Below are 171,519 nucleotides of genomic sequence, written 5' to 3' on the forward strand. Positions count from 1 at the left end.
CCGGGGCATGACACCGAGGATTAGGAACGAGCTCCCACTCCTCGCGCACGCCGTCATCACGCTCGCGCGCTATGGCGGTTGCTCTCATCGTTTCGAACTCATCCCGCGGCACCAACTGCCCCAGCGCCCATACCGCAGCCCCGCGTACCAGCGCGCTCTCATCCTCCAGCAATCGCCGCGCCTCGTCCGCCAGTGCCGCATCACCGGAGTTGCCGATCGCGATCAGCACGTTGCGCAAAAAGCGGTCGCGGCCGATGCGTTTCACCGGCGATTTGGTGAACAGCGCGCGAAACGCAGCGTCGTCGAGCCGTGCGAGCTCGGCAAGACCTGGCGCGCGCAAAGCGTCACGTGCGGCGAGCTTGGCCTCACGGCCCTCCTGCGCGAACTTGTTCCAGGGACAGGCGGCGAGGCAATCGTCGCAACCATAGATGCGGTTGCCGATGCTTTTACGAAATTCGCGCGGGATCGGGCCCTTGTTCTCGATGGTGAGATACGAGATGCAGCGCCGCGCATCGAGCCTGTAGGGCGCGGGAAAGGCCGCGGTCGGGCAGATGTCGAGGCACGCCCGGCACGAGCCGCAATGATCGATCTCGGCGTCGTCGCGCGGCAGTTCCAGCGTGGTGTAGATCGCGCCGAGAAACAGCCATGAGCCGAATTCGCGCGAGACCAGATTGGTATGCTTGCCCTGCCAGCCCAGATGCGCGGCTTGCGCCAGCGGTTTCTCCATCACGGCCGCAGTGTCGACGAATACTTTCACTTCACAAGGCTTCACCTCACAAGTTGCGGTCGCGACCAGCCATCGCGCCAGTGCCTTCAGGCGCTTCTTGATGAGGTCGTGATAGTCGTCGCCCTGCGCATAGACCGAGATCGCCGCGCGCGTGCGCTGTTGCAGGATCGCGAGCGGATCCTGGTCGGGGCCGTAATTGACGCCGAGCATGATGACGCTGCGCACGTCCTGCCACAGCCCGCGGGGATCGACCCGGCGCTCCGGCTGCGCGGCGAGCCAGTCCATGTCGCCATGGCCGCCGGATGCGATGAATTCGAGAAAGTGTTTTCCGGCGCTTTCGATCGTGCCGGGCTCCGTAATGCCGATGCAGTCGAAGCCGAGCGCACGTGCTTCGTTTGCCAGCGCCGTCTTCAGTTCGGTCGGATCGGAGTTCAGAAGTCCAGGTCCACGTAGGTCCGCGACGCCGGCACGCCCGCCAGCCATTCGCTCAACAGCGGACGGAACGACGGGCGGGATTTCACCCGTGCGTACCAGGCCTTTGCCGCGTCGTCCTCGCTCCATGGCACGTCGCCCAGATAGTCGATCGCCGAGAGGTGCGCCGCGGCGGCGAGATCCGCGTAGGTGAGCCGGTCGCCGGCGAGGAAATTACGCGTCTGCGCCAGCCAGCCGATATAGGCCAGATGATAGCGCACGTTTGCCTTGGCGGCGCGCATCACGTCGGCCGAGGGCGGGCCCCCGCCGTTGTCCTCGCTCATGAAGCGCTTGTAGATGCGCTCGGTGACGAGCGGGTGGGAGACTTCCTCGAAAAACTTTTCGTTGAACCAGGCCATCAGCCGGCGGACCTCGACGCGCTCGCCGATCGTGTCCGGCATCAGGCGCTTAAGTCCCATCTCAGAGCCATAGGCCTCGTCGACATATTCGGCGACGATCGCCGCGCCCGGGATCGGCGGCTGCTCGTCGTCCACCAGGACGGGCGTCGTGCCCGCCGCATTGAGCAGCAGAAATGCTTCGCGCCGCTCCCAGCTGCGCTCTTCGATCAGCTTCAGCTCAAGCCCGTATTCTCCCGCGATCAGGCGGATGAACCGCGAATGCGGACAGAACGGATGATGAAACAGCGTAAACATGAAGCCTTTGACTATGTGATGGTGCTTAAGAATCCATCAATGTTTTGTGCGGCGCCACACTAGTCATTCAAAACCGCGAAGCAAGGGCGCGACGCCGCATTTTGCGATTGCAGCAAGGGAGCGGATGGGCGAGAAGAGCCCCGCTTTTCCAGCCGAAATGGACCGTAAATATGTCAGATGCAATACGGGCAGTGATCCTCGGCATCATCGAGGGTGTGACCGAGTTCCTTCCCGTGTCCTCGACCGGCCATTTGCTGCTTGCTGAGCGCTTTTTCCATCTCGGCGAAGGCGCGTTCTGGGATTCGTTTACGGTCCTGATCCAGCTCGGCGCGATCCTCGCGATCGTCGTGTTGTACTTCAAGAAATTGTGGGACGTCGCGATCGGGATGTTCACGGGTGACGTCTATGCACGCCGCTTCGTGATCGGCGTGCTGGTGGCGTTCCTTCCCGCCGTCATCGTCGGTCTCGTCGGCGGCAAATACATCAAGAGTCTGCTGTTCAATCCCTGGGTGGTGTGCTTCTCGCTGATCGTCGGCGGCGCCATCCTGCTCTGGGTCGACAAGCTCGATCTCAAGGCGCGCGAGCATGACGCCACCCGGTTTCCGCTGCTGATGTATCTTTACATCGGTATCGCGCAGTGTCTGGCGATGATCCCGGGCGTGTCGCGCTCCGGTGCAACCATTGTCTCCGCCATGCTGCTCGGGGCCGATAAGCGCGCGGCGGCGGAGTTCTCGTTCTTCCTCGCCATTCCCACCATGATCGGCGCGTTCGCCTACGATTTCTACAAGAACCGCTCCGAGATGACGATGGACCACATGGGCATCGTCGCGATCGGCTTCGTGGTGTCGTTCGTCACCGCCATCATCGTGGTGAAGACGTTCCTGGAATACGTCACCCGCCACGGCTTCGTGGTGTTCGCCTGGTGGCGCGTGATCGTCGGCACCCTCGGCCTGATCGCGCTGGCACTGGGGCGGTAACCCCGAACTTCAAACAATTGACTGCGGGGATGGTTACGCGCTCTTGCGCTGGAATTGCCCGGCGGCGCGGAAACGCCAGAGATATTGCGGGGCGATCGCTTCAAGCGAGTCGGGCGCGATGCCGAGGCCTTCCAGCGTTAGCCCAGCGGCCTTCGCCGCGTCCGACACGACATTGTCGCGCGCGAGCAGCGTGACCTGGTCCGGCGTCAGCTTCAGCGCGCCCGGCGCGAATTGCAGGAAGTTGGCCTTGAAGCGGGCGAGGCCAAACGGCAGCGGCATCAGCATCGGCTTGCGATCGGCAATCGCGAGAATGGCCTCGATGATCTCGCGCATGGTCAGGACTTCCGGGCCGCCGAGCTCGTAGGTCGCGCCCGCCTTGGCCTTGCCGTCGACGGCATCCGCGACCGCGGTGGCGACGTCGCCGACATAGACCGGCTGCATCTTCGTGTCGCCGCCGATCAGCGGCAGCACCGGCGACATCCGCGCCAGCGCCGCGAAGCGGTTGGTGAATTGGTCCTCGGGGCCGAACATCACGGAGGGGCGGAAGATCGTCGCCGACGGCACCGCGGCCAGGACCGCGGCTTCTCCGGCCGCCTTGGCCCTGGCATAGCGCGAGGGCGATTCCGCGTCGGCGCCGATCGCCGAGACATGGATCAGCTGTGCCCCCGCGGCCGCGGCCGCCTTGGCGATGGTCTCGGCGCCCTTGGCCTGGACGGCGTCAAAACTCTGCGCGCCACCCTCGGCGAGGATGCCGACCAGATTGATCACGATCTGCGAATCACGCAGTGCCGCCTCAATCGAGGCCGGATAACGGACATTCGCCTGCACGGTGTGGACCTGCCCGACCTTGCCGGAGGGCTGGAGGTACCCGGCCAGCTCCGGCCGCCGCACCGCGACCCGGACCCGGTAGTCGCGCCGGCACAGCGCGCGGACGACATTCCGGCCCAAAAACCCCGATCCGCCGAAAACCGTGACGAGCGTGTCCAGATTCGATGCCATGGGATCCATTCCTGGGGTCCATATCCTGCGGGAAGAGTGCGTCTCGTCAGGCTTGTATCGGGCCGGTTTGCGATGCGCAATCCGCATCCCGAAGCGGGGTTCAAGCATGAATTGACAACCGCGTCACCGAACCGTAGTAACCGCCTCCGTGCCTAACCGGCATGCCCAGGTGGTGGAATTGGTAGACGCGCTGGCTTCAGGTGCCAGTGGCTTAACGGCCGTGAAGGTTCGAGTCCTTTCCTGGGCACCATCTCCTACTCAAGCGATTGAAATCGCTTTTGCAGGGAATTTGAGTTGCTGACCGGTACTCAAAACCGAGGCACGGCGATCGCAGGCGATCTGGAGGCTGGCTTCAGTCGTTCAGGCAAGCGCTACGCGCCGACGTCCACCGCGCTCGCGGCCGAAGCCGTCATCGCTATGTGGGAAAAGGTCGGCAAAGCTGATGACCCCAAGCGCCTAAGAGGTCTCAATGCTCGTTGACCGCGGCGCCGAGCTTGATCAGGCTCAGCGAGCGGTTCGCGGTCTCGCGCAGGCGGCAGTAGCTCGCGCTGCCCCGGTACATGCCGGGATCGACCTTGTCGAAGACCGCGCAGAAGCCATCACGCGACGCGGCGAAAGTTTTCTGCGAGTCATTGACCGCCTTGATCGCGTCGGCGAACCCGCCGGCCTGAACCTTCTTTAGCGCCTCATTGGTTTTCTGCGTCCAAATGGCGAGTTCGCGCGCCGCGCAGGCTTTCCATTTGGCGACATCGTCATTCGCGCCCTCTGCCGCTTTGATGCAGGGGTCGGCGACGAGCCCAACGCACGCGCCGCCGAAACCGCCGGTTTTCTCCGCGGTCTTCAGGCAGCCATCGATCACCGCAAGTTCGGCTGGCGCGATGCCTTGGGCGAAAGCCATCGATGCGATCGGGAGGCTTGCGGCGAGCATCGCGACGGCAAGTTTGAGCTTCATTGGAGATCTCCGTTCGACGCATCGAAAATATGGAACAGAACACCACTGCGAGCGCATGAAGCTCAGCGAGACGGTAGACCGGCGGATGTGGCGGAAGGGCCGGACGGCGAGTGCGAAGGGAAAACGAGGGGGTATGCGGCTTCGGCTACGCCCTCTCCAATCAATGCCTTTGATGTGCCTTGACCTGACTTACGGGATTTTCGACCAATAGGTGATACATGCAACTTTGGTCATCGAAGGCCCAGCGTTGGTTCACCTGAATGTGGAACAGGAGCTACGCTGACGAATAATGACGGCGGGACCGCTTAAGGCACGCACTGGCGATCTCCACGCTGCGCGGTCGCGGTCTCGCGGGCCTCCATTTGGACAACTGAAGGTGACGATCGAGTCTTTTCCTGGGCACCACACCCAACCCAGGTCGTTGAATCGCTCCCGCCGGTGAGACCACCTCCGCCCCCGAAGCCGGTGACTGCGCCGCCGCCGCTGCCGAAACCGGTAGCTGAAGCGATTTCGGGCATTTTCCAGCAATGCCATTAATAACAGCTCGGGGATGAGACGATGCAGGTCCGCTTCGAAGATTTCCAAGTGTAAACAGCTGCTTGGGAGACCTCGGAAGCCCGCCGTTGAGCGGAATTTCATTCCGCCAATCCCCCCTCGGTTGCATCGTCCGAATTTACCCCGCTTTAGACAAACTAGCTCTTAGTCAGCGGGCAGGCTCGCATCCGGCCGTCGGCGAGCGCGGAGCCATCGGGCTCGCTTTATCGTGGGGGAAGCGGTGGATCAGCATCAGGTCTGGCACGAGCCGGCATTCGACAAGGCTGCGAACGCGATCAGCCCGTTTCTCCTGAGATCGGGAATTTATCTGTTCCTGATCTCGTTCATCTGCCTGTTCTACGTCTTGAACGCGCCGCTTCTGCTCGGCCATTACGATCTGGGCTGGCATCTGGCGGCCGGAGATATCATCCGGGAGCGCAACGCCATCCCGCTCCACGACCCCTGGTCGTTCACCCACGGCGACAAGCCATGGCTCAATCTGTCCTGGCTCTGGGACGCGCTTGCCAGTGCGACGTTTCAATACGCAGGCTTTGGCAGCCTCGTCCTGCTGACGGTGGCCTGCGGCGCAGCGATCGTCGGCATCCTGACCGCGATCTCTCTCGGCTACGGCGCGTCGGCGATCGCGGTCTGCGTCTCGGTCTTCTTGGCCTGCCTGCTCTATCCCGCTTACGAAGCTTCGCCGAACATGTATCTCGCGGTCTCGCCGAATACATGCACGATGTTGTTCTGCGTCGTCTTCTATCGCGAATGCCTGCGACGAACGCGATGGTTCGTGCTTCCCGTGTTGATGGTGCTCTGGGCCAATCTGCATGGCGGTTTTCTGCTCGGCTTTTTCGTGATCGGCGTCTTCTGCGGCGGCGCCGTGCTCAGAGGGGCCTGGGCCGAGCTCCGGATCCTTGCTCTCGCGGGGATCGGGTGCCTTGCCGCGACCTCCATCAATCCGCTCGGCTGGAATATCTATGCCGGTGCCGCCGCGACGATGGGGCACTTCGTCCAGGGCAATATCGGCGAATGGCTGTCCTACTATCACAACATGGAAATGCCGGGCAGCATTCCCGGCATCCTGTACATGCTGGCCTTCGTCGCGCTCGAGCTTCGCTACAGAAACTCCAGACCGATCCCGCTCGAGCCGAGATTGATGTCCTGGCTGTTTCTGATTCTGGGACTGTATCAGTTCAGGTACATCGCTTTCTTCTTCATTTTCTCGACCGCGCCGATGGCGCTTCACCTCAGCCGCTTGCTGCCTGAGCGTCTCACCGGTCGGGACGTGAGGGGAGCGTTGCTGGCCGCCGGCATCGTCGGTCTCGGCACCCTGCCGATGGCCTATTTGAACGTTGCACCGGCGCTCGCACTTCCGCCGATGCTGTCGAGTGAAGATGCCGGCTATCTGCGAAAGCATCTCGCAGGTCGGCGGGTCCTGAACAATTGGAACGTCGGCGGCTACCTGATCTTCGCGACGCACGGCACCGTCCCCCCATTCGTCGACGGTCGCGCCGCGACCGCCTATCCGGACGATTTGCTGCGCGACTATTTCAAGCTGGTGAGCTGGGAGATCGACGAAGCCGCGTGGGACATGGTGCTCGACAAATACCGGATCGACGCCGTGCTGTGGGTCAAGGCGCACGAACAGCTGCGGCGATTTCTGGTGGAGCGGCGAGGCTGGCGCGAGCAATACACCGGCGCTTACGAGACCGTTTACGTCAGGCCGCAATCCGGTTTCGCCGGCGAAGCCAAAAGACAATGACGACCAGCGCCGCGGCTCTGTATGACCAGCCGCGCCTGATGCTTGCGCCGGCGGCTGCCAGCGGATACATCGCGGCCGGCCCTCGCCAGCGTCTGTGCCGGGGATTAGCCTGCAAAGCGCACCGATTCGATTGAGGTTTGAAACGCCATGACCGTACGCCTGCACCGCGGCGACCTGCCCGATCTGTCCCGCTATACCGGAGCGGTGGCGATCGACACCGAGACCATGGGCCTGAACCCGCATCGCGACCGGCTCTGCGTGGTGCAGCTCTCACCCGGCGACGGCAGCGCGGACGTGGTGCAGATCCCCAAAGGTCATACCGACGCGCCGAACTTGAAGGCGCTTTTGGCCAATCCCGCGAACACGAAAATCTTCCACTTTGCGCGGTTCGACGTCGCGGTGCTGTACCAGACGTTTGGTGTCATGACCGGGCCGATCTACTGCACCAAGATCGCCTCCCGCCTGATCCGCACCTATACCGACCGCCATGGCCTCAAGGACCTCGTGCGCGAGGTGCTCAATGTCGACCTCTCCAAGCAGCAGCAATCGAGCGATTGGGGTTCCGACAGCCTGACCGAGCCGCAGCTCGCCTACGCCGCCTCCGACGTGCTGCATCTGCACGGCTTGCGCGAGCGGCTCGATGCCATGCTGGCGCGGGAAGGCCGCACGGCGCTGGCCAAAGCCTGTTTCGACTTCCTGCCGACCCGCGCTTTGCTCGATCTCCAGGGCTGGGCCGAAGAGGACATTTTCGCGCATTCCTAGAGTTTAGCGCGGCGGCCAAGCTGGGCGGTCGCCCCGTTTCAGACACTTTCGTAACGGCCTGTCGCGGGCTGCATATTTTGGCGTTGCCGGCTACAATGGGGCGCCCGCCAGCCGGACAAGGCGAGCGACACCTCAGGAGCCCAGGTGAATTCGGCCCACAATGTCACCTACGACGCCGCGCTCGCGGCGAAGTTCGCCAGCGCGGCGCGCCACAGCCGCCTGGTGCGGATTCTGCGCATCGCGGTGCCGACGACAGTGGCCGCGGCCATGGGTCTGCTCGTCCTCATCTCGACCATTTTCAACCCGTTCCAGATCCCCGTGAAGCTCGACTCCGGAAATCTCGTGGTCACTGGCACGAAGATCACGATGGAATCGCCGCACATGTCCGGCTTCACGCCGGACCAGCGGCCCTACGAGCTCTGGGCCAAGACCGCGACCCAGGACATCACCGATCCCGATCATGTCGATCTCCATGATTTGCGCGCGAAGGTGCTGATGGAAGACCAATCGACCCTGTTCCTCGATGCCCGCACTGGACGGTTCGACAACAAGCAGCAGCAGCTCGACCTGCACAAGGACATCTTCCTGCGCACCTCGACCGGCTACGAGGCGCGGCTGAACTCGGCCTTCGTCGACATGGGCAAGGGCACGGTCTCCTCGGACGAGCATGTCGACGTCAAGCTGACCAACGGAACGCTGACGGCCGATCGGCTGCGGATCACGGAAGGCGGCGACGTCATCCGCTTCGAAGGGAATGTGGTGATGCACCTCGACAAGCTGGACGATCCTGCCGCCACTCAGCCCGCGCCGACTGAACCCGCGCCGGCTGCGAAGACACGTACGCCCCAGAACAAGTCCGCCAATTCAAAGTGATTTTCATGATCAGGTTTTTTCCGCGCAACGACGGCAAGCGGCGCGTCATCCCGGGTGCGGCCGCGCTCGCCGTCGGCATCGCACTGGTCGCAACGGGTGCGGCGATCGCGCAGAGCACGATGCAAGGCGTGCCCAACGCGATGCAGGGCTTCTCGCAGAACCGCGATCAGCCGATCCAGATCGAGGCCGCCTCGCTCGAGATGCGCGACAAGAAGAAGGAAGCGACGTTTTCCGGCAATGTGAAGGTCATTCAGGGCGACACCACCATGACCTCGAAGACGCTGGTGGTGTTTTACGATTCGGGCGGCGACAAGCCGGCCGCGCCACAGCCTGCGGCAAAGGCGACCAAGGGGGCGCCGATGCAGTCGGCGACGCCGGGACCGGGCGGCAACTCCTCGATCAAGCGACTGGAGGCGCGCGGCAATGTCGTCGTCACCCAGAAGGACCAGGTGGTCACGGGCGAGACCGCCGTGTTCGACACCCGCACCAACCTCATCACCATGCTCGGGGGCGTCGTCTTGACGCAGTGCAAGAACGTGCTGCGCGGCGACCGGCTGGCGGTCGACATGACCACGGGCGTGTCGCGTGTGGAATCCGATAGCGGCCGGGTGCAGGCGCTGCTGCCGCAGGGCGGCGGCAATGATTGCGGATCCGGAGGCGCGGGCAAGCCCGGCGCGGGACCTCTGCAATTGCCTGGCGCAACTAAACCCAAATAAGTCAGCGTAGACCCAAGCCCGTCAAAGTAAATTTGAAGAATGATTTCAGACGCTTGGGTCGATCATCGCCGATCCGAGGTTGAAGCTTGCGCGCCGAGACTGTATCTAGCGCGAAGGGCTTTCGAAGCGGGGTTCGCCGCTTTTCGGGCGTGTTTCACTGGGCATGAGACATCCCTTCATTCATGCTGCGTCGGCGAATCCTGAAGCCGGCGTGGCAGATCGCGCGAAGACCGCGCAGGATCGTCGCGAAAGGCTAGAAGGCGGGGATGGTCGATCTCTTCAGCATGTTCCGTCGGCGCCCCGCCAAACGCGGCCGGCCAGGATTTGCGCGCCAGGACATCACCGCGCTCGCTGACAGCGTCGGCGGCCTCGTGGCCAGCCCTGTCAGGGACGCGCCGCCGATCGCCCGTAACCAGCCGATGCACGCACCCGATCAGTTCCAAGGGGACTATCAAGCCGAGCAGCCCCGGGCCCAGGCGGTTCATCCCGTGAGGGCTGCCGGCAGGCCCAACGGTTCCGGCGGGCCTCAGCTCTTGAAGCGGCCGGGCTTCCTGGCTGTGCATAGCGTGGAAAAGAGTTTTGGCAGCCGCCAGGTCGTGCGCGGCGTCAGCATCTATGTGCGCCGTGGCGAAGCGGTCGGCCTGCTCGGCCCCAACGGCGCCGGCAAGACCACCGTGTTCTACATGATCACCGGCCTGATCAAGGCCGATCGCGGCGCGATCGAGCTCGACGGCCACGACGTCACCAAGCTGCCGATGTATCAGCGCGCGCGGCTCGGGATCGGCTATCTGCCGCAGGAGGCCTCGATCTTCCGCGGTCTCACCGTCGAGCAGAACATCCGCGCCGTGCTCGAAGTGGTCGAGCCGTCGCGCAAGAAGCGCGAGCAGCAGCTCGACTCGCTGCTCGACGAATTCAACATCACGCGCCTAAGGAAATCGCCGTCGATTGCGTTGTCCGGCGGTGAGCGGCGCCGCGTCGAGATCGCGCGCGCACTGGCGACGCGTCCGAACTACATGCTGCTCGACGAGCCCTTTGCCGGCATCGATCCGATCGCGGTCGGCGACATCCAGGACCTCGTCCGCCATCTCACCAACCGCGGCATCGGCGTGCTGATCACCGACCACAATGTGCGCGAGACGCTCGGCCTCACCGATCGCGCCTACATCGTCTATGCCGGTGAGATCCTGACCGAGGGGAGCCCGGATGAGATCGTCGCCGATCCGGACGTGCGCCGCCTTTACCTTGGCGAGGAATTCCGCCTCTAGCCCGTTTTTCCAATTCGTCAAGACGTGTACATCGGGCTTGGACTAGGATAAGCAAAAATCGGACCAACTTTTGGGATCGGTTCTTGCTTCATGGCGCTTTCGCAGAGATTAGAGTTCCGGCAATCGCAGTCGCTGGTCATGACGCCGCAGTTGATGCAGGCGATCAAGCTGCTGCAATTGTCCAATCTCGATCTCACGACGTTCGTCGAAGAGGAACTCGAGCGTAATCCCCTGCTGGAACGGGCCAATGACGAGCCGCCCGCGGGCGAGGGCCCGGCCGAGACCGGCCAGTTCAATGACAGCGACGGCGGCCACAACGACGAGCCGGGCGGCGGCCCGGGCGAAGCCTTCGAGCCCGGCCAGGAAGAGTGGATGAGCAAGGATCTCGGCACCCGCGCCGAGATCGAGCAGACCATGGACACCGGGCTGGACAACGTCTTCTCCGAGGAACCGGCCGAGGCGGCCGCGCGCAACGCCCAGGATGCGGCGCCGACCACCTACACCGAATGGGGCGGCGGCGCCTCCGGTGACGAGGACTACAATCTCGAAGCCTTTGTCGCCGCGGAGACCACGCTCGGCGACCATCTCGCCGAGCAGCTCTCGGTTGCCTTCACCGGGGCCGCGCAGCGCATGATCGGCCAGTATCTGATCGACCTCGTCGACGAAGCCGGCTACCTGCCGCCGGATCTCGGGCAGGCCGCCGAACGGCTGGGCGCATCGCAACAGGACGTCGAGAACGTTCTTGCCGTACTGCAGAAATTCGATCCGCCCGGCGTCTGCGCGCGCAATTTGAGCGAATGCCTGGCGATCCAGCTCCGCGAGCTCGACCGTTACGATCCCGCGATGCAGGCCCTGGTCGAGCATCTCGACCTCCTCGCCAAGCGCGACATCGGAGCCTTGCGCAAGGTTTGCGGCGTCGACGATGAGGACATCGCCGACATGATCGGCGAGATCCGCCGGCTCAATCCCAAGCCCGGCATGAAGTTCGGCACGGCCCGGCTCCAGACCATGGTGCCCGATGTCTATGTCCGCCCGGGACCCGATGGCGGCTGGCATGTCGAGCTCAACAGCGACACCTTGCCGCGCGTGCTGGTCAACCAGACCTACTATTCGCAGCTCTCGAAGAAGATCGGCAAGGACGGCGACAAATCGTATTTCACCGATGCGCTTCAGAACGCGACCTGGCTGGTGCGTGCGCTCGACCAGCGCGCCCGCACCATCCTGAAAGTCGCAACCGAAATCGTGCGCCAGCAGGACGGCTTCTTCATCCATGGTGTGGCGCATCTGCGACCGCTGAATCTGAAGGCCGTCGCCGACGCCATTCAGATGCATGAATCCACGGTGTCGCGCGTCACCGCCAACAAATACATGGCGACCAATCGCGGCACGTTTGAGCTGAAATATTTCTTCACGGCCTCGATTGCATCGGCCGATGGCGGCGAGGCTCATTCGGCCGAAGCCGTGCGCCACCACATCAAGCAGCTGATCGATGCGGAGGCGCCCTCCTCGATCCTGTCCGACGACACCATCGTGGAACGCTTGCGCGGCTCGGGCATTGATATCGCCCGCCGCACGGTCGCGAAGTACCGCGAAGCCATGCGCATTCCTTCCTCGGTGCAACGCCGTCGCGACAAGCAGAGCGCTCTTGGTAACGTCGTCTCCACCGCCATGGCCGATCGCTCCCGCAATCCCGAACCGGCCTGATTGCGCCGGCGCGAAATCGCGCTACTCTCGATCTGCTATCGGGCCCAAATCCAGGCCAGGCACGAACCAAGTGAGGTTCACATGACTCTCCGCATCTCGGGAAAGAGCGTCAACGTCGGCGAGGCCCTGCGCGGCCGCGTCAACGACCGGACTGAAGAGGTCCTGCGCAAATATTTCGACGGCAATTACTCTGGTCACATCACGCTGAGCAAGGACGGCTTCGGCTTCCGCACCGACTGTGCGCTGCATCTTGATTCGGGAATCACGCTCGAGGCCGATTCCAACGCACCGGACGCCTATGCCAGTGCCGACCAGGCGCTGGTGATGATCGAGAAGCGGCTCAAGCGCTACAAGAGCCGGCTCAAGGATCGCTCCGCCCGCAAGGCCCATGTCGCCTCCGCGGCGCTGGCCGCGATGGATGCCACCAGCTACGTGCTGGAGGCACCGGGCGAGGGTGAGGATGAGGACGAGATCACCGGCTACAGCCCCGTCATCATCGCCGAGGCCACCACCTCGCTGAAGCCGCTGTCCGTGAGCGAAGCGGTCATGGAACTCGACCTCAGCGGGGCGCCCTGCCTGGTGTTTCAGCACGGCTCCTCCGGCCGGGTGAACATCATTTACCGCCGGGCCGACGGCAATGTCGGCTGGATAGACCCCCCGGGGGTCAAGACGGACGGCAAGGTGGGTGGCAAGGCGTGAGGCCGTCGGGCGACGCTCTGGGGGCCCCGCGCCGGGGCCCCTTTCCGCCTTAACAATGACCGGGGCAAAGCTGCACGCGGGAGTTGGCACCGGGATTGCGTTGGAGTAGAAGCCCCCCACATCAGGGGCGAGCTAAGTCCGCCTCCTGCTTCATCTTCTTGACGTCGGCCCGCCCAGGTTCTTTGTCCAGGCTGGCCAATTCGGAACCTGACGTTTTCATTCACCTCGGAAAACTTCCATGCCGATTACCGATCTGGTCGCGCCCGAGGCGATTCTCCCGGCATTGAAGGTCAACAGCAAGAAGCAGGCGCTTCAGGAACTCGCGGCCAAGGCCGCCGAGTTGACCGGGCAGAACGAGCGTTCCGTGTTCGAGGTACTCCTGCAACGCGAGAAGCTCGGCACCACTGCGGTCGGCTACGGCGTCGCCATTCCCCACGGCAAGCTGCCCAAGCTGGAAAAGATCTTCGGCATGTTCGCCCGCCTCGATCGCCCGATCGATTTCGAATCGATGGACGGCCAGCCGGTCGATCTCGTCTTCCTGCTGCTCGCCCCCGAAGGCGCCGGTGCCGATCACCTCAAGGCGCTGGCCCGCATCGCCCGCCTGCTCCGCGACCAGGACATCGCCAAGAAGCTCCGCGCCTCGCGCGATGCCCAGGCGATCTATTCGGTGCTCGCGCTGCCGCCGGCGACCGCGGCGTAACTCCCCTCCTTCTTGCAGGATAAGGCCCGATCGATTCTGGCACCTGGATTGCGCGGCGCGCAGCAATCTCGTCATGCTCATCTTGATCTCGAAGGTAGAAGACGCGAATATCTTCCCGTTTGAGACGTAGGGCATAGGGGCGGCCCTCACATCGTTAAGGGCCGTTCGCCGTTATGGACTGAGTGCACGTGACTGGGAATGGAAGGGCGCCGCTGCACATCGGTGCCGGGGCGGAAGAGCGGCCCGCGGCCGTGCTTCAGGGTGGTCAGCTTGGCGCCGGACTGCATACCGCAGCGGACTCCGATGCATATGAAAGCGCGATCTGGAAAGCGCCAAGCGCCGGCGTGGAACGGCTGGCCAGAAACGTGATCCGCAGCTCGATCACCCTCAACGTGGTCGCATCAATGGGTGTTCTTCACCCCGCATTACTACCTTCAGAGTGGAGCTATGTGCAGCAGGCGGTCGCGCTGCTGATGTGGATCGTCTCGATCTATGCCAGTGTCTTCGTACGGCCGCGGGTCCGGATCCAGCCCAATCCAGATCTCATCGCGTTGGTCACATTTTATGCCCTCGCGGCCGTTTCCGTTCTCTGGACCACGCTTTCCATCGCAGCGATCATGAAGAGCGTTGCACTTGTGGTGACGACTTTCGGTGCGTATTGCCTCATCACGCGTATCGACATCGACGAGATCGTCGGATCCACGGCGCTTGGGCTGTTCGTTCTGGTCGCCGCCTCGGCGTTGTGCGCCGTCTTCGTGCCCGAGATCGGCGTCGACCAGAGCTGGATGCACAACGGCCAGTGGCAAGGAATCTACGAATCGAAGCAGACGCTCGGCTTTATCAGCGCATATCTGATGTTCTTTGCCTGTTATCAGAAGATCACGGGGCAGGGATGGATTGCATTCCTCGTGTCGCTTGTTCTGGCATCGACCTGCGTCATCGCCTCGGAGTCGCGTGGTGCCGGCGCTGTCGCATTCGCGGCGGGCGGGCTGCTCGTGACTTCCATGTGGTCGATCCGCTGCATGAAAATCTATGCGGTGTTGCCATTCATCATGTGCATCCTGGCCGCTCTGCTGATGCTGTATTTTTACGTGACGGGGTACGATTCCATCCATCTCGGCGAGGCGACCGTCGATTTGACCGAGCGGACCTTCATTTGGCAGTACGCCATCGGCCATTTCAACGATGCGCCGCTGCTGGGCTTCGGCATCAACGGATTCTGGACGCGCCCCGCGATCTACGACTATTTCAACCAGAATCATGGCTGGGTGCTCGACAATTATCATGGCGGTTACATCGCGGTCGCGATTGAAACTGGATTTCTGGGATATTTGCTGTTCGTCACGAGCGTTTATCTGTTCTCGGAAAAGGTCCTCTATTTGATCGCCACCCGGTCGATCGATCGGTATCACTGCGCGCTGATCATCGGCTTCGTCGTCCTGAGCTTTCAATCGAACTTCACGGAGACGATGTTTCTTCGCTCGACAATGTTCACGTCGGTGCTGCTCGTCGCATTCTTCTTCGCAGTGTGCAGGCCGGTGCCCCAGCAGGGGCCTGCAGCAATGACGGGGCAAACAGGATGAATGCCATCCGCGTCCGCTGGACGATAGCCTTTCGTCTTGTCTTGGCACTATCCGTGCTTCCGATCTGCTTCCGGACCGAGGCAGCCGGACAGGCCAACACGCCCCCTGCTCCAAAATTGGGGCGCGGCATCAACATCCTCGGCTACGACGGCGTCTGGGAGGGAGGCCGAAACGCGCCATTTCGTCTGGACAACCTCACTGCGATCAGACGCGCCGGGTTCTCGCACGTTCGGATAAATTTCTTCGGCTTTAGATTCATGAATCCGGAGAAGGTAATGGATGAAGTCGTCTTGAGGCGGCTCGATGGCGTCATCGAGGAAGTGCTCGCCCGAAATCTCATCCCCATCCTGGACGAGCACGATACCCATGTTTGTCAGCGCGACATCTCCGAGTGCACAGACAAGCTGAAATCGTTCTGGACCCAAATCGCCGCGCGCTACGCCGGGAAATATCCAGCACTTGTCTTCGAGGTCCTCAACGAGCCGGGCGGGCAGATGTCGTCCACCGGCTGGAACGGCCTTCTGAACGAGTGCCTCAGCATCATCCGCGCCACCAATCCCCGGCGGACGGTCATCGCTTCGGTTCTCAACGTCGACGAGATGCCGGTCGAGGACCTGGTCCTGCCGTCGGATGACCGGAATCTGATCGTCACGTTTCACTATTACGCGCCGATCCGTTTCACCCATCAGGGCGCACCGTGGTCGCCCACATTCTCGCGAATCGGCCCGCTCGACTGGGGTACCCCGGAGGATAAACAGAAGGCCCGCGCCGATTTCGAGAAGATTCGGTCCTGGTCCCAAAGAGAAAAGCGCCCGATCTATCTCGGCGAGTTCGGCGTGTACGAGGCCGCTCCAGCCGAAGCACGGACCAGATATCTGTCATTCGTGGCGCGGAGCGCAGAGCGGCTTGGCTGGGCTTGGGCCTATTGGCAGTTCGATCATGATTTCGCGGCCTTCGACAGCGCGCGTCAAGCCTGGAAGCCGGACATCCTGCGGGCACTGCTTCCGGCCGGGCGTTGAGGTGCATCCGGGACGCGAGCCATCGCCGCACACTGCCTCATTGCGAGCGAGCGAAGCAATCCAAAATCTTGCCACGGAAAGATTCTGGATCCCCCAAAGCAAACGGGCACGCCTTCCTGCGAAGGCATGCCCGCTTGAAACCCTATTCGTGCGACGCGCGCGTGCTCAGTGCACGCTCACCGCTTGCAGCTCGTTGCTCCAGGCGTTGGCGATTGCGGCTTCGCGGCTGTCGGTCAGCATGATCGGCGTGCCGTCGGCGGCGTGGAGCGCGAAGAGCTTGAGGCCCGGCGCGATCTTCGGCGCTTCGGGAAACAGGCCCGGCACATCCTCAGAGCGGATCTGCTTCACATAGGCGATATGGCCTTCGCCGAGGGTTGCCAGCGTTTCCGGCGAGACGTTCTTGGCTTCGTATTCGAACGCAACGTGACCTTCACTCATGGTCTCGACTCCTCTCTCGAAACTAAGCGGTCGAGTCCGCTACTCGTTCCATTATTCGTGCTCATTGATAGCGATTGTCTTAACGATCCTCTCCGGTTCCGGCCGGGCAAGATCGATCGCCAGCAATCCGTTCTTCAGATCCGCACCCAGCACCAGCATCCCCTCCGCCAGCACGAAAGTGCGCTGGAAGTGGCGCGCGGCGATGCCGCGATGGATGTATTGCCGGGTCTTGTCGTCCTGCTGCCGCCCGCGAATGACGAGCTGGTTTTCCTCAATGGTTACATCGAGTTGGTCGCGGGTGAATCCGGCGACCGCCAGCGTGATCCGCAGACGCTCGGGCTGGCCCTCCGACCGGTCGCACCTCTCGATATTGTAGGGAGGGTAACCGTCGGCGCCTTTGACAACCCGATCGAGCACGCGCTCGATCTCGTCGAAGCCCAGAAGGAAGGGACTGGAAAGCATGGGAACACGAGACATAGTTTACAAAGTCCTCTCGAAGCGACTTTGGTGCATCAGGGCCCGTACAGGCACCCCTTGATCAGCAATATGGGCATATCCGCGTGTGGGTTCAAGGACGTAGCCGGGGCTGTGGACTGGCAGCTCACCCGCAAAAGCTGACTTGTCGCCATGGCGCGAAACGCCTGCCACAAGCCGGCCCGACGAAATTGCGGTGTGATTTTTCTCAACAAAAACAAACCCCCTTCTACTGTGCATGGGGTTGTTTTCGCGTTTTTTAATCGACGGCCCAGCGGAACCCGATCAGGCCTCGATCCGCGTCCGCCCATCGCCGCTGAACAGATGCAGCTTTTGGCGCATTGCTGCGACGCGGATCTTCTCGCCGATCGGAGGCGCCTCTGAGCCGGGAATGCGGACGATGACCTCGCCGGGCGGCAGTTCGCCGGGGTTGGCGGCGATGCGCTGCTCGTCCTGAGCCCGCGTGCCGTAAACGAAGGTTTCAGCGCCGACGCGCTCGATCGCTTCCACGGTGAGCGGAAGGGCGACGCCGCCGGCCGGGCTCTGGTCGGTGATGACGAAATCCTCCGGGCGAATGCCGAGGATGCCGGCGTCGGTGCTGCCGAGCTGCGACTTGATCTCGTCGGCGCGAATCGACATCAGATTCATCGGTGGCGCGCCGATGAAGGAGGCGACGAAAGTCGTCGCCGGCTTCTCGTAGATCGCCAAGGGATTGCCGACCTGCTCGACCTGGCCGCCATTCATCACCACGAGAATGTCGGCGAGCGTCATCGCCTCGAGCTGGTCGTGGGTGACGTAGATCGACGTGGTGTTGAGCCGGCGCTGCAATTTGCGGATCTCGACCCGCATCGCGATGCGGAGTTTGGCGTCAAGATTGGAGAGCGGCTCGTCGAACAGAAACACCTTCGGCTGGCGCACGATGGCGCGGCCCATGGCGACGCGCTGGCGCTGGCCGCCGGAGAGCTGGCGCGGCTTGCGCTCCAGCATCGAGGTGAGCTCGAGCACGCGGGCGGCTTCGTCGACGCGGGTCTTGACCTCGGCCTCCTTCATGCCGCGGTTGCGCAGGCCGTAAGCCATGTTGTTGAAGACGCTCATATGCGGATAGAGCGCGTAGTTCTGGAACACCATCGCGATGTCGCGGTCGGCGGGCTCGATCTGGTTGACGATGCGGCCGCCGATGTCGATCTCGCCGCCGGTGACGGTTTCGAGGCCTGCGACCATGCGCAGCAATGTCGACTTGCCGCAGCCGGAGGGCCCGACCAGCACGCAGAACTGGCCGTCGCCGACATCGACGTTGACGCCCTTGATGGCCTCGAAGCCGCCGGGATAGGTTTTGCGGACGTTGCGCAGGGTGACGTTAGCCATGGGATTTACTTTTCCGTCTCCACGAGTCCGCGCACGAACAGTTTCTGCATCACGACGACGACGAACACCGGCGGCAGCATCGCGAGCACGGCCGTCGCCATCACGATCGGCCATTCGGTCAGCGCGTCGGTGGTGGTGATCATCTTGCGGATGCCGACCTGGATGGTCTGCATGTCGTCGCGGGTGGTGATCAGCAGCGGCCAGAGATATTGATTCCAGCCGAGGATGAAGAGGATCACGAACAGCGCCGCCATGTTGGTGCGCGACAGCGGCAGCAGCGTATCCCAGAAGAAGCGCAGGGGACCGGCGCCGTCGATGCGCGAGGCCTCCAGCAGCTCGTCCGGCACCGTCATGAAGAACTGGCGAAACAGCAGCGTCGCGGTGGCGGAGGCGATCAGCGGCAGTGACAGGCCCGCATAGCTGTCGAGCATGTGCAGATCGGCGACGATCTTGTAGGTCGGATAGATGCGCACCTCGACCGGCAGCATCAGCGTGATGAAGATGATCCAGAAGATCGGCATCCGGAAGGGAAAGCGGAAATAGACGATCGCGTAGGCCGAGATGATCGAGATCGCGATCTTGCCGACCGCGATCAGCAGCGCCATCACCAGCGAGTTCAGCATCATGTTGCCGACGGGCTCGCGGGTCGATCCGCTCGTGCCGACGAAAATGGTCTGGTAGTAGACCTCGAAGAAATGGCCGCCCGGCAGCAGCGACATTTGCCCGTTGGCGATCAGCGCGTTGTCCTGGGTCGAGGCGACGAACGCGATGTAGACGGGGAAGGCGACGACCGCGATCCCGATCCAGAGGATGATGTGGGCGATGTTGCGCCGGAAGCCCTCTTCCTCGACCATCAGTAGGTCACCTTGCGTTCGACGAACCGGAACTGGATTCCGGTGAGCACGATGACCATGACCATCAGGATCACCGACTGCGCCGCCGAGCTGCCGAGATTGCCGCCGAGCAGGCCGTCGGAATAGACCTTGTAGACCAGCGTGACCGTCGACGTTCCGGGGCCGCCGCGGGTCATCGTGTCGATGATGCCGAACGTGTCGAAGAAGGCGTAGACGATGTTGACCACCAGCAGGAAGAAGATGGTCGGCGACAGCAACGGGAAGGTCACGGTCCAGAACCGCCGCATCGGACGGGCGCCGTCGATCGCGGCGGCCTCGAACACGCTCTTTGGGATCGCTTGCAGGCCGGCGAGGAAGAACAGGAAATTATAGGAGATCTGCTTCCACGCGGCGGCGAGGATGATCAGCGCCGCGGCCTGGTCGCCGTCGAGCAGCGGATTCCAGTCGACGCCCATATTGCGCAGATAGCGCGAGAGCACGCCGAGCGAGGGATGCAGCATGAAGATCCAGAGCACGCCGACCACGGGCGGTGCCACCGCATAGGGCCAGATCAGGAGCGTGCGGTAGAGCATCGAGCCACGCAGCGGCTTGTCCGCCATCACGGCGAGCAGCAGCGCAAAGGACAGCGACGAGACGGCGATGGCGAACGAGAACAAGAAGGTCCGGACGATCGCCTCGAAATAGGCTGCGTCCTTGAACAGCTCGACGTAATTCTCGAACCAGACAAAGGTGGTCGACAGACCGAACGCATCCTGGAGCAGGAAGGACTGGATCACCGCCTGCAGGGCCGGCCAATAGAAGAAAATCAGGACGATCGCGAGCTGCGGCGCAACCAGCGCGTACGGTAACAGTCTTGACTGGAAGATGGCTTGCTTTTGCATGATGCCAGCAGAGCGGCAGGCCGGGTCGCGGCCTGCCGCTCATTGCCTCACTTGACGGCGGTCTTTTCGAACTGCCGCAGCATCGTGTTGCCGCGCTCGACGGCGGCATCGAGCGCCTGCTTGGCGCTCTTCTTGCCGGCCAGCGCTTGCTCAATCTCTTCCGACCAGACGTCACGCAGCTGCACCATGTTGCCGAGGCGCAGACCGCGCGAATTCTCGGTCGGCTCCTTGTTGGTCAGCTCGAGCAGCGGGGTCTCGAGATAGGGCTGATCCTTGTAGAAGCCTTCTTCCTTCGCCTTGGCGTAGGCCGCCTTGGTGATCGGCAGGTAGCCGGAGGCCTTGTGGATGTAGACCTGGCGATCGGTGTCGGAGAGGAAGGTCAGGAATTTCGCGACGCCCTTGTATTCCTCGGCCGACTTGCCGCCCATCACCCACAGCGAAGCGCCGCCGATGATCGAGTTCTGCGGTGCGCCCTTGACGTCGGGATAATACGGCATCGGCACGGCGGTGAAGTTGAACTTGGCCTGCGCCTTGACGTTGCCGAAGAAGGCCGACGAGGTCAGGTAGATCGGGCACTCGCCCGAAGTGAAGCGGCCTTCGCCGGTGTTGGTGCGGCCGGCGTAGTCATAGGTCTTGGTCTTCTGCAGCTCGACCAGGGTTTCGAGATGCTTGACCTGAAGCGGTCCGTTGAACTCGAGCACGGTGTCGAAGCCGTCGAGGCCGTTGGCCTTGCTGGCGAGCGGCACGTTGTGCCACGCCGAGAGCTGCTCGAGATTGACCCAGGTGATCCAGGAGCCCGAGAAGCCGCAGGTGTCATGACCGGCAGCCTTCAGCTTCTTGGCGGCCTCGAACGTTTCGGGCCAGGTCTTCGGGATCTCTACGTTCGCCTTCTTCAGCTCGTCGAGGTTCACCCACATCACGGTCGAGGACGAGTTGAAAGGGAAGGACAGCATCTCGCCCTTCGACGTCGAATAATAACCGGTGATGGCGGGCAGGTAGATCTTGGGGTCGAACTTCTCGCCGGCGTCGGCCATCAGCTTGTAGACGGGCTTCACGGCGCCGGTCGCGGCCATCATGGTCGCGGTGCCGACTTCGAACACCTGCATGATGTGCGGGGCGTTGCCGGCGCGGAACGCCGCGATGCCGGCGTTCATCGTATCGGGATAGTTGCCCTTGTAGGTCGGGATCACCTTGTAGTCGCTCTGCGACGCGTTGAAGTCGGTGGCGAGCTTGACGATGACGTCGTTGTTGGCGCCGGTCATCGCGTGCCACCACTGGATTTCGGTCACGGCCAAGGCCGGCGAGGCCGATAGTCCAACCGTGAGTGCAATAGCGGCAGCCGCTCCAAAATGTCGAAGAGCCATCAAGTAAACCTCCCTTGGGCCGTCAAAAATGATCGCTTGCGCTAGCAGCGCCATATGACGTTCACATGACTGTGTAAGCGGCCGAAACGAAAGCGGCAAGCGCTGGAAAAGGGAAGCCGTCAAATAGGCGAATGCCGCGCGCGCAGCGTCCTCCGTTCGCGGTGCACAGAGCGCCCGCACCGCACTGCGGCATTGCCGTGGGATGTGGAAGGCGAGGGCGCTAGCGCTTGCGCTCGGGGCCGCAGACAGTGCCCTGCTCGACCATCGCGTCGATCTCGGACCTGGAGTAGCCGAATTCGCCCAGGACCTCGGCGGCGTGCTCGCTGAATTTCGGCGGCAGGCGCCGCAGGCTCGGCTTGCTGCGGTCGAGCCGGATCGGCGACGCCACGCCCTTGTACCAATCCTTCTCGATAATATCGCCGCGCGCGATCGTGTGCGGGTTGGTCAATGCCTGGTCGATCTTCTGCACGGGGCCGGCGGGCAGGCCCGCGGCGAGCAGGCGATTGCACAGCGGCTCGGCCTCGTGCTGGCTGAACACGGCGGCAAGCTCGGCCCGCAGCGCCTCGCGATTGCCGATGCGATCCTTGTTGCGCGCAAAGCGCGGATCGGTGCCGAGCTCGGGCTTGCCGATCTCCTTGGCGAGCTTGCGGAAGGTGCCGTCATTGCCGACGCCGATGAAGATGTCGTCGGTCTTGGTCGGGAAGATCGCATAGGGCACGAGGTTGGGATGCTCGTTGCCGGTGAGCGACGGCGGCTTGCCATGCATGAAATAATTCGCGGTGTGCGGATGCATGATGGCGAGACCGGTCTCGTACAGCGTGGTCTCCAGGAACTGGCCCTGGCCCGAGCGCTGCCGCTCCGACAGCGCCATCAAGATGCCGATCGCCGCATAGAGGCCGGTGCCGATGTCGACCAGCGGCACGCCGATCCGCATCGGTCCGCTCTCGGGCGAGCCGGTCGCCGCGATCATGCCGGTCATGGCCTGGATGATGGCGTCATAGCCGGGATTGCCGCCGCGCGGGCCGTCGGCGCCGAAGCCGCAGATCCGGCAATGCACGAGGCGCGGAAATTTCTCGCGTAACACCTCGTTGCCGATGCCCCATTTCTCCAGCGTGCCCGGCTTGAAGTTCTCGATCAGGACGTCGGCGCTCTCCAGCATCTTGAGCAGCACGGTCCGGCCGCCCTCGGAGGCGAGGTCGAGGCCGATCGAGCGCTTGTTGCGGTTGATGCCGATGAAATAGGCCGCGTCTTCCTCGTGGAAGGGAGGGCCCCAGTCGCGTACCTCGTCGCCTGCGGGCGGCTCGACCTTGATCACGTCGGCGCCATGGTCGGCGAGGATCTGGGTGCAATAGGGGCCGCCGAGCACGCGCGTCAGATCGATGACGCGCAGGCCGCTCATTGCACCCATGGCAGCTCCAGAACTGGCGGCTTCAGTCATGCCTTCGCGTCCCCTGTGTCGGTATTGATCACAGGCCTAACGAGGTTCGTCCGAGCCGGCAATGGCTTCGCGCGTAGGGCGTCATGCAGGCCGCTCGCCGCAATCCCGCGGGATGGCAAATCAAGGGAGGCGGCCGGCCCGAGGGGTATCTCGGGCCAGCCGCTTCAGCTAACCGATCAGACGACCGTCAGACGGACGTCGACATTGCCGCGCGTCGCGTTGGAATACGGGCACACCTGGTGCGCCTTCTCGACCAGCGCCTCGGCTTCCGCGCGGGCGAGGCCCGGCAGCGAGACGGCAAGGTCGATGTCGAGACCGAAGCCGCCGGCCGCGCGCGGGCCGATGCCGACGGTCGAGGTCACGGAGGCGTCGGCCGGAACCTTGGGGCCGCCCTGCGAGGACACGAACTTCATCGCGCCGATGAAGCAGGCGGCATAGCCCGCAGCAAACAGCTGCTCGGGATTGTTGCCGGCGCCGCCTCCGCCGCCGAGCTCCTTCGGCGTGGTGAGCTTGACGTCGAGCGCGCCGTCGAGGGTCGCGGCATGGCCGTCGCGGCCGCCGGTGGCCTTTGCGCTGGTCTTGTAGAGGACGTTCACTGACATTTTTGTCTCCCTGTGTTTTCGGGGTGGGGGCGCCATCTTTATCGCAGGCAATTAGATTGCGCGCAATTGAAATTATAGCGTCTCACATTTAATTGTTCGCAATTGAATGTAGCGACGGCCGGCCCCAGAATGGAGCAAGTCCTGTGAGATTCTCGATGCCCCGGAAACATTCGGCAGCGGACGCGCCGCTGCGCCTCGACAACCAGATCTGCTTCGCGGTCTATTCCGCCGCGCATGCGTTCAACCGCGTCTACAAGCCGCTGCTGGACCGGCTCGGCCTGACCTATCCGCAATATCTGGTGATGCTGGTGCTGTGGGAGCGCGACGACGTGCCGGTCAAGAGCATCGGCGAAAAGCTGCACCTGGATTCGGGCACGCTGACACCGCTGCTCAAGCGGCTCGAGGCGGCCCACCTCGTCAAGCGCACGCGCTCGAGCGAGGACGAGCGTCAGGTGCTGATCGCGTTGACGCCGCAGGGCCAGGCCTTGAAGGACAAGGCGCGGGCCGTGCCGCAATCGATTCTGGCGGCATCGGACTGCTCGGTCTCGGAGCTTGTCGCGATGAAGGACGAGATTGTGGCGTTGCGCGATCGGTTGAATGCGGTGATCGGGGAGTAGGGTTAGAGGTGCGCTCTTAGGACAGCCGCTTCTTTGTGAAGGCTCGGCCGGAGTGAGACTTCAGGTAGGCTTCAAAAGCGAGCGCTTTGTGCTTGTCAGGGAAGGCGCAGTACCAGATCAGCTTCCAAGGCTTGAACTTGGCAGTGTGGGTGGATTTGCCAGCATTGTGCTCTGGAAACCGGCGCTTCAGATCTTCCGTAGCCCCAACGTATTCCTGCTCGGGAAATTCGATGCTGCGGAGGATGTAGACGTACCACATTGACGATTATCGCCCGGGCAGCCGCTGCGTGGGAGTCTCACCAGTCCGTCTTCGCCCTTCGGGCTTCGCCGGACACCACGCTTCGCCCTTCGAGCTCCGCGCGGCTGCGCCACGCGTAGCCCGAAGGGCGAAGCGTGGTGGAGCCAGGCGGGATCGAACCGCCGACCTCTTGCATGCCATGCAAGCGCTCTCCCAGCTGAGCTATGGCCCCTTAACCGTCCGACGCGCCTTGGGCGACGCGTCGGGAAAGACCCAGAACCACAGTTCTGGAATTATCTCAAGTCTCTTCGTCACCGCCGACATCACCAATGATGTCGGTGACGTCCTCATCGCCTTCTTCGTCGTCGGCGATAAAGGTCGAATCATCGTCGTCATCGTCCTCGATAGTTTCATCGACTTCGATGTCGTCCTCGGATTCGGGCACGACGGCCTTGACCTTGCCGGTGTTCTCCTCGGCATCGGCCTCCTCGAGCGAGACCTCCTCGACCTCCGCCGGCTCTGGCGTGGCGTCGGCGGCAGCGGCTGCGTGACGGGCTTCGGCACCGCGGGGTGCGCGAGCCGGCGCGATGGGCGCGATCGGCACGACTTCACCGGTATAGGGCGAGATCACCGGATTCTTGTTGAGGTCATAGAACTTTTTGCCCGTGGTCGGGCAAATACGTTTAGTTCCGAGTTCGGACTTGGCCACGGCAGAGGAATCCTGGAAATGTCTGAAAAGCGGTGCTTCACTTGGCTAGTTGGCGGCCCGCTGTCAATAGCGCATTGCGGGAGAACGACATGCCCGTGACGGCGGGGAGACCATGTGGTACCTGCCCCGCGAGTCCCACAGGGACGTTTCGGGCCTACCCAAGGACACAAACTTGACCGATTCCGACAAGCCGACGCCGCTCCAGTCGCGCGCCAGCGGTCCCCTGACCGGGAAAGTAAGGGTGCCCGGAGACAAGTCGATCTCCCACCGTGCCCTCATCCTCGGCGCGCTCGCGGTCGGAGAGACGCGGATTTCGGGCCTCCTGGAGGGCGAGGACGTCCTTAACACCGCCAAATCCATGCAGGCGCTCGGCGCCGGGGTCGAGCGTACCGGAGATTTCGCCTGGAAGGTGAACGGCGTGGGTGTCGCAGGCTTCGCGGAGCCCAAAGCGCCGCTGGATTTCGGCAACTCCGGCACCGGCTGCCGGCTCGTCATGGGCGCCGTCGCCGGCTGTCCGATCTCCGCGGTTTTCGACGGCGATGCCTCACTGCGCAGCCGGCCCATGCGCCGGATCCTGGATCCCCTGGAAAAGATGGGCGCGAAGGTCGTCTCCGGCGGCGCGGGCGGCCGTCTGCCGCTGACCGTCCAGGGTGCGCGCGATCCGCTGCCGATCACCTACAAGACGCCTGTGGCCTCGGCCCAGATCAAATCCGCCGTGCTGCTCGCGGGCCTGGCCGCGCCGGGCGCCACGACCGTCATCGAGACCGAGGCCAGTCGCGACCACACCGAACTGATGCTCAAGCATTTCGGCGCCGAGATCACCTCAGTGCAAGAAGGTCAGCACGGCCGCCGTATCACGCTCGTGGGGCAGCCGGAGCTGCATGGCGCCAATGTCGTCGTGCCCGCCGATCCCTCGTCGGCGGCGTTCCCTATCGTTGCTGCGCTGATCGTCGAAGGCTCCGAAATCGTCCTGTCCGACGTCATGACCAATCCGCTGCGCACCGGTCTTTTCACCACGCTGCGCGAAATGGGTGCCTCGATCGAGGAAAGCGAAGTTCGTGGCGACGCTGGCGAGCCGATGGCAAAGCTGCGGGTACGCGCCTCGAAATTGCGCGGTGTCGAGGTGCCGCCGGAGCGTGCACCGTCGATGATCGACGAATATCTGGTGCTGGCGGTGGCGGCCGCCTTTGCCGAGGGCACGACCATCATGCGCGGCCTCCAGGAGCTGCGCGTGAAGGAATCCGACCGTTTGGAGGCCACCGCCGCCATGCTCCGCGTCAACGGTGTCAAGGTCGAGGTCTGCGGCGACGATTTGATCGTCGAAGGCCGCGGCCACGTTCCCGGCGGCGGCGTGGTGGCCACCCACATGGATCATCGCATCGCGATGTCCGCGCTGGTGATGGGCTGCGCCTCCGATCAGCCGGTAACCGTCGATGACACCGCCTTCATCGCCACCAGTTTTCCGGATTTCATCCCGATGATGCGTTCGCTTGGGGCCGATTTTTCATGATCATTGCCATCGACGGGCCCGCGGCGTCGGGCAAGGGCACCCTCGGCAAGCGCCTTGCCCACCATTACGGCTACCGTCACCTTGATACCGGCGTAATCTATCGCGCGGTGGCCTATTCCCTGATGCAGTCCGGTCATGATCTCCGGGACGAGGCGGCGGCGGTCGCTGCGGCGCTGGAACTCGATCCCGAAAAGTTCGGCAATCCCGCCCTGAAGACCCAGAAGGCCGGCGAGGGCGCCTCGATCGTCTCGGCGATCCCCAAGGTGCGCGAGGCCCTCATCAACTTTCAGCGGCAATTCGCCGCCGATCCGCCCGGCGCCGTGCTCGATGGGCGCGATATTGGAACCGTGATCTGCCCCCATGCCGACGTGAAGATCTTCGTCGTCGCCGACCCCAAGGTCCGTGCCCGCCGCCGGACCATGGAGGCCAAGGCGCGGGGCGAGGAGGCGGACGAGGCGGCCGTGCTCGCCGATATCATCCAGCGCGACGAGCGCGACAAGAACCGGGCGATCGCCCCCCTGAAGCCGGCTCCGGATGCTTACTTGCTAGATAACTCCCAACTGGATATAGAAGGCGGCGTCCGGGCCGCCATCGACATTATCGAGGCCGTCCGAGCGGGCCGGTCGCGGGGTTAAGCCGCTGCCGTCATTGGAGGAAGCGCCCGCTCCCGCTCTTTGAGGTCGATACTCTCGGTCCCTGCTCGGGGCCGACGCGATCCAGGTTCCGGACAAAAGATTTCCACGTATCGAACGCGCGGGCCTCAGCCGGCCCGCTTCCGCTGTTCCGCCCTCCAGGTCGGAGCAGCGAGCGGTCGCTCGAAGGTTCTGCGGACCTTCCGACACTGCGCGTACGGTGCGCCCAAGAACCCAACGGCCGGCATGACATCCGCAACTGGAGAACAAATGGCTTCGACTTCTGCTGATACCTATAGCCCGTCGCGCGACGATTTCGCCGCGATGCTCGACGAGTCCTTCGCAGGCGGCAACCTGCAGGAAAGCTCAGTCATCAAGGGCAAGGTTGTTGCAATCGAAAAGGACATGGCCGTCATCGACGTCGGCCTGAAGACGGAGGGCCGCGTTGCCCTGCGCGAATTTTCCGGCCCCGGCCGTGACAGCGAGCTCAAGGTCGGCGACGAGGTGGAAGTGTTCCTCGATCGGATCGAGAACGCCCTCGGCGAAGCCGTGCTGTCGCGTGACAAGGCGCGCCGCGAAGAGAGCTGGGGCAAGCTCGAGAAGGCCTTCCAGAACAACGAGAAGGTCAACGGCGTCATCTTCAACCAGGTCAAGGGCGGCTTCACCGTCGACCTCGACGGTGCCGTGGCCTTCCTGCCGCGTTCGCAGGTCGACATCCGTCCGATCCGCGACGTTGCGCCGCTGATGAACAACTCGCAGCCGTTCCAGATCCTCAAGATGGACCGCCGCCGCGGCAACATCGTCGTGTCCCGCCGCACGGTTCTCGAAGAGACCCGCGCCGAGCAGCGTCAGGAGCTGGTGCAGAACCTCGAAGAGGGTCAGGTCATCGACGGCGTGGTCAAGAACATCACCGATTACGGTGCGTTCGTTGATCTCGGCGGCATCGACGGTCTGCTGCACGTCACCGACATCGCGTGGCGCCGCGTCAACCACCCGACCGAGGTGCTCTCGATCGGCCAGACCGTGAAGGTCAAGATCATCAAGATCAACCACGAGACGCACCGCATCTCGCTGGGCATGAAGCAGCTGTTGGACGATCCGTGGCAGGGCATCGAAGCCAAGTACCCGCTGGGTGCCCGCTTCACCGGTCGCGTCACCAACATCACCGACTACGGCGCGTTCGTCGAGCTCGAGCCGGGCATCGAAGGCCTGATCCACGTCTCCGAGATGTCGTGGACCAAGAAGAACATGCACCCCGGCAAGATCGTTTCGACCTCGCAGGAAGTCGAAGTGCAGGTGCTGGAAGTCGATTCCGTCAAGCGCCGCATCTCGCTCGGCCTCAAGCAGACCATGCGCAACCCGTGGGAGGTCTTCGTCGAAGGTCACCCGACCGGTTCGACGGTCGAGGGCGAGGTCAAGAACAAGACCGAATTCGGTTTGTTCCTGGGCCTCGAGGGCGACGTCGACGGCATGGTCCATCTCTCCGACCTCGACTGGAAGCAGCCGGGCGAGCAGGTGATCGACAACTACAAGAAGGGCGACATGGTGAAGGCCGTGGTGCTCGATGTGGACGTCGAGAAGGAGCGCATTTCTCTTGGAATCAAACAGCTTGAAGGCGACCCCTTCGCCGAGCCGGGCGATGTCAAGAAGGGCGCGGTCGTGACCTGCGAAGTGATCGAAGTGAAGGAGAGCGGCATCGAGGTGAAGATCACCGGTACCGACTTCACCACGTTCGTGAAGCGCTCGGAGCTCGCTCGTGACCGCAACGATCAGCGCGCCGAACGCTTCGCCGTCGGCGAGAAGGTCGATGCCCGCGTGATCCAGTTCGACAAGAAGGCCCGCAAGGTCCAGGTGTCGATCAAGGCGCTCGAAGTCGCCGAAGAGAAGGAAGCCATCGCGCAGTACGGCTCTTCCGATTCGGGAGCAACGCTCGGCGACATCCTCGGCACCGCGCTCAAGAACCGCGACACCAAGTAAGCGAAACGCAGGTTTCACTGCATCAAAGCCCCGGCGCGAGCCGGGGCTTTTTTGTAGTGAGGTCGTCGCCCGGATGGGGCGAAGTGAAATCCGGGAAAGCCTCTCCGTGAGGCGAGAACCCCGGATTACGCTTGCGCTCCATCCGGGCTACGCGGCAGCCGGCCTTGTTTTCTTCTAATTGCGCCGCAATTGATGTATCCAGATAAGCCAATGGCGACGCTGCGACGGCACAACGCGCCTGGCCTTTCATTTGGAGATATTGAGATGTCACTCGATTCGGACATCATCGTCGATCGCCGCAGGATCCGCCGCAAGCTGACGTTCTGGCGCGTATTGGCCGCGCTGATCGCGATCGCGGCGATCGCAGGCTTCGCGCTGGTCGCGACGCCTGGTGCGCGCGGCACGTTCGCGTCCGCCGGCTCGATCGCGCGGGTCCAGATCGAGGGCCTGATCCGCAGCGATTCCGATCGCACCCAGGCGCTCGAGCGGCTGGAGAATTCGCAGGCCGCCGCCGTCATCGTTCACATCAATTCGCCGGGCGGCACCACCGCCGGCTCCGAGCAGCTCTATGATTCGCTTGTACGGTTGAAGGCAAAGAAGCCGCTCGTTGTCGTCGTCGAAGGCCTCGCCGCCTCCGGCGGCTACATCACCGCGATCGCCAGCGATCACATCATCGCCCAGCAGAGCTCGCTGGTCGGCTCGATCGGCGTGCTGTTCCAGTTTCCGAACGTCTCGGAGCTGTTGAAGACCGTCGGCGTCAAGGTCGAGGAGGTAAAGTCCACGCCGCTGAAGGCCGCGCCCAACGGTTTCGAGCCAACCAGCCCTGAGGCACGGGCGGCGCTCGATGCGTTGGTGAAGGATTCCTATGCCTGGTTCAAGGGATTGGTGAAGGAACGGCGTGGCATGGATGACACGCAGCTCGAGAAAGTGGTTGATGGCCGTGTCTTCACCGGACGCCAGGCCATCGATCTCAAGCTGATCGATCAGATCGGCGACGAGAAGACCGCCGTGACCTGGCTGGTCGAGCAGAAGGGCGTCAAGAAGGGGCTCTCCGTGCGCGATTACAAGCTGCAGCCGCGCTTCAGCGATCTGCCGTTCCTCAAGACGGCGGCCGCAGTAACGCTGGAAGCACTGGGTTTAGGCTCGATTGCGCATCAAATCGGACAAACCGGCGTCGCACAGGCGGTCGATCGGCTCGGAATGGATGGAATGCTCGCCTTGTGGCAGCCGGCGGCGTCGAACTGACCGGAACCGGGCGAGCCACAGAGGTTTTTCCCGTTCGGCGCGTGTAGGTCCAGCCCGCTTTTTCGGCATTTGTCACGTGTTTTCACGACGCTCAACCCTCATTTAGCGTCTTGACAGATCACGGTATTTTCACGGAAATGGTCGTCCGCACGCTCCCGGGTCCTATCTCTCGATGATCAAATCCGAACTTGTTCAGCGTATCGCCGAGCACAACCCGCATCTGTACCAGCGGGATGTCGAGAACATTGTGAATGCGATTCTCGAAGAGATCGTAGCGGCTCTCGCGCGCGGTGATCGCGTCGAGTTGCGCGGCTTCGGTGCCTTCTCGGTCAAGCATCGCCCTGCGCGCGCAGGGCGCAATCCGCGCACCGGCGCCCATGTGCCTGTCGATCAGAAGAGCGTTCCGTTCTTCAAGACCGGCAAGGAAATGCGCGAACGGCTGAATCGCGACCATCCGGATCCAGGCGCGCCAGACTGAGGTCCACCTCAGGGTTTCCCGCGGTCGCCAGTGATGCGGCCGCAACCTTGATTCAAGGCGAGCGAGCCGAGATGCGAAAATTCCTGAGCGCGCTGGTCGTGATTCCGCTGGGCCTGGTCCTGATGGTCTTTGCCGTCGCCAACCGGCATTTCGTCACGGTCTCGTTCGATCCCTTCGTTTCCAACGACCCGTCATTCTCGGCAACGCTGCCGCTGTTCCTGCTCCTGATCGTGGTGGCTGCGCTCGGGGTCCTCGTGGGCGGGTGTGCCGTCTGGTTCGGCCAGCGGCACTGGCGGCGTGCGGCGCGCCGGCATGACGCGGATGCCCGGGCCGCGCGAGGCGAGCTGGCTGATCTGCGGGCCCAGTCTGCCGCAGCAAGGCCTGAGTCCCAGCGCCTCCCCGTTCCCTCCGGTGTGGGGCTTTACGGGCCCGTCGGGCGAGACAAGCAGCGCGCGACGTTGTAGAAGCGGCCGCAACCGAAAAGCCCGTTTTCCGGCCGCGGACCCGCGGCCCTCCATTTGCTTTGAGCCCATATCCGTCGAGAACATGTCCTTGCTCGTCAAAATCTGCGGCCTGTCCACGCCCGAGACGCTCGAAACGGCGCTCGAGGCGGGTGCCGACATGGTGGGCTTTGTGTTCTTCCCGCCGTCGCCGCGGCATTTGTCGCTGGAAGCCGGCCGGGAGCTCGGCCGGCAGGTGAAGCGGCGCGCGCTCAAGGTCGCGCTCACCGTCGATGCCGACGATGCCACGCTCGACAACATCATGGACGCGCTGTCGCCGGACATTTTCCAGCTTCATGGCACGGAGAGCGTGGCCCGGCTGCGCGACATCAGGCAACGGGTCGGTCGTCCGGTGATGAAGGTCGTGCCGGTCGCAACGTCAGCGGATCTCGCCGTGCTGCCCGGTTACGCCGAGATAGCCGAACGCATCCTGTTCGATGCGCGCGCACCGAAGGACGCAACGCGGCCAGGCGGCCTCGGCGCACCATTCGATTGGCATCTGCTCGGAAACCTGGAGCTCGCGTTGCCGTATATGGTCTCGGGCGGCCTCAGCGCCGACAACGTCGCCGAAGCCGTTCGCGTCACCCGGGCCGGTGGCGTCGACGTCTCCTCCGGTGTCGAGAGCGCCCCGGGCGTGAAGGACCCCGAGATGATCAAGGCCTTCATTCGCGCCGCGCGCGCAAGCCAAGATGCAAGTCAAGAGTTGAGCGTCCGATGAATGTTGCAAAACCCAATTCCTATCGCAGCGGCCCCGACGAGCGCGGCCATTTCGGCATTTTCGGCGGACGCTTCGTTGCCGAAACCCTGATGCCGCTGATCCTCGATCTGGAGAAAGCCTACACCGAGGCCAAGGTCGACCCGGCCTTCCAGATCGAGATGAACGGCTATCTCAAGAATTATGTCGGCCGGCCCTCGCCGCTCTATTTCGCCGAGCGTCTGACCGAGCATCTGGGCGGCGCCAAGATCTACCTCAAGCGCGAAGAGCTCAACCACACCGGCTCGCACAAGGTGAACAACGTGCTCGGCCAGATCATGCTGGCGCGACGCATGGGCAAGAAGCGCATCATCGCCGAGACCGGCGCCGGCCAGCACGGTGTCGCCACCGCGACGCTGTGTGCGCGCTTCGGCCTGGAATGCATCGTCTATATGGGCGCCGTCGACGTCGAGCGGCAGCAGCCCAACGTCATCCGCATGGAGATGTTGGGCGCAACGGTCATTCCAGTGCAGTCGGGCACGCGCACGCTGAAGGATGCCATGAACGAGGCGCTGCGCGACTGGGTCACCAACGTGCACAACACCTTCTACTGCATCGGCACGGTCGCGGGTCCGCATCCCTATCCGACGCTGGTCCGCGACTTCCAGTCGATCATCGGCAACGAGACCAAGGTGCAGATGCAGGAGATCGAAGGCCGCCTGCCGGATTCGCTGGTCGCCTGTATCGGCGGCGGCTCCAACGCGATGGGCCTGTTTCATCCGTTCCTCGACGATTCCACCGTCGAGATCTTCGGCGTCGAAGCTGCGGGCCACGGGCTGACGCAACTGCATGCGGCGTCGATCGCGGGCGGTCGTCCCGGCGTGCTGCACGGCAACCGCACCTATCTCCTGATGGACGCCGACGGCCAGATCCAGGACGCGCATTCGATCTCCGCCGGGCTCGACTATCCCGGCATCGGCCCCGAGCACTCCTGGCTGCACGAGATCGGCCGCGTGAACTATCTCTCCGCGACCGACGACGAGGCCCTCGCAGCGTTCCAGTTGCTGTCAAAGCTGGAAGGCATCATCCCCGCGCTCGAGCCGGCACATGCCATCGCCAAAGTGATGGAGCTCGCGCCGAAGCGGACCAAAGATCACCTGATGGTCGTCAACCTCTCCGGCCGCGGCGACAAGGACGTCCCGCAGGTCGGCGACATCCTGAGGGGCAAGAGCAAGTGACCACGCGTATCGACACCCGTTTCGCCGAGCTGAAGAAAGCCGGCCGCTCGGCCTTCGTGACTTATGTGATGGCCGGCGATCCCGATCTCACGACGTCGCTCAATATCGTCAAGGCGTTGCCCAAGGCAGGCGCCGACGTGATCGAACTCGGTATTCCCTTCACCGATCCGATGGCGGATGGTCCCTCGATTCAGGCTGCCGGTCTGCGCGCGCTCAAGAACGGCATGACGTTGAAGAAGACGCTGGAACTGGTGCGTGATTTCCGCAAGGACGACAACGTCACGCCGCTGGTGCTGATGGGCTATTACAATCCGATCTACATCTACGGCGTCGACAAGTTTTTGGTTGATGCCAAGACGGCCGGGGTCGACGGCCTGATCATCGTCGATCTGCCACCCGAGGAAGACGAGGAGCTCTGCATTCCCGCGCTGAAGGCGGGCCTGAACTTCATTCGCCTGGCGACCCCGACCACCGACGACAAGCGCCTGCCCGCGGTGCTCGCGAACACGTCAGGCTTTGTCTACTATGTCTCTATCGCCGGCATCACCGGCGCAGCGGCGGCGGACGCCAATGCCGTTGGCGACGCGGTCGCGCGCATCAAGCGGCATACCAAGCTCCCGATATGCGTCGGTTTCGGCATCCGCACGCCGGAGGCGGCGCGCGCCATTGCCGAAAAGGCCAATGGCTCGGTAGTCGGCACCGCGCTGGTCGATGCGCTCAAGAACAGCCTCGATGCGGAAGGGCGCGCGACGGCCAAAACCGTCAACGCCGTCGCCGAGCTGACGGCGGCACTGGCCCAGGGCGTCAAGGGCGCGCAACAGGCGGCGGAATAGGCCTTAATTCCGCTGCCAAGTCCGACGAGCAAGGCGGACGATACGGCGGCTTGCCGGGCCGGGTCCCGGCCGCCATATATCCCTTCAGGTGGTCCCCAGGCGGGATCGCACATCGGAGCAAACCATGAACTGGCTTACCAATGTGGTCCGGCCGAAGATCCGCAACATGCTGCGGCGGGAGACGCCGGAGAATCTGTGGATCAAGTGCCCGGATTCCGGACAGCTCGTGTTCTACAAGGACGTCGAGGCCAACCAGTTCGTCATCCCCGGCTCGAACTATCATATGCGCATGAATGCGGTGGCGCGTCTGAAGTCGATTTTCGACAATGAGACCTGGTACGACGTCGCGCTGCCTGACGTCACGCCCGATCCGCTCAAGTTCCGTGACGAGAAGAAGTACGTCGATCGCATCAAGGATGCCCGCGCGCGGACCAATCTGAACGACGCGATCAAGGTCGGCTACGGCAAGCTCGAAGGTGCCGCCGTCGTCGTCGCGGTGCAGGATTTCGACTTCATGGGCGGCTCGCTCGGCATGGCCGCGGGCGAAGCCATCGTGCGCGGGCTCGAGCTCGCGGTCGAGAAGAAGTCACCCTTCATCGTGTTCGCCGCCAGTGGTGGCGCGCGCATGCAGGAAGGCATCTTGTCGCTGATGCAGATGCCGCGCACCACGGTCGCGGTGCAGATGCTGCGTGAAGCAAAACAGCCCTACATCGTCGTGCTGACCAACCCGACCACCGGCGGCGTCACTGCGTCCTATGCGATGCTCGGCGACGTGCAGATTGCCGAGCCCGGTGCGCTGATCGGTTTTGCCGGCGCGCGCGTGATCGAGCAGACCATCCGCGAAAAACTCCCCGAGGGGTTTCAGCGCGCCGAATACCTCAAGGAGCACGGCATGATCGACATGGTCGTGCATCGCCACGAATTGCGCCCGACCCTGGCGCGGCTCTGCCGACTGTTGACCAGGGCGCCGGCGCTTGAGACCGCGTCAAAGCCGGTGCAGCCGGTCGTCAGTCCGGCGCAGATTGTATCGGCTCCCGAAACGGCGCCGGCCGCGCCGCACGCGTGAACGCTTCCTCCGACCGCGCAAAGCCGCCGCTCGACGAATTGATCGGGCGGCTGTCGGCCCTGCACCAGAAACGCATCGATCTCGGGCTGGAGCGGATGCACCGCCTGTTCGAGCGGCTCGGTCATCCCGAGCGCAAGCTGCCGCCGGTGATCCACATCGCCGGTACCAACGGCAAGGGCTCGACGCTCGCTTATCTGCGCGCGACGCTGGAGGCAGCTAACCTGCGCGTCCACGCTTACACTTCACCCTATCTCGTTCGCATCAACGAATGCTTCCGGCTCGGCCGCGTCGGGGGCGGCGTGCTGGTCGGCGACGACGAGTTGCGCGCGGCACTGGAAGAGGTCGAGCGTGTCAATGCCGGCGAGCCGGCCACCGTGTTCGAGCTCAAGACGGCGGCTGCATTTCATCTGTTCGCGCGGAACCCGGCCGATGTGGTTCTGCTGGAGGTCGGCCTTGGCGGTCGGCTTGATTCAACCAATGTGGTTGACGCGCCGGCGGCCTGCGTGATCACGCCTGTCAGCATGGACCACATGGATTTCCTCGGTGACACCTTGACGTCGATCGCGGGCGAAAAGGCTGGGATCATCAAGCGTGGCGTGCCCGTGGTTTGCGCCGAGCAGCCGGCTGAGGCGATGGCCGTGATCGAGGCGCAGGCCAGGCGCATGCGCGCGCCGTTGTTTGCCGCGGGCGAGAGCTGGCATGTCAATGTCGAGAACGGGCGGCTGGTTTATTCCGATGAGCGCGGCTTGATGGATCTCACAGCGCCGCGCCTGTTCGGCCGGCACCAGTTCGACAATGCCGGTCTCGCCATCGCGACGTTGCGGGCCACCAACGCCTTCAAGATCAACCAGGCGGCGTTCGAGGCGGGGATCGTCGGTGCGGAATGGCCGGCGCGGATGCAGCGCATCGCTTCGGGCGAGCTGCTCGCTCTCGGCCCGCAGGGCTCGGAGATCTGGCTCGACGGCGGCCACAATGCGGAAGGCGGCCGCGTCGCGGCGGCCGCGCTCGGCGATCTCGAAGAGCGGGTGTCGCGGCCGCTGGTCGTGATCGTGGGCATGATGGCCAACAAGGACGCGAAAGGCTTTCTCGCCAATTTCGCCGGTCTGACCCGTCACATCATCGCAGTGCCGATTCCCGACACCGACAACGCGATGCCGGTCGACCGCCTTACGGATGCCGCCCGCAGCCTCGGCATGCGCGTCGAGCCCGCGCCCGGCGTGGAGGCCGCACTGCGCGCCTTGGCGAAGCTCGCCTACGAAGTGCCGCCGCGCATTCTGATCACCGGCTCGCTCTATCTCGCCGGCCACGTGCTCGCCATCAACGGCACGCCTCCTGTATAGTCTTCGCTCCATCCGAGCTACGGGAAGACCCATGCGTTTTGCCGCGATTGCCGACGTCCACGGAAATTACCTGGCGCTGGAAGCTGTGCTCGCCGACATCCGCGCGCAAGGCGTCTCCGAGATCGTCAATCTCGGCGACATGCTGAGCGGCCCGCTCGATGCGCGCCGGACCATCGAAATCCTGATGCAGCTCGATGCCGTGCACGTGCTCGGCAATCATGACCGCTATCTGCTCGACCGTCCGCCCGAGAAGATGGGCTCGTGGGATCGCCCGGCCCATGCCGCGCTCAATGCCGCGCAACTCGACTGGCTGCGCGCGCAGCCGATGACGCGCGTCTTTCGCGATCAGGTGTTCCTCTGCCACGCGACGCCCGACAATGACGAAGTCTATTGGCTCGATACCGTGCATCCCGACGGCGCGGTGGCGCTGTCGCCGCTCGATCGCATCGAGAAATTTGCGCAAGGCATCACGCAATCGCTGATCCTGTGCGCCCACACCCATCTCGCCCGTGCCGTGCGACTTCGCGACGGAAGGCTGATCGTCAATCCCGGCAGCGTGGGCGGCCCGGGCTTCCGTGACAAGCATCCGTTCCCGCATGTCGTCGAGGCCGGCACGCCGCACGCGCGCTATGCGATCCTTGAGCTAACCGATGGTGCCTGGCAGGTCACGTTCCGCCATGTGGTCTATGATCACGAGGCGATGGCCACGCTCGCTCGCCGCAACGGCCAGCCGGAGTTGGCGAACGCGCTGGCGACGGGATGGCTTGCCTAGCGGCTACGGCTACGGCTGTTTTAGCAGCTTCATCGGATCCACCGCCTTCTGCTTCAGCTGCTCGAAGCTGCATTGCCGCGGGGCCTTGTCGAGGCGCCAGCGCAGGATCGAGGTGCCGTGGCGAAAGCGGTCGCCGCTGAAATGGTCATAGCAGACCTCGATCACCAGCTTCGGCTTGAGCGGACACCACTTCGCCGAGCGCTCGGTGGACCAGCGGCTGGGGCCGCCCGGCGCGTTGCCGGTGAAGCCGGGCTCGCCGATCAATGCCTCAAGCCGATCGGTCAGGTCAGGCTTTTCCGCCGCTTTGATCGCCGAGGTGAAGCCGACATGGTGCAGGAGACCATCGTCATCGTAAAGCCCGAGCAGCAGCGAACCGACCACGCTCCGGCCGGCGATCTTGTTGGTCGCATAGCGGAAACCGCCGACCACGCAATCGGCGCTGCGGAATTTCTTGATCTTCTGCATGCCGTCGCGATTTCCCGCCTGGTAGGGCAGGTCGACGCGCTTGGCGATGACGCCGTCCGAGCCGCCGCCGGATTGCGCCAGCCACTTTTTCGCAAGGGCGTAGCTCGTCGTCGCCGGTGAGAGGCGGAAGATGCTGCTTTTCAGATTCGCCTTGGCAAACGCTTCCAGCGCCGGTCGCCGCTCCCTCAGCGGTTGCCCGGCAAGCTGCTTCTCCCTGGCCGTCGCAAGCAGATCGAAGGCGAGATAGAGCGCCGGCGTCTCCTCCGAGAGTTTCTTCACGCGGCTCGCCGCAGGGTGAATGCGTTGCAGCAGCGCGTCGAAGGAAAACCCCTTGCCGTGCGGCACGACGATCTCGCCGTCGAGGGTGAAGCGATCCGCCTTCAGCTTCAGCGCCGCGGCGACGATCTCGGGGAAATAACGCGCAAGGTCTTCACCGGATTTCGAGCGCAGATCAATGCTGCCGCCGTTGCGCGAGAGCAGGCAACGAAAGCCATCCCATTTCGGCTCGTATTGCCACTCCTTGCCGCGCGGGATCGCGTCGACCGAGCGCGCCTCCATCGCCACGAGGGGGTCCGACTTTCGCGCGCGTTTTGCGGGAGGAGGAGGCAACAGGCGGGACTCATCATACGCTGGACATGTCCCATCAACGCGAAACGGCCGACTTTCGCCGGCCGTTTCCAAAAATAATCTTGCGCGCGGCGGATCAGACCGCGGAAGTGATCCACTGCTGCAGCTTCGCCTTCGGCGCCGCGCCGACCTGGCGGGAGGCCATCTCGCCGCCCTTGAAGATCATCAGGGTCGGGATCGACATCACGCCATATTTCGACGCGGTCTTCGGGCTCTCGTCGACGTTGAGCTTCACGATCTTGACCTTGTCGCCCATCGCGCCGGCGATCTCGTCGAGCGCGGGTGCGATCATGCGGCAGGGGCCGCACCATTCGGCCCAGAAATCGACGACCACGGGGCCGTTTGCCTTGAGCACTTCGGCTTCGAAATCGGTGTCAGAAACCTTACCAACGGCCATGGGAGTACCTCGTACCTGAGAGAACGGCGCGACGGGAATCGCGCCAAGATCATGGCGTCAACCTATGAATGGCTCCTTGCCGGGTCAAGGACGCTCACACCGAGATGAAGAGATGCCAGCGCCGCGTCCAGCGCGGGAGCCGAAATCTCCATATATTCAAGGGCCTCGGTCCAAAGCAGGACGGCGCGGACAGGCTTTTGGGGATAAAGCCGCGATAGCACCGCCCGATAGAGCGCAAGCTGCCGGACATAGGCGGCGGGCGCCGCATCGGCGCTCCTGGGAGCCGCCTGATTGGTCTTGAAATCGACGATCAGGACCTCATCCGGCCGAACGACCAACCGGTCGATCTGCCCCGACACCAGCGCCCGGGCGTGGCCCGGCCGTTCCAGCCGGCCGACGATCGCGACCTCCGCCCGGCTGCCGGCCGCAAACACGGGCGCAAACCGTGGCTCGGCGATCAAGCCGAGCACCTTGTCGGCCAGCGCGGTCCGGTCGGCCTCCGCCCAATCCGCCGCGTTGCGCGCCATGAAGCCGAGCGCGGCCTCGCGTCGGCGCTCAGTGGCGATGTCGGGGAGCGATTGCAATAGCCGGTGCACCAGCGTGCCGCGTTGCAGCGCGAGCGCGCGGGACTGCACTGATTCGCCCGACTGCACGGCGCGGCCGTCCCCGGACGGCTGGCCGGAGGGGCGCACCGGATCGTCGTCGATGGTGTCGCGCGGTGCCGGCGTCCGCAGCCAGTCCGGGAGCGCGGTCGCCTGGTCCAACGAGGCCGCGGGCGTGCCCAGCGCCACGACATCCTCCGGTCGGGAGAAGCGCGTCGCCTTTCCCAGCGGCGTCTCGATCGTCTCTTTCGTCAGGCCCGAGCCGGCGAGCCCGGTGTCGACCAGATCGTACCAGCTCAGCTTGCGAACCGTCTTCATGTTGCCGGGCATGCAGCCGCCGACGATGAGCCGGTCGGCGGCGCGCGTCATCGCGACGTAGAGCAGGCGGCGATATTCGTCCTCGGTCTCCTCGAGCATCGCCTTGCGCGCCTCGACGACGGGTTTGGGATCATCCGCCTTGCGTCCGGCCCAGACCACCACCTCGCCGCCATTGCCGCGCGGGACATGGATCAGCCGCAGCCGCTGCGAATCCGCTGGCGACGATGTAGTGTCGACCATGAACACGACCGAGGCCTCCAGGCCCTTGGCGCCGTGCACGGTCATCACCCGCACCTCATCGCGGGAGATCTCCATGTCGCGCTTCACCTCGGTATCGGCCGAGCGCAGCCAGGCCATGAAACCCTGCAGCGAGGCGGGCGCCTTGCGCTCGTAGTTCAGCGCCAGCTCCAGGAACTCATCGAGCGCGTCATTGGCCTCATGACCGAGCCGGCGCAGCATGCGCGCGCGTCCGCCGTCTCCCCCGAGCAACCAGGCGTAAAAGGCGAACGGCGTCTCCTCGCGCGCCCGCGTTTCGCAGGCTTCGAGGCCTCGCAACGCCGCAGCGAATGTCTCGCTTGTCGTGGCATGCTCGCCAAGCGCGCGGCGCAGCGATCCCTTGCGGTCATGGGCCAGCTGGAACAGATCGTCGTCATCGAGCCCGAACAGCGGGCTCTTCAGCGCGACCGCGAGCGCGAGATCGTCCTGCGGCAGCAGCAGCGCATCGGCAAGGTTCATCAGGTCGATGATTCCGATGTGCTCGGTGAGCTTGAGCCGATCGGCGCCCGCGACCGGAACGTTGGCATGCTTCAGCGCCTGGATCACGGCATCGAACGCATTGCCGCGCCGGCGCACCAGGATCAGCATGTCGCCATAGCGCAAGGGACGCCGCTCGCCTTCGTGCCCGGTCAGCGTGCCGCTCTCGACCAGCCGCTTGATCTCGGTTTGGATCCGGCGCGCGAGCTTCACCTCGGGGCTGGTGGCGGCGACGCCGTCGAACGGCGCGCGCCAGCCCTCGATTTCCTGCCTGTCGTCGGCTTCCGCAAGGTCCCACAGCTCGATCACGCTGGGGCCGGCATCGCCGAGTGCATTGTGCAGGGGATGACCGGTCTCGAGCGAATGGATGCTCTTGTAGATCGCGGGCTCGCGGAAGACGTGGTCGACCGAATGCAGGATCGCGGCGCCGGAGCGGAACGAATAGGTGAAGGCGACCGGATCGAATTTCAGTCCGGCCGCCGTGAACTTGCGGTGCAGTTCGCGCCGGCGTGCATCGAATTCCCGGGGCTGGGCGCCCTGGAACGAGAAGATCGACTGCTTCTCGTCGCCGACAGCGAAGACGGTGCGGTTCAGGCCCTCGCGCGCACCTTCGCCGGCGGTGAACTCCGAGATGATGTGCGCGACGATGTCCCACTGCCGCGGACTTGTGTCCTGGGCTTCGTCGATCAGCACGTGATCGACGCCGCGGTCGAGCTTGTAATGCACCCAGCCCGAGGAAACGCGATCGAGCATCGCCAGCGTCTTGTCGATGAGGTCGTCATAGTCAAGCAGCCCGCGCTCCTGCTTCTCGCGGCGGTAGTTTGCGGCAGCCGCGGTCGCGATATGCAGCAGGGCCGCGGTGCGGTCGCGCATGGTCACCGCACGGCGCGTCTCGACCAATCCGGCGACGCGCTGCGCCTCGTTCTCGAACAGGCGGGCGACGGACGGGTTGTGATCGCAAAACTTCTTGGTCAGCACCGCCTTGCGCGGCAGCTTTTCGTCGGTGAGGAAAACGCTGAGATAGGCATCGACCTGCGCGGCGCCGGAAAAGACCTTTGCCTCGCGAAGCCGGCAGGCCTGGTCGTTGTCGGACTTGCTGCCGTCCTCCAGCGCAAAGGCGATCTCGTTCCAGCGCGATCGCGGCAGGAACGGACCGTCGACAATCTCCGTCTCGACGTCCTCGATGCGATCGTTCGCGTCCACCCCCAGCGCCGCTGCCATCTGCACGGCAGCCAGCTCCGCGCTGCCGGCTTCATCGGTCCAGGCCATGAAGTGATCGCGGCTCAGGCAAGCCTCGCGCACCACCTCCTTGAAGGTGACATCGGCGGCGCTCGCCATCGCGGTCAGCAGCGCGCGGCCGGTCACGCTGTCTGGGTCGCGCGCGGCCTCCAGCAGCACCTTCAGATTGGCGCGTTCCATCATGTCGGTCTGGTCGCGCTCGTCGATCACGGCGAAGCGCGCGGGGACATTGGCCTCGAACGGAAACTGCTGGAGCAAACGCGTGCACAGCGCGTGGATGGTCTGCACCTTGAGCCCGCCCGGCGTCTCCAGCGCACAGGCGAACAGCTTTCGTGCGTCGCGCCGCAATTTTGCAGTGGGATGCGGGATGCCGACCGCGCGGATCGCCGCATCGAGTGCCGTGTCGTCGAGCGTCACCCAATGCCCGAGCGTGGTGAACACGCGCTCGGCCATGTTGGCGGCAGCCGCCTTGGTGAAGGTAATGCAGAGGATCTTTTCCGGCGGCACGCCCGCGAGCAGCAGGCGGATCACGCGCTGCACCAGCACATGCGTCTTGCCCGAGCCGGCATTGGCCGACACGAAGGCCGACGCGGACGGGTCCGATGCGCGCGCTTGCCTGGCGCGCACCTCATCCGGGATGGGGCGCGGTGCCTTCACCATTCCTCGATCCCCAATCCACCGGCCGCGGACCATTCCTTGATCCGGGCGAGATCGTCATAGGCGCCGTAGCGATTGGTCCACATCGGCAGGTTCAACGAGGTATAGGGCTGGTTCTCGTCCTCGAAGGCGCGGATCAGCGCCTCGAGCTTGGCCCTGGCCTCGGCAGCCGCGGTGTCCGGCGGCTGCGGCTCGTCGCCCTGCTTGAACTTGAGTTCGAGAATGCGTTCTTCGCCCGGCGGATTGTTGCCGCTCAGGCGAACATAGACGAGCTGGCTCACGGACGCGCCGGCATCGATGTCGGGAAAACCACCCTCGCGCAGGATCGCGGCTTCCAGCGTGAGCTGCGGCGACAGGCCCATGCGGACCTGCTTGCCGGTCGGTGGCTGGCCGGTCTTGTAGTCGAGGATGGCGTAGCCGCCGCCCCGGCGCCGTTCGATGCGGTCGGCGCGCGCGGAGAGACGGAAGCTGCGCCCATGGTCGAGCGGGATCGAGATCTCGCCGCGAGTTTCCGCGGCGATCGCCTCGATCGCGTCGCGCCGCGCCGTCTCCCATTCGCCGAACCAGCGTGCGATGCGCTGGAAGCGCGGCCACCACAGCGCCCGCGCCTCGGGTCGCTCCATCAGCGGCTCAAAGTATTTTTCGCCGATCGCGCGCAGCACGCGCGCCGGATCGTCGGGCAGATCGGTGGCGTAGCGTTCCGTGAACTCTCCGAGCGCATCGTGGATCGCCGAGCCGCGGTCGGCGGCCGACAGCGGCATGTCGACGGGATCGAGCGCGTCGAGCCGCAAAATGTGTTTTGCGTAGATCGTATAGGGATCGCGCAGCCAGTCCTCGATCCCAGTCACAGACATCCTGAGCGGCCGGGTCGCGCGTGGCGGTCGCGGCTCGGGCTGCTTGATCGGCCTCACCTCGTCGGGCTGGTCCAGCGCGGCTGCGAACTGCACGTATTTCTCGCCCGCGCGAATCGCGGCCTTCCAGTGCGCATCGCCCGCGACCGCCTCCAACCGGTGCAGGAAGCGCGAGGCAACCGCCGGGGCACCGCCAGCCTTGGCGGAGTGGGTGAGGATGACCTCGTCGCCGCCCAGCAGTTGCGCAAAATCATGCGCGGAGAGGCCGATACGGCGTTCCGGCAGATCGAGGCCCAGCTGGTGCCGCATCGGCCGGCTCAGCCACGGATCGATGCGCGGCGCCGGTGGCCAGACCCCCTCGATCAGCCCGCCGACGATGATGCGGTCGGCCTGCATCAGGCGTGATTCCAGCGGTCCGTAGATCTGGAGCCGCGCGCCTGGCCTGTCCCGCCGCCGCACCGCGCGATCGCTGAACGCGGTCTGGAACACGTCTGCGTAGTCGGGCAGCGTGACCATCAGTCCGCTGGTCGTGCCGCCGCGCAGGAGATCGTCGAAGGCGCTCGCGAGCGCGAGGCCCTCGCGGTCCTCGAAGGCCACGGAAATGCCCTGCTCGTCGCGCGACAGCTCGATCATGATCTCGCGATGCCGATGCGCGAGTTCGGCGAAGTCATACGGTTTTGATGACGCAAGACTCTCGATCGGCGCCAAGGCTTGTCGTAAGGCATCGATCAGCGCCTGGATGCGATCGAGGTCTTCCGCCTTGAGACGTGCGCGCGGCTCGGCCTTATGCAGCGCGGAGACTTCGCTGCGCCACAGCTTGGCCAGCTCCTCGCGAAAGCGATTGAATTCGCGCAAGAGGCCGGCGGTGCCTGCAGGCGGGCGCGTGCCGCGCAACAAGGCGAGCTCCAGGCCTTCGATCGCAGCCTTCCATGCGCCAGGGGCCCGGCCGAGCCGGCATAGCGGATGCTTCAACATTGCGAGCAGCGTCGGCGGCTCCAGTCCCTTGGTCGCAGCCTCAGCTGTCAGTCGGGCAAAGACGCCGGCGGAGGTTTCCATCAGGACGTCGCCGCCGGAATCGTCGAATGCGAGATCCCACCGGGTCAGCGCGGCCATCACCCGCCGCGCCAGGGCGCGATCGGGCGTGACAAGTGCGGCGGATTTGTCGAGGTGCCGCGCCTCGCGCATCGCAATGGCGATGGCGAGCGCTTCCATTTCAGGGTTGGGAGCTTCGACAACCGCGAGGTTCTTCATACCGCCGGTGATCTTTAAGGCCACATCCGGCTGCTTCAACCGATCGTGCCAGATCTCGGTCTTGGCCGATGGCCGCATCGATTCGGAGGCGAGCAGATCGCGACCGCCTTCCGCCGGAGGCTTGAGGATATCGACGTCGCTGCGCTTGATGCCAAAGCGATCCAGCAGCGCGTGCATGGCATATTGCGGATGGTTCGAGACCGGATGCTCCGCGAACTTGCCGAGCGCATCGCGGACGCCGCCGATGCTGCGCCAGGCATCGTCATCGAGATCAGTGTCGAGGCCGGGCAGCACCACGGCGCCATGCGGCAGCGAAGCGACTGCGTGGAGAAATCTTGCCGTGGCCGGCATCGAGCCGGTCGAACCGGCCGCGATCACGGGGCCATGGCGATGCACGGTCAGCCGCCTGGCTTCGGCATTGATCAGGAGGTCGCGGCGGGCAGCGGGTTCGATGCGTTTGATTTCGGCGAGATGACCGGGCCAGGCGATGCGCGCGATGCGCAGGAATTCGAGCGAATGCTGCCAGTAGCGGTCGAGCATATCGGGCACGAGGCCATCGAGCGCGCTCCAGTCGACGCCGCGCGTGACCATGTCGTCGATCAGCCGCGCGAGATCGGACGCCAGTGCCAGCGTCGACGCGGGGCCGCCGACGACCAGCGGAGACAGCACCGGACCCTTGGCCCAGGCCGCGACGAGTTGCGCCAGTGTCAGCCGCCGTTCGAGCTCGCCGAGCCGCGGCGGAATGTCGAGCGGCGTTGCGCCGGAAAACTGTTCGCCCTCATCGGCGAAAGCGAGCTCATCCTCGTCGATGTCGCCGAGCGCGACGATCCGCGGCAGCACGACAGCCTCCGCCTTCATCTCGTCGAGGAAGATCTCGCGGACGACGCGCATGGCGCGCCGTGTCGGCAGGTACAGCGTGGCATCCGCCAGCCGTGCCGGCTCCTTGCGTGCCTCAAAGCCCTCGACCAGCCGGCCGTCGAGCAAGCCTGAGACGACGGTGCGCAGGAACGGAACTGAGATGGGAACGCTGAAAACGCGCATGAGCTGCCTGATTCGGGAATCAGGCGCCAATATAGGGAGGCGGAGTCAAATGGTCATGGGCGGAGGTGGGATAGTCCCCGCTGTTTGCCGGACCAGAACAGGTGCCGTAGGGGACAATGGCGCAGCCCTACGCCACGCTCTCCAGAAACGCCTCTTCCGCCGCGTGCACGGCATCAGGCGTGCCGACATGCATCCAGACGCCGTCGAGGCGAAGGCCGAACAGCCGCTCCTGCTCGTTGGCACGATCGAACATCTTGGTCAGCGAGAACTCGCCCGCGGGGGCATCGGCGAAGATCGACGGCGACAAAATCGCAGCGCCGGCATAGACGAACGGAACGACCTCTTTTTCCTTGCGCTTGCGCAGGGCACCGTCGGCCAGCATGCCGTAATCGCCGCGGCCGCTATAGCCGATGCTGGTCGCCGTCGGCGCCATCAGCAGCAAAATGTCCATCCGCGCGGGATCAAAGTTTTCGGCGAGCCGCGTCAGGTTGGAGCGTACGCCGTCGATCCACAGCGTGTCGGAATTGACGTGAAAGAACGGTGCGTCCCCGAGCAGCGGCAGTGCCTTGACCACGCCGCCGCCGGTGCCGAGCACCTGGTCGCGCTCGTCCGAGATGGTCACGCGCGGATGCTGGCGGGATGCGGTGTGATCGATGATCTGGTCCGGCAGGTAATGCACGTTGACCACCGCCTCGCTCACGCCGGCCCGACCGAGCTTGTCGAGCACATGGTCGAGCAGCGGCTGGCCGGCCACCGGAACCATCGGTTTCGGCATCTTGTCCGTCAACGGACGCATGCGCAGGCCGAACCCTGCGGCGAGCACCATGGCTTTGGTCGGTTTGACGGGCATCCTTCGCTTTCTCAGACCTACTGATCTCGCGTTCGCAGCAATCCTAACATGAGGTTCGACCGACCGCACCGCGTCTTAACCGCCTTAACCACCTGCCGTGACGCTTGTACGACAGGTGTTGCCGTTACGCCCCGATGGACGTTGACCGCGCCTTTTTCTTCTTGTCACCGAGCTTGAGAAAGTTGACGCCGATCTGGTCACCATTCACCCAGGCGAGCTCGCAGCGTCGGTACGCAAGTCCGGTGGACGACAGCAGCAGAAAAAACTCCTTCAGATGCAGGCCTTCGACTGAGCCGTCGATGGTCAATTTGGCGCCGCTGTCGGAGACGTCCTCCATGGTGCAATCGCGCCGCCAGGTGCCGTCGATACCCATCATCTGGGCCGCGATCCCGCGCTCGAAAACAACCCGGCTGTTGCCGCGCTGGTCCGTCTTCACCGCCATCTGCCCTGCTCCAGCCCCGTAATCATCCGGCTGCTCCGCCGCCAGGTTACCGGCGTCTTGGCTAACAGCCGGTAAATCGAGCCCTGAATCAGCCTTTTCAGCCCCTACTAGCCTTTTCCGCCTTGGGCCTCAGCCTTGGGCCGGGCCTTGGGCCTGCCTTTGGGGCGGCGGGACGTTGGCGAGATACCAGTCGCGCAGATGGGCGAGCGTGGGATGCGCCAGGGAGCGCTGGAGATAGGTCCAGATCCGCGGCTGGTGACGCAGATAATGCGGCTTGCCGTCGCGGCGGTTGAGGCGGGCAAAGGTGCCGAGCAGACGCGTGTTCCGCTGCGCCGACATGATGGCGTAGAGCTCGGCGAAGCCGGCCGCATCGAAGCTCGCCTCGCTGGCGCGGCGCGCCTTGATGTAGCGCGACAGCAGCGTCAGCTCGATCGCCTCGGGCACGTCGATGCGGGCGTCCTGGAGCAGCGACACCACGTCGTAGGATTGCGGCCCCAGCACGGTGTCCTGGAAATCGATCACGCCGACGCGTTCGATGCCGGTGCGATTGCTGAGCCAGATCAGATTCGGCGAGTGATAATCGCGGATGATCCAGGTCTTCGGCGCGGCCTGCGCCTTCTGCAGCAACTCGCGCCACATGGCGAAAAATTCGGCGCGCTTCGCGTCGTCCAGCGGCGCGTTGCGATCAGGCAGGTACCATTCCGGCATCAAGCCGATTTCGATCAGCAGCGCCTCGATATCGAAGACGGGAATGGCGTAGGTCTGCCGCCCGAGCGGCAGCGTTTGCGGCAGCGTCTTGCCGTGCAGCACGGCCAGCAGATCGGCCGCGGCTTCGTAGCGTTCGGCGATCGGGCGCGGCGGATCGCCCTCGATCACGCCTTCGGTGCCGAAGTCTTCGCTGATCAGGAACCCGTGGTCGAGGTCGGAATGATGGATCGCGGGCGCCGAGATTCCCTGCGCGCGCAGGCCCTCGTCGATGGCGACGAAGGGTTTGATGTTTTCGGCGAGATGCACCGCGGCGCTGTAGGATTTTCCGTTGTACATCGCAGCACCATCGGGGCGCTGCGGCGAATTCATGAGGATGACGATCTCGTCGTCGCGCTGCAGCCGCGCATAGGAGCGCGTCGAGGCGTCGCCCGCCATGCGTTTGCGCGTTGCCTCCATGTAGCCGGATGCATCGAGGAATTCGCGCAGCGCCTGCAGCCGCGCGACGATGGCGGCAGCCTTGCCATGGCCGGTGATGTCGGCGGCGCGTGCATTCGAGCCCAGCGCCGGCCGGTGCGTCAGCGCGATGTCGATGCGGTCTTGAGGCATCGCCGACGGCGCGCGCTCCGGCCATTCGATCAGGACGAGGGTTGCTTCCGGCAGCGGCGACAGCCCGATCTCTTCGAGCTCGCTCTCGTCCTCGACGCGGTAGAGGTCGGCATGCATCACCGGGAACGGTGGCAGCTCGTAGCCCTGCACCAGCGTGAAGGTCGGGCTCGGCACTTCCAGTGCATCGTCGCCGGCGAGGTAGCGGATCATGGCCCGCGCCGCCGCGGTCTTGCCGGCCCCGAGATCGCCGGTGAGCGTGATGACATCGCCGGGGCCGACCAGCAGCGCGAGGTCGGCCACTAGTTGCGCAGTGGCTGTCTCGTTGCGGAGCGCGACGGCGAATGTGGTTGGCGCAGTCATTCGGCGGCGTCGCGATGCGCCGCCTGGTCGGTCGGGAAGTCACAGATCACGACCGTGCCCCTGCCCACGATCGAATCCACCCGGATATTGCCGCCATGCAACTCGACGAAGGAGCGCACCAGCGACAGGCCGAGCCCGGCGCCGCGATGACGCGAGCCTTGCGAGCGGCTCTCGAACCAGTTGAACACCTTGTCCTTCATGTCGGCAGGTATTCCAGGCCCGGAATCTGTCACAGTGAAGACCACACTGCGTTCGGTGCGGCGGGCGCTGATGCCGACGGTGGAATCCGGTGGAGAAAACCCGACGGCGTTGGCGAGGAGATTATAGAGCACCTGCACCACGCGCTTCTCGTCGCCGGTGAAGCTGCCGACATCGGGCGCGATCTCGACCTTGAGGCGGATGCGGTCGGTGGCGAGCCGGTCCTGAAGACCCTCGGCGGCGAGCTCGATGGTCTTGCTGACGTCGACCGGGCCGAGTTCCAGCTTCATGGCACCGGCGTCGATGGTGGCGAGATCCAGGATGTTGTTGGTCAGCGCCAGCAGCGCATTGGTCGATTTGGTGACGTAGTCGAGATATTCGGCCTGTTTCGGGGTCAGCGGCCCGGTCGAGGGATCGCTGAGGAAATGCGCAAAGCCGATGATGGTGGTGAGCGGCGAGCGCAGCTCGTAGGAGACGTGGTGGACGAAATCCACCTTCATCTGGTCGGCCGCCTCCAGCGCCTCGTTGCGCTCGCGCAGAGCGCGCTCGACGTTCTCGGTGTCGGTGATGTCCTGGAACGTCAGCATCGTGGCGCCGTCGTGCAGCGGCCGGATCATGCCGTCGAGCACGCTGCCGTCCTTGCGCTCAAGCTTCAGCGGAATGTCGGCGCGGCTCTCGATCGAGGTGACGGCCTCGCGGATCTGCCGCCAAACGATCGCGTCGTCGAACAGCTGATGGCACCAGCCCTCGACCGTCTGGATGTGCGGCTCGTCGCGCATGGCGTCAGCGGACAGCTTCCACATCCGGACGAACGCCGGGTTGAACAGCTGCGCCCTGCCATTGCTGCCGAACACCGCAACGCCCTCGGCGAGGCTATCCAGCGTCTCACGCTGGACCCGGATCATGCCGTCGAAGCGGCGGGCGAGCTCCAGGCTCTCGGTGACGTCGTCGAACAGATAGGTGACGCCGCCCTCGGGATTCGGCGTGGTGACGACGGAGAGCGCGCGCCCATCGGGCAGATACCAGGTGTCCTTGGCGGCCTCGACCGCCCGATAAGCCTCGTGCAGCTTGGCCTTCCAGGCGCGGAAGTCCGGCTGCTCCGGCAATTTGCGCGCGGCGCGAAGCTTGTCGAGCACGCTGGAATCATCGGGGTTGGCGTCGAGAAAGGTGCGGTCGAGGTCCCACAGCTGGCGGTAGGAATCATTGTAGAAGGCAAGCCGGCGCTGGCCATCGAACACGGCAACGCCCGAGGAGAGCTGGTCCAGCGTACGGCGATGCGCCTCCGCCATCCGCACCAGCGCCGAGCTCAAGGCATCCGCCTCGCTGGCATCGATGGCAACGCCGACATTGCCGCCACCGACATTGACGGCGCGCACATCATAGATGCGCCGCTCGCCGCCGATCACGATCGGCAGCCGCGAGGTGAAATTGGCCGCTTCCTTCAGTCCCCGCTCCATCGCGGTGCGGTCGGCGCTGTCGAGCAGCTCGAGCTTGCGCTCCTGGGCGTCGGTGATGCTCGCCGCCTCGGTCGCACGGACATAGGCGGGATTGGCATAAGCCAGCGCGCCGTTCTCGCCCTTGGCCCAGATCGGCCAGGGGGCGGCGGTCGCGAAGCCGCGCAACATCTCCGTCTCGTCGGAAAGTGCCTTGTAACGCAGATTGGTCTCGGCCAGATCGCGGCGGAGCCCCGAGAGTTCGCGAATCCTGACGATGGCTTGGCCACCGATGGCGCGGCCGATGGCCTCCAGCGTGTGGCCATGCGCGGTGGTGAGCGTCAGCTGGAACCCGTCGCCGCGGTCGCGCAGCGCATCGACGGCGTGATCCATCTGCAGCGCCGGTTCCGGCGGCAACCAGGTTCCAAACGCGAGCACGCGCTGCGGAGAGGAGTCGCGCGGCAGCACCATGGAGATGTCACCGGAGATCTGCGCGCGATTGTCGCCGGCCGGCCAAGAGATCAGGATCTGCGGCTCGGCGAACAGCAATGCGCCGAAGCGGTCGGCCTGGAGCTGGAGTTCCCCGATCCGGGCGCGCAGCCGCGCCTCGTTCTTCGCCGTGCGCACGCGCGTGCGCATCAGGAGGATCGCGGCGACCACCGAGAAGCCGAGCAAGGCCAGCGCGGTGGCCAGCACCGCGAGCTCCTGCCGGTTGAAATCCAGCAACGTTGAGAGTGTGTCGACGAGGTCGGCGGCCTCAGCCGGCGCAGCCGGCAGCAGCGCCGCGAGAGCGCTTCCCAACAAGCCGTTGCGCACCAGCGATGTGCACGACAGCAGCGTCCGACGCATCGACACGATCACGCCTGACATAGTTGCCCCAAGATCGCACGAATTTGCGCGCGGCGACCCCCGTCGCGCGCGAATCAAACGACAATACCCTCACCGTGACTCCACCGGTAAGAGTCCAGATCGTGAACGCAACGGCGGTCCCAAAAAAATGCCGAAGGCGGTGTTCCAATTCGCGTAATTCCTCGGGTGATTCGGTGTGTTAGCGGCCGGTCGAGCCGAATCCGCTGGTCCCGCGATCGGTCGCGGACAATGTCGACACGGGAACCAGCGCGGCCTGCACCATTGGCGCAATCACCATCTGCGCGATGCGCTCGCCGCGCTTGACCACGAAGGCGGTCTGGCCGTGGTTGATCAGGATCACCTTGATCTCGCCGCGATAGTCCGCGTCGATCGTGCCCGGTGAGTTCAGCACGGTGACGCCGTGCTTGGCCGCAAGCCCGGAGCGCGGCCGCACCTGCGCCTCGTAGCCGGGCGGCAACGCGATCGCGAGTCCCGTCGGCACCAGCGCGTATTGGCCGGACGCGAGCGTCAGCGGCTCGTTCTCGGGCACCGCCGCCATCAGGTCGAGACCGGCGGCATCATTGGTCTGATAGGCCGGCAGCGGCAGCCCCTCCGCATGGGGCAGGCGTTGCAGTTCGACGGTGACTTTGGTGCTCAAGATGCGGGCTCCCGGGATTTGCCGGTCACGCTCTTTGCGATATGCGCGACCAATCGAATGGCGACCTGTTCCTTGGTCATCGCCGGCCAGGAATCAACTGCAATGTCGCCATCCTTCTCATCGTTCTTCTCACCGCTCTTGCTGATGAGGTGCACGGTGTTGCGGTCTCCGCCCATCACCCCGGTTGCGGGGGAGACGTCGTTGGCGACAATCCAGTCGCAGCCCTTGCGGGCAAGCTTCGACTTGGCGTTGTCGATGAGGTGCTCGGTCTCGGCGGCAAAGCCGATCACCAGTGGCGGCCGCTGGTCGGTCAGCTTGGAGATCGTCGCGAGGATGTCGGGGTTTTCGACCAGCTGGAGCGGCGGCATGCCGGCCGAAGTCTTCTTCAGCTTCTGCTCGCCTTCATTGGCGACCCGCCAGTCGGCGACGGCGGCGGCGAAGATCGCGATGTCAGCGGGGAGCGCGGCCTGCACCTGCTCCAGCATCTGCCGTGCCGATTCCACATGCTTGACTGTCACGCCCTGGGGATCGCTGAGATCGACCGGGCCGCTGACCAGGATTACCTCGGCGCCCGCGGCCTGTGCCGCGGCGGCGATCGCAAAGCCCTGCTTACCGGAGGATCGGTTGGCGATGTAGCGCACCGGATCGATCGGCTCGTGGGTCGGACCAGCCGTGATCAGCACGCGCTTGCCGGCGAGGGGGCGCGGCAACGGCGGCCGCAGCAGTCGCTCGGTGGCAGCCGCAATTTCGATCGCCTCGGACATGCGACCGATGCCGGCTTCACCGGCTTCCGCCATCTCGCCGGAATTCGGCCCGATCAGCATCACGCCGTCGCGTTGAAGTTGCGCGACGTTGCGCCGCGTCGCCGCGTTGTTCCACATCAGCGGGTTCATCGCCGGCGCGAGCAGGACCTTGCGGTTGGTCGCAAGCAGGATGGCGCTGGCGAGATCGTCGGCATGGCCGTTGGCCATCTTGGCCATCAAATCCGCGGTCGCAGGCGCCACCACGATCAGGTCGCACTCGCGCGCCAGCCGGATATGACCGGCGTCGAACTCGCTCTCGGGATCGAACAGGTCGGTGTGGACGCGCTCATGCGAGAGCGCGCTCACGGCCAATGCCGTGACGAATTGTTGCGCCGCCTTGGTCAGCACGCAGCGGACCTCGATCCGCCGCTCCTTGAGCCTGCGGATCAGGTCGAGCGATTTGTAGGCCGCGATCCCGCCGCCGATGATCAGGGTGACGTTGGCCTCGGGGAGGGCGCCGCTGCGCTGGGGCGTGGGGGTGGCGGAAGCCGCGGGCGGCGCCGTGAACGGCGTCAGGGGCTCCTCGCGGCCCTCGATCAGCTCGCCGAGGATGACCCGGACCTCTTCCTCGACCGACCTGCGGTTCCTGGCCGAGCGCAGCCTAAGGTAAGTTTTGATGCCTTCATCGAGCTTGCGAATGGTCAGGCTCGCCATGACACCCCTCCAGCACAAATGATGGCGATGCTATCATTCGCATGATTGCACTGCAATCAAAGATTCCGGACGGCGATCAGGATGCCGATGAAGGTCGCGGCGATGATCCAGAGCGCCACGGTGCGCCAACGGTTCTTGCGGCCTTCGCTGCGGCCCATCGCCGCGATGCTCTCCGGCGACAGCCGGATGCCCTCCCGGGTCATGGTCTCCAGCTGTTCGAGCACCGTAACCGAGCGCGCGGCGATATCAGGCAGGCGCATCAGGATGCGCGCGAGATCGCCGGTGCCGGAGATCGCGCCCTGGACCCGGCCGATCGGACCGAGATTGCGCTCGATCCATTCCCGCACCACGGGGTCGGCGACCTTCCAGATGTCGAGCTTGGGATCGAAGCCGCGTGCCACGCCCTCGACCACCACCATTGTTTTCTGGAGCAGGATCAGCTCGGGCCGCGTGGTCATGTCGAACAGGCCGGTGACCTCGAGCAGCAGCGTCAGCAGCCGCGCCATCGAGATCTCTTCCGCCGTGCGGTTATGAATGGGCTCGCCGATGGCGCGGATCGCTTGCGCGAAGTTCTCGACCGAGTGATGCGCCGGGACGTAGCCTGCCTCGAAATGCACTTCCGCGACACGACGATAGTCGCGGGTGATGAAGCCGAGCAGGATTTCGGCAAGGAAGCGCCGCTCCTTCATGCCGAGCCGGCCCATGATGCCGAAATCAACCGCGACGAGGCGACCGGCGTCATCCAGGAACAGATTGCCCGGATGCATGTCGGCGTGGAAGAAGCCGTCGCGCAGCGCGTGGCGCAGGAAACTCTGAATCACCTTGCGGCCGAGATCGGGCAGGTCGACCTGCGACTCGGCCAGGCGCTTGTGATCGTTCAGCGCGATGCCGTCGATCCACTCCATCGTCAGCACGTTGTGCGTGGTGCGGTCCCAGTCCACGGTCGGTACGCGGAAATCAGGATCGTCGCGCGTGTTCTCCGCCATCTCCGACAGCGCCGCGGCCTCGAGGCGCAGGTCCATCTCCATCGCGACCGAGCGCGACATGGTGTTGATGACCTCGATGAGACGCAGGCGCCGCGCCTCGGACGAATAGGACTCGGCCTTGTATGCGACGAAGAAGAAGTCGGAGAGGTCGCGGCGGAAGCGTGCGGCCACGTTGGGGCGCAGCACTTTCACGGCGACCGCCTTGCGGATGCCATCGCGCAAGACTTCGCCGCGATGCACCTGTGCGATCGAGGCCGCTGCGACCGGCGCACTGAGGCTCGCGAATACGTCCGTCAGCGGACGCTCCAGCGACGTCGCGATCACGGCTTCCGCTTCGACTTGCGAAAACGGCGGCAGGCGATCCTGCAGGCTTTCCAGATCGCGCGCCATGGCAACGCCGACCACATCGGGGCGCGTCGCCAGAAATTGCCCGAGCTTGAGATAGGCCGGGCCCATCCGGGTCAGCGCGCGCGACAGCCGAGGCCCGTCCTTAGGGCCGCCCCGTTCGACGATGCGCGCAAGCTTCAGCGCGAGCTGTCCGGGCGGCGGCACCAGGCTGGGATCGACGGCGCCGAACACGCCCTCGCGCGCGAATACGAACGCGGCGCGCATCAGGCGCGCACTATGGGTTATGGCAGAGATCACAAACGCCAGCCCGAATGCAGTGCGACGATGCCGCCGGACAATATCTGCCAGTTCACGCGGGCGAAGCCGGCATTACGGATCATATCGGCGAAGGCGTTGGGTCTTGGGAACTTGCGGATCGACTCGACCAAATATTGGTAGGACTCGGCGTCACCCGTGATCATGCGGCCGAGCGGCGGGATGACCTTGAACGAGAACAGGTCATAAAGACGATCGAGTCCGGGCATCTCGACGGTGGAGAATTCCAGACAGAGGAAGCGGCTGCCTGGCTTGAGCACGCGATAGGCCTCGGCCAGCGCGAGATCGATCCGAGGCACGTTGCGAATGCCGAAAGCGATCGTATATGCGTCGAAGCTGCGGTCGGCGAAGGAGAGCGCTTCCGCATTGCCCTCGACGAAATCGACCTGGGTCTTGAGATGCCGCTTTGCGGCGCGCTCGCGGCCTACCTCCAGCATCCCGGAATTGATGTCGCAGACGGTGGCATGGAAGCCGGGGCCTGCGGCCTTGGCGGCGCGGAACGAGATGTCGCCGGTGCCGCCGGCAACGTCGAGCAGCGCGAACCGCCGGTCGCCTCGCGGCGGGTCGAGCGCGGTGATCATGATGTCCTTCCAGACCCGATGCAGGCCACCGGACATCAAATCGTTCATCAAATCATAGCGCGACGCCACGCTGTGAAACACATCGTTCACCAGCGTCTGCTTGTCGCCCAGGGGGACGTCCCTGAAGCCAAAATGCGTGGTTTCGCCCGGCCGATCCATTACTCTACTCCACGAGGCGGACCATAGCGCGCCCGCCGCAATGGCGCTATCACACCGCTCTCATAAGGTGAATGCCTGACCATGCCCGAATTGCCCGAAGTCGAGACCGTCCGCCGCGGCCTTCAGCCTGTCATGGAGGGTGCGAAAATCCTGGTCGCGGAGACCCGCAGGCCTGATTTGCGCTTTCCTTTCCAGCCGGACTTCGTGGCCCGACTGAAGGGGCAGGTCGTCACGGGGCTCGGCCGCCGTGCAAAATATCTCATGGCCGATCTCACCTCCGGCGACGTGCTGTTGATGCATCTGGGCATGTCGGGTTCGTTTCGCGTCATCAAGCCGGACAACGAGGCGGCGCCGGGCGAGTTTCACTATCCGCGAGCCAAGGACTCCGCGCACGATCACGTGCTGTTTCGGATGTCCTCCGGCGCCGACATCATCTTCAACGATCCGCGCCGCTTCGGTTACATGAAAGTGATCGCGCGCAGCGCGCTCGACGAGGAGCCGCTGCTGCGCGGGCTCGGGCCCGAGCCGCTTGGCAACGAATTTGACGCCGCGATGCTGGCGCGATCCTGCGCCGGCAAGACCACGAGCCTGAAAGCCGCGCTGCTCGATCAGCGCGTGGTCGCCGGGCTCGGCAATATCTATGTCTGCGAAGCCCTGCATCGTTCGCATCTGTCGCCGCGCCGGATCGCCGCGACGTTGTCGACCAAGGCCGGACAACGCAAGGGCGTTGCCGGGGGCGAGCCGACCGACCATGCAAAGCGATTGGTCGGCGCGATCCACACCGTGCTGAACGACGCCATCAAGGCCGGCGGCTCCAGCTTGCGCGATCATCGCCAGACCTCGGGCGAGCTCGGCTATTTCCAGCACTCGTTCAAGGTCTACGATCGCGAGGGCGAGAAATGCACCACGCCGCGATGTGGCGGCATCGTCAAGCGTTTTACGCAGAACGGCCGGTCGACCTTCTGGTGTCCGAAATGTCAGAAGTGAAAATCAGGCTCGTATCCGAGAGGTCGTAAGTTCAGCGGCGGTGACGAGCCCACCACGACCGTCATTGCGAGCGCAGCGAAGCAATCCAGAAGCTTTCCAACGAAGCAGTCTGGATTGCTTCGTCGCAAAGCTCCTCGCAATGACAGCGGAGATAGAGTTTCCCAAAAACGCGAAGCGAAGCAATCCGGCCGGGCTGGTGGCCGGATTGCTTCGTCGCTAAGGCCCTTCCGGATGGTGAAGGTCCGGCTGCCATCCGAGCGATACCCCCGCTCAGGACGCCAGTATCGTAGTTTCATCGGCGGCCAGCTCGGCGGCGACGTGCAACATTCCGTCCGCGGCCGCGATGACCTGGTCGATCAAGACATTGGTCGTGACGTCGAGCTCGAGCCGGGTCTCAATCCAATGCCAGAGGCCGCGGATCTCCTCGGTCGACTTGCCGTTCGGCGCGAATTCGCTCACCGCAAGGCCGCTGGCGAGCGAGTCCTGGTGATCGTTGCGCATCACGATCAGGGGACGCGCGAGCACCTCGGCGAGATCAAGCGCTGCTTCCTCGGCGAGCGTGTTGGCGGCGTTGTCGATGCGCTGGCCGCGGATCGGGGTTTGGTTCAGCACGAAGCTGTAAGGCCGCTTCCAGGCGCGCGCGACGCTCAGCGTCGAAACGGTCGCTTCGATGTCGGCGACGCTCGGGCGTGCCGGGATCAGGCAGAGGTCGGAATGGCGGATCGCGGCGGTGGTCGCGGCGCTGAGGCCGGCGGCGGTATCGACGATCGCAATCTGGAGACCGCCGTCGGCGAGCATCTTCAGGCGCGGCTCGATATCGGCGGCGTGATAGATCGGCTCGACGACGAGATCATCGGTGGTGCGGCGGCGCTGCCAGTTCGACAGTGTGCCCTGCGGGTCGGTTTCGATCAGGCGAACGGTGAAGCCGGCCTGCTTGGCTGCCAGCGCGAGGCCGATGGCGAGCGTGCTCTTGCCGCTGCCACCCTTTTGGGTGGCCAGTGCGATCGTGTGCATTGAAGATCAATCCTTTGGAGTGCTTGGGTCTCGGGAAACGCCACGCGAACGTGCATCGATCTCGATGCTGAGCTCTTCTCGCTCAGGACGTGCCGGCCCGATCCAAAGGGGATCGCGGAGGTCCGAATCAGCAGTCACGATGATGGCGGAATCGGGAATGCCAACGAATCCGTACCATTACTGGACCCGTACTCGTCCGTGTGCTGTGCTTGCAGCCGTGAATAATAAGGACAAGCGGCATGGGCGGAAACTGGCGCGACCGGACGGCGACGAATTTCGAATGCCAGAAGATGCCGGCGGTATCGAGCCGCGGCATGGTGGTCAGCAACCATCCACTGGCCTCCAGCGCCGGCGCGGAGATGCTGGCCGCCGGCGGCAACGCCATCGACGCCGCGATAGCGACCCTGTTCACGCTGACCGTGGTCGAGCCGATGATGGTGGGCATCATCGGCGGTGGCATGGCGCACATCCGGCTCGCCGACGGCAGCCACCGTTTCATCGACGGACAGAGCACCGTGCCCGCGGCGGTGCTTGACACCAGCTACACCCCCACGCCGGGTTCCGCGCATGATGTGTTCGACACCGTCGGCAATGAAAATCTCAACGGACCAAAGGCGGTCGCCACGCCGGGCTCGCTGAAAGCCTGGTGCGAGACGCTGCGCTGCTTCGGCACCATGAGCCTTGCCGACGTCATGCAGCCCGCGATCAAGCACGCCGCGCGCGGCTATGCGACGACACCCTATCTGCACGAATGCATCACCGAGAGCGCCGCCGAGATGCGCAAGGACAAGCCGATCGCGGCGATCTATCTGCCAGACGGCGAGCCGCTCAAGGTCGGCGAGCGCGTGGTACAGGCCGAGTATGCCGAGACGTTGCGGCATATCGCCGACCACGGCGAAAAGGCGCTCTATGAGGGGCCGCTTGGCGATATCCTGGTCGACTATATGGAAAAGGCCGGCGGCTTCATCCGGCGCAACGATCTCACCAGCTACAAGACCGTCGAACGGCAGCCGATCCGCGCCGATTACCGCGGCTGGACTATCTTTGGCCCGCCGCCGCCCGCGGCTTCCGGCGTGCATATCGCACAGATGCTGAACATCCTGGAAGGCTACGACATCCAAGGCCTCGGCTTCGGTACGCCCGAGACCATCCACTATCTTGCCGAGGTCCTGAAGATCGCATTCGCCGACCGCGCCGCGGCCAGCGGCGATCCTGATTATGTCGGCGTCCCCGTGGAGCGGCTGACCTCGAAGGCCTACGCCGAGGAGCGCCGCGCTGCGATCGATCCGGCACGGGCGCAGAGCTGGGGCGCCGGCGTGTCGCAGCTTGAAGGCGCTCACACCACGCACATGACGGCGGCGGATGCGTTCGGCAACGTGGTTGCGACCACGCAGACCATCAACAATCTGTTCGGCGCCAAGATCATGATCCCGGGCCTGGGCGCCATCGCCAACAACTACATGAACCTGTTCGATCCGCGTCCAGGCCACGCCCTGTCGCTGGCGCCGGGCAAGCGGGTGACGACCTCGATGTCGCCGATGATGGCACTCCGTGATGGAAAGTTGCGCTATGCGCTCGGCTTGCCCGGCGGAAAACGAATCTTCCCGAGCGCGATGCAGGCGCTGCTCAATCTGATCGACCACGGTATGAGCTTGCAGGAAGCAGTCGAGGCGCCGCGGGTCTGGACCGAAGGCAATGCGCTTGAGGTCGAGCAGAGGGTGCCGGAGAGCGTGCGCGCGAAGCTCGCGGAGCTCGGCCACAAGGTGCAGCCTGTCGCGGCAGTCGCCGGCGGCATGAATGGTATCGCCTTCCACGACGACGGCACCATGAGTGGCGCCGCTTGCTGGCGTGCGGACGGCACGCCGGTCGGGATCTCGGGTGGTCTTGCGAAGGCCGGGATCAGGTTCAGGCTGAGCTAGGTCTCATGCCCCGGACGCAGCGCAGCGCTTCTTCAGCGGCGCGCATTTCATGCCGCACCGCGCCCGGGACACGAGAGCTACTTGCGCACGCAGATCACGCGCACGACAGCGGCTTTCGCATCTGTGGACGTTCCGTTCGCCGCGACACCGTTCGCCTTCAGGAAATCGCGCACCGTCTCCGCGGAGACCATCACCGCCTGCGACGCCGGCACCGACGTCGCGGGGCCCGCAACCATCGCCGGCTTCAATAGTGCGATGCCGGCGAACTTGCCGTCGCCGTCGATGGCGGGGCTGCCGGAGAAGCCGACAGACGGTGGCGGTGAGAGTGGGGAATCGCCACCACCGACGGATGCCAGCGTAGCCTTGAGGCTCGACACACCCGCGGCTCCGCCCTGGCTCTGCGGATCCGCGATACCGATGACATCGACACTCGTCTTCGCTGCGCCGGCCGCGAGGTTGAGGGGCTCCAGGCCGCGGGCGCCGTAAATATGCAGCAGCGCGAGGTCGTGTTCCCGGTCCTCGGCGAGACGGTCGGCGCTGCCATAGCCGGCGATCGTGATCGCGAGGCAGCTATCAGTGACGAGGCGGTCCGTGAGGATCGCGCCATCGTCGCTGACGACAATGCCGGTGCCATATTCGACGGTCTTGCGTGGCGGCGGCCCCGCCTGTGGCCCCGACGGAAACGCGTTGAAGGCGCTCGACATCGCGATCACGACCGGCTCGACCGTGTTCTCGGTCGCCTGATCGTAGAGGATCGTCATGATGCGGACCTCGTCACCCCTGGAGGTGCCGCGCAAATAGAATTTCTTCAGGCCCTGCAGACCCGACAGCACGAAGAAGTCGGGCTTTACCACGGTGTAGTCGACCTTGCGACCCGGCTCTTTCTTCTCCGCTTCGGCAAGCTTGGCTGTGGTCGGGTTCGCCTCCTTGCGGCGGCTGAGCAGAACCTGCACCGTGCCAGTGGGCGAGGTCCATTTCGAGCCGTTGGCGTCGGTCGCCTGCTGCGGCACCAGCTTTGAGGGAATGCCGAGCCGCGCGCCGCTGGTCATTTCCGTCACGATCTTCCAGCCGACGCTGTCCTGTTTGCGGCGCGCGGTCTCGGCGAGCGCTGCGCGTTCCTGCGGATTGAGCACGCCGGTCGCCTTGCCGCCCTTGGCCTTCTGATACTCCTTGATGGCCTCGACCAGGCGCGCGCTGACGTCGCCGGTGATGGCGCCGTTATACTGGCCGACCCAGGCGAGGTCGGACTGCAGCGACAGCCGCTCCGCCTGCGCCATGGCATCGGCCGTCGCAGCCGGCGTCTGCAATGCAGGAGGCCGGATCGGAACGGTCTGGACCGGCTTCGGCTTGGTGCCGGGAAGCTGCGGTGTCGTCATCTGGGCGTTCGCGCCTGTCGCAGCCGCAAACATCAGTGTTGCCGCAAGCATCGATCTCATGACAAATCCAGCCCGCCCATTGAACGCAATGCCATTGAAGCACATCTCGTTGGTCGCGAACAATGTTGCGGTGGTTCAGACCGGCAGGAGAGGTCTAGCTCCTCATCCTGAGGAGCCGCGTAAGCGGCGTCTCGAAGGATGAAGGCCGTGCAGCCGCAGCGGGGCCTGCATGGTTCGAGACGGCGCTTCGCGCCTCCTCACCATGAGGAGAGGATCTGGAAGGATAACGATGCTGAGCCCGGACGAACTCGAACGTTATGCCCGCCATATCGTGCTGCGCGATGTCGGTGGCCCCGGCCAGGCTGCGCTGAAGCGGGCCTCCGTGCTGGTGATCGGCGCCGGCGGGCTCGGTGCGCCCGCTTTGATGTATCTGGCGGCCGCCGGCATCGGTACGCTCGGCGTGGTCGATGACGACGTGGTGTCGCTGTCGAACCTCCAGCGCCAGGTCATTCACACCACGCCCGATATCGGCCGGCACAAGGTCGAGAGCGCGGCCGAACGGATCTCGGCGCTCAACCCGCATGTCCGCTTCGTCGGTCACGCCACCTGGCTCAATGCCGACAATGCGCTGTCGCTGATCGGGGACTATGACCTCGTGCTCGACGGCTCCGACAATTTCTCGACCCGCTATCTGGCCTCGGACGCCTGCTTCTTCGCCAAGAGGCCGCTGATCACGGCGGCGCTCGGCACCTTCGATGGCTCGCTGACCACCATCCGCGCGCATGAGACAAACGAGCAGGGCGAATTCAATCCGACCTATCGCTGCCTATTCCCGGAAGCGCCGCCGCCCGGGACCGTGCCGGCGTGCGCGGAAGCCGGCGTCATGGGCGCGCTCGCGGGCGTGATGGGCTCGATGATGGCGCTGGAGGCGATCCGCGAGATCGTCGGCTTTGGCGACGGCCTCGTCGGCCGCCTCCTGATGATCGATGCGCGCGCGATGCGCTTCGAGACGCTGCGTTACGCGCGCGATCCCGCCAATCCGCTCAATGGCGATGGGCCTGTGATCACCGATCTCAGCGCCCATCGCACTTGATTGCAGACGTTATGCTGTGGCCGGCTTCTCGCTGTCGAGATGCGCCATCTGCTCAGCGGCGTAACGCGTGCCGGCAGCGACATCGGGCGGGAAGGCCGTTGCCAGCACGGCGAGATGAGCCGGCGTCAGCGTGACCTTGGCCGCGCCGAGTGCTTCGGTGAGGCGGTTGCGGGTGCGGGCGCCGACCAGCGGCACGATCTGCTTGCCTTGCGCCGCCACCCAGGCGATCGCGACCTGTGCCGGCGTCGCGCCAATCTCAGCGGAGATGGCGCGCAGCTGCTCCACCAATGCGAGATTGGCATCGAGATTCGATCCCTGGAAGCGCGGCGTCATCAGCCGGTAGTCCTTGCCTGTCTTGCCGGAGTCCTTCGACCAATGGCCGCTGATGAGGCCGCGCGCCAACACGCCGTAAGCCGTGATGCCGATGCCGAGCTCGCGGCAGGTCGTCAGGATGTCGCGTTCGATGCCACGCTCGATCAGCGAATATTCGATCTGGAGATCGGCGATCGGGTGCACGGCATGCGCGCGGCGGATGGTGGCGGAGCCGACCTCGGACAGGCCGATATGTTTGATGTAGCCGGCCTTCACGAGATCGGCGATGCCGCCGATGGTCTCCTCGATCGGAATGTTGGGATCGAGCCGCGCCGGACGGTAGACGTCGATGTAGTCGGTGCCGAGCCGCTGCAGCGAATAGGCTAGGAAGTTCCTCGTTGCGGCCGGCCTCGTGTCCATGCCGGTGAATTCGCCGGCAGGACCGCGCAGCGCACCGAACTTGACACTGATCTGCACCTTGTCGCGCGGCACCTCCTTGAGCGCTTCGCGCACCAGCATTTCATTGTGGCCCATGGCGTAGAAATCGCCGGTGTCGACCAGGGTAATGCCGGCATCCAGTGCGGCGTGGATCGTGGCGATGCTCTCGCCGCGATCGGCGGGGCCGTAGACCTCGGACATGCCCATGCACCCGAGACCGAGAGCGGAGACGGTGGGACCGGTCGAACCGAGTTTGCGCTGTTCCATGATGGCTCTCCTCGAAAAGGCGCTGACTGCGCCGCGTGACGAGGCCTGATATGCGCTTGATCGATTGCGCCGATAAGCTGGACAATCGAGAATGGCTTGTTCACATTAACGAACAATGGCTGAGCCCGACCTGCGTGATCTCGACGTCTTCATGGCGGTCGCCCGCACCCGCAATTTCCGGCGCGCGGCGATCGATATTCGCGTGTCGGTGTCGAGCCTTAGCCAGCGATTGCGGGACCTGGAGGAGCGCCTCGGCGTCCGCCTGATGAACCGCACCACCCGCAGCGTCGCCCTGACCGAGGCGGGCGAGCTGCTGCTGTCGCGCGTGGCTCCGGCGCTGCGCGATGTCGGCGAGGCCCTCGATCAGGTCCGGGGCCTGCGCGAGATGGCCTCGGGCCGGCTGCGCATTAACGCGCCGCCACCCGCGGTCGATCTCGTGCTGGCCCCCATGATCGGGCCGTTCCTTAAGGCCTATCCGCAGGTCGACCTCGAGATCGTTTCCGAGAGCGGGTTTGTCGATATCGTCAGCGCGGGCTTCGATGCCGGCGTACGTTATGGCGAGCATCTCGCGCAGGACATGGTCGCGATCTCGCTCAGCGGCCCGCAGAGCTATGTCGTAGTCGCTTCGCCCGATTACCTCGCGCGCCGCGGCAAGCCGGAGCATCCGAAGGATCTGCTCGACCATAATTGCATCCGCGCCCGCTACTCCAGCGGTGTCATGCACGATTGGGAGTTCGAGAAGGCCGGCCAGCTGGTGAAGGTCGATCCGCCGGCAAAGCTGATCTCGACCAACATGGGCCTTTCCATGCGCGCCGCGCTCGACGGCGCCGGCATCTGGGCGACGCTTGATGGTTATGTCGGCGAAGCCCTGAAGTCCGGCGCGCTCGTCAGTCTGATTCAGGATTGGTGCGAGCCGTTTCCCGGGCCGTTCCTGTACTATCCAAGCCGGCGACAAACGCCGCCGGCGCTGCGGGCCTTTATCGATTTCGTTGCCGACTGGCGCAAGCGCGAAACACGCAGCAAATAGACCTCACAGCATGCTCGGCAGCACGCGATCCGGCGGCTTGTGCGCATCGAGGAAGGTTCGGATGTTGATGATCACCTTCTCGCCCATCTCGACGCGGCCCTCGATCGTGGCCGAGCCCATATGCGGCAGCAACGTCACCTTGCCGGCCTTGGCGAGCCGCACCAGCTTCGGGTTCACCGCGGGCTCGTGCTCATAGACATCGAGGCCGGCGCCGCCGATCTCGCCGCCTTCGATCAGCTTGATCAGCGTGTCCTCGTCGGTGACCCCGCCGCGCGCGGTGTTGACGATGTAGGCGTCCTTGCGAATAAGCTTCAGCCGGCGCGCCGACAGCAGATGGTAGGTCGCCGGCGTGTGCGGACAGTTCACCGAGATGATGTCCATCCGTGCCAGCATCTGGTCGAGGCTTTCCCAATAGGTCGCGCCCAGCTCTTCGGCGATCTTCGGCGCCACCGGCCGACGATTGTGGTAGTGGATCTGCAAGCCGAAGGCGCGGGCGCGGCGTGCGACCGCCTGGCCGATGCGGCCCATGCCGATGATGCCAAGGCGCTTTCCGCCGATGCGATGGCCGAGCATCCAGGTCGGCGACCAGCCCGGCCAGGGTTTTCCTTCCGTCAGGATCGAGGCGCCTTCGATCATCCGCCTGGGCACGGCGAGGATCAGCGCCATGGTCATGTCGGCGGTGTCTTCGGTCAGAACTTTCGGCGTGTTGGTGACGGTGATGCCGCGGGCATGCGCGGCCTCGACATCGATGTTGTCGACGCCGTTGCCGAAATTCGCGATCAGTTTCAACCTGCAGTCGGGCTGGTTGACGATGTCGGCGGAGATGTGGTCGGTCACGGTTGGGACCAGCACGTCGGCGGTACGGGCGGCTTCCGCGATCTGCTCGGGCGACATCGGCGTGTCGTCGAGATTGATCCGCGCGTCGAACAGCTCGCGCATCCGGGTCTCGATCGAATCCGGAAGCTTGCGCGTCACCACGACGAGGGGCTTTTTCTTCACCGACATGTCCTGCCCTCATGAGGCGTTGCGAGCCGCCTCTGTCGCCAAAGGCCGGCCGTTGAGGCCTCATTAACCCGGTTGTTCGACACTGCGCTTGCCGTGTCGTCCCCGGCGTTTCCTTCAAGCTCTCCCGACATTTCCGGCCGGAAAATCGGGACAAACCGGTTGTTCAGATGTCCGTCCTCTCTAGCAGAAGGCCGGGCCAAGACAAGAACCACGGGTAAAGGGCTCGGGAACACCCGCGTGGGGCGGGGTCAGGGGCGACAGCGGCCTGGTTTGGGAATTTAGGGCGAGGGACCGGCTCGGCCGGACCTTCGACAGGAGACGGGTTGATGGCGTTGGGGCGTTTTTGTTCGGTGATGGCGCTCGTTTGCACCTGGTTGAGCGCTTCGGTCAGTCCCGGGCATTCGGCAAAGGACAACACCCCTCAGACGGCCTCAGGCCTCCCGGTGCCGCGCTACGTCAGCCTGAAATCGGATCACGTCAACGTCCGCGCCGGCCCGACCAAGGACAACGACGTCGCCTGGGTCTACACCCGTTCCGGCCTGCCGGTCGAAATCACCGCCGAGTTCGAGAACTGGCGCCGGGTCCGCGATTCCGAGGGCGCCGAGGGTTGGGTCTATCACTCGCTGCTGTCGGGCCGCCGTACTGCTGTCGTCACCATGAAGCACAAGGACGAGCTCGCGCCGATCTACGACCGCGCCGATCCCGAGAGCGCGGTTGCGGCCAGGCTCCAGGCCGGTGTCGTCACCCAGGTGAAGAAGTGCACTGCAAACTGGTGCCGCGTCAGCGGTAACGGCTTTGACGGCTGGATCCAGCAGGAGCGCCTCTGGGGCGTCTACTCGGACGAGCAGGTGAATTGATCTGGGCGGGAGCGGAACTGTTGCTCCACCGTCATGCCCGGGCATCCACGCATTTTTCGACGCCTGACCGAATAACGTGGATAGCCGGGACAAGCCCGGCCATGACGATCAAATCAGCAGTTCAGGATAGATCTCAGCGCTTCTTGCGCAACCGTACGACCATGTCGATGCGGGCGATCTCGTAACCCGCGGGCACCTCAGGCATCTTGGACAGCGCCAGATGCGGATCCTCGATGTCGACCAGCTCATGGCTGTTCTCGAGGTAGTAGTGATGGTGGGTCGTGACGTTGGTGTCGAAATAGGTCTTGGTGCCGTCGACGCTGACCTGACGCAGCAGACCGGCATCGGTGAGCTGGTTCAGCGTGTTGTAGACGGTCGCCAGCGAGACCGGCACCTTGGCCAGCGTCGCTTCCTCGTAAAGCATTTCAGCCGTGAGGTGACGTGCACCCTTGCCGAACAGGAGCCAGCCGAGCGCCATGCGCTGGCGCGTGGGGCGAAGCCCTGCGGACTGGAGCATTTCGTTGACGTCGTGCCACGGGCAGCCGGTCAACGCCGGCTGGCGGCCGGACATAAGAGCCGCCGCATGGGCCTCTTCGTCGCGATGGGGCGCGTTATTTTCGTTCATTTCCAGCTTCGGGCACGCGTGAACACTGTCGTTGCCCAACATATATGGAGAGATAGATGCAGATGCAAGTTTCTCGCAACTAGAGCGGTTCTAATCAGGCAGGGAACCGGGGTGGCGGCCCGTCATTTTACCTTCATGAGAGCGCTTTGCTACCCGAAATGGCCTGTGTTAGAGAGCCCGCGGTTCCGCTTAACCCATTTTGGCGCGACCCGGCATTGAGGGCCGCTCGCTATCCATCCAGGGTCCTTCGGTATTCTCGTCTGACAATGGCAACAGATGTCGCCTTTCGAACAGGATGGGGCCCATTTTCGCCGGAAACGCCGCTCAATCGGGGTTTGAACACAAAGGCTTCCGCATGCTGAACAGGCGCAACGGTTACGAATATGAAGATCTGCTGGCATGTGCCCGCGGCGAGATGTTCGGCCCTGGCAATGCGCAATTGCCGCTGCCGCCGATGCTGATGTTCGACCGCATCACGGACATCAGCGAGACCGGCGGCGAATTCGGCAAGGGGGTGGTGCGCGCCGAGCTCGACGTGAAGCCCGACCTCTGGTTCTTCGGCTGCCACTTCAAGAACGATCCGGTGATGCCCGGCTGCCTCGGGCTCGATGCGCTGTGGCAAATGGTCGGCTTTTATCTGGGCTGGAGCGGCGGTGAAGGTCGCGGTCGCGCGCTTGGCCTGAACGAGCTGAAGTTCAGCGGCCAGGTGCTGCCGGAGGCCCGCAAGGTTGTGTACAACATCGATATCAAGCGCGTGATGCGTTCAAAGCTGGTGCTCGGTATCGCCGACGGATGGCTTTCGGTGGATGACCAGATTATCTATCGCGCAAAGGATTTGAAGGTCGGCCTGTTCAAGCAGGGCACGAGCCTGGGCTGAGCGCATCACCACGAAGACAACGATTGAGGCGAGGCTGTCATGAGGCGGGTTGTGGTCACCGGGATGGGCATTGTCTCCTCCATCGGAAACAACACCCAGGAGGTGCTTGCGAGCCTTCACGAGGCGAAGTCGGGCATTTCGCGGGCTGAAAAATATGCCGAGCTCGGCTTCCGCTCCCAGGTGCAGGGTGCGCCGACGCTCGATCCTTCGACGGTGGTCGACCGCCGCGCCATGCGTTTCCTCGGTCAGGGCGCGGCGTGGAATCACGTCGCGATGGAACAGGCGATCCAGGATTCCGGTCTTTCGCCCGACGAAATTTCCAATATTCGCACCGGCATCATCATGGGCTCCGGCGGTCCGTCGGCGCGCACCATCGTCGAAGCCGCCGACATCACCCGCACCAAGGGACCGAAGCGTGTCGGGCCGTTTGCAGTGCCGAAGGCGATGTCCTCCACGGCCTCCGCAACGCTTGCGACCTGGTTCAAGATCAAGGGCGTGAACTATTCTATCTCGTCGGCCTGCGCGACGTCGAACCATTGCGTCGGCAATGCCTATGAAACGATCCAGATCGGCAAGCAGGACGTCATCTTCGCCGGCGGCTGCGAGGAGCTGGACTGGTCGCTGTCGGTGCTGTTCGACGCCATGGGCGCGATGTCCTCGAAGTACAACGACACGCCTGCGACGGCCTCCCGTCCCTACGACGTCAACCGCGACGGCTTCGTGATTGCCGGCGGAGCCGGCGTGCTGGTGCTGGAAGAGCTCGAGCATGCCAAGGCGCGGGGCGCACGCATTTACGGCGAGATCGTCGGCTATGGCGCGACGTCCGACGGCTACGACATGGTCGCACCATCAGGTGAGGGCGCCGAGCGCTGCATGCGCATGGCGATGTCGACCGTGAAGACCAAGGTCGACTACATCAATCCGCACGCGACATCGACCCCGGCCGGCGATCCGCCGGAGATCGACGCACTCCGCAGGGTGTTCGGAAGCGGCGAGAAGTGCCCGCCGATCTCGGCGACCAAGGCGCTGACCGGTCACTCCCTGGGCGCAACCGGCGTGCAGGAAGCGATCTATTCGCTGCTGATGATGAACAATGGTTTCATCTGCGAGAGCGCCCACATCCAGGAGCTCGACCCCGTGTTCGCCGACATGCCGATCGTGCGCAAGCGCATCGACAACGTCAAAATCGGCACCGTGCTGTCGAACTCCTTCGGCTTCGGCGGCACCAACGCCACGCTGGTGTTCAGCCGGCTGGATGCGTAATTTTGGCACGCTGTCATGCCCCGCGAAGGCGGGCATCCAGCACGCCGCAACTTCTCGATTTGCAGTAATCGCCTCGAAATACTGGATCGCCTGCCCCAGTGCGCAAGTGCGCGCAAGGCGGGCGATGACGCCGGAATAATGGGAGCTATCAGGCAATGGAAGGTTTAATGAAAGGCAAGCGCGGTCTGATCATGGGCATCGCCAATGATCATTCGATCGCCTGGGGCATGGCGAAGACGCTGCATGCCCACGGCGCCGAGCTTGCCTTCACCTTCCAGGGCGAGGCGCTGGGCAAGCGTGTTAAGCCGCTGGCGGAGCAGCTTGGCGTCGACATGGTGCTGCCCTGCGACGTCGAGGACATCGCCAGCGTCGACGCCACATTCACGGCCTTGCGCGAAAAGTGGGGCCGGCTGGATTTCGTGATCCACGCGATCGGCTTCGCCGACAAGAACGAGCTCAAGGGTCGCTACGCCGACACCAGCCGCGAGAATTTTTCGCGCACCATGGTGATCTCCTGCTTCTCCTTCACGGAAGTGGCAAAACGCGCCGCCGAGCTGATGACGGAGGGCGGCAGCATGATCACGCTGACCTTCGGCGCCTCGGAACGCGCGATGCCGAACTACAACGTGATGGGCGTGGCCAAGGCGGCGCTGGAAGCCTCGGTGCGCTATCTCGCCTCGGATTTCGGACCGCGCGGCATCCGCGTCAACGCGATCTCCGCCGGCCCGATCCGCACGCTCGCCGGCTCCGGCATCGGCGAGGCGCGCGCGATGTTCGCCTTCATGCAAAAACATTCGCCGCTCCGCCGGGGCGTGACGCTCGACGAGCTCGGCGGCTCGGCGCTGTATCTGTTGTCGGATCTCTCCGGCGGCGTGACCGGCGAGATCCACTATGTCGATTCCGGCTACAACACCGTCCTGATGCCGCGGCCGGACGATTTGAAGGCGCAGGATTAGCTCTCGTAGAGTGGGCAAAGGCGCGCAAGCGACGTGCCCACGATTTCTCAATAATCGAGACCAGTTCCTGCTGCGAAGGACGTGTCGATCAGCGCGCGTCGCTGTTGCGCGCCGCTCGTTGAACCCCGATCAGCAGCGGCAGCGTCTTGTCGAGGCTTTCCGTCAGCATGGCACGCACGTCGTCGCGCAGTGCGGGATTGTCGGCGGCATCTTCAGGGCGGGTTGGAAACGATTCTGCGGGTAGTTCGCGATAGGGGCCGCCGATTTGCACGCCCAGGAGCCTCTGCACCATAAGGGAATGATGCGTGTTGATCAGCGCAGAACTCTGTCTGACAACGGAGAAGTCGCGCCCATCGAAGATGCGGACAAACGCCAGGGCGTAGAGATAGATGCGACGCCCGAGCACCACATCATGGTTGAGGATGCCGAAGCCGCGGACCGTATAGTTGGATGACCCGAAAGGGCTGATTGAATTGAGGATCTGGATGTAGTGCCGGCAATTCGTTCCTTTCACGACGTCGCGCATGTATTGGGCCAGCTCCGCATTGAGATCGCGGAACAACCTGTCCTTCAATGTGTCCTTGGACTCATCGCGGGGAGGAAATTTCGCCGGGTTGTAGGGGATTCTCAGAACGGACACGCCGGCAGGGATCGTGGCGCGAATCCGCGCGAAGATCAGATCATTGAGTCCCCAGCCCGGGATCGGGACGACCGTCTTCTTGTGCTGAAATACGGTCAGGCCGGTCGTCAGCACGGTGAACTCATCGCCGGTGGTGACGACGACACCGAAGTCGCACGGGCCGCCGACCACGGGAGCGGGTTTGCCCGTCGCTTCACGCCGCGTGGTCGTCTTGTTGTTGCTTTGCTTGACGGCTGATCCTGCCGTTTCCGCCCCTGGTGGTACCAATTTGGTCTGCGCCCAAGCAGATGTCGAAAAGCACCACGCGACGGCCGCAAGGACGACGAGCCGGGCCAAAACGTCAAATGCAGCCCAGCCGCAGGAAGCGGACGAGCGATAGTCTTTGTCGCGTCCCCTCGGCAAAGGCGCTTACTCGCCCTTGATATACGCGGGTAGATACCTGTCCAGCTGGGCCGTGAGCAGGCTGCGTGTGCTGTCACGCAGCAATGCACTGCTGGTCACCTGTTCAGGGGTCTTGGGAAATTCGAGATTGTTGAGGATTTGCATATTGTCGTTCTTGTTGGAGAAACTCGAAGCAATCACATCGCCGAAGCTGCGGGTAGGCGCCCGATGGATGTCGAAAGTCCGTCCGTCAAAAACGTTTATGCGGAAATAGGAAACCACGACGCCGCGCCCGGAAGGGCTCGCCCAATTCTTGTAGACCCCGAGGCCCTCGATTGATTGATTGGTGCCATCCACCGAAACGCGGGCTTTCGTGGCTACGACGTAGCGTTCGCAATTTGCAGCTCCGGCGATCTGCCGCACCAGCGCCGTCAGGTCGTCGCGGTCATTGCGGAACAGTTTCGCTTCCGGATGATAGTACGGCCTGAAGGCTCCGCTTGCGTAAGCGACCTTTCGGACAGCCGTGCCGGGAGCCGTGGCGCGAACCCTCGCGACGAACAGATCATCGATACCCCACGTCTCGATCGGCGCCTCCATATACTCGTTGCCGAACATCGTGAGGCCGACATGTTGCACCGAGAACTGGTCTCCGATCGCGGAAATGACGCCGATCTGACAGGGGCCGCTCTCCGCCGCAACTGGCTGTTGTGCAGCCGGTTTGGCCTTCGGCGCCGCCTTCTTGACTGCCTTCTTGGCTGGCGCCGCCGTCTGAGCGGGAGGCGCGGTGGTTGCGGGAGGGGTTTGCGCGGCTGCCGTGGTGAGCAGGGACAGCAACGCGATCAGCGAGACAGCAATTCGAAGCATCGATTCCGGGAGATCAGGGGGCAGGAGGACGGCGGATACGCCACAGTAAATTGGAACCGTGACAACCGCAAGCTGCACCAGGCGACCACTGCCTATCCGGCGGGTCGCTGCCGCCGCCACCGATAATACTTCATCATGAATCCGTTCGACGGCTCGACCTCTTCTTTCTCGAACACAAAGCCCTCGCGCTCGTACCAGCGCCAGGCTCTTTCGTTCTCGCGGATGCAGCGCAGAGACATCTCGTCGGGCATTTGTGTGCGCGTGAAGCCAAGCAATTGGCGGCCGAGCGATTGGCCCTGATAGGCGGGCGCGACGAACAGCATGTCGAGATAGAGTTTTGGCAAATGCAGCGCCAGCATCGCGGCGATCGTGCCGTCGTCGTCGGCGACGAACAGGCTCCAGCCGTCCTCGGTCTCGCGCCGGATCCGTGCACGCAGGTTTGCCAGCAGGAAGTCGCTCGTCTCGCCGAGGCCGGTCGAGACCCAGCTCTCCATCCAGATACGGCCGATCTCGTCGTATTCGTCCGCGCGGGCTGGGCGAATGATGGGATGCGACATCGAGGCCTCAGGTTGGCTTGCTGCGCACGGATGGACGTGCGCGCACCTTGCCCGCCGACAGGCACACCACCTCGGAGATTTGCAGGAGTTGCCGCGCCAGCGGGCTGGTCTTGCGCCAGACCATGCCGATGGTGCGCGACGGCTGCGGGTCGCGGAAGCGCGCGAGCGAGACCGAGGCCGATCGCGTCTCAACTGACACCGCCATCTCGGGGATCAACGTGACGCCGATGCCGGCGCTGACCATCTGGACCAGCGTCGACAGCGAATTGGCATCCAGCATCTCGCGTGGCGGCGCCGATTGCATGTTGCAGAATGACAGCGCCTGATCGCGGAAGCAGTGCCCCTCTTCGAGCAACAGCAGCCGCATCTCGCGCATCATCTCCCGCGACGGTGCCGGCGTTCCCTCATCCGCACTCGGCCGCACCAGCAGGAATTTTTCCTCGAACAGGGCGACCTCGGTGAGCGAGGGCTCGGACACCGGCAGCGCCACGATGGCGGTATCGAGCCGACCCTCCACCAGTTCCTGAATCAGCCGCGGCGTCATCGTCTCGCGCACGCGGATGTCGAGCTCCGGATGCATGCGCGTCAGATTCTTGGTGATCGTCGGCAGCAGATAGGGCGCGATCGTCGGAATCATGCCGATGCGCAGCCGTCCGGAGAACCGGTCCTGCGAGGCGCGGGCGAAATCGCCGAGCTCGTCGACCGAGCGCAAGATGTCGCGGACGCGCTGCGCGAGCTCCTCGCCAAATCGGGTCAGCGCCACCTGCCGGGCGCTGCGCTCCAGCAGCAGACCGCCGAGCGCCTCCTCCAGCTCCTTGATCTGCATCGACAGGGCAGGCTGCGAGATCGAGCAGGACTCAGCCGCGCGGCCGAAATGACTGTGACGGGCCAGGGCGTCGAAATACCGGAGCTGGCGCAGCGTGAGGTTTAGCATCAGAAAATCTTATCGCTGCGATCATTAAAGTCAACTTCCCCTGATCGAACGTGAAGCTTAGAGTGTTTCTACCTGGTCAAAGGCGCGAGTTCGACGCCACCAGAGGAGGTATTCATGGACGACACTTCAAAGTGCCCGTTTTCGGGTGGAAAACGTGTGCCGGCGAACCGCGATTGGTGGCCGACCCAGCTCAGCATCGAGATGCTGCACAAGAATTCCGCCAAGTCCGACCCGATGGACAAGGACTTCGACTACGCCAAGGAATTCAAGTCGCTCGACCTGAACGCGGTCATCAAGGACCTGACCGCTCTGATGACGGAATCGCAGGAATGGTGGCCCGCCGACTTCGGTCACTACGGCGGCCTCATGATCCGCATGGCCTGGCACAGCGCGGGCACCTACCGCACCACCGACGGTCGCGGTGGCGCCGGCGCCGGACAGCAGCGTTTCGCGCCGCTCAACAGCTGGCCCGATAACGCAAATCTCGACAAGGCACGCCGTCTGCTCTGGCCGATCAAGCAGAAATACGGCCGCAAGATTTCCTGGGCCGATCTGATGGTGCTGGCGGGCAACGTCGCGCTGGAGTCGATGGGCTTCAAGACCTTTGGCTTTGCCGGCGGCCGCGTCGACGTCTGGGAGCCGGAAGAGCTCTATTGGGGTCCGGAAGGCACCTGGCTGGGCGATGAGCGCTACAGCGGCGAACGCCAGCTCGCCGAGCCGCTCGGCGCGGTGCAGATGGGCCTCATCTACGTCAATCCGGAAGGCCCGAACGGCAAGCCGGATCCGATCGCCGCGGCCAAGGACATTCGCGAGACCTTTTTCCGCATGGCGATGAACGACGAGGAAACCGTCGCACTGATCGCCGGCGGCCACACCTTCGGCAAGACCCACGGCGCCGGCGATCCGTCGCTGGTCGGACCGGAGCCGGAAGCGGGCGCGCTCGAAGATCAGGGCCTCGGCTGGAAGAGCAAGCACGCGTCGGGCATTGGCGGCGATTCCATCACCAGCGGTCTCGAGGTGACCTGGACCACGACGCCGACGAAGTGGAGCAACAACTTCTTCGAGAACCTGTTCAAGTACGAATGGGAGCTGACTAAGAGCCCGGGCGGTGCGCAGCAGTGGACGGCCAAGGGCGCCGAGGCGATCATTCCCGATGCCTTCGACAAGTCCAAGAAGCATCGGCCGACGATGCTGACGACCGACCTCTCGCTGCGTATGGATCCGGCCTATGAGAAGATCTCGCGCCGCTTCCTCGAGAATCCCGATCAGTTCGCGGACGCCTTCGCCCGTGCCTGGTTCAAGCTCACCCATCGCGACATGGGTCCGGTGGTGCGCTATCTCGGTCCGCTGGTGCCGAAGGAAACCCTGATCTGGCAGGATCCGATCCCTGCTGTGAATCACGAGCTGGCCAGCGAGCAGGATATCGCCTCGCTGAAGACCAAGATCCTGGCCTCGGGTCTGTCGGTCTCGGAGCTGGTCTCGACCGCCTGGGCGTCGGCCTCGACGTTCCGCGGCTCGGACAAGCGCGGCGGCGCCAACGGCGCGCGTATCCGCCTCGCCCCGCAGAAGGATTGGGAAGTGAACGAGCCGGCTCAGCTCTCGAAGGTCCTGGGCAAGCTCGAAGCGATCCAGAAGGACTTCAACGCGTCATCCGGTGCGAAGAAGGTCTCGCTGGCGGACCTCATCGTGCTCGGCGGCACCGCCGCGGTCGAGAAGGCCGCCAAGGATGCCGGCGTCGACGTCAAGGTCGGCTTCACGCCGGGCCGCATGGATGCCTCGCAGGAGCAGACCGACGCCGCTTCGTTTGCTCCGCTGGAGCCGCGGGCCGATGGCTTCCGCAACTTCATCGGCAAGCGGCAGCAGTTCATGATGCCCGAGGAGGCTCTGGTCGATCGTGCGCAGCTGCTCCGGCTTACCGGCCCGGAGATGACGGTGCTCGTCGGCGGTCTGCGCGTGCTCGGTGCCAATGCGAACGGTTCGAAGAACGGCGTCCTCACCTCGAAGGTGGGAACGCTGAGCAACGACTTCTTCGTCAACCTGCTCGACATGAGCACGCAGTGGACGCCGGCCGGCACCGACGGCACCTATGAGGCCCGCGACCGCAAGACCAACGCGGTCAAGTGGACCGGCACGCGCGTCGACCTGATCTTCGGCGCACACTCGCAGCTTCGCGCCTACGCAGAGGTCTATGCCACGTCGGATTCCAAAGAGCAGTTCGTCAAGGACTTCGCCAAGGCCTGGACCAAGGTGATGAACCTCGATCGCTACGACATCGCGGCCTGATTCCAAAGTTCGGCAAGCGACAAACAAAAAGGGCGGCCGCGAGGCCGCCCTTCGTGTTTCTGGCAGGTAGCGAGATTTACTCGCCGGCCGCTTCGCGCGCGGGCTGCTGGCTCTCGCCCTTGCCCTCGAGGTCTTCGCCGGTCTCCTGGTCGACCACCTTCATCGACAGGCGGGTCTTGCCGCGGTCGTCGAAGCCGAGCAGCTTGACCTTGACCTTGTCGCCTTCCTTGACGACGTCGGAGGTCTTCTGCACTCGCGCCGAGGCGAGCTGGCTGATGTGGACAAGGCCGTCCTTGGAGCCGAAGAAGTTCACGAAAGCGCCGAACTCCATCACCTTGACGACGGTGCCGTCATAGATCTGGCCGACTTCCGGATCGGAGGCGATCGACTTGATCCACTTGATCGCGGCCTTCATCGCCTCGCCGTCGCTGGAGGCGACCTTCACGGTGCCGTCGTCCTCGATGTTGACCTTGGCGCCGGTCTTCTCGACGATCTCGCGGATCACCTTGCCGCCGGTGCCGATCACTTCGCGGATCTTGTCGGTGGCGATCTTGAAGGTCTCGATGCGCGGCGCGTATTCGCCGAGCTCGGCGCGGGCGTTGGTGAGCGCCTTCGACATCTCGCCGAGGATGTAGATACGCCCATCCTTAGCCTGACCGAGCGCGACCTTCATGATCTCCTCGGTGATGCCCTCGATCTTGATGTCCATCTGGAGCGAGGTGATGCCCTGCTCGGTACCGGCGACCTTGAAGTCCATGTCGCCGAGATGGTCCTCGTCACCGAGGATGTCCGAGAGAACCGCGAAGCGCTTGTCTTCGAGGATCAGGCCCATTGCGATGCCCGCGGTCGGCCGCTTCAACGGCACGCCGGCGTCCATCAGCGCGAGCGAGGCGCCGCAGACCGATGCCATCGACGAGGAGCCGTTGGATTCGGTGATCTCCGACACCACGCGCGTGGTGTAGGGGAATTCGTGGTGCGGCGGCAGCACCGGGTGGATCGCACGCCAGGCGAGCTTGCCGTGGCCGATCTCGCGGCGCTTGGTACCGCCGAGGCGGCCGGTCTCACCGACCGAGTAGGGAGGGAAATTGTAGTGCAGCAGGAACGTCTCTTTGTACGTTCCCGACAGCGCGTCGATGTACTGCTCGTCCTCGCCGGTGCCGAGCGTGGTCACGACCAGCGCCTGGGTCTCGCCGCGGGTGAACAGCGCCGAACCGTGGGCGCGGGGCAGCACGCCGACTTCGGCGACGATGTTGCGCACGGTCTTGGAATCGCGGCCGTCGATGCGCTTGCCGGTGTCGAGAATGTTCCAGCGAACGATCTTGGCTTCGAGCTCCTTGAACACGCCGCCGATGCGCAGCTTGTCGTATTTCGGCTCTTGGCCTTCCGGGAAGTAGTGCGCGATCACCTTTTCCTTGACCTTGCCGACCGCGGCGTAGCGATCCTGCTTGACCGGAATGGCGTAGGCGGCGCGCAGTTCCTGCTCGACCATGCCGAGCATTTCCTTTTCGAGCGCCGAATTGTCGATCGCGGTGACCTCGCGCGGCTCCTTCGCGGCCTTTTCGGCGAGCTCGATGATCGCGTTGATCACCGGCTGGAAGTGGCGGTGACCGAACATCACGGCGCCGAGCATGATCTCTTCGTTCAGCTCCTTGGCTTCCGATTCCACCATCAGCACGGCGTCCGCAGTGCCGGCGACGACGAGGTCGAGCTGAGTGTCGACCATCTCGTCGAGCGTCGGGTTGAGGATGAACTCGTCATTGGCGAAGCCGACGCGCGCGGCGCCGATCGGGCCCTTGAAGGGAGCGCCCGACAGGGTCAGCGCAGCCGATGAGGCCACCAGCGCGACGATATCGGGATCGTTCTCCATATCGTGCGAGAGCACGGTCACGATCACCTGGGTCTCGTTGCGCCAGCCGTCGACGAACAGCGGACGGATCGGACGGTCGATCAGGCGGGAGACCAGCGTTTCCTTCTCGGTCGGACGACCCTCGCGCTTGAAATAGCCACCGGGAATGCGGCCGGCTGCGTAGGTCTTCTCCTGGTAGTCGACGGTCAGTGGCAGGAAGTCGACGCCTTCACGCGGTGACTTCGCGGCAACGACGGTGGCGAGCACCACGGTCTCGCCGTAGGTCGCGACGACGGCGCCGTCGGCCTGGCGGGCGATCTTGCCGGTTTCAAGCTTGAGAGGGCGTCCACCCCAGTCGATCTCGACTGAATGCTTATTGAACATAGAGGTCTTCTTTCATGGGTTCTCGAAAGAAGGACGGGTCGAAAAACAAAAACCATGCGCAAGATTGCGGGACGTTGATCGAAGCGGGCGATCAGCGTCCTGCGATCCTGCCATGGTTTTTGGATTTCGGATGGCGTCCATCCCTTCGGGTCATACGGGCGCCTTGCCCGTTGTGCCCAGCCGCCGGATTGCTGCTGGACTGTCAGTCGGCACGAACGCGAACACCGAAGCGCGGTGTTCGCCCATCATGCCCGGATGCTCGCCGTCAACGGCTCGCATCCGACGCGCACGCAGCCTCGACGAAAAACCTTTAAACAAACGCTTTCGTTCGAAATCACGCGCGAAAACGCGCGCCGGTTGGCGCGCGCAAGAACTCTTAACGACGAATGTTGTGCTTCTCGAGCAGCGCCTTGTAGCGCGCCTCGTCCTTCTTCTTCACATAGTCGAGGAGCGAGCGGCGGGTCGAGACCAGCTTCAAGAGACCGCGACGCGAATGATTGTCCTTCACGTGGGTCTTGAAATGGTTGGTGAGGTTGGCGATGCGTTCCGACAGGATCGCGACCTGAACCTCTGGCGAGCCGGTATCGCCGGCCTTGTTGGCATTCGTCTTGATGACTTCCGCTTTGCGTTCTGCGGCAATCGACATCGTCAATTTCTCTCGTTGCGATCGGCGCTGGCAGTCAGGCCGGTCAGGTTGAACACACGCTTGGGGATGATTTCGCCATTGCCGACTTCGGCAAGCGCGAGAAGCCGGCCTGCCACCGTGACATAGACTGTGCCGCTACAAGTGGGCGCATCCCGTCCGCGCAACAAAACGGCCTGGCCCCGATGGAGCCTTGCCGCATCAGCCCGAGTGACGGCCAGTGCCGGGATGTCGTCCAGCGCGGTCTCAACGGGCATAAGCGCGTCGGCGAGGCTACCCTCGCCGGACGCGGCTCTATCGCACAAAGCCTCCAGCTGATCCAGCGGAATCATGTCGTTCTCGCCAAATGGGCCGACCAGGGTCCGCCGCAGTGCGCAGATATGGCCGTAAGTGCCGAGAATCCGGCCCATATCGCGGGCCAGCGCGCGGACATAGGTGCCCTTGCCGCACTCGGCCTCGAACACGGCCCGGTCGCTATCCGGTTGATCTACAAGGCTTAATCGGTGAATCTCGACCGGGCGCGAGGCCAGTTCCACGATCTCGCCGTCGCGGGCGAGGTCGTAGGCGCGCTCGCCCTGGACCTTGATCGCGGAATAGCGCGGCGGGATCTGCTGGATCACCCCGGTGAAACGGGGCAGCAGGGCCTCGATGGCCTCCCGAGTCGGGCGCTGGTCCGAGGTTGCGGTCGCCCGGCCCTCGATGTCGTCGGTGTCGCGCTCCTCGCCCCAGCACACCGTGAACCGGTAGCGCTTGCGGCCGTCCATGACGAAGGGGACGGTCTTGGTGGCCTCGCCGAGCGCGATCGGCAGGCCGCCGGAGGCCAGCGGATCTAGCGTGCCGGCATGGCCGGCGCGTTTGGCGTTGAACAGGCGCTTGAGCACGGCAACGGCCTGCGTCGAGGTCATGCCGATCGGCTTGTCGAGCACGACCCAGCCGTGGACGTCGCGACGGTCGCGGCGCGGCTGGTTGCCCTTCTGCTTGTTGGCGCGCGGATCGTTGTTGACGCGGCGCGGCTCTTGAGCGGGCTGAGAATTGCCGCTCATGTCCGCAAAATTATTCTTCTGCACGTCGAGCTGATCGGCCTCTTCGCCGCCGATCGTGCCGTGAGCCGGGTCCATCGTCATCGTTCTTCTTCCCGATCCGTATCCGGATCCTGTTCCAGGTCCTTCTGCACCGCGGGTGTTCGCAAAAGCTTCTCGATCCGTTCCGCTTCGTCGAATCGTTCGTCGACGCGGAAGCGAAGGTCAGGTGCAAATTTCAAGTTAACGCGCCGCGCGACCTCGCCGCGCAGGAATTTCTTGTTGCGCTCGAGCGCAGCGAGGACGATCTCGGTGTCGCGGCCACCGAGCGGCATCACGTAGACTGTTGCGAGCTTCAGGTCGGGCGACATCCGCACCTCCGGCACGGTGATGATGTGACCTTCGAGGTCAGCATCATGCACGCTGCCTTGCGCCAGAATCTCGGCTATCGCATGGCGAACCTGCTCGCCGACCCGCAACTGACGTTGCGAGCCGCCAGACGCGGAACTCTTTTTTTGATGATGGCGGGGCATGGTCTGAAAATCACCTCGTCATGCCCGCTTTTGGGACACGGGCATTGTCATTTGTCTTGCTGAAACGAAGAGGGGTGGATGGCCGGAAAAAATCCGGCCATCGTACTCCCGCAATTCAGTTCAAAAAAGATCCAGGCGCTTCGGTAAGATTTGGACTTACAGGGAGCGCTGGATCGTCTCCACGCGGTAACACTCGATGACGTCACCGGCGCGCATGTCGTGATAGTTCTCGAAGGCCATGCCGCATTCCTGACCGGACTGGACTTCCTTCACTTCGTCCTTGAAGCGCTTCAGCGTCGACAGCTTGCCTTCGTGCACGACGACGTTGTCGCGGATCAGGCGCACGTTGGCGCCGCGTTCCACGGTGCCGTCGGTGACGCGGCAGCCGGCGACCTTGCCGACCTTGGAGATGTTGAAGATCTCCAGGATCGCGGCATTGCCGAGCATGGTTTCCCGCAGGGTCGGCGCGAGCAGGCCGCTCATGGCCTTCTTCACGTCGTCCACGAGGTCGTAGATGATGTTGTAGTAGCGGATCTCGATGCCGTTGCGCTTGGCGGCCGCAGCGGCCTCCTTGTTCGCACGAACCGAGAAGCCGATGATCGCGGCGTTGAAGCCCTCCGCGAGCGTCACGTCCGATTCCGAGATGCCGCCGACACCCGCATGCAGGATGCGCGCGGCGACTTCGTCGGTGCCGAGCTTCTCCAGCGAGCCGAGGATCGCTTCCAGCGAGCCCTGCACGTCGGCCTTGATGATCAGCGGGAATTCCTTGCGGCCCGCCGTCTTCAACTGCGACATCATCTGCTCGAGCGAGCCGCGCATGCCGGAGATCGAGGCAGCCGCGTTCTCGCGCTTCTGGTGCGCGCGGTAGCTGGTGACCTGGCGGGCGCGGGCTTCGTTCTCGACCACGGCGAGACGATCGCCGGCTTCCGGCGGACCGTTGAAGCCGAGCACCTCGACCGGCACGGATGGACCTGCCTCCTGCACCGTCTCGCCCTGATCCGAGATCAGCGCGCGGACGCGGCCCATTTCGGCGCCGGCGACGATGATGTCACCGACACGGAGCGTGCCGCGCTGGACCAGAACGGTCGCGACCGGACCGCGGCCACGATCGAGCTTGGCTTCGATCACGGTGCCTTCGGCCGGACGATCCGAATTGGTCTTGAGGTCGAGGATGTCGGCCTGGAGCGCGATCATCTCGAGCAGCTTGTCGAGATTCGTCTTGTTCTTCGCCGACACTTCGACATCGACGACTTCGCCGCCGAAGGATTCGACCTGCACCTCGTGCTGGAGCAGCTCGGTGCGCACGCGCTCGGGCTTGGCGTCGGGCTTGTCGATCTTGTTGATGGCAACAATGATCGGCACCCGCGCCGCCTTGGCGTGGTTGATGGCTTCGATCGTCTGCGGCATCACGCCGTCGTCGGCCGCAACCACCAGCACGACGATGTCGGTCACCTTGGCGCCGCGCGCGCGCATCGCGGTGAACGCGGCGTGGCCGGGCGTGTCGATGAAGGTGATCTTCTTGCCGCTTTCGGGCGACAGCACCTGATAGGCGCCGATATGCTGGGTGATGCCGCCGGCTTCGCCGGAGACCACGTTGGCATGACGAAGCGCATCGAGCAGCGAGGTCTTGCCGTGGTCGACGTGACCCATCACCGTCACCACCGGCGAGCGCGGCTCGGTGTCGGTCGAATCGTCGATGGCGTCGAACAGGCCTTCTTCAACGTCGGACGCGGCAACGCGCTTGACGGTGTGACCAAGCTCCTCGGCGATCAGCTGCGCAGTGTCGGCATCGATCACGTCGGTGATCTTGTGGATCGCGCCCTGCTTCATCAGCATGCGGATGATTTCCACCGCGCGCTCCGACATGCGGTTGGCGAGCTCCTGGATGGTGATCGCTTCCGGAATGACCACCTCGCGGATGAGCTTTTCCTTCGGCTCGTTCGCGGCATGGCCCTTCAGGCGCTGGGTGCGGCGGCGGAACGAGGCGATCGAGCGCTCGCGGACGTCGTCGGCATTGAAGGCGGTGACGACCGTCAGGCGGCCGCGCTCCTTCTGCGGGCCGGGCTTGTGGGTGGGCTTGGGAGCGACCACAGGCCGCGCAGCGCCGCCGGGGCCGCGACGGATCTGGCGCGGACCGTCGTCCTCGTCCGGTCCGGCTGCGACGGCGGGGGCGCGGCCCACCGGGCCTCCCGGCCGCTGCGTGGTCGTTCCGGGTCGCGCGGTCGTTGTTCCCGGGCGTGCCGTGGTGGTTGTGCCGGGTCGCGCCATCGGCGCTCCGGGCCGCGCTGCAGGAGCGGCCGAGGTCCCCGTTGCAGGGCGCGCCACAGATTGCGGCTGCTCGCCTTCGCCAAAACGCTTCTTGGCCTCGGTTTCGGCCTTCCGCTTGGCTTCCTCCTCGTGACGGTGACGCTCCTCCTCGGCCTTGCGGCGGGCTTCGGCGGCCTCACGATCAGCACGCTCGGCGCTTTCGCGGACCGCGCGGCGCTGGGCCTCTTCCTCGGCATGGCGGCGCTCTTCGACTTCGCGCACCTTGGCATCGGCCAGCGCGCTGGCGCGGGCGGAACGTTCGTCCTCGGTCAGCGTGCGCAGCACCACGCCGGAGCCGGCGTTGCGCGGCGGCGCGGGGCGTGCCGGGGCAGGCTTGGGCGCGGCGGCCGGCGCGGGCTTCGCCACTTCGGCCACCTGCGGTTCAGGGCTGCCGTCGACACGGCGCTTGCCACGCTTCTCGACCACGACCTGCTTGCTACGGCCATGACTGAAGCTCTGGCGCACGGTGCCCGTTTCGACGCGCGGCTTGAGCGATAGCGTCTTGCTCGGAACGCTCAGCTTCTTGTCGCCAGGGGTCTTGGTATCAACCATTAAGCAGTCCTAATCCTGATCTTGTTGTCTTGTGCGTTGCCGCACCGTGCTATCGGGTGGTCGTTGTCTCTCAGAAATCCTGGCCGGGCTTTTCGGCAGTCCTGTCAGCGTCCGCCATCCGGTATCGGACCAGCATCTGGCTACGTGACAGGAATGACTTGCTCGCCGGGCCCGCGAGCAGGGCAGCATGTATCACATTTGACCGGGTAAGTGCCAAATCCAATTCTGTCGATTTTAGTGCAGTGACGACGGGAATCTCCGGCTTGGCGCCGCGATTTCCCTCATTTTGACGCGCCAGCATGTCCAATTTGCGGATTCCGTCCGCGGCCCCGTCGCTGGCATGGATCAGGACCTCGACCGTACCCTCCCGAAGCGCGCTTTCGACCTTGCCGAAACCGGCGACGATCTGGCGCGCCTTGGCCGCAATCCCAAGGGCTTCGACCACGCTCCGGACCAGGAGCGCCTCGAGGTCGGCGGGAAACGTCTGAGGGATGCGCAGCTCGCGCTTGAAGGCTTTCGTAAAATGGTGACGCCGAACGGCTTCCGCAACCACCTCGCGCGAGGCGGTGACCCACATGCCGCGTCCGGGCAGCTTGCGCTTGAGATCGGGAACTATGTGCCCTTGCGGCGAGACGACGAAGCGGATCAGCTCGTCGATCGGCCGGACCTCGCGGCTGACCGCACACATCCGCACGGTCGCGGACCTTTCGGTCCGCGGTCCATGGTCGAGTTCGGGGTCAGTATCGGCGAGCATCCGGGTGACATCCTCCTTCGCCCTAAGCCGGCTGATCTTCGGTCGCCTCGGCCTCTTCAGCAGGCTTGGCGAGATCGGCCTCGGTGATCCATCCGGCCTTGACGCGGGCCTGCATGATCATCGCTTCAGCATCGTCACGGGAGATCTCCAGGCCATCGAGCGCGCCCGGATATTTGGTCTGCTCGCCGCCTTCCTTGCGCTCGGTCCAGCCGACCAGATCGTCCGTGGCGCAACCGGCGAGGTCGTCGACCGTCTTGATGTCGTTCTCGCCGAACTTCACCAGCATCTTCGAGGTGACGCCGGGCACGTCCTTCACGGCGTCCTCGACGCCGAGTTCCTTGCGCCTGGCCTCGAGCTCGGCTTCCAGCTGTTCGAGATATTCCCGGGCGCGGTTCTGGAGTTCCTGCGCGGTCTCCTCGTCGAAACCTTCGATGCCGGCGAGTTCCTTGACGTCCACCATCGCGAGTTCCTCGACCGACGTGAAGCCTTCGGACGCCAGCAACTGGCCGACCACTTCGTCGACATTGAGCGATTCCATGAAGACGCGGGTGGAGTTCTCGAAGTCGGCCTGGCGGCGCTCCGATTCCTCCTGCTCGGTCAGGATGTCGATGTCCCAGCCGGTGAGCTGCGAGGCCAGACGCACATTCTGGCCGCGGCGGCCGATCGCCAGCGAGAGCTGGTTGTTGGTGTCGGGCACGACGACCTCGATGCGCTCGCGGTCTTCGTCGATGACGACCTTGGAGACTTCGGCCGGCGCCAGCGCGTTGACCACGAAGGTCGCGATGTCGGGCGACCAGGGGATGATGTCGATCTTCTCGCCCTGCAATTCGTTCACCACCGCCTGCACGCGCGAACCGCGCATACCGACGCAGGCGCCGACCGGATCGACCGAGGAATCACGAGAAATCACGCCGATTTTTGCGCGCGAGCCGGGATCGCGGGCGACCGCCTTGATCTCGACGATGCCGTCATAGATCTCGGGCACTTCCTGCGCGAACAGCTTTGCCATGAACTGCGGATGGGTGCGGGAGAGGAAGATCTGCGGCCCGCGGGTCTCGCGGCGGACATCGAAGATGTAGGCGCGGACGCGGTCGCCGTTGCGGAACACTTCGCGCGGCAGCATCTCGTCGCGGCGGATGATGGCCTCGCCGCGGCCGAGATCGACGATCACACTGCCATATTCGACGCGCTTGACGACGCCGTTGACGATGTCGCCGATGCGGTCCTTGAATTCCATATATTGCCGGTCGCGCTCGGCTTCGCGCACCTTTTGCACGATCACCTGCTTGGCGGATTGCGCGGCGATGCGGCCATATTCCAGCGGCGGCAGGGTGTCGGCGATGGTGTCGCCGACCTGGGCACCGGGATTGGCGCGCTGCGCATCCACCAGCGAAATCTGGTTGGAATGGTTTTCGACCGTCTCGACCACCAGCATGTGGCGCGACAGCCGCAGCTCGCCCTTCTTCGGGTCGATCTCGGCGTGAACGTCGGTCTCGCTGCCGTAGCGGGCCCGCGCCGCCTTGGCGATGGCATCCTCCATCGCCGCGATGACGATGCCGCGGTCGATCGATTTCTCGCGCGCAACGGCGTCGGCGATCTGAAGCAATTCAAGTCGATTGGCGCTGACTGCCATGGCTAGTCTCCTTCGTCAGGATCGATTTCGCCCCGTCGCGCGCGTTCGGCGGCCAGGCGATGTTTCTTGGTATTGGTCGGAGCCGGCTTCTTCGTCGCGGCCGGCGTCGGTTTCTTAGTCGGCTTGGTGTTCTTGGTCGTTTTTTCGCTGATGCTGGCGTGCGGCGCCGCCGGCGGCTCGAGGCCGAGATTGCGGCGCATTTCGCGGGCCTGGGCCTTGCCGCGGCGCATGGATTCCGCGATCAGCTCGTCCGTCAGCACCAGCCGTGCCTCGGCGATGTCTTCCATCGTCAGGAGAACGTCGGCAGCCTCGCCCGCCTTGATGTCGTCGCGATGCAGATGCACGCGGTCGCCTTCGACGGGGCCGATCGTGCCGCGGAACCGCTTCCGCCCCTCATGGGCGACAGCCATTTCGACCTTCACCAGATGGCCGGCATAACGCTCGAAATCGGAGCGGCGCACCAGCGGGCGGTCGATCCCCGGTGAGGAGATTTCCAGCCGATAGGCGCGATCGACGGGATCGGCGACGTCGAGCACGGGCGACAGTGCCCGCGAGATCGCCTCGCAATCCTCGATCTGCATCGAGCCGTCCGGCCGCTCTGCCATAACCTGCACGGTGCAGCCGGATTCCCCGGAAATGCGGATCCGCACCAGGCGGTAGCCCATGCCTTCGAGCACCGGCCCCGCGACCGCGGACACCCGCGCCGCGACGCCCGGCTCGACCACGAGCCTCGGCTCGGCCAGCAATTCGGCATCCGTGGAACCAGGGTTCGGTTCGGTCATGTCAGAGGTCAAGGCGCTCGGTATGGTTAAGGCTTGGTTAAGCTTTCAAGCCCGCTTCGGAACTCTCCCGACAGATCGGCGGGCCGCACATCTTCCACCAGGCCGCGTTCAGGTAATAAAAAAGAGCGGGTCCTTTCGGGCCCACTCTCACTACGCGGATCGTATGAGAAGATGAATTGCCGGTGATATAGCCCTTTCCGCCCTCTCGGACAAGGCCCATTGCACGGCGCGCGAGGCTTTTTGCGCCCGCTGTGCGGCCCGCTGGCGCAACGCTTCCTTCACCTCCAAGGCCTAGATTCCCTGATTGTGGGGCGGCTTGGACCAGGGCGTACCCGCGGCGTGCCCCCTACGAGTTTGCGTTTTCATGACCGTTGCCACGTCGCTCATTCCCGGACTGGACGATATCGTCAAACGCGGCGACCCGCGGCGTCGCGGCGAGATCGCGCATGCCATTTCCCAACTGTTCTTTCAGGACGCCGAGAACCTCCGTCCCGATGTCATCGATCTCTTCGACAATCTGCTGATCGATCTCGTCCCGCATGCCGAGCTCGCCTCGCGCGTCGATCTCGCCGAACGCTTCTCGCGCCTGAACAACGCGCCGCGGCGTCTCGTGAGCGAGCTCGCGCGCGAAAACGAAATCGCGGTGGCGGGCCCCGTGCTGCGCCATTCGCCCGTGCTCGACGACGCCGCTCTCGTCGAAATCGCGCGACTGAAGGGCCAGGGACATCTGCTGGCGATGAGCGAACGCCCCACGCTGTCGGCTGTCATCACCGACGTGCTGGTCGAGCGCGGCGATCGCGACGTGGTGCGCCGCGCCGCGGGCAATGCCGGCGCGGTGTTCTCGCTTGGCAGCTATTCGGAGCTGATCAAGCGTGCCGCGCAGGATGGCGTGCTGACGCTCAGGATCGGCCAGCGCAGCGATCTTTCGGGTGAGAACCTGAAACAGCTTCTCGACGGTACGCTCGACGTCATCCGCCGTCGCCTCTCGAGCGTGGTCAATCCCGTGCGCCAGGTCGAGATCACGCGCGCCATGGCGGCCATCGAGGAAGCCACGCTGCCGCCGGGCCCGCGTCGCGATTTCTCGGGAGCGCAACGTACGGTGCTGGCCTTGCATCGCGGGGGCCATCTTGGCGAGAGCGCGCTGTTTGGCTTCGCGAAGGCCTACAAATACGAGGAGGCGATCGCTTCGCTCTCGGCGATGTCCGGAGTCCGCCTCTCGGTCCTCGACCGCCTGATCACGGGCGACCGCTACGATCCAATCCTGGTTCTGGGGCGTGTGCTGAATGTCAGCTGGCCGACGGTGCGGGCGCTGATCCTGATGTGGCACGGCCCGAATCGCACGCCAGCCGATGCCGATCTTGAGCAGGCGCGCGCGAATTTCACGCGCTTGATGCCGACGACCGCCGAGCGCGTCGTGAATTTCTGGCGCAACCGGCAGACGATCTAGACCCGCCTGAACCGCAGATACGCCGCCTTGCGCCCCTCGCGCGTGGCCTTTCGGCCGTAGCGCGTCATCGTGTATCCGGCCCACGGCAGGCGAAAATCATCGGCGCGCTCCGCGAGCCAGACAAAGTCCTGCGAGCGCGACAGATGCGACAGCGTCCAGGCGCAGTAATCGTCGATGTCGCAGACGAAACGAAATTCGGCGCCGGCTTTCAGCACGCGCGCCATCGCGGCGATGGTCCGGTCCTGGACGAAGCGCCGCTTCCAGTGCCGCCGTTTCGGCCAGGGATCGGGATGGATCAGGTCAATCCGCGACAGCGAAGCTTCCGGCAGCCAGGCCAGGAGCTCGGCGGCATCGCCTGCGAACAGGCGGATGTTGCCGATCTCGGCGGCCTCGATCTGCGCGAGGATCTTCGCCATGCCGTTGACGTAAGGCTCGCAGCCAATGAAGCCGGTTGTGGCGAAGGTCTGCGCTTCCGCCGCAAGATGCTCGCCGCCGCCGAAGCCGATCTCGAGCCGCAAATCGTCGGCTGCGGGGGCGAAGATCTCGCGGGCATCCGCCGGTGCTGCGCGGTCGATGGCGAGCGCAAGACGCGGCAGCAGATGATCGATCAGCTCGGCCTGGTGCTGCCTGAGCTTGTGGCCCTTGCGGCGTCCGAAGAAGGCGCGCTCGCTGTCCTCGCGATCCGGATCTGATTTGCGCTCACTCATCGTAGCGTCTGGTAGAGGCGGTGGAGCAGCCGCGCGCGCGGTGCGAGCGACGAGACATAGAGCTGCTCATAATGGGTGTGCGCGCCCTTGCCGTCGACGCCGAGCCCGTCGAGCGTCGCGGTGTGGGCGGCGGTGAAATTGCCGTCCGAGCCGCCGCCGGTGTGAACGTCCACCAGATCGAAGCCGATCTCCGTGGCAACCGTCTTTGCATGTTCGTACAGCGAAGCGCCTGCATTGCTCTTCTCGTAAGGCGGACGATTGAGCCCGCCCGTGACCTTGACGGTGACGCCATCTGTCTTCGATGTCAAAGCGAGGATCTTGCCGACGAATTCATCCGCGTCCTTGAAGCTCGGCACGCGCAGATCGATTTCAGCATAGGCTTCTTCCGGCGTCACGTTGGGCCGCGTGCCGCCGCGCACCACGCCGACATTGACGGTGACGCCGCGCGCCAGATCGTTCATCGCCTCCAGCGCCAGGATGACGTTGGCAAGCTCGCGGATCGCGCTGCGGCCATCCTGGGGCCGCGTGCCGGCATGCGCGGGCACGCCCTTGATGAACACTTCGAATCGCCCGACGCCCTTGCGACCGGTGACGATCTTGCCGCCCTCGCGCGCCGGCTCCGTCACCAGCACGTACTTCGCCTTGCGCCCTTCGGTCTCGATGAGTGCGCGAGAGGTGGGGCTGCCGATCTCCTCGTCCGAAGTGAACAGATGGGTGATGCCGAGCGGCCGGCGATCGGCCGTGGCGCAAAGCGCGCGAAAGGCGTGGTGGGCGATGTAGGCGCCGCCCTTCATGTCGTAGATGCCGGGACCGAACGCGCTGTCGCCTTCGACCTTGAACGGCAGGCGCTCGATGAATCCCATGGGGTGAACGGTATCGAGGTGGCTCAGCACCAGGATGCCCGGCCGGTCCTGGCCCCAGGTCGAGCGCGCCACGAGATGATCGCCGCAACCATCGACACCGGCGATGCGCTCGAGCGTAACAGGGAGATCGCGGTATTGCTCCGCGACCATCGAGACGAGCTTGTTGACCTGTTCAGGCGTGTCCGTTGGCGTCTCGACCTCCACCCAGCGGCGGATGCCATCGAGAATAGTTTGAGAATCGAACCAATTGGAGCTGGCCATGGGCGCATCTGTGCCTTTGAATCGCATCATCAAGGAGGACGCGCATCAAAGCGCGGCCACAAATGACGACATAGGCCAGATTTGACGCAGTCTCAAATCGGATTGAGATGGCGCGTCAGCGCTTGTCGGGGCCTTCGCGGGCCGCAATCTGCTCGACGAGATCGACGATCGAGCGGCGCATCTTCGAATCGGTGATTCGGGTGAACGCCTTGGTCAAAGCGAGTCCTTCGGAAGTCGCGAGGAAATCCGAGACGTAAGACGGCGATGCGCCTTCTGCGAAGCCGTCCGGCCCCGCCACGCCGCTCGGACCGCCCTCGAACAGGAAGGACACCGGCACCTGGAGAATTTCGGCAATTTGCTGGATGCGGCTCGCGCCGACCCGGTTTGTGCCCTTCTCGTATTTCTGAACTTGTTGGAAAGTCAGGCCCAAAGCTTCACCGAGCTTTTCCTGGCTCATGCCCAACATGATGCGGCGCATCCGCACGCGACTGCCGACATATTTGTCAACAGGGTTGGGCGCTTTCGACATTTCCTCAGCCCTCCAAACATCACCTTCGGCGCAATCAGGAATGCCTGAGGTGTAAGCAACGTCAAAATCAGACCCTGTTATTGGGAAACATTGCGGAGAAATTTAGCAATACCCACTGTCTTTTGCAGCCGGTGCAGAATGAGGAGGCCGCGTGCAGTCTGTCAACCGTGGGACTACGGTTGTCAAAAGCTATCGGCCGCGGCTGCGTGATCAGGGACGCCGTTTGGCAACACGTCGGCGGACCGCCAGAAACACGGCGAGCGCGACAAACATGGCCGCGGGGACATCGCCCACGCGCGCATAGATAGTCGGCGGGATCGCGGCGGGCAGATTTGCATCCAAAATGCCTTCGATCCCGAGACCGAGGCTGGCGACGATGCGTCCCACCGGATCGATCACTGCGGAAACGCCGGTATTGGCGGAGCGAACTAGCGGCAATCCGAGCTCGATCGCGCGCATCCGCGCCTGTTCGAGGTGTTGGTAGGGACCGGTCGAAATTCCGAACCAACCGTCATTGGTGAGATTCACGATCCAGCCCGGACGTTCATTGCGTCCGGCCACCTCGCCGGGAAAGATTGCTTCGTAGCAGATCAGCGGCAGCGCGGACGGCGCGCCGGGGACCGGCAGCGCATGGCGCACGGTGCCGGCAATGAAGCCGCCGCGCACACGCGTGAGTTGCTCGAAACCGAGCTTCTCCATCAGGCCCTGGTAGGGAAGAAACTCGCCGAACGGCACCAAATGCAGCTTGTCGTACATAGAGAGCACGCTGCCGTCGTGGTCGATCACGTAGATCGAATTATAGGCGCGTGTGATCGGCGTGCCCCGCGGCAGGTCGGGCGCGCGGACAGAGCCCGTGATCAGCACCGTGCCCTTGGGCAGAAGCTCCGCGATTTGCGCCATCGCATCGGCTTCGCGAGTCAGGAAGAACGGAAAGGCGGATTCCGGCCAGATCAGGATGGTGGCATCGCGCACGCCGGTCGATTGCGGTCCGGAGGCGCGGTCCGACAAGGCCAGATATTTCTTCATCACCTCCGCCTTGGCGGCGTAGTTGAATTTCGCGTCCTGCTGGAGATCCGGCTGCATCAGGCGCAATTTGGGGCCCGCGACCATCGTGGTCGGATGCAGCGACAGGCGGATCGCGCCGAAGATACTCATGACCAGCAGGAGCGCCAGGGCCGCGGCCGGTGCGCGCCACGCCAGGCGGCGATCGGGCGTGCGGTCGATCAGCGCCGCGGGGCTTGCGAAGATCGCAACCGTCAGGAACGTCATGCCCCACAGGCCGATCAGCGACGCCGTTTGTGCCAGCGGCAGCGGCTCGGACAGCGCATAGCCGAACGCGTTCCAGGGAAAGCCGGTCAGCGCATGACCCCGCAGCCATTCCGTGATGGTGAGGCTTGCCGCGAGCGCAAGCACGCGCGTCGCGTTCTTGGTCCAGAGCAGGCGGGCGAGCGCAAAGCCCATTGCCGTGAAGATCGACAGATAGGCCGGCAGGCCCAGCACGGCGAACGGCGTCAGCCAGGCGAATACATCGGCGTCGACGAAGAAGGCGTAGCCGATCCAGTAGAGGCCGGGCACGAAATAGCCGAGGCCGAACCAGTAGCCGGTAAGCGCCGCGGCGGGGACGCCGCGATATCGTCCGGCGCCGGCGCCGTCGATCAGCCAGACCAACACCGGGAAGGTGATGAACAGTACCGGGAAGGCGTTGAACGGCGCCAGCGCCAGCACCGAGAGCGCGCCGGCAGCCATCGCGACGAGCGCGCGCTTCCATCCCCAGGTCAGGATGATGGCAAGCGCGATCTGGCGAAATCGCTGGAAAGGGCTCACTGCGGACCGGTCCCGTCGCTTGGCGGCGGGGTGGGCGTGTCGCTGGCCGTCGGCTGGCTGCCATCCGGCGCAGCCTCGCGGCGCCGGCTCTCGCGCTGGGTGCGCGGCGCGGGACGCTCCTTTCGCGTCGAGATCCGCAGTCGCTTGACCCGGCGCGGATCGGCATCGAGCACCTCGATCTCGTAATGGCCGGGGCCCGAGATCACCTCGCCGCGCACCGGCAGGCGCCCGACGAAGCTGACGAGATAGCCGCCCAGCGTCTCCACTTCCTCGCCGGCCTCGCCGGTGACGAAGTCCTCGCCGATCACGGTGCGGACGTCGTCGAGGCTGGCGCGGGCGTCGGCGATGAAGGCGTTGTCGGGCAACCGCACGATCGAGGGCGGCTCGTCGCTGTCATGCTCGTCGTCGATCTCGCCGACGATCTGCTCGACGATGTCCTCGAGCGAGACCAGGCCGTCGCTGCCGCCATATTCGTCGACCACCAGCGCCAGATGGATGCGGGTGGCCTGCATCTGCGCAAGCAGGTCGATCGCCCGCATCGACGGCGGCACGTAGAGCAGCTTGCGGATGATGCGCGCTTCCTCGAGCGGCAGCGCGAGATCGACCGTACGCAGATCGAGCCCGGCCGGCAGCGGTTTCTTGCGCTTGGTTTTCGTGACCCCCGACACGCGCGCACGCGCGGTCATGAAGGCGAGCAGATCGCGGATATGGACGATGCCGACGGGATCGTCGAGCGTCTCGTTGTAGACCACGAGGCGCGAATGGCCGGCGCTCTCGAAACGGTCCATCAACTCGCCGAGCGGGATGTCGCGCTTGACCGCGACGATGTCGGCGCGATGCACCATGACGTCGGCGATGCGACGCTCGTGCAGGCCGAGGATGTTGCGCAGCATGGTGCGCTCGACCGTCGAGAAGCCGGTGTCGTCGGGCGTCGTGGCGTCGAGCACGACCTGGAGGTCGTCGCGCACCGAACCTGCCTTCCAGCCGAACAGGCTGCGAATGGCACGCAGCAGCCAGCCCTCCGCGGTCGGGCGCATCACCTCGCCTGAGGTCACCACGACCGGTAAATTGGCCGTGTTGCGCGGATTGTCGTGAGTCGGGTCCGAATCCGGCATCTCAATGCGTCCCTGGGCGGTCGGCATAGGGGTCGGGAATGCCGAGATGAGCCAGGATCTCTCGTTCGAGCGCTTCCATTTCCTCGGCGTCGTCTTCGTTTTCGTGGTCGTAGCCGACCAGATGCAGGAAACCGTGCACGGCGAGATGGCTCAAATGATGATCGAACGGCTTTTGTTCCTCGTCCGCCTCACGCCGCATGGTCTCGTAGGCGATCGCGATGTCGCCCAGCATGCGCGGCGCATCGCCAGGCTTCCAGTCGCCTTCCGGCTGCAGCGCGGGAAACGACAGCACGTTGGTCGGCTTGTCGATGCCGCGCCAGTTGCTGTTCAGGGTGCGGATGCCGGCATCATCGGTCAGCATCACCGCCACTTCCGCCTCCGCAACGTCTTCGTCGACATTCTCGGCGGCGGCCGCCACGGCGCGCTGGATCACGGCTTCGGATTCGGGCTCCCGCTGCCAGCAATCGGCGACGACGAGGACCTCGGTGATGGGAAGGTTGGGGTGTGACATTGTCCTTGTTCCGAACGAAGGGGCGCCGTGTCCGCGCCCATATGGTCCGGTTGCTGTCTCGTCAGGATTTACCGGCGGCCGGCCGCTGCGGCGACCCTTCGTAGGCGGAGACGATCCGCGCCACGAGCTCGTGGCGGATCACGTCTTCGGCCTTGAAATGAACTTGCGCAATGCCTTCGACGCCGCTCAGCAGGCGCGTCGCCTCGGCGAGGCCCGAGGTCTGGCCGTTCGGCAAGTCGATCTGCGAGGGATCGCCGGTGACGATCATGCGGCTGTTCTCGCCAAGGCGGGTCAAGAACATCTTCATCTGCATGGACGTGGTGTTTTGCGCCTCGTCCAGGATGATGGCCGCGTTGGTCAGCGTGCGACCGCGCATGAAGGCGAGTGGCGCGATCTCGATCTCGCCGGTCTGCAGCGCGCGCTCGACAATGCGCGCGTCCATCAGGTCATAGAGCGCGTCGTAGATCGGGCGGAGATAAGGATCGACCTTCTCGCGGAGATCGCCGGGCAAAAAGCCGAGCCGCTCGCCGGCTTCCACCGCCGGGCGCGACAGGATGATCTTGTCGACTTCCTTGCGCTCGAATAGCTGCGCGGCATGCGCGACCGCGAGCCAGGTCTTGCCGGTGCCGGCGGGGCCGATGCCGAACACCAGCTCGTGGCGCTTCAGCGCGCGGATATAGGAATCCTGCGCCGCCGTGCGCGCACGCACCGGGCGCTTGCGCAGATTGATGCTGTCGAAGGTGGATTTGGCCGACTTGGCATCGAACTCGAACAGCGAGCCCTGCGCGATCACGGCACGGATCGCGCCCTCGACCTCGCCCTGGTCGAGATCCTGTCCCTTCACGGCCTGGGCGTAGAGCGTCTCCAGCACCCGGCGCGCGGCATCGCAGCCGTCGCGCGAGCCGCCAATCGTGATGTGGTTGCCCTTGGAATCGACGACGACGCCAAGCCGCCGTTCGATCTGTGCCAGATGCTGGCCATAAGGGCCAACTAGCGCGGACGCGGCGCGGTTGTCGTCGAAATCGATGACGACCTGGGTCTCGGGCGGAACCTGCATGTCGCGGTCAAATTTGCGGCTGGGAGCGATGGAAGAAGACGAATCCGATGCGCTTTTGGGCAAGGGTTCAGGCTCCAGTGGCGATGGGCGATAAAGCGGGCTCGTGCGCCATGGCGAGCTCACCGAGGAAGCTGTAGCGTTCGAGACTGTCGATCCGGACCGGCAGGATCTGTCCGATGATGTCCGGGGAGGCCATCACATGCGCGGGCTGGAGGAAGGCGGTGCGGCCGACGATCTGGCCGTCCTTGCGGGCCGGGCGCTCGAACAGCACATCGACCGTTGAGCCAATCGCAGCCTTGTTGAAGGCCGATTGCTGGCTGTCGATCAGTTCCTGGAGCCGCTCCAATCGCTGGTCCATCTCGGAGGGGGACACCGTCTCCTGCATGTCCGCGGCCGGCGTTCCCGGCCGGGCGGAGTATTTGAACGAATATGCCGCAGCGTAGCCGATTTGCGTGACAAGCGCGAGGGTCGCGAGAAAATCTTGCTCGCTCTCGCCGGGGAAGCCGACGATAAAATCTGATGAGAAAGCAATGTCTTGGCGTGCGGACCGGAAACGGTCGACGACACGCCGATAATCATCGGCGGTATGTTTCCGGTTCATGGCAGCCAGAATCCGGTCCGAGCCCGACTGCACCGGCAGGTGCACGAACGGCATCAAGGCATGGAGATCGCGATGGGCTGCAATCAGACTGTCATCGACATCGCGCGGATGGCTGGTCGAATAACGCAGCCGCGCGACGCCCGGGAGCGCCGCGAGGTGCTCCAGCAGCCTGCCGAGCGGCCAGCTTTTTCCGTCCGGTCCCTCGCCGTGATAGGCGTTGACGTTCTGTCCGATCAGCGTGAGCTCGCGCACGCCGTTCTCGGTGAGCCGCTTCACGTCGTCGACGATCTTTGTCACCGGCCGCGAGACTTCCGAGCCACGCGTGTAAGGCACGACGCAGAAGGTGCAGAACTTGTCGCAGCCTTCCTGCACCGTGACGAAAGCGGAAATGCCGCGGGCGCGGATCGCGCCGGGCTTGGGCTGGGCCAGGAAGCCGAACTTGTCCTGAGCCGGGAATTCGGTCTCGATGGCGCGGCCTTCATTGCCGGCGCGCTTCAACAGCTGCGGCAAATGATGATAGCTCTGCGGTCCCACCACGACGTCGACCGCGGGTGCACGGCGCACGATCTCCTCGCCCTCGGCCTGTGCCACGCAGCCTGCGACCGCGATCTGCATGGTACGCCCGTCGCGCGCGGCGGCGTCCTTGGCGACGCGCAGGCGGCCGAGCTCCGAATAGACCTTTTCCGAGGCCTTCTCGCGGATATGGCAGGTGTTGAGGATGACGAGGTCGGCGTCATCAGCGCTGGCCGTCTCCACGAATCCTTCCGGGGCCAGCGTGTCCACCATGCGCTGGGCATCGTAGACGTTCATCTGGCAGCCATATGATTTGATGTGCAGCTTGCGCGGCGGCGTCATGGAATCCGGAATTGAGGTGGAGGACCGCCCTCAGATATAGGCTGGGGAGGCGAAAATCCAGCGATTGGCGCCCTTTGGGCTGTCATTCCGGGGCGAGCGCTGGCGGGAAGTGCGGAATCCCGCCAAAACCTCGGGATTCCGGGCGTGTGCGTGTCCCGGCAGCCGCCAGCTGCACTCAGAAAATACCCTGAATCAGCCCGCCAGGGTGTCCGCCGCGACCCGCCGGACCAGCTCCGGCAATTGCCGCATATCGTCGAACGTCAATCCGGCCCCGGCGGCCCGGAGCCTTTCAGCGTGGCCCGGCGGGCAATGGCTGCCACCGTGAAAGCCCAGCACGGTCATCCCGGCGGCATGCGCGCCGGTCACCCCGGGGACGCTGTCCTCGATCACGAGGCACCGCTCCGGCGCGACTTTCATCTGCGCGGCGGCGAACAGAAAAAGATCGGGCGCGGGCTTGCCGCGCGCGACCTGGCTCGCGGAAAAGATGTTCGGCGCAAGCAGATCGTAGAGACCGGCGCAGGTCAGGCCATGATGGATCTTCTCCGGCGTGCCGCTCGACGCAACGCATTTGGGCAAATCGATTGCGCCAATCGCTGCGGCCACATGGGTGATCGGCTGCAAATCGCTGGCATAAAATTGCAGCGTCGCAGCATTCACTTGGCTTTCGAGATCATCGGGAAGATTGCGGCCGATCTCCTGTTCGACCATTCGCCGTGCATCTTTCTCGGATACGCCGAGGAAGCGGACCAGCACCTGCTCCGATGTGATCGGATAGCCGTGCCTCGACAGCACATCTGCATGCGCGCGACAGGAGATCACCTCGCTGTCCACGAGCACGCCGTCGCAATCGAAGATGACGAGATCGATCGCCACTTAACTTGTGGGTTTGTCGTCGTCGAGCGGGACGCAATAGAGTTCGAGCCGATGATCGACCAGCTTGTAGCCGAGCTTGCGGGCGATCTCCGCCTGGAGCTTCTCGATCTCCTCGGAGGTGAACTCGATCACCTTGCCGTCGCGCAGGTTGATGAGGTGGTCGTGATGGCTGTCGCGCATCTGCTCGTAGCGCGCGCGGCCTTCGCGGAAATCATGGCGCTCGATGATGCCCGCATCTTCGAACAGCTTGACGGTCCGATACACGGTCGAGATCGAGATCTTGTCGTCGACCGCGACACAGCGGCGATATAGTTCCTCCACATCGGGATGATCGACCGCCTCCGCGAGCACGCGGGCGATGACACGACGCTGCTCGGTCATGCGCATGCCTGTGGCGGCACAGCGCGCCTCGATGCCGGACGCCTTGGAAGCGGGGGAAGGTTTAAGACCAGTCATGTGATGTCCGCCTGACGGGGCGCTTTCTGCCATCAATGTTACGACAAGTCACGTCGCATCAGAAGTGCGTTCAATTGTTCCCCGTTCGGCTGCTTATAGTAGCGTTCGCGGCGTCCGACCACCATGAATCCGGCTCGGTCGTAGAGCCGCCGCGCCGGCTGGTTATTTTCCTCGACCTCAAGAAATATTGTGCGCACGCCGCGTCCTGCCAGGTGGCCGAGATGGGTCATCAGCAGCGTGCGAGAGAGGCCGCGGCCGCGATGGGCCTGATCGACCGCGATCGAGAGAATCTCTGCTTCGTCTGCGCCGATCCGCGACACCGCGAAGCCCACGGTCTTGCGGCCGAGCCGCAACCGGTGCACCAGCGTGTTGCGCTCGCTGAGCATGCTCTCGAACTCGCCTTCGCCCCAACCGCGCGCGAAGGAGGCGCCGTGGAGTTGCGCAAGCCGTGCGACGTCGCGCGCGACAGCCGGCTCGACGACGGCCGTACCGCCGCGCCACCATTCCGACAACCATTTCATCGTGAGCTTGCGGCTTGTGCTGCAAGCGGCAGTTGTGCGGGCGGCTTTGCGTCGGGCGCCCGCAGATAGAACGGCCGCGCCGGATTTGTCGCGGGATCGGCGGCGGCGCCAAGCCATGCGACCCAGCCGATGTCGGGCGCGGGCTGCGCGTCGACCGCGACCGGCTGCGGCATATCTTTCGGCCAGCGCTCGGCGAGGATCTTCGCGGCATTGCCGACCAGATGCGGCGCGCCGAATTGCGACGCCGCGATCGCCTCGTCGATGGGAGCGACGCCCGGCCGCACCAGCTGACTGCCGTCACCGGCCACGATCTGGAAATAGACGTGGTCGTGCCGCGCGTCGATCGCCGAGATCACCGGCGCCGCTCCGCTCTGGCCGACGACGGCGGCGGCATAGGCCGACAAGGTGGTCAGGCCGACGGCGGGCCGCTTCGCAGCAAGCGCAAGGCCGCGGGCGGCCGAAATGCCGACGCGCAGGCCGGTGAAACTTCCGGGGCCCATGGTGACCGCGATGCGCTCGAGCGCTGTGAAGGCGAGGTTGGCTGACTGCATCACGCGCGCGATCATCGGCATCAGCGCTTCGGCGTGGCCGCGCTTCATCAGAAGCTGCTCCTGCGCGAGGAGCTGGCCGGCATCGGTGTCGAGAACGGCAACCGCGCACGCTTCCAGCGCGGTATCGATGGCAAGGATCAGCATGGAACGATGGTAGCACCATCCGTCATGGAATGCTCGTCATCATGGCCGGGCTTGTCCCGGCCGTCCACGCCTTTGCGGCCCCAGCCTACATCGGCCGGACTTCGACCACGTCGGGGACGAAGTGCTTGAGCAGGTTCTGGATGCCGTGCTGGAGCGTCGCGGTCGATGACGGGCAGCCGGCGCAGGAGCCCTTCATGTTGAGATAGACGATACCATCCTTGAAGCCGCGGAAAGTGATGTCGCCGCCGTCATTGGCGACCGCTGGCCGCACGCGGGTCTCGATCAGATCCTTGATCATGTCGACCGTCTCGGCATCGGCTTCGTCAAAGAACTCGTCCTCTTCGTCGAGATCGACATCGCTCGCGGCCGCACCGTCGGCGAGCAGCGGCGCGCCGGACATGTAGTGCTCCATGATGGCGCCGAGGATCGCGGGCTTGAGCTGTTGCCATTCACCGTTCGCCTTGGTCACGGTGATGAAGTCCGAGCCGTAGAACACGCCGGTGACGCCGGGGACTTCGAACAGCTTTTCGGCGAGCGGCGAGCGTGCGGCCGATTCGCGGTTGGCAAATTCCATCGGTCCGCCGTCGACCACGACGCGGCCGGGAATGAACTTCAGCGTGGCGGGATTGGGGGTGGCTTCGGTTTGAATGAACATGGTTTTCTCCAGACGTCGCCGGTTCAAGGCCGGCGCGTGCTCTATCCACTAGCAGATGGCGACGGCGAACGCACGGTCAAGGGGTAAGCTGGCCGTTCACCTGTTATATCAGCGGGTTAGGGTACCCGCTTCTTCCCTCTGCCGGCTAACGGGGCGAGGCGAACGAGCAGCAGTCTAGGACAGCGAATCCACGCTCTGGTCGCTGAGCGCGCCGGAAATGACCGTCACCGGCACCGGGAACGTGCCCAGCGCGTGCGCGAGCAGCGCGACCAATGGCCCCGGGCCTTCCGCGCCCGGGTTCGCGGCGAGCACCAGCATGGCGATGTCGGGGTCCTCGTCGATCACCGCCAGCAGCTGTTCCATCGCAGCGCCTTCGCGGATCACCCGTTCCGGCGTGATCGCGGCGATGCCGTTGGCGCGGCCGGCGGCACGGTCGAGCGCGGCTTCGGCCGCCTCATGCGCTTCGGCGCGCATGATGTCGGCGACCCCCAGCCATTCCTGGCTCTGCTGTTCGGGCTCGATGATGCGGAGCATCACCACGCCGCCACCGGCCCGAATCGCCCAGCGGCTGGCGTAATAGACCGCGCGATCCCATTCGGCGGTGTCGTCGACGATGACGAGGCATTTGGGCTTGTGACCCGGCTCGAAGCAAAGTCGCTTGCTGGTCATGCATGTCCCGGAATGTCCACGCTGACATGCTGCCACACTCCGTCGTACTTGGGGAGAGCAGAAGCGAGCCGGCGCCGTGGCGTCGGCCGCGTTTTCGCGAACTTATTATCAGCGCCGACGGATGAAGCCCACGATGTCCTTCGAGAGCGTCATGGTCTCGTCGGCAATCGCGCGCGCGCGGTCGGCGCCATCGTTCAGGATCGCGTCGATATGGCCGGGGTCGGCGACGAGGCGCTTCATCTCGCCGGCAATCGGCGCGAGCTTCGTGACGCACAAATCCACCAGCGCGTTCTTGAAGCTGGAGAACTGGCCGCCGCCGAAATCCCTGAGCACGTCGGCCTTGGAGCGGCCGGAGAGCGCGGCGAAGATACCGACGAGATTGTCGGCCTCGGGACGCGCTTCCAGACCCTTCTCCTCGGTCGGCAGCGGCTCCGGGTCGGTCTTGGCCTTGCGGACCTTCTGCGCGATGGTGTCGGCGTCGTCGGTCAGATTGATGCGCGAATTATCCGACGCATCCGACTTCGACATCTTCTTGGTGCCGTCGCGCAAGCTCATCACGCGCGTCGCCGGGCCCGTGATCAAGGGTTCCGGCAGCGGGAAGAACAGGCCGTCATTGGCGCCGAGGTTGCGGATCGACTCAGCGAAGTCGTTGTTGAACTTCTGCGCGATGTCGCGCGACAGCTCGAGATGCTGCTTCTGGTCCTCGCCGACCGGCACGTGGGTGGCGCGGTAGAGCAGAATGTCAGCCGCCATCAGCACGGGATAGTCGAACAGACCGACGGAGGCGTTCTCGCGGTCCTTGCCGGCCTTCTCCTTGAACTGGGTCATACGGCCGAGCCAGCCCATGCGCGCGACGCAGTTGAAGATCCAGGCGAGCTCGGCGTGGCCCGAGACCTGGCTCTGGTTGAACACGATGTGCTTGCTCGGATCGATGCCGCTGGCGATGAACGCCGCGGTCACCTCGCGGGTGTTGCGCGCGAGCTCGACTGGTCCGCCCCAGACGTCCACGCCCTGCGTGATCGCGTGCATGTCGACGACGCAATAGATGCAGTTGTGGGTTTCCTGCATCTTCACGAAGTTGACGATTGCGCCGAGATAATTGCCGAGGTGCAGATTGCCCGTCGGCTGGACGCCCGAAAAAACCCGTTCAACGAATGGCATGGCAGCTTCCCTGCAAGATACGGGGCGTCGTTTCCAACAGCGGCGCTGCCCCGTCAAGGGAATTTCGCTGACTTCAGGCGCCGGGATCGGGCTGGGCGGGGCGCTTCAAGGCACCGGCCGCCTCGCGCCAGGACGCGACGCGGAGGATTTGCAGGAGCAAGCCATAGACGACGATTCCGGCGGCGATCTGTGATCCCAGCGCAATGAAGCGGATGAGCCCATGGGCCTGTGAAGGCAAGAGGCCCGCGGTCAGCCACAGCAGGCCGACCATGGCGAGCGCGGCGAGCACGATTCGCGGCAGCCGCTTGCGGGCGGCGGCGTCGACCGAGAAGCCGAATTCACGCGTGCCTTTCCGGAGCAGCGAGATCGCACTGCTCCAGGCGCCGGCGGCAATGCTGGCGGCGATCCCGCTCGCGCCGAAGAAGTGACCGAGCAGGATCGCGAGCGCGACCGCGACCACGAACCCTTTCGCGGTCGCAAGCAGCGGCGTCATCGTGTCGCTGCGGGCAAAATAGGTCGGGGACAGCGCCTTGATCAGCACGTGCGCCGGCAGTCCCAGCGCCAGCCACATCAGGGCGCGCGCCGTGGTCGCGCTGTCCTCCGCGCCAAAGGCGCCGTGTTCAAACAGCAGCCGCACGATCGGCTCGGCCAGCACGATCAGGCCGAGCGTCGCCGGCAATGCCAGCCCGGTCGCGAGTTCCAGCGCACGCGATTCCGCATACGCAACCGCGTCACGGTGACCGCTCCTCACCGCGCGCGTCAGCTCCGGCACCAGCACCGTACCCATGGCGACGCCGACAATGCCAAGCGGCAGCTCGATCAAGCGGTTGGCGAAATAGAGCCAGGAGACCGCGGCCGGCGTGGCGGAGGCGATGATCGCGCCGGCAACCATCAGCCATTGCGGGCCGGAGCTCGCGATCATGCCCGGGATCGCCTTGGCGAAGAAGCCGCGCATGTCCTTGTCGAAGCTCACGCGCAACGGTGTCGCCAGACGCGCACTTCGCTGCGACAGCAGCATCAGGAGCTGCAACAGGCCGGCGATGCCGACGGAGGCCGCCAATATCCACGCGGCGACGGTCGCGTCGACGTGCCACAGCAGGAGTGTTGTGCTCGCAGCGATCAGGGCGATGTTGAACAGCAGCGGCGAGAACGCGGTGAGTGCAAAGCGACCCTGCGCGTTGAGCAGGCCCATCAGCACCGTGACGGGTCCCGCGAAGGCAAGATAAGGCAGCATCAGCCGCGCATTCTGGACGGCGAGATCGAGCGATGCGCTGCCGACGAAGCCCGGCGCGATGATCATGATGATCAGCCGCATCAGCAGTGCAATCACGATTGAGATTGCGATCAGGCCCGCGCTCACGGAGCTGAGCACGCGTCCCGCGAACGCCGCGGCAGCCGCCTCGCCGTCGCGGTCACGAACGCGCAGCCAGGCCGGGATCAGCGCCGCATTCAGGGCCCCCTCGCTGAGCAGGCGCCGCACCACATTGACGAGCTGAAATGCCGCCAGAAACGCGTCCGCCACGGCGCCGGTGCCGAGCAGCGCCGCGATCAGGGAATCGCGTGCAAAGCCCAGCAGCCGTGAAGCCAGTGTCCCCGTCGAGACGGTCAGGAAGGAGCGGATCATCGGAACTGCATAATACCGTTGCTTGCCCGCGAAGGGCCGGCCGTGATAGGCCGCGAGCCAGATTTCAGACCGACAGGAAGCGGATTTCCGCGGGTATCGCAATCCGCCAAACAGGATCAAGGTGAATGGCTGACGTGAAATATGACGTTCTCGGCATCGGCAACGCGCTGTTCGACGTGCTGGTCAAGACCGACGAAGCCTTTCTGGGCAAGCACGGCATGACCAAGGGCAGCATGTCCCTGATCGACGAGGCGCGGGCCGCCGCCATCTACAAGGACATGGGCCCGGCGACGGAAGTTTCCGGCGGTTCGGCCGCCAACACCATCGTCGGCATCGGCAGCCTCGGGGCGCGCGCCGCCTATGTCGGCAAGGTCAAGGACGACCAGATCGGGAAGCTCTACGTCCACGACATCCGCGCGGCCGGCGTCGCCTTCAACACGCCCGCGGCGAAGGACGGTCCTGCGACCGGCTGCTCCTACATCCTGGTGACTGACGACGGCGAGCGCACCATGAACACCTATCTCGGCGCCGCGCAGGACCTGTCGCCCGCCGACATCGACCCGGCCGAGATCGCCGCGGCCGGCATCGTCTACCTCGAGGGCTATCTCTGGGACCCCAAGAACGCCAAGGACGCCTTCGTCAAGGCGGCCAAGATCGCTCATGATGCCAAGCGCAAGGTGGCGCTGACGTTGTCGGATTCCTTCTGCGTCGATCGTTATCGCGACGAGTTCCTGGGGCTGATGCGCAACGGCACCGTCGATATCGTGTTCGCGAACGAGTCCGAGCTGCATTCGCTCTACCAGACCTCGGACTTCGACACCGCGCTCAAGCAGCTGCGCAACGACGTCAATCTCGGCGTGGTCACCCGCAGCGAGAAAGGCTGCGTGGTGGTGACGCCAACTGACGCAGTCGCAGCCCCGGCGTCTCCGATCGCGAAACTCGTGGACACCACCGGGGCCGGCGATCTCTTCGCCGCCGGCTTCCTGTTCGGTCTGGCGCGCAACCTGCCCCACAAGCAGTGCGGCGAACTCGGCGCGCTCGCGGCCGCCGAAGTGATCCAGCACATCGGCGCGCGTCCACAGGTGTCGCTGAAGGAGCTCGCCGGGCAGCGCGGGCTGACGTCTTAAGGTGGAATAGCCTCATCCTCGCTGTCATCGCCCGGCTTGGCCGGGCGATCCAGTACTCCGAGACGGTCGTGATTCAATCGAGAAGCTTCGGCGTACTGGATTCCCCGCCTTCGCGGGGAATGACAGCTGCGGCTCACGCCGTCTTCGCGGCTTTCAGTCCAAGCCGTTGCTCCACGTCGTCGCGCATCAGGAATTTCTGGACCTTTCCGGTCACGGTCATCGGAAACTCGTCGACGAATTCCACGTACCGCGGAATCTTGTTGTGGGCGATCTGGCCGTCGCAGAAGGTGCGCACCTCTTCCTTCGTCAGCGTCTCGCCGGGCCTGACGCGGATCCAGGCGCAGAGCTCCTCGCCGTAGCGGGTATCCGCAACGCCAAAGATCTGCACGTCCTGAATCTTGGGATGGCGGTAGAGAAATTCCTCGATCTCGCGGGGATAGAGGTTCTCGCCGCCGCGGATCACCATGTCCTTGATGCGGCCGACGATGTTGCAATAACCCTGGTCGTCGATGATGGCGATGTCGCCGGTATGCATCCAGCCGTTGGCGTCGAGCACATCCGCGGTCTTCTCCGGCTCCTCCCAGTAGCCCAGCATCACGCTGTAGCCGCGGGTGCAGAGCTCGCCCCGTTCGCCGCGCTTGACGATCTTGCCCTCGAGATCGACGACCTTGACCTCGACATGCGGATGGATTCGCCCGACCGTCGAGACGCGGCGATCGAGCGGGTCGTCGACGGCGCTTTGGAAGCTGACCGGGCTCGTCTCGGTCATGCCATAGGCGATCGTGACCTCGCCCATGTTCATCTCGCTGTTGACGCGCTTCATCACCTCGATCGGGCAGGGTGCACCGGCCATGATGCCGGTGCGCAGCGATGTCAGATCGAAGTTTGAGAATTCGCCGTGGTCGAGTTCGGCGATGAACATGGTCGGCACACCGTACAGCGCGGTGCATTTTTCCTGCTCGATCGTCCGCAGCGTTGCGAGCGGATCAAACCCCTCGCCGGGATAGACCATCGTTGCGCCGAGCGTGACGGAGGCGAGGTTGCCCATCACCATGCCGAAGCAATGATAGAGCGGCACCGGAATGCAGATGCGGTCCTGTTCGGTCAGGCGCATGGCGCGGCCGACGAAATAGCCGTTGTTGAGAATGTTGTGATGGGTCAGCGTCACGCCCTTGGGCGATCCCGTCGTTCCGCTGGTGAACTGGATGTTGACGGCATCGTCGAATTGCAGCGAGGCACTGAGCGCGGCGAGCTGTTCGCGATGCAGGGTACCGCCCATGCCGGCGACCTCGTCGAACGGGACCGTGCCCGGGCAGGCGGGGCCGCCGATCTGGATCACGATGCGCAAGGCCGGCAGCCGCGCCGCGCGCAATTGCCCGGGCTTGGCGCTCGCGAGCTCCGGCAACAGCGTGTTGAGCATGTCCATGTAGTTGCTGGTCTTGAATGCCGTCGCGGTGACGATGGCGCTGCATCCGACCTTGTGAAGCGCGAATTCCAGCTCGCTCAGCCGGTAGGCCGGATTGATCGTCACCAGGATGAGGCCGGCCTTGGCGGCGGCAAACTGGGTCAGTGTCCATTCCGGCCGGTTCAGCGACCAGATGCCGATCCGCGCGCCGCGTTCGAGGCCGAGCGCGACAAAGCCGGCGGCGAGCGCGTCGACCCGCTGGGCAAACTCTCCCCATTTCCATCTCACGCCGTGGCTGGGCGAGACCAGCGCCTCACGATCGCTCCAGCGCCGCGCGGCCTGATCGAGGCTGCGCCCGATGGTGTCGCCGAGCAGCGGCGTGTCGGAGGTGCCGCAAACGTAACTGTCGGCTTTGTCTGCCAAGATCGTGTCCTCCAGTCAGCTGCGTGCACGGCCGGGACAACAAGCCCGGCCGTGACGCGTCGTGAGAGTCAGGCGCGCCTCACGCCGCCTTCTGCCCGCTTCCCGCATCGAGCCCGGCATAGACGCCGCGCTCGAAGCCGGCAAAAGCCTCGAGACACTTTGCGTCGGCGAATGGCAGCAGCTGCATCAGGATCACGCCGGTGACGTCGCGCGCCGGGTCGATCCAGTAATAGGTGTTGGCGAGGCCCGCCCAGGCGAGGCTGCCCGCGCTGCGGCCCTCGGCGGTCTTGGCGGTGTTGATCATGAAGCTGAGGCCCCACTTCTTCACCTGCTCCGGATAGAGATCGACGTCATTGGTGTACATCGGCGCCGCCGTGGTCATCTTGCCCATGGCGAGGTCGCCGATGTGGTTCTGCCCCATCGTCGCGATGGTCTCGGCCTTCAGCACCTGATTGCCGTTGCCGCGGCCCTTGTTCAGGATCATCTGGGTAAACTTGATGTAGTCGGCCGCGGTCGAATAAAGGCCGCCGCCGCCCATGTGGAATTCCGGCTCCTGCTCGAGCTCGAACGGGATCGCGGCGAGCTGGCCATCCTCGCCGCGCGCATGCATGCCGACCAGACGCTTGCGCATGTCGTCGGTGATCTTGAAAGCGGTATCGCTCATGCCGAGCGGTGCGAACAGATTGTCGCGCAGATAGGCATCGAGGCGCTTGCCGCTGACGGCTTCCACCGCCTTGCCGACGAAATCGATATTGGTGCCGTATTCCCAGCGCGTGCCGGGGTCGGTCATAACCGGCGTCTTCAACGCCGCGTTCTGGCAGGTGGTGATGGCGGGGATGCCGGATTTCTCGAGATGGATCGCGAGATCGCCGTTCCACATGTTGTAGGCAAAGCCGGCGGTGTGGGTCATGAGCTGGCGCAGCGTGATCGGCCCCTTGGCCGGCCGCAGCTTGGCTTCGCCCTTGGCATCGAAACCTTCGAGCACCTGCGGCTTGGCGAGATCGGGCAACACCTCGCCGATCGGCGCATCCAGCGACAGCTTGCCTTGCTCGACGAGCTGCATCGCGCCCGCTGATGTCACCGCCTTCGTCATCGATGCGATCCAGAACACGCTGTCGGCGGTCATCGCATCCGGCTTGGACAGGTCGCGTTTGCCGAACGCGCCCTGATACAGCACCTCGGTACCGCTGGCGGCGATGGCGACGACGCCGGGAATCTCCCTGGCCTCGCTCTTCTGGCGCAGAATCTCGTCGATCTCAGCTTTGCCTTGCATCCGCGTTTCCTCCGGTTTGATTATTGTTGGAAGCGATCGATTGTCCTCCCGCGTGCGCCGCGCGGCAAGCACATCCGCGTACCTGCCGCGGTCGCGATGTCGTGACTTGACGGTCGGCTCCCCTCGCACGACGACAAGGCGGCTGACCTGCAACACTCCGTCACAATCTGTGGTGGATGGCCGCAACCAGCCGTGACCGTGGATGGGTGCTGGCGAGATGTTTCGACTGTTTGAAGCACTTGAAACATTTTGTGAGCTGCGGCGTTCAGCTCTCGGCCGATCGACGGTCGACGTTAAGACTTGATGCAAATTGGCGGCCGCCCACCGGCCGCGAGGGGGGACCTCAGATGATTTCGACCTGGAGCGAATGGAAGCGCTATCCCCGTCCCGGACGGGGCGAGAATCTCGAAGCGCCGATCGCGCCCGGCATCTACGAGGTCCGCATCGCCGGCACCGGCGCACTTTATTCCTTCGGCGCTGTCGACAATCTGGCACAGGCGCTGGCGCTGCTGCCGGTCGGTTCAAAGTCCTGGTTCGGCCGCCGCAACGCGTCCGACGTTCCTGATCTCGAATACCGGACCTGCGCAACCTCCTCGAAGGCCGACGCCAAGGCCGCCGCCGAGCGCATGATCGGGCGGCGCGAGACCTATCTGAGCGGCGCGGCGTAACTCCGCCGCTCCGAGCCTGGCTCCCAGCAGATGTGCGTTGCGGGACGGTGCATTGCGCGCCGCGTCTCCCTATATTCCGGCCGAACCGGAACAGCCCGCAAAAGCCCCGCAGGAGCAACGCCATGACCCCGACCGCCGCCGCACGTGCCCAGCACGCCACGTCCAATCTGCGCGACCGGTTGAAGGACCCGTCGCTGCTGAAGGAGGCCTGTTACATCGACGGCACCTGGGTCGGCTCGCCGGTCTTCGCCGTCAACAATCCCGCAACCGGCATCGAGCTTGCAAAGGTTCCGCAGCTTTCGGCCGATGACGCCACCAGGGCGGTCGAGGCCGCCGAGCGCGCGTTCCCGGGCTGGGCCAAGCACACCGCCAAGCAGCGCTCCAATATTTTGCGCAAATGGTTCGAGCTGATCATCGCCAATCGCGAGGACCTCGCGCTGATCCTCACCTCCGAGCAGGGCAAGCCGCTCGCCGAAGCGCTCGGCGAGGTCGACATCGGCGGCGCCTATGTCGAATTTTTCGCCGAGGAGGCCCGCCGCGTCTATGGCGAGACGATTCCGACGCAGCGGCCGGATGCGCGCTTGCTCGCGATCAAGCAGCCGATCGGCGTCTGCGGCGCGATCACGCCGTGGAATTTCCCGAACTCGATGATCACACGAAAGGTTTCGCCGGCGCTTGCGGCCGGGTGCACCGTGGTGCTGAAGCCCGCCAATGAAACGCCGCTGTCGGCGCTGGCGCTTGCCGCGCTCGCGGAGAGAGCCGGCGTGCCCAAGGGTGTGTTCAACATCGTCACGGGCGATGCAGCGCCGATCGGCAAGGTGTTGTGCGAGCATCCGGCCGTGCGTTTCGTCGGCTTCACCGGCTCGACCGCGGTCGGCAAGATTCTCTACCGGCAGGCCTCCGTCGGCGTGAAGCGGCTCGGCCTCGAGCTCGGCGGCAACGCGCCGTTCGTGGTGTTCGACGACGCCGACATCGATGCGGCGGTCGACGGCGCGATCGTCTCGAAATACCGCAACATGGGCCAGACCTGCGTCTGCGCCAACCGCATCTACGCCCAGGACAAGATCTACGACGAGTTCGTGCAGAAGCTGTCGAAGAAAGTCGCGGCGATGAAGATCGGTGACGGTACCGAGAACGGCGTCACGCAGGGCCCACTGATCAATTTGAAAGCGGTCGACAAGGTCGAGCGCCATATCGCGGACGCCGTCAAGCGCGGCGCCAGGATCGTCACCGGCGGCAAGCGCAGCGAGCTCGGGCGTTCGTTCTTCGAGCCGACGGTGCTTGCCGACGTCGAGCCGGACTCGCTGGTGGCGCAGGAGGAAACCTTCGGCCCGCTCGCACCGGTGATCCGCTTCAAGGACGAGGCCGACGTCATCGCGATGTGCAACGCCTCGCCGTTCGGGCTCGCCTCCTACTTCTACTCCCGCGATCTCGGCCGCGTCTGGCGTGTCGCCGAGGCGCTGGAATCCGGCATGGTCGGCGTCAACACCGGCCTGATCACCACCGAAGTGGCGCCCTTCGGCGGCGTCAAGGAAAGCGGCCTCGGCCGCGAAGGCTCGCATCACGGCATGGAAGAATATGTCGAGATCAAATATGTGATGATGGCGGGGGTTTAGCTGCTGGTCGCCGTGGCCTGAAACGCGGCATCTACGGCGTTCGCCGTCCTCCCGTGAGGGCCTAACGTTCTCTGCAGCAGGGCTCAATGCAACGGCCCCTACGCAGGAGAACGTGATGACCAAACTAAGTGAGCTGGCGATCGAAGCCCATGGTGGGCTTCAGCGCTGGAACCAGTTCGAGCAGGTCGCGGCCGACCTTCAGCAGGGGGGCGTGTTGTGGTCCTTGAAAGGGGAGCCTGAGACGCTTCAGCAGACCACCGTGACGGTTGGTCTGCGCCAGGAATGGGCGTCCCACTCGCCCTTCGGCGCCGAGCGCCGCCGTTCGCGGTTCGAGCCGGGGCGGGTCGCCCTCGAAGCGGCCGACGGCACGGTGCTCGACGAGCTTCGTGACCCGCGCAGCAGCTTTGCAGGTCATACTCTGCAAACGCCGTGGACCGATCTCCAGCTCGCCTATTTCGCCGGCTGCGCCATGTGGACTTACCTCAACACCCCGTTCGTGCTCGCCTGGCCGGGAGTCGAGGCAGAAGAGCTGGAGCCGGTGCGTACGAATGACGGGCTGTGGCGCCGTCTTGCGGTCCGTTTTCCAAATGACATCGCAACGCACAGCGCGGTGCAGACGCTCTATTTCGATGCGGACGGACTCTTGAAGCGGCACGATTACGACGTGGAGATCGCCGGCAATACGCCCGGCGCGCATCTGATCGATGGCTATGTCGAGGTCTCGGGCATCCGGTTTCCGACCAAGCGTCGCATTTATGCACGGCAACCCGACGGCAGCTTCAGCACCGAGCCGCTGGTCGTCTCGATCGATCTGTCCAATATCCGGCTGAGCTGATTTGAGGCACGTCAGAGCATGGCGAGTGGCCCAGCCTCCTTGCGGAAGGTCCGCGGCGCCTCGCCATGCACGCGGACAAAAGCCTGTCGCATGCGCTCACGGGTCGCAAAGCCGGTCTCGCGCGCCACGACCTCGATCGGCAAACGAGTCTGCTCCAGCATCAGCTTCGCGGATTCGAGGCGCAAGGCTTCGACGGCCTTGGCCGGCGTCGTGCCGGTCGCCGAGCGGAAGAGTCGCGTGAATTGCCGCGGGCTGAGACAGGCGGCGCGGGCCAAATCTTCGATCGTGAGGCTCTCGCGCAGGTTTTGCCGGGCGTAGTTCAGGGCCTTCTGGATCCTGTCTTCGCTCGTTCCCACCTCCAGCAAAACCGAATGCTGCGATTGTCCGCCGGGGCGGCTGTGGTACATGACCATGCCCTTGGCCACGGAGCGAGCCCTCTCGGCACCGAGATCTCGTTCGATCATGCCGACGACCATGTCGGTGCCGGCGCTCATGCCGGCAGACGTCCAGATCTGGCCGTCGGCAATGAAGATCTTGTCGGCGTCCACATTGCAACCCGGGAATCTGGCCTGCATCTCCTGTGCGTAGCGCCAATGCGTGGTCGCTCGCCGCCCGTTCAACAGCCCGGCGTCACCGAGCACGAACGAGCCGAGACAGATCGACGAAACCCGCCGCGCATTCCGGGCCGCTGCGCGAAGCAGCCGGACGAGGCCGGGTGATGAGGTTGGAATGTCGAGGCCCGCCGCGACGATGAGGGTGTCGAAAGCGGCCTGATCGAAAGGCTCCGTCATGACTTGCATCCCAGCAGACGAGGTGACCAGCCCGCCGTCTTCCGAGAACGCACGAACATCGTAGATTTTTTCTCCAGCCTGCTTGTTCGCCACGTCGAAAGCGGCGACGGCGCCGAAACAGACGGCCTGGAAGCTCGGAGACAGAACCAAGCCGATTCTCATGATGACTCCTGGATGCGACGGACCACCTGTTTGTGCGCCTGCTCCCCTCGCCAATTCGATGGCCGAAATGATGGCATCTACGTCCTGTCGATGCCGTAAGCCGGCTGATACGTCTCCACCCTCGAGCGCGGGAAGACGACATACATATGGCGAGCGTCATATATGGAGTGCTCGCCGTCGTGCCAGCAGCCATCCGTGCACTTCAAGAAAAAGGAAAAGGCATGTCCCTTGAAACGGCGCGAACGGAATTCATCGAGGCCGGCGGTATGCGCTTTGCCTTCAGGCGCCTCGACCCGGCAAAGGGTATGCCACTGGTCCTGCTTCAGCATTTCACAGGCAACATGGATTCCTGGGATCCGGCCGTGGTGAACCGGCTCGCGGAAACCAGGCCGGTCATCGTTTTTAACAATGCGGGCGTCGGCACGAGCTCCGGCGCGACGCCGGACAACGTCGAGCGGATGGCGGCGGATGCCGAAACTTTCATCAGGGCGCTCGATCTCGGTGAGGTCGATCTTCTCGGCTTCTCGCTCGGTGGCATGATCGCTCAGGTGCTCGCTGCCCGGGGGACGGGGCTCGTCCGCAAGATGATCGTGGCGGGAGCGGCGCCGCGCGGCGGCGAGGAGCATCTGATGGCCGTCGTCAACGACGCCTTTGCCCGTGGGGCTGCCGATGTCAGGCTGCCGCTGTTCTTTACGCCCTCCGAGGCCAGCCAGCGCGCCGGTAGGGGCTTTATCGCGCGAGGACTGCGCGCGCACAGGACCGGGATCCCGAAAGCGGAGACAGTGTGAGCGAACCTCAGGCGAAGGCGATCATCACCTGGTGTGCCCGCAAGGACGAGGCGTCCATCCTCCGCGCAATCGCGCAGCCCACCTTGATTGTTCACGGCAGCGACGATTCAATGTTCCCGAGCATCAACGCCTACAACATGTTCAAGGCGATGAGTGATGCGCAGCTCATCCTGTATCCCGACTCCGGACACGGCGCACCTTTCCAATACCCGGATTTGTTCGTAGCACATTGCAGAACGTTTCTGGATGCGAGGGCTACCGCCTGAGCACCGCGATCGTGCGGTTCGCAAAGGTCAGCCGCTCCGCCATGACCGACACGAAATAGGTCAGCAGCTTGTGGCTGAGCGCTGGATCCTCGGTCTTGATGGCGTCGAACTGGTGCGTATTCAGCACGTAGAGCACGCTGTCGACCTCGGCCTGGATGGTCGCGCTGCGCGGTGTCTGTGACACCAGCCCCATCTCGCCGATCGTGGTGTAACGGCCGAGGCTGCGCACGCGTGTGGTGCGGTCGTGATCGGCCGGGATCATGATGCCGACGCGGCCGTCGAGGATGAAATGCATGGAATCGGCGGGGGCGCCGGCCTGCACGATGACCTCGCCGGCTTCGACCTCGATGCGCTGGCAGCGGCGGATCAGCTCGTCGGCGCCGTCTTCGCTGCCGAGCATTCGCGTGAACCAGTCACGCAGGCTGGCTTCTTCCTGCGCCAGCTCCTGATGCTGCGAGATGAGCTCGTTCTCGCACCATTCCAGCGCGCGATCGAGCTCGGGGATGATGGTGACGCCCTCGCCGACGAAGTCGCTGGAGCGCAGCACCTTCTCGGCCGCAGCCGACAGATGCACCAGGATCAGCTCGACTCCGAGATCGCCGGCGCTGCGCTTGATCTGGGCGAAACTATAGGCAGCCGATGAATCCACGCCGGTGACGAGCTTGAAGTCAAACAGCAGATAGCGGCACTCGGGGCGTTCCTGCAGCAGCTGCTTGACGTGCTGGTAGAGCCGGTTGGCGGAGCCGAAGAAGAGATAGCTCTGGAGATTGAGGCCCTGGATCTTGCCCCCGTGGGCAAGCAGCACGTCCTGGTCGTCGCGCGAGCGGTCGAGCGAGGAGCGGTACTCCGAGCCGTCGAAACTGTATTTGATCGACTCGACCCGCGCGGCGCTGAACGCAAACGTCGCGCAGCCGATGATGACGCCGATCAGGATGCCCGGAACGAAACCCCAGGCCACGATGATCGCGATGATGGCGATCAGCGAGAGATATTCGAGCTTCGACAGCCGCTTGCGCGACTCGATGATCCATTTGTGCAACTGGTCGGCGCCGAGATAGAGCAACAGCCCGCCGAGCACGCATTTGGGGATGAAGCCGAGCAGCTCGGGTGCGACGGCAAGCACCAGCAGCGACAGCGCTGCGGCGGTGAGGCCGGACAGTCGCCCGCGGCCGCCGCTGCTGAAATTGAGCATCGAGCGGCTGGTCGAGCTGCAACCGGGGTAGCCGCCCAGCATGCCGGTCAGGATGTTGGCGGCGCCGGTGACGTTCAGCTCACACTCCAGATTGGCTTCGCGATGCGTGGCCACCTCGATGCCGGTGGTGTTGAACAGCGTGCTGGAGGCCGTGACGAAGATGACGGCGACGACATTGCCAAGCAGGTCCGGTATGGCAAACCAGGGATAGCGGGCGAGATCGTCGGTATGCCAGGGCAGCATGAAGACCGCTTGCGGCGGTGGCTGAAAGGTCCAGCCCAATGTGCGCGCCTCATCGAAGGAAACGCCGGTGATCCAGAACGCCAGATGCGCGGTGAGCACGCCGCCGACCAGGATGATCGGCAGTCCGAACGGGCTGCGCGAGCGGTGCCAGGTGAGATACAGCACCAGCGCCATCGCGCAGGCGGCACCGAGCTCCAGCAGGATGGTGCGGTCGGCGAAGTGCGACAGCGTCGTGAACTGCAGCGGATGGTCGGTGATCACCCGGACCGCACCCATGACGATGAGAAGTCCGGTGGCGCCGAGGAAGCCGCCGACCACCGGATAAGGCACGTAACGGATGGCGCGGCCAAGCCGCGTCAGGCCCAGTCCACACAGCACCAATCCTGTCAGCATCGTCGACAGGCCGAGCGTGATCAGGATAGGGGACAGCAACGGCGTCGACAGGTTCGCCGTCTCGATGCGTTCGACCACCGAGGCCGCCAGGATACCCGTCACCGCGGCGGTCGAGCTGTCGGGGGCTGCAATCGCGAAGGGCAGCGAGCTGCCGAGCCCGACGACGGCCGCAAGCACCGCGGAGCTGACGAAAGTGGCCGTGATGCCGTAGGACAGATAGGGCGACAACGGCCCCGCGAAGATCAGCAGCGCGTAGGACAGTCCGAACGTGACGGTCAGGACGCTGGCGGCGCTCCCGCCCAATATATCGTTCAGCGCGCCCTTGAGGGCCGGATTGAGCCCGGTCGACGGAGTGAAGCCAATCGCTGGATCTGTCACGCCGTGCCACTCGCTGAGTATTCCCCTCCGAGAGGTAGACGACTGGAGACTTAGCGCAACAAGATTCTTGCAAGCCGGATGGAAGAAACCGAAGCGCCCGCCATTCGGTGTCGTCCTGGCGAAAGCCAGGACCCATTATCCCAGGGAGGAGTCGTGCCGCGAGGTGACGGCCACAGTCTTCGCCAAACCGCGCCCGGTGGTAATGGGTCCTGGATCGGCGCTCACTTCGTTCGCTGGTCCAGGACGACGCTAAGGGCCTGCACTAGATCTTGAGTTCGCTTCCCGTCACGCGGCGATATGCTTCCAGATACCGCTTGCTGGTCGCGTCCACCACGCTTGCGGGCAAAGGCGGCGGCGGGGCGTCGCCGTTCCAGCGGCCGGCGCGGCGCTCGACATCGAGATAGTCGCGCAAGGGCTGCTTGTCGAAGCTCGCCTGCGGCTGGCCGGGTTTGTAGGCATCGACGGCCCAGAAGCGCGAACTATCCGGCGTCATGACTTCGTCGATCAGGATGATGCGGCCGTCCTTGTCGCGGCCGAATTCGAACTTGGTGTCGGCGATGATAATGCCCTGTTCGCGGGCGAGCTCCTCGCCGAGCGTGTAGATCGCGCGCGTCATGCTCTCGAGCGTGTAGGCCGTCTCGTCGCCGACGACCTCGCGCATTTTTGCGATGGTAATGTTCTCGTCATGGCCGGTCTCGGCCTTGGTCGCCGGGCTGAAGATCGAGGGCTCCAGCTTCTCGCTCTCGACAAGTCCCGCCTTCAGCTTCTCGCCGGCCAGCGTTCCGCTTGCTGCATATTCCTTCCAGGCCGAGCCCGAGAGATAACCGCGGATCACGCATTCGATCGGAAACACCGTGGTCCGGCGGCACAGCATGGCGCGGCCGAGAATCTCGGCACGATGCGGCTTCAAGGCCGGCACGGCGGCGATGATCTCGTCGGTGTCGGCGCTGATCATGTGATGCGGCACCACGCCTTCGAGCTCGTTGAACCAGAAGGCGCTGATTTGCGTCAGTACCGCGCCCTTCATCGGGATGGTCTCGCCCATCACGACATCGAAGGCGCTGATGCGGTCCGTGGTGACGAGCAGCAGGCGGTCGTCGTCGACGGCGTAGATATCGCGCACCTTGCCGCGCCCGATCTTGGGCAGGGGCAGGTCGCTGGAGAGCATGGTGGTCATCGGCAGAACTTTCGGAGCAAGGCCTTGCGACGGGACATCCGGCCGAGCCTGATCGCGCGACCGGAAGCCGGATTAGCCTATTCCGGCAGCGGAATGAACTCATGTTCCTGCGGAACTGCGGCGAAGCGGCCGGTTTTCCAGTCCTGCTTGGCCTGCTCGATCCGCTCCTTGCTGGAGGAGACGAAATTCCACCAGATGTGGCGCGGGCCCTCCAGGGCGTCGCCGCCCAGAAACATCATCCGCGTGGCCTTGAGCGCCTTCACCGTGATGCGGTCGCCCGGGCGGAAGATCAGCAGTCGCGGCCCTTCGTAGCGCTCGTTCGCGATCTCGACCTCGCCGTCGACCACGTAAATGGCGCGCTCCTCATGATCAGGGTCGAGCGGCACGACCGCGCCCGCGGCCGCCGTGACCTCGGTATAGAACCACGGCGACACCATCGAAACAGGTGAGGTGATGCCGAAGGACGAGCCCGCGATCACCTTTGCGGTGAAGTCGCGCTCGGTGACCATCGGCAGGTCACCCGCGCCGTAGTGCTGGAACGACGGGGCGATCTCTTCCGATCCGGCCGGCAGCGCGATCCAGCTTTGCAGGCCCAGCATCTTCTGCCCCGAGGCGCGCTGCACATCCGGCGTGCGCTCGGAATGCGCGATGCCGCGGCCGGCCGTCATCAAATTCATCGCGCCAGGCTGGATCTCCTGGATGTTGCCCTCACTGTCGCGATGCATGATCGCGCCGTCGAACAGATAGGTGACCGTGGCAAGCCCGATATGCGGGTGCGGCCGCACGTCCATGCCCTTGCCGGAGACGAACTGCACCGGCCCGAAATGGTCGAAGAAGATGAAGGGCCCGACCATCTGCCGCTTGCCGTGCGGCAACGCGCGCCGCACCGCGAAGCCGTCGCCGAGATCGCGCGTGCGCGGCACGATGACGAGATCGAGCGCATCGCAGGACATGGGATCGCCGAGCACGGGATCGTTCGAGGGTTGCCAGCTCATGGTAAAACTCCGTCTAAATTGCTTGGGCTCGATACTAGCAGGATTCCGCGCCAGCGTCGCGGCTAAGCCCGCTGTTATGCCCCGCGAAGGCGGGGCATCCAGTACGCGGCGGCCTATCCGTTCAATCATGGCCGTCTCGGAGTACTGGATCGTCCGGTCAAGCCGGACGATGACAGCTGTGGTGCGGATGGTGCTTGAAAACATACGCCTGACGAAGGATGTTCGGCTGATGTCAACCGCGACCCATCGCAACACCCGATGACCCCAGCCGCAGCCGAGCTCGCCTTTCGCGCCGCCGCCGTGGCGCTGCTGCTGCTGTTGGCAGCGTCATTACTCTCGGATTTCCGCAATGTGCTGGCAGCCCGGCTCGGTGCGGCCTTTGCGCTCGGCTCGGCCGCGCATGCTGTGAGCTATTCTGTCGGAACATCATCGCTGGTACCGGCATGGCATGCGCCGCTGATCGCGTTGTCGACCGGCAATATCGTGGTGTTCTGGCTGTTCACGCGCGCGCTGTTCGACGATGAGTTTCGCCTGCGCCGGTGGCACGGATTGACCTGGGCGTTGGTGGCAGCCTTCAGCTTCGTCAGCTGTCTCTGGATCGCACCCGGCGGACATGTCCGGGTCGCCGTCACCGCGGTGAACCTGATCGTGCTCGGCTTCATTGCGCTCGCGATCGTGCAGACGATCGCCTCATGGTCAGCCGATCTGGTCGAGCGCCGCCGCCGCGTCCGTATCTTCATTGTCTGTGCTGCCGCGCTCTATGGCGGATTGAACGCGGTGCTCCAGATCCTTGTCGTCGGCAGTGACGTCGGCGACGTCGCCAACACCGTCAATACAGGCGTGCTCGCCGGCATTGTCGCGGCCATCGCCTATGCGATGATGCGCGTCGATGGCGCCGACCTGTTTCCAGCCGCCGCGGAAGCGGCGCCCGCGATCGCGGCGAGCCAGCCTGTCGGCGAGGATGCCCCCGACCAAAAGCTCATCGACGCCCTGATGCGGCTGATGGCGGACGAACGGATCTATCGCCAGGAGAACATCAGCATCGGCGTGCTGGCGGGCCGGCTGAAGATTCCCGAATACCGGCTGCGCCGGCTGATCAACCAGGGGCTCGGCTACCGCAATTTCAATGTGTTCCTGAACAACCACCGGATCGAAGAGGCCAAGGCAGCCCTCGCCGATCCCGCCCAGGCCAAGGTCCCCGTCATCACCATCGCGATGGATTCTGGCTTCCAGTCGCTAGGCCCCTTCAACCGCGCCTTCAAGGCCGTGACCGGCGTGACGCCGACGGAGTACCGGCGGCTGAAGGTGAATGCCGTCTAATCTTTAGCACGCTGTAATATCAAGGTTATTTTGGAATCGGCGAGCGTCTCGCTGCTTTCGGCTCTGCCGTTTTCCAAATCCGGCGAGCGGGCATCGCGTGAATGCCGCTTCGTCTCCGGCACACGCCTCAAGCCGGAGCAAGCCCGTGACCCGCCGCCGCAAGATCGTCCTTCTCACCATCGCCATCGTCTTTGCCGGCCTCGCGCTCGGCACGGTTCGCGCCCATGACGTGCCCAAGGTCGTCACCGGCTTCATCGCCGACGTGCTCTGCGCGGAGACGTTTGTCTCGGGCCTCGATATCAGGCCTAACCTGACGGAGACCATTGATGCGATGCCGGGCGCAAGTCTGTTCGCCTGGGCGATGGACTATCGGGTCGATCGCGCGCGCAAGGATGTTACGGTGACGCTGTTCGGCATCGGTCGCAGCCACGCCGTCTATCGCGAGGGACTCGGCTGCACGCTCGAGCACGGCGGAGGGATCACCGACGTCACGTTGCCGCCGGATGACAGGCAGCCGGCGTTGCTGCCCGAGATCGCCGGGCCCGCGGTCGTGTCGCCACAGAGCCCGGAGCTGTCAGCCGCACTCGATCGCGCCTTCGCTGAGCCGCCATCGCCGCCATTCCGCCGCACCCGCGCAATCGTCGTCATGAAGTCGGGCCGCATCATCGCGGAGCGCTATGCGGACGGCATCGGACCGGAGACGCCGCTGCTCGGCTTCTCCATGACCAAGTCCGTGATCTCGGCTCTCACCGGGATCCTCGTGCGCCAGGGCCGACTGAAGCTCGACGGGCCCGCACCGGTCGCCGCCTGGACAAATCCGGACGATCCGCGTCACGCCATCACCGTCGATCAATTGCTGCGCCACACCGCGGGCCTGGCGCTCGGCAGCTCGCTTCAGGCCTCGCTTGGCTCCGCCTTCGAGCCGGTCAATCGCATGAAATTCGTGGAGGCCGACATGGCCGCCTATGCAGCGAGCATGCCGCTTGCGACCGCGCCGGGCACCGTGTGGAATTATCACGATGGCAACACCATCATGCTCGCGCATCTGATCCGCAACGCCGCCGGCGGCAATCCCGCCGATGCGCTTGCCTTCGCGCGCCGCGAATTGTTCGCGCCGCTCGGCATGCGACACGTCACGCTCCAGCTCGACGGCGCCGGCACGATCGAGGGGTCGAGCGAGATGCTCGCATCCGCGCGCGACTGGGCGCGTTTCGGCCAGCTCTATCTCGACGACGGCGTCGCCGGCGGCCGGCGCATCCTGCCCGAGGGCTGGGTGAATTACTCGGCGTCGGCGACGCCCAATGCCTGGGTCGGTATCGGCGCCGGATTCTGGACCAACCAGGGCGACAGCTTTGGCGCGACCTTTCGCGTCGATCACGGCTGGCCGCGCGATGCCTTCTTCGCCAAGGGCACGATCGGGCAGTATACAATCGTGATTCCGTCGGAACGACTCGTGATCGTGCGGCTCGGCCGTTCGCCGAACTCACCGCCGGAAGCGGACGGTGTGTTTGATCTGGTGCGGGATGTGATTGCGGCAACGCGCGCTAAAGGGAAGGTGGCGGGGATGGATTGAGGTGCTTTACCTTCCCAGCTCCGTCGCCTTTGCCACGCGATCGAACCGCTCCAGCGTCATGATCGCGTCTGCGAATTTCTCCGCGCGCGCATTCAGCACCGGGCGTGCCAGCGTCAAGAATTTTTGCTGCATCGCCTGTGCATCCGGGAACGAGGTCGGCTCCCCAGAGGGATCGGCGTAGAGCCGCTCATGCACGCCGTCGTCCGTCGTGATACTCACGCGCGCGCCAAAGGGGTGGGTGCGGCCGATTTCGAGGCGATCGTCCTGCACTACGTCGAACTTGTCGGCGAGTGCGTCGATGGCGGCGTCGCCAAGACGATTGTAGTCGTCCCAGCCAAATGAGCCCTGGTCGAGCGCGAGCGCGCCGGTGAAGAACATCGAGAACTGGCCGCCGACGATCGAGGTCGGGTGGCGCTTGGTCGCGGCGTCGCCGGTGAGCGTGATGCCGTTGCGATGCAGGCCGATTTCGACCCGCTTGACCTGATCGGGCGTCAGATTGTGCTCGCGCCGCATTGCGATCAGCGCGTCGATCGCGGCGTGGGTATAGCGGCAGCTCGGATACGGTTTGACGCCGATCTTCATGGTCTCGTAGGTCTTGCCGAGCTCGGCGACCGCCTTGTCGGGATGCCCATCGTCGGTGTAGCCGGCGAGCAGGCCATGTTTGCCCTCCACGGATTCCGTCGCCCCGACGAAGTCGTTGCGCGCCAGCGTCGCGGCGATCACGCCATTCATCGCGGCGGCTCCGACCTGGTAGCGCTTGTTCCAGGCGCCATTGACCAGGAATTGCAGCGAGCCCGCGGCCTGGCTGCCGGCGACGCCGAAGGCGGCGATGAGCTGTTGCTCGGACAGGCCGAACAGTTTTCCGGCGGCCGCTGCTGCGCCATAGGTGCCAGCGGTGGCGGTCGGATGGAAGCCGCGCGCATAATGCGAGGTCGGGTCGAGCGCGTTGCCGAGCCGGCAGCAGACCTCATAGCCCGCAACGATCGCGGTCAGCACGTCGCGGCCCGACGCGCCGACCATCTCGCCGATGGCGAAGGCGGCCGGAACGACCGGCGCGCTCGGGTGCAGCGAGGAGTCCGCATGGGTGTCGTCGAAGTCGAGGGAATGGCCGAGCGCGCCGTTGAGCAGCGCCGCGACCGCCGGCGTCCAGGTCTTGCTGTCGCCGAACACGGTGGATTCGCCCCTGGTGTCGAGCGCGAGCGCCTCCAGCATCTTCAGGATCGAGGGGGTCGATTCCGCTTCGCTGCGGGCGCGGATGGCGCTGCCCAGGAAGTCCAGCGTCAGCACCTTTGCGCGATCCAGCACTTCCGCCGGAATATCCCCGTATTTCAGATTGAAGACATAGGCAGCGAGCGTTGCGGTTTCGTGGGCCATCGTGTTTCCTCGTTTTGGCGCGCAAGTTAGGCGGGCTGATTTGGCCTTTCAAGCGGCCATGGGCTGCGGGCATCAGCTATGCTTTTGGCAGGCTCCAAGAGGATCGGGATATTCCACGATGGGACTTCCAAAAGATGTGTTCGACCGGGTCCGGGCGCGGCGAACGCAACTGGGCCTGGCGATCCGGGTCACGGTCGCGGCCACCGCGGCCTACGCGATCGCCACCGCGCTGCATCTGCTGCTGCCGCTCTGGGCGGTGCTGACCTCGCTGATCGTGACCCAGTTGAGCGTCGGGCGCTCGCTGAAGGCGACGCGCGATTACGTGCTCGGCACCATCGGCGGCGCCATCTATGGGGGCGCCATCGCGATCCTGATCCCTTATTCGACCGAGGCCGGCCTGTTGGGCCTGCTGGTGCTGGCGGTCGCGCCACTCGCCTTCGTCGCCGCGATCAACCCGAGCCTCAATGCAGCGACGGTCACCGCCATCATCGTGCTGCTGGTTCCGACGATGCATCATTCCGATCCCATGACATCGGCAATCGATCGGGTCAGCGAGGTCGGGGTCGGCGCAATCACGGGATTGCTGGTCTCGTTCCTGGTGCTGCCCTCGCGCGCGGTGCGCCAGATCCGCGCCAGCGCGGCAAGGCTGCTCGAGCTGATCGCGGACGCCTTCACCGAGCTGCTCGCGGGTCTCACGCGCGGCCGCGACAACGATGCGCTGCACCGGATCCAGGACGGCATCGGCACCGCGATGGTGGGCATGAATGCGATCGGTGCCGAAGCCGAGCGCGAGCGGGCCGCGCGCCTGTCAAGCGGGCCCGACACCGGTCCCTTGCTGCGAACGATCCTACGGCTGCGCCACGACGTCGTGATGATCGGCCGCTCGACCGTGGTGCCGTTGCCGGCCGAGGTGCAGATGCGGCTCGCCGCGCCGCTGGCGGAGGTCAGTGCGGCGATCGTGCGCTTTCTGCGCTCGGCGGCCGAAGCGTTGCGGGCTGGTGCCGGCGCGCCGCCGATTCATCCCGTGCACGTCGCGCTCCAGCATTACGCCGAGGCGGTTGCCGCCGTTCGCCAGGACGGCCTGATCCGCGGCCAGCCGAGCGACACCGCCGAGCGCTTCTTCGCGATCGGCTTCTCGCTGGAGCAGATGCACCAGAATCTCTGCGATCTCGATCGCGTCGTCGGCGAGTGGTCGGAAGCCTCGTCGGACAAGTCAGCGCGCTTGGCCGAGTGAGCTAGCGCCGCATCAGGTCCTTGCCCTGCATGCGCCAGACCAGCAAATCGATGCGGTCCTGGCCGAAGAACGGCTCGTTGTCGAACACGAAGGTCGGCACGCCCCAATGGCCGGAGGCGGCGTGGTCCTTCTCGTTCTCCGTGATCACCTGCTCGTAGCGATCAGGGTCCGCGGTGATTGCGGCATCCATCGCGGCGAGATCGAAGCCGGCCTTTTCGGCGCCGCGCCCGAGATGATCGCCTTCGTTCCAGCCCGACACCGAGCCGTCCCACAGCACGCGGGCGATTGCATCGGTGAATGCGAGCGAGCGTCCCTCGAGCTGCGCCATGGCACCAAGCCGGGTCAGACGGTGGATGTAGGGCTGCTCCGCCGCGACCTCGAACGTCACCTTGTGCTGCACGATCGGATCGGGCCTGGGAAAGCGGAACGGAATGCCTTCGTGCTGCGCCACGCGCGTGCTGTCGAGCACCACATAGCGAATGAAGTTCGGGCTGGCCTTCTTGAAAAACCCGGGCACACGGACTGCGAGCGGATAGACCGGCCGCAAATTCACCGTCAGATCGTAGGTTTCGACCAGGTTGAGCGTTTTCGGCAACGCCAGACAGCTGAACGGGCTGCGAAAGGAGTAGAAGAGGTCGACGGAGAGCGTCATCGGGCCGGCTCCACGAGCCGCCCCATCATGCTGCGGGCGACGAGCTTGTGGAAGGGCGTGATGAACGCGAGATAGGCGCGGCCCAGCCGATTGTTGGTCCGCACCAGCGTGGTCAGGGTGACGTGGCGCAGCACCGCTTCGCCGGCGACATCGACCACGATGCGGAAGTCGAGATGATAATCATTGAAGCCGGCGACCAGCTGCTCCGGCGTTTCGCTCAGCACCGGAAACAAGCCGATCGGGCCGCCCGGCGCTGGTGCGCCTTCACCCGATGTCTTCAATCCAAAGGGCCTCACGAGGATGTTGCGCAGGCGTGTCAGTGCACCGATCCAGCGCGGTCCGTGCAACACCATCCTGGTGCAGGCCTCGCGGGCATTCACCGGTGCTGTGCCGATCTCCACGCGAAAGGCGTCGATGAATTGCGCACCGGCCAGCAGCGTGCCGGCGTCGACATCGGGGATGACTTCGCGGACGGTCCCGTTCATCCCGCCAGTTTGCGCGTCAGCATCCGGAAGCGCAAGATCAGAAGTCCGGCATAGACGAACGATCCGATCGACAGTCCGATCCAGACACTGACCGCGCCGAAATCAGCGTGAAAAGCGAGCAACCAGGCGATGGGAAAGCCCACGCACCAGTAGCCGATCGCGGCGAATACCAACGTCATTCTGGTGTCATTGATGCCGCGCAGTGCGCCGCCCATGATGGTCTGGATGGCATCGGCGATGAAGAAGGTCGCGCCGACCAGCAGCAGCGTTGCAGTCAGCTCGACGGTCGCCATGCTCGCCTCGCCGCTGCCGAAGAACAGCCGTCCGAGCTCATAGCGGCCGAGAATGATTGCGACGCTGAGGGCCGAGACGAACGCGATCCCGATCACGGCTGCCACGAGACCTGCGCGCCTCACCGCAGCCGGGTCGCCCCGGCCGAAGGCGTGGCCGACCCGCACCGTGGCTGCCATGCCGATGCCGAGCGGGACCATGAACAGCACGGCGGTGACCTGGAGCGCGATCTGATGCGCCGCGAGCGCCGTGGTCGAGATCAACCCCATCAGCAGCGCCGCCGAAGAGAACAGGCCATATTCCAGCAGCAGTGAGAACGAGATCGGGGCGCCGATCGCGATGAGCTTGTGCATCAGGGGCCAGTCGATCCGCCAGAGATGGGCAAGCGGACGATAATCCGCGAACGGCTTGCGCAGCCCCGCAATGGCGAGCGTGGCGACGAACGTGCCGAGATTGACGATGGTGGTCGCAAGCCCTGCGCCGAACAGACCGAGCTCCGGCAGGCCGAACAGGCCGTGGATCAGGGCGTAGACCAGCGCGGCATTGACGGGGATCGCCGCGAGCGTGATCCATAGCGGGGCCTGCGGCCGGTTCACCGCGCTCATCATGCTGCGCAGCGCGATGAAGCCGAGTGCCGGCGCGATGCCCCAGGCCAGCCCATTCAGATAGCGCTGGGCGAGCGCGGCCGAGTGCGGCGCCTGACCGAGTGCGACCAGGATGTGCTCGCCATAGAGCGGGGAGGCCATCATCGGCAGCGAGATCAGCAAGGCGACCCACAAGCCGACGCGCAGAGAGCGGCGGATGCGCCTGACATCGCCGGCGCCGAAGGCTTGCGCGACCAGCGGCGACACCGCCGTCATCAATCCGAGCCCGAAGGTGAAGCTGACGAAATAGACCGTGTGCGCCAGCGCTGCTGCTGCGACCGCGCTCTCGCCGAGCCGCCCGATCAGCGCGAGATCGGTCGTGATCATCGCGATCTGCCCGAGCTGCGTCAGCATCATCGGCACGGCCAGCCGCAGCGTCGCGACGAATTCGTCGGCGAGAGGATTTGGCGGCACGCCGGCTTGCGGCTGCGAACGAGGCTGGACGGTGTCGAGCATGGCCGGGTCAATAGCACAGCCGGGCGACGAAAACATGGCTTGGTCTTCTCCCTCTCCCCTTGCGGGAGAGGGTGGCTCGCCGCAGCAGCGGCGAGACGGGTGAGGGGGATCTCTCCGCGTACGGCCCTCAAGCAGCAGGACTCGCTGAAGCAACCCCTCATCCGGCGCTATAGCCGATGCGAAGCTTCGGCGTTCTCAAAAACGGCGGCCAAAGGCCGCCTACGCCACCTTCTCCCACAAGGGGAGAAGGGAAGAAGCGCCTCAGCCCTTCCGTTCAGGCACGCGCCTGATCTTCGCGCCGAGCGCGTTGAGGCGCTCGTCGATGCGCTCGTAGCCGCGCTCGATCTGGTCGGCGTTGTTGATCGTGGAGGTGCCCTCGGCGCAGACGGCCGCGAGCAGCATGGCCATGCCGGCGCGAATGTCGGGCGAGATCATCGATGCACCGCGCAGGCGGCTGGGGCCGGCGATGATGGCGCGATGGGGGTCACAGAGCACGATACGCGCGCCCATCGCGATCAGCTTGTCGACGAAGAACATCCGCGATTCGAACATCTTCTCGAACATCAGGATCACGCCCTCGCATTGCGTGGCGGTGACGATCGCGATCGACATCAGATCGGCCGGGAAGGCCGGCCAGGGCTGGTCTTCCAGCTTCGGCACGTGGCCGCCAAAATCGTCCTGGATCTTCAGCGTCTGGTTTGATGGCACGATGAGATCGTCGCCCTCGATGCGGCAGACGATGCCGAGCCGTTCGAATCCCATGCGGATCGAGCGCAGATGCTCGACGCCCGCGCGCACGATGCGAAGCGGCGACCGCGTCACGGCCGCGAGTCCGATCAGCGAGCCGACCTCGATATGGTCGGGCTGGATCCGGTAGGTCGCGCCGCCCAGCGTCGCCGGACCGTGCACCATCATGGTGTTGGTGCCGATGCCCTCGATCCCTGCGCCGAGCGCGACCAGGAAGTTGGCGAGGTCCTGCACATGCGGCTCGGACGCGGCGTTGCGCAAATAGGTGGTGCCTTGGGCGGCGACGGCTGCGACCAGCGCGTTCTCGGTCGCGGTCACGCTGGGCTCGTCCAGGAACACGTCGGCGCCGGTCAGTTTCGAAGCGCGGAATTCGAGCCGGTCGGTCGCGGTGACCTTGGCTCCCAACTGCTCGAGTGCGAGCACATGCGTGTCGAGCCTTCGGCGGCCGATGACGTCGCCGCCGGGCGGCGGTAGCATCACTTCGCCGCAGCGGGCGAGCAGGGGGCCGGCGAGCAGGATCGAGGCGCGGATGCGCACGCACAGATCAGGATCGAGATCGGCGGCGCGGATGCTCTTGGCGTGAATATGAAGCGTGTTGCGGGCGGTCCATTCCGCCGCCGCGCCGACCGAGCGGATCAGCTCGACCAGCGTCTCGGTGTCGCGGATCCGCGGCACGTTCTCCAGCGTCACCGGATGCTCGGTGAGCAGGGCTGCCGCGATGATCGGCAGGGCCGCATTCTTGTTGCCGGAAGGCTCGATCGAGCCCGAGAGCCGGTGACCGCCCTCGACAATGTACTGGATGGGCGCCACGGGGTCTCTCGCTGTCGTGTTGGGTGGGCGGGTTTTCGAGGCGGAAACTACCGAGAATTGAGCGCGGGAGCAATTCTGCACTTGTCGCGAGGGCGGGGGAGGTTCAGCCGTGTCTCTACGTCATGGCCGGGCTTGTCCCGGCCATCCACGCCTTTGCCAGATGCACGGAGAACCTAGATGCCCGGGACAAGTCCGGGGCATGACGACCGTCCAAGCCATCCGATCTCAGATATCGATCGTCGCGCTCAGCGAATGTTCCTGGATGAAGTCGCGGCGCGGCTCGACCACGTCGCCCATCAGCTTGGTGAAGATGTCGTCGGCCTCGTCGACCTCTTTGACCTTCACCTGGAGCAGTGATCGCGCATTGACGTCCAGCGTCGTCTGCCAGAGTTGCTCCGGATTCATCTCGCCCAGCCCTTTGTAGCGCTGCAGCGAGACGCCCTTGCGGCCGGCGTCGGTGACGGCTTCGAACAGATCGACCGGGCCGTAGACCATGTGCTCGGTGTCCTTGCGCCGCAGCTTGCCGGGGCGGGCATAAACGTCCTGGAGCTTGACGGTGTACTCGTCGAGCTTGCGGGCTTCGACCGAGCCCAGGAACGCGTCATCGATGAGGGCGACGTCCTTGACGCCGCGCACGGTGCGCTCGAACTGGAAACCATGGCCTTCGACGTATTGACCGATCCAGCCGCGCTCGACCTCGTCGGCGAGCGTGTCGAGGCGGGCGGCGATGTATTGGGCTGCCGCGGCGGCTTTCTCCGGATCGCCGTAGATCGCCTTGTTGAGCACGCCGGTGATGGCGGCCTGCTCGATCACCTTGCGATTGTAGCGGGTGTGCAGGCTGCGCAGGACGCCGCGGACGGCGCGGGCGTCATCGACCAGCGAGCGCAGGTCGCGGCCGGTGCGATCGCCGCCGGTGCCGGGAATATAGACGCAATCGTCCAGCCCGGTATCGATCAGATAATCTTCCAGCGCCCGCTCGTCCTTCAGATATTGCTCGGACTTGCCGCGGTTGACCTTATAGAGCGGCGGCTGGGCGATATAGAGATAGCCGCCGTCGATGATCTCGCGCATCTGCCGGTAGAAGAAAGTGAGCAGCAGCGTGCGGATGTGGGCGCCGTCGACGTCGGCGTCCGTCATCACGATGATCTTGTGATAGCGCAGCTTCTCGATCGAGAATTCGTCGCTGATGCCGGTGCCGAGCGCGGTGATCAGCGTGCCGATCTGCTCGCTGTGCAGCATCTTGTCGGGACGCACGCGTTCGACATTGAGGATCTTGCCGCGCAGCGGCAGCACGGCCTGGAATTCGCGGTTGCGGCCCTGCTTGGCGCTGCCGCCTGCCGAGTCACCCTCGACGATGAAGAGCTCGGATTTCGCCGGGTCCTTCTCCTGGCAGTCGGCGAGCTTGCCGGGCAGCGAAGAGACCGAGAGCGGGCTCTTGCGCGTCAGCTCGCGCGCCTTTCGCGCGGCTTCGCGGGCAGCCGCCGCCTGGATCACCTTGCCGACGATCATCTTGGCTTCGGAGGGATGCTCCTCGAACCAGGCCTGCAGCGCCTCGTTGAGCACGTTCTCGACCACGGGGCGCACTTCCGAGGACACCAGCTTGTCCTTGGTCTGCGACGAAAATTTTGGGTCCGGCACCTTCACCGACAGCACCGCAGTGAGGCCTTCGCGGCAGTCGTCGCCGGTGAGCGCGATCTTTTCCTTTTTCGCGTTGGCCTCGGCATAGCCGTTGACCTGGCGCGTCAGCGCGCCGCGGAAGCCGGCGAGATGGGTGCCGCCGTCGCGCTGCGGGATGTTGTTGGTGAAGCACAGCACGTTCTCGTGGTAGCTGTCGTTCCACCACAACGCGGCCTCGACACCGATGCCGTTGGATTCCGCGCGCACCATGATCGGCGCCGGAACGATCGCCTTCTTGTTGCGGTCGAGATATTTGACGAATTCCTCGACGCCGCCGGAATAGTGCATCTCCTCGCGCTTCTCGACGGCGTGACGCATGTCGGAGAGGGCGATGTTGACGCCGGAATTGAGGAAGGCGAGCTCGCGCAGCCGGTGCTCCAGCGTGGCGAAATCATACTCGATGTTCTTGAAGGTTTCCGTCGAAGCCTGGAACGTCACCTCAGTGCCGCGCCTGCCGGGCGCGTCGCCGACCACCTTGAGCGGCGCGACCGCATCGCCATGGGCGAATTCGATGTAGTGTTCCTTGTTGTCGCGCCAGATGCGCAAGCCGAGCTTGCTTGACAGCGCGTTGACGACGGAGACGCCGACGCCGTGCAGACCGCCGGAAACCTTGTAGGAATTCTGGTCGAACTTACCGCCGGCATGGAGCTGGGTCATGATGACCTCGGCTGCCGAGATGCCTTCGCCCTTGTGGATGTCGACGGGAATGCCGCGGCCGTCGTCGCGCACGGTGACGGAATTGTCGGCGTTGAGGATCACGTCCACGCGCGTGGCGTGGCCCGCGAGCGCCTCGTCGATCGCGTTATCCACGACCTCGTACACCATGTGATGCAGGCCCGAGCCGTCATCGGTGTCGCCGATATACATGCCGGGACGCTTGCGGACGGCGTCGAGACCCTTGAGCACGCGGATCGATTCCGCCCCGTAATCGCTCGGATTTGAGGGTTCGTTTTCGGCAGGCGTCTGCCGAGCAGGTTCTGTCATGAGAGGCCTTCGAGATGTCGCCCGAATCAGCGGCGCAAAAGGCGCTGATATGCGGGCTATTTGTGCCACGAAAGACGGATTGCGCCTAGCGCAAAGTATCCCCCGGCAAGTCTTTGATTAAATAGAATTTTTTGGCCGATTTTCAAGGCCTTCGAAGCCCGATTCGGCGGCTTGGAAAAAGCGCGATTCGGGAAGCCGTTTCGGGCCGTGGAAGGCGTGGATTTTGCGGGGACGAGGGCGTTCCGAGGCGCCTGGAACGCCCCGGAACGGCCTTGCAGCTCAATACATCTGAAGCGGCAGCACATCTCCGTTTGGCCCCACCAGGAGGCCCCAGGCATCGCCGGCGGCCACTGTGAGAATCTCGGTGCGAGTGGGGCGTCCCGGCAGACGCAGCGCGTACTGGTACTTGCCTGGCGGCAGATCGAGCATCGGGCCTTTCGGCGATTGCGGACCGCCGGCGCCGGCCGCGATCTTTACGGTCTGATTGTTGATCGTCAGCGATGCTTCTTTCGGCCCCATATTGCCGAGCATCAGCCTGGCCTGTCCGGCCTTCGGCATGATGTCGGCCTTGGCCGCGGCCTGCGGATTTCGCTGCATCAGGCTGACCGTGGTCTCGTCTCGGGCGCGGCCAAGCTTCAGCACGGCCGGCCCCTGCGGCGAGGTGAACGCGAGCTCCGCCCGCTCGGCCGTCACGATCGCGCCGTCGGCCTTCTCTTGCCAGCCCCGATTGGTCAGCTCCGCGCGATAGAAGGCGAGGACCTCGCCAAGCTCGGCGGGGATGCTGGCTTCGAGCTCGGTCCGGAACGACTGGTCGCTGCCGGGAAATTTCGTGGAGCTGATGCCGGTCGAGCTGTGCTGCGTCGGCACCGGCAGGGCCGAATCGGGATCGGGCGTGAGCGGCTCCTTCGATTTGGTCTGGACCGCCTTGGCTTGGGTCGATTTGGCCTCGACGGGCTTCGCCGCGGCGACGACCAGACCGGAGCCGTTGGCGCTAACGTTCACCTTCGGTCCCATCTGCATCACGGTCATCGAGATCGACTTGCCGCTCTTTGCGAACTCCATCACCGCCATGTTGGGCTGATTGATGACGGAGGGCTGCTCTTTCCAGCCCGCTGGCTTGAGCGATGCGCGATAGAACGCAGTGAGCGCCTTCACGCTCGAGGTCGAGGAGAACTCGAGCCTGCCCTCGTCGCTCTCGAACTTCACACCCTCGGCGTTTTCAGGCAGCGGCACCGGAATCTTGCTGTCGGCCTGCGCGTTGAGCGGCGCGTCGGACAATGCGGCCGCCTGCACCTTGCGCCTGGCTTCGTCGGCGGTGTCGTCCGCCTCTTTCTTCGCCTTGGCACGGGCGGCAAGCGCGGAGTCCTTCACCTGCGCGGTCAGGCTGACCATGGTGAAATCATATTTGCGGCCAAGCCGCAGCACGCCGGTTTCCTCCGCCGAAGAGATCTTGATCGCGACCTCGTCACCGGGTGCGAGCTGCGCGCTGCCGTCCTCCTGCCAGCCGCGCGCGGCGAACTCGCGGTGATAGAAGGCGAGCACGGCCGGCAGCTCGGCCATCGCGGCGGCCGACATTTCGCGCTTGTTGTCGCTCGCGCCGCCGAGCCCCCTGGCCGTCTTGGTCGGGCTCGGCCGCGGCAGGCCGGCCAGATCGCTATCGGCTTTGAGCTCGCTCGGCAGCGCGAAGGGGGCGACCCGGATATCGACATTGGTGCGGCCATCGTCGCGGCGCGTCAGCGTCAGCATCACGGGCTTCTGCTGATAGAAGCCGGTCTCCTTGCTATCGGCATGCGCGTAGAACGCGCGCAGGCCGTTGGGAACGGTTTCATTCAGGCTGGTGGTCCAGCGTGCGGCGGTTTCCGGCGTGAGCTTCTGCCAGCCGATCGCAGCCATCTGGCTGCTGTAGAAATCCGACGTTGCATCGAGCGGCGTCGGCGCGATGCAGCCGAGATAGGGCCGGGTCCCGTCGAACACGATGTCACTTGCGCCTTCCGGAAATGGCACGTTCCCGTACATCCGGTCGGTGGTGTAGTAAACCACGGACTGGTCGGGCCGGCCGAGCGCCTGCGTGAAATGAACGGAAAGGCCTTGTCGTCCCTTCCTGAACTTCAGCAGGCTGCTTTTCTCCTCAAGCGGCATCACATAGGGCACCCATCCGTTGTCGCGCAGGAGCTTTTGGACCGCGGGCAGCGTCACGGCCTGCCGCATCGGTACGCGATATTCGACGCTATAGGGATCGGGGCGCGAAATGTCTTCCACCGCACCTTCGAGCTGGGGCAGCGCGTGGACGTCGACGATGCCCTCGTCGGCGCCGGCCGCGATCGAGCAGCTCGCCATCAGGAAGAGACCGCATGCAAGCAGCCGCCATCGTGCCGGGACTTGCATCCCGCGCGGGATCATCGCCATCGTTACGTCTCCAGGATGCCGCGCGGCGCTTGGGCGCGCGCGATTGCAACGGCTGCGACACCGTCGGCGGGTCTCAAACGAGAAGTCGCGGCAGGAACCGGGCAGGTTCAAAGATCCGGACGGCTCAATACAGCTGGAGCGGCGACCATGCCTCGCCGTCGCGCCCGATGGTGAGCTCCCAGGCGTCGCCGGCTGCGACGGTGAGGATATTGCTGTGGGCCGGACGGCCGGGTACGTTCAGTTCGTAGGAATATCTGCCGGGCGCCAGATCCAGCGAGACGGCGTTAGCGCCGGCCGAGCGCTTGATGATGTGCGCGTTGATCCCGAGCACGGCTTCCGTCTCGCCGATGTTGCTGAACACCAGCTTCGCCTGGCCCGGCTCGGGCATGACGTTCGCCCGGGTTGCAGTATCCGAGTTCTTCTGCACGAGATGAACCAAGGTGCTGCTGCCCTTGCGGCCGAGCTCCAGCATCGCCGGACCGAGCGGAGATGCGAACGCGAGCTGGACGTGATCGGCGGAGACGACGGCGCCATCGTGCTGCTCCTGCCAGCCGAGCTTTCCGAGCTCCCTGCGGTAGAAGGCTAGGACGTCGCCGAGTTCGGCGGGCACGGTGGCCTCGAGCTTGACCCGAAGCGGCGCTTCGACGCCCCGCATCAGGGTGGTGTGGATTCCTCGAAAGCTGTAGCGGGTCGGTGCGAGCAGCCTGGCATCGGGATCCGGCGTGAGATCGGCGGAAAACAGCGCCGCGAGATGCGGCATCCCGGCGCCGGCCCTTGCAGCGAGCATGCAGATCGCGAGCAGGACGAGGCCGCACGCAAACGCCCGCCATCGTGCCGGAGCTTGCGCCCCGGACCTTGCCGTCCGCATCTCACTCTCCAGGGGTCTCGCGCGGCATGTCATTGCGCGATTGCAAAACGGCTGCGACGCCGTCGGCGCGGCCTCCGGCAACTAGTCGCGGCAGAAATGGGGCCGGTTCAACGGCGGCGACTAGCGCCGGGCCGATACCTGTCCGCTTTCGACGTCAAAGATCTCGCCCCCGGCGCCGATCTCGGCGAAGGCGGCAGGGTCTGCGCCGGTCAACCACACCTGCGCGCCGAGCTTGCGCAGCTCGTCGAACAGCGCCGCGCGCCTGCCGGGATCCAGATGCGCGACGACCTCGTCGAGTAGCAGCAGCGGCACGATGCCGGTCATCTCGGCGACCAGGCTCGCATGCGCCAGCACCAGCCCGATCAGCAACGCCTTCTGCTCGCCGGTCGAGGCATCGCGCGCCGGCATGCTTTTCGGCGCGTAGATCACCTGCAGATCGGTGAGATGCGGACCATCCGTGGTACGGCCGGCGATGGCGTCACGCGGACGGTTGTCGCGCAGGATCTGGCGGTAGCGGTCCTCGACCGACGTCGCGGTCTCCGTCAGCAGCGCGTTCTCCATCCAGCCGTCGAGCGCGATCTGCGCCGAAGGGAAGGCGGAGGCCTGCGCGCGAGCGTTCAGCATGCCGGTCAGACGCGCCGCGGTCTGGCCGCGGGTTGCGGCGACCGCGACCGCAAGCTCCGCGGTCTCACGCTCGATCGCGTCACACCAATGGTCGTCGTAATTGCGCGTCTCGAGCAGTCGGTTGCGCGAACGCAGCGAACGTTCGAGCGCGGAGATGCGGCTGGAATGGTCGCTGTCGATGGCGAGCACCAGGCGGTCGAAGAAGCGCCGCCGCTCGGACGCCGCTCCCATGAACAGCCCGTCCATCGCCGGCGTCAGCCATACCATGCGGATGTGGTCGCCGAACGCCGCCGCCGAATTGACCGGTTCGCGGTCGATGCGGCAGCGCCGGCTGACCGGGCTATCTGCGCACGGCGGATCGATGCCGGTGCCGAGCGTGGCAAGGCCCAGCGCGCCCTCGACCGGTGCCGACACCGCCCAGGAGCCGTCGCCCTGATTGTCGGCGACGTCGTCCAGCGTCGCACGCCGCAGGCCGCGTCCCGGCGACAGGAACGAGATCGCCTCGATGCAATTGGTCTTGCCCGCTCCGTTCGGCCCGACCAGGACCACCATGTCGGCCGCCGTCTCGAGCCCCGCCGCCCGGTAATTACGAAAATGCGTCAGCGTCAGGCGATGAATGCGGGAGGGGGTCATCAGATCTTTGTCGTGGCCGCGATTCTTCCCCTCTCCCCTTGTGGGAGAGGGTGGCGCCTCACAAGGTGAGGCGACGGGTGAGGGGTATCTTACCGCTCGGCGAGCTTTGCAAGGATGTCCTCCAATACAGAAGTGGGTCGCTGGAGCACGTCGTTGTTCCAGTAGCGCGCGATGACAAAGCCTTCGGCGAGAGAGCTGCGTCACGCGCTGCATCGCGTCGTGATTCTCCGTGCTGACCGCCGTCGATCTCGATCACCAGGCGCTTCTCAAAGCAGACGAAGTCGAGAATGTAGGTGTTGAACGGGACCTGCCGGCGAAACTTGAAAGCGGAGAGTTGCCGGTGCCTGAGCAGGCGCCACATTGCCGCTTCCGCATCCGCCGGTTCGTGCCGCATATTCTTCGCGAATTGGCGAAGACGTTTGGAGACTGGCCGATGGGATGGTTCCTGCGGCACGAACCCCTCACCCGACTGAGTATGTATCCGCCCGTGGAGATGCCCTCTCCCACAAGGGGAGAGGGCGCAGCAACGTGCATTGCGCTTGTTTCGGCAGGCGAAGCTGTAGCTTCCCCCTCTCCCCTTGTGGGAGAGGGGGGCTTCGCGCAGCGAGGCCGGGTGAGGGGTTGTCTCTGCATAAAAGGTGTCGCGAGAGGAGGACCACGTCCCTCACACCCGCATCGGCATCAGCACGTAGAGCGCGCTCTTGTCGTCGCGGTCTTGCACCAGAGTCGGTGAGCCCGGGTCGGCGAGCCGGAGCGTTGCGACGTCGCCTTCGATCTGGGCGGCGATGTCGAGCAGATAGCGGGAGTTGAAGCCGATATCGAGGGCGTCGGAGGCGTATTCGACTTCGAGCTCTTCGGTCGCGCTGCCGGAATCCGGATTGGTCACCGACAGCACCAGCTTGCCCGGCGACAGCGAGAGTTTCACGGCTCGCCCGCGCTCGCTGGAAATCGTCGAGACGCGGTCGACCGCGTTCTCGAAATCCTTCTTGTCGACGACGAGCTCCTTGTCGTTGCCCTGCGGGATCACGCGGCCGTAATCGGGGAAGGTGCCGTCGATCAGCTTCGAGGTCAGCACCACATTGCCGATGGTGAAGCGGATCTTGGCCTGCGACAGCTCGATCGTGACCTCGGCCTCGTTGTCCTCGATCAGGCGCTGCACCTCGCCGACCGTCTTGCGCGGCACGATCACGCCGGGCATGCCCTCGGCACCCTTGGGCTGCACCAGGTCGAGCTGGGCGAGGCGGTGGCCGTCGGTGGCGACGCCGCGCAGGGTGGCGGCTTTGGCGGAGCCCGCGGCATGCAGGTAGATGCCGTTGAGATAATAGCGGGTCTCCTCCGTGGAGATCGCGAACTGGGTGCGATCGATCAGCCGCTTGACGTCCTTGGCGGCGAGGCTGAACGAATGCGACATGTCGCCGGCGGCGAGATCCGGGAAATCGTTTTCCGGCAGGGTCTGCAGCGTGAAGCGGGAGCGCCCGGCACGGATCGCCAGCACGGCGCGGTCGCCGTCGGCTTCGAGCACGATCTGCGAACCATCCGGCAGCTTGCGCACGATGTCGTAGAACATGTGCGCCGGCACGGTGGTCGAGCCCGCGGTCGCGGTTTCCGCCGCGAGCGTTTCCGTGACCTCGAGGTCGAGGTCGGTCGCCTTCAGCGACAATTTCGCGTTTTCGGCCCTAACAAGCACGTTGCCGAGGATCGGAATCGTGTTGCGGCGTTCGACCACGCGGTGGACGTGGCCCAGCGACTTCAGGAGTTGCGCGCGTTCGACCGTAACCTTCATTGCACTACTCGCCCGATCCCCAAGGAAACACAAATCTGGAAAAGCCGGGCGGCGGGACGCGCGCCACGGCACCGAAGACCCCGGAAAGCCGGATCATCCAGCCGATATGACCAAAGCCGTCAGGGTCGCGCAAGGTGGCGCGGATGGCCCCCGGATTCAAGGGATTGCGGGCAGTTCCCCACGATTTACCTATGTTTCCGCAACGCGCTGAACGCCTCGCCGGCCAGGGACGTCTCTGCGCCCGTCACGGCCGGGCTTGTCCCGGCCATCCACGTCTGGGTTCGCGGTCCTAAGAACGTGGATGCCCGGGACAGGCCCGGGCATGACGACCTCCGATGCAGCTTGGATGTGGTCGCACCCGCGCAGAAGCAAATAGGCGTTTATTCCTGAAGCTGGCGCTTGAGCGATTCGACCTCGTCCGACAGCGCCGTGTCCTTGGAAACCAGGGCCTCGATCTTGCGCACGGCGTGCAGCACCGTGGTGTGGTCGCGCCCACCGAAGCGGCGGCCGATCTCGGGGAGCGATCGCAAGGTCAGCGTCTTGGCGAGATACATCGCCACCTGGCGCGGACGGACCACGTTGGCGGTCCGGCGCGAGGACAGGAGATCGGAGCGGCTGACATTATACTGCCGTGCCACCACGCGCTGGATGTCCTCGATCTTGATCCGCTTCGGTTCCTGCGGCCGGATCAGGTCGCGCACCTCGTGCTCCGCCATCTCCAGCGTCACCGGCCGATTGTTGAGCTTCGAATGCGCGAGCAGGCGGTTGATCGCGCCTTCGAGATCCCGGCCGTTATGGGTGATGGCGCGGGCCAGATAGGTCAGCACCTCCTCCGGCACCTCGAAGGTCGCATGATGGGCGCGGGCGGCTGCGACGCGCGACTTGAGAATACCGTGCCGCAGCTCCTCGCCGAGCGAGGCCATCTCGACCACGAGGCCGCCGGCCAGCCGCGAGCGCACGCGGTCGTCGAGGCTTTCGAGGTCGGACGGCGGACGGTCGGCCGCGATCACGACCTGGCGGCCGGCATCGATCAGCGCGTTCAGCGTGTGGCAGAACTCGGCCTGGGTCGACTTGCCCTGCAGGAACTGGAGATCGTCGATCACGAGCACGTCGATGCCGCGCAACGCTTCCTTGAAGGCGAGCGCCGTCTGCGTCTTCAGCGCGGCGACGAAGCCGTACATGAATTTCTCGGCGGTGAGATAAAGCACCTTGCGCTCGTTGCCGGAATTGCCGGCCCAGGTCACCGCCTGCAAGAGATGCGTCTTGCCGAGGCCGACACCCGCATGGATGTAGAGCGGATTGAACATGACGGGATCGCCGCGACGACCCTCGGCGACCTGACGCGCAGCCGCATGCGCCAGCGTGTTGGAACGGCCGACGACGAAGCTCGCAAACGTCAGGCGCGGATCGAGCGGCGAGCCGCCGAGTGCATCATGATTGGCCGAGACCGGCGCGGTCGCGGTCGAGCGCAGCTCCGGCGCAGGCGAGCGGCGCGTTTCGACCGGCGCGGGCGCTTCCTTCTGCTGCACCACGGGGCGCACGGCCGAGCGCACGGTGAGATCGATGCGATGCACTTCCGGCATCTCGGCCTGCCAGCACGACAGCACGCGCTCGGCATAATGGGCCTGGATCCAGCTCTTCAGGAAGCGGGTTGGCACCGACAGACGCACGCTCTCGTCCTGGACGCCTTCCAGATCCATGCGCGCGAACCAGCTCGTATAGACGTCCTCGCCTACGTTCGAGCGCAGCCGACTCTTCACGCGTGACCAGCGATCCTGTTCCGGGGTTGTCATCATTTGAGAACTTTTCTTGAGAGATAAGGTTGCGTGGTGAGCGCCATGCTGAGTTCCTGCCAGGGATACCTGCTCAGGGATATTTGCGATGGCGGGACCTCAAGCGATTTCACCTGCAGGCATGGCTCGACCGTTCGGCGGAAACGCCGCGTCCGATCAGCAATGTCTAGAGATGGAGGGGTCGCGAGGTCAGCGCGTACTCGGCGCTCCGTTACACGCGGGAGGCTTGATGTCCGACGGATCTAAAACGGCATCGCTGGAAGTCGAAATGCTGGAAGTCGAAATGTGTTTCAATACCGCGTTGAGTTCGTAAGACATGATACCTCCCCGTCCTGCCGTGATTGCTCACGACAAGGTCCTGCGTGTCCAAACGACACCCGCTTCGTAGTCGGATGCCTGCCCGTGTACTCGTCGTCCGCTCGGCTTCGCCATCATGCCTGTCGGGGCAGCTTTCAAGATGTCTCTTAAGCGCGAGAGAAAGATCCCGCTTGGAGACATTCAGACAAAGAGCTACCGTTCCCACATTGCTGTGGGTTTTGATCCGACAATCGCTTGTTGAAGCGTCGCCTACGTGCACACCGCCGCCGATTTGCACGCTCGCCCCGTTTCCGATACCGCGCTGGTCTCAAGATCGTGGGCGCCGCTGACGTCTTAAGGAATACACTATGCGGAAAGACTCGCAACGGAATTGATTCACACTTGAGGCATCAAAAATCTTGATCTGCGTTAACGCCACGCGGCACTTGTGCACAGGCTTCAGAGCAAGTTTTTGGATTCGTGCACAGAATCGAAGATGCCGCGTCCGATGTGACAATTCTCCGCCACCGCCAAAAATTTTTTACAAAAGCGTCACGCGCGCGACGCGCGGGTGAATTTTCCAAATGCTTGGCCTCACTATGTCGATAAGTTGTTAGCGAGCCATCGTTTTTTGAGTCTCGTTTCACAGGGTAACTCCATCGCGTGACGCGATCCGGGGAAACTACGGTGTGCAGAACTCGCAAGCCCGCGAATTCAACTTGCGCCCGCCTCGCAGGGGCTTTTTGCACCGCGGTGCAAGTTTCCGCTGTTGCAAAACCATTCGCAGGTAAAACTACGGACGCGTCATGGTGCAAGCGCCGCAATCCTCCGATCGAAGGTCGTTCGACGCGTGACTGCTTGCGTGAATATGACGGGCAACAAAAAAGCCCGGCGTGAGGCCGGGCTATTTGACGCGTGTGATGTGCGATGTGATCGCCCGATCGAACGACTCGATCGGACGGCGTGCCAGAACGCTCGCGAGTTTACTTGGCGAGCTTGGCGATCTGCGCGGTGAGCCGCGAGACTTTGCGGCTGGCATTGTTCTTGTGAATGATGTTTCGCTGCGCGGCGCGCATCAAGGCGGGCTCGGCATTCGCCAGCGCCGTCACGGCAGCGGCGCGGTCGCCGGTCTTGATCGCTTCTTCGACGTTACGTACGGCACCGCGCATCTGGGTGCGGCGCGACTTGTTGACAGCGGTGCGGCGGGCGATCTTGCGCGTCGCTTTCTTGGCGGAAGTGGTATTGGCCATGGTCTCAATGTCCTTTGCGGGTACCGGTCGCGTCTTCGTCGGGTAGCGCCGGCTTGCTTGACCGCGTAATCGACGCTCGGAATTAGGGTGTTCGGTTGCTAGGCTGTTCCCGGAACATGAGCGACGGCCTTGCGGCTGCCTCTGAGGCCCAAGGAGCCTCTCAGCCCAAGAAGCCTCTAAGCCCAAAGAGCCTGCATCTGCTCAAAGAACAGCGGCGGCAGGATTGCGCCCGCCGCCAGTTGGCGCCCTTATAGAGAGGGTCTTCGGCACCGTCAACGCTTTCCCGGGCTGCAAAAGCAGCCCCTCAGAGCCGGGATGAGTGCCGTAACGCCCTGAAGAGGTTGAATTTCTGCCGTCTCCCTTGTATTGGCTGGCGGCGTTCCGAGGGTCGTCCGATCGGACGACTATATAGGGTGAGGCATGATCCGCGGCTTTTTCCGACTGATTGGGCTGTTGCTGCTCGCCGGCGGGTTCATCTTCATGGTCTATGATGGCGCCCGCTGGGTGGCCGACCAGACCCTGCGGTTCACCCGCTTCGGCCAGTTCTGGAACGACATCAATCAGGCCAGCCAGACGGCATTCCGGACCTGGGTTGAGGCCAAGGCGCCCTGGCTGTGGACCTCGGTGATCCGCCTGGTGCTGGATCAGCCGGTTTTCGCCGTCCTCGGCATTCTCGGCATCCTCCTGATGATCCTGTTCCGCCCGCGCAAGCCGTTGATCGGCTATTCCCGGGATTGAGCTTTCGAGCATGCCGCGCTGTAACAGGGCTGCCGCTCCGTGCGTAAAGACCTATATTCCCACCTGATCGCGAGCACGCCGCCTGAGTAATTAGCCCAGGCGATGCACGGCTCGTTCGGAGATCCGTCCATGGTGTTCATGCGCAAGACCACCGCATTGCCGAGCGCCGCGGAAGCGCTGCCGGGCCGTGCGCAAGCCATTCCGACCGCGACCACCCATTTCGTCAACGGCGCGAAGTTGCAGCCGCCTTATCCCGCCGGTCTCGAGCAGGCGGTGTTCGGGCTCGGCTGCTTCTGGGGCGCCGAGCGCAAGTTTTGGGAGCTCGGCGACGGCGTTTACACGACTGCTGTCGGCTATGCCGGCGGCCACACGCCGAACCCGACCTATGAAGAGACCTGCTCGGGCCGCACCGGTCACACCGAAGTGGTGCTGGTCGTGTTCGATCCCACCAAGGTGTCGTACGAGAAGCTATTGAAGACGTTCTGGGAGAGCCACAACCCGACGCAGGGCATGCGTCAGGGCAACGACGTCGGCACGCAGTACCGGAGCGCGATCTACACCTATTCAGACGCGCAGAAGAAAGCGGCCGATCAATCGAAGGCGCTCTATCAGAAGGCGCTTGCTGCAAAAGGTCTCGGCACCATCACCACCGAGATCGCACCCGCCGGCGAATTCTACTTTGCCGAGGACTATCATCAGCAATATCTGGCCAAGAATCCCGCCGGCTATTGCGGCCTGGGCGGCACCGGCGTATCCTGCCCGATCGGCGTCGGTGTGAGCGCGTAAGCTGGTCCCTCGTCATGGCCGGGCTTGTCCCGGCCATCCACGATATTTCGTGCGGCACCAAGAACGTGGATGCCCGGGAAGAGCCCGGGCATGACGGAGTGTTTGGTACCATTGCCAAGCCACCCGCCCCCTCAACGCTTTATTAACCATAACCGGTGCATCACTGGATCTGTCTCGTTTCGAGGGATAAGTCCGGTGCCGGTTGCACGCGCGTTTCGATGGTCGATCTCGGCAGCATCCCTGGCAGCGTCCGCCGCGCTGACCCTTGGCGGCTGCATGCAAACCGCTGGTCCCGTCGCCTATGTGCAGCCGCGCGCCGATCTCGATTCGATGGTCTATGGCCAGCCGTACAACGCGCCGCAGCCCGCCGTCGTCGGCAGTGGCGGCGGTGCCATCGCAGCACTCAGCAATTCCTTTGCCTCGCCTGCGCCCATGCCGGTCGGTTATGCCGCGCCGATGGCGGCGCCTGTTCGCTACGATGCCTCCTATCATCTCGACGCCGGCGACAAGCTGCGCGTGGTTGTCTACGGCCAGGAAGGTCTCACCAACAGCTACGCAATCGACGCCGGCGGCTCCATCACCATGCCGCTGATCGGCGGCGTGCCGGCACGCGGCCGCACCCCCGCGGGTCTTGCCGGCGAGATCGCCGCAAGGCTGCGCAACGGCTACATTCGCGAGCCCTCGGTCGCCGTCGAGATCGAGGCCTATCGTCCGTTCTTCATTCTCGGCGAAGTCTCCGCGCCCGGCCAGTATCCTTACGTGCCGAACATGACGGTCGAAAGCGCCGTCGCGATCGCCGGCGGCTTCTCGCCCCGCGCCAAGCGCGACGTGGTCACCGTCACGCACACCGAAGCCGGCGGCGCCATGCGCGCCGTGGTGCCGCTCGGCACCCCCTTGAGCCCCGGCGACACCGTGTTTGTCGGCGAGCGCTGGTTCTAGAGCGTTTTCGAGCGAAGTGGATACCGGTTCGCGTAAAGAAAACGCGTCAGAAAAGAATCTAGAGCCTCGGTTCTGATGCAATCAGAACCGAAGCTCTAGCTCACCGCCTGAAATCCAGACGCCCGTTCGGAAAACATCCGTCGATCCTGGTGGCGTCGACCACCAGTCCAACCCATGGCCGTGTGATCGCCGGGTTGGTCAGGTTGATATATTTCCCGACCAGGCGACCCGCGCGATCACGCGCCGTATCGATCAGCCCGTGCCGGCGGCCATGGTCCCAGTCGAAGCGGAGGAAAATGCGCTCGCCTGCGACCCGCACCTCCGCGCGTCCTTCTTTCCAGGCTTGCGGCGTATCGCCGGCAATGGTCGGATCTGCGCCGCCATTCCAGCGGCTGGCCCAGATGCCGTCGAGCGGGTCTGACTGTGCCGCGATAATTGCCCATGCCGCCGCGTTGACGTCAGCCGCATCGCCGGCAAGCGCGGCGGTTGCGGCATAGTCCATGACGTCGCGATCATCAGGCGCGGGCACGTCCATGGTGCCGAACGGATTGCGGATGACGATGTTCGTATTGGCCTGCTGCATCATGATCTCCCGGCGCGAATTGGCTTGATCAGCCAGCTCTATCGCCGGGCAGCAGGATGCAGCCACCCGATTCCTGCTCGTCATCCGGGGCGCGCGAAGCGCGAGCCCGGAATGACAGCGAAGACAGCCGCGCGCGCTACGATTTCAAATGCTTCGCGAAAAATTCCATGCTGCGCGGCCAGGCGATGTCGGCGCTGGCCTTGTCGTAGCTCGTCCGCTCGTCGCAATGGAAGCCGTGCTGCGCGCCCGGATAGACGAAGACCTCCACGTCCGGCCGCTTCGTCTTGATGGTCTCGACGTCGGTCAGGGGAATGCCGGCATCCTTCTCGCCAAAGTGCAGCTGTGTCGGAACTTTTGGTGTCTCGTCGGCATAGCGCACGACGGCGCCGCCGTAATAGCCGATCGCGGCCTTCAGGCCCGACAGCCGCGTCGCCGCGACGAAGGCGATGCTGCCGCCCAGGCAAAAGCCGATGATGCCGACCGGGCCGACGCTCTTCACCGCATCGATCGCCGCCTGCGTGTCGCGCAGCATCGCGTCCCAGTCCGGACTGGCGACGAACTTGCGCGCTTCCGCGATCTCGTCGGGCGAGTAGCCGGACTGGAAGCCCGGCGAGGTCCGGTCGAAGATCGACGGCGCGATCGCGACATAGCCTTCCCCGGCGAGGCGATCGCAGACCGAGCGGATGTGATGGTTGACCCCAAAAATCTCCTGGATCACCACCACCGCGCCCTTCGCCGTGCCGGCGGGGTCAGCGCGATAGGCACTGAGCTGGAATTTGTCGGAGGCCGTCAGCTTGATGTCCTGTCGCACGCGGGTTGTCCTTTTGGTTAGTCTTCGATTGCGGGTTCCGCTCGTTCCACAAACTCGTCATGCCCGGGCGTAGCCGTCCGAAGGACGGCGTCGCTTCCGCTCGCCTATGTCCCGGGCATCCACGTTCTTGGTGCGGTAGGAAAGATCGTGGATGGCCGGGACAAGCCCGGCCGTGACGATGTGGCAGCTCCAACGCATGATGGCGCAGAGACGATTGCTCTGCGTCATGAAAAGCCACTCTCACTCCCACATCCAGTTCTCGCCATAATCCTCCTTCCAGCCCGCCAGCCGTCCGTGGCGGAATTGCAGGAACAGGCGGTGACGGGTGGGGATCAGTCTGCTGCCGCCGATGTTGCGAAGGGCGAGATAGATCTCGTTGCCGGGGCGTCCCCGCACATATTGCAGCGGTTGCCCCAGCGCCCGCGCAGTCTGGTCGGCATCCATGCCGAAAGCGAGCGGCGTGTTGTTCGACAAGGTCGCGACGAAGGGCAGGCGGGGCAATGTCCCGCCGAGTTGCTCGGCTTGCGCGGATGCTGACAGCAACACCGCGCCCGCAGCCAATATAGCTCGCTTCATCGCCACTGTTCCTGTCCGACCTATTCCGGCAAGTTCTTCAGGAAAGGCAGCACCGCGTCAACAAAAGCCTGTGGCTGGTCGATGTTGACGGCGTGTCCGGCGGCGGGGATCACGACTTTTTGTGCGCCGGGAATTTTCGCGGCCATGTAGTCCGAGGCAGCTAGGAACGGCGTGTCGTCGGCGCCGACCACGATCAGGCTGGGCACCTTGATCTCCGGCAGCAGCTCGATCACCTTCGCATCGCGCTGGGTCAGCATGCCGCGTGCGGCGAGCGCCAATCCCCTGGCATCGCGATGGCTCGCGGTGGCGCGCTCGCGCGTTGCCGCCTTCAGCACGTCGAGCCCTTCGCGATCGAATTTGTCGGCAGTGGCGAGCGCGCGCGCATTCCAGGCCTCGCGTGCATCGTCCTTCTTGAAGCCGGGGCCGGTGTCGATGATCAGCAGCGCGCGGACGCGCTTTGGATGCGCGCGAGCGAAGGCAAGCGACATGTAGCCGCCGAGCGAGAGCCCGCCAATGATGGCGCGCTCCGTGCCGACCACATCGAGGATCGCGGCGATGTCGCCGACGGTGAGTGCTTCGCTGTAAGCGGCGGGATCGTCGGGATAGTCGGACTGGCCGTGACCGCGCATGTCCCACAAGATCAGCTTGTGATCCCGGGCAAGTGCCTCGACCTGCCCATGCCACATTGCCGAAGTCGATGAGTAGCCGTGGGTGAGCAGCAGCGGCCAGCCCTCGCCATGAACCTCGTAATGGATTCCAACGCCGTCCCGATCGATCTTAGGCATTGCATCCACCTTATTATCTTGTCTTCCCCCATCTTAACGCGCCGGGTTACTCGGAGGAAACTGCCTGAATGCGATGGCCTGCCTGCTTGGCGTGCACTCTGTTGCGTTCAGCCGCTGCATCACCGCTGTTCTCGCAACGCACAAGATGCGCGCGCCTCGTTTGTTTCGATCGATTCCAAATTGCATTTGCCTCCGCGCCTGAACGCGATCATTCTTGCGATCAAGGCTGGCGCCGGCCCGGTGGGCGTCCGCTACTCAAGTTGCCGCCGTAAGCGGCTTCATGCACCGGCAGGGGAAGACGCCTATGCCAACTCTCACCATCAACGGGCGGAGTCTGTCCGTGGATGCGGCGAACGACACGCCGCTCCTCTGGGCGATCCGCGAGCAATTGCAGATGACCGGCACCAAATTCGGCTGCGGTGCCGGCCTGTGCGGGGCCTGCACCGTGCACGTCAACGGTGAAGCCGTGCGTTCGTGCCAGACCATGGTCGGCGATGTCGCCGGCAAGAAGATCACCACCATCGAAGGCCTCGCCGCCAAGGGCGACCATCCCTTGCAGAAGGCATGGATCGCCGAACAGGTGCCGCAATGCGGCTACTGTCAGTCCGGTCAGATCATGCAGGCGGCCTCGCTGCTGGCGAAGAATCCCAACCCGACCAAGGAAGAGGTCGTGGCGCATATGGACGGCAATCTTTGCCGTTGCATGACCTATTCGCGGATCCAGAAGGCAATCATGCGCGCCGCAACCGAGATGCGCACCGCATCCGCCTCCGGCAACGAGCGGAGGCCCACATGAACAAGCACGTGAACAACGTTGCGCCCGAGGCGACCGATCTCAGCCGCCGCTCCTTCCTGGTCGGCACAGCGGCCGCCGGCCTCGTGCTCGGCTATGCCGGCGTGCCCGGCATCGGTGAGGCGCTTGCGGCGCCTTCGAACTTCGAGCCGAGCGTTTGGTACGCGATCGCGCCCGATGGTCTCGTCACCGTCACCTGCGGCAAGGCCGACATGGGCCAGCACATCGCCTCCACCATGGCGCAGATCGTGGCCGAAGAGCTGGGCGCGAAGTGGAGCGACATGCGCGTACAGCTTGCCTCCAACGATCCGAAGTTCAACGATCCCGTGTTGGGCGCTCAGATCACCGGCGGCAGCTGGTCGACCATGATGAACTTCGAGGCCATGAGCCGCGCCGGCGCTGCCGGGCGGATGGCGTTGACAGAAGGCGCGGCCGCCGCGATGGGCGTGCCGGCGTCGGAGCTCGTGGTGCGCGATTCCATGATCTCGCACCCGAAGTCGAAGAAGGCGATGTCCTTCGCCGATGTCGTCAAGAGCGGCAAGGCGACAAAAACCTTCACGCCGGACGAGCTGAAGGCGATCAAGCTGAAGACGCCGGATCAATACACCATGATCGGCGTGTCGGTGCCGCAGCTCGACATTCCCTCCAAGACCAACGGCACGGCCAAATACGGCATCGACGTGATGCTGCTAGGCATGGCCTATGGCGCGGTCGTGACGCCGCCCGTGCGCTTCGGCGCCACGGTGAAATCGGTCGACGACAGTGCCGCCAAGAAAGTGCCGGGCTTCATCAAGGCCGTCACCCTCGACGACAAGACCGGAACGACCTCGGGCTGGGTCGTCGCGGTCGCCGGCACATATGCCAACGCCAAGAAGGCGGCGCAGGCGCTCAAGATCGCCTATGACGGCGGTCCAAACGCGAAGGTGTCGAGCCAGTCGCTGCTCGACGAGGCCATGCGGCTTCAGAAGCAGGAGGATTCCGGCCAGTTCTTCGTCAAGGACGGCGATCCCGCGGCGGCGTTCGGCACGGCGGCCAAGGTGCTGGAGGCGGAGTACACCACCAGCATCAATATCCATGCGCCGATGGAGCCGATGAACGCCACTGCGGAGTTCAAGGGCGAGATCCTGCACATCTATTCCGGCAACCAGTTCGCAACGCGCTCCGGCGCGATCGCGGCGGGTGCGGCCGGGATCGATCCGAAGTTCGTGGTCATGCATCAGATGTGGCTCGGCGGCGGCTTTGGCCGCAGGCTCGATGCCGACATGATGATTCCGGCGGTGCAGGCGGCGAAGGCCATCGGCAAGCCGGTGAAGGTGATCTATACGCGCGAGAACGACATGACGATGGATTTCTCGCGTCCGCTCACCTACCAGAAAGTGAAGGCAGGCGTGGACGGCGACGGCAAGCTCATCGCGCTCAGCCACGACGTGGTTTCGGCGTGGCCGACCCAGCGCTGGGGAATACCCGATTTCCTGACGCCCTCGGTCGACAAGAAGGGTCCGCTCGACTCCTTCACGGTGAACGGGGCCGACTTCTTCTACACCGTGCCCAACCATCATGTGCGCGCGATCAAGAACGAGATGGCGCACAACGCGACGCCGTCCGGCCAGCTCCGCTCGGTCGCGCCGGGCTGGACCTTCTGGGCGGTCGAAAGCATGATCGACGAGATCGCGGCGGCGGCGGGCAAGGACCCCGCGCAGTTCCGCATCTCGCTGCTCGACGGCGCCGGCAAGAACGACGGCGGTGCGCAGCGGCTGCGCAATACGCTGCTCGCCGCGATGGGTCTTGCCGGCTACGGCACCAGGAAGCTGCCGAAAGGTGAGGGCATGGGCGTGGCCTGCGTCTCGTCGCAGGAACGCGCGACCGCAAGCTGGACGGCCTGCGTCGCTCACGTCGCCGTGGCGCCATCGGGCGAAGTGACCGTGAAGAAGCTCACGGTCGCCACCGATGTCGGCACGCAGGTGCATCCCGACAACATCCGCGCCCAGGTCGAGGGTGCGGCGCTGTGGGGCCTGTCACTGGCGATGTACGAGAAGGCGACGCTGAAGGACGGTGGCATCGAACAGACCAATTTCGACAGCTACACGCCCTTGCGCATGAGCCAGGTGCCGGAGGTCGCGATCGCCGTGATCGCCAATGGCGAAAAGGCCACTGGCGTCGGCGAACCCGCGGTGACAGTGATCGCACCCGCGATCGGCAATGCCATCTTCAACGCCTCGGGCGCCCGCGTCCGGGCCCTGCCGATCACGGCCGAAGCCGTGAAGGGCGCGATGAAGGCGTAAGGCTGGTTGCGATTGTTGACCTGACATGATCCGCCGGGGGCAGCCCCCGGCGGATTCGTCGTTAAAAAAGCCCTGTGTTTGCAACCACATCTCTACTGTGCATGGGGTTGTTTTCGAGGTTTTTGATTGGAACCGCCGGGGACGCGAATTCCGTAAAATTGTCCCAGATTCCGCAGGGTTCCATTGAGCACGCCTCTTAAGGGCCGGAGAACCTGATCCGGCTTAGGCTTTTGCCCGAAACACGCCCGTGCTCTTGGGGAAGCCATGAACGCCTCAGCCAAACCCGCCGCCAAACGCCGGCTTCTGCTCGCCTCCGACCGGAGCGACGAGAGCACCGAGCTCGCCAGCATTCTCAAGGCGGTCGGCGACGTTGCCACGGTAACGACGCAGGAGCTCCCCGAGCAGCCCTCGCGCGATCTCTCCGGCCTCGTGGTCGACATCAATCTGCGCTCGCCCGACAGCGTGCAGCGGGTGCGCAACAAGCTGCGCGGCGACGCCTATCGCGCCATGCCTCGTCTGTTCGTGCTTGCGGACGCCCTGCATCACGGCACCATGCAGGCTTGGGCGCTGGGCGCCACCGACACCATCTCGCGGCCGCTTCAGCCTGAGGACATCCTGCAGCGCATCCGTGCCGCCTTCCCCGACACCGCCGTCTATGACGCGACCGATCGTGGCAAGACGCTCAATCGCGGCGTCGAGGCCGCGCACGCGGTGCTGAAGAAGATGTTCGAGAAGCTGCCGCTCGGCGTGCCCCTGACCTTCGACGACGTCATCGCCGCCGAGAGCAAGATCCTGAAGGCGATCAAGCACTCCTCGCTGCGCGAGTGGCTCACCACGGTGGGCTGCCACCATGTCGGCAGCTACCGGCATTGCCTGTTCGTGACCGGATTTGCGGTCTCCTTCGCCCAGCACCTCGGCATGCGCGAGGACGACCAGCGCCGGCTGACCCGTGCCGCGCTGCTGCACGATGTCGGCAAGGCCTTCGTTCCCTCCGCGCTGCTCGACAAGCCCGGCAAGCTCACCGACGAGGAGATGGCTGAAGTCCGCCAGCATCCGCGCCGCGGCTATGACGCGCTCGCGGCTCAAGGCGGCTTCCCGCCGGAGATGCTGGACGTCGTGCTGCATCACCACGAATTCCTCGACGGCTCCGGCTATCCCAACAATCTCTCGTCGAACCAGATCAGCGATATCGTGCGGGTCACGACCATCGTCGACATCTACGCGGCACTCGTGGAGAAGCGCGCCTATCGCATGCCTTTCACCCACTCGCGCGCGTTTGCGATGATGGAAGGCATGGGCGGCAAGCTGGACCAGCAGCTGTTGCAAGCGTTCCGCCCGGTGGCGCTGGGGTCGTTCTGAACTCCGGTGTCGTCCTGGCGAAAGCCAGGACGACGTTGTGGTAATCGCTCGTGCTACCCCACCATCTTCCTCAGCTCCGCCTTCGCCACCTTCTCCAGCGTCGAGCGCGGCATGTCGTCGACGAAGCGGATCTCGCGCGGCATCTTGAAGTCGGCGAGGCCGGCGCGGCAGGCGGCCATCACGGCGTCGTGCAGATCAGGCCGGGCACCGGCGACGCCACCCTGCGGGATGATGAAGACGACCGGCACCTCGTCCAGCATTGGATGCGTCTTCGCCACCACGGCGGCCTCGCGCACGCCGGGGACCAGTGCGACCACCTGCTCGATCTCCGACGCGGCGACGTTCTCGCCGCCGACCTTCAGCATGTCCTTGCTGCGGTCTGCGAAGCGAATGTAGCCGTTCTCCAGCCGCCCCACGCGGTCACCGGTGAGAAAGAAGCCGTGCTCGTCGAAGCTCTCGCGCGTCGCCTTTTCGTTGTGCAGATATGCGGCGAACAGCGACAGGCCGACAATGCCCTTGATCGAGAGATTTCCGGTGCCGTCGATTTCGGTCGGCCGCCCGTCGTCGTCGGTGATGCGGATTTCATATTCCGGCGCGGCGCGGCCGATCGACATCGGGATGTTGGGCTGGTCGATCTCGCCGACGATGCCGTGGGTGATGGTCTCGGTCATGCCCCACCAGCCGATGATCTTGACGCCGAAGGCGGCGAAGGCCGGCGGCTCGTTGATCGCGGTGCCCCACAGACGGAATTTGTGATCGCTCGGGATCTCCTGCTCGAGCAGCGCCTTCATGCAGAACGGGATCGTCGAGGTCCAGGTCGAGCCGTGCTCGCGCGCAGCGCCCCAGAACCGGCTGGCGGAAAAGCGCGGCTGGATCACGCAGGTGGCGCCGACCCATAGCGTCGCCAGCATCGAATAGGCCAGCGCGTTGGTGTGGAACAGCGGCAGATAGGCCTGATGCACGTCGCTTGCGTGCAGGTCTTCGTGCGCGGCGTTGATCTTGGCGCCCCACAGCGCGTTGGCGTGGGTCCACAGCACCGCCTTGGGGCGCGATGTCGTGCCCGAGGTGTATTGCACGCTGCACGGCGCGAGCGGATCGATCGCGCGCCTGGGACGGTCGGCGCTATCGGCGAACAGCTCCTCAAAGCTGTCGCCGCGTGAGACCGGGTTCCCGGGCGGCGCGCCCGCATCGTGCGAAGTCACCGCCATCCAGCGGATGTTGCGGCAATTCTGCGCGACGATCTCGGCATAGGCCGGCTGTGTGATCGCGGCGACCGCGCCGCAATGATCGGCAAAATAGTCGAGTTCGGCCGGCGCCGAGCGCGTGTTGGTGGTCACCGCGATGGCGCCGAGTTCGACACAGGCGAACCAGGCCAGCAGCGCCTCGATGCAATTGTCGAGGTGAATGAGCACATATTCGCCCGGCTTCACGCCGCGCTTCGTCAGTCCCGCCGCGAGCGCGCCGACCCGCTCGTGAAACTCGCCATAGCTCCAGCGCCGCGCAGGCGCGTCGAACGGCGCCCAGATCAGGAACGGATGTGAGCTGCGCACGTCAGCCCGCATCTTCAGCAGCCAAGGCACATCGAGCCCGTCGAATGGGCCGACGATTCCGGCGGCGGCTTGCGAAGTCGGCATATGTCCTCCCGTGCAGCCTGCATCTTGCCGGCGGCCGCGTTTTGATGATTGCGTCTTCCTGCTCTCTCAGCCCTCATGCGACGGTGCGTGGGGCAGGCGGCTTGGCCTTACCGGCCGCCGTCCTCGTATGACGAAATCTCGATCAGGCTGCCATCCGGATCCCTGCAATAGACCGAGCGCAGCGTGCCGCGGGCGCCCTGCTTGGGAACCGGGCCCTCTTCGATCGCAACGCCATGTGCCTTCAAATGCGCCACCACCTCGTCGGGGCTGGCGGAGGTGAGGAAGCACAGATCCTCGCTGCCGGCGGTCTGGTGGTCCGCGGTGAACCACTCCACCTTGTCGGCATCGCGCGGCCGGACGTTGATCTTCTGGTTACCGAATTGTAGCGACGTCCGCGGCGCTTTGCCGCCGCCGGGGTCGAATACCTTGACTTCCATGCCGAGAATCTTGCCGTACCACTCGGCGGTCACTGCGACGTTCGCGACGTTGATCACGAGATGATCGAGGGCTTCGACCTTGACCGCCATGCCTTATCCTTTCGTCGTGATGCACCCCGTGTACTTTGCGCCTGCGGCAAGCTTTGTTACAACCGCGCCGACGCCATTTTCAAGCTATCTGGCTTCAAGAACAACACGTTGGGAGAACCCTTGAGATGATCACACGCCGTACCGCGCTGAGCCTGCTCGCCGCCAGTCCGCTTGCAGCCAGCCCGCTGTCGAAGGCCCTTGCCGCCGATTACCCGACCCATCCGGTGAAATGGGTGGTCGGCTATCCGCCGGGCGGAGCCACCGACATCCTGGCGCGCCTGATCGGCCAGCGGTTGTCGGAGAAGTTCGGCCAGCAATTCGTGATCGAAAACAAGCCGGGTGCCGGCAACAATATCGCCACCGAATCGGTCGTCAACGCCGAACCCGACGGCTACACGCTGCAACTGGTCAATCCGGCCAACTTCATCAACGCCTCGCTCTACACCAACCTGAAATTCAACTTCGTGCGCGATATCGCGCCGGTCGCCTCGTTCCAGCGCGTGCCGAACGTGATGACCGTCAACAAGGACGTGCCGGCCAAGACCGTCGCCGAGTTCATCGAATACGTGAAGGCCAACCCCGGCAAGGTCAACATGGCCTCCTCGGGCAACGGCACCTCGGTGCATCTGTCCGGCGAGATGTTCATGGCGCTGACGGGCTGCAAGATGCAGCACGTGCCCTATCGCGGCGCCGCACCCGCGATCACCGACATGCTCGGCGGCCAGGTGCAGGTGATCTTCGACAACATGCCCTCGATCATCCAGCACATCCGCTCCGGCTCGCTCCGCGCCATCGGCGTCACCACGGCGGAGCGCTCGCCGCAGCTGCCCGACGTGCCGGCGATCGGCGAGACCGTGAAGGGCTACGAGGCGAGCGCGCTGTTCGGCATGGGGGCGCCGAAGAACACGCCCAAGGAGATCATCGCCAAGCTCAACAGCGAGATCAACACGCTGATAAAGGAGCCGGACATGGCCAAGCGCCTGGTCGAACTCGGCGGCGAGCCGCGGGCGCAGACGCCCGAGGCGTTCGGCGACGAGATCAAGGCCGAGACCGAGAAATGGAAGAAGGTGGTCGAGTTCGCCGGCCTGAAGGTCGAGTAGCGATCTTGTGATGTCCGGGAATGGAGCCCTGCCGTTCGGCAGGGCTTTTTTCTTGGATGCCGTGCCATTGAGCTGGAATAAAGCGGCTTCGTGAAACCTGATGGGTATATGGCGCGTATGATGCGCTGTGAGGAGAGGAGTAGATCATGCGTAAGACGCAATTGGTGCTGGTGGCACTCGGCGTGACAGCCCTTGCCGGCTTCGCGACGGTTACGCCGGCAGCGGCGCGCGACTATCCTTGGTGTGCCCAGGGCGGTGAGTATGATTATCCGGGGGAATGCTCCTACAGCAGCTATGAACAATGCCAAGCCAGCGTGTCCGGCCGGCTGCTGTACTGCGATCGCAATCCCCGCTTTGCCTACAGCCAGGTTTCTCCGGCGCAACCGCGATCGCACCGGCGGCCGCGCCCCGTCGCGCCGTACTAGCGAGCTGGCTGACTTCAGCCCGGTTGGAGCGCCTCGTATAGGCTCGACGCCTCCAGCCGGCCCGCGTTGCCGCTACCGCTTCGCGTCGGCCTGCTCGATTCCGTTGCACGAGATCAGCATCGTGTAGGGCCGCGCATTGCCCGCGATGTCTGTGGTCTTGATCTCGCCTTTCGGTTCGGCAGTCTGGTAAGGCACCACGGAGTTGTCGAGGAAGTCGCGCAACGCGCCGGTCTTGATCGCGAAGTTGATGTTTTCGGGGATGTTGCCGGTCGCAGCGGCCATCCGTAATCCGTCCAGCTTTCCGTAACGACGCCAACGATCTGCCCGGTGGTGTCGAACAGCGGGCCGCCGCTATTGCCGGGCTGCACCGGCGCACTGATTTGCAGGAAACGCGAATCGTTGCGCATGCCGCTGAGCGAGCTGACGATGCCGGTCGTGACGGTGAAGTCCGAAGTCAGCAGCCCATGGAAGGGAAAGCCGATCGCGACGACGGAATCGCCGGAGCGGATCGAGCGGTCGCGGATCCGGGCGAACTCCTTGAACATGGTCGTCGACGGCGCCTGCAGCAAGGCGAGGTCGTTGTTGGCGTCGCTCGACACCACGCGCAAAACCATTCCGGCTTCGCCCGTGAGATTGCCCTTGATGTCGCCGACGCAGCCATTGATCACATGGTTATTGGTGACGACGTGTCCGCTGGCACTCACGACGAACCCGGTGCCGCTCTTGGCTCTGGCAGGTTTGCTGCCGTTGGCTGGCGGTCCCTGCTTGTCCGGCGCTGGCTGCGGCTTGGCGGCGATCTTGGTGAAGTCGCCGGCCTTGTCGAGCCCGTCGGCTTTCACCTTGGTGACGCAATTGGCCAGTGCCGCAATCACGGGCCCGGCCGAGGTCAGGTCGAAATTCAGCACGGTGCGGCCGCTCGTCGCGACCATCAGGCTTGCCTTCTGAAACGTTCGTACCACGTTGGCAGGCATGACGGAGCTGAGCATGTTCGTCTGGTTGGCCGTGGCGAACAATCTGGCTTGCTCCTGTCCGTCAAAGATGACGTCGATCGCGGCATTCTCGCCCTGCTTGAAGCGGTAGCTGGGACTGGCAAAGCTCAAGATCCACGAGCCCCCAGCATTCTGGCCGACGACGAGAATGACGCCGTTGGCATAAGGCGCCGTCGCGGCACAATGCGAGAAGGCTCCCGTTTCGTCATTGCTGAACGCGCCGCCGACCCAGTTGCCGATTTTGACGCTGCCGAATGGGCCGGCTGCCTGTGCTGCGGTGACGACGCTCACCTGCAATAATGACGCAACGATGAATGGCTTAAGCCACATACTCTCCCCCCAGCGCGTTCGCGCGCATCTTATCCGCGGGAGGACGTCTCGCGCAACCGGCAGTTGTCTGTTGAGGACGGATCCTCTCGGGCGACCTTCGGGACTTGCCTTTACTTTGCAATCCGATATGCTTTGCGGTACAAAGTAACAGACGGATAGACCGGCAGGGATAGGCGGAGCGAGGTTTTGGCGTTGCCAATGCGCGATCTCGACAAGGCACTGGCCGACATCGTGGCGATCCGCAGCCAGATTGCGGCAGGCACGGCATTTCGCGGTTACGGCCCGGCGACGATGGCCGCGACCGGCGCGGTCGCGCTTCTCACCGCGATCCTGGAATTCTGGCTGCTTGGTGATGCCACCAGCGAACCGCTCGGCTTCTTCTTCGGCTGGTTCATTGCCGCCGCGCTCTCCGGCCTGATCATCGGCATCGAGATGCGCGCGCGTTCGCGCCGCCATCATTCGGGCCTCGCTGATGCCATGATCCACCAGGCCGTCGAGCAATTCCTGCCCGCTGGCGTTGCCGGTGTGCTGCTTGCGGTGGTGATGTGGAAGTTCGCGGGCGAAACGCTGTGGCTGCTGCCGGGCCTGTGGCAGATCCTGGTGTCGCTCGGCATTTTTGCCTCCGTCCGTTCGCTGCCGCGCACCGTGGCGCTCGCCGGCGCCTGGTATTTCATATCCGGCTTTGCGGTGGTGGTGCTCGCGAGCCAGACCCATACGCTGTCGCCATGGACCATGGGCCTGCCCTTCGTGATCGGGCAATCGGTGATGGCGGGCATTCTGTATTTCGCATCGGGAGACCATGATGTCGAAGATTGACAGCGCACCCTTCTCTTATGAAGGACTGGACCGCGTGATCCACGAGAAGGCGAGGCTCGGACTTCTGACCTCGCTGATGGCGCATCCGAAAGGTCTGGCGTTCGCCGATCTCAAGCAGCTCTGCGGCCTCACCGACGGCAATCTCAGCCGGCATCTCGCCGTGCTCCAGGAAGCCGGCCTCGTCGAGGTGACCAAGGGCTATGAGGGCAATCGCCCGCACACGACCTGCCGCCTGACCAAGGCCGGCCGCCGCCGCTTCCTCGACTATCTCGCCGTGCTCGAACGCCTGGTGCGCGACGCAGCCAAGGCTGCCGGCCGCGAGGCGGCGCCGCTCGGCCGTCTCGGTATCGTCTCGACCTGATCCTCCCCCTTTTTTGACCGGAGACTTTGCAATGCAAAGTGACCTTGTGTCCCGCAACGACAAGCTTCACGTCGGCATCATCATGGATGGCAACGGCAGATGGGCGACGCGGCGCGGCCTGTCGCGCGTGCGCGGCCATGAGGCCGGCGTCGAGGCGATCCGCCGCATCGTCGAGGCCGCGCCCAAGCAGGGCATCGGCACGCTGACGCTCTACGCCTTCTCGACCGACAATTGGCGAAGGCCGAAGGCCGAGGTCGCCGCGCTGATGACGCTTCTGAGATTCTACCTCGGCAACGAGGTGCAGAGCCTGGTCAAGAACGGCGTGCGCCTCACCGTGATCGGCCGGCGAGACCGCCTGCCCGACGGTATCGCCAATGCGATCGCGCGCGCGGAAGACGCCACCGCGCACGGTGGCACGCTTCATCTGCGCATCGCCGTCGACTATTCCGCCCGCGACGCCATCCTCAACGCGGCGGCGAAGGCGGCGGCGCTGACGAGTCTCACCCGCGAGGCGTTCTCGCAGCTCGTCACCGGCGAGGCCGGTTTGCGCGACGTCGACCTCATCATCCGCACCTCGGGTGAGAAACGGCTGTCGGACTTCCTGCTCTGGGAAGGTGCCTATGCCGAGCTGCACTTCACCGAGCGGATGTGGCCCGAATTCGACGCAGGCGATCTCGCTGCGGCCCTGGCCTCCTTCCACGGCCGCGAGCGTCGCTTCGGCGGCCTCCAGGCGATCGTGCCGGAGGAGGTGCCTTCACTCTCTCGCGTGTGACGCCCGGCACCGAGCAACGAACTGTTCGTTTTCGGCCGCAAGATTGGCAGCACCGTCCAAGCGGTAAGCGCGCGGTCTCGGCTAGGTGTGCATTCGATGCAACCTGCCGAGAGCCGCGCGCATGTCACAGCCGTTGCTGGATGCCATTGTCGAGTCAGCCGAAGGCAACGCCACGCTTCGTATCAGGCCGGCCAGCGCGTCCGATGTCGAGATCCTCTCGATCTATTTCACGAGCCTCTCCACGACATCGCGCAACAAGCGCTTCATGGGCGCGCGGGCGGACTTTGCAATGATCGCGGCCGAATGCGTCGCCAAGACCAGCAATCCCGGTCATTTCACCCTGCTCGCCGAGATCAGGCACGAAGGGCAGGGCACGATCATCGGCGAAACCAGATACGCCTACGATGCGGCTGCACGGCATGGTGATTTCGCCATCTCTGTTGCCGATGGCTTTCAGCGCCAGGGCGTCGGCCTCCAGATGATGACGGCGATGGAGAGGCACGCGAGCGATCTCGGTCACGAGATGATTGCAGCCGAGACCGCGCGCGTGAACGCCGAGATGCGCGGTCTTGCGAAGAAAGCGGGGTTCGAGGACACCGGTCTCGGAGACTGGCAGTCGGTCCATCTCGCGAAGCGTCTGTCGCGATAGCCGGGCTTGCCGCGAACCGAGCAAGCGCGACCGAAGTCGGCGGACGTGGCGGAGCTGGACCCGAGCGTCGAATTCTGGTGTCGTGGCACACCCTCAATCGCGTGTCTCCCAATGACCTCCTTCAAGACCATTCGTGCGCGCGCCGAAAAACGCAAGGGCGGGCCCAAGGCGCTCGAAAAGCTGATGCCGGAAAAGCCCGACCTGAAGGGCCTCGCCAAACGCGGCGACGACCGCATCCTCGCAGAGATGACGAAGCGTGTGTTTTGCGCGGGCTTTGCCTGGAGCGTGATCGAGACGAAATGGGACGGGTTTGAAGACGCCTTCCTGCGTTTCCAACCGGCCAAGCTCACCTTCCAGCCGGAGGATTATTGGGAGGACCTGCTGCGCGACGCGCGCATCGTGTGCAACGGTGCCAAGATCATGTCGGTGCGCGACAACGCGGCCTTCGTCCAGGAGATCGCAAGAGAGCACGGCAGCTTCGGCAGGTTTCTGACGAAGTGGCCGCCGTCCGACCAGATCGGCCTGCTCGAGCTTCTAAGCAAGCGCGGCAGCCGTTTGGGTGGCAATACCGGCCAGATGCTGCTGCGGTTCGTCGGCTGGGACGGCTTTGTGACGTCCAGGGACGTCGTGGCCTGCCTGCGCGATGCCGGTCTCGACATTGCCGAAGAGGTCAAGTCGAAGGGCGATCTCGCCAAGGTGCAGGCGCAGTTCAACGCCTGGGCCGAGGAGACCGGGTTGTCCTACACATATCTGTCACGCATCTGCGCGCTCTCTGTTGGCGAGAACAGAAGCGAGTAACGAATTCGGCTCTTGAAATCAGCTCTTGGAATTTGGCTCTTGGGATGTTGAATCATGTGCATCCTGTGGCGATCTGGTGCCGCAAGCGCGGCAGACGCGACGCGCGATCACGAAATGCATTTCTCCGGAACATTTGTGCGTAGCACCTGTTCGGAAGATTGGGCCAGGCGAACATCAGCGCAGGGAACGCCCGCTCTGGCTCAGCTCAGTGAAACCGACGTGACAGAAACGGAGCAGCTCATGAAGCTCACATCCGAACAGGTGAAGCAGACCGTCAACCAGCTCGGCGCTCAAGTGCTGCCCGACGAGCATCCCGCGATGCCGCAGCTCAACAGCATGTTCGGCGAGCACACTTTCTTCGTCGATGAGACGGGGCTGAAGGTCGTCGAGCCCACGGCGCCGCCCGGCACCGAGCGTCAGAGCGGCGAAGTCGTCAGCCTCGCCGATTGGGGCGATTCCGAGCTGACCCGCCTGATGGCACACGAGCCCGAACCGACGGGCGTGATCGTCGTGTTCGAGCACGTGAGGCATTGATCGGGCCCAGCGGATCGTCCTTCGGCGGCGAGTCTGAAAACCCGCCACCGTAGATTCGCGTTGCGAGCGCGCTCGACGTGGCTCTCTGCGTCCGCCGAAAGCCCGTCGGTTTGGTTCAGATGCCGAGAGTCAGCTGCGGCGGCTCCGCATCGTCCCCGGCCTGGAGGGAAGACAGCGAGACCCCCAGCAGCCTGACGCTCTTGGGCAGCGGAATCTCGACTTCGAGCAGGCCGCAAGCCAGCCGCTCAAGATCGTCCCGGCCTGCAACCGGCGAAAGAGCGGACCTGCTGCGCGTGATGATCTCGAAGTCGGCAAACTTGATCTTCAAGGTGACGGTGCGGCCACGGCTGCCCGTCGCCTCGCAATGGCGCCACACCTTGTCGACGAGCGGCTTGAGCTCGGCGACCAGCGCGTCGAATTCGGTGAGATCGCTTGAGAACGTGGTCTCCGCGCCGATGGACTTGCGGACCCGGTTGGCCCGGACCGGCCGTTCGTCGACACCGCGCGAAATCCAGTAGTAATAGGCGCCCGACTTGCCGAAATTCGCATTCATGAACTCCAGCGTCTGACGACGAATATCGAGACCGGTGAACATGCCGAGCGCGTTCATCTTCGCACCCGTGGCCGGGCCTATCCCATGGAACTTTCCGACCGGCAGGGTCTCGACGAAGGCGGGTCCCATCTCCGGTGAAATCACGAACTGACCGTTGGGCTTGCGATGATCGGAGGCGAGCTTGGCCAGGAACTTGTTGTAGGAGATGCCGGCCGAAGCGTTGAGGCCCGTCTCGGCCTTGATCCTCTCGCGGATCCTGAGCGCAACATCACGCGCCAGCGGGATGCCCTGCAGGTTTTCCGTCACGTCGAGATAGGCCTCGTCGAGCGACAACGGCTCGATGATGGGGGTATGCTCCGCGAAGATGTCGCGGATCTGCCTAGAGATCGCCTTGTAGACCTCGAAGCGCGGCTTGACGAAGATCAGATCGGGACATTGTCGCTTCGCCGTCACGGATGGCATGGCAGAGCGAACGCCGAACTCGCGGGCCTCATAACTGGCGGCCGCGACGACGCCACGTTCCGCGGAGCCTCCGACGGCGACCGGCTTTCCGCGCAGCTCCGGATGATCGCGTTGTTCCACGGACGCGTAGAAGGCATCCATGTCGATATGGATGATCTTGCGGACGGGCGAAGCTTCGCCGGTCGCCGTGTCGGATTCGCTCATGGCAAGATGATACAATCGAGCGATGAGAAGCGCGAGGTGGGTGTGGTTCAGCGCTCGAGACAGGCTGGCCGCCGCTCCGGGATGTCCCACTTCATCAAAAAACAATCTCAGGCTTGTGAGTGGCCAGCATGGCCACGCGCTCTAATATGAGGCTGCGGAGGACAGCCCATGCAATACAGCTCCGAACTCATTCGAACGATGCGTCAGGCGCTGGAGGCCGTGATGGCCAGCGTGCCGCCCGATCAGTCGGTGTTCGGCCTGAAGGCGGCGGTCGCCGAATGCATCCTGAAGGCGGCCGCACACGGTCAGACGTCCTACGACGGACTGGTCACGTCGGCTTCCGACCAGGTTCAGGCGATCATCTCGATGCTGAATTGAGGTGGGCTTGCGCCGAGCAGGCGATGACCTGAGCGGGCGGGGTAACAACGCAAATCGGGTGAGGGTGCCTCCAGCGCGCACTGGAGGAGACTGGCGCACCCGACACGATTCGAACGTGTGACCTTTGCCTTCGGAGGGCAACGCTCTATCCAGCTGAGCTACGGGTGCTAGTCGAGGTTCATTTAGCCGATTAGCGGGGGGCGGGCAACCGCTTGATTCGCCTGGGGTGGCTCGGTCGGATGGTTGCGTAGCCCTCCTCAGGCAAGGGTCACACGTTCGAATCGTGTCGGGTGCGCCAGGAGAGCCAGTGCCGGGTGCGCCGGGAGCGTGGCGACCCCTCTGAGGGGCAGGCCGTCAGAGTGCGCCTTGAGGTTGCTCGTGGGCCGCGCCGGCAAGGATATTCAGACTAGCTAAGAGCCCTCATACGCTCGGCGTAGGAGCGGTTGCGCCTTTGCAAAATCGTCCATTGTTTTTAGGGAGAGCTCGAGATTGCCAGTGCCGAAATGTCCAATTTTCGTGACATCGCGGGAAAAGCCATCTTCGAGGTCCATTTTCGTCGGGTCGAGCCGCAGATAAAGGGTGACGACCTTAACTTGGGGATAGATCTCGGCGCACGCGAAGTTCTTCAAGCGTTTGAAGGCGATGTAATTCTTTAGCTCCTTGATTTGAACGTCATCGCCAAACCCGATGATATACTGCCGGACCGCGTCGAAAAGATCGCGAAGGACCGGATCAGATTTTGCAAGCCGATAGTCAATTCGAGAGCTGATATATGGATCATCGACGGACTCATCTGTGATCGTCGAGCTCGGCTTGGGGGTATCCGACAGGTTTGTGGAGATTGATTTGGTCTGCTTTGGGGCGTGAATCAACTCCAACATTAAAAGCCCTGTCTCGAACCGACGATACCGAATGAGCTCGATATTCCGGGCGATTTGTTTGACGGCATGTTGGTCGTATTTTGTAAAATCACCGGCAATGCAGATCAGGCGCGGCGCGCTCCAATCAACGTCCTTGGCGATGTCGGGTCCTAACTTTTCCATGACCAGCCATTGGAATTCCTTACGGTGATCTAGAAGCCAATCGAGGTAGAAGAGTCCTTGATTGATGACGTTCTCATTGACCGCACGCTTGTATTCAATGATGACCGGACTATCGTCTTCGTCCAGCCCGAGAGTGTCAATTCGACCACCATGCACTGAACCCGTCGCATGTTCCGTCGCCAGAAAGCGAATTCCGAGCAACGATTCTAGATTTGCTTCAAAGAGAGCCTGTAGGGACCTTTCGACCTGCAGCGCATCGCCCGGGAGCTCGTAAACTTGGGTGCTGTCGATCTTGAAAAGCTTGACGTCACTCATACGGGTCTCCTTCGCCTAGCGGCGTATGTGACCGGATCGGTGGAAAGCGAGCCCACGACGTCCCTCTATGGCGAGCTCTGTCGATCCGCCTCAAGCCACCGCACTCGCGTTGATCGCTTCGATCTTGGAGAAGATTCGCGTGACCCGCGCTTCATCGAAAAGATGTTCCGGCCCCGTTGGTGCGATGTCCCGGAATGGCGGCTCGTAAAGCAAAGCTGGGTCCATGACGCCCTGGTGCGTCAGATGCTCGATGATCATGTCGATAAAGGCAATCTGAGTGGCTGATGCAGTTCCAGATGAGAGGAACTCTCCGAAACTTTCGCTCACAGCGGCGCGATCGAGGCCGACCAGCGAGCGGACAAAGCGGCCGAAACCCCGGCTAGCCGTTCGGGCGCGCTCGATATCGCCCTGCTCGCCGACACCGGCGTCCAGCAACATCTTTTCAAGCTCGCTCAGGTCGGTCGGCGTCAGCGGACGGCCCTGCCGCAGTTTGTGCAGCACGATATGATCGTCATGCGCCTTCAGGAAATGGCGAGCCTTGGCTTTGAACCGGGCAAAGTCGGCCTCGCCGACCTGTGGCAGCCCATGTTCGACGCCTTGGCCGATCTCATCCGCGAAATTTGAATAAACCACCGCTTTCTTTGATTTTTCGATGTGCTGGACCAAATCGCGCAACCTCAGGCGCACCAGCTCGAGCAGAGGGACCGTGACGCCCTCCCACCATTGATCGGTCTGAATTTCCTCCAGCAACACGGCCTGATGTGCGATGGCTGGAATGCCAGTCTGGTCTTCGAGCGCCGAGGCAATTTCCATCAGTTGTTTGCGCAAAGCATCGAACCGCTTCGATCCGTTGAGAAGAGCAAGCTGCAACGAGAACATCAGGAGGTCGAAGCGCTTAGCCTCTTCGGTGCCGAAACCTCGCGCGGACGGCAGTGGCGCGATCTCGGCGAGCAGTTCCTGGCGTGTCTCATCGTCGATCGTGTGCCAGGCATTCGGTTCGCGATATTTCTCGACGGCGCGGCGATGCTGGCGGACGACGAAATTGTCAGGATTAAGTCCTGCAATGATGTCCTGCAGGGTCGTCAAGGCATCGGCGCGGATATCGCTCTCGCTTGGCTGCTTGTCATCCGCTTCGCCAGCCTCGTAGGGCTCCTGTTCGCCAGCTGAGAAGCCTCCAATCTTTTGACGCTTCTTATCGAGGGCAACAACAAGATCGAGCCTCGCCGCGAACAGTCGTTCTGAGAGAGATTTCGCCGTGCTGGCTTCCTTCAGCTCCGGGTTGGCACCAAAAAATTCCAGGTTCTGGCAATAGTCGAAGACGCGGAAAAACTCCTTATTCTGACCGGGGCCGAATAGGTTCTCGCACAGCCGGGTGCCGCGACCGATCATCTGCCAAAATTTCGTCTTCGAGCGGACCTGCTTGAAGAAGACCAGATTGACGACCTCGGGCACGTCGATGCCGGTATCCAGCATATCGACCGAGATGGCGATATGCGGTGCCTTGGTCTTTTTAGAAAAATCGTCGATCAGCGTCTGCGCGTAGTTGGTTTGATGAGTGATAATCCGAGCAAAGTGCCCCGCCAACGCCGGATAGCCGGCATTAAACCGCTTCTCGATGAACTCGGCATGGGCCTGATTCTTGGCGAAGATGATGCTCTTGCCGAGCCGATCGCCACCTTCCACCTTGATTCCGTTCGTCATCAGGTGCGCGATGACGTGATCGACCGTATCCTCATTGAACAGTCGCTTGTTGACCTCGGCGGCATCGACGCTGTCGGGAACTTCGTCCTCGCCCCATTCCAGCATGTCCCACTGGTCTTTCTCCTCGGCGGTGAGGTCGTCGTAACGCAGGCCGGAGCGCACGATCTTGAGCGGCACCGAGATCGCACTCGGTGGCACGAGGTATCCATCCGCCACCGCCTCATTGAGCGAATAAGCATCGGTCGGCACGCCGTCCTCGAGATCGAACAGCGAATAGGTGTTCTTGTCAATTTCGTCCTTCGGAGTGGCCGTAAGCCCGACTAGAAAGGAATCGAAATACTCGAAGATGGCGCGGAATCGCTGGTAGACCGAGCGATGCGCCTCGTCGATCACGATCAAGTCGAAATGACCGGGGCCGAACTTGATCTTGCCCTCCTGCTTGCCATCGATCAGGTTCATCATCGTCGGATAGGTCGACAGAAACACCCGGCCTTGACCAATGCGGTCAGTGACGAGGTTGACCGGCGCGGCATCCGGCAGGTGTTCCTTGAAGGCCTTCACCGCTTGGTTCACTAGCGCGACGCGGTCGGCGAGAAACAGCACGCGCTTGGCCCAGCCGGCGCGCATCAACAGGTCGATCAGCGCGATCACGGTGCGGGTCTTGCCGGAGCCGGTCGCCATCACGAGCAGCGCCTTACGCTCGCCATCCGCCTCAAAGCTCCGCGCGACATTGCGAATTGCCCGGTGCTGATAGGGCCGTTCGACGATCTTGCGGCTGATCTTTTCGGATCCCAGCGGCTTGCGGCCATTTCGGCGCTGGACTAGCAGCTCCAGTTCGTCCCGCTTATAGAAGCCGCCGATTTGCCGCGGCGCGTAGCGGGTATCATCCCAGATCCAGTGCTCATAGCCATTGGAATAGAAGATCACCGGGCGCTGGCCTGTGCTCGCCTCGAGGCAGTCGGCATAGAGCTTCGCCTGCTGCTGACCTTGGCGCGCGTCCTTGCGGGTGCGCTTGGCCTCGACCAGCCCGAGCGGCTTGCCATCGGCGCCCCACAGCATGTAATCGACGAAGCCGATGCCCTCATTGTTCGGCATACCCTGGACGTGGAATTCAAGGTCGTCAGGCTGATCAAGCGCCCAGCCGGCCTCACGCAGCAGCAGGTCGATATAGCGGTCGCGGGTTTCGGCCTCGTTATAATTGTGCGTGTCCGGCTTCGTTTCGGCGGCCTTACGCGCGGCGGCGACCGCCGCGCGTAGCTGATTCAACTCATCATCGATGTTTTGCTTATTGGTGAGAAGCTTCGTTAGCTCGCCGTTCCTGGCATCGAGTTCGGCCTGTTGCGCTTTGATCTGAACGAAGGCTTTCTTCAACACATCGTCGCGACGCGAAAGCACCGCGGCGTCAAAGGTGAGGCCATCCGCCGGCTTCGCTTTGCGGGCATAGGTGCGAGCCAGCCAGAAGCAGACGTGAAACAGCTCCTTCACCGCGCCCGCGGCATCGCTGGGGCTGGTCTTCCTCTCCTCGTGCACCGCGCGATTGCGCAGCGAATTTATGTATTTCGCTTTCGCGAACACCGCTTCGCCCGCCGCTTTTCGAAAAGTCGGCTCGTGCAGCAACGCGGCGATATTGTCCTGATAGGGCAGCTTCAGATTGGGGTCGCTGCGAAACGCCCATTTTACCGCGATCTCGACTGCCTTGCCGGTAAAGAACGCCGCCGCCGTCGGCGACACTGCGGCCTGACGCTCCGCCTCCACCGCCGCCTCGTGCACGGCGGGGAATTCAGCGGCGAGGAAGGCGAAGTTGGACATGGAGTGCCCGAGTTAAAGTTGATTGGAAAAGCCGCGAGACTGAAGCGAGGAAAACAGGGAGGCAGTTGTTGTTTCGGCAATCCTGGATGACATCAGCATCGCCTTCAGGCTCAAGATCTCTTTGACAAAAGTCATCTGTAAGTTGATTGGTGGCAAGCTAATCGTAAGAGACTTTATGATGCGCATGTTCAACCCGGGCATAACGGCACCTTTGGCTTGAACTCCGAGCTGTTGAAGAACATCTGGATGCTGCAAAAAGGTCGCCTGAAGGAATTCCGGCAGACACTTTTCTTTGTCTAACGTTATGCAGCAAAGATGCTTTGTATTGATTGCGATAGGGATGTCGTCGGGCACGATAGCGCATCGCCCGCAAGTTCCCATTATCGTTATAAGGACATCACCCGGCGAGACCGTGTAGCGGTGGAGCTGAGCATATTTCTCTTCTGAAATGTAGCGCCGCTCTCCCCATCGAAATTCATTTGTTACGACGTTGTCGATGCCTAGAACCGAGATTCCTTGATCAACGAATTCAGAACGCAACAACTGGCTGCCAAACGGGCCCGTCCGCGCATCTAGCGCCACTGATTCGACTGAATGCACCGGCCATTTACTTGAATGCCGCTCGACAAAAGACCGACGAAAAATCGACTGGGTGAGGCTGTCGAGCAGTTCAATGGTGCGCTTGCGTTTGCGGCGCAACGCATCCGCCTTATCCAGAATCGCGGCGATCCGCCGCTGCTCGCCGAGCGGAGGGAGAGGAATTTCGAGCCGACGAAGAAAATCGACCGGAACGCGCTTCTGACCCGCGCTGCCTGTCATGTTTTTGGCGGCAAACTCTCTGAACGAAGAGTTCCAAATTCTGTAGAAAAGGTAGTCGGGAAGCACTTCGTTAGCCGCCCGTAACACATGAAATTCGGTCGAACCGAAGCCAAATGGGCGTCCCAAGGCAGCCGTTCGGGTGGCTTTCCCATTCTCAAAACAGGGGGTTATCTTCGCGAGAAGAACATCGCCTCTTTCAAAGTAAGTATAGCCCTTTTTGACTGCTGCAACTGGCCGCTCTTCCTCAAAATTTATCCGGCCGCCCTCCGAGACTGCCGCCATCGAAAGGAACGACCCGATCTCACTGTCATCAAGCGACTTTGGCATTCCAGGATTGATTTCGCAGATGTCATCAAGTCGGGCAGTTCGCAAGCTCACAACATTGCCTCCAATTCCGCTAACCCGTGCCCGATCTCCTGCTCCAATGCCTTTAGCTCCGCGATGATGTCCTTTGGGGCGCGATGCGTGGTAGTCTCGTGCACGACCTCCTTATACCGGTTGATTGAGAGGTCATAGGCGGCTGCAGTGATCTCGGCCTTGGGCACGCAGAAGCTTTGCGCCGTGCGCGGGCGCTTACGCTCGTCGGCGCCACGCACTTTCCAGCGTGTCGCAATGTCAGGCAGGTTATTCTTCGCGTGCTCCTCGTCGCTGAGCTTCGCCTTTGCTCCGATCTTGTTCTCCGGCAGCAGCGGATTGCGCTTGTCGTCGAGCGAAAAGCCGTCCGCTTGCAGATCGTAGAACCACACCTGGTCGGTGCCGCCGGAATTGGTCTTAGTGAAGAATACGATTGCGGTTGAGACGCCGGCATAGGGCCGGAACACACCGGACGGCAGCTTGACGATGCCATCGAGCCTGTGGTCCTCCACCAGCATACGGCGAATTTCCCTGTGCGCGGTGGAGGAGCCGAACAGCACGCCATCGGGCACGATCACCGCCGCGCGCCCACCGGGCTTCAGCAGCTTGATGAACAGCGCCATGAACAGAAGCTCGGTCTTCTTGCTCTTGATTACCGCGAGCAGGTCTTTCGCCGTGGTCTCGTAGTCCAGCGAACCGGCAAACGGCGGATTGGCGAGCACCAGACTGTAGCGGCCTTCGTCGCCGGAATGTTCCTGTGCCAACGAATCTTTGTAACGGATGTCCGGATTGTCGACGCCGTGCAGGGTCATGTTCATCGACCCGATCCGCAGCATGGTGCCGTCGAAATCGAAGCCGTGAAACATTTCCTCGTTGAAATGGTCGCGGCTCGCTACGTCGTGGAACAGTTTTGGATGATTTTCACGCAGATATTCGCCAGCCGCGACCAGGAAGCCGCAGGTGCCGCAGGCGGGATCGACGATCACGTCCTTTGGCCCCGGCGCCATCATCTCCACCATCAGCGCGATGATGTGGCGCGGGGTGCGAAACTGGCCGTTTTGCCCGGCGCTAGCGATCTTGCCGAGCATATATTCGTAGAGGTCGCCCTTGGTGTCGCGGTCCTCCATCGGGATGTCCGCCAGAAGGTCGACCACCTTGGCCAGCAGCGCCGGCGTCGGGATGGTGAAGCGCGCGCCCTTCATATGGTCAGCGTGGGCGGTGCCGGCCTCGGCCATGTTGCGCAAGAAAGGGAAGACGTGCTCGGAAACCAGCTCGAACATGGTCGCCGGGTCCTTGTTCTTCAGTTTGGACCAGCGCATGTCCTCATATGCGACGCCGTTGCCCTTGCCGAGGCCATCCTTGCCCTCGGGGAAGATCCGGCGCTCCATCGGCTTGCCGAGCCGGTTCGCCTTGTTTTCCTCGCGGGTATGGGCCTCGTCCAGGCCGCGCATGAACAGCAAATAGGTGATCTGCTCGATCACCTCGAGCGGATTGGCGATGCCCCCCGCCCAGAACGCATTCCATACCCCGTCGATCTTCGACCGAAGTTCACCCGTCAGCATGCCGCCTCCCCGAATCTGCGAAGCAACCTAATGGGTTGGCGATCAATAGGAAAGACGCCAAGGTCCTCCGGGTCGGGAGCGCTCGGTGGGCTCGCTGGATCGTCACCCGCGCCCGGATCAGCGACTGCGTGGACAGAGACAAATAGCCACCGGTTTCGCTTCTAGCGACGCGGACGTCGAGGACGTGAGCCTCGCAGTCGGTGGCGCGCATTGGAATCTGGCTTGAGACAGTGACAGCTGGAGCACAGAGCCTTGAAAGGCCTCGTAGCGGGCCCCCGATTCGCCTCGACCCTGGGCCTGGATCGAGTTGCGGTATGCTCGAATGGCCCTGTCTGCTCTGATCACGAGCCCGACACCCTTAGTGGCGATCGTCCACCATGGAGCGGCTTGCAACAGCTGCCTGCTCACCGGGGAGACAAGCCACGGGCGCCGCAATTTATGCCTGTTCGAGCGCTTCTGACCGCGATCATGTCTGCGACAGGAGCCTCATTCCAAGCAACAAAATTGCGCCTGTGGACCGGCAGATAAAACATTGATTCCTAGATTGTTGCCGGCTTGCCTGAACAACCCCAAGGGCAACTGAAAAGACTCAGCCGTGTTACGCCTCAGCAGCTGATCCAGCGAAGTTCAGTCATTTTACTCGGACTCACTTCGAGTTTCTCGCTCATTGTGAGCTCGCAGATTCATTTTGGATCGTGTGACCGGCGGAATGGTCCCTCGGGCCGGCAATAATTTGGGCCTGCAACCCGCGCAGCGAATATGCATTCAAGCTTCTGTAGAAGCTTTTCCGGAACTTGTTCAGGATGGCCCGGAGCCGATCCGCTGTTGAAATCTGAACCTAATTTTTAGCAATTCATTTTTAGCGAAAAGTGCCCTGCTGTCTGCCTGGAACGTCTTTAAGCCACCGCCTACTCGGAACAGAACGCAAATTTTTATGCCTGTGATTAGTGCTCAGTTCGCCAATTTCAGCGGAAAATCTCATGCTGCGTTTCTATAAGATAGATTTGTAACGGCATTTTTCTGGTCGCTTCGCACAGTTTGGCGTGCTGTTTTCTATAATAGTGCACAGATTTTCTGTGCGAATGAGCAGAAATTCTCTCAGTTGACCTGCGTTTCTGTGTGTTGAGCGCTTCTGGCGAGCCGATCCTGAACAAGGGGTGTGCATAGAGTTGGCATCCGAGGTTTGCTAAAGATGGATCAGGCGATTGCTTACAAGTGTCGAGCGCAGCCTCGGCCAACGCGCGAAGCTTCTCCATCTCTTTCTGTGCAGGAGCATAAGGCAACACGGGCAACTCTGGCTCGCGCTTGCTATAATAGACCTTAAAAAGCAAAACCACGCGCCGGCGAAGCGCGTGGTTTTAAGAAGATCGGCCCTTGCCGTTTCTCAGACAGAAAGTTCCGATACGTGAATTGTAGCAGATCAAGCGAAGATCGCGCCCAGAATCTCGAGCTCGACCACAAAACTTTGGACGAGAGCGATCTCGATCACGATGAGATCAAGCGCGGGCAGGCGATCCGGATCGCCAATCTGCTCTTACAACTCGACGACGAGCCGGCCGTCGAATCCAGCACCCTCCAGATGACGACCGATCAGGCGCCTGATCAGTCACTCGACGTCGCCGACGCCGACGACATGGCAGCGGTCGAGGCGCTGGAGACTAGGGACGCGCTGCTCGCGCAAGCTTACAACGGGGTGTCCCAGCAAACGCACAAGCCACCCGACCCTATTCTGCTGCAGCGACGTCGCGACCTGTATTTCATGATCAAGGGCTGGGAGCAGTGCCGCTCAACGACCCAACGCCAGAAGCAACGCCAGTGGGAACGGCTTCTCGACACCGCACGCGCCCGCATTCACGCCGCCGAACGCCAGGCCAAGGCAGATGCGCGGCGTGCTCGCGACGTTGAGCGCAAGCGTCTAGGGCGCGCTGCCGAGATCACCGACAAGCGGATGGCCGCCCTTGATCGTGCTTGCGCCAAGCATCGGGGCAATCACTCGCTAGTCAAATTGCGGGGTCGTGCGGAGGAGCTTGCACAGTTCCGCGAAGCCTTGACGGAGGCCCATAGGCGGCACGCTCCGAGGGCGTCCCTGACACAGATCGCGGCGGTCTACTCTGCCATGTTCGGCGCCGACGCAGAGAAGAAGCAGGCCGAGAACCTTCTAAACATCGTCAAAGAGCTTGAAGCACCAAGGGGTGCTTGGCATCGTTGGCGCAACCGGTAGCTGCCTATCTTGTCTGGGACGGCTTCGGACCGGCCCCAAGCCTGTAAATGGAAGTTTGGTCCCAGACAAAAACTCGTAACTACCTGACATGTTTAAGATAGCCGAAAAATTACCGGCGCGAGTTTCGCCAGTAGTAGTAACTAAGTTAGTTGTTACTAGAGAGTTACTTTAGAGAGAGGGGACCCTGCGGACAGGTTTGTGGAAAGGAGGGGGCTGCCGCCCCCTCGACCCCCGCCGGGCCAAGAGGCCCGGCTATTGAGCTCTTGTCACCGCAGAAAGAGAAGAAAAGGTCTCGTGTGATGATGCCTACTCCCGGCCGATCGCCGGCTCCGGCGGCTCACGTCTTGGTCGAAGAACCTTCCGGAGATTGGGAGAGCTGACCGCCCTGGCTAGCTACCTTCGGCCATGCTCGCCGGCTCACGAGGGCCATGGGCGTGACCGAGGGGGTCCGGCTCGCCGGTCTCCACCTCGCCATGATCAATGGACGGCACACAGGATCAACAGCGGAGACTGAAGATTCGTTTCCACGGTGTCGGAGCTACCAGCGACCGGACAGCGGGTCTGACGCACCAGCTGGCTTCTAATTGGGTCGACCATTTCCCAGGTCCGCCATGGCGAGGTTGGCCTTGAGACCGCCGCGCTGAGGAGACTGCGGTGGGCGGCGGTCTCTTGGGCAGGCGCACAACTCCCGACAAGGTGCGCGCCAAGCCTCCTGATCGTATTCCCATTACGCCTGAAGCCAAGTGCGGAATTGCGTTAGTCCCATCTTGCAACTAAAAATAGCAATACCGGCTTGGCGCCACTTCGCGACTAGTGGTCTTATGACGCCACACCGCTGTGTGGGCCTAAAAGGGAGACCTTGCTGATTGCTGACGACCGTTACTTTCAACTGCTGCCCACGCTTGCCGACTCACATGGCGGTCCGACGACCACGTCGTCATGGGGCGCGGCTGCGTGGAGAACCTCATTCAAGTCGCCCTGTGCCGCGGCCGACATTTACCCCGCATCAAGCGCGGATTGCGATCCGGACTATCCGTCGATCGTGCTGCCCGGCGAAAGCCGTCGGCCGAGCTGGTCGATGAATCGATCAGCTGCTCGCCGCTCTGGGCAGCGCGAGCGTGCACTAGGAGGCCGGCTCGGTTGAAGTGTTGCGCAGAATCATCCCTCGCGCTTAGATTGCTCGGGGGACACTTAATGCGACATATTGCGACCTCTATTGACCCTATTGCCTCTTACCGGCTGCGCCGTGAACACCGTCAACACGCCTCCCGCTGTCGACATGCGCCGCGTGGACAGCACCAAATACGCAAACGAGCTCGCAGAGTGCCAGGAAAAGGCCAGGAATGGTGGGTTTATACAAGCGGGTGCTCCCGTCAGCCGTTGCCTAGAAGAGCGCGGCTATCACGTTACAGAACGGCTTAGCTAATCCTTCTGACGGGAGCGGCCCAGATGCTCAATCTGCATAAAAAATTGAAGGCGCGGTTGACGACCTCTTTGGCGGAGGCGCTTCCTCAGGTGGAAGTGAACAACAACATGTTCCTCAACAGTGATAGTCGGTTGGCGCTTATCAAGCTCGATGAATCGTTGCCTGACCACGGGGCTCTCCGTGATCAGCTTAGTGAATATGTCGACTCGGACTTCCCAGCAATGGTTTTCGTCTATGACTCGCTGCAGGATGAGTTGGCGGTCAACGAGTATTCCCAGAACGGGCTGAAAAAGCTCACCGAGGTAGCAGGTTTCGAGGACGCTCCCGCGCACGCAGCACGGCTGATAGACGCATTCCAGTCACTCCCACGGCGATACGTTTTCTCTATTCCTCTCCCAAGCGACGTCTCGGAATTATTCGTTCCATTTGTCGTCGACGAGTCACTTGGACCGAATATCCGGCTGGTAAAAGCTACGAAGGAATTCGCCGAAAAATATCCGCTGGATCACACGGATGAGAAAAGACAGAGCAAAATTCATGGCGGGAGCTTGCTGTTTCCTACCCCTGCGAACGTGACTTACAGCGAGAACAGGATCTATCTTCAAATCGAGACGCAGGGCTTTGTTGGTTCTTACGGCGGGACAGTTCCTGCTGTCCGGGCTGAGCGGCTCCTAAAGTCGTTTCTAGGCTTGGGTCTAGCGTTACGGTTGCTAAAGGTTGAGGACGTTTATCATATGTCCCCACCCACGCACTCGTTTTTCGTTCACAAGGCTGATGGCGACGGTTGGACGATCCACACGAAGATCGACTTCGATCGAGACACGTCTCGAGTGTTCGACCAACTTCGATCCAACGATATGTTCACAGGGGCGAGCAAGGAACGCAAGCTGTCGCTGGCCATGCTGATCGTGGATGAGCTAAGAGCCGTTTTTTCCGCTGGCGACAAGGCGGATGCAACCACGTTGGGGGCCGGATGGTTGTTTGAAAGCTATGGCGTGCAAGACCGTCGACTTAGCTATGTGCAGTCGATGGTCGTTTTAGAGGTCCTACTTGGCGATAAGGCGATGTCTGACGCAATTGGATTAGGCCAACTACTTCGCAATCGATGCGCCTACCTGATTGGCAAGAGCCACGAGGAGCGTCGAACACTGCTAAAGGATTTCGACGAGCTATATGCGGTTCGGTCGCAAATCGTTCATCGAGGCAAGGCGACGCTCAACTTCAAGGAGCGCCTGCTATCGAACAAGCTCCGAGATATCTGCAACCGCGTCATCCAGCGTGAAGTCGATTTATTGAGAGGCGAAAGCAAATGACGCCCATGGCTACATCGTGGTCAGCCTAGCGCCGCGTGAGACACAGCTTCAATCATGCTAACGCAGTCTCAGACGTGGAAGGCTAATGGCCAAGGGTAAGGAAAAAAAGTTCTGGTGGGCCCGTTACGCAATGGATTGGACTTCCGAAAAAGGTTTTAGGACTTCGCTTGTCGCGAAGTCCCAGAGCACAGCCTACGGAGCGGGCTATTGAAACTTGTAGCCGCCGATAGCGCAAAATTGGTTTGCTGTGTCATTCATCATCGAACTGCTTTCGGCACCCATTTTGAAGCTATAGCTTACGATAGTGCCATTCCGCTGCGATACTGAGCCCAAGACAGTCTGAAAACCAACATAGGCTCCGTAGGAGTTCTTGGCGTTGACTTGAAAGCAGTAGTCGGGCGCTTCAGCCTGAGCCTTGATCAGATTGGGCCATCGATATTGAGCTGATAGTGGATCCTTTAGTCGGCTCCCATACGTGTTCGTGATGATCCTCTTCTCAGCATCCGTCAGCGAGCGTTGTTGGGCGAAGCTTGTGTCGACGGGAATGGTCGCAAGGACGACGAGCGCAAGTGTAGTTCTAAGCATTCTCTCTTTCTCTCTTTTCCTGTTTGCTCGGGTGAGATTAGTGGATGGGATCGCTACCCAAGCCGAGCGACCAGATCGACAGCCCGCAAATGAACGTAACGTTGCAACATCTTCATTGTACGCATCCGGCGAAGACCCCGGCAGGCCGCTTTCGGGAAGGCTGATCGCGCTCAAGCTGCGTGAGCGA

Annotated in this window: 148 protein-coding genes, 4 tRNA genes and 4 pseudogenes; 62 read left to right on the plus strand and 94 right to left on the minus strand. The window is 63.9% G+C overall.

The genetic code is table 11. From position 1 onward, the window contains the following. A partial coding sequence (gene queG / locus IVB13_RS11255; RefSeq protein WP_247488937.1) for a tRNA epoxyqueuosine(34) reductase QueG occupies window positions 1–1,210 on the minus strand: 1,210 nt, incomplete at its 3' end. After that, a complete protein-coding gene (locus IVB13_RS11260; RefSeq protein ID WP_018455735.1) occupies window positions 1,159–1,851 on the minus strand; it encodes a glutathione S-transferase family protein in 693 nt (230 codons plus the stop codon). The genes queG and IVB13_RS11260, both read right to left, overlap by 52 nt. A gap of 170 nt (window positions 1,852–2,021) precedes the next feature. On the opposite strand from IVB13_RS11260, the gene IVB13_RS11265 reads away from it, so the two are divergent. Next, window positions 2,022–2,828 (plus strand): undecaprenyl-diphosphate phosphatase, encoded by an 807-nt coding sequence (locus tag IVB13_RS11265; protein WP_026233013.1) that lies wholly within the window; start codon window positions 2,022–2,024, stop codon window positions 2,826–2,828. A 33-nt stretch (window positions 2,829–2,861) separates the two neighbouring features. Here the strand turns inward: IVB13_RS11265 and IVB13_RS11270 are convergent, their stop codons facing one another. Continuing rightward, window positions 2,862–3,827 (minus strand): complex I NDUFA9 subunit family protein, encoded by a 966-nt coding sequence (locus IVB13_RS11270; protein ID WP_018455737.1) that lies wholly within the window; start codon window positions 3,825–3,827, stop codon window positions 2,862–2,864. A gap of 163 nt (window positions 3,828–3,990) precedes the next feature. Between IVB13_RS11270 and IVB13_RS11275 the strand changes: the two genes are divergently transcribed. Together IVB13_RS11275 and IVB13_RS11280 are read left to right on the plus strand one after the other, a co-directional pair. Beyond that, window positions 3,991–4,077 (plus strand) — tRNA-Leu (locus IVB13_RS11275). 44 nt (window positions 4,078–4,121) lie between these two features. Further along, on the plus strand, window positions 4,122–4,307 hold the full coding sequence (locus tag IVB13_RS11280) for a hypothetical protein (RefSeq protein ID WP_157642950.1): 186 nt from the start codon (window positions 4,122–4,124) through the stop codon (window positions 4,305–4,307). Here the strand turns inward: IVB13_RS11280 and IVB13_RS11285 are convergent. Further along, window positions 4,294–4,755 carry a lysozyme inhibitor LprI family protein gene (locus IVB13_RS11285; RefSeq protein WP_245288424.1) on the minus strand — a complete coding sequence of 154 codons (462 nt, stop codon included), beginning with the start codon at window positions 4,753–4,755 and terminating at the stop codon, window positions 4,294–4,296. The two genes, IVB13_RS11280 and IVB13_RS11285, sit on opposite strands and share 14 nt — an antisense overlap. A 799-nt stretch (window positions 4,756–5,554) precedes the next feature. Between IVB13_RS11285 and IVB13_RS11290 the strand changes: the two genes are divergently transcribed. The 10 genes from IVB13_RS11290 to IVB13_RS11335 all read left to right on the plus strand — a co-directional run bounded on the left by IVB13_RS11290 (window position 5,555) and on the right by IVB13_RS11335 (window position 16,399). After that, a complete protein-coding gene (locus tag IVB13_RS11290; protein ID WP_018455739.1) occupies window positions 5,555–7,078 on the plus strand; it encodes a hypothetical protein in 1,524 nt (507 codons plus the stop codon). Between the two features lie 147 nt (window positions 7,079–7,225). Further along, window positions 7,226–7,840, plus strand: coding sequence for a ribonuclease D (locus IVB13_RS11295; protein WP_007598566.1), 615 nt, complete (start codon window positions 7,226–7,228; stop codon window positions 7,838–7,840). A gap of 144 nt (window positions 7,841–7,984) precedes the next feature. Continuing rightward, window positions 7,985–8,713: an LPS export ABC transporter periplasmic protein LptC gene (gene lptC / locus IVB13_RS11300; RefSeq protein WP_018455740.1), complete on the plus strand. Its 729-nt coding sequence runs from the start codon at window positions 7,985–7,987 to the stop codon at window positions 8,711–8,713. Window positions 8,714–8,718: 5 nt separating this feature from the next. Beyond that, window positions 8,719–9,429: an LptA/OstA family protein gene (locus tag IVB13_RS11305; RefSeq protein WP_026233014.1), complete on the plus strand. Its 711-nt coding sequence runs from the start codon at window positions 8,719–8,721 to the stop codon at window positions 9,427–9,429. A 266-nt stretch (window positions 9,430–9,695) separates the two neighbouring features. Beyond that, the gene (lptB, locus tag IVB13_RS11310; protein ID WP_018455742.1) at window positions 9,696–10,694 is read left to right on the plus strand and encodes an LPS export ABC transporter ATP-binding protein; all 999 of its coding nucleotides are present in this window, start codon (window positions 9,696–9,698) and stop codon (window positions 10,692–10,694) included. Window positions 10,695–10,784: 90 nt separating this feature from the next. Beyond that, window positions 10,785–12,398: an RNA polymerase factor sigma-54 gene (gene rpoN, locus IVB13_RS11315; protein WP_247295847.1), complete on the plus strand. Its 1,614-nt coding sequence runs from the start codon at window positions 10,785–10,787 to the stop codon at window positions 12,396–12,398. An 81-nt stretch (window positions 12,399–12,479) separates the two neighbouring features. Continuing rightward, a complete protein-coding gene (gene raiA / locus IVB13_RS11320) occupies window positions 12,480–13,097 on the plus strand; it encodes a ribosome-associated translation inhibitor RaiA (protein WP_026233016.1) in 618 nt (205 codons plus the stop codon). 238 nt (window positions 13,098–13,335) lie between these two features. Next, window positions 13,336–13,797, plus strand: coding sequence for a PTS IIA-like nitrogen regulatory protein PtsN (gene ptsN / locus IVB13_RS11325; RefSeq protein WP_018455745.1), 462 nt, complete (start codon window positions 13,336–13,338; stop codon window positions 13,795–13,797). A gap of 449 nt (window positions 13,798–14,246) precedes the next feature. Then, window positions 14,247–15,380 carry an O-antigen ligase family protein gene (locus IVB13_RS11330; protein ID WP_247488967.1) on the plus strand — a complete coding sequence of 378 codons (1,134 nt, stop codon included), beginning with the start codon at window positions 14,247–14,249 and terminating at the stop codon, window positions 15,378–15,380. Next, a complete protein-coding gene (locus IVB13_RS11335) occupies window positions 15,377–16,399 on the plus strand; it encodes a glycoside hydrolase family 5 protein (protein WP_247295991.1) in 1,023 nt (340 codons plus the stop codon). The genes IVB13_RS11330 and IVB13_RS11335 overlap by 4 nt, the downstream gene beginning before the upstream one ends. 165 nt (window positions 16,400–16,564) lie before the next feature. Here IVB13_RS11335 and IVB13_RS11340 read toward each other — a convergent pair whose 3' ends face one another. The 8 genes from IVB13_RS11340 to IVB13_RS11375 form a co-directional block, all read right to left on the minus strand. Then, a complete protein-coding gene (locus IVB13_RS11340; RefSeq protein WP_007598581.1) occupies window positions 16,565–16,837 on the minus strand; it encodes a DUF1150 domain-containing protein in 273 nt (90 codons plus the stop codon). A gap of 51 nt (window positions 16,838–16,888) precedes the next feature. Then, window positions 16,889–17,314, minus strand: coding sequence for an Hsp20 family protein (locus IVB13_RS11345; RefSeq protein ID WP_026233018.1), 426 nt, complete (start codon window positions 17,312–17,314; stop codon window positions 16,889–16,891). 282 nt (window positions 17,315–17,596) lie between these two features. Then, a complete protein-coding gene (locus IVB13_RS11350) occupies window positions 17,597–18,676 on the minus strand; it encodes a sn-glycerol-3-phosphate import ATP-binding protein UgpC (protein ID WP_018455749.1) in 1,080 nt (359 codons plus the stop codon). A gap of 5 nt (window positions 18,677–18,681) precedes the next feature. Beyond that, a complete protein-coding gene (gene ugpE, locus IVB13_RS11355) occupies window positions 18,682–19,530 on the minus strand; it encodes a sn-glycerol-3-phosphate ABC transporter permease UgpE (protein WP_018455750.1) in 849 nt (282 codons plus the stop codon). Continuing rightward, window positions 19,530–20,411, minus strand: a complete 882-nt coding sequence (gene ugpA, locus IVB13_RS11360) for a sn-glycerol-3-phosphate ABC transporter permease UgpA (protein WP_018455751.1) — start codon at window positions 20,409–20,411, stop codon at window positions 19,530–19,532. Before ugpA ends, ugpE begins: the two co-directional genes overlap by 1 nt. A gap of 47 nt (window positions 20,412–20,458) precedes the next feature. After that, entirely contained in the window at window positions 20,459–21,775 is a 1,317-nt protein-coding gene (ugpB, locus tag IVB13_RS11365) for a sn-glycerol-3-phosphate ABC transporter substrate-binding protein UgpB (RefSeq protein ID WP_247338287.1), read from the minus strand. 220 nt (window positions 21,776–21,995) lie between these two features. Further along, on the minus strand, window positions 21,996–23,213 hold the full coding sequence (locus tag IVB13_RS11370; protein ID WP_026233020.1) for a CaiB/BaiF CoA-transferase family protein: 1,218 nt from the start codon (window positions 23,211–23,213) through the stop codon (window positions 21,996–21,998). Window positions 23,214–23,389: 176 nt separating this feature from the next. Then, a complete protein-coding gene (locus IVB13_RS11375; protein WP_007598424.1) occupies window positions 23,390–23,815 on the minus strand; it encodes an organic hydroperoxide resistance protein in 426 nt (141 codons plus the stop codon). Window positions 23,816–23,970: 155 nt separating this feature from the next. On the opposite strand from IVB13_RS11375, the gene IVB13_RS11380 reads away from it, so the two are divergent. Continuing rightward, a complete protein-coding gene (locus IVB13_RS11380) occupies window positions 23,971–24,432 on the plus strand; it encodes a MarR family transcriptional regulator (protein ID WP_018455754.1) in 462 nt (153 codons plus the stop codon). A gap of 16 nt (window positions 24,433–24,448) precedes the next feature. Here the strand turns inward: IVB13_RS11380 and IVB13_RS11385 are convergent, their stop codons facing one another. The 3 genes from IVB13_RS11385 to IVB13_RS11395 form a co-directional block, all read right to left on the minus strand. Beyond that, the gene (locus tag IVB13_RS11385; RefSeq protein WP_018455755.1) at window positions 24,449–24,691 is read right to left on the minus strand and encodes a GIY-YIG nuclease family protein; all 243 of its coding nucleotides are present in this window, start codon (window positions 24,689–24,691) and stop codon (window positions 24,449–24,451) included. Window positions 24,692–24,826: 135 nt separating this feature from the next. Then, window positions 24,827–24,902 (minus strand) — tRNA-Ala (locus IVB13_RS11390). A 66-nt stretch (window positions 24,903–24,968) separates the two neighbouring features. Then, window positions 24,969–25,379 carry a TIGR02300 family protein gene (locus IVB13_RS11395; RefSeq protein WP_007598417.1) on the minus strand — a complete coding sequence of 137 codons (411 nt, stop codon included), beginning with the start codon at window positions 25,377–25,379 and terminating at the stop codon, window positions 24,969–24,971. Between the two features lie 172 nt (window positions 25,380–25,551). Here IVB13_RS11395 and aroA point away from each other — a divergent pair, with 172 nt between their 5' ends. The 12 genes from aroA (at window position 25,552) to IVB13_RS11455 (ending at window position 37,664) form a co-directional block, all read left to right on the plus strand. Further along, window positions 25,552–26,889 (plus strand): 3-phosphoshikimate 1-carboxyvinyltransferase, encoded by a 1,338-nt coding sequence (aroA, locus tag IVB13_RS11400; protein WP_018455757.1) that lies wholly within the window; start codon window positions 25,552–25,554, stop codon window positions 26,887–26,889. Beyond that, complete coding sequence (gene cmk, locus IVB13_RS11405; protein ID WP_018455758.1) at window positions 26,886–27,524, plus strand: (d)CMP kinase; 639 nt, start codon at window positions 26,886–26,888, stop codon at window positions 27,522–27,524. Before aroA ends, cmk begins: the two co-directional genes overlap by 4 nt. A gap of 267 nt (window positions 27,525–27,791) precedes the next feature. Continuing rightward, window positions 27,792–29,498 (plus strand): 30S ribosomal protein S1, encoded by a 1,707-nt coding sequence (rpsA, locus tag IVB13_RS11410; protein WP_027566167.1) that lies wholly within the window; start codon window positions 27,792–27,794, stop codon window positions 29,496–29,498. A 264-nt stretch (window positions 29,499–29,762) separates the two neighbouring features. After that, window positions 29,763–30,743 (plus strand): signal peptide peptidase SppA, encoded by a 981-nt coding sequence (gene sppA, locus IVB13_RS11415; RefSeq protein ID WP_018455760.1) that lies wholly within the window; start codon window positions 29,763–29,765, stop codon window positions 30,741–30,743. A gap of 172 nt (window positions 30,744–30,915) precedes the next feature. Further along, window positions 30,916–31,221, plus strand: coding sequence for an integration host factor subunit beta (locus IVB13_RS11420; protein WP_007598410.1), 306 nt, complete (start codon window positions 30,916–30,918; stop codon window positions 31,219–31,221). A gap of 71 nt (window positions 31,222–31,292) precedes the next feature. Further along, window positions 31,293–31,685, plus strand: a complete 393-nt coding sequence (locus tag IVB13_RS11425) for a lipopolysaccharide assembly protein LapA domain-containing protein (protein WP_204513028.1) — start codon at window positions 31,293–31,295, stop codon at window positions 31,683–31,685. 82 nt (window positions 31,686–31,767) lie between these two features. After that, on the plus strand, window positions 31,768–32,439 hold the full coding sequence (locus IVB13_RS11430; RefSeq protein ID WP_018455762.1) for a phosphoribosylanthranilate isomerase: 672 nt from the start codon (window positions 31,768–31,770) through the stop codon (window positions 32,437–32,439). Then, entirely contained in the window at window positions 32,436–33,653 is a 1,218-nt protein-coding gene (gene trpB / locus IVB13_RS11435) for a tryptophan synthase subunit beta (protein WP_018455763.1), read from the plus strand. The genes IVB13_RS11430 and trpB overlap by 4 nt, the downstream gene beginning before the upstream one ends. After that, window positions 33,650–34,486: a tryptophan synthase subunit alpha gene (gene trpA, locus IVB13_RS11440; RefSeq protein ID WP_018455764.1), complete on the plus strand. Its 837-nt coding sequence runs from the start codon at window positions 33,650–33,652 to the stop codon at window positions 34,484–34,486. Before trpB ends, trpA begins: the two co-directional genes overlap by 4 nt. Window positions 34,487–34,610: 124 nt before the next feature. Continuing rightward, window positions 34,611–35,552: an acetyl-CoA carboxylase, carboxyltransferase subunit beta gene (gene accD, locus IVB13_RS11445; protein ID WP_018455765.1), complete on the plus strand. Its 942-nt coding sequence runs from the start codon at window positions 34,611–34,613 to the stop codon at window positions 35,550–35,552. Beyond that, window positions 35,549–36,892 carry a folylpolyglutamate synthase/dihydrofolate synthase family protein gene (locus tag IVB13_RS11450; protein ID WP_204513029.1) on the plus strand — a complete coding sequence of 448 codons (1,344 nt, stop codon included), beginning with the start codon at window positions 35,549–35,551 and terminating at the stop codon, window positions 36,890–36,892. The genes accD and IVB13_RS11450 overlap by 4 nt, the downstream gene beginning before the upstream one ends. Window positions 36,893–36,923: 31 nt before the next feature. Further along, complete coding sequence (locus tag IVB13_RS11455; protein ID WP_083926409.1) at window positions 36,924–37,664, plus strand: metallophosphoesterase family protein; 741 nt, start codon at window positions 36,924–36,926, stop codon at window positions 37,662–37,664. Window positions 37,665–37,673: 9 nt separating this feature from the next. Here the strand turns inward: IVB13_RS11455 and IVB13_RS11460 are convergent, their stop codons facing one another. The 12 genes from IVB13_RS11460 to ubiE all read right to left on the minus strand — a co-directional run bounded on the left by IVB13_RS11460 (window position 37,674) and on the right by ubiE (window position 55,815). After that, window positions 37,674–38,687: an ATP-dependent DNA ligase gene (locus IVB13_RS11460; RefSeq protein WP_018455767.1), complete on the minus strand. Its 1,014-nt coding sequence runs from the start codon at window positions 38,685–38,687 to the stop codon at window positions 37,674–37,676. 145 nt (window positions 38,688–38,832) lie between these two features. After that, window positions 38,833–39,153, minus strand: coding sequence for a thioredoxin (gene trxA / locus IVB13_RS11465; protein WP_007598398.1), 321 nt, complete (start codon window positions 39,151–39,153; stop codon window positions 38,833–38,835). Window positions 39,154–39,215: 62 nt separating this feature from the next. Then, complete coding sequence (gene addA / locus IVB13_RS11470) at window positions 39,216–42,725, minus strand: double-strand break repair helicase AddA (protein WP_018455768.1); 3,510 nt, start codon at window positions 42,723–42,725, stop codon at window positions 39,216–39,218. Then, on the minus strand, window positions 42,719–45,865 hold the full coding sequence (addB, locus tag IVB13_RS11475) for a double-strand break repair protein AddB (protein WP_247295872.1): 3,147 nt from the start codon (window positions 45,863–45,865) through the stop codon (window positions 42,719–42,721). Before addB ends, addA begins: the two co-directional genes overlap by 7 nt. A 127-nt stretch (window positions 45,866–45,992) precedes the next feature. Then, window positions 45,993–46,715, minus strand: coding sequence for a nucleotidyltransferase family protein (locus IVB13_RS11480; protein ID WP_018455770.1), 723 nt, complete (start codon window positions 46,713–46,715; stop codon window positions 45,993–45,995). 124 nt (window positions 46,716–46,839) lie between these two features. Beyond that, window positions 46,840–47,157, minus strand: coding sequence for a PilZ domain-containing protein (locus IVB13_RS11485; RefSeq protein WP_018455771.1), 318 nt, complete (start codon window positions 47,155–47,157; stop codon window positions 46,840–46,842). Window positions 47,158–47,286: 129 nt separating this feature from the next. Further along, window positions 47,287–48,831 (minus strand): bifunctional tRNA (adenosine(37)-N6)-threonylcarbamoyltransferase complex ATPase subunit type 1 TsaE/phosphotransferase, encoded by a 1,545-nt coding sequence (locus IVB13_RS11490; RefSeq protein WP_018455772.1) that lies wholly within the window; start codon window positions 48,829–48,831, stop codon window positions 47,287–47,289. Then, window positions 48,828–51,332 carry a PAS domain-containing sensor histidine kinase gene (locus IVB13_RS11495; RefSeq protein ID WP_018455773.1) on the minus strand — a complete coding sequence of 835 codons (2,505 nt, stop codon included), beginning with the start codon at window positions 51,330–51,332 and terminating at the stop codon, window positions 48,828–48,830. Before IVB13_RS11495 ends, IVB13_RS11490 begins: the two co-directional genes overlap by 4 nt. Before the next feature lie 178 nt (window positions 51,333–51,510). Then, the gene (gene dut / locus IVB13_RS11500; protein WP_018455774.1) at window positions 51,511–51,969 is read right to left on the minus strand and encodes a dUTP diphosphatase; all 459 of its coding nucleotides are present in this window, start codon (window positions 51,967–51,969) and stop codon (window positions 51,511–51,513) included. Continuing rightward, a complete protein-coding gene (gene coaBC, locus IVB13_RS11505) occupies window positions 51,966–53,426 on the minus strand; it encodes a bifunctional phosphopantothenoylcysteine decarboxylase/phosphopantothenate--cysteine ligase CoaBC (RefSeq protein WP_018455775.1) in 1,461 nt (486 codons plus the stop codon). Before coaBC ends, dut begins: the two co-directional genes overlap by 4 nt. Window positions 53,427–53,482: 56 nt before the next feature. Next, window positions 53,483–55,057 carry a 2-polyprenylphenol 6-hydroxylase gene (gene ubiB / locus IVB13_RS11510; RefSeq protein ID WP_026233022.1) on the minus strand — a complete coding sequence of 525 codons (1,575 nt, stop codon included), beginning with the start codon at window positions 55,055–55,057 and terminating at the stop codon, window positions 53,483–53,485. Further along, a complete protein-coding gene (ubiE, locus tag IVB13_RS11515) occupies window positions 55,054–55,815 on the minus strand; it encodes a bifunctional demethylmenaquinone methyltransferase/2-methoxy-6-polyprenyl-1,4-benzoquinol methylase UbiE (RefSeq protein ID WP_247295877.1) in 762 nt (253 codons plus the stop codon). The genes ubiB and ubiE overlap by 4 nt, the downstream gene beginning before the upstream one ends. A gap of 81 nt (window positions 55,816–55,896) precedes the next feature. Between ubiE and mutM the strand changes: the two genes are divergently transcribed. Then, complete coding sequence (mutM, locus tag IVB13_RS11520) at window positions 55,897–56,802, plus strand: bifunctional DNA-formamidopyrimidine glycosylase/DNA-(apurinic or apyrimidinic site) lyase (protein WP_018455778.1); 906 nt, start codon at window positions 55,897–55,899, stop codon at window positions 56,800–56,802. Window positions 56,803–57,072: 270 nt separating this feature from the next. Here the strand turns inward: mutM and IVB13_RS11525 are convergent, their stop codons facing one another. Beyond that, a complete protein-coding gene (locus IVB13_RS11525) occupies window positions 57,073–57,816 on the minus strand; it encodes a ParA family protein (RefSeq protein ID WP_085362015.1) in 744 nt (247 codons plus the stop codon). A 239-nt stretch (window positions 57,817–58,055) separates the two neighbouring features. Here IVB13_RS11525 and ggt point away from each other — a divergent pair, with 239 nt between their 5' ends. Next, on the plus strand, window positions 58,056–59,735 hold the full coding sequence (ggt, locus tag IVB13_RS11530; protein WP_247370542.1) for a gamma-glutamyltransferase: 1,680 nt from the start codon (window positions 58,056–58,058) through the stop codon (window positions 59,733–59,735). Window positions 59,736–59,812: 77 nt separating this feature from the next. Here the strand turns inward: ggt and IVB13_RS11535 are convergent, their stop codons facing one another. Next, window positions 59,813–61,171 carry a serine protease gene (locus tag IVB13_RS11535; RefSeq protein WP_026233023.1) on the minus strand — a complete coding sequence of 453 codons (1,359 nt, stop codon included), beginning with the start codon at window positions 61,169–61,171 and terminating at the stop codon, window positions 59,813–59,815. Window positions 61,172–61,400: 229 nt separating this feature from the next. On the opposite strand from IVB13_RS11535, the gene moeB reads away from it, so the two are divergent. After that, complete coding sequence (gene moeB / locus IVB13_RS11540; protein WP_018455782.1) at window positions 61,401–62,204, plus strand: molybdopterin-synthase adenylyltransferase MoeB; 804 nt, start codon at window positions 61,401–61,403, stop codon at window positions 62,202–62,204. A 9-nt stretch (window positions 62,205–62,213) separates the two neighbouring features. Here moeB and IVB13_RS11545 read toward each other — a convergent pair whose 3' ends face one another. Further along, window positions 62,214–63,221 (minus strand): aldo/keto reductase, encoded by a 1,008-nt coding sequence (locus IVB13_RS11545; RefSeq protein WP_018455783.1) that lies wholly within the window; start codon window positions 63,219–63,221, stop codon window positions 62,214–62,216. Between the two features lie 115 nt (window positions 63,222–63,336). Here IVB13_RS11545 and IVB13_RS11550 point away from each other — a divergent pair, with 115 nt between their 5' ends. Further along, a complete protein-coding gene (locus IVB13_RS11550) occupies window positions 63,337–64,248 on the plus strand; it encodes a LysR family transcriptional regulator (RefSeq protein ID WP_247295885.1) in 912 nt (303 codons plus the stop codon). A 3-nt stretch (window positions 64,249–64,251) separates the two neighbouring features. Here IVB13_RS11550 and IVB13_RS11555 read toward each other — a convergent pair whose 3' ends face one another. After that, window positions 64,252–65,253, minus strand: coding sequence for a D-glycerate dehydrogenase (locus IVB13_RS11555; protein ID WP_018455785.1), 1,002 nt, complete (start codon window positions 65,251–65,253; stop codon window positions 64,252–64,254). Window positions 65,254–65,579: 326 nt separating this feature from the next. Between IVB13_RS11555 and IVB13_RS11560 the strand changes: the two genes are divergently transcribed. Beyond that, window positions 65,580–66,110 (plus strand): SH3 domain-containing protein, encoded by a 531-nt coding sequence (locus tag IVB13_RS11560; RefSeq protein WP_026233024.1) that lies wholly within the window; start codon window positions 65,580–65,582, stop codon window positions 66,108–66,110. Window positions 66,111–66,243: 133 nt separating this feature from the next. Here IVB13_RS11560 and irrA read toward each other — a convergent pair whose 3' ends face one another. Further along, a complete protein-coding gene (gene irrA, locus IVB13_RS11565; RefSeq protein ID WP_018455787.1) occupies window positions 66,244–66,735 on the minus strand; it encodes an iron response transcriptional regulator IrrA in 492 nt (163 codons plus the stop codon). A 355-nt stretch (window positions 66,736–67,090) separates the two neighbouring features. On the opposite strand from irrA, the gene fabA reads away from it, so the two are divergent. The 3 genes from fabA (at window position 67,091) to fabI (ending at window position 69,831) form a co-directional block, all read left to right on the plus strand. Beyond that, complete coding sequence (gene fabA / locus IVB13_RS11570; protein ID WP_007603915.1) at window positions 67,091–67,612, plus strand: bifunctional 3-hydroxydecanoyl-ACP dehydratase/trans-2-decenoyl-ACP isomerase; 522 nt, start codon at window positions 67,091–67,093, stop codon at window positions 67,610–67,612. A 39-nt stretch (window positions 67,613–67,651) separates the two neighbouring features. After that, window positions 67,652–68,875 (plus strand): beta-ketoacyl-ACP synthase I, encoded by a 1,224-nt coding sequence (gene fabB, locus IVB13_RS11575; RefSeq protein WP_026233025.1) that lies wholly within the window; start codon window positions 67,652–67,654, stop codon window positions 68,873–68,875. A 155-nt stretch (window positions 68,876–69,030) separates the two neighbouring features. After that, on the plus strand, window positions 69,031–69,831 hold the full coding sequence (fabI, locus tag IVB13_RS11580; protein WP_026233026.1) for an enoyl-ACP reductase FabI: 801 nt from the start codon (window positions 69,031–69,033) through the stop codon (window positions 69,829–69,831). An 88-nt stretch (window positions 69,832–69,919) separates the two neighbouring features. On the opposite strand, the gene IVB13_RS11585 is transcribed toward fabI, so the two are convergent. The 4 genes from IVB13_RS11585 to IVB13_RS11600 form a co-directional block, all read right to left on the minus strand. Beyond that, window positions 69,920–70,807 (minus strand): hypothetical protein, encoded by an 888-nt coding sequence (locus IVB13_RS11585; protein ID WP_240550533.1) that lies wholly within the window; start codon window positions 70,805–70,807, stop codon window positions 69,920–69,922. A 72-nt stretch (window positions 70,808–70,879) separates the two neighbouring features. Next, window positions 70,880–71,836, minus strand: coding sequence for a hypothetical protein (locus IVB13_RS11590; RefSeq protein ID WP_231189580.1), 957 nt, complete (start codon window positions 71,834–71,836; stop codon window positions 70,880–70,882). Next, a complete protein-coding gene (locus tag IVB13_RS11595) occupies window positions 71,809–72,273 on the minus strand; it encodes a GNAT family N-acetyltransferase (RefSeq protein WP_247488940.1) in 465 nt (154 codons plus the stop codon). Before IVB13_RS11595 ends, IVB13_RS11590 begins: the two co-directional genes overlap by 28 nt. 7 nt (window positions 72,274–72,280) lie before the next feature. Then, a complete protein-coding gene (locus tag IVB13_RS11600) occupies window positions 72,281–73,207 on the minus strand; it encodes a hydrogen peroxide-inducible genes activator (RefSeq protein WP_018455793.1) in 927 nt (308 codons plus the stop codon). Between the two features lie 114 nt (window positions 73,208–73,321). Here IVB13_RS11600 and katG point away from each other — a divergent pair, with 114 nt between their 5' ends. Further along, window positions 73,322–75,490, plus strand: coding sequence for a catalase/peroxidase HPI (katG, locus tag IVB13_RS11605; protein ID WP_026233027.1), 2,169 nt, complete (start codon window positions 73,322–73,324; stop codon window positions 75,488–75,490). A gap of 76 nt (window positions 75,491–75,566) precedes the next feature. Here the strand turns inward: katG and pnp are convergent, their stop codons facing one another. The 8 genes from pnp to rimP all read right to left on the minus strand — a co-directional run bounded on the left by pnp (window position 75,567) and on the right by rimP (window position 85,943). Next, window positions 75,567–77,720: a polyribonucleotide nucleotidyltransferase gene (gene pnp, locus IVB13_RS11610; RefSeq protein WP_018455795.1), complete on the minus strand. Its 2,154-nt coding sequence runs from the start codon at window positions 77,718–77,720 to the stop codon at window positions 75,567–75,569. Window positions 77,721–78,096: 376 nt separating this feature from the next. Then, the gene (gene rpsO / locus IVB13_RS11615) at window positions 78,097–78,366 is read right to left on the minus strand and encodes a 30S ribosomal protein S15 (protein WP_007598346.1); all 270 of its coding nucleotides are present in this window, start codon (window positions 78,364–78,366) and stop codon (window positions 78,097–78,099) included. Window positions 78,367–78,368: 2 nt separating this feature from the next. Continuing rightward, a complete protein-coding gene (gene truB, locus IVB13_RS11620) occupies window positions 78,369–79,487 on the minus strand; it encodes a tRNA pseudouridine(55) synthase TruB (RefSeq protein WP_018455796.1) in 1,119 nt (372 codons plus the stop codon). Next, the gene (gene rbfA / locus IVB13_RS11625; protein WP_026233028.1) at window positions 79,484–79,915 is read right to left on the minus strand and encodes a 30S ribosome-binding factor RbfA; all 432 of its coding nucleotides are present in this window, start codon (window positions 79,913–79,915) and stop codon (window positions 79,484–79,486) included. Before rbfA ends, truB begins: the two co-directional genes overlap by 4 nt. A gap of 156 nt (window positions 79,916–80,071) precedes the next feature. Then, entirely contained in the window at window positions 80,072–82,774 is a 2,703-nt protein-coding gene (gene infB, locus IVB13_RS11630) for a translation initiation factor IF-2 (RefSeq protein ID WP_018455798.1), read from the minus strand. Between the two features lie 70 nt (window positions 82,775–82,844). Next, window positions 82,845–83,528 (minus strand): RNA-binding protein, encoded by a 684-nt coding sequence (locus IVB13_RS11635; RefSeq protein WP_018455799.1) that lies wholly within the window; start codon window positions 83,526–83,528, stop codon window positions 82,845–82,847. A 22-nt stretch (window positions 83,529–83,550) separates the two neighbouring features. Next, complete coding sequence (gene nusA / locus IVB13_RS11640) at window positions 83,551–85,161, minus strand: transcription termination factor NusA (RefSeq protein ID WP_007603900.1); 1,611 nt, start codon at window positions 85,159–85,161, stop codon at window positions 83,551–83,553. Between the two features lie 2 nt (window positions 85,162–85,163). Continuing rightward, complete coding sequence (gene rimP, locus IVB13_RS11645) at window positions 85,164–85,943, minus strand: ribosome maturation factor RimP (protein WP_018455800.1); 780 nt, start codon at window positions 85,941–85,943, stop codon at window positions 85,164–85,166. 364 nt (window positions 85,944–86,307) lie between these two features. Between rimP and IVB13_RS11650 the strand changes: the two genes are divergently transcribed. Beyond that, on the plus strand, window positions 86,308–87,390 hold the full coding sequence (locus IVB13_RS11650) for a DUF2336 domain-containing protein (RefSeq protein WP_018455801.1): 1,083 nt from the start codon (window positions 86,308–86,310) through the stop codon (window positions 87,388–87,390). Here IVB13_RS11650 and IVB13_RS11655 read toward each other — a convergent pair. The 16 genes from IVB13_RS11655 to murJ all read right to left on the minus strand — a co-directional run bounded on the left by IVB13_RS11655 (window position 87,387) and on the right by murJ (window position 102,367). After that, the gene (locus IVB13_RS11655) at window positions 87,387–88,097 is read right to left on the minus strand and encodes a tRNA (guanine(46)-N(7))-methyltransferase TrmB (RefSeq protein ID WP_018455802.1); all 711 of its coding nucleotides are present in this window, start codon (window positions 88,095–88,097) and stop codon (window positions 87,387–87,389) included. The genes IVB13_RS11650 and IVB13_RS11655 overlap by 4 nt on opposite strands. Continuing rightward, complete coding sequence (locus IVB13_RS11660) at window positions 88,094–89,251, minus strand: M20 family metallopeptidase (RefSeq protein WP_026233029.1); 1,158 nt, start codon at window positions 89,249–89,251, stop codon at window positions 88,094–88,096. Before IVB13_RS11660 ends, IVB13_RS11655 begins: the two co-directional genes overlap by 4 nt. Window positions 89,252–89,336: 85 nt before the next feature. Next, entirely contained in the window at window positions 89,337–89,750 is a 414-nt protein-coding gene (locus tag IVB13_RS11665) for a helix-turn-helix transcriptional regulator (RefSeq protein WP_007598327.1), read from the minus strand. 210 nt (window positions 89,751–89,960) lie between these two features. Beyond that, window positions 89,961–91,574 (minus strand): apolipoprotein N-acyltransferase, encoded by a 1,614-nt coding sequence (gene lnt, locus IVB13_RS11670; RefSeq protein ID WP_018455804.1) that lies wholly within the window; start codon window positions 91,572–91,574, stop codon window positions 89,961–89,963. After that, on the minus strand, window positions 91,571–92,689 hold the full coding sequence (locus tag IVB13_RS11675; RefSeq protein WP_026233030.1) for a hemolysin family protein: 1,119 nt from the start codon (window positions 92,687–92,689) through the stop codon (window positions 91,571–91,573). The genes lnt and IVB13_RS11675 overlap by 4 nt, the downstream gene beginning before the upstream one ends. Window position 92,690: 1 nt before the next feature. Further along, the gene (ybeY, locus tag IVB13_RS11680; RefSeq protein WP_018455806.1) at window positions 92,691–93,200 is read right to left on the minus strand and encodes an rRNA maturation RNase YbeY; all 510 of its coding nucleotides are present in this window, start codon (window positions 93,198–93,200) and stop codon (window positions 92,691–92,693) included. 61 nt (window positions 93,201–93,261) lie between these two features. Continuing rightward, window positions 93,262–94,320 (minus strand): PhoH family protein, encoded by a 1,059-nt coding sequence (locus IVB13_RS11685; protein ID WP_081747794.1) that lies wholly within the window; start codon window positions 94,318–94,320, stop codon window positions 93,262–93,264. A 4-nt stretch (window positions 94,321–94,324) separates the two neighbouring features. Then, entirely contained in the window at window positions 94,325–95,713 is a 1,389-nt protein-coding gene (miaB, locus tag IVB13_RS11690; RefSeq protein WP_018455808.1) for a tRNA (N6-isopentenyl adenosine(37)-C2)-methylthiotransferase MiaB, read from the minus strand. 192 nt (window positions 95,714–95,905) lie between these two features. Beyond that, window positions 95,906–96,586 carry an HAD family hydrolase gene (locus IVB13_RS11695; protein WP_018455809.1) on the minus strand — a complete coding sequence of 227 codons (681 nt, stop codon included), beginning with the start codon at window positions 96,584–96,586 and terminating at the stop codon, window positions 95,906–95,908. Beyond that, window positions 96,587–97,042, minus strand: coding sequence for a Fur family transcriptional regulator (locus IVB13_RS11700; protein ID WP_007598312.1), 456 nt, complete (start codon window positions 97,040–97,042; stop codon window positions 96,587–96,589). A 38-nt stretch (window positions 97,043–97,080) separates the two neighbouring features. After that, window positions 97,081–97,563, minus strand: a complete 483-nt coding sequence (rimI, locus tag IVB13_RS11705; protein WP_018455811.1) for a ribosomal protein S18-alanine N-acetyltransferase — start codon at window positions 97,561–97,563, stop codon at window positions 97,081–97,083. Further along, entirely contained in the window at window positions 97,560–98,258 is a 699-nt protein-coding gene (tsaB, locus tag IVB13_RS11710; RefSeq protein ID WP_018455812.1) for a tRNA (adenosine(37)-N6)-threonylcarbamoyltransferase complex dimerization subunit type 1 TsaB, read from the minus strand. The genes rimI and tsaB overlap by 4 nt, the downstream gene beginning before the upstream one ends. A gap of 85 nt (window positions 98,259–98,343) precedes the next feature. Next, window positions 98,344–98,913, minus strand: coding sequence for a NifU family protein (locus tag IVB13_RS11715; RefSeq protein WP_026233032.1), 570 nt, complete (start codon window positions 98,911–98,913; stop codon window positions 98,344–98,346). A 174-nt stretch (window positions 98,914–99,087) separates the two neighbouring features. Then, window positions 99,088–99,582, minus strand: a complete 495-nt coding sequence (locus IVB13_RS11720; protein WP_018455814.1) for a universal stress protein — start codon at window positions 99,580–99,582, stop codon at window positions 99,088–99,090. A 108-nt stretch (window positions 99,583–99,690) separates the two neighbouring features. Beyond that, window positions 99,691–100,743 carry a tryptophan--tRNA ligase gene (gene trpS / locus IVB13_RS11725; RefSeq protein ID WP_018455815.1) on the minus strand — a complete coding sequence of 351 codons (1,053 nt, stop codon included), beginning with the start codon at window positions 100,741–100,743 and terminating at the stop codon, window positions 99,691–99,693. A gap of 73 nt (window positions 100,744–100,816) precedes the next feature. Continuing rightward, window positions 100,817–102,367: a murein biosynthesis integral membrane protein MurJ gene (murJ, locus tag IVB13_RS11730; protein WP_247488942.1), complete on the minus strand. Its 1,551-nt coding sequence runs from the start codon at window positions 102,365–102,367 to the stop codon at window positions 100,817–100,819. A gap of 125 nt (window positions 102,368–102,492) precedes the next feature. On the opposite strand from murJ, the gene IVB13_RS11735 reads away from it, so the two are divergent. Beyond that, window positions 102,493–103,494, plus strand: coding sequence for an adenosine kinase (locus tag IVB13_RS11735; RefSeq protein WP_018455817.1), 1,002 nt, complete (start codon window positions 102,493–102,495; stop codon window positions 103,492–103,494). A gap of 133 nt (window positions 103,495–103,627) precedes the next feature. Here IVB13_RS11735 and IVB13_RS11740 read toward each other — a convergent pair whose 3' ends face one another. Beyond that, window positions 103,628–105,322: an AMP-binding protein gene (locus tag IVB13_RS11740; protein WP_018455818.1), complete on the minus strand. Its 1,695-nt coding sequence runs from the start codon at window positions 105,320–105,322 to the stop codon at window positions 103,628–103,630. Between the two features lie 79 nt (window positions 105,323–105,401). Further along, complete coding sequence (locus tag IVB13_RS11745) at window positions 105,402–106,595, minus strand: serine hydrolase domain-containing protein (protein ID WP_018455819.1); 1,194 nt, start codon at window positions 106,593–106,595, stop codon at window positions 105,402–105,404. 347 nt (window positions 106,596–106,942) lie between these two features. Between IVB13_RS11745 and IVB13_RS11750 the strand changes: the two genes are divergently transcribed. The 3 genes from IVB13_RS11750 (at window position 106,943) to IVB13_RS11760 (ending at window position 109,714) form a co-directional block, all read left to right on the plus strand. Further along, on the plus strand, window positions 106,943–107,263 hold the full coding sequence (locus IVB13_RS11750; protein ID WP_007603877.1) for a hypothetical protein: 321 nt from the start codon (window positions 106,943–106,945) through the stop codon (window positions 107,261–107,263). A 122-nt stretch (window positions 107,264–107,385) separates the two neighbouring features. Further along, a complete protein-coding gene (locus IVB13_RS11755) occupies window positions 107,386–108,879 on the plus strand; it encodes an NAD-dependent succinate-semialdehyde dehydrogenase (RefSeq protein ID WP_018455820.1) in 1,494 nt (497 codons plus the stop codon). A 115-nt stretch (window positions 108,880–108,994) separates the two neighbouring features. Then, a complete protein-coding gene (locus tag IVB13_RS11760; protein WP_018455821.1) occupies window positions 108,995–109,714 on the plus strand; it encodes a hypothetical protein in 720 nt (239 codons plus the stop codon). A gap of 11 nt (window positions 109,715–109,725) precedes the next feature. Here IVB13_RS11760 and IVB13_RS11765 read toward each other — a convergent pair whose 3' ends face one another. Continuing rightward, on the minus strand, window positions 109,726–110,667 hold the full coding sequence (locus tag IVB13_RS11765) for a GlxA family transcriptional regulator (protein ID WP_018455822.1): 942 nt from the start codon (window positions 110,665–110,667) through the stop codon (window positions 109,726–109,728). Window positions 110,668–110,888: 221 nt separating this feature from the next. Between IVB13_RS11765 and IVB13_RS11770 the strand changes: the two are divergent. Further along, window positions 110,889–111,721, plus strand: a pseudogene (locus tag IVB13_RS11770) (alpha/beta hydrolase). Here IVB13_RS11770 and IVB13_RS11775 read toward each other — a convergent pair. The 3 genes from IVB13_RS11775 to IVB13_RS11785 all read right to left on the minus strand — a co-directional run bounded on the left by IVB13_RS11775 (window position 111,711) and on the right by IVB13_RS11785 (window position 116,099). Further along, complete coding sequence (locus IVB13_RS11775; RefSeq protein WP_247488944.1) at window positions 111,711–113,927, minus strand: SulP family inorganic anion transporter; 2,217 nt, start codon at window positions 113,925–113,927, stop codon at window positions 111,711–111,713. The pseudogene IVB13_RS11770 and the gene IVB13_RS11775 overlap by 11 nt on opposite strands. Before the next feature lie 262 nt (window positions 113,928–114,189). Then, window positions 114,190–115,104, minus strand: coding sequence for a phosphoribosylaminoimidazolesuccinocarboxamide synthase (locus IVB13_RS11780; RefSeq protein ID WP_018455824.1), 915 nt, complete (start codon window positions 115,102–115,104; stop codon window positions 114,190–114,192). 77 nt (window positions 115,105–115,181) lie between these two features. Further along, window positions 115,182–116,099, minus strand: a complete 918-nt coding sequence (locus tag IVB13_RS11785; protein WP_018455825.1) for a pirin family protein — start codon at window positions 116,097–116,099, stop codon at window positions 115,182–115,184. A gap of 258 nt (window positions 116,100–116,357) precedes the next feature. On the opposite strand from IVB13_RS11785, the gene IVB13_RS11790 reads away from it, so the two are divergent. Beyond that, the gene (locus IVB13_RS11790; protein WP_247488945.1) at window positions 116,358–117,419 is read left to right on the plus strand and encodes a helix-turn-helix domain-containing protein; all 1,062 of its coding nucleotides are present in this window, start codon (window positions 116,358–116,360) and stop codon (window positions 117,417–117,419) included. A 145-nt stretch (window positions 117,420–117,564) separates the two neighbouring features. Further along, window positions 117,565–118,992 carry a serine hydrolase gene (locus IVB13_RS11795; RefSeq protein ID WP_018455827.1) on the plus strand — a complete coding sequence of 476 codons (1,428 nt, stop codon included), beginning with the start codon at window positions 117,565–117,567 and terminating at the stop codon, window positions 118,990–118,992. 6 nt (window positions 118,993–118,998) lie between these two features. Here IVB13_RS11795 and IVB13_RS11800 read toward each other — a convergent pair whose 3' ends face one another. Beyond that, a complete protein-coding gene (locus IVB13_RS11800) occupies window positions 118,999–120,366 on the minus strand; it encodes an MmgE/PrpD family protein (RefSeq protein WP_247488947.1) in 1,368 nt (455 codons plus the stop codon). A 118-nt stretch (window positions 120,367–120,484) separates the two neighbouring features. Here IVB13_RS11800 and IVB13_RS11805 point away from each other — a divergent pair, with 118 nt between their 5' ends. Then, the gene (locus IVB13_RS11805) at window positions 120,485–121,600 is read left to right on the plus strand and encodes an FUSC family protein (RefSeq protein WP_018455829.1); all 1,116 of its coding nucleotides are present in this window, start codon (window positions 120,485–120,487) and stop codon (window positions 121,598–121,600) included. 1 nt (window position 121,601) lies between these two features. On the opposite strand, the gene IVB13_RS11810 is transcribed toward IVB13_RS11805, so the two are convergent. The 12 genes and pseudogenes from IVB13_RS11810 to rpsT all read right to left on the minus strand — a co-directional run bounded on the left by IVB13_RS11810 (window position 121,602) and on the right by rpsT (window position 138,000). After that, complete coding sequence (locus IVB13_RS11810) at window positions 121,602–122,252, minus strand: 2-hydroxychromene-2-carboxylate isomerase (protein ID WP_018455830.1); 651 nt, start codon at window positions 122,250–122,252, stop codon at window positions 121,602–121,604. Beyond that, window positions 122,249–122,737 carry a DUF2867 domain-containing protein gene (locus IVB13_RS11815; RefSeq protein WP_018455831.1) on the minus strand — a complete coding sequence of 163 codons (489 nt, stop codon included), beginning with the start codon at window positions 122,735–122,737 and terminating at the stop codon, window positions 122,249–122,251. The genes IVB13_RS11810 and IVB13_RS11815 overlap by 4 nt, the downstream gene beginning before the upstream one ends. Continuing rightward, window positions 122,734–124,128 carry an MATE family efflux transporter gene (locus IVB13_RS11820; protein WP_018455832.1) on the minus strand — a complete coding sequence of 465 codons (1,395 nt, stop codon included), beginning with the start codon at window positions 124,126–124,128 and terminating at the stop codon, window positions 122,734–122,736. The genes IVB13_RS11815 and IVB13_RS11820 overlap by 4 nt, the downstream gene beginning before the upstream one ends. Before the next feature lie 261 nt (window positions 124,129–124,389). After that, a complete protein-coding gene (gene murA, locus IVB13_RS11825) occupies window positions 124,390–125,685 on the minus strand; it encodes a UDP-N-acetylglucosamine 1-carboxyvinyltransferase (RefSeq protein WP_247295895.1) in 1,296 nt (431 codons plus the stop codon). 225 nt (window positions 125,686–125,910) lie between these two features. Further along, window positions 125,911–128,346, minus strand: a complete 2,436-nt coding sequence (gene gyrB / locus IVB13_RS11830; protein ID WP_018455834.1) for a DNA topoisomerase (ATP-hydrolyzing) subunit B — start codon at window positions 128,344–128,346, stop codon at window positions 125,911–125,913. A 279-nt stretch (window positions 128,347–128,625) separates the two neighbouring features. After that, window positions 128,626–130,752, minus strand: a complete 2,127-nt coding sequence (locus tag IVB13_RS11835) for a hypothetical protein (RefSeq protein WP_247488949.1) — start codon at window positions 130,750–130,752, stop codon at window positions 128,626–128,628. A gap of 124 nt (window positions 130,753–130,876) precedes the next feature. After that, window positions 130,877–131,620: a hypothetical protein gene (locus IVB13_RS11840; RefSeq protein ID WP_026233034.1), complete on the minus strand. Its 744-nt coding sequence runs from the start codon at window positions 131,618–131,620 to the stop codon at window positions 130,877–130,879. 120 nt (window positions 131,621–131,740) lie between these two features. Then, the gene (gene recF / locus IVB13_RS11845) at window positions 131,741–132,877 is read right to left on the minus strand and encodes a DNA replication/repair protein RecF (protein WP_247488950.1); all 1,137 of its coding nucleotides are present in this window, start codon (window positions 132,875–132,877) and stop codon (window positions 131,741–131,743) included. 89 nt (window positions 132,878–132,966) lie between these two features. Further along, window positions 132,967–133,331, minus strand: a pseudogene (locus tag IVB13_RS11850) (DUF559 domain-containing protein). A gap of 210 nt (window positions 133,332–133,541) precedes the next feature. Beyond that, window positions 133,542–134,660, minus strand: a complete 1,119-nt coding sequence (dnaN, locus tag IVB13_RS11855) for a DNA polymerase III subunit beta (protein ID WP_007598262.1) — start codon at window positions 134,658–134,660, stop codon at window positions 133,542–133,544. A gap of 380 nt (window positions 134,661–135,040) precedes the next feature. Continuing rightward, complete coding sequence (gene dnaA / locus IVB13_RS11860; protein WP_026233035.1) at window positions 135,041–136,453, minus strand: chromosomal replication initiator protein DnaA; 1,413 nt, start codon at window positions 136,451–136,453, stop codon at window positions 135,041–135,043. A 1,280-nt stretch (window positions 136,454–137,733) separates the two neighbouring features. Continuing rightward, on the minus strand, window positions 137,734–138,000 hold the full coding sequence (gene rpsT / locus IVB13_RS11865) for a 30S ribosomal protein S20 (RefSeq protein WP_007598259.1): 267 nt from the start codon (window positions 137,998–138,000) through the stop codon (window positions 137,734–137,736). A 420-nt stretch (window positions 138,001–138,420) separates the two neighbouring features. On the opposite strand from rpsT, the gene IVB13_RS11870 reads away from it, so the two are divergent. The 3 genes from IVB13_RS11870 to IVB13_RS11880 all read left to right on the plus strand — a co-directional run bounded on the left by IVB13_RS11870 (window position 138,421) and on the right by IVB13_RS11880 (window position 140,463). Next, window positions 138,421–138,738, plus strand: a complete 318-nt coding sequence (locus tag IVB13_RS11870; protein WP_007616084.1) for a hypothetical protein — start codon at window positions 138,421–138,423, stop codon at window positions 138,736–138,738. A gap of 129 nt (window positions 138,739–138,867) precedes the next feature. After that, complete coding sequence (msrA, locus tag IVB13_RS11875) at window positions 138,868–139,524, plus strand: peptide-methionine (S)-S-oxide reductase MsrA (protein ID WP_026233037.1); 657 nt, start codon at window positions 138,868–138,870, stop codon at window positions 139,522–139,524. Window positions 139,525–139,719: 195 nt separating this feature from the next. Then, window positions 139,720–140,463 (plus strand): polysaccharide biosynthesis/export family protein, encoded by a 744-nt coding sequence (locus tag IVB13_RS11880; protein WP_018455842.1) that lies wholly within the window; start codon window positions 139,720–139,722, stop codon window positions 140,461–140,463. 100 nt (window positions 140,464–140,563) lie between these two features. Here IVB13_RS11880 and IVB13_RS11885 read toward each other — a convergent pair whose 3' ends face one another. From IVB13_RS11885 to IVB13_RS11900, 4 genes are all read right to left on the minus strand, one after another. Continuing rightward, a complete protein-coding gene (locus IVB13_RS11885; protein WP_026233038.1) occupies window positions 140,564–141,046 on the minus strand; it encodes a hypothetical protein in 483 nt (160 codons plus the stop codon). A 136-nt stretch (window positions 141,047–141,182) separates the two neighbouring features. Continuing rightward, on the minus strand, window positions 141,183–141,857 hold the full coding sequence (locus tag IVB13_RS11890) for a dienelactone hydrolase family protein (protein WP_018455844.1): 675 nt from the start codon (window positions 141,855–141,857) through the stop codon (window positions 141,183–141,185). A 240-nt stretch (window positions 141,858–142,097) separates the two neighbouring features. Next, window positions 142,098–142,433 (minus strand): hypothetical protein, encoded by a 336-nt coding sequence (locus tag IVB13_RS11895; protein ID WP_026233039.1) that lies wholly within the window; start codon window positions 142,431–142,433, stop codon window positions 142,098–142,100. A gap of 20 nt (window positions 142,434–142,453) precedes the next feature. Next, complete coding sequence (locus tag IVB13_RS11900) at window positions 142,454–143,218, minus strand: alpha/beta fold hydrolase (protein ID WP_018455846.1); 765 nt, start codon at window positions 143,216–143,218, stop codon at window positions 142,454–142,456. Window positions 143,219–143,522: 304 nt separating this feature from the next. On the opposite strand from IVB13_RS11900, the gene IVB13_RS11905 reads away from it, so the two are divergent. The 3 genes from IVB13_RS11905 (at window position 143,523) to IVB13_RS11915 (ending at window position 147,652) form a co-directional block, all read left to right on the plus strand. After that, window positions 143,523–144,014 (plus strand): (2Fe-2S)-binding protein, encoded by a 492-nt coding sequence (locus tag IVB13_RS11905; RefSeq protein ID WP_007616069.1) that lies wholly within the window; start codon window positions 143,523–143,525, stop codon window positions 144,012–144,014. Next, a complete protein-coding gene (locus tag IVB13_RS11910; RefSeq protein ID WP_247295899.1) occupies window positions 144,011–146,293 on the plus strand; it encodes a molybdopterin cofactor-binding domain-containing protein in 2,283 nt (760 codons plus the stop codon). The genes IVB13_RS11905 and IVB13_RS11910 overlap by 4 nt, the downstream gene beginning before the upstream one ends. A 264-nt stretch (window positions 146,294–146,557) precedes the next feature. Beyond that, complete coding sequence (locus tag IVB13_RS11915; protein ID WP_085349734.1) at window positions 146,558–147,652, plus strand: HD domain-containing phosphohydrolase; 1,095 nt, start codon at window positions 146,558–146,560, stop codon at window positions 147,650–147,652. Between the two features lie 53 nt (window positions 147,653–147,705). Here the strand turns inward: IVB13_RS11915 and IVB13_RS11920 are convergent, their stop codons facing one another. Further along, complete coding sequence (locus IVB13_RS11920; RefSeq protein WP_018455850.1) at window positions 147,706–149,286, minus strand: AMP-binding protein; 1,581 nt, start codon at window positions 149,284–149,286, stop codon at window positions 147,706–147,708. Window positions 149,287–149,393: 107 nt separating this feature from the next. Next, entirely contained in the window at window positions 149,394–149,813 is a 420-nt protein-coding gene (locus IVB13_RS11925) for a VOC family protein (protein WP_018455851.1), read from the minus strand. A 125-nt stretch (window positions 149,814–149,938) separates the two neighbouring features. On the opposite strand from IVB13_RS11925, the gene IVB13_RS11930 reads away from it, so the two are divergent. After that, window positions 149,939–150,913 carry a tripartite tricarboxylate transporter substrate binding protein gene (locus tag IVB13_RS11930; RefSeq protein WP_018455852.1) on the plus strand — a complete coding sequence of 325 codons (975 nt, stop codon included), beginning with the start codon at window positions 149,939–149,941 and terminating at the stop codon, window positions 150,911–150,913. A 146-nt stretch (window positions 150,914–151,059) separates the two neighbouring features. Then, window positions 151,060–151,338 (plus strand): DUF3551 domain-containing protein, encoded by a 279-nt coding sequence (locus IVB13_RS11935; protein ID WP_083926408.1) that lies wholly within the window; start codon window positions 151,060–151,062, stop codon window positions 151,336–151,338. A 72-nt stretch (window positions 151,339–151,410) separates the two neighbouring features. Here the strand turns inward: IVB13_RS11935 and IVB13_RS11940 are convergent. After that, a pseudogene (locus IVB13_RS11940) lies at window positions 151,411–152,657 on the minus strand (serine protease). Window positions 152,658–152,855: 198 nt separating this feature from the next. On the opposite strand from IVB13_RS11940, the gene IVB13_RS11945 reads away from it, so the two are divergent. The 6 genes from IVB13_RS11945 to IVB13_RS11970 all read left to right on the plus strand — a co-directional run bounded on the left by IVB13_RS11945 (window position 152,856) and on the right by IVB13_RS11970 (window position 156,587). Beyond that, the gene (locus tag IVB13_RS11945) at window positions 152,856–153,473 is read left to right on the plus strand and encodes a hypothetical protein (RefSeq protein WP_018455854.1); all 618 of its coding nucleotides are present in this window, start codon (window positions 152,856–152,858) and stop codon (window positions 153,471–153,473) included. Next, window positions 153,460–153,834 carry a transcriptional regulator gene (locus IVB13_RS11950; protein WP_007616058.1) on the plus strand — a complete coding sequence of 125 codons (375 nt, stop codon included), beginning with the start codon at window positions 153,460–153,462 and terminating at the stop codon, window positions 153,832–153,834. The genes IVB13_RS11945 and IVB13_RS11950 overlap by 14 nt, the downstream gene beginning before the upstream one ends. 31 nt (window positions 153,835–153,865) lie before the next feature. Then, window positions 153,866–154,606, plus strand: a complete 741-nt coding sequence (locus IVB13_RS11955; RefSeq protein ID WP_018455855.1) for a di-trans,poly-cis-decaprenylcistransferase — start codon at window positions 153,866–153,868, stop codon at window positions 154,604–154,606. Window positions 154,607–154,727: 121 nt separating this feature from the next. Continuing rightward, entirely contained in the window at window positions 154,728–155,255 is a 528-nt protein-coding gene (locus IVB13_RS11960) for a GNAT family protein (protein ID WP_085385541.1), read from the plus strand. Between the two features lie 111 nt (window positions 155,256–155,366). Further along, a complete protein-coding gene (locus IVB13_RS11965; protein WP_247488952.1) occupies window positions 155,367–156,053 on the plus strand; it encodes a DNA-3-methyladenine glycosylase I in 687 nt (228 codons plus the stop codon). Window positions 156,054–156,293: 240 nt separating this feature from the next. Next, window positions 156,294–156,587 (plus strand): hypothetical protein, encoded by a 294-nt coding sequence (locus IVB13_RS11970; protein ID WP_007598221.1) that lies wholly within the window; start codon window positions 156,294–156,296, stop codon window positions 156,585–156,587. A 115-nt stretch (window positions 156,588–156,702) separates the two neighbouring features. Here IVB13_RS11970 and dinB read toward each other — a convergent pair whose 3' ends face one another. After that, the gene (dinB, locus tag IVB13_RS11975; protein ID WP_018455858.1) at window positions 156,703–157,806 is read right to left on the minus strand and encodes a DNA polymerase IV; all 1,104 of its coding nucleotides are present in this window, start codon (window positions 157,804–157,806) and stop codon (window positions 156,703–156,705) included. 168 nt (window positions 157,807–157,974) lie between these two features. Between dinB and IVB13_RS11980 the strand changes: the two genes are divergently transcribed. Then, the gene (locus IVB13_RS11980) at window positions 157,975–158,184 is read left to right on the plus strand and encodes a hypothetical protein (RefSeq protein WP_007598219.1); all 210 of its coding nucleotides are present in this window, start codon (window positions 157,975–157,977) and stop codon (window positions 158,182–158,184) included. 91 nt (window positions 158,185–158,275) lie between these two features. Here the strand turns inward: IVB13_RS11980 and IVB13_RS11985 are convergent. Next, window positions 158,276–158,352, minus strand: a tRNA-Arg gene (locus IVB13_RS11985). A gap of 58 nt (window positions 158,353–158,410) precedes the next feature. Here IVB13_RS11985 and IVB13_RS11990 point away from each other — a divergent pair. Next, a tRNA-Arg gene (locus IVB13_RS11990) sits at window positions 158,411–158,482 on the plus strand. Between the two features lie 112 nt (window positions 158,483–158,594). Here the strand turns inward: IVB13_RS11990 and IVB13_RS11995 are convergent. The 5 genes from IVB13_RS11995 to IVB13_RS12015 form a co-directional block, all read right to left on the minus strand. After that, window positions 158,595–159,542, minus strand: a complete 948-nt coding sequence (locus tag IVB13_RS11995) for a DUF5655 domain-containing protein (RefSeq protein ID WP_247488953.1) — start codon at window positions 159,540–159,542, stop codon at window positions 158,595–158,597. A gap of 90 nt (window positions 159,543–159,632) precedes the next feature. Next, entirely contained in the window at window positions 159,633–162,860 is a 3,228-nt protein-coding gene (locus tag IVB13_RS12000) for a DEAD/DEAH box helicase family protein (protein WP_346732279.1), read from the minus strand. A gap of 204 nt (window positions 162,861–163,064) precedes the next feature. Then, a complete protein-coding gene (locus IVB13_RS12005) occupies window positions 163,065–164,249 on the minus strand; it encodes a restriction endonuclease subunit S (RefSeq protein WP_247488957.1) in 1,185 nt (394 codons plus the stop codon). Then, window positions 164,246–165,787, minus strand: coding sequence for a class I SAM-dependent DNA methyltransferase (locus tag IVB13_RS12010; RefSeq protein WP_247488959.1), 1,542 nt, complete (start codon window positions 165,785–165,787; stop codon window positions 164,246–164,248). Before IVB13_RS12010 ends, IVB13_RS12005 begins: the two co-directional genes overlap by 4 nt. A 965-nt stretch (window positions 165,788–166,752) precedes the next feature. Next, complete coding sequence (locus IVB13_RS12015; protein WP_247488961.1) at window positions 166,753–167,118, minus strand: hypothetical protein; 366 nt, start codon at window positions 167,116–167,118, stop codon at window positions 166,753–166,755. A 134-nt stretch (window positions 167,119–167,252) separates the two neighbouring features. On the opposite strand from IVB13_RS12015, the gene IVB13_RS12020 reads away from it, so the two are divergent. Further along, window positions 167,253–168,008, plus strand: coding sequence for a hypothetical protein (locus tag IVB13_RS12020; protein ID WP_247488963.1), 756 nt, complete (start codon window positions 167,253–167,255; stop codon window positions 168,006–168,008). 1,449 nt (window positions 168,009–169,457) lie between these two features. Next, window positions 169,458–170,747 (plus strand): HEPN domain-containing protein, encoded by a 1,290-nt coding sequence (locus IVB13_RS12025; protein ID WP_247488965.1) that lies wholly within the window; start codon window positions 169,458–169,460, stop codon window positions 170,745–170,747. Between the two features lie 204 nt (window positions 170,748–170,951). On the opposite strand, the pseudogene IVB13_RS12030 reads toward IVB13_RS12025, so the two are convergent. Then, window positions 170,952–171,519: pseudogene (locus IVB13_RS12030) on the minus strand (hypothetical protein); the annotation flags it as partial.

Origin of the sequence: Bradyrhizobium sp. 17 (genome assembly GCF_023073515.1) — a bacterium.
Taxonomy (GTDB): domain Bacteria; phylum Pseudomonadota; class Alphaproteobacteria; order Rhizobiales; family Xanthobacteraceae; genus Bradyrhizobium; species Bradyrhizobium canariense_D.

Coding starts and splice junctions, on each gene's coding strand:
- IVB13_RS11260 (WP_018455735.1), bottom strand. CDS start 1,851: ATGTTTACGCTGTTTCATCATCCGTTCTGTCCGCATTCGCGGTTCATC.
- IVB13_RS11265 (WP_026233013.1), top strand. CDS start 2,022: ATGTCAGATGCAATACGGGCAGTGATCCTCGGCATCATCGAGGGTGTG.
- IVB13_RS11270 (WP_018455737.1), bottom strand. CDS start 3,827: ATGGCATCGAATCTGGACACGCTCGTCACGGTTTTCGGCGGATCGGGG.
- IVB13_RS11285 (WP_245288424.1), bottom strand. CDS start 4,755: ATGCTCGCCGCAAGCCTCCCGATCGCATCGATGGCTTTCGCCCAAGGC.
- IVB13_RS11295 (WP_007598566.1), top strand. CDS start 7,226: ATGACCGTACGCCTGCACCGCGGCGACCTGCCCGATCTGTCCCGCTAT.
- IVB13_RS11305 (WP_026233014.1), top strand. CDS start 8,719: ATGATCAGGTTTTTTCCGCGCAACGACGGCAAGCGGCGCGTCATCCCG.
- lptB (WP_018455742.1), top strand. CDS start 9,696: ATGGTCGATCTCTTCAGCATGTTCCGTCGGCGCCCCGCCAAACGCGGC.
- rpoN (WP_247295847.1), top strand. CDS start 10,785: ATGGCGCTTTCGCAGAGATTAGAGTTCCGGCAATCGCAGTCGCTGGTC.
- raiA (WP_026233016.1), top strand. CDS start 12,480: ATGACTCTCCGCATCTCGGGAAAGAGCGTCAACGTCGGCGAGGCCCTG.
- ptsN (WP_018455745.1), top strand. CDS start 13,336: ATGCCGATTACCGATCTGGTCGCGCCCGAGGCGATTCTCCCGGCATTG.
- IVB13_RS11335 (WP_247295991.1), top strand. CDS start 15,377: ATGAATGCCATCCGCGTCCGCTGGACGATAGCCTTTCGTCTTGTCTTG.
- IVB13_RS11340 (WP_007598581.1), bottom strand. CDS start 16,837: ATGAGTGAAGGTCACGTTGCGTTCGAATACGAAGCCAAGAACGTCTCG.
- IVB13_RS11345 (WP_026233018.1), bottom strand. CDS start 17,314: ATGTCTCGTGTTCCCATGCTTTCCAGTCCCTTCCTTCTGGGCTTCGAC.
- IVB13_RS11350 (WP_018455749.1), bottom strand. CDS start 18,676: ATGGCTAACGTCACCCTGCGCAACGTCCGCAAAACCTATCCCGGCGGC.
- ugpE (WP_018455750.1), bottom strand. CDS start 19,530: ATGGTCGAGGAAGAGGGCTTCCGGCGCAACATCGCCCACATCATCCTC.
- ugpA (WP_018455751.1), bottom strand. CDS start 20,411: ATGCAAAAGCAAGCCATCTTCCAGTCAAGACTGTTACCGTACGCGCTG.
- ugpB (WP_247338287.1), bottom strand. CDS start 21,775: ATGGCTCTTCGACATTTTGGAGCGGCTGCCGCTATTGCACTCACGGTT.
- IVB13_RS11370 (WP_026233020.1), bottom strand. CDS start 23,213: ATGACTGAAGCCGCCAGTTCTGGAGCTGCCATGGGTGCAATGAGCGGC.
- IVB13_RS11375 (WP_007598424.1), bottom strand. CDS start 23,815: ATGTCAGTGAACGTCCTCTACAAGACCAGCGCAAAGGCCACCGGCGGC.
- IVB13_RS11380 (WP_018455754.1), top strand. CDS start 23,971: ATGCCCCGGAAACATTCGGCAGCGGACGCGCCGCTGCGCCTCGACAAC.
- IVB13_RS11385 (WP_018455755.1), bottom strand. CDS start 24,691: ATGTGGTACGTCTACATCCTCCGCAGCATCGAATTTCCCGAGCAGGAA.
- cmk (WP_018455758.1), top strand. CDS start 26,886: ATGATCATTGCCATCGACGGGCCCGCGGCGTCGGGCAAGGGCACCCTC.
- rpsA (WP_027566167.1), top strand. CDS start 27,792: ATGGCTTCGACTTCTGCTGATACCTATAGCCCGTCGCGCGACGATTTC.
- sppA (WP_018455760.1), top strand. CDS start 29,763: ATGTCACTCGATTCGGACATCATCGTCGATCGCCGCAGGATCCGCCGC.
- IVB13_RS11420 (WP_007598410.1), top strand. CDS start 30,916: ATGATCAAATCCGAACTTGTTCAGCGTATCGCCGAGCACAACCCGCAT.
- IVB13_RS11425 (WP_204513028.1), top strand. CDS start 31,293: ATGCGAAAATTCCTGAGCGCGCTGGTCGTGATTCCGCTGGGCCTGGTC.
- IVB13_RS11430 (WP_018455762.1), top strand. CDS start 31,768: ATGTCCTTGCTCGTCAAAATCTGCGGCCTGTCCACGCCCGAGACGCTC.
- trpB (WP_018455763.1), top strand. CDS start 32,436: ATGAATGTTGCAAAACCCAATTCCTATCGCAGCGGCCCCGACGAGCGC.
- accD (WP_018455765.1), top strand. CDS start 34,611: ATGAACTGGCTTACCAATGTGGTCCGGCCGAAGATCCGCAACATGCTG.
- IVB13_RS11455 (WP_083926409.1), top strand. CDS start 36,924: ATGCGTTTTGCCGCGATTGCCGACGTCCACGGAAATTACCTGGCGCTG.
- IVB13_RS11460 (WP_018455767.1), bottom strand. CDS start 38,687: ATGGAGGCGCGCTCGGTCGACGCGATCCCGCGCGGCAAGGAGTGGCAA.
- trxA (WP_007598398.1), bottom strand. CDS start 39,153: ATGGCCGTTGGTAAGGTTTCTGACACCGATTTCGAAGCCGAAGTGCTC.
- addA (WP_018455768.1), bottom strand. CDS start 42,725: ATGGTGAAGGCACCGCGCCCCATCCCGGATGAGGTGCGCGCCAGGCAA.
- addB (WP_247295872.1), bottom strand. CDS start 45,865: ATGCGCGTTTTCAGCGTTCCCATCTCAGTTCCGTTCCTGCGCACCGTC.
- IVB13_RS11480 (WP_018455770.1), bottom strand. CDS start 46,715: ATGCCCGTCAAACCGACCAAAGCCATGGTGCTCGCCGCAGGGTTCGGC.
- IVB13_RS11485 (WP_018455771.1), bottom strand. CDS start 47,157: ATGGCGGTGAAGACGGACCAGCGCGGCAACAGCCGGGTTGTTTTCGAG.
- IVB13_RS11490 (WP_018455772.1), bottom strand. CDS start 48,831: ATGACTGCGCCAACCACATTCGCCGTCGCGCTCCGCAACGAGACAGCC.
- IVB13_RS11495 (WP_018455773.1), bottom strand. CDS start 51,332: ATGTCAGGCGTGATCGTGTCGATGCGTCGGACGCTGCTGTCGTGCACA.
- coaBC (WP_018455775.1), bottom strand. CDS start 53,426: ATGGCGAGCCTGACCATTCGCAAGCTCGATGAAGGCATCAAAACTTAC.
- ubiE (WP_247295877.1), bottom strand. CDS start 55,815: ATGGATCGGCCGGGCGAAACCACGCATTTTGGCTTCAGGGACGTCCCC.
- mutM (WP_018455778.1), top strand. CDS start 55,897: ATGCCCGAATTGCCCGAAGTCGAGACCGTCCGCCGCGGCCTTCAGCCT.
- IVB13_RS11525 (WP_085362015.1), bottom strand. CDS start 57,816: ATGCACACGATCGCACTGGCCACCCAAAAGGGTGGCAGCGGCAAGAGC.
- ggt (WP_247370542.1), top strand. CDS start 58,056: ATGGGCGGAAACTGGCGCGACCGGACGGCGACGAATTTCGAATGCCAG.
- IVB13_RS11535 (WP_026233023.1), bottom strand. CDS start 61,171: ATGAGATCGATGCTTGCGGCAACACTGATGTTTGCGGCTGCGACAGGC.
- moeB (WP_018455782.1), top strand. CDS start 61,401: ATGCTGAGCCCGGACGAACTCGAACGTTATGCCCGCCATATCGTGCTG.
- IVB13_RS11545 (WP_018455783.1), bottom strand. CDS start 63,221: ATGGAACAGCGCAAACTCGGTTCGACCGGTCCCACCGTCTCCGCTCTC.
- IVB13_RS11550 (WP_247295885.1), top strand. CDS start 63,337: ATGGCTGAGCCCGACCTGCGTGATCTCGACGTCTTCATGGCGGTCGCC.
- IVB13_RS11555 (WP_018455785.1), bottom strand. CDS start 65,253: ATGTCGGTGAAGAAAAAGCCCCTCGTCGTGGTGACGCGCAAGCTTCCG.
- IVB13_RS11560 (WP_026233024.1), top strand. CDS start 65,580: ATGGCGTTGGGGCGTTTTTGTTCGGTGATGGCGCTCGTTTGCACCTGG.
- irrA (WP_018455787.1), bottom strand. CDS start 66,735: ATGAACGAAAATAACGCGCCCCATCGCGACGAAGAGGCCCATGCGGCG.
- fabA (WP_007603915.1), top strand. CDS start 67,091: ATGCTGAACAGGCGCAACGGTTACGAATATGAAGATCTGCTGGCATGT.
- fabB (WP_026233025.1), top strand. CDS start 67,652: ATGAGGCGGGTTGTGGTCACCGGGATGGGCATTGTCTCCTCCATCGGA.
- fabI (WP_026233026.1), top strand. CDS start 69,031: ATGGAAGGTTTAATGAAAGGCAAGCGCGGTCTGATCATGGGCATCGCC.
- IVB13_RS11595 (WP_247488940.1), bottom strand. CDS start 72,273: ATGTCGCATCCCATCATTCGCCCAGCCCGCGCGGACGAATACGACGAG.
- IVB13_RS11600 (WP_018455793.1), bottom strand. CDS start 73,207: ATGCTAAACCTCACGCTGCGCCAGCTCCGGTATTTCGACGCCCTGGCC.
- katG (WP_026233027.1), top strand. CDS start 73,322: ATGGACGACACTTCAAAGTGCCCGTTTTCGGGTGGAAAACGTGTGCCG.
- pnp (WP_018455795.1), bottom strand. CDS start 77,720: ATGTTCAATAAGCATTCAGTCGAGATCGACTGGGGTGGACGCCCTCTC.
- rpsO (WP_007598346.1), bottom strand. CDS start 78,366: ATGTCGATTGCCGCAGAACGCAAAGCGGAAGTCATCAAGACGAATGCC.
- truB (WP_018455796.1), bottom strand. CDS start 79,487: ATGACGATGGACCCGGCTCACGGCACGATCGGCGGCGAAGAGGCCGAT.
- rbfA (WP_026233028.1), bottom strand. CDS start 79,915: ATGCCCCGCCATCATCAAAAAAAGAGTTCCGCGTCTGGCGGCTCGCAA.
- infB (WP_018455798.1), bottom strand. CDS start 82,774: ATGGTTGATACCAAGACCCCTGGCGACAAGAAGCTGAGCGTTCCGAGC.
- IVB13_RS11635 (WP_018455799.1), bottom strand. CDS start 83,528: ATGCTCGCCGATACTGACCCCGAACTCGACCATGGACCGCGGACCGAA.
- nusA (WP_007603900.1), bottom strand. CDS start 85,161: ATGGCAGTCAGCGCCAATCGACTTGAATTGCTTCAGATCGCCGACGCC.
- rimP (WP_018455800.1), bottom strand. CDS start 85,943: ATGACCGAACCGAACCCTGGTTCCACGGATGCCGAATTGCTGGCCGAG.
- IVB13_RS11650 (WP_018455801.1), top strand. CDS start 86,308: ATGACCGTTGCCACGTCGCTCATTCCCGGACTGGACGATATCGTCAAA.
- IVB13_RS11655 (WP_018455802.1), bottom strand. CDS start 88,097: ATGAGTGAGCGCAAATCAGATCCGGATCGCGAGGACAGCGAGCGCGCC.
- IVB13_RS11660 (WP_026233029.1), bottom strand. CDS start 89,251: ATGATGCGATTCAAAGGCACAGATGCGCCCATGGCCAGCTCCAATTGG.
- IVB13_RS11665 (WP_007598327.1), bottom strand. CDS start 89,750: ATGTCGAAAGCGCCCAACCCTGTTGACAAATATGTCGGCAGTCGCGTG.
- IVB13_RS11675 (WP_026233030.1), bottom strand. CDS start 92,689: ATGCCGGATTCGGACCCGACTCACGACAATCCGCGCAACACGGCCAAT.
- ybeY (WP_018455806.1), bottom strand. CDS start 93,200: ATGTCACACCCCAACCTTCCCATCACCGAGGTCCTCGTCGTCGCCGAT.
- miaB (WP_018455808.1), bottom strand. CDS start 95,713: ATGACGCCGCCGCGCAAGCTGCACATCAAATCATATGGCTGCCAGATG.
- IVB13_RS11700 (WP_007598312.1), bottom strand. CDS start 97,042: ATGACTGGTCTTAAACCTTCCCCCGCTTCCAAGGCGTCCGGCATCGAG.
- rimI (WP_018455811.1), bottom strand. CDS start 97,563: ATGAAATGGTTGTCGGAATGGTGGCGCGGCGGTACGGCCGTCGTCGAG.
- tsaB (WP_018455812.1), bottom strand. CDS start 98,258: ATGCTGATCCTTGCCATCGATACCGCGCTGGAAGCGTGCGCGGTTGCC.
- IVB13_RS11715 (WP_026233032.1), bottom strand. CDS start 98,913: ATGTTCATTCAAACCGAAGCCACCCCCAATCCCGCCACGCTGAAGTTC.
- IVB13_RS11720 (WP_018455814.1), bottom strand. CDS start 99,582: ATGACCAGCAAGCGACTTTGCTTCGAGCCGGGTCACAAGCCCAAATGC.
- trpS (WP_018455815.1), bottom strand. CDS start 100,743: ATGCCATTCGTTGAACGGGTTTTTTCGGGCGTCCAGCCGACGGGCAAT.
- murJ (WP_247488942.1), bottom strand. CDS start 102,367: ATGATCCGCTCCTTCCTGACCGTCTCGACGGGGACACTGGCTTCACGG.
- IVB13_RS11735 (WP_018455817.1), top strand. CDS start 102,493: ATGGCTGACGTGAAATATGACGTTCTCGGCATCGGCAACGCGCTGTTC.
- IVB13_RS11745 (WP_018455819.1), bottom strand. CDS start 106,595: ATGCAAGGCAAAGCTGAGATCGACGAGATTCTGCGCCAGAAGAGCGAG.
- IVB13_RS11750 (WP_007603877.1), top strand. CDS start 106,943: ATGATTTCGACCTGGAGCGAATGGAAGCGCTATCCCCGTCCCGGACGG.
- IVB13_RS11755 (WP_018455820.1), top strand. CDS start 107,386: ATGACCCCGACCGCCGCCGCACGTGCCCAGCACGCCACGTCCAATCTG.
- IVB13_RS11760 (WP_018455821.1), top strand. CDS start 108,995: ATGACCAAACTAAGTGAGCTGGCGATCGAAGCCCATGGTGGGCTTCAG.
- IVB13_RS11765 (WP_018455822.1), bottom strand. CDS start 110,667: ATGAGAATCGGCTTGGTTCTGTCTCCGAGCTTCCAGGCCGTCTGTTTC.
- IVB13_RS11780 (WP_018455824.1), bottom strand. CDS start 115,104: ATGACCACCATGCTCTCCAGCGACCTGCCCCTGCCCAAGATCGGGCGC.
- IVB13_RS11785 (WP_018455825.1), bottom strand. CDS start 116,099: ATGAGCTGGCAACCCTCGAACGATCCCGTGCTCGGCGATCCCATGTCC.
- IVB13_RS11790 (WP_247488945.1), top strand. CDS start 116,358: ATGACCCCAGCCGCAGCCGAGCTCGCCTTTCGCGCCGCCGCCGTGGCG.
- IVB13_RS11800 (WP_247488947.1), bottom strand. CDS start 120,366: ATGGCCCACGAAACCGCAACGCTCGCTGCCTATGTCTTCAATCTGAAA.
- IVB13_RS11805 (WP_018455829.1), top strand. CDS start 120,485: ATGGGACTTCCAAAAGATGTGTTCGACCGGGTCCGGGCGCGGCGAACG.
- IVB13_RS11810 (WP_018455830.1), bottom strand. CDS start 122,252: ATGACGCTCTCCGTCGACCTCTTCTACTCCTTTCGCAGCCCGTTCAGC.
- IVB13_RS11815 (WP_018455831.1), bottom strand. CDS start 122,737: ATGAACGGGACCGTCCGCGAAGTCATCCCCGATGTCGACGCCGGCACG.
- IVB13_RS11820 (WP_018455832.1), bottom strand. CDS start 124,128: ATGCTCGACACCGTCCAGCCTCGTTCGCAGCCGCAAGCCGGCGTGCCG.
- gyrB (WP_018455834.1), bottom strand. CDS start 128,346: ATGACAGAACCTGCTCGGCAGACGCCTGCCGAAAACGAACCCTCAAAT.
- IVB13_RS11835 (WP_247488949.1), bottom strand. CDS start 130,752: ATGGCGATGATCCCGCGCGGGATGCAAGTCCCGGCACGATGGCGGCTG.
- IVB13_RS11840 (WP_026233034.1), bottom strand. CDS start 131,620: ATGCGGACGGCAAGGTCCGGGGCGCAAGCTCCGGCACGATGGCGGGCG.
- recF (WP_247488950.1), bottom strand. CDS start 132,877: ATGACCCCCTCCCGCATTCATCGCCTGACGCTGACGCATTTTCGTAAT.
- dnaN (WP_007598262.1), bottom strand. CDS start 134,660: ATGAAGGTTACGGTCGAACGCGCGCAACTCCTGAAGTCGCTGGGCCAC.
- dnaA (WP_026233035.1), bottom strand. CDS start 136,453: ATGACAACCCCGGAACAGGATCGCTGGTCACGCGTGAAGAGTCGGCTG.
- rpsT (WP_007598259.1), bottom strand. CDS start 138,000: ATGGCCAATACCACTTCCGCCAAGAAAGCGACGCGCAAGATCGCCCGC.
- IVB13_RS11870 (WP_007616084.1), top strand. CDS start 138,421: ATGATCCGCGGCTTTTTCCGACTGATTGGGCTGTTGCTGCTCGCCGGC.
- msrA (WP_026233037.1), top strand. CDS start 138,868: ATGGTGTTCATGCGCAAGACCACCGCATTGCCGAGCGCCGCGGAAGCG.
- IVB13_RS11885 (WP_026233038.1), bottom strand. CDS start 141,046: ATGCAGCAGGCCAATACGAACATCGTCATCCGCAATCCGTTCGGCACC.
- IVB13_RS11895 (WP_026233039.1), bottom strand. CDS start 142,433: ATGAAGCGAGCTATATTGGCTGCGGGCGCGGTGTTGCTGTCAGCATCC.
- IVB13_RS11900 (WP_018455846.1), bottom strand. CDS start 143,218: ATGCCTAAGATCGATCGGGACGGCGTTGGAATCCATTACGAGGTTCAT.
- IVB13_RS11905 (WP_007616069.1), top strand. CDS start 143,523: ATGCCAACTCTCACCATCAACGGGCGGAGTCTGTCCGTGGATGCGGCG.
- IVB13_RS11910 (WP_247295899.1), top strand. CDS start 144,011: ATGAACAAGCACGTGAACAACGTTGCGCCCGAGGCGACCGATCTCAGC.
- IVB13_RS11915 (WP_085349734.1), top strand. CDS start 146,558: ATGAACGCCTCAGCCAAACCCGCCGCCAAACGCCGGCTTCTGCTCGCC.
- IVB13_RS11920 (WP_018455850.1), bottom strand. CDS start 149,286: ATGCCGACTTCGCAAGCCGCCGCCGGAATCGTCGGCCCATTCGACGGG.
- IVB13_RS11925 (WP_018455851.1), bottom strand. CDS start 149,813: ATGGCGGTCAAGGTCGAAGCCCTCGATCATCTCGTGATCAACGTCGCG.
- IVB13_RS11930 (WP_018455852.1), top strand. CDS start 149,939: ATGATCACACGCCGTACCGCGCTGAGCCTGCTCGCCGCCAGTCCGCTT.
- IVB13_RS11935 (WP_083926408.1), top strand. CDS start 151,060: ATGCGTAAGACGCAATTGGTGCTGGTGGCACTCGGCGTGACAGCCCTT.
- IVB13_RS11945 (WP_018455854.1), top strand. CDS start 152,856: ATGCGCGATCTCGACAAGGCACTGGCCGACATCGTGGCGATCCGCAGC.
- IVB13_RS11950 (WP_007616058.1), top strand. CDS start 153,460: ATGTCGAAGATTGACAGCGCACCCTTCTCTTATGAAGGACTGGACCGC.
- IVB13_RS11955 (WP_018455855.1), top strand. CDS start 153,866: ATGCAAAGTGACCTTGTGTCCCGCAACGACAAGCTTCACGTCGGCATC.
- IVB13_RS11960 (WP_085385541.1), top strand. CDS start 154,728: ATGTCACAGCCGTTGCTGGATGCCATTGTCGAGTCAGCCGAAGGCAAC.
- IVB13_RS11965 (WP_247488952.1), top strand. CDS start 155,367: ATGACCTCCTTCAAGACCATTCGTGCGCGCGCCGAAAAACGCAAGGGC.
- IVB13_RS11970 (WP_007598221.1), top strand. CDS start 156,294: ATGAAGCTCACATCCGAACAGGTGAAGCAGACCGTCAACCAGCTCGGC.
- dinB (WP_018455858.1), bottom strand. CDS start 157,806: ATGAGCGAATCCGACACGGCGACCGGCGAAGCTTCGCCCGTCCGCAAG.
- IVB13_RS11980 (WP_007598219.1), top strand. CDS start 157,975: ATGCAATACAGCTCCGAACTCATTCGAACGATGCGTCAGGCGCTGGAG.
- IVB13_RS11995 (WP_247488953.1), bottom strand. CDS start 159,542: ATGAGTGACGTCAAGCTTTTCAAGATCGACAGCACCCAAGTTTACGAG.
- IVB13_RS12010 (WP_247488959.1), bottom strand. CDS start 165,787: ATGCTGACGGGTGAACTTCGGTCGAAGATCGACGGGGTATGGAATGCG.
- IVB13_RS12025 (WP_247488965.1), top strand. CDS start 169,458: ATGCTCAATCTGCATAAAAAATTGAAGGCGCGGTTGACGACCTCTTTG.